This window comes from Pseudomonas graminis (genome assembly GCF_013201545.1).
GTDB lineage: Bacteria > Pseudomonadota > Gammaproteobacteria > Pseudomonadales > Pseudomonadaceae > Aquipseudomonas.
The window spans coordinates 2,028,128-2,258,813 of sequence record NZ_CP053746.1 but is presented as its reverse complement, the minus strand read 5'-3'; the positions used below and the strand labels follow the sequence as shown (position 1 = coordinate 2,258,813).

Genomic DNA, 230,686 nt, shown 5'->3' with positions numbered 1-230,686 from the left:
CTTCAGGTAACCGCCGACGTGGTGGGTCACCAGCTCCTTGACGTACTCGGGCGATTCCACCGCCAGGTCGTAACGCAGACCGGACGCGATCAGAATTTTCTTCACGCCGGGCAGTTCACGGGCGCTGCGGTACAGCTGAATCAATGCCGAGTGATCCGTGTTCAGGTTCGGGCAGATACCCGGGAACACGCAGGACGGTTTGCGGCATGCGGACTCGATTTCCGGGCTCTTGCAGGCGATGCGATACATGTTCGCCGTCGGACCGCCAAGGTCGGAGATCACGCCGGTGAAGCCGGGGACCTTGTCACGGATTTCTTCGATCTCGCGGATGATCGAATCATGGGAACGGTTCTGAATGATCCGGCCTTCATGCTCGGTGATAGAGCAGAACGTGCAGCCGCCGAAGCAGCCGCGCATGATGTTCACCGAGAAACGGATCATGTCGTAGGCCGGGATCTTCTCCTTGCCGTACACCGGGTGCGGAATGCGCGCGTATGGCATGCCGAACACGTAGTCCATTTCTTCGGTGGTCATCGGAATGGGCGGCGGATTGAACCAGACGTCCACCTCGCCATGCTTCTGGACCAGCGCGCGGGCGTTGCCCGGGTTGGTTTCCAGGTGCAATACGCGGTTGGCGTGGGCATAGAGCACCGCGTCGCCGCGCACTTTCTCCATCGACGGCAGACGGATGACCGTCTTGTCGCGGGTCATGCGCGGGCTGGCTAGAATCTGCACGACCTTCGCTTCGTTCGGATCCTCGACGTCACCCTTTTCCTGCTCGATGGCACAGGCCTGGGTGTCTTGCGTGTTCACGTACGGGTTGATGATCTTGTCGATCTTGCCTGGACGGTCAATGCGCGTGGAGTCGACTTCGTACCAGCCCTCTGGCGTGTCACGACGAATGAACGCCGTGCCGCGCACGTCAGTGATGCTTTCGATCGTCTCCCCATAGGACAGGCGAGTGGCCACTTCGACGATAGCCCGCTCGGCGTTGCCGTACAGCAGGATATCGGCGCATGCGTCGATCAGGATCGAGTTGCGAACCTTGTCCTGCCAGTAGTCGTAGTGAGCGATGCGGCGCAGCGATGCTTCGATGCCACCCAGAACGATCGGCACGTTCTTGTAGGCTTCCTTGCAGCGCTGGCTGTAGACCAGACTTGCACGGTCCGGACGCTTGCCCGCCATGCCGCCTGGGGTGTAGGCGTCATCGGAGCGGATCTTTTTGTCGGCGGTGTAACGGTTGATCATCGAATCCATGTTGCCGGCCGCGACGCCGAAGAACAGGTTCGGCTCGCCGAGCTTCATGAAGTCGTCTTTTGATTTCCAGTCGGGCTGCGCAATGATCCCGACGCGGAAGCCCTGGGACTCCAGCAGCCGGCCGATGATCGCCATGCCAAAAGAAGGGTGATCGACGTAGGCATCACCCGTGACAATAATGATGTCGCAGGAATCCCAGCCAAGCTGATCCATTTCTTCCCGGCTCATTGGCAGGAAAGACGCTGGTCCGAAACATTCGGCCCAGTACTTCGGATAGTCAAATAACGGCTTGGCTGCTTGCATATCGATGACCAGTGTTCGTGTCTGGGGGCGATTTTCGCTTGGAAATTCGCGGGCGCGGAGAATAGCACAAATTTTGATCAAGTCCGACGACAGTAGTCGGATAAGTGATCGGCATGACTCTGGACTCTGGTGCCCTTCCGGCATCAAAGTCCCGGTCCAGAGCCCTACTTATTCATCATCATCAAAGTTGTAACTGCCCGGCGCGAGGTTCTCGAAGCGGGTGTATTTGCCGATAAACGCCAGCCGGATAAACCCGATCGGGCCGTTACGCTGCTTGCCGATGATGATTTCAGCGATGCCCTTGTGTTCGGTCTCGGGGTGATACACCTCATCCCGGTACACGAACATGATGACGTCGGCGTCCTGCTCGATCGCTCCAGATTCCCGCAAGTCGGAGTTCACCGGGCGCTTGTTGGGACGTTGCTCGAGGGAGCGGTTGAGCTGAGAAAGCGCAACCACCGGGCAATTGAATTCCTTGGCGAGCGCTTTCAGGGAACGGGAGATTTCAGAAATCTCGTTCGTCCGGTTATCGCCACTGGAGCCAGGAATCTGCATCAATTGCAGGTAGTCGATCATGATCAGGCCGATATCGCCGTGCTCGCGGACCAGGCGCCGCGTACGCGCTCGCATCTCGGAGGGGCTGATGCCTGCCGTGTCGTCGATGAACAGCTTGCGATCGTTGAGCAGATTGACCGCCGATGTGAGGCGCGGCCAGTCATCGTCATCGAGCTGACCGGAACGCACCTTGGTCTGGTCGATACGGCCCAGCGACGACAGCATACGCATGATCAGCGATTCGCCTGGCATCTCCAGCGAGTAGACCAGCACCACTTTGTCGCTGCGCAGCACCGCGTTTTCCACGAGATTCATCGCGAAGGTGGTCTTACCCATCGACGGACGACCTGCAACGATGATCAGGTCAGACTGCTGCAGACCGCTGGTCTTTTCATCCAGGTCGGCGTAGCCCGTGGAAAGGCCAGTGATGCCGTCGCCGATGTTGAACAGCGTATCGATGCGGTCAATCGCCCGGGTCAGCAGGTCGTTGACGCTAACCGGCCCGCCTGTCTTGGGCCGCGCTTCGGCGATCTGGAAGATCTGCCGTTCGGCCTCGTCAAGAATCTCTTCGGCGGTACGACCTTCCGGGTTAAAAGCACTGTCAGCGATCTCGGTACTGATGCCGATCAATTGGCGCAGCGTCGCGCGCTGACGAACGATCTGGGCATAGGCCTTGATGTTCGCGACAGATGGAATGTTCTTCGCGAGTTCCGACAGGTACCCCAGGCCACCGACTTGCGAGGTCTGGCCCTCCTTGTCGAGCTGCTCTGCCAGGGTCACGACGTCGATCGGCTGGTTCTGATCCGCCAGCTTGGCAATGGCGCGGAATATCAGACGGTGGTCATGACGATAGAAATCGCCATCCGACACCTGATCAAGCACGCGCTCCCAGGCGTTGTTGTCCAGCATCAGACCACCGAGCACGGCCTGTTCGGCCTCGATGGAATGCGGCGGCACCTTCAGGGCAGCGGTTTGCAGGTCATATTGCTCGGGAGCGGAGATGTCGTTCATGGCCACACGGAAATCAGGGGGTTGAATCAGGATACTCAGAAATGACAAAGGGCACGACCTGCGAACAGGAACGTGCCCAATGCTAACCGACCGAGGAGCGAGTCATCAGTCGGTCAGACTTCTGCACCGAAGCGCAGAAACCATACTGCTTAAGCAGCTACAACAACAACGCGAACGGTAGCTTCAACGTCGCTGTGCAGGTGCACGGCTACGTCGTATTCGCCAACGTTACGGATGGTGCCGTTCGGCAGACGAACTTCAGACTTGGCCACTTCAACGCCAGAGGCGGTCAGTGCGTCAGCGATGTCGTGAGTACCGATCGAACCGAACAGCTTGCCTTCGTCACCAGCGGTGGCAGTGATAGTCACTTCCAGCTCTGCCAGTTGAGCAGCACGAGTTTCAGCAGAAGCTTTCTTCTCGGCGGCAGCTTTTTCCAGCTCTGCACGACGCTCTTCAAACGCGGCCAGGTTGGCAGCGGTTGCAGCGGTTGCTTTGCCGAAAGGCAGCAGGAAGTTACGACCGTAGCCAGCCTTAACGTTTACTTTATCGCCCAGGTTGCCCAGGTTGGCGACTTTTTCCAGCAGGATGAGTTCCATTTGGTAAAACCTCTTAACTTTAACCTTCACCGTTCGCAGAACCGTTATCGGCGTCTTTCGACGCCAGACGGCCGCGAAAATCAATCAGGCTGTCGACAATGGCAAACACCACCAGCAACGGATAGATCAGCTGCATGAACAGCAATAGCGTGACGTACAACCCTACCAGCCAGAACCGTGTCAGGCGCTTTGCAGCCACCAGACCGTGAATCAGGGCCAGCCCCGCGAACATGAGCGGCACGCTGCACAACGGTGTCAGCATCGCCAGTTGAGGACCGAAATTCGGCCCCACCAACATGCACACCAGCAGCACCAGCATCGGTGCCCGCGGGAGTTTCAGGCTGCGAAATTCGCGTCCGAAACCGCCCGGGTTATACAACAACGCCTGCCAGTACCGCCCAAGGAGCAGGCATACCACGCTGACGATCTGCAACAACGCTGCAATCAGGCCATTGAGGACTGGCGTAATCAGTGCCCCCAAACGCGCTCGCTCTTCTACCGACATCTGCTGGTAGACATCACCGAAGACGTGGGGCAGGAGCTTTTGCAGCTCCCCCGCCATGGCTTCGATGGGCTCGCGAAACACCGCGCCCAGAACCACTGCATACAACAATCCAACCGCCACGCTGACCAGCAGCACGCGGACCCAAGACTCGCTGGCACGCAACACGGCGGCCAGCCCCCAGGAACCCAGCAACACCATCAGAGTGCGAGGTTCACCGAAATACCACCAGACCAAAGCCGGCAGCAGAGCCCATGCAAGGACGCCTAACGCGTCACTGATCCCGCGTCGCAGGAGCACAAGGCAACCTGCAGCAGCACTCAACCAGAACAACAGCGGCAATGCCGCACATCCAACCACTACGAGAGTGGCCTGCATGCGGCCGCGCATGATGAATTCAGCCATGGCGCGCATGCGATCTATCCCTTACTGCGTTTGTCGACTACCTGGTCTCAGCGGCCGTGGCTGTCGGTGTAGGCCAACAGGGCCAGGAAGCGGGCGCGCTTGATAGCGGTAGCCAGCTGACGCTGATAACGAGCTTTGGTACCAGTAATGCGGCTAGGAACGATCTTGCCGGTTTCAGATACGTAGGCTTTCAGGGTATTGAGATCTTTGTAATCGATCTCCTTCACATTTTCAGCTGTGAAGCGGCAGAATTTACGACGACGGAAGAAACGTGCCATGTAATGGGCTCCTCAAAAGGTCCGTGGATTACTCGTCAGCGTTATCGCTGTTGTCGCTGTCATCACCATCAACGCCTTCGGCGTCGGAGTGCTCAGGACGGTCGCGACGCTCACGGCGCTCACTGCGGTTTTCTTCAGCCTTGAGCATTTCGGACTGGCCAGTAACAGCTTCGTCGCGACGGATGACAAGGTTACGGATCACGGCATCGTTGTAACGGAAGTTGTCTTCCAGCTCGGCCAGAGCCTTGCCAGTGCACTCAACGTTCAGCATCACGTAGTGAGCCTTGTGAACATTGTTGATTGCGTAGGCCAGTTGACGACGGCCCCAATCTTCCAGACGGTGGATCTTGCCGCCGTCTTCTTCGATCAGCTTGGTGTAACGCTCTACCATGCCGCCGACTTGCTCGCTCTGGTCCGGGTGAACCAGAAAGATGATTTCGTAATGACGCATGAATGCTCCTTACGGGTTGTAGCCTGCCGCCAAAGCGGTCAGACAAGGAGTGAATAACACTGGTTTATCTTGCACAGGAACAGGCACAGGGCCTGCCATGACAGCAAGGGACGCGATTGTAGAGAAGGGGTCGGAGGGGCGCAAGGAGATTGGTGAATATTTGAGCAATGGCTTTAAGCTACAAGCTACAAGCCGGAGCGTGACTGGCTCGGGCTTGAGGCTTGCAGCTCGCTACTGACAACTACTTCTTGGCAGCCGCGCGCTGGCGCAGGGCTTCGAACAGGCAGACGCCTGTCGCGACCGAAACGTTGAGGCTGCTGACGCTGCCCGCCATCGGCAGACGTACCAGATAATCGCAATGCTCGCGGGTCAGGCGGCGCATGCCTTTGCCTTCGGCGCCCATGATCAGGATGGTCGGGCCCGTCAGATCCTGCTGATACAACTCCTGCTCGGCCTCGCCCGCAGTGCCGACGACCCATAGCCCGCGTTGCTGGAGTTTTTCCAGCGTGCGAGCCAGGTTGGTCACGGCGACGAGAGGAATGACCTCCGCTGCACCGCATGCCACTTTCCGAACGGTCGGCGTCAACGTCGCAGACTTGTCCTTGGGCACGATCACCGCCAGCGCACCGGCCGCATCGGCAGTCCGCAGGCAGGCGCCCAGGTTATGCGGATCGGTGACGCCATCCAGGACCAGAATCAGCGGCGGACCTTCGGTGCGGTCGAGCAGCTCGTCAAGCATCGCCTCGCCCCAGACCTGGCTCGGGCTGACATCCGCTACCACGCCCTGGTGAACACCTTCTACCCAGGCATCCATTTCGCGGCGCTCGGCTTGCCCCACCGACACGCGGTTTTGCGCAGCGAGTTCGATGAGCACTTGAACCCGTGGGTCGCTGCGCCCTTCAGCCAGCCAGATCTGCTTGACCCGCTTCGGGTGATGACGCAACAACGCCTCTACGGCATGAACGCCGTAGATTTTTTCCAGCTGACTCATGACTTCGCCTTAGGTTTGCGCACGCTGCCACCGCCTGAAGCAGAGGCCGAACCCGACTTGGACGAGCCTTTGCGATGCTTGCTGGTTTTACCGGAAGCCCCAGCAGAATCACTCGTCGACTTTCCCGACGATGCCTTGCTACCACCCTTGGCTTCAGTCAGCAGGGCTTTTTTCATTTCACGGCTTTTGCGCACTTCTGCATTCTTGGCAGCCGCATCACTTGGCCGATAGGCCTCGGCAACAGGCTCTTTCGCAGTGCGGCGACCGGACTTGGAAGCAGACGACGATTCCTTGGAATCCTTGCCCTTCTCTGCCGCGGCAGGCTCGGACGTCCGACGCTTACGGCCGATCGGCGCGCTGGTGGTTTTCTCGGACATTTCGAAATCGATCTTGCGCTCGTCCAGATCAACACGCATGACACGCACTTCAACGGTGTCGCCCAGGCGGAAGCTACGGCCTGTGCGCTCGCCGGCCAGGCGATGATGGACCGGATCGAAGTGGTAGTAGTCACCCGGCAATGCGGTGACGTGCACCAGGCCTTCGACGTAGATATCGGTCAGCTCGACGAACAGACCAAAGCCGGTGACTGCCGTGATCACGCCCGGGAACGACTCGCCAACGCGGTCTTTCATGAACTCGCATTTCAGCCAGTTCGTCACGTCGCGGGTTGCCTCATCGGCACGGCGCTCGCTCATCGAGCACTGTTCGCCCAGTTGCTCGAGCATCGCTTCGTCGTACGGGTAAATACGGGCCTTCGGAATGACCGGAGCACCGGCACGGCGAACGTGCGGCGTTTCCTGCTTGGAGCGGATCACACTGCGGATCGCGCGGTGAGTCAGCAAGTCCGGGTAGCGACGAATCGGCGAGGTGAAGTGGGTGTACGCCTCGTAATTCAAACCAAAGTGGCCATGGTTATCCGAGCTGTACACCGCCTGGCTCAACGAACGCAGCATGACGGTCTGGATCAGGTGGTAATCCGGACGGTCCTTAATGGTTTCGAGCAGCGCCTGATAGTCCTTCGGCGTCGGGCCGTCTTTGCCCTTGTGCAGGGAAAGACCCAACTCGCCGAGGAAGGCACGCAGCTTTTCCAGGCGCTCAGGCGGCGGACCGTCGTGCACGCGATACAGCGCAGGGATCTCGTGCTTCTTGAGAAACGCAGCAGTCGCCACGTTCGCAGCGAGCATGCATTCTTCAATCAGCTTGTGCGCATCGTTTCGAGTGGTCGGACGGATCTCGGCGATTTTGCGCTCAGTGCCGAAAATAATCCGGGTTTCCTGGGTTTCAAAATCGATGGCACCGCGGACATGCCGGGCTCCCAACAGCACTTTGTACAGCGCATAAAGCTGCTTCAGGTGCGGCACGACGTCGCCATACTGCTCGCGCAGCTGCTTGGCTTCGGCGGCTTTGGGATGCTCCAGCATCGAGCTGACCTTGTTGTAGGTCAGGCGTGCATGGGAGTGGATCACGGCTTCATAGAAAACGTAGTCGGTCATCTCGCCGGTTTTGGAGATAGTCATCTCGCAAACCATTGCCAGACGATCAACCAGCGGATTCAGCGAACACAGCCCGTTGGACAGCTGCTCAGGAAGCATCGGGATCACACGCTCAGGGAAATACACCGAGTTGCCGCGCACCTGAGACTCAGCGTCGAGCGCCGAGCCGAGCTTCACGTAGCTTGATACATCGGCGATCGCCACATAGAGCTTCCAGCCGCCAGAGAACAGGCGCAGCTTGCCGGGCTTGGCTTCGCAGAAAACAGCATCGTCGAAGTCGCGGGCGTCTTCACCGTCGATGGTGACGAATGGAAGGTGACGCAGATCGACGCGGTTTTCCTTGTCCTTCTCCTCCACTTGCGGCTTCAGCTTCGCGGCTTCTTTGAGCACCGCCTCGGGCCAAACGTGAGGAATGTCGTAGGTACGCAGCGCGACATCGATCTCCATGCCGGGCGCCATGTAATTGCCCACCACCTCAACCACGTCGCCCTGCGGCTGGAAACGCGGGGTCGGCCAGTGGGTGATTTTCACCTCGACGAACTGACCGACCTTGGCGCCGTTGTTACGGCCAGGGGTGATCAGCACTTCTTGCTGGATTTTTGGGTTGTCCGGCTGAACGAAACCGATGCCGCTTTCTTCGAAATAGCGACCCACTACGGTTTCGTGCGCGCGGGAAATGACTTCGACAATCACGCCTTCGCGTCGACCGCGACGGTCCAGACCCGAGACGCGTGCCAGTGCGCGGTCACCGTCGAACACCAGACGCATCTGCGCAGGGCTCATGAACAGGTCGTCGGAGCCATCATCCGGGACTAGGAAACCGAAGCCGTCACGGTGACCGCTGATGCGACCCAGGATGAGGTCCAGCTTGTCGACCGGTGCGTACGTGCCACGGCGGGTGTAAATCAATTGGGCATCGCGCTCCATGGCACGGAGCCGACGCCGCAAGGCCTCGATCTGATCTTCAGTCGTCAGGCCAAACTCTTCCACCAACTGCTCCCGGGCAGCAGGCGAACCGCGCTCGGAGAGGTGCGCCAGAATCAGCTCACGGCTAGGGATGGGGTTTTCGTATTTTTCCGCTTCACGAGCGGCCTCGGGATCGAGGGACTGCCAATCGGCCATTAGAATGAATTCACCTTATCTGTATGTAATTAGTTTGGCATATACCACATTGAAACGCGAAGACAGCATTTGCTGGGGCTTTTCGCTATTTCAAATTATTTTCGCACGGGGGCTTTACAGCCCTCAATCTCCTCCGTAAGATGCGCCCCACAACGACGGCACTGCCAAGTTGTAGTTGAAATCAAACGAAATATCGAATGAAATCAACGAACTGCCCAGATGGTGAAATTGGTAGACACGCCAGCTTCAGGTGCTGGTGACCGCAAGGTCGTGGAAGTTCGAGTCTTCTTCTGGGCACCAATTCAACGAAACCGAGCTTAGACTCGGTTTTGTGCATTTTGCGGTTTGAAAAGTCAAGCGTAGTAAAAATATCAGTTAGCGTAGATCACATCTCGTGCTCTGCCCCTCGCTGCAAATGCATCCCCCCCGCCGTGCCTCCAACAAATTCAAAAATTCAGTTGCACTCCCACGAAAAATCTAATTAAATCAGCGCCATGCCCAGATGGTGAAATTGGTAGACACGCCAGCTTCAGGTGCTGGTGACCGCAAGGTCGTGGAAGTTCGAGTCTTCTTCTGGGCACCAAACAAACAAAACCGAGCCAAGTGCTCGGTTTTTTGTTTTCTGGGGGGCTGCAATAACCCCCATCCGTGCAGGTGACTAGGCGCGGAACTGCCCCAGACTGGCCTTGAGCTGCGCGGCCAGCCTGTCCAGCGTCTTGCCGCTGGCGGTGGTCTCGACCACGGCCTGGGCAGCCTTCTCGGCTTGAGCGTGAATGACTTCTACACGCCCCCGCACCGCTTGCGCGCCCTGAGCCTGATGCTCTGCGGCCCGAGTGGCCAGACCAATCGCCGCATGAACCTGCTCGACAGACACCTGCACAGACTGCTGCAGTCGCGCGCTGTCTTTCAGCACCGCAAGCCCTTCTTTGGCCTGACGCCCTGCGAGACCAATCGTCGCCACGGCTTCGCGCGCCCCGGACTGCAGCTTGGCGATGTGTTCCTGGATATCCCCCGTTGAGCTTTGCGTCTTGCTCGCCAACGCGCGCACCTCATCGGCGACAACCGCGAAACCCCGACCGGTTTCGCCGGCGCGCGCTGCTTCAATGGCAGCGTTGAGGGCAAGCAGGTTGGTTTGCTCGGCGATGCCATGGATCACTTCCAGCACCACTTCGATCTGCTGGCTTTGCTGCGCCAGCCGCTCGATGACCTGGGCACCCGTCTCCACCTGCCCGGCCAGCGCCTCGATCAAACTGCCAACCTGATTGGAGGTGCGCGTGTTTTCATCCGTTGCCTGGCGAATGTCCACGACCTGCCGCAATGCTGCCTGCATCGCCTGGCTCTCGGCCTGGGCCTCGTCTGCCATCTGTGCCAGCGCTTGAAGGCTGGCAGCCACCTCATCGCGCTGCAATTCGGCCGCAGCGCCGGCGCCCGCGTTGCGCTTGCTCATGGCGCCAATCTCGACGCCAGTCTGCTGCGCCACATCCCCCGCCTCTCGAACGATCGGCTGCAACTTGTCAACGAAGCGGTTTACGGCCGCGGCCATGTCGCCTATCTCATCGTTGCTGTTGAGTTTGACGCGCTTGGTCAAATCGCCTTCACCTGCCGCCAAATCGTCCAGCGCACGGTTGAGCAACTGCAAGCGCAGTACAACGCGGCGCCCCAGCACGATGGCCAACGCCACCAGCACGCCAAGCCCCACCAGAGACAGCCCGACACCGATTCTCCAGCGCAGCGTGGTCGCGGCCTCCTGCACAGCGGAGCTGGTATTGGTCGCCATCGCAGTGGCCGACGATTGCGCCGTCTGCAGACGCGAGCGCAACGCGGCAGAACTCTCGGCCGCAGCGCCGCCCAGGCTTTCCGAAACCAGCTGATCACCGCTGCCGATCAACGCAATAAAGCGCTTGTCCAGCGCTGCCAGATTCTCTTCCACAGAGGTGGTCGACACACCCATTCGGACTTTGCCGATCTCGACGCCATTGGGGCTGATCGATGCTTCTACGTAATACACCGATGGGTCTTTCTGCGCCGCGTTCAGGACCTTGTCCATGGCGCGCTCACCCTCACCCTTCGCCAGCAGAGCTTTGATGGATTCGTTCTCGCGATTCAGATAACGCGTCAAGTGCTCGCCTTGAGCGTCGTCGTAGACCACGAACAGCACATTCGGATTGCGTTGCGCACGGCGCGCGAACTCCGACAGCGTCGGCGTATCGCCATCCCACATCGCCCGTGGCGCGACCGCAGCCAGCAGCTCGGCCATGTCCGTCGCTGAATCCTGAAGATCCTTCTCCAGCGTCGCACGCAGTTGCTTCTGTTCATCTTTCAGACGCGTCGACAGCCCGGCGCTCAGGCGCTGACGTGTATTTTGCGAGAGACTGTCCAGACTGGACGTTACGTCGCGGCTCGCCTGCTCCAGCTCGCCGGTCAAGTGTTGCGAATCTACACTCAGCCGCGCCGCCAGCTCAGCCTCAAGCGCAGTAACGGTGCTCCGTGTAAGGGCGACGGCAACCAGCACTTGCACCAGAAGCGCGATACCAAGAGCAATGAATACGGGTCGCAGCAAGCGACTGCGTAGAAGAGAAGTAACAGCCGACACAGGAATTCCCCCACAACACACGCCATTAAAATGATGGCATCGTTTTATACGTGGAATCACAGCAAGGGTCGTGCCGCAGTGCTCGGCAGTTTTCAGGGGGCAAAACAAAGGGCCGCCGAGGCGACCCTTTGTTTGTGTTTCAACGACTTATCAATCGAACGGATGACGCAGAACGATCGTCTCGTTGCGGTCAGGGCCCGTCGAAATAATGTCGATCGGTGCACCGACCAGCTCTTCAAGGCGCTTGATGTAAGCCCGAGCGTTGGCAGGCAGCTCTTCCAGGGTCTTGGCACCCAGGGTCGACTCGGACCAGCCCGGCACTTCTTCGTACACCGGCTCCAGGCCGATGTAGCTGTCGGCGTCGGTCGGTGCGTCGATCACTGCACCGTTTTCGTTCTTGTAGCCCACACAGATGTTGATGGTCTCGAGACCGTCAAGCACGTCCAGCTTGGTCAGGCAGATGCCCGAGATGCTGTTGACGTCGATGGCGCGACGCAGGATAACGGCGTCGAACCAGCCACAGCGACGCGCACGCCCGGTAGTTGCACCGAACTCGTGACCACGCTTGGCCAGGAACGCGCCGACGTCGTCGAACAGCTCAGTCGGAAACGGACCCGAACCCACGCGAGTGGTGTAGGCCTTGGTGATGCCGAGGATGTAATCCAGGTACATCGGGCCCATGCCCGAACCCGTGGCGATGCCGCCCGCAGTGGTGTTCGAACTGGTGACGTATGGGTAGGTACCGTGGTCGATGTCCAGCAGCGAACCCTGGGCACCTTCGAACATGATGTCTTTGCCGGCGCGACGCATTTCGTGCAGCGTGGCGGTCACGTCTAGCATCATCGGCTTGAGCAGCTCGGCGTATTCCATGCACTCGTCGAGTGTCTTCTGGAAGTCGATCGCTGGCTCTTTGTAGTAATTGACCAGGACGAAGTTGTGGTAATCCAGCAGTTCGCCCAGCTTGGCGGCGAAGCGCTCGCGATGGAACAGATCACCAATGCGCAGGCCACGACGCGCAACCTTGTCTTCGTAAGCCGGGCCGATGCCGCGACCGGTCGTGCCGATCTTGTGCTCGCCACGGGCTTTTTCGCGGGCCTGATCAAGGGCCACGTGATAGGACAGGATCAGTGGGCAGGACGGGCTGATGCGCAGACGCTCGCGCACCGGAATGCCCTTCTCTTCCAGCTTGGTGATTTCGCGCATCAGTGCATCAGGCGCGACGACCACACCATTACCGATCAGGCACTGCACGCCTTCGCGCAGGACGCCGGACGGAATCAGGTGCAGGACGGTTTTTTCGCCGTCGATCACCAGTGTGTGGCCAGCGTTGTGGCCACCTTGATAGCGCACTACCGCGGTTGCATGTTCGGTCAGCAGATCAACGATCTTGCCTTTGCCCTCATCACCCCATTGGGTGCCCAGGACTACGACATTCTTACCCATAACACTTGTCCTCATTCGCGCAAACTTGGTGCCGGCAGCGGCCGGCGGGGAAACTCAAGAGGCCAGCGGCATTACCTGCCAACGCTCGCCCTGCTGAATCAATTGCCGATCGCAGTCAGCGTCTTGCGCCGCTGAAACCGGTTGGCCTGGCAAGGCCTGAACCACACGCTGACCTTCTGCGCGCAGCTGACAGACCTTTTGCCACAGCGCTGCATCAGTGCTGTCCGGCATCCAGATACCGCCAGACGGTAGCTCGATCTGCGCCTGACCGCGTGTCACCAGGGTTTTCAAATCGGTGGAAAACCCCGTCGCCGGGCGCGCGCGACCGAAGTCGGCACCAATGTCATCGTACCGACCGCCCTGGGCAATCGACTGACCAACACCCGGAACGAAAACCGCAAACACCACACCCGTGTGGTAGTGGTAGCCGCGCAGCTCGCCAAGGTCAAAGTACAACGGTAGCTCAGGAAACCGGGCCGACAGACGTTCGGCGATTTCCAGCAGATCGTCCAGCGCTTCGATGACCGGCGCCGGCGCATTCGCTAGGCGGTCGCGCGCCTGCGCCAACACGGTACGGTCGCCACACAGATCCACCAGCGCGCGCAGCATGCTGGCCAGATCGGCCGGCAGACCTTCAGTCAAGGCTATGACCTCGTCGATGGCTTTGCGCTGCAGCGCATCAAACAGCTGTTGCTCGACTTCACCGGACAACCCGGCAGCGCGGGCAAGACCGCGGTAAATCCCGACGTGGCCAAGGTCCATATGGACGTCCGGCACATCAGCCAGTTGCAGCATTGCCAGCATGAGGCTGATGACTTCGACGTCGCTGCTTGGGCTTGCGTCGCCGTACAGCTCGGCGCCCAGCTGGATCGGGCTGCGCGAGGACGACAGCGCACGCGGCTGGGCATGCAGCACGCTGCCAGCGTAGCAGAGACGGCTTGGGCCTTCGCGACGCAGGGTGTGGGCGTCGATGCGGGCGACCTGCGGCGTGATGTCCGCGCGGAAACCCATCTGCCGCCCCGATTGCGGGTCGACGACTTTGAAGGTGCGCAGATCCAGATCCTGGCCCGCACCGGTGAGCAGTGATTCGAGGTATTCGATGTGCGGGGTCACGACAAACTCGTAGCCCCAGCTCTGAAACAGATCCAGCACCTGACGACGCGCGACTTCAATGCGCGCAGCTTCCGGCGGCAGTACTTCTTCGATGCCATCCGGCAGCAGCCAGCGGTCAACCGTTGCCATTACGCCTTTCCCCTATAATCCGGGCGGCCGGCCCTTGGGCAAGCCTTGAGTGAAGCAGACAGCATTCTGCGGACGCAGTGCAAGGAGTGCCCCCTGCCCAATGCGCCGCACTATCGTGAACACCGTCCTCGAAAAAACTGCCGCGCACGGAACACGCCACGGCCAATCAATCGTGCAGACGCAAAAAAGCCGGGAATTTCCCGGCTGCCGCATCATACACACGTTTTGTCGCGCGATCACCCCGACGGGCTGTTTTGCCGCCCGGCGGAGTGATCAGGTGCCGATGCGATTACGGCTTGGATTTTTGCAGGTAGCGGAAGAACTCGCTGCCTGGGTCCAGCACCATCACGTCGCTTTTGTTTGCGAAGCTTTCACGGTAGGCGCGCAGGCTACGGTAGAACGCGTAGAACTCCTGATCCTGACCGTAGGCCTTGGAGTAGATCGCGGACGCTTGAGCATCCCCATCACCGCGCGCCTCTTCAGACTCGCGATAGGCTTCAGCCAACAGAACGCGACGCTGGCGATCGGCGTCGGCACGGATGCCCTCCGCCAACTCGTTACCCTTGGCGCGGTGCTCACGGGCTTCACGCTCACGTTCGGTGCTCATGCGTTCGAACACGCTGCGGTTCACTTCCTTCGGCAGATCGATGGCCTTGACCCGAACATCGACAACTTCGATGCCCAGCTCTTTACCGGCCATGGTGTTCAGCGACGCAGTGATGTCAGCCATCAACGCGTCACGCTCACCCGAAACCACCTCGTGCAGCGTGCGCTTACCGAACTGGTCACGCAGACCGGACTCGAGACGACGGGAGAGACGCTCATCGGCGATTTGCTTCAGGCCTGATGTCGCGGTGTAGAAACGCTCAGCGTCCTTCACGCGCCACTTGGCATAGGCATCAACCATCACCGCTTTCTTTTCCAGCGTCAGGAAACGCTGAGTCGGCGCATCCAGGGTCATCAAGCGACCATCGAACTTGCGCACCTGATTCACGTAAGGAATCTTCACGTGCAGGCCTGGGGCAACATCTGCTTGAACCACGCGACCGAACTGCAGCAGCACCGCGCGCTCGGTCTGGGCGACGATGTAAAAGCTGTTCCATGCGACCACGGCCAACACGACGCAGACAATCAGGGCAACCAGAGATTTATTGCTCATCAGCGAGTCTCCCTAGTGCGCGTGTCGCGTTGTTGTTGCATGTCCGCTGCCCGCGAGCCCGGATCTGCCGGTGCAGCGGCAGTGCCGCCAGCGGCAGACGAGCTGGAACCGTTACGGCTGCTATCGATCATTTTGTCCAACGGCAGATAAAGAAGGTTGTTCTGACCTTTGTCGCCAGTCACGAGCACCTTGCTGGTGTTGCTGAAGACTTCCTGCATGGTGTCCAGATACAGACGCTCACGCGTGACTTCCGGAGCTTTGCGGTACTCGGCAACCAGCTTGGTAAAGCGATCCGCCTCACCCTTGGCCCGGGAGACCACTTCGTCACGATAACCGTTGGCGTCTTCGACGATACGCTGAGCCTGACCGCGTGCTTCCGGAATCACACCATTGGCATAGGTTTCAGCCTGGTTGCGTGAGCGCTGCTCGTCTTCACGGGCGCGGATCACGTCATCGAACGCTTCCTGGACTTCGCGCGGCGCCGCAGCACTCTGCACGTTGACCTGAGTCACGGTGATACCGGTGCGATAGGTATCGAGGAAGCGCTGCAACCGCTCCTTGATTTCGCTGGCCATCAACTCACGACCTTCAGTCAGCACCTGATCCATGGCGGTCGAACCGACCACATGGCGCAAGGCACTTTCGGTTGCGTGCTGGAGGCTGACTTCAGGCTGATCGACGTTCAGCACGAAATCCTGCAGATTGGTGATCTTGTATTGCACAGTCAGTGGCACCTCGACGATGTTCTCGTCTTCGGTGAGCATCTGGCCCTGCTTGCTGTACGCACGTTCACGGGTCACGTTTTCGAGGTACTTGCGATCGAACGGCGGGAAGTAGATGTTCAGACCCGGCCCGACGGTTTCGTAGTACTTGCCGAAGCGCAGCACAACGGCCTGCTCCTGCTCGTCGACCACATAAATTGCGTTGTACAGCCAGATGGCGAGCAGCACGACCAGACCGATGCCGAGCAGGCCGAGGCCACCGCCCTTGCTCGATCCACCGCCGCTGCCGCCACCATCGCCACTGCGTTTTTTACCACCACCGAACAACCCATTCAGGCTTTCCTGCAGCTTACGGAAGGCCTCGTCGAGATCCGGTGGCCCCTTGCGGTCGCCGCCCTTGCGCTTACCACCCCAAGGATCCTGATTATTCGAGTTGCCACCCGGCTCATTCCAAGCCATAGCGCTCTCCATCTGATAAAGCAAAGACGCGCCCACGGCGCGCCGACCAATGCTACAGAATGCCCGTCGAAGCAGTACAACCGCTTTGTCAGGCTTTTATTGCAAAGTGTGTTGCTCGATGAATTCCAGCGGCTGCAGTCCTTCGCGACTCACCAGGCGATTGAATTCAACTCGGGGTAACCGTACAGCCAGAAGACTCTGGCCTTCTTCGTCATGCTCTTCGCTTTGCACCGCGCCCAGGTTGAAAAACTGGGCACGCAACCGGGCGAACTCCTGCGTGAGGCGCAGCGTCCCCACAAAGAGGTCATTGCCCAACACTTCGGCGATGGCTTGCTTGAGCAAATCCAGACCGCGCCCGTCACGGGCAGAGACCCAGACCCGCTGCGGCTTGCCATCGGCATCGCGTTGAATCTGCGGCTCAACCCCTTCGAGCAGATCGAGTTTGTTATACACCTCGAGCATCGGCAAGTCCTGGGCCCCAATCTCGCCCAGCACCACCATGACCTGCTCGATCTGCTCGAGGCGATCGGGCTCATGAGCGTCGATCACATGCAAGAGCAGATCGGAGTTGCTCGACTCTTCGAGCGTAGCCCGAAAGGCCTCGACCAGCTTGTGCGGCAAATGGCGGATGAAACCCACCGTATCAGCCAGCACAATCGGCCCAAGGTCTTTGAGTTCAAGGCGGCGCAAGGTCGGGTCAAGGGTCGCGAACAGCTGATCGGCCGCGTAGACGTCGGAGTCGGTCACCGCATTGAACAGCGTTGACTTGCCGGCGTTGGTGTAGCCAACGATCGAAACCGTAGGGATGTCGGCGCGGGAGCGGCCACGACGGGCCTGATCACGCTGACTGCGGACTTTTTCGAGCCGGCCCTTGATCTGACGCAAGCGCACACGCAACAGACGTCGGTCCGTTTCAAGCTGGGTTTCACCCGGGCCGCGCAGACCGATACCGCCGCCCTGACGCTCAAGGTGAGTCCAGCCACGGACCAGCCGCGTACTCATGTGTTCAAGCTGGGCCAGTTCGACCTGCAGCTTGCCTTCGTGGGTGCGCGCCCGTTGGGCGAAGATGTCGAGAATCAGGCCCGTACGGTCAAGCACGCGACACTCGAAAACACGTTCGAGGTTTCGTTCCTGACTGGGTGTAAGGACATGATTGAAGATGACGATATCTGACTTTTCGGTTTTGACCAGGTCGCGTAATTCCTCGACCTTGCCGCTGCCTACCAGATACTTGGCCGTTGGCCTATGCCTTGGCACGTTGACGAACGAGACAATGTCGGCGCCAGCCGACAGCGCCAGCTCCCTGAACTCCTGCGGATCTTCGCGCGCCTCAGGGTCCTGACCATCCAAGTGAACGAGGATCGCCCGCTCACCACCACTGTGGCGCTCAAAGAACAAAGCAGACTCCTATCAGGCGTTACCTGGCTCGGCGTCAGCCTGCTCGGATTCGGTAGCGCTAGGCAGACGAATCGGGCGGACGGGAACGACGGTCGAGATGGCGTGTTTGTAGACCATTTGGCTGACAGTGTTCTTCAGCAAAATAACGAACTGGTCAAAGGATTCGATAGTGCCTTGCAGCTTGATACCGTTTACCAGGTAGATCGAAACCCCAACCTTTTCTTTACGCAAAGTGTTCAGGTAAGGGTCTTGTAGCGAATGCCCTTTTGACATGTGCCGCACTCCTTTAAGGATCAATAGAATAAATTCGAAAACATTGGCTTGGGCCGCTACCTCCCGAAGGCTATCCCCCAAGGATAGACGGCTATTGCAAGGACTCAGCTCAATATGGAGACCGACCCCAGGTATTTCAAGGCGCGTGGCAGATTGTCGCAAGCCAGGCTGTCCAACCAGTGCAAATCCTGCCAGCTGCGTAACCAGGTGAACTGCCTCTTGGCCAACTGGCGCGTGGCAATGATGCCGCGCTCCTGCATTTCATCCCGAGTCAGCTTGCCGTCCAGATGATCCCAGACCTGGCGATACCCTACAGCTCTTATAGACGGTAAATTCGAGTGCAGATCACCCCTCGAACGTAGCGCTACGACTTCTTCAACGAATCCTTCATCAAGCATTCGCCTGAAACGCACAGCAATTCGGTCGTGGAGCACCTTGCGATCCGTCGGTGCGATCGCGAGATTTGCGACAGTATAGGGCAATTGATGACGCCCCGAAGCGCTCGCTTGAGCACTTTGCGCACTTTGTTGTTCACGGTGCGCGGTCATGCTCATTCCGCTCACCCGAAAGACTTCCAGCGCACGAACCAGCCGCTGAGGATCGTTGGGGTGAATTCTCGCTGCCGACACCGGATCGATGCTCGCCAGCTCATCATGCAGTGCCTGCCAACCCTGACTGGCCGCTTGTGCTTCAATTTGCGCACGAACCTCAGCATCCGCCGCAGGCATATCGGCCAGGCCTTCCAGTAGAGCCTTGAAATACAACATCGTGCCGCCCACCAGCAGGGGAATTTTCCCCCGGGCGGTAATTTCCGCCATGGCCTGCAGGGCATCGGTTCGAAAATCGGCCGCAGAGTAGCTCTGGCTCGGGTCGAGGATATCGATGAGACGGTGCGGATACGCGTCCAGCAGCGCCTTTGATGGCTTGGCGGTGCCGATGTCCATGCCCCGATAAACCAGCGCGGAATCCACACTGATCAGCTCACACGGCAGCACTTTGGTCAGCTCGATGGCGAGATCGGTTTTCCCGGCGGCGGTGGGCCCCATCAGAAAGATGGCCGGAGGAAGCGCACTCATCAGCGACCGCGCAGGAACAGTTTGTCCAGATCATCCAGACCCAGCTGGGTCCAGGTGGGACGTCCGTGGTTGCATTGACCGCTGCGTTCAGTGTTTTCCATGTCACGCAGCAGGCCGTTCATTTCCGGAATGGCGAGCCGGCGATTGGCGCGAATCGCGCCGTGGCACGCCATGGTACCGAGCAGCTCATTCATGTGCGCCTGGACGCGATCGCTGGTGCCGTACTCCATCAGATCGCCCAGCACATCGTGCACCAGTCGATTCGCCTCAGCCTGCTTGAGCAGCGCGGGGATCTGACGGATCGCGAGCGTTTCAGGGCCAAGGCGCTGCAATTCGAAGCCCAGTTGCTGGAAGGTCACCATGTGTTCCTCTGCGCAGTCGGCCTCGCGCTGGCTGACCGCAATGGACTCCGGCACCAGCAGCGGCTGACCGCTTAGGCCTTCGCTGGCCATGGCTATTTTCAAGCGCTCATACATGATTCGCTCATGGGCCGCGTGCATGTCCACCAGCACCAGGCCGTGGGCGTTTTCCGCGAGGATATAAATGCCCTTGAGCTGAGCGAGGGCATAACCCAAAGGCGGAACGTCGCCCTGAGATTCGGGCAACGAAACCATACCTGCGCCCGACGGAGACTGCGCGCCGGGCAGCGGGGCAAAGAATTCGGTGTAAGCGGCACGCGCTTCTTCAGCCGGAAGCACCGACGACGGCCGCGGCGTGTATTGATATTGGTAACCCGCACCACTGCCAGAGCCGGGCGCAGATCCTGCGGGCGGACTCCAGGCCTGACCTTGTGGCGTTTCCAGCACGTTATTGGCCAGACGCATCTCGCCCTGCGGCCCGAACTCGCCGGCATCCGGGCCAGTTGGGCGCACCAGCGCGGTGACCGATGTGGTGCCAGCGAGCTGATCTTCAGGTCGCACATCACCGAGGGCCCGATGCAGGGTGCCGTAGAGGAAATCGTGGACCATGCGTCCGTCGCGGAACCGCACTTCGTGCTTGGTCGGATGGACGTTGACGTCGACGACCGCCGGATCCACTTCAAAAAACAGCACGAAGGTCGGATGCCGGCCATTGAACAGCACGTCGCGGTAAGCCTGACGCACGGCGTGGGCAACCAGCTTGTCGCGCACTGCACGGCCATTGACGAAGAAATACTGCAGATCGGCCTGACTGCGGGAGAACGTCGGCAGCCCGACCCAACCCCACAACCTCAAACCGTTGCGCTCGACCTCGATCGGCAGCGCCTGTTCCAGAAACCCGGGGCCGCAAATAGCCGACACCCGTCGCGCACGCGATACGTCATCGCGCGCTTCGTGCAGGCTCAAGACGGTCTTGCCGTTGTGGCGCAAATGAAAGGCCACGTCGAAACGCGCCAGCGCCATGCGCTTGATCACTTCCTGGAGATGATCGAATTCGGTTTTCTCGGCTTTGAGAAACTTGCGTCGCGCCGGGGTGTTGAAGAACAGGTCGCGGACTTCCACGGAGGTGCCGACCGGGTGCGCAGCGGGCTGAACACGAGAAGCCATGTCGCGACCTTCGGTCTCGACCTGCCACGCCTGATCAGCGTCACGGGTGCGCGATGTCAGGGTCAAACGGGCCACCGAGCTGATCGACGCCAGCGCCTCGCCCCGAAAGCCAAGGCTCATGACTCGCTCAAGGTCTTCCAGATCGCGGATCTTGCTGGTGGCATGTCGAGCCAGCGCCAGGGGCAGGTCATCCGAAGAAATGCCGCCGCCGTCGTCGCGAACACGTAGCAGCTTGATGCCGGCCTGTTCAACGTCGACATCAATGCGACGCGCGCCGGAATCGAGGCTGTTCTCGAGCAGCTCCTTGATCACCGACGCCGGCCGTTCGACGACCTCGCCCGCCGCAATCTGGTTGGCAAGCCGCGGGCTCAGCAGCTGGATACGCGCGGCTTCTGCCGCAGGTAAATCGGAGATTACGCTGACATCCAGTTCCTGATCACCGAGCAACAGGTCAGTCACGGCTCACCTGCCAGTTCTGCGCTGGGGATTCTCAATTGCTGGCCGACTTTCAATTCGTCGGAACTTAGATGATTGGCTGTACGGAGCATCGGCATGGTCATGTCATAGCGCGCCGCGATCATGCTGAGCGATTCGCCGGGGCGGACCGTGTGCTCGCGGGCACCCATGGCCAGCTTGCCGTTGTCCCGTAGCCAGGCGATGTAGGTGCCCTGGGGCGGATTCTGCTGGAAGAACTGCTTCACGCCCGCGGTGATGGAGCGCGCCAGCGCCTGCTGGTGGCTTGCGCCTTCCAGCTTGTTCGCTTCCGCCGCGTTGGAGATAAAACCGGTCTCAACCAGAATCGACGGAATATCCGGCGACTTCAGCACCATGAAGCCCGCCTGCTCGACGCGAGACTTGTGCAGCGAGGTCACGCGGCCGATGTTGGTCAGCACCTTCTGGCCGACGTTCAGGCTTGAGGTCAGCGACGCAGTCATCGACAGATCAAGCAGTACGCCAGCGAGCATGCGGTCCTTGTCATCGAGGCTCACGGCCCCGGCGCCACCGATCAAGTCGGAACGGTTTTCACTGTCCGCCAGCCAGCGTGCAGTCTCCGAGGTTGCGCCGCGCTCGGACAAGGCAAACACAGAAGCCCCGAAGGCCGCCGATGAAGGCGCGGCGTCGGCATGGATGGACACGAACAGGTCAGCACCCTTGGCGCGCGCGATTTCCGTGCGCTTACGCAGCGGGATGAAGTAATCGCCGGTACGGGTCAATTCAGCGCGATAGCCCTTCTCGCCGTTGATCTGGCGCTGCAGCTCTTTGGCAATCGCGAGCACCACGTTCTTTTCTTTCTCACCACGGCCGCCGGACGCACCCGGGTCTTCACCGCCGTGACCGGCATCAATAACGACGACGATGTCGCGCTTGCCGTTTGGCACAGGGGTGAGTTTGATCTCAGGCTTGGACGGGCTGATCGGCACCACCGCGGGCGTCGCAGGCGCGGCGGTGGCCGGGGTATCGGCAACAGACGGCGGCGGATTGGCATCGGCGGCATTGTCGTACAGGTCGACCACCAGGCGGTTGCCGTATTGCTGGTTCGGCGCGAGGGTGAAGCTCTTGGGCGTCACCGCCTTTTTCAGGTCGATGACCACGCGCAGGTCGTCAGGCGTGCGTTGCGCCGAGCGCATGCTGGTGATCGGCGTGTTGGCCGTCGGAACATTCAATGCGCCGCCCAGGGTAGCGCCGTTGATGTCGATGACCAAACGATCAGGGGACTGCAGCGTGAAGACGCTGTGCTGAACGGGGCCAGACAGGTCGAAAACCAGTCGAGTGTTATCCGGAGCACGCCATAAGCGGACACTTCGTACCTGTGAAGCGGCCAACGCGTCGACAGCCAGTGTCGCCAGCAGCAGTCCAATCACAGTAACCAGCGCGCGCATGCGCATACCAAACCCCATATCTATTGAATGTCTATTTAAACGAAGGCGCCAACGCTGCACGCCACATCTCGCCACGCGAGCTTTTTGGGCTCAGCGTCAACGCTCGACCTTCATCGAGCGGCCTTATGGTAATGATCAGGTCAGGCTTTGGCAAAAAGCCTGCACCCAGATTGGGCCATTCGATGAGACAAAGGGCATCGCCTTCGAAATAGTCCCGGATGCCGAGGAATTCTAGCTCTTCTGGATCAACAAGTCGGTAGAGATCAAAGTGATACGCGCGGTTTCTCCCGATTTCGTAAGGTTCTACCAGCGTAAACGTCGGACTTTTTACCGCGCCGGTATGGCCCAGGCCGCGGATGATTCCTCGGGACAGCGTAGTCTTGCCCGCCCCCAAGTCGCCCTCCAGAAAAATAATCCCATTGCTTTCAGTCACTTGGGCAATGCGTGCGCCGAAGTGGGTCATGGCCTCTTCACCCATGAGCTCCAGGGTTAGCTCAGACACGGTTGATGCTCCTCCAGAAGGTGGCGAATAACAGGAATCAGATCAGCGGCAGCGAGCCCTCGCCCGCTGGCGCCGCATTGCTCACCGGCGAGGGCGTGCAGCCAGACACCCAGACAGGCAGCGTCGTAGGCGCTCATCTTTTGCGCCATCAACGCGCCGATGACACCCGACAGCACATCGCCCAGCCCGCCGGTTGCCATCGCCGGATGGCCGTGATCGGCCAGTGCGAGGTCACCGGCAGGGTTGGCGATCAGGCTGCCGCTGCCTTTCAAAACGCACACGGCATTGAATTTCTTAGCCAGCGCCCGCGCTGCGGCCGGACGATCGGCCTGAATGTGCTTGGTGTCGGAGCCCAGCAGCCGCGCGGCCTCGCCAGGATGCGGGGTGATCACGCAGCCCTCGGGCAATTGCACCGCGCCGGTCGCCAGCTCATTCAACGCGTCGGCATCCCATACCTGCGGCAACGGTGCGTTGGCAGCCGCGGACAACAGGCTTTTCCCCCAACTGTGCTGGCCGAGGCCCGGACCGACGACCAGTACCGACGCGGGCTCGATCAACGCGCGGAGCTGATTGGCCGAGCTGATGCCGGCGCTCATGACTTCAGGGAATCGCGTCAGCGCGGCGCTGACATGTTCCGGCCGCGTGGCAAGCGTGACCATACCGGCGCCGGTGCGCAGCGTGCTTTCGGTGGCGAGCAATGCAGCGCCGCCGAAACCCCGATCGCCGCCGATCACCAGCACGCGACCAAACAGGCCCTTGTGGGCGATGGGTGAGCGAGGCGCCAAAGTGGGCAGATTGAAGGTGTCCAGCCGTTTGACGCTGATAGGGGTGTGCCGAACGATCTCGGCGTCCGCCTGCAAGTCATCGAACACCAACTCGCCCACCCGCTCGGGCGCATCGCCGGTGAACAGCCCGATCTTGAGGCCGATGAAGGTGACGGTCAGATCGGCGCGGACTGCGCAACCGAGGGTTCGTCCGGTATCCGCGCACAGTCCCGAAGGGAGATCGACGGCCACGACCGGCAATCCACTGTCGTTGATGGCGTCAATGGCCGCAGCATAAGGCGCGCGCACGTCGCCCGTCAGTCCGGTGCCCAGCAGCGCGTCGACGACAATGCCGGCCAGCGCCTGCTGTTGCCAGGGCTGAATATCGACGTCGGCGGCAACCGCTTCTTCATAGGCGGATCGGGCATCGCCGGCCAGCGCGTCGCTATCACCCACGGCCAGCACGTTAACCTGCCAACCGGCGCGCCGGGCCAGCGCAGCGATGAGATAGCCATCGCCGGCGTTGTTGCCGCGACCGGCCATCACCGTCAGTTGTTTGCCCTCGGGCCAGCGGCGACGTATTGCCCGCCATGCCGCATGGGCGGCGCGCTGCATCAGCTCGAAGCCGGGTGTGCCGGCGGCAACGAGGCGCGCGTCGAGGTCGCGCACTTGGGCAGCGCTGTACAGTGCGTCGGGAAATGAGGGTTTGCTGTGCAACATGCGTCTTTGGGCTCCGATGTCTGGCAGAATTATACGCACCTGCGCCCCGGTGTCCTCTTTGCATGTCCGCGATAACTGTAGATCCATCCACAGCCTCAGTGCCTTTAACGGCAGCCGGGCTGACAGACCTTGCCCAATCGATCAAGGCATGGGGGCGCGAGCTCGGCTTTCAGCAAGTCGGGATCTCGGGACTGGACCTGGCCGAGCACGAGCAGCACCTGGAGCGCTGGCTCGACGCCGGGTATCACGGTGAGATGGACTATATGGCAGCGCATGGCAGCAAACGTTCGCACCCGGACGAGCTGGTGCCAGGAACGCTGCGTGTGGTGTCGTTGCGCATGGACTATCTGCCCGGCGACACGCAGATGGCTCAGTTACTGGGGCAGCCTGAGAAAGCCTACGTGTCCCGATACGCGCTTGGCCGTGATTACCACAAGCTGATTCGCAAGCGCGTGCAGCAACTGGCGGAGCGCATTCAGCAGGCGATCGGGCCCTTCGGGTTTCGCGCGTTCGTCGACAGCGCACCGGTGCTGGAGAAAGCCATTGCCGAGCAGGCCGGGCTGGGCTGGATCGGCAAGAACACCCTGGTACTCAACCGCAAGGCCGGCAGTTATTTCTTCCTCAGCGAGCTGTTCGTCGACCTGCCGCTGCCGGTAGACGCGCCACACGCCACCGAGCATTGCGGGCGCTGCACGGCGTGCCTGGACGTATGCCCGACCAATGCGTTCGTCGGGCCCTACGTGCTGGATGCGCGCAAATGCATTTCCTACCTGACCATCGAGTTGAAGACGTCGATACCCGAAGACTTGCGTGCATTAATCGGCAATCGGGTGTTCGGCTGTGATGACTGTCAGATCGTCTGTCCGTGGAATCGCTTCGCCCGTCCGACCGATCAAACCGATTTCAAACCCCGCCACGGCCTCGATAACGCCGAACTGACCACGCTGTTTTTGTGGGATGAAACGACATTCCTGAACAACACCGAAGGCTCACCATTGCGGCGTGCCGGGTATGAGCGCTGGTTGAGAAATCTGGCCGTGGGACTGGGCAACGCGCCGTCTACTATTCCGGTGATCGAAGCGCTGAAGGCACGGCTGGAGCATCCGTCAGAGATGGTGCGTGAACATGTGGAATGGGCGTTGCGGCAACATGAAGCCAGGTCCGCAGCGCGTTTGCCGTCATAGCGCGCCGACTCAATGCCCGTCCTTGTAAACAAACTTGGGCATTTCCCAGCGAAACCGAATCGCCAGCAACCGCAGCAACAACCCACCAAACAGCGTGATCAGCGTGCCCTGCTCCACCGGCAAGCCGGCGTACTGACACAGCAAAAAACACCACGCGGCGGCAAACGATACGCTGGCATAAAGCTCACGGCGGAAGATGAGGGGGATGTCGTTGCAGAAAATGTCCCGCAATATCCCGCCAAACACGCCGGTAATCACCCCGCTGACGGCGGCGACGGTCATGCTCAAGCCCATGTCCAGGGCGGTCATGCAGCCGATTAGCGTAAAAGCGACCAAGCCCAATGCATCGAGCACCAGAAACAGTGAGCGCAGATGGCGCATCAGCGGAGCGATGAAAATCGTCACCAGCGCCGCGACACTGGTGAGGATCAGATACTCCGGGTGCTTGACCCACGTCAGCGGGTAATGCCCCAGCAGCACGTCGCGAACCGACCCGCCGCCCAACGCCGTGATGCACGCGATCAGCACCACGCCGAACCAGTCCATGCCGCGACGGCCTGCGGACAGCGCGCCGGTCATGGCTTCGGCCGTAATGGCGATCAAGTAGAGCATCAACAACATGGCGGCAGTCCCTGCGAGAAAGGGGCGCAGTCTAACCACTTGACCCGGGCACCAAAAGAGAGCGTTTAGCCCTCTCCAGGCGACCGTGCTCGGCCACCAACGCCCTTTCATCAAGACTTGATGAAATGCTCGCGGTAAAAGCGCAGTTCGGCGATCGACTCACGGATATCGTCCAGCGCCAGGTGCGTGCTGCCCTTCTTGAACTTGAGATCCGGCGACCAGCGTGCGGCCAGTTCCTTGAGGGTTGAGACGTCGAGGTTGCGGTAGTGAAAGTAGTTTTCCAGCGTCGGCATGCGCTTGTACAGGAAGCGACGGTCCTGACAGATGCTGTTGCCGCAGATGGGCGAACTGCGCTCGGGCACCCACTGCTTGATGAACTCAAGCGTCATGGCCTCGGCTTCGTCATTGGAGATTTTGCTTTCGCGCACGCGCTGGGTCAGGCCGGAGCCACCGTGCTGACGGGTGTTCCACTCGTCCATCCCGTTCAGAAGCTCGTCGCTCTGGTGAACCGCGATGACCGGGCCTTCGGCCAGGGTGTTGAGCTCGCTGTCGGTGATGATCGTTGCCATCTCGATGATGACGTCGTTATCAGGGTCCAGACCGGTCATTTCCAGGTCGATCCAGATCAGATTCTGTTTGTTCTGCATATGTCGGCTCCTCAGCGTTGGCGCGCAGTTTAGCCCACCCGGGCGTGCTAGACTCGCCCGCGCTTTATCAAATCAGCACCTTTATGCGTCTTCAAACGGAACACTGAACACCCATGGCCAAACGCCAACTCAATCGCCGCCAGAACTGGCGCATCGAAAAGATTCAGGGCGAACGCGCAGCGCGTGCCGCCAAACGTGAATCAACCGCTCTCGAAACGCTGGAAGGCGGCGATCTCGGTCCCGAGCAAACGGGTCTGGTCATCGCGCATTTTGGCGTGCAGGTAGAAGTCGAAGCGCAGGACGGCGAGCTGCAGGGTCAGGTTTTCCGCTGCCACCTGCGCGCCAACCTGCCGGCGCTGGTCACCGGCGACCGCGTCGTCTGGCGCGCCGGCAATCAGGGCATCGGCGTCATCGTTGCGCAGTTGCCCCGCGATACCGAGCTGAGCCGCCCGGACAGCCGAGGCCAGTTGAAGCCGGTCGCCGCCAACGTTGATTTGATCGTCATCGTTTTCGCACCGATGCCCGAACCCCACGCCAACCTGATTGATCGTTATCTGGTTGCCGCTGAGCACGCGGGTATTCGGCCGTTGCTGCTGCTGAACAAGTTTGACCTTATCGACGATCAAAACGCGCCTGCGCTGAATGCGCTGCTGGCCGTTTATCGCACGCTGGGTTATCCGGTGCTGGAAGTGTCGGCCCACCACGGCGACGGCATGCAGCAATTGCAGGACCAGCTGGATGGCCACATCAGCGTGTTCGTCGGTCAGTCTGGCGTCGGTAAATCCTCACTGGTCAACAGCCTGCTCCCGGAAGTCGGCACCCGCGTAGGACCGCTGTCGGAGTATTCGGGCCAAGGCACGCATACCACCACCACTGCGCGCCTGTTTCACTTCCCGCGCGGCGGCGACCTGATCGACTCACCGGGCATTCGCGAATTCGGCCTCGGCCACGTCAGCCGTGCCGACGTCGAAGCGGGCTTTATCGAATTCAACGATCTGCTCGGCCGATGCCGCTTCCGCGACTGCAAACATGACCGCGAACCCGGTTGTGCCTTGTTGCAGGGCCTTGCAGACGGCCGCGTGCAACAGCAGCGCATGAACAGCTATCGCTCGATCATCGTAAGCTTGCCGGAAAGCAGTTACTGATTCAGCGGTAGTGGCCAATCCGATTTAGGCCTTCCCGGCTGACTGCAGTCCCAGCGCTTGAACTGCGCAAACAAAAACGCCGCGATCATCGCGGCGTTTTTGCGTCTGCAACCCAGGTATCAGTTCCTGGTTTCGTCGATCTTCAGCTGGCCCTGATCGAAGATGTTGAGCTTCTGCCGAATCTCGTGGGGCTGGGCGTAAGCCTGCGGATCAACTGCAGGTGTGGAGGTCGATGCCCCCGGCTGGTTGGCCGGTCCGGCAGCGCCAGGCACAGGCGCTGGCGAAGCGGCTCCCGGTGCATCAGGCGTTTGCGGTGCTTCACCTGAATTCTGCGCACCCTCGATACGCTGCTGCGCTTTCTTGGTCATCACCACAATGTCGATGCGACGATTGATCGGATTTTGCGGGTGCTCCTTGTCATACAGTGCCGAAGACGCATAACCCACTACGCGCGCCACCTGCTGATCCGGATACCCTCCCGCGAGCAACGCCCGGCGAGCGGCGTTCGCTCGACCCGACGACAGCTCCCAGTTGCCGAAGCCGTTGTTGCCGACAAAAGGCGTCGCGTCGGTGTGGCCACTGACGCTGACTTTGTTCGGCACCGCTTTGATGGTGTCGGCCATGGCCAGCAAGATGTCTTCAAAATACGGTTTGAGCTTCGCACTGCCGATGTCGAACATCGGGCGGTTTTCGGCGTCCGTGATCTGAATACGCAAGCCGTCCTGAGTGATCTCTAACAGAATCTGGTCCTTGAACTTCGCCAGTTGCGGATTCTCGTTGATCTTGGTCTGCAACTCTTGCAACAGCATCTCCAGACGGTCCTGCTCGACCTGCTCGGCGGCGGCGTCCTGTTGATCAGCGTCGACCGGCACGCGATCCGGCGCAGGCGTGGATTTCACCTCCGGGTTCAGCGTCTGGTCAGGGGACATTTCCGGCGACCCCCCCAGATCAATCACATAGGGCGAGCCACTGTCGGAAAACCCTACAGGGTCTTTGAAGTAACCGGCGATGGCGATCAATTGTTCCGGCGTGGCCGACGACATCAGCCACAGCACCAGGAAGAACGCCATCATCGCCGTCGCGAAGTCGGCAAATGCGATTTTCCAGGCGCCGCCGTGATGCCCCCCGCCGTAGCGCTTTACGCGCTTGATGATGATCGGCTGATTATTTTCCATGGATCAACGACCGCGAACAGCTTGTTCCAGCTCGCTGAAGCTGGGGCGATGGGCCGGATAGAGCACCTTGCGACCAAACTCCACGGCCAGCGAAGGCGGCACACCGGACGCCGACGCTACGAGCGACGCCTTGATCGATTCATAGACGTTCATTTCTTCCTTGGCATCGTGGGCCAGGGAAGTGGCCAACGGGCCAAAGAAACCGTACGCCGCGAGAATACCGAAGAACGTACCTACCAGCGCCGCACCAACGTGCATGCCGATCGCTGCCTTGTCGCCGGACCCCAGAGACGCCATGGTCACGACGATACCCAATACTGCAGCAACGATACCGAAGCCTGGCATGGCATCGGCGACACCGGTCACTGCGTGGGAAGGATGCTCGAGCTCTTCTTTCATGCTCAGCAATTCCATGTCGAACAAACCTTCCAGCTCGTGGGGCGCCATGTTGCCGGAGGACATGATGCGCAGGTAATCGCAGATAAAGGCGATCATGCGGGTATCTTTGAGCACGCCAGGGTATTTAGCGAAGATCGGGCTGTTCTCGGGCTCTTCGATGTCGCCTTCGATGGCCATCATGCCTTCGCGACGGCTTTTGTTGAGGATCTCGTAGACCAGGCCCAGCACTTCGAGGTAGTAGCCATGGGTGAACCGGGTGCTGAACATCTTCAAAGACTTCTTGATGACCAGCATGGTCATATAGCCCGGGTTGGCTTGCAGGAATGCACCCAGCGCCGCACCGCCGATGATCATGACCTCGAAAGGCTGGATCAACGCAGCGATCTGACCGTGGGACAGTACGTATCCGCCGAGAACGCTCGCGAAAACGACGATGATGCCGATAATTTTTGCCATAGGTAGAAAATACTTACTGAGTCGGGTTCATGGTCATTGTGCGAGAAGCGCTTGAAACTCTTGTCCTGCTTATCGGCATGAATGCGCCAGACTATAGTCAGATCATAGGAAAATGCTGATCGATGCATGGCGCAGGACGTGGCGTCCATGAGGGCCAGCATGATGCCAGTACCCGACATTGACCAAAACCTCCCAGCCGTACGGGTGTTGTGAATGCAATCAGATAAAGCTTCTTCGCTCCCTGTTCCGCGCACCCTCGATACCTGGATAAAGCAGCTCGACGGCATCGCCTTGCCGGTGCCCGCCGTGGCATATAAACGCGTGCAGGCGGCCTTGACCGATAGCCGCCGCTCGCTGCGCGATATCGCCGACCTCATGCAGGACAGCCCGGCGCTGGTGCTCAATGTATTGCGCGAAGCCAACTTGAACAGCCCCGCCACCGCTCAGCCTGCGGAGAGTCTGGAAGTCGCCATCAACCGCCTGGGTCTGGCGCGTACCGAGGCGCTGCTGGCGCGGTTGCCGAGTGTCGATGCACGGGATATCCCCATGGCGCTGCGCCAGATACAGCTGATCAGTCAGCACGCCATGCAACAGGCTTACGGCCTGTTCGCCAATCAACTGGCCCGGCTGTGGCAGGACATCCATCTGGGCAGCCTGCTGTTTCTCTCGCCCCTCTGGCCGTTGGCGCTGGCCCACCCCAAACTGCTGGAAGAATGGGAATTGCGGGTTATCCACAAGGGCGAATCTGCCAAGACCGTGGAGCAGGCACTGTTTGGCGTGCGGCTGGTGCGTTTGTGTCAGGGGCTGGCACAGCATTGGCGCCTGCAGGTCTGGGTGACCCAGGGTTACGAACTGCTGACCTCACAGCAACGCAATCTGGTAAGCGTGCTGCGCATTGCCCACAGCAACGCCGACCCGCTCAGACAGCAACAGCAACTCGACGCCGACCTCCCGCTGCGCCGCTGGCTGAACCAGCCCGCCAATACAATTCTGCTGGCCAACGGGCTCGCGCTGTCGGCGCACCAGGCGTGGGACACGCCGCACAGTCTGCGCTGGCAGCTATTGACCAGCCTGTACCTGCAGCAGCCACTCGACGAGCTTCAGCAGCAGGTTCATCAGAACGCGGCGGCCAGCGCTCGCCAGCATTCCGGCCCGGATATCTGGCACCCGGCCCAGGCGTTGCTCTGGCCCTGGAATAGCCGTCGGGTTCATAAAGGCCTGCTGCCCGCCCCGCCGCCATCGCCCGATGCCTTGCAGCTGTGGCGCAAACACTGCGCCGATCTGCTGAAAGAACCCGGCATTTTTATCAATGCGATGCACCTGACCACCTGCGCCCGGGATGCGCTGGTGGCGGCAGGCATGCAGCGGGTGGTGCTGTTGATGACCGATCGCAAGACCGACAGCCTGCGCGTGCATCAGATCGCGGGTGTAGACAAGTCGGCTGCTGCGCTGCTGGTCCCCTACAAGGACAGCACTGTGTTGCAACGTCTGTTAGCCCAGCCAACGCAGTTGCGTCTGACGCCGGCCAACAACGCCCAGTTTTCTGCGTTACTCCCGGCGCAACTGCGCAATTTGTTCAGCGGCGAAAACCTGCTGATTCGCTCACTCGCCAGCAATGGCCGCGTGGTGATGATGGTGATGGCCGATCAGGGCGGCGGACCGTTTTCCGAAGTTTCCGTCCAGGCTTTCGGCAAAACCGGTCAGTGCATCGAGAAAGCCCTCACCACCTTTAGCCATCGCAATGGCTGACGGCTGAGCTACAATTCGCAACCTTTTCGCGATCCGGAGACGCTAGATGTCTGCCTTTTCAAGCTTGCCGCTGGTCATCGAGCCCGCAGACCTGCAAGCACGCCTCAGCGCGCCAGAGCTTATCCTGGTCGACCTGACCAGCCCGGCCCGCTATGAGGCCGGCCACATTCCCGGCGCGCGATTCGTCGATCCGAAACGTACGCAACTGGGCCTGCCGCCTGCGCCGGGGCTGCTGCCCTCGCACACCCAGCTCGAAGCGCTGTTCGGCGAACTGGGTCACAATCCCGACGCTGTGTACGTGGTCTACGACGACGAAGGCGGTGGCTGGGCCGGCCGGTTCATCTGGCTGCTGGACGTCATCGGACACAAAAAGTATCACTATATCGACGGCGGCCTGCTCGCCTGGCAAGCCGAGGGCCTGCCACTGTCGAAAGAGGTGCCAAAAGCCGTCGGCGGTCCGGTTTCGCTGACCTTGCACGACGAGCCCACCGCCTCTCGCGAATACCTGCAAAGCCGCCTGGGCGCCGCTGACCTGGCGATCTGGGACGCGCGAGCGCCGACGGAGTACTCAGGCGAAAAAGTCGTCGCTGCGAAGGGAGGCCACATTCCCGGTGCCGTGAACTTCGAATGGACCGCCGGCATGGATCAGGCGCGCAACCTGCGCATCCGCAAGGACATGCCGCAGATCCTCGAGAACCTGGGCATTACCCCGGAGAAAGAAATCATCACTCACTGCCAGACCCATCATCGCTCGGGCTTCACCTATCTGGTGGTCAAGGCGCTGGGTTACCCGAGGGTCAAGGGCTATGCAGGCTCGTGGGGCGAGTGGGGCAACCATCCGGACACCCCGGTCGAAAAATAAAATCGGCGCCCACGTTGCGTCGATTCGTATTCCCTTTTTCAAACGTTTTAGGAATTTTGATGAAACAGCGTCTATTTATCCTTTTCCAGTATCTGCTTCCCCATCATTTGCTGTCGCAACTGGCGGGCTGCGTGGCCGAATGCCGCGTTCGCTGGTTCAAAAACGCGTTTACCCAATGGTTTGCGCGCCGCTATCAGGTCGACATGTCCCAGGCTCAGGTCGAGGACATCACCGGGTATCAGCACTTCAATGACTTCTTCACCCGTGCCCTCAAGCCGGGCGCTCGCCCCTTGGACCCGACACCGGGGGCGATCCTCTGCCCTGCGGACGGTGCGGTCAGCCAGCTGGGCCCGATCGAACACGGCCGAATTTTCCAGGCCAAAGGCCACAGCTACAGCGTGCTGGAGCTGCTGGGCGGCGATGCGCGTCTTTCCGCGCCGTTCATGGGTGGCGAGTTCGCGACGGTTTACCTGTCGCCAAAGGATTATCACCGCGTTCACATGCCGCTCGCCGGCACCCTGCGCGAAATGGTCTACGTCCCAGGCCGCTTGTTCTCGGTGAACCAGACCACGGCGGAAAACGTGCCGGAGCTGTTCGCCCGTAACGAGCGCGTCGTGTGCCTGTTCGACACCGAGCGCGGTCCGATGGCCGTCGTGCTGGTCGGCGCCATGATCGTTGCCTCGATCGAAACCGTGTGGGCGGGCCTGGTCACGCCGTACAAGCGCGAGCTCAAGACTTTCCGCTACGACGAAGCAGCGCGCGCGCCCATTCATCTGGAAAAAGGCGCCGAGCTGGGTCGCTTCAAACTGGGCTCTACGGCCATCGTGCTGTTCGGGCCCAATCAGGTGAAATGGTCCGAACTGCTGGCCGCCGGTTCGCCCGTTCAGATGGGTCAGGGCCTCGCGCTGCCATTGCAGGCCTGATTCTTGCCTTAACTCATACCTGAAGGGCGTGATGCTGTTTTTCTGGCGCGAACTGTCATCGACAGTCGCGTTATCACGCCTCACTCAGGATGCTGCGTCTGGCCGGGTACACCGCCCCAGACTGCGACAGTTGCAGGATGCTGCTAGAGTCCCCTGTCAGTGCTGTAGGAAACTTCGCTTTCAGTGGACGTAAACGTGCTTTTTTCGCTCGGCGAAGGTCCTTGACCCAGAGTTCGACGCCGCCGTTCAGGCCTGTGTTTGTTGGAGTTTGCCTGTCACATGAGTTATTTAAGCCTCCCACTGTTGTTGCGCGCACCTGTGCCGACGCAGTCGAGCCTGTCGTTCTGTGACGCGACGCCAAAAGACATGAAGCGTTGGATCGCCACGCTGCCCAAGGCCAATCTCGGTGAAATGGCACGCCAGCTCTATCAAGGGCTCGGCGAGCTGAACCAGTTGCTCACCCCCAGCGACAACCGCATGCAGCTCCTTGAACTGCTTCGCCCGGAAGTCTTTTTCGTGTGCAGGCACCTGGAGCGTCACTTCCTGAACCAGTCGGTCGTTCTCGAAGAGCGTCCTCGCAAAGTCGCCAACCTGTGTCAGGCCCTGCAGAACCACCTTGCCATTGGCTACAAACAGATCATCGCGCGGGTTGCCGTAAAGCTCACCAAGGACCGCATCAGCTTGCTGACCACCGCCCTTCAGCGCGCACTCAGCTGCCTGAACGGCCCGCTTATCCGCGCCAACCAGCTTTACTGCCCGGTGCAGGACGGCCTTTGGCTGGAGATGCATCAGATCTACCAGATCGCCCGCCAGCATCAATTGCAGAACGTGCCGGTTGCCGACAGCCTCGCCCACAACACCCAGGCGATGAGCGTTGAACAGACGTACACCGTTGCGCTGTTAATGGGCTGTTCGCGCTGCAATCAGATGCGCCAGCACAACATCGGCAAGCTGGCCGAGGCGCTGGATGCGTGGAGCGCGATGGTCACGCTGCAGCAGCCGCTGACCAGCGACAGCCTGTACGCGGTGTCGCCCGGCACGGACACGGCGCCACGCTACGCCGCACTGTACGACGACAATCAGCGCCCGAATTTGCTCGGTATCGACCCCCGCCCTTTGTCGGCTGCACTGGAGCGCTACACCGAAACGGCCGTCGAAGAGCGCTCGAAATCCGCGCTGAAAGTGCCGCCAGGGTTGTCCATCGACGTCCTGCAACACCTCGCGGCCGCTTGGGGCGATGTGTCGGAACGTGCGTTTCAGCGCACGCCAGGGCAAGGGACCCTGACCGTTTGCGTGGGCATGAGCGCTTTGCACTATTACGTCGGTGGTCAGCAGTCCTTCAGCGACCTGCTGCAAATGTCGACCCTGTCCCGAGTCGTCGATTACACCCTGCAGCCCTTGAAGCCGGTTAAGCATGATCCATGGGCGCAGACGGCAGACGCGCAACGCCATGGCACGTCCGACAGCATGTTGCCGTTCGAGGAAATCGAATACAAACGTGACGATGCCGACGGCAGCGGGGCGTCCGACGGGCAAAAGAGTTTCCCGACGTACGCCCTGCATATCGTCAATCACAGCCCTGGCGGCTACTGTCTCGCCTGGCCGAAAGAAGTACCTGACCAACTTCAGGCCGGAGAGATGATCGGCATTCAGGACCATGGCCACGGCTGGAGCATCGCGGTGGTGCGCTGGGTGCGGCAGGTCCGTGGCGGTGGCATGCAGATGGGCGTCGAATTGATCGCGCCCTTCGCCCAGGCCTGCGGCATGCAGCTGACACGCGCCGAGCAGAGCAGCCAGTTTTTGCGCGCGCTGCTGCTGCCGGAAGTTCGCGCCATCGATGTGCCCGCGACGGTGATCGCACCCAGGTTGCCGTTCGAGGATGGCTCCAAGGTGCTGATCAATACCAGCGGCGAACAGCGACGCGCGAGCCTGAGCAATCGCCGTGCGACGACGGGGAGCTACAACCAGTTTGAGTATCAGATTATTGAAGGGCCGAAAAAGGCCGCCGCGCCAGACGGCGGGGGCCCTGAGCAGGAATTCGACTCGCTGTGGACGGTGCTGTAAGCCATCGAGGCATCCCTTGCAGATGCCTCAACGTCCACGCCTTTAAGCGCTGCGCCCTTCCCGGTCGCGGAATCCCAGCAAATACAGCACGCCATCCAGACCCAGCGTCGAGATGGCCTGCTTCGCCGACTGCTTGACCAACGGCTTGGCACGGAACGCCACACCCAGCCCGGCTATCGCGAGCATCGGCAGGTCATTGGCGCCATCGCCCACTGCGATAGTCTGCTCCAGACTCAACCCTTCCTTGCCGGCGAGTTCGCGCAGCAGATCGGCCTTGCGCTGGGCGTCGACAATCGGTTCGATCGCGTTGCCCGTGCATTTCCCATCCACCACTTCCAGCTCGTTGGCGAAGATGTAGTCGATGCCCAGTTTGGCCTGCAGCTGGCGAGCGAAGTACGTAAAACCGCCCGACAGGATCGCGGTTTTATAGCCCAGTCGTTTGAGCTCGGCGAACAGCGTTTCAGCGCCTTCCGTCAAACGCAGCGAAGCGCCGATCTCGTCCAGCACCTTCACATCCAGGCCTTTGAGCAGCGCCAGTCGCTCTTTGAAACTGGCGCGGAAGTCCAGTTCGCCGCGCATGGCGCGCTCGGTGATCTCCGACACGCGCTCGCCGACGCCGTGGGCTTTGGCCAGTTCGTCGATTACCTCGGCTTCGATCAGCGTTGAATCCATGTCGAACACCGCCAGACGACGGTTGCGACGGAACAGAGAGTCCTGCTGGAACGCGATATCGACGTTCAGCTCCTGGGCAACATGGAGGAATTCGGCCTGCATCTGCTGAGGATCGACCGGCTCGCCGCGCACGGAAAACTCGATGCAACCCTTGCTCTTCTCGGTGGGCACGTCCAGCGGCATACGCCCGGAGAGACGGTCGATGCGGTCGATGTTCAAACCATACTTGGCAGTGATCGCGCTGACCGTCTGCAGTTGCTCGGCGGTGACCCTGCGGGTCAGCAGCGTCACGATATGCCGCGCCTTGCCCTGGCCGTCGACCCAGTGCTGATAATCAGCTTCTGACACGCGGGTAAAGCGCACTTGCTGACCCAGTTGGTCGACCGTCGCTTGCACGTTCTGGCGCACTGCCGCGCCTGCTTCGGTGTCGGGGATATTGACCAAAAGGCCGAATGACAGCGCGTCGTGAATCACCGCCTGACCGATGTCGAGAATGTTCACGCCGCCTTGGGCCAGCACACCGGTGATGGCCGCAGTGAGACCCGGACGGTCTTCACCGGTGATGTTTATCAGGACGATTTCGCGCAAGGCGCACCCCCGCAGTGGAAAAAAACCGCATTCTACGCACTTTCAGTGACCGCCGGGCACAGCCAGCGCTTTGCCGCCACAGGGTCGCTCGCTATACTGCGCCCCAACTTCACCACGAGAGCCGTGCTCAGTGAACCGGCCCACGCCAGTAAAAACCGATAATTTCTTCTTGCTGATCTTCCGGGCATTGCGTCATCGACGTGTACCGATTGCTTTGCGCATCGCCAGCCATAACGTGATCCTCGTCGCGCTGGCTCTGGTGATCTACGCCTGCGTCATGGGTTTGCAATTCAAGCAAGCCATGCACGAACAGGCCGACGCATTGGGGCAAGCCCTGACCACGCAGACCGCCACGTCCGCCACCGAATTGCTGGTGTCCAACGACATCCTCAGCCTCAATGTGCTGCTGGGCAATCTGGTGAAGAATCCGCTGGTGGCCCACGCGGCTATTTATAGCCCCGACAACCGCATTCTTGCCGAAGCCGGTCAGCGTCCGAAGAACGGCTTGCTGGGTGAGGCGGAAGGTCTCTACGAGATCAAGATCACCTTCCAGGATGTGGTCGCCGGCACGCTGCGTATCAGCCTCGACATGGCCCAGTTCCAACAGCCGCTGACCATCAGCTTGCAGAGCATGGCGATTTTGGCCGGCATCCTGCTGGCACTGGCACTGGCCTTGAGTCTGCGCCTTGGGCGACATATTTCCACGCCGATGCTGCAACTGCGCATGTGGCTGCGCTACATCGATCCGTACACGCCGGCCACCGATCGTCAGGACGAGATCGGCGATCTGGCGCGTCAGTTGAAGACTTCCTACGCGCCGCCAGAACCGGAACCGGCGCCCATTCCCGAGCCTGCACAGGTCGAGGACGAGGAAGACACTTCGCCGGAGTTCGACAGCAGTGACCTGAGCGACCCTGACTTCGATGACGTGCCAAAGCCGCGCGCAACGGTGATCCCGGCACGACGCATCTCTGCCGAGGAAGATGAAGAAGACGAAGAGGATCCGTTTGCGGACCTTCGCGACCACTCCCCTGCCGTACCAAAACCCGCACCGCGTCCGATCCTTCCGGTCGTTCCATCGCAGCCGCAGTACAGCGCCGTGCTGGCCGTGCAGCTGGGTTCGCAGGAGCAACTGCGCCGTCTGCCGCGTACACGCCTGACCGAGCTGCTCGAGCGCTACCGTGACTGTATTGATCAGGCCGCTTCGCTCTACGACAGCGAGCTGCACACCCTGAACGACGGCAGTTCGCTAATGGTGTTCAGCACCCAGGACAGCGGCGACGACTATCTGACCAATGCGATCTGCTGTGGCGAGTTGCTGCGTGCATTGAGCCACGCGTTGCAGATCGAAGTCGCCGACAGTGGCATTACCCTGCAATTGCAGCTGGGCCTGACGCTGGGCGAAGGCTTGCACGGCATGAACCAGATCGATCTGCTGCTGACTGAAACCGCGCAGGACGCCCTGGCCCTGTCGCAGCACAGCCGCAATCTGCTGCTGGTGGAGCGTAAGATCAGCGAAGACCCGACCATCCGCCAGCGCGCGCGCATCCGTCCGATTGCAAGCCCGGAAGGTGCAAGCTGTGTGGAGCGTCTGATGGAGCCGTACCCGTCGATGCTGGAACGCCAGCTGGCGCGCATGCACGAGGCGCGCAAGGCCTAAACGTCACCCACAAAAAAGCCCGCATTGCTGCGGGCTTTTTTGTGGGCGCCAATCTTAGAAGCGGAACACTTCCAGATCGGTGCGGATCGGTGATGCCATCGGGATCTTGGGCTTGTCCTGATCGGTGCGGGTTTTCGCCGGCGCTGTGGCCTTTTTAGGCACATCCGCCACCCAGGGTTGATTGGCGATTGGCTTGACGGCCACGCTCAGCTTGTCCGCCAGGCGCTGCAGCAAAATCCCTTGCGCCCTGACCTGTGCAGCTGAAGAGCCTGCGTGCGGTTCCTCCAGATGGATCAGCTTGCTGTCGCGAACGTTTCCGCGCCGGTCGAGCAAACGCCACTGTGCATCCAGTACCGCTGGCTGTTTCTCGCCCGAATCCAGCCGTGTGATAGATAGCACCACCTGGGCATCCGGCGTGAAGCTGGCCGCTGCGGGGGCCATAACCACACGTTGACTGTCGAGTTTCCAGGCCAGTTGGCGCAGAAGCAGTTGATCGATGTCAGCAGACAGGCTGCCGGCCCAGCGACCATCGGTGGATGCCTTGAGGCTGCCATCGGGTTGGCGCTGCAATAATGTTTCACGTTGCAGATAGTCGGCAATTGTCACAGGGCCCAGCAAAACGGCGAGCCCGCCGCTGTGTTTCGGTTGCCCAGGATCGCCGCTGTCCAGTTGATAGAGCGACGTGGGCTGATGAACGCTGCACCCGGCCAAACCCAGAACGCCGGTCAACAACAGAACACAAGGAACACGTAGAAAATTCATCATCCCGTCCAAGTGGACGCCGTGTAACGCGTCCACGCTGTTAAATACTTTGAAAACATGAAGGCATTCCGCCATAGCGGCGCCGGAGGACGTCATATCATCCGTGAATATGCGCGTTGACTCCAGCGATTCTGCGTCGCTCTCGTGACGAAACGAAGAGCGACCGCCAAACCAACCGCTTTAGCCTGCGGTTTCCACCAACAGTGCATCGACGCGCTGGAATCCACGCGGGAGTTTGTTGCCCCGTCGTCCGCGTTCGCCTTTGTAGTGCTCCAGATCGTCGGGTTTGAGCGACAGGTTGCGTTTGCCGGCCTGCAGCACCAGCGTGGCGCCGTCAGGAACAACGGCCAGATCGGTCACGTACTCTTCTCGACTGGCAACGCGCTCGCCCGGAATGCCAATGATCTTGTTGCCTTTGCCCTTGCCCAGCTGCGGGAGATCGCTGATTTTGAACACCAGCAAACGGCCTTCGGTGGTCACGGCGGCGAGCCAGTTGTGTTCACGATCCGGCACCGGACGCGGCAGGATCACCTTGGCCCCGGCCGGCAGGCTCAACAGCGCCTTGCCTGCTTTGTTCTTGGCCTGCAGGTCTTCACCCTTGACCACGAAACCGTAGCCGGCATCGGACGCAACCACGTACAGCGCGTCATCCTCGGGCAACAGCACGCATTCGAATGTCGCACCGGGCGGCGGCGTCAGACGACCGGTCAGCGGTTCGCCTTGGCCACGGGCCGATGGCAAGGTGTGCGACGGCACCGAATAACTGCGACCGGTGGAGTCGATAAACACCGCAAACTGGTTGGAACGACCCGGCGCCAGGGCCTTGAAGCCATCTCCGGCTTTATAAGAGAGCCCGGTGGCATCGATTTCATGACCTTTGGCGGAACGGACCCAGCCTTTTTCCGACAGCACGACCGTCACTTTCTCGTTCGGCAGCAGATCGTGTTCGGTCAGGGCTTTGGCTTCGGCGCGCTCGACGATAGGCGAACGGCGGTCGTCGCCATAGGTTTCGGCATCCTTGATCAGCTCTGTGCGTACCAGTTTCTTCAGCTTGGCCTCGCTGCCCAGCAGGGCTTGCAGCTTGGCTTGTTCCTTGAGCAATTCATCCTGCTCGGCACGCAGCTTCATTTCTTCCAGTCGCGCCAACTGACGCAAACGGGTGTCGAGAATGTAGTCCGCCTGGATTTCGCTCAGGGCGAAACGAGCGATCAGCGCGGCTTTCGGGTGCTCCTCGGTGCGGATGATGTGAATCACTTCATCCAGGTTGAGGTAAGCGATCAACAAACCGTCCAACAGGTGCAAGCGACGCTCAACCTTGTCGAGGCGGAATTGCAGGCGACGACGCACGGTCTGTACCCGGAACGCCAACCACTCGACCAGCAATGCGCGCAGGTTTTTCAGCTGCGGCTTGCCGTCCAGGCCAATGATGTTGATGTTGACCCTGTAGCTCGACTCCAGCTCAGTGCTGGCGAACAGGTGCTGCATCAGCGCATCGTGGTCAAAATGCTTGCGGGCCCCCGGAATGATCACGATCCGGCACGGGTTTTCGTGGTCGGATTCGTCACGCAGGTCAGCGATCTGCGGAGCTTTGGATGGCTTGGCCTGCATCATCGCCGCGATCTGCTCCAGCACCTTGGCACCGGACACCTGATGCGGCAGCGCGGTGACGATGATGTCGCCGTCTTCGATGTGGTACACGGCGCGCATACGCACCGAGCCCTTGCCGGTTTCGTACATTTTCAGCAGGTCGGCGCGGGGCGTGATGATTTCCGCTTCGGTCGGGTAGTCCGGGCCCTGAATGTGCTCACAGAGCTGTTCGACCGTTGCTTTGGGCTCATCGAGCAAACGCACGCAGGCTGTAGCGACCTCCCGCAGGTTGTGCGGAGGTACGTCGGTGGCCATGCCGACAGCGATGCCGGTAGTGCCGTTGAGCAGGATGTTCGGCAGGCGCGCCGGCAAAACAGCAGGCTCGTCCAGGGTGCCGTCGAAGTTCGGCACCCAGTCCGCCGTGCCCTGTCCCAGCTCGGAAAGCAGCACTTCGGAGTAACGCGACAGTCGCGCCTCGGTGTAGCGCATGGCCGCGAATGACTTGGGATCGTCCGGCGCACCCCAGTTGCCCTGGCCGTCGACCAGTGTGTAGCGATAGCTGAAGGGTTGCGCCATCAGCACCATGGCTTCGTAGCAGGCCGAGTCGCCGTGGGGGTGAAACTTGCCGAGCACGTCACCGACGGTACGTGCCGACTTCTTGTGCTTGGCGTCGGCGTCCAGGCCCAGCTCGCTCATCGCGTAGACAATGCGTCGCTGCACGGGCTTCAGGCCATCACCGATATGCGGCAATGCCCGGTCCATGATCACGTACATGGAATAGTTGAGATAGGCCTGTTCGGTGAAGTCAGCCAGCGATCGGCGTTCTACGCCATCCAGGCTGAGGTCAAGGGAGTCGCTCATGCGGGCCTCATCATTTTGTCGTCTGGCGCAGCAGCAATGTGCCGCCGCGCTGTGTGAATTCGAGTTGTTTCACGGCGCTCATGCCCAGCAGCACCTGTTCACCGTCCAGACCGGGCACCACCAGGGCGCGCACGTTCTTCAGAACGATGTCGCCAATCTGCAACCGCTGCAGGGTGGTCCGGAATGCATCGGTGCGTCCGTTGGCCGTGCTCACCTGAACGCGCTCGCCCCGCTCAAGGCGCAGCGTCTGCGCGACGCTCTCCGGCACGGCGACATTGGTTGCACCGGTGTCAAGCATGAACTGCACGGGGCGGGTATTGATCTGCCCGGTCATGACGAAATGTCCGTCACGATTGCTCGCCAGTTTCACCTCGACGTAACCGTCTCCGTGTTCGGAGGCGACGATGGTATTCGGATTTTCCTGACGCTGCTCCCACTCGCCAAAAAACCGCGTTGCCAGAAACAGCGCCGCCGCCCAGGCGATGATCATCATCAGCCGCCCGGCGCGTTTGCCGGGAAGTGCCTGGGTCAAGGCTTGCGGCTCCAGCCACCCTCGGGCGCGGCAAAGCGCCAGACGACGGGACGTTTTTCGCCATCGGCGCGGACACCGAAGTTGTTGTCCGTGCCGACCCATGCGCCTTTTTCGTCGACGATCAGCGCTTCGGTCAGGCCGTATTTCTGGTCATACAGCCGGTTCGGCTCAAGTGCCTCTTTGGCAAACGACCAGCAGGCTTCCAGCTGACCGGTCGCCAGCGTGCGGCGGCAGATTCGGTAAGCCGCGCGCTCCAGGGTGAACAGCTTGCCCTTGTACAGCGAGATGTCGGCAAAGTCCTTGGAAACCGGTTTGCCACCCAACTCGGGCGGCAAAATATCATTGCCGGACTCGACTCGCAGAATGCAACTGGCGTCACAGGCCCAGCCGTCCTTGCCGAGCCTGGCGGTCAACAGACCACGCTTGTCACGCTCGGCGGCGAGCCATAGCTGATCGCCTGCCTGGTTGACTGCAATGCCTTCGAAGATGGCGTTGAAATGCTGCAGCATCCCGGCCGACTGCGCTTCCTCGATGACTTTTCTGGGCAGTTCCAGCCAGACCGGCGCGCCTTCAACCGGCACTTTCAGGACGGCGGCATAGGCTTCGCTGACGATGTAACGGTTGCCCGCCGCGTCGCAACTCACACCTTCGAAGTCCAGGTCGCCGCCGCGAATCAGCGCCGAAGCCTTGGCCATGCCGCGCAGGGTCGCCGACAGCCCGCTGTCCGGAATCGGCGGGATTTGCAGCGTCTGCGCCTTGGCTTTCCAGACCGTTGCCGAGGTGTCGAGGCTATAGAGCAGCGTGTCGTCACGATCCGAAACGGTCCACAGCACGCCATTGCAGGACGCGAGCCCGGACAGGTTGCCGCCGATCATGTCGTCAACCGGGTGCTCCGAAAGCAGCTTGAGCTCGGGCAACGGCGCAGCGAAAACAGGCGTGGCGATCAACAACAGCGCTGCAAACCAACCCCGCATCAGACCAGCACCTCGGCCAGATTGCCCTTGGATTCGAGCCAGCTCTTGCGGTCGCCCGCGCGTTTTTTGGCCAGCAGCATGTCCATCATTTCCGACGTGGCTGCGAAGTCATCCAAGGTCAGCTGCACCAGGCGACGGGTATTCGGGTCCATGGTGGTTTCGCGCAACTGCGGCGGGTTCATCTCACCCAGACCTTTGAATCGGGTGACCTGGGGCTTGCCGCGTTTCTTCTCGGCCACGAGCCGGTCGAGGATGCCGTCGCGCTCGGCTTCGTCCAAGGCGTAATAAATGTCTTTGCCCAGGTCGATGCGGTACAGCGGCGGCATGGCGACATAGACGTGACCCGCATCCACCAGCGGGCGGAAATGCTGGACGAACAAGGCGCACAGCAGCGTCGCGATGTGCAGGCCGTCGGAGTCAGCGTCGGCGAGGATGCAGATTTTGCCGTAGCGCAGCTGGCTCATGTCCGCGGCGCCCGGATCAACCCCGATCGCCACGGCGATGTTGTGCACTTCCTGGCTGGCGAGTACTTCGCCGCCGTCGACTTCCCAAGTGTTCAGGATCTTCCCGCGCAACGGCAGGATCGCTTGAAATTCCTTGTCCCGGGCCTGTTTGGCGGAGCCGCCCGCAGAGTCACCTTCGACCAGGAACAGCTCGGAGCGCATCGGGTCCTGACCCGCGCAATCCGCCAGTTTGCCCGGCAGGGCCGGACCTGACGTGATGCGTTTGCGCTCAACCTTCTTGCTGGCCTTGAGACGACGGCCGGCGTTGCTGATCGCCAGTTCGGCCAGCTGCATGCCCATTTCCGGGTGCGCGTTGAGCCACAGGCTGAAGGCATCCTTGACCACACCGGAGACGAACGCTGCCGCCTCACGGGACGACAGCCGCTCTTTGGTCTGGCCGGAGAACTGTGGCTCTTGCATCTTCATCGACAGCACGAAAGCGATGCGCTCCCAGACGTCTTCGGGCGCCAGCTTCACGCCGCGCGGCAGCAAGTTACGAAACTCGCAGAAGTCTCTCATCGCGTCCAGCAGGCCCTGACGCAGCCCATTGACGTGGGTGCCGCCCTGAGCGGTCGGGATCAGGTTGACGTAGCTTTCCTGAACGCTGTCGCCGCCCTCGGGCAACCACAGCAGCGCCCAGTCGACGGCCTCTTTGTTGCCTGCGAATACGCCACAGAACGGCTCATCGGGCAGGCGCAGAAAGTCAGACACCGAATCCTGCAGGTACGAGCGCAGGCCGTCTTCGTAATGCCACTCGACTTTCTCGCCGGTGCCCTTGTCCTCGAAACTGACTAGCAGGCCCGGGCACAGAACGGCCTTGGCCTTGAGCACGTGCTTGAGGCGGCTGACCGAGAATTTCGGGGTGTCGAAGTATTTGGGGTCCGGCGCGAAGTACACGCTGGTGCCGGTATTGCGCTTGCCGACGGTGCCAATCACCGCCAGTTCGCTGGCCTTGTAGCCGTCGGCAAAAGTCATCTCATATTCGTTGCCATCGCGTTTGACCCGTACCCGTACCTGGGTCGAGAGCGCGTTGACCACGGAAATCCCGACGCCGTGAAGGCCGCCGGAGAACTGGTAGTTCTTGTTGGAGAACTTGCCGCCGGCGTGGAGCTTGGTGAGGATCAGCTCGACGCCCGATACGCCCTCTTCCGGGTGGATGTCCACGGGCATGCCGCGGCCGTCGTCGGAGACTTCCAGCGAATTGTCGGCATGCAGAATGACCTGCACGGAGCGGGCGTGGCCTGCCAGCGCTTCGTCGACGCTGTTGTCGATGACTTCCTGCGCCAGGTGGTTGGGCCGTGAGGTGTCGGTGTACATGCCCGGCCGTTTGCGGACCGGGTCGAGGCCCGAGAGGACTTCGATGGCGTCTGCGTTATAAGAGCTAGCGCTGGGATTGGCCATGGGGTCTCGTCATCAAGTCGTTCATTAAATTTCGGAGTGTCACTGTTCTAAAAGGGTGTTCTACGAGAATGTTCTACAGATCTATTGCAGCAATGGCTCGGGTCAGAGCCCGGTCAGGTCGACGCCCTGGAGCAATGCGGGAGCGAACCCGGCGAAGCTCAACAGCGCTGGAATCTTTGCAGCGAAACCCTGAAACCCGTGATCGCCACCCGCCTCGATGCGCAATGCACAGGCGCGATAGAAGCTCTGGGCACGGCGGTAATCCAGCGTCTCGTCGCCCGTTTGCAGCCACACCTGAATACGCTGCGGATCCAGTGGAGCAGGCACTTCCAGCTCGGCCAGCGCCGTCACGTGGTCGTGCGTGAGCTCCCAGCTCTCGCCGGTATAAAGGTTTTGTTGGGTGCCGAGAAAACCATCGAAGAGCTGATGCGGATTGACCGCCGGGTTGATCAGCACAGCCTTGAGGCCGTAGCGCTCAGCCAGGTGAGTCGCATAGTAGCCGCCGAGCGAGCTGCCGACCAGCAGCGGCCGACCGAGCTCCTCGATCGCGGCCTCCAGTTGAACCAGCGCCTGACGCGGATGGTGATGAAGCTCGGGCACGCGCAAGTATTGGCTCAGACCCAGACGCGCCATCAGCGTCGTCAGCTGCGTGGCTTTCTGCGACTGGGCCGAGCTGTTCAGGCCGTGAATATAAAGAAGCGTCGATTGATCCTGGTTCACGCAGTTGCCTCCCAAACGGCAATCGATACATCCCGGACGGGCTGGCCTGTCGGCGCTCATCAGGGCAAAGCCACGCAGTTTACAGGGTCAACTGCGCGAAGACTCGCCTGTTGATGAATCGCTGCACATTAAGGAAATGTCGTTCAATAGCCCGCGCCATTGATGTCGACGTCAAACAGGTCAGGGGCGATGCGCGAAACACCGGTGTCGATCCGGCCGTCGTCGTGAAGACGCAACCAGCGGTAGCCCGGCGCGAGGTCATCCAGGCCGAAATCCACGCTGTTCGGCGCGAACTGAATGCAGGTTGAAGGCGACGCCATTAGCCGCACGCCGTCGCGAAGCTGATCGAATTCCTGATGCACGTGCCCCCACAGCACCGCACGCACCTGGGGAAACCGCTCCAGCACAGCGAACAGCGCCTCGGGATTGCGCAAACCGATGGGCTCCATCCACGCCGCACCGATGGGCACCGGGTGGTGGTGCAGACACACCAGATGATGCCGCTCCGGCGCTTCGCTCAAGGCCTGGGCGAGCAGTTGAAGCTGGCCGTCTTGCAGATAACCGGGAACAGACCCGGAAACAGCGGAATCCAGCATAGTTATCCGCCAGTGCCCGATGTCGACGACAGGCTCCAGAAAGTCGCTGTTCTGCGCGGCAATCGCCATTTCCCTCAGCTCATCGTGATTCCCAGGAATCCAGCGCGTGGGGGCACTCAGGCGATTACTCGCATCGCGGAACGCCTGATACGACTCAACCGTGCCGTCCTGAGACAAATCTCCGGTCGCCAGCACCAGATCGATCGCCGGCTGCTCGCCGAGCACACGTTCAACAACCGCATCGAGACTGGCGCGCGTGGGCATGCCCAGCAGCGCGCCGTCCGCTTCGGCGAACAGATGGCTGTCGGTCAGTTGTACGACCAACACGGATGAGGGATGAGAGGATGCGCTCGACAATGGCCATCTCCTTGGGCGGATGTGGCCGGATTATGGTGTGAGATCGGTGCGGCGGCAAACCTGGAAAGAGGGTCTGGTTCTCATCTGCGTGCAGAAGGTCCAGTCGCAGCGGCGCGCCGTCTCAGCGCACCGCCTCAAACTCATGCCCGCAGGCCAGGCAATGGCTCAGCCACTCACCGAGAAACACGTTGAGCTGGGCCTTCTCATCGGGCTGGTGCATGTCGGCGTTGGGATAGGGATAGATACCCTGAAAACGACGCGCATGTTCGGCGCCGATGACTTCGGCCATACGCGCGTCGTGGTAGACCTGCACTTCCAGCACGGGCACCGGCAGCCAGGGCAGGCTGTGTTCCTGACGGACTTGCAGCGTGGTGGTGTACGGGCAATCGAGGATGACTTCGACCGCCAGCACGCCCAGCATCTGGTCGCCTTGGGTGACGGCGACACGGCGTGAGCGTTGTTGATTGCGCATATCGGGCAGCAAACGCATCAAGCGCGCGTAGTTCGCCTCGCAGGCGGCTTGCAGCCCGGCGAGGTCGACACGATAGCGCTCGCGCAGAAGATTCACGACCATAGCCCCCTTACTTCGGCGCGATTGAGCGCCAGCCACTGCATTGCAATAATAGTTGCGGCGTTGACGATGCGCCCGTCCTTGACGGCTTGCATCGCGTCGTCGAATGACCAGACCGAGACCCGGATGTCCTCGGCCTCTTCTACCAGACCGTGCAGCCCACCTGCCCCCTCGCTGTCGCATTTGCCCAGGTACAGATGCACGAACTCGTTGCTGCCGCCCGGCGATGGAAAGTATTTGGTGATCGGCCAAAGGGCGTTGAACGTCAGCCCAGCTTCCTCTTGTGCCTCGCGGTGAGCAACCTCTTCGGGCTCCTCTTTTTTATCGATCAGGCCGGCGACCATTTCAATCAGCCACGGGTTGTCGTGCTTGCCGATAACGCCGACGCGGAACTGCTCGATGAGCACCACTTCATCGCGTTTGGCGTCGTAGGGCAGCACGCACACCGCATCATGGCGAACGAACAGCTCACGCTTGATTTCCGGGCCCATGCCGCCCGCGAACAACTCATGGCGCAACTGAAGACGGTCGAGCTGGTAAAACCCCTTGAAGCAGGTCTCACGGTGTGTAATTTCGTGCTTCGTCGGTGTCGATCTGTTGCTATCCGTCATAGATTTCTCACTGCTTGAGCACTGTGTCCGGGCCCATCCTAACGCGCTGTGGTGCGGGATGCAGCCCTTTGAATTCGCAAAACCGGTCACCGGGGTAGACGACTGCCGGGGAAAGCACTCTAATCCGCCCGATGGCGAACTGATTGCGCCACCCACAGTCGAAGGACGTTGCCGTTACCTCCCACGTGACGCCTACTTATGCCGATGCCAAGGATCAACATGTCTTTTCTGAAGATCATTTCACTGGCCTGCGTGGCCCTGATTTTGGGCGCCTGCCAAAGCCTGTTCCAACCCAATCTGCGCAGTCCGCTGACCGTTCAGCGTGACGCCTCCGAGCTGATCAAGCCCGGCTGCACCACCGATGATTGCCCGCTGGTGAACATCGACACCGTGCATTTCCCCGACGAGCCGAAGCTTGACGAGATCGTCCAGCGCACGCTGCTGCAACTGACCCGCAGCGACAGCGATGGTCCGGTGCCGCCAACGCTGAAGGCGTATCAGGAGCAATACCTGAGCCGAGCGCCGGCGCGCAACAGCAGCTACCTGCAGGCCAAGGTACGTGAGCAGCATGACGGAATCGTGGTCGTCGAGCTGTCCAGCTACGTTGATTCCGGCAGCGGCCAGGGTAATCCGGGTCGCGCATTCATCAACTACTCCCGCCAGCAGCAGCGCGTGCTGACACTGGCCGACATGCTGGTCCCGGGTCAGGAAGCTGCCTTCTGGGACAAGGCCCGTCTGGCACATCAGGCCTGGCTGATCAGCAGCAAGCTGGACAAGGACACCGAGTTCCAGAACATGTGGGCTTTCAAGCAAACTTCCAACATCGCTCTGACGTACGGTGCGGTGATTCTCAAGTACCCGGTGACAACCATCGCCCCTTACGCGATGGGCCATATCGAGCTGAAGATCCCGTATCCGCAGCTGAACGGCATCATCAAGCCTGAGCTGTTTCCTGGCCGGAGCTGATCGCCTTATTGAATATCAGCTGTAACACGCCAGCGACAACCAGCGCTGGCAGTGTTGCGCCGATGTCCGGATACAGGTTCGCCAGCAGGTGGTAGGTGAAAATCCCGCCGATCCACGCCAGTAGCGTCATCCAGCGCAAGCCCGCTGTTGCAATGCCGTGACGGCGGTGGCGCAGGATGAAGTGATCCACCAGCACCACGCCGAACAGCGGCGCGAACACGGAAGCGATCATCAGCAGGAAGTTCTGGTACTGCGCCAGCGGCGCGAAGCAGGCGATCAGTGTGCAGATGATGCCGATGGCCAGCGCCAGGTGTTCGACTTTGGCCTTCAGCAGGATCCCGCTCGACACTGCAGCGGAGTGGATATCGGCGAACGCGTTTTCCGACTCATCCAGCAGGATGAGCAGCAACGGAATCCCTATCCCCGCTCCAGCCAGCGCCAGCAGCAGCGCATTGGCTTCACCGCTCGGCGCGAAGGCCAGGGTGTACGCCACGCCAAGGGACATCAGCCAGACATTGCCGATCAAGAAGCCCAGCGCGGTGCCGCCGAAGACACCGGCGGCGCGCTTGCCGAATCGGGAATAGTCCGCAATCAGCGGCAGCCATGACAACGGCATGGCGATGGCAATGTCGAAGCCGACGGCAAATGGCATCGAACCGTCTCCCGCACGCGACCACAGGGCCGTCAGATCGGCCTTGCTGAACAGATTGAACGTCAGCCAGGCGCACGCGGCCAGAAGCAACCAGATGCCCCATTTGCGCAGGATTTGTCGGACGAAGGCCAACGGACCACTCACGGCCAGCAAGGTCGCAAGAACGCCGAACACGATTGTCCAGAGCATCGGACTGGCCCAGAGGCTGCCTTCGGAAAAAGCGCCGGCGCCCAACAGGCTGGCGGCGTCGCGCATGACGATGATTTCGAACGAGCCCCAGCCCACCAGTTGCAGCAGATTGAGGATCGCCGGAACGCCTGCGCCCTTGCTGCCGAGGCTGAGCTTGAGCGCCGCCATCGACGACAGACCCGTGTCGCTGCCAATGACGCCAACAGCAGCGAGCAGCAAGACGCCGACCAGCGTGCCGAGAAGAATCGCCAGCATGGAGCCGGACATGCCCAGCCCCGGCGCCAGTAACGCGCCGGTCTGCAGGACCATGAGGCCAATGCCGAGGGAAAACCACAGAGAGAACAGATCGCGCCCGCCAAACACCCGCTTGGCGGCGGGTACGGGGGCGTCGGGTGAATAGGTGCCGGGAGTGTTCACTTTTGTTGTCTCGCTGAAACTTAGGGTTGATCGTACCCACGCTCTGCGTGGGCACGCATACCTGGGCGCTCTGCGTCCTAAGTGACGCAGAGCGCCAGGGGCGGCATTACCACGCAGAGCGTGGGAACAATCGCCGCCTGCTTTTCCTTGCCGCTTGCCGCTTATCGCTCAGACCTTTTTATAAAGCTGGCTGCCTTCCTGCCTGAACCGCTCGGCCTGCTCGCGCATGCCTTGGTCCACCGACATGTCTACCGCGCTGATCTTCTGGTTGGCGGCGTATTCGCGCACTTCCTGGGTGATTTTCATCGAGCAGAATTTCGGCCCGCACATGGAGCAGAAATGCGCGACCTTGGCCGAGTCTTTCGGCAGCGTCTCGTCGTGATAGGCGCGCGCGGTGTCCGGGTCCAGCCCGAGGTTGAACTGGTCCTCCCAGCGAAATTCAAACCGCGCCTTGCTCAGGGCGTTGTCACGGATCTGGGCACCGGGATGCCCTTTCGCGAGGTCCGCTGCATGGGCGGCGATCTTGTAGGTAATGATCCCGGTCTTGACGTCGTCCTTGTTCGGCAACCCCAAGTGTTCCTTGGGCGTGACGTAGCAGAGCATTGCGCAGCCGAACCAACCGATCATGGCCGCGCCAATGCCCGACGTGATGTGGTCGTAACCCGGTGCGATGTCGGTGGTCAGTGGGCCTAGGGTGTAGAACGGCGCCTCGTCGCAGCACTCCAGCTGCTTGTCCATGTTCTCTTTGATCAGCTGCATCGGCACATGGCCCGGGCCTTCGATCATGCATTGCACGTCGTGTTTCCAGGCGATCTTGGTCAGCTCGCCGAGGGTTTCAAGCTCACCGAACTGCGCTTCGTCGTTGGCGTCGGCAATCGAGCCCGGACGCAAGCCGTCGCCCAGGGAGAAGCTGACGTCGTAGGCCTTCATGATTTCGCAAATATCGTCGAAGTGGGTGTAGAGGAAGTTTTCCTGGTGATGGGCCAGGCACCACTTGGCCATGATCGAACCGCCGCGGCTGACGATCCCGGTCACGCGCTTGGCGGTCAGCGGCACGTAACGCAACAGCACGCCGGCGTGAATGGTGAAATAGTCGACGCCCTGCTCCGCCTGTTCGATCAGCGTGTCGCGGAACAGCTCCCAGGTCAGGTCTTCGGCGGCGCCGCCGACTTTTTCCAGCGCTTGATAAATCGGCACGGTGCCGATGGGCACGGGCGAATTGCGGATGATCCACTCGCGGGTTTCATGAATGTGTTTGCCGGTGGACAGGTCCATGACCGTGTCCGAGCCCCAGCGAATGCCCCACGTCAGCTTCGCCACTTCTTCTTCGATGGACGAGCCCAGCGCGCTGTTGCCGATGTTGCCGTTGATCTTCACCAGAAAGTTGCGCCCGATGATCATCGGTTCAAGCTCAACGTGGTTGATGTTGGCGGGAATGATTGCGCGACCACGGGCGATTTCTTCGCGCACGAACTCGGGGGTGATCTCTTTCGGAATGCTCGCACCGAAGCTCTGGCCGGGATGCTGCTGGGTGAGCAGGCCTGCGGCACGGGCCTCCTGCAGCTTCATGTTCTCGCGGATGGCGACGAATTCCATCTCGGCAGTGATGATGCCCTGACGCGCGTAGTGCATCTGGCTGACATTGGCGCCTGCCTTTGCCCGACGCGGATTGCGCACGTGGGCAAAACGCAGCTTGGTCAACTCGGCATCGGCCAAGCGCTGCTGGCCGAAGTTCGAGCTCAGTCCCGGCAAGCGTTCGGTGTCGGCGCGGGACTCGATCCATGCCGAACGCACGTCGGCCAGGCCTTTGCGCACGTCGATGATGACGTTCGGGTCGGTGTACGGGCCGGAGGTGTCGTACACGCAAACCGGCGCGTTGATCTCGCCGCCGCTGTTTGTTCCAGAGAACCCTGTAGGCGTAACGTCCAGGCTGATCTCACGCATGGGCACACGGATGCCCGGACGCGAGCCCTGAACATAGATTTTCTGCGAGCGGGTAAACGGTTGAACCGACCCCGAGTCGACTTGGGCGGATTCACTCAGATTGGCGTTTTTTAGTGTTGTAGTCATCACGGGCTCTCCAGACATCATCCAGCAGCGGAATGAATTGTCGGAGCTTGAGCCTGATGAATACGGACGGATGCACCCTGAGACGGCATGGATGCTGAGAATCGAAGAGGCACGGACTGTTCAGATTTTGAACAAAGACGACCCCGGACGACACTCAAGAGGACTCGCCGGGAGACGAGAAATCTTGTTCCCTACGCAGGCGTTAACCTGATCAGGTTCAACGGGATCCGGATTATCCGATCTCAGCCTCATATCAAGGCACCCCGACAAGAACGGCGTCAGTCTAGTCGCGGCGCAGGCCCAACGCCAAGCGTCAAATTCAAACGCGCGTTAAATGGCTGATTTGCCCGATTGTTGTCCCTACCCGCTGGAACTACACTCGCTACGCGTCGCCAAAGCCATCTGGATCGGACGCAACGTCACCGTCTTCATACCGTTTGAATTACTAGGGAATGTCTATGCTGCGCAAACTTTCACTGGCCATTGCCGTGTCGTGTGCTTCGAGTGCGATGGCCGGGGCAGCAGACATGCCGCTGCCCACCAGGACCGGTTTGGTCAGTGTGTATCAGGAAGCGGTCAACAATAACGCCGACCTGGCGGCAGCCCGCGCCAGCTATGACGCCCAGAAGGAAATCGTGCCTCAGGCACGCGCTGGCCTGCTGCCAAACATCTCCGGTGGCGCCGACATCAATGACACCCGCACATCCATTGATCAGCCCTCGGCCGTTATCAGCCGCAGCGGCACGGTCTATCGCGCGACGTTGAGTCAGCCGATCTTCCGCGCTGACCGCTGGTTCCAGCTCAAAGCCGCGAAGGATGTCAACGAGCAGGCCATCCTGCAGCTCTCGGCCACCGAGCAGAATCTGATTCTGCAAAGTGCCGAAGACTACTTCGCCGTGCTCCGCGCACAGGACAATCTGGCCTCGACCAAGGCAGAGGAAGCGGCCTTCAAGCGCCAGCTTGATCAGGCCAATGAACGCTTCGATGTCGGCCTGTCGGACAAGACCGATGTGCTTCAGGCGCAAGCCAGCTACGACACCGCCCGTGCTTCACGAATTGTCGCCAAGCGCCAGGTCGATGACGCCTTTCAGGCGCTGATCACCCTGACCAACCGCGATTACAACTCCATCGAAGGCATCGTGCACACCCTGCCGGTGCTCGCGCCCACACCTAACGACGCGAAAGCCTGGGTTGACACCGCAACCCAGCAGAACCTGAATTTGCTGGCCAGCAACTACGCCGTCAGCGCCGCTGAAGAAACCCTGCGTCAGCGCAAGGCAGGCCACGCACCCACGGTCGATGCGGTGGCGCAGTACGAGAAAGGCGACAATGACTCGCTGGGCTTCACCAACCCCAACTACACCGGTCAGAGTTTCCACGGCAGCGTCGAGCAACGCACCATCGGCCTGCAAGTGAACATCCCGATCTACAGCGGCGGGCTGACCAGTTCTCAAGTCCGCGAGGCTTATGCCCGTCTTGGTCAAAGCGAGCAGCAACGTGAAGGCCTGCGCCGCCAGGTGGTGGAAAACACCCGCAACCTGCACCGCGCGGTGAACACTGATGTCGAGCAGGTGCAGGCGCGCAAACAGTCGATCATCTCCAACCAGAGCGCGCTGGAAGCCACAGAGATCGGTTATCAGGTGGGGACCCGCAACATCGTCGACGTGCTCGATGCACAGCGCCAGCTGTACGCGTCGGTCCGCGACTACAACAACACCCGTTACGACTACATCCTCGACAACCTGCGCCTGAAGCAGGCTGCTGGAACGTTGAGCCCGGGGGATTTACAGGATCTGTCGCGCTTCCTGAAAGCCGACTACAACCCGGACAAAGACTTCCTGCCGCCGGATCTGGCGAAGGAAGCGGCGAAGAACTTTGAGCGGCCGACGGAGCGGTGAAAGGAAACTCAGACCCAGGGGGAGATCCCGCGCTGTTTAGATGCCGCGCTGTCCGGCAGCAAACACGGTCCATGTGGGAGTGACCGGGGTGGCGCTCCACCTTGCTCACGAAGACGGCATTTCAGCCGATGAAGATTTAGCGGATGTACCTGCCTCTTCCCGAGCAAGCTCGGTCCCACAGTTGGTCTGTCGGCAGACACCACGGCGGTGCCGGCACAGTTGATGAAAGCCGGATTGGCGGTTTTTATAAATGTCGTGCCTATCCATTGAACGCGGACGGCGGTGCATCAATCAGCCCAACAACCGCCCGATCCCATCCAGCAACCTCTGCAACGCCCCCTGATTGGCCTTCATCACGGCCAATCCGGCATCGGCCATCGCCTTTGCTTTCTCGGGATGGTCGATCAAACCACGCACTGTGGCAGCCAGTGCAGCCGCGTCACTGACCTCCTCCAACGCGCCGGCATTGCGCAGCATCGCGGCGATTTCGAGGAAGTTGAACAGGTGCGGGCCGCTGAGAACGGGCTTATCCAGCGCCGCTGGCTCCAGCAGGTTATGGCCACCGTTGGGGACCAGGCTGCCGCCGACGAACGCGATGTCCGCCAGCGCATACAGAAACAGCAACTCCCCCATGGTGTCCCCGACCAGAACCGAGGTTTCCGGCGTCACCGGCTCGGCCGTCGAACGACGAACGCTGGCGAATCCTTGCTGCTGGCTCAGCTCAAACACGCTATTGAACCGCTCGGGGTGGCGGGGCACGAGGATCAACAGCGCATCGGGATGGGCTTGCATTAGCGTGCGATGGGCGGCCAACACCACTTCGTCTTCGCCCGCATGGGTACTGGCGGCAATCCAGACCGGACGCTGCAAGGTCTGCCAGTGCTCACGCTGCTGAGCGGCACGCTCCAGCAATTGCGGATCAATGGTCAGGTCAAACTTGATCGAGCCCGTCACAGTGACGCACTCGGGCCGAGCGCCCAGATCACGGAAGCGCTGGGCCTCGGTTTCGGTCTGCACGGCAATCAGGTTCATCTCCGCCAGCATCGGCCGAGTCAATCCGGCGAAGCGTCCGTAGCCGCGAGCCGAACGCTCCGACAGCCGTGCGTTCGCCAGCACCGTCGGAATGCTGCGTTTCGCACACTGGTGAATGTGATTGGGCCACAGCTCGGTTTCCATGATCACGCCGATCTTCGGCTGGATGTGATCGAGAAACCGCCCGGCTGCCCACGGAAAGTCGTAGGGCAGATAGCAGTGCTGGACGCGCGGCTCGTTGGCGAACAGCGACTGAATGCGCTCCGAGCCGGTCGGCGTCATGCAGGTAATGGTGACCGGCAGTTGCGGATAGCGGGCCAGCAACGCGCGAATCATCGGCGCGGCGGCGATGCTCTCGCCCACCGACACCGCATGTACCCAGATTCCGCCGCGCTGCATGGCAGGCAAGCCCATGGCGAAGCGCTCGCCGGCCCGTTGCGCGTAGGCCGGCGCCTTGCGCGAACGCAGCCACAGGCGCAGGGCGATCAAAGGGAGGCCGAGATGAAACAGGATGCTATAGAGGTTTCTATTCATGGGCGCGGAGTTTATCAGCCAATTGCTGTCAGATTTCCATCGAGCTTCGCACATATCTTGGCCGACGATTTCCGCTAGCCACCACCGCTCCCCACTTGAGGGTTCGGTTGTTACACGCCGGGTAAGCCGCTTTAATGACGGCCATTGAAAAGGAGCGACACCATGTCTGCGTACTACTTGCTGGCCATCGCCATCTGTGCCGAGGTCATCGGCACCGTGTCCATGAAAGCCGTCAAAGGCCTGAGCACGCCGATCCCGCTGCTGCTGGTGATTGTCGGTTACGGCATTGCGTTCTGGATGCTCACGCTGGTGGTGCGCACCATCCCGGTCGGTGTGGCCTACGCGGTGTGGGCGGGCATGGGCATCGTCATGGTCAGCATCGCTGCGCTGTTTATCTACGGCCAGAAACTGGATCTGCCTGCCATCGCCGGCATGGGTCTGATCGTCGCAGGTGTCGTGGTCATCCAGCTGTTCTCGAAGACGGCCGGTCATTAAGGGGGTTACGGAAAAGTGCCTTCCCCTATAATGCCGGCATTCGTTTCGCCATTTGAGGTGCCCATGTCATCTGCTATTTCCACTGACGTCCTGATTGTCGGCGCGGGCGTTGCCGGTCTCTGGCTCAACGCGCGGCTGCGGCATCAGGGCTTTTCAACGGTGGTGGTGGAAAAGGCCAGCCTCGGTGGCGGCCAGACATTCAAATCCCAGGGGATCATTCACGGCGGCGCCAAGTACGCGTTGCACGGCGCGCTGTCCGGTGCGTCCGAAGCCATCGCCGACATGCCCCGTCGCTGGCGTGAGGCCCTGGCCGGCAAAGGCGAGCTGAACCTGTCGGGCGTACGTCTGCTGTCCGAAGCTCACTACCTGTGGTCGCCCGGCACTATCGCCGGCAATCTCACCAGCTTCTTCGCCAGCAAAGCCGTGCGCGGTCGCGTTGATCAGGTCAAGGGCAGCGACCTGCCACCTGCACTCCAGGATCCGCGCTTCAAAGGCAAGGTGTACCGTCTGGCCGAGCTGGTCATCGACATCCCCAGCCTGGTGAAAAAACTGGCGGAGTTGGCGGGCGACAGCTTGCTGGCTGGCCAGGACATCCAGCCGCTGCGCCACGACGGCGAACTGGTCGGGCTGCGCGTCGACGGCCGCGACATCCACGCCCAGCGAGTGGTGCTCAGCGCCGGTGAGGGCATGGCTGATCTGCTCAAGGCGCTGAACGTGAGTCAGCCAGCCATGCAGCGCCGTCCGCTGCATATGGTGCTGGTGAAGGGCCCGACGCTCAAACCGCTGTACGCCCATTGCCTGGGTGGCGGGCCGAAGCCGCGAATCACTGTCACGACGCATCCGGCGGCCGACGGCCAGTGGGTCTGGTACCTGGGCGGCGACGTTGCCGAAGCCGAAGGCGTCGCCCGCAACCACGCCGAGCAGATCGCCGCTGCGAAAAAAGAGCTCGCGAATCTGTTGCCTTGGGTCGATCTCAGCGAGGCGCAGTTCGCCACCTTGCGCGTGGACCGCGCCGAGCCGCAGCAAAGCGGCCTGGTTCGCCCGGACAACGCCTTTGTCGACGAGCAGGGGCGGTTACTGGTCGGCTGGCCCACCAAGCTGGCGCTGGCCCCTGACTTTGCCGATCGCGTGCTGGCGTCGTTGTCCCGGGATGACATCCACCCCACGCCGCAACCGCCGCACACCGACTTCCCCAAGCCGCCACTGGCCATTCCTGTCTGGGATCAACTGCTGCCATGAAGACCCTGCACGATCTGCATCGGCCGCTTGGCGCCTTGGGCATCAACGTTTCCCCCTTGGGCCTGGGTACGGTGAAGCTGGGCCGCGATCAGGGCGTGAAGTATCCCAATGGCTTCACCATTCCCGACGACGTCGAGGCGCAGATGCTGCTGAAGTTGGCGCGGGATCTGGGCATCAACCTGATCGACACCGCCCCGGCGTACGGTCGCAGCGAAGAGCGCCTCGGCCCGCTGCTGCGCGGGCAGCGCAAGGACTGGGTGATCGTCAGCAAAGTCGGCGAAGAATTTGAAGCGGGCCAGTCACGACACGACTTCAGCGCCGCCCACACGCGCCTGTCGGTGGAGCGCAGCCTTCAGCGCCTGGAAACCGACTTCATCGATCTGGTGCTGGTGCATTCCGACGGCAACGACCTGAACGTGCTCAATAACTGCGGCGTCTACCAGACGCTGGCAGCGCTTAAGCGCGAGGGCAAAATTCGCGGGTTTGGCTTCTCCGGCAAGACGGTCGAGGGCGGGCTACTGGCGCTGCAGGACGGCGATTGTGCGATGGTCACGTACAACCTCAACGAACAGGGCGAAAAACCGGTCCTCGACTACGCTGCTGCACACGGCAAAGGGGTACTGGTCAAAAAAGCGCTGGCCAGCGGGCACGTTTGCCTGAGCCCCGGTGTCGACCCTGTGCGTGCCAGTTTCGAGTTGCTGTTTGACCATCCCGGCGTCACCGGTGCTATCGTCGGCACCATCAATCCGCTGCATCTGGCCCACAACGTGGCAACCGCCGCTGCCGTGATCCGTCGTCAGCCCTGAGACGTACGGCCGACCCCAACGCAAGAAGGAGCCGATATGCCGCGAACCCTGATTCGGAAAAACCCCAGCAACTTCAAGACCCTGCCGTTATTCGTCGAAGCCACCCCCGAAAGCCTGACCTACCAGAGCATCGGGATGCCGCTGAATTTCACCCAGACACTGGCCCGGCGTCGCAAGATCGACGTGGAGGACAGCGAGCGGTTCTCCACCGAACTGGCCAACCTCGGCGTCTCGGTGCGGCTGACCCTGCGCTGGCAGAACCGCGATTACTGGGTACTGGTTCGCCAGCGCCGTCAGGACCGTGGCGACGTAGTGCTCAAGCTGATTTCCGGCTACGTGCCCGCCCACGAACTCAACCTGCCGTTGCACACGGCGGTGCAGGAAGTCGCCGAGGAGTGCCTGATCGAGACGCCCCAAGGCTGGCTCGGCGGGCGCTTCAATGAAACCTGGCTGCCAGCCCCCTACGCGGCAGCACTGCATTACCGCGAAGCGATGCCCTTTCGCCTCACGCCGCTTTCCGGCGCGGCGCTCCCGGTACGCTGCGGCAGCCTGACCCTGATTGAAAGTCCTCGCGCTTACGTGCACTTACCGACCGCGTCATTGCAGTTGATCTACGACATGCGCCTGGAGGTGCCGAAAGAGGCTCGGCCGCTGAGCCTGTTTCACGTCGATGAGAGCCTGGAGAACAACGAGCTGGTGGCGCGCCTCAATCGCAGCAAACCGGATCTGTACCTGATGCCGCTGGAAAACGGCTCGCCCCTGCCCGAGCTGTACACCCTGAAGAACGACAAGCTTTCGCCTGCCGGGACGCGAGGGCTTTATCTGGCCGAGAGCTTCGCTCCGCAAGAAGGTTGGGTGGTGCGCGAGGAGCGAATTCGCTGGAAGGACTGGCTGGTGCAGCAGGGCCTGACACCGAAGAAGAAGCCCAAGTCAGGTCTGACCAAGCTGCGAATCAAGGCACGGCGGCTGGTCAGACTGGTTCGCAGCGGCCTGCACAAATAGGCCGCTGCCTAGCCCTTCTCGGTGAGGCGTTTGTCACGCCAGGTGCGCAGCCGGGCGAAGAAGTGGAAATAGCGGTTTTCGCGTTTGCCCATCCCGCGCTTCGGTGAGAACGACTCCTCGGCGAAGGCACCGGTGATGCGCACCCGCGAGGCAGTGGTCGGCAGCGTGCATACCCGGGCATCTGCCTTGAGCAGCGCGTATTTGAGCAAACGCTCCGAGTGCAGCTTGCGGCCTGTCGCCTCGCAGAATTCGAAGATGCGCTCAATCCGCTTGCCATAGGCCCGATAGACGTCGCGGCCACAAATGGCGAAGCGGTCATTCAACCCGCCCCACCACTGCCAGTCCGGGATATAGGCATTCAGCCGCCGGGCTTGCGGCGAATGAAAGACATAACCCGGCAGCGGCGAATGGAAGAAATTGTCCGGGCGCACAAACACCACGAAGTCTGGATCGAACGACTCCATCATGCCCGTCACGGTGTGCAGGGAATTGAGCTGATAGATCAGGTTGCGTAGGGAAACGTGCTCGTCCCCCCATGTGTCGCCCATCGCCTTGACCCGCTCGAAATCCCAGCGATCCAGCACGCCGTCAGTGGATTCGAGAACCCCTGTCATCGCCTGGAAAACGTCGTAATTCTGCGCCTTCAGCTCGCCCTTCTCCGCCGAACGCTGGTTGTGCACTTCGTCGATCTTGTAGAGGTGGTAAAAGCATTTGACGTTGCTGCCCTTCGGCAACCGGCCAAGGACATTTTCCTCGATGGAAGGAAAACATATCTCCGAGTTTCGCGGGATACCAAAAAACGCGACCGCAATGTTCAGCACTGACAAACTCTCCGGGATCAATGGCGATGCGCCTGGACACGCGCGCGCTAGCGGCGGACGGCCTCGTTCATTTACTAAATAGCAGCTTGCGCCACCAGCTGCGGGGCTTGAGGGCGATCACTTCAACGTCTGCGCCCAGCAGCCAGTTGCGCTCATAGTCCCAGGCGTGGCCGCCCCAGAGCTTTCCGGCTTCGTTTGAGAAACCCAGGGTCATGAGTCTGTAGCGGTAACCGGCATGGGTCCGCAGCCAGTCGAGCAGCACCAGCACGTTGAAACCCGTGGAGGGCCCCACGAAACGTTTGCCGTTGGGGCGGTCGACCGGGTAATGCTCGGCCAGCGCGGGCAGCGGAATGCGGTCCCAATACAGCGCAACGTCAGGCAGCGGGCACAGCGGCACGGCACAGCCCACCAACAGCGTGAAACAGCGCGAGCCGGGCTGGGCAGCGAATCTTTGCACCTCAGCGGTTGCGGGCAGGCCGAAGAAGTAACGGTCCGGCGCATTGAAGCCGTGGACGAACAGGTTGACGCTTTCTGGCTTCAGCAGAGCGGCCTTGGTGCACAGATTGAAACTGACCACCACATCGTCAGCGCCTACGCCCAACGCATCGAAATCGGCCTGAGTAATGGCGGGGTTGTTGGCGATCAGGATGACCCGTGAAGCGTTCGCCAGGCACTGGCGCAGTGCGGCCGGAAGCGCGCCGAACACGTCCTGATCGGCGCCCGGCAATACAAAGGGTTCATTCGGCGCGATAAGGTCGTGGTCCGACGGTAACGTCATCAGGCCGGCACCTGCATGCCATGGCGTAACTTGACCCAGGCTCGGATCAGCGCGGATGGACGTTGCCACGGGCGCATAGGCCGCTGAATCTCATCGGCCAGATCGCGACCCACGCGGGCAAAGGCATAGCGTTCTTCGGCGAATTTTTGGCCTTCGCCCGCGATGCGCGCAGCGAGATCAGGGTCGCTCTGCAGCAGGCGGATCTTCTCGACGGCTTCGTCTTCGGAGCGGTAGAACATGACGTTGCGCCCCTCTTCGAAACCCAGCAGCTCGTCCTCTTCACCCTGGCTCCATGCGAGCAGCACGCAGCCGCAGGCCATGGCTTCGAAATTCTTGATCATGAACTCGCCCATGCCGATGTCGGCACTGACGAAAATCCTGATGCGATTAAGGGTTTCGAGGTATTCGGCGCCAGAGGCCGTGCGCGTCACCAGCATGCCGGCGCGCTGCGCAAGGTTTTCCACCAGCTGTTTACGCTGTGAATATTCGCGGCTTTTCAGGCTGCCCAGAAAGCCCACCGGAATGTCCCGGGGCTGGCCGAGGTTGCGCAGCATTTCCTGGTCGTAGCCCTTGGACACGAACACCGCATCAAGGCCTTCGCCGCGCATGCGCCGCGCGACAACCGCACCGGAAACCAGCGCGCGACTCCACGGCAGCTGCCGGTACAAGCGTGAGTACATGCCGTGGTATTTGCTGGCGCTCATGTAGTTCTGATAAGCATCGTGCTCAAGAAAGATCAGCCCCGGAATGCACTTGAGCACCGCGCGCTGGCGAGCAAGCCGCTTGACCCGGGAGAAGATCACCACCCGGTCGTAGCGCTGATAATCGACCGAGGCGAGAAATGGCCCGAGATTCAGCTGCTGTTGCTTGCTCAGGCGAAAGATGACGCAGTCGTCACAATGCTGCCGCACGGTTTCGTACAAACCGTCCAGTATGACGCGCTGTTCATCCATCACCAGTAACATGACTTTCATACGTTCATATACCGAACTGCGAATACAAAAATGGCAGCGGCAAGGGGTGCCACTTTGCGCTGCGGGCGTCGGATCAGTCTTGGCTGCGGATCTTGTCGACGATGGCTGTCGTCGAGCTGTTGGCAACCAGTCCCAGCACTTTCACGGTGCCACCGTAGGAGGCGACGATGTCAGCGCCGACGACCTGATCAACCGAGTAGTCCCCGCCTTTCACCAGTACGTCCGGACGCACATGGGCCAGAAGGTTTTCCGGGGTGCCTTCCGGGAAGCTGATGACCCAATCCACCGCGCCCAGACCGGCCAGCACGGCCATGCGCCGATCAACGCTGTTGATCGGGCGGCCCGGACCTTTCAGGCGACTCACCGAAGCATCGTCATTGACCGCCACGATCAGACGATCGCCCTGCGCGCGGGCCTGCTCCAGGTAGGTGACATGGCCGGCGTGGAGGATGTCGAAGCAGCCGTTGGTGAAGACGATGGTTTCTTTGTGCGCGCGGGCGTCGTCGATGGCCAGCAGCAACTGATCGAGGGTCAACACGCCGCGCTCGGAACCCTCGGCACGCTGGATGGCGCGACGCAATTCGGGCGCGCTGATCGCGGCAGTACCAAGCTTGCCCACGACGATGCCCGCGGCAAGGTTCGCCAGGGCGACGGCGTGAGGCAATTCCTCACCCGCGGCTATGGCCGCGGCCAGGGTGGAAATAACCGTGTCGCCAGCGCCGGTCACGTCGAAGACTTCCCGGGCGCGGGCCGGAAGGTGCAGCGTCGGCTGGTCCGGGCGCAGCAGCGTCATGCCGTGTTCGCCACGGGTGACCAGCAGCGCACCGAGATCAAGGTCCTTCATCAGCGCGGCGCCTTTGGCGACCAGCTCTGCCTCGTCGACGCAGTGGCCAACGATCGCTTCGAATTCACTGAGGTTGGGGGTGATAAGGCTCGCGCCACGGTAGATCGCAAAGTCTTTGCCCTTGGGGTCGGCCAGCACTGGGATACCACGGTCCCGGGCTGCCTTGATCAGGACTTGATGGTTCTTCAGTGCACCTTTGCCGTAATCGGACAGGACCAGCACTTTGATGCCGTCGAGCAAAGCATCGACCTCCCGACTCAGGGCCTCGGGGTCGGTGGCGAAGGGTTCTTCGAAGTCGATACGCAGGAGCTGCTGGTGCCGGCTCATGACGCGCAATTTGACGATGGTGGGCTGGTGGGCGATGCGTTGGAAGCAAGCGATGACACCAGCGGCCTTGAGGCTGTTGCTCAGGCTGTCAGCGGCTTCGTCGGTGCCGGTGACACCGACCAGGGACGCCTTGGCGCCCAGCGCTGCAATGTTCAACGCCACGTTGGCAGCACCGCCCGGGCGGTCTTCGATCTGGTCGACTTTGACCACCGGAACCGGCGCTTCAGGGGAGATTCTGGAAGTGCCACCGTGCCAGTAGCGGTCGAGCATGACGTCGCCGACAACTAACACTTGAGCCTGATCAAAACGCGGCATGGACAACTTCATCGAACAACCCGTGGCAGAAATGGACAAGGACGGAATCTTAGCACAGCGATCAGCGCTGGCTGGCCGGTTGGCCTCGAATCCCTTCGTGCTTAAAACAGCGCTTCAAATGGCGCTTCAAAGGGTGCAACAAACGGCGTGTCGACTGGAGCCATCAGGGGCGCGGAAAGCGGCGGACCCAGAATACCTCATGCCGGCGCACGGCCTTGCGGAAGAATTCGTCGTCCCCCGTCAGCGGCCATTCGCGACCGGCCAGCCAGCGTTGAATCTGCCGACGCAGGCGCTTCTTCAGGGGAGGCAGGCCCTGTAGGTCATGCTGCATCCCCAGGGCCATGGCCTTATCAAGCTGCACGTCCGAACTGAGCGACGTACTCCAGAGCTGATCAACCGACGGCGCTTCAACGAATGGCGGCAGGGCGACACCTTTACCGGCCAGCCCCATGGGCCAGCGGTCATTGTCGTGCAGGTGATTGGCGTAGAACAGCGCCACCTCGGGCGTATGCGCGCTTCTGCTCACCGCCTCATACAGGGCTTGAGTCGTGGCGATATGGTCGGCGTGGGGGTCGAGTTGCGGATGCGGCATGACAATGACGTCCGGCCGATAGGCGTCCAGCAGCGCAGCGAGGTCGGCCACGAGATTGTTCCAGGTCGGCGCGCCGTCCTGATCCCCTGGCAACGGCAACGGATTGTGCTGCCGCGCGCTGCGGATGTCGGTCTCTGCCGAATCGCGAGAGCCAAACGGCTGATCCGGGGACTGCGCCATGACCGGCAATTGCAGGCAGTAGTAGCCCAGCTGCACGCACTGGCTCTGAGGCACACCGCCCCACAACGGAATCGCCAGACTGTCCCACGTACGCAGTCGACCCTTGAGCCGCGCGGCGTCGGCGCGGTTGAGCCCCAGTTGTTCGTAGCGCTCAGCCTCGATTTCGCCCTGAGTCAGGGTGACGATGCTGCAATCGGCGGCCTGGCTGTACAGGCCAAACGCTGCCAGCTCGGCGTCGTCGGCGTGGGGCGCAAGGATCATCAACCGTTGCTGGCGGTAATCCGGGTTGCTCAGCACGAACAACCGCCCGGCGTTGGCGATGCGGCAGAACCCGCCTTTCAGGCGCAGCGTGCTGTCTGCGACCACGTCGCGCTGACCGGTGAGGTTCACGTAGCGACGCCCGGCAAAACCCCGCTCGAAATCCTGGCGATCGTCACCTGCCAACACATACGGGTCCAACCAGCGACCCAGCCAGGTGCTGCGCAAATCGAGCTCCAGCAGCAAGGTTTCGCCCTCGCCCAACGGCTCGCTCAGTTGCAGCATGCCGTTGACGACAGAGACTGGCTGCGCCTGGGCCGCGTCGGGAAATTGGTAGTAATAATCGCTCTTGGGCGAATAAAACAGATGATCGGAGAACCAGGCTTCGTGGGCGATCCAGGCGGCGACGATCAGCAACGGCACCAGCCACCACGCGACCCAGATGCCAATGCCGATCAGCAGCACCAGACCGATGATCAGTGCCAGACGCTTGTTGCGCCGATGTCTTTTCAGAAGCTGCTGCTTGCGCCCGGACATGTCATCCAACCTTGTAGACAGGCACCGTCTGGCACCAGCGGTCTTTGTATTCGCGATCAGAGCGGCCGAAGGAATAGCGCAACGGCTTGTTCACCGCCCTCGCATCGGTCCAGGCATTCTGGGTGTTGACGAAGCTCAGCACGCTGCCGGCGCTCAACGCCTGGTGGGCCGGATCGACACCGCCGTTGATGTATTCGACGGACACCCAGTGCGGCGACTCGACCCTGTACAGGACCTGAGCGGCAATGGGCTTTCCCTCCAGCAGGATCATCGAGCCGGTCATGAACTCGCGCATCAGCTCGAACACGTCGACCAGGTGATCCTTGCCCGGCACGTCGAAGCCCCAGCGCGCATGGAACAGGCCTGAGTAAATGCGCGCTTGTTCCTCGGACGTGAAATCCAGCATCGGCTGCACGACCCCGCCCGCCTCCTCAAGCAAACGCTGCTCGCGGCGCTGGTTGTAGCGGAATTTCTTGGAATAGTCCTCGGGCGCGCGGGCGATCGCCAGGCTCTCGGCTTGCGGCTTGAGGGTGTCGATCTGATTGGCGTTCAACTCCGACACATAGCCCATGCGCTGGCGCACCGGCACTGTCACGCCCGGGGCGATCGGCAAAATGATTTCCGCGTTGCCCAGATCGAACACCCGCCGATCACGCTGTTTGAGCACTTTCTTGGCCAGCGCCAGATCCCGGCCCCAGCAGGCAACCGCAGCGACTACGTTACCGTCTTGCAGCCACCCCAGATACCGAACCGGAATGTCAGCCAGCCCGGCAAGACGCTCGATCACGTGCGGATGCGTGGCAACGCTGCCGCCGAACTGCTGCCACGCGGTGGCGTAGGTCGTTGCATCGATCGGGGTCCAGCCTCGCTCACGCCATGCGCGCAAGTGACTCAGCATGCATCGACTGCCCGGTCGATTTCGGCAGGCTCGTCTTCTTCGAACTGTTTGGCGTGCAGGCGTGTGTAGTAACCGTTCTGCGCCAGCAGCTCCTCATGGGAGCCGCGCTCGACGATGCGGCCTTCGTCCATCACCAGAATGACGTCGGCTTTTTCGATGGTGCTCAAGCGGTGGGCGATCACCAGCGTGGTACGGCCCTGCATGACTTTCTCCAGCGCTTTCTGGATATGGCGCTCGGATTCAGTGTCCAGCGCCGAGGTGGCTTCGTCGAGAATCAGCAGCGGCGCATTTTTCAGCAGCGCGCGAGCAATCGCCAGACGCTGGCGCTGGCCGCCGGACAGCAGCACGCCGTTCTCGCCGACGAGGGTCTGGTACTGCTGAGGCAACTTGTCGATGAACTCGTCGGAATAAGCATCGGCCGAGGCTTTCTTGATCTCTTCAAGCGGCACGCCCGCCAGATCGCCATAGGCGATGTTGTTGGCAATGGTGTCGTTGAACAGGGTGACGTTCTGATTCACCAGCGCGATCTGCCGACGCAGGCTGCGCAGGGTGTAGTCCTGGGTTTCGACGCCATCAAGGAGGATCTGGCCCTGCACGTGATCATAGAAACGCGGAATCAGGCTCGCCAAAGTGGATTTACCGCTGCCGGAGCGGCCCACCAGCGCGACCATCTGGCCGGCTTCGGCGACAAAACTGACGTCGTTCAGCACCCGCTTTTCCGTCCCCGGGTAGGTGAATGTAAGGTTTTTGACCTCCAGACGGCCGGAAACCTTGTCGCGCTCTACGGTGCCCAGGTCCTGTTCGGTCTGCTCATCCAGCTGCTCGAAGATGCTCTCCGCACCGGCGACGCCTTTCTGGATAGTGGAACTGACTTCAGACAACTGACGGATCGGCTTTGGCAGCAGGCCGGCCATGGTGATGTAGGCCACCAGATCACCGGCCGAGGAATCGCCGCGCAGATAAAGGACGAGGAACATCACAATAGCCATGCCGCTGTAGGTCACCAACTGCAGCATCGGCGTGTAAACCGCGCCGGTCTTGGTCATCGCCAACTGCTTTTTGGTGTTGCTACGGCTGGCCTTTTCGAAGCGGGCCTTTTCGTAGTCTTCGCCGCCAAAGCTGCGGACTACCCGGTAGCCGTGAATGGTCTCGGACGCCACGTGGGTGACGTCGCCCATGGCCACCTGAATCTTCTTGCTCTGTTTGCGAAACTTCTTGCTGGTGCTGTTCACCATGACCGCGATGAGCGGCAGTATCGCCAGCATCACCAGGGTCAGTTTCCAGTTCATCCACAGCAGCGCGCCAAACAGGAAGATGACCGTCATGCCTTCGCGAATCACGACCTTGATCGCGTCAGTGGCAGCGCCGGTGACCATGGTCACGTTAAAAGTGATGCGCGAGATCAGGTGCCCGGAGTTGCTGTTATCGAAGAAGCGGTTGGGCAGCGTGAGCAATTTATTGAACAGCACGACACGCAGGTCATGCACCAGCCCGAGGGAGACACGGGCCAGGAAGAAGTTGCCCAGATACGAGCCTGCACCTTGCCACGCCGCGATCAGCACGATCATCAGCGGTACCGCCTGCAACAATTGCAGGTGGCCAATGTAAGGGTTGCCGGGGAACAGACTGGCTTCGGGATTGGCCAGGCCATCGACGAAGTATTTGAGGATGTAGGCGAGCATCGGCTGGGTGGATGCAAAGATAAGAAAGCCGACAATGCTCAAGCAGAAAAGGCCGATGTACGGCCGCACATACGTCAATAGACGAAAGTAAATCGCCAGGGTCGTTTTAGCTTGAGGATCAGGACTGCTCATGGGAATCCGCACGAAAAAATTAGGCGGGCATGGTAGCACAACCCATATTTGTCGACCCCTGCCGCGACCCAAGCGGGGCCGACTCGGGTAACATGCCGCATTTGTTCAGGTAAGTATGCCGATGCACCCAATGGAACACAGCGCCTATCTGGCCTTGCGAGAAAACGCCACCGTGCTCGAAGCGGACGGATCCGGGGACAAGGTTCTGTTGCTTGAGGACGGCACCATTCTCAAACTGTTCCGCCGCAAGCGCCTGATCAGCTCGGCCTTGCTGTTCCCCTATGCGCAACGCTTCGCCGACAACATCGATGCCCTCAAAAAGCGCGGCATCCCCTGCCCCGACGTTATCGCCACTTACCGAATTGCCAGCATCAGCCGCGATGCCGTGCGCTACACGCCGTTGCCCGGCCTGACCATCCGCCAGGTACTGAAAGAGCACGGTGAAAGCGCGCCGCTGCGGGCTGAGCTGGGCACATTCATCGCCCACTTGCACGATCGCGGCGTTTACTTTCGCTCGCTGCACTTGGGGAACGTTGTGCTTACGCCGGCCAATGAACTCGGCTTGATCGACATCGCGGACCTGCGCTGCCAGAAACTCGCGTTGAGTGACAGCAAGCGCCTGCGCAACTTCGCCCACCTATTACGTTACGAACAGGACAAGCAGTGGCTGCTTGGCAGTGATCAGGGCGCGGCGTTTTTGCAGGGTTATACCCAAGGTATGCCGACTGACAGACAGTCGACGATGACCGAGCGCCTGCAACTGCTACTGACGGCCCCTATCGACCGATAGCCAGAACGGTTGCGCCCTTGCGATTGGCAAAGTGCGCCAACACCCTGAGATGGCGTGCTTCTAGCCACTCGACGAGCCATGGCTCGTTCCCTTTGGCGTCGATAAGGAAGTATTGATACTCGTCCGCGTGCTGCGGGGACATCGCTTGCTCCCGAGTCAATCCGGGAATCACATAACCTCGGCCGGCGTAATAGCTGATGCGCCCGTCGTCAAAGAAGGCCGGAGCGCCCGCCTCGACGTGGGTCGACATCCAGCGGCCTGCCTCCACGTAATGGGTCTTCCCGGCACCGGTCGTTATCACGTTTGAGAGCATCACGAGCAGCGCTACAACAACAAGCGCCTTGCCGAGGCGCGGGAACTGCCCAACAAACGATGCCAATCCCATTGCCATCAACGGCACAAAAAGCAGACTCAGAAAGCTCATGTAGCGGCTGTTCATGAACTGCTCTTTGACATAAAACAGCACCAGCACGATCAGGTACAGCAGCGCCGCCCAGGCGAACGGCCGATAATCGCGCCAGTATGCACCCAGCACGCCCCAGTTCCTGCGCAGCACGAACGGCAACGCGAAGGGGCCCATCAGTTTCACGAAAGTGATCAGCATGGAGGCCAGGATGCCGAAGAAAATGATGCGTCCCGCTTCGTCCTGCGAATACTTGTTGATCAGGGAGTTGGCAAACTGGTTCGACAGCAGATCAAAGGACGCCAGGACAGTGTGGGGATTGAGCATATCCAGATAGATCATCAGACGTCCGGACAGGAACGCGCCTGAGACCGCGACCGCGATAAAGCCAAGCGCTGGCAGCAGTGCAAACTGAAACACCTGCTTGCGGCTGGCGGTATCCCTTAATCTCGGCAATTGCCAGAGCGCCAATGCCGGAATCAGCAACAGCGCCTCAAGCCGGAACAGCATGGCGCAGAGGATAGCCACGTGGATGAAAGCTGCGCGCAGCCAGCCGCCACGGGCATCCCAACGCAGTGCGAGCCAGATCGCAAGCATGCAGAAGAACCAGAATCCGCATTCACGAATGATGTCGTTGCGAAACGAGTTAACGGCTGGCATCGCCAGCATCACCAGGCAAGCCCAAGGGGCGAGCGCTGCCGAACGCTGACGAACACAATCCACCATCAAAGCGCTGACGCCGGCGAAGAAAAGGCCACACCAGAGGTAGGCGCTCAGTTCCAGAGGCAGGTGCAGCACGATGTGGGTACCGGCCAGCAGGAGGGAGAACCACGGCCAGTCAAAGGATTGCCAGGCAGCTTGAGTGCCGTGCTCGGCGACTCGTTGCGCGGTATCGATGTACAGAGCTGCGTCACGGCCGACTGTTGCGGTGCCCAGGACTGCAATCAACGAAAGGAGGATGCTGCCCAGGAATGCCAGCCGAACCGGATGCTCGCGGACCCACCCAGAGACATGGGCGCCGGTTTTAACAACTGCCGCTTTCATTACCTTTCCTCAGCTACATGCGCAAAACTGAAACCGGTTATCGAAACAACGAACGCAAGGCTTTGCGTGTATATGACCAGCGCGCGAACGTACGCCAGTGCGCCTTCAACGCCATGAAATAAAACTTCCTGGCCAGCGTGTACTCGCCGTGGGAATAACAGTCGCGAAACAATGAAAGGCAACGCTGCGCCATGAATGCCTGACGCAGGTCGTGAAACTCAACGGGCATCCGCTGGGCCGAGAACACCTCGCACACCACTTGCACGGCGCCGGCGGCAAGGCTCTGGCGCAAATCATGACGCATGCTGTCGGGGTGTTTGTGAATGAACGCCAGCGGCTGATCCAGCACCGTGCAAGGAAAGCGGGCCAAGACCTGAGCGAAGACGGGAAGATCTTCGACATTACGCAGATGCTCAGGATAGTTACCCGGCGCAAAGACGTCACGATGCATGGCACAGGCACCGTTTGAAATGGAGATAGTCTTGTCCAGCAAGTAGCCTTTGACTCTCTGTCGCGCAGTCGCCGGTAGTGGCCTGGCAACCTGCAAACTGCGTCGGCCATCGACGAATACCGACCAGTGCGCGCCGATCACTAAATGAGTGTCGGGGTGGCGTGCGATATGACGGGTAATCCCCGCCAATGCGCCGGGCGCCATTTCATCGTCTGCGTCAAGAAACACGAGGTATCGACCCGTGGCTTCTTCTATCCCGAGATTGCGCACTGATGACAAGCCACCATTGAGCTTGTGCAGTACCCGAAAGCGGCCGGGGTTCTCAGCCGAAAGCCTCGCGAGCACCTCTAATGTATCGTCGGTTGAACCATCATCTATCACCAATAGATCAGCAGCAGCGTCGTCGATTTGCGCCAATACCGAATCCACTGCGCGACGCAGGGAGTGGGCATAGTTGTATGCGGGAATGACGACGCTGATCAGTGTTTCAGTCAAGTCCAGACCCTTCCACGCCGTCTTTGACTACCAGGATGTCTTCCATGATCAGGTACTCGAGGTCAGAGCCGAAGAACATGTTCAACGCATCGGTCGGCGAGCAAATCATCGGCTCGCCGCGGCGGTTGAGCGAAGTATTGAGCGAAACGCCGTTGCCCGTCAGGTTTTCGAGCGCCTTCATCATGTCGTAGTAACGCGGATTGTATTCGCGCTTGAGCACCTGGGCGCGGGAGGTACCGTCTTCATGGACGACTTCCGGCACACGGGTTTTCCACTCTTCAGCCACTTCGAAGGTGAAGGTCATGAACGGCGCCGGGTGATCGATCTTGATCATCTGCGGGGCGACGGTGTCGAGCATCGACGGGCAGAAAGGCCTCCAGCGCTCGCGGAACTTGATCTGATGGTTGATGCGATCGGCAACGCCGGCAATGCTCGGACAGCCGATGATCGAACGACCACCGAGGGCGCGAGGACCAAATTCCATGCGGCCCTGGAACCAGGCGACCGGGTTGCCCTCGACCATGATTTTAGCGATGCGCTCAGGGGTGTTGTCGATCTGGCGCCAGGCCGGCTTGCTCGGGTGGCGGGCGCAGGCAGCGATAACGTCCTCGTTGCTGTAGGAAGGGCCGAGGTAGACGTGCTCCATCTTCTCGACCGGCACGCCACGCGCGTGGGAAACGTAGGCGGCGGCGCCGACAGCAGTGCCGGCATCACCCGACGCCGGTTGAACGAACAGCTCTTTGACGTCAGGGCGCGCGATGATCTTCTGGTTCAGTTTGACGTTCAGCGCACAGCCGCCAGCGAAGGCTAGCTTGCCGGTTTCCTTGAGGATGTCACCCAGATAGTGGTCGATCATCTGCAGCGACAGCTTCTCGAACAGCGCCTGCATGCTGGCGGCGTAATGGATGTACGGCTCGTCGGCGATATCGCCTTCGCGCTTGGGACCCAGCCACTCGATCAGTTTCGGCGAGAAATAGAAGCCTTTGCCCTTTTCTTTGTAACGACGCAGGCCGATGACGTTGGCGTATTCGGTGTTGATCACCAGTTCGCCGTTTTCAAAGGTGGCCAGGCGCGAGAAATCGTATTTGGTCGCGTCGCCGTAAGGCGCCATGCCCATGACTTTGAATTCGCCGTCGAGCATCTCGAAGCCGAGGAATTCGGTGATCGCGCCATACAGGCCACCGAGGGAATCCGGATCGAAGAATTCCTTGATCTTGTGGATCTTGCCGTTTTCGCCATAGCCGAAGAAGGTAGTGGCGTACTCACCCTTGCCGTCGATCCCGAGGATCGCGGTTTTCTCCTGAAAACCGGAGCAATGGTAAGCGCTGGAGGCGTGGGCCAGGTGGTGCTCGACAGGCTCGATTTTGATCTTTTTCGGATCAAAACCCAGCTGCTCCAGGCACCAGACGATTTTGTTGCGATAGCGCTTGTAGCGGCGGTTGCCCATCAGAATCGCGTCGAGGGCGCGGTCCGGTGCATACCAATAGCGTTTGGCGTAGTGCCAGCGCGCTTCGCCGAACAGGCTGATGGGTGCGAAAGGAATGGCGACGACATCGACATCCGAAGGCTTGATGCCTGCTTGTTCGAGGCAGAACTTCGCTGATTCATAGGGCATGCGGTTCTTGGCATGCTTGTCGCGAACGAAACGCTCTTCTTCGGCCGCAGCAACCAGCTTGCCGTCGATGTAAAGGGCTGCGGAAGGATCATGGCTAAGGGCGCCGGACAGGCCAAGGATCGTCAATGCCACTAGGGTCTAGCCTCTTAAGTCTGCATGCAGGCATCACGCGCCTGACAAATAAGGTGTGTCTGGCGCAAAGGCGGCAGACAGCTAAAGGGCGGGATTATAGCGTAATGGCTCTGGAAGTGGTCGCAGGGAATAAAGTGCCGCGCGATGCTTCTGCAGGACTGCCTTCAGCCGGGAACAGGCCAGCGTGAGCGCCATCGTTGTTGTGGCATGGCACCTGGCGCCTTCCCCGCTGAAGCCGGTTCTACACGTTCGATGCCCCTGCAGTGCGTTAACTATTTAGCACCACGCGCCCCGGCGTTCTGATTGATTGATCGCTCGACGAATCATCGGGCTGCTTGCCCGCTCTCGCGCAACCTCATTGCGCGGAGATCACTCAGGAATGTTACACGCCATGGAAACATTTTCGCCCAACCCGCCTGCGCTTGATCGGCTGACAACGCTGACGACCGTACTCGACGCCGAGCTCCAGCATCTTCCGGATGCAGAGGCGTATCTCAATACCCCGCCTCAGCCAGTGAGCCCGGAGCAGAAAGCGCTGTTGCACTCGGCAATCACCCGCTTCTGGGCCGAGGCGAGCGCGCGTGAGATTTCGCGGCGCGAGCTCTTCGTGACCTGCCTCGAATTGACGCTGCGCGATGACCTGCTGCTGAACATCGACGAAGGCGAACTGCACCGCGACTATGCGCGCTGTCTGCCGGGCATGGATGCCCAGGAGCATGTCGTGTTCAGCGCGCTTGAACTTCGACTCGATGCACAGCGTGGTGTCGAACTGGCCGGGGCGCTTATCGCAACCGCTCAACCGGGGCAGACCTTGCTCTGGTTGCCCGGACAGGCCGTAGAAGGCTTTGTGTCAAACGCGGCCTTGCAGCAAGAACTCGCTCGTCGAGTCAATCACCCACTCCTGCGCCTGCCTTTGCTGCGCTTGATGCAAGACAGCACGCGCGACGCCTGGCTCGAGATTGCCTCGGGCGGCGACGTGTTTCTGGAGCCGTCGACCCCTTCGGACTTCCAGCTCATCCCCATCAAAGGCTCGCCCTACGATCACGTCTTTGATCGCTTGCTGGCAAAGCAGCGTGTGGACATCGACGAGCTGTTCGAGGCGGCGCCCAGCCTATCGAATCAAACCCTTCAGACGCGACTCGAAGACCTGCTCCACCAGCCGAAATCCTGGGGCCCCGACGGCGCTATTGCCGCTGCGCAGGATCGTCGCGCCCGCCGCGACGAGCGCCGCGCACGCCCCGAATGGCTGGAAATGGCCAGCGCCGAACAGCGCAAGCGATACGCGGCCGGGATGATGGATTACGAGCGCGCACGCAGTGCCTTGCTGAGCGTAATGGACAGCGCCGCGTCGCCGGAACAGTTCGCGCGAAGCCATCTCCGTGCGCGGCTGGCCAATGAGCTGGGCATTGATATCAATCCCGATCACGTCGTGATCAGCACCGAACGCGCTCTGCCAATGACGGCTGAAACCTACACCGTCAGCCGATCACTGATTCAACTGGCACTGTACGGCCTGCATCCGGGCGACACGGCGCAGCATTCGGCGTTCCAGACCCAAAGCCATATCACCTACGCCGACCAGCCGCTTGAGCCCGAACACAGCGGGCTGACACCGGCCTACCTCGCCCATGTCATCAACGAGCTGGACTTGCGAAGCCGTTTCGCCCCTGCGCAACGCCAGGCCCTCGGCTCGCCAATCACTCAGCGCCTTATGAGCGAAACGATGCACCATCAGCTCATCGCGCAGGCCCGTGGGGCCGAGCTGCAAGGCCATATCCAAGCCCCGGACCTGGCGCTCATCGAGTCGCTGAACCCAGATACCGTCGCCCCGCGAAATCCCGCCGTTGCCGTGCAGCAGATCAAACTGAATGGCCATGACACCTTGAGCAGCGTGCTGCTGTTGCGCAAGCTCGATGCATCGGGTCTGCCGGACGGACTGCTGATGTTCACCCCGGACAGCCCTCGGCATCAGCATTTTCAGCGCTTCGACAACGAACGTCAGTTGCTCGGCGAGCTTGTGAGCTGGAGCCGCTCCGCCGAGATGAGCCACTTCCTGCTGGGACAGATCACCGCGAACAGAAGGGACGCCCTGAAAGACCAACTGCATGATTTGAGCGAAAAGCCGGCGCCTGCTCAGGGCTGGCTCAGCTACGCAACCCTCCCCGATTACAACAGCGGCTTGCGTACGCTGGTGTCGGCGCGCGTTGAAGTCATGCTCTCCGAGCAACGGCTGCACACACCAGATTGGTTCCTGCGGGCATCGGCCGAGCAGCGTCAGCAAATGGTGGCACTGGAAGATGCACTCGTGGCGGCGGGTAAAATCTACCAAGCCGCTCCGCACACGCAGGTCATCGACTTCGATGCTTACGTCCACCAGACCGCCAGCCGCAAGATCAACGCGCTGCTCAGCCTGCCTCCGGGAACGGTGGACCCTGACCGGATCATCGTTCACACACCCCGCGAAACCCTGTCCTACACGCACATGCTGCGCGACGGTTACGACGACACACTTGGCCTGCTCAACGCGGCGGCCGATACCACCGCCACCTTCAGCGGCCCCGAGGGCGTCGATCTCACACTACTGACCCCGGAGAACGTCGCCGGCTCGGTCCGCGGTCAATGGGTCGCCGATCAGTACATCGCGATGATTCGCGGGCAACTGCTGGCGCCCGGAAGCGAGGACTACAATTGGCGCCGTCAACAGAGCCTGCTACTGACGCAATTGCAAATGCGCGCCGACGCCTTGCGCAGCTTCCTCGAAGGCCACATCGATGCCTCGCAATTGCACTGGCTCACCCTCTCCATCGTCAATATGCACCAGAGCAGCCCGGCGGACCGCCTGCGCTATCCGATCTACCCACTGCAATTGAACGTGGACGTAATGGCCATCGCCTCCCGTGCAGAGGTGATTCACGGCTGCTTCCTGCTTGCACCGCCTGACGCGAGTACCCTGGAGCAGGTTCTGCTGTATACGCCGCAGGCACCGGACGGCCGCGCTTTCCGATCACTCGGCGCGTTAAGTAACACGCTGCTGAGTGCCGGCATGGGCGATTACTACCTGAGCCGCGCCCGGGTCAAGGCGGGCATGCCGCTGGCGTTTGCCCTGGCTGAATTGAAGAAAGGCGGGGGTCGCAAACCTGCGCTGCCAAGGGAGCCGTTCAGCAATCTGTACGACGTGTGCTTCGACCAGGTGATCGAGCGCAAGATCCAGGATGTCGCAGACACCCAGACCGGTCGCGCAGACATGCTCCGCCGACAGGTCTGGAGCAGCCTCGAGCTGATCGCCACCGCCGTCACCTTGCCCTTCCCGCCCGCGAGCTTTGCCGTCGGCATGATCATCGCGAGCGCTGAGGGTTATCGCGCGCTAGAGGCCCTCGACGAGCGGGATCACGCAACCGCCAGCTTCTACGTGCTCAGCGCCTGGCTGAACACGGCGGGGGCTGCGGGCGATCTGCACTCGGGAATGAAGGGACTGGGCGGTGTGCTGAAGGACCTGACGGGCCGAAAAGCGGCCGGCCGGTACGCCCGCTCGGTTGCCCATGCCACCGACGAGACGCTGCAGCCCGTCGTGGTAGAGAACGAACTCTTCTGGGCCGCGCCTCAAGCCGCCAACCGACATGTTCCGCTGTACCGGACCCGCGCGCTGATCCCGGAAACCCTTCAGCCCACCGGGCGCTATGCGCAAACCGATGTCACCGGCGTATGGAGGGCACTGCAGCAGGACACCGCGCCAGTGCCGGTCGGGAATACCCCTGTCCATCCGTTGCACGCCGTGGATGTGTCTTTGGCGGACGCCCTCCCGTTGAATCGCCCGCATGGGCAAGGGATCAGCGTGGTTCGTGGCAATTGTTACGTTGCCATGCAGGGCCGGACCTACCAGGTCCAGTACGACGTCCGGTTGGCCGTATGGCAGATCGTCGATCCGCATAACCCGTTCGCCTTCTTTGGCCGGCAAACGGTACATCTCAACAGCCAGGGCCAGTGGCAACTGCTTGAGCCAGCGCGGTTGCAGGGCGGCGTTCTGCCTTCGTTCAGCCGGCTGGACGAAACCCCTGCCGGCCCCTCCACGGCGGTGGGCGACTTGAGCGATTACGAAATGCCGGAATCGCTGCAACCCTACGTCTTCGGCATCGTCAGCCCAAAGCAGGCTGAACACTTTGAAGAAGGCCCGTTTGGTCTGCATGAGTTTTTCGACGACATTTTCCAGGGCGGGCGGTCGACTTACAGGACGTTGCGTCAGAACCTTTACCGCGATGCGAAGGCATTCTTCGATCAGCCGTCTCTCCCGAGCAAACCTGAGTTGCCGGTGCTGGAAGAGGGCGCGACAGCCCAAGGCTTCTTCGATGCAGTACTTGAGAAATCCAACGGGTTGGTGATTGGCGAAGCACCCACGTCCATCGCCAGCAAGCAGCTGCTCATCGACAACATGCCGTTGCTGGCGCAGCGCAAGGTCGAGGTGCTGTACATCGAGCATCTGCAAACCGACCAGCACACGCACAAGCTGCAGAAATACAGGGCACTCGGCAGCAAGACGCGCAGCGGCTCGCACATGATCAAGCACTACCTGGATACCGTGAACGAGGGCGCGCTCAAGAACGGCAGCGACAAATACGATTACTACCACCTGATCAAGGCGGCCCACCGACACGGCATCGACGTTCGGCCGTTCAGCTCCTCGGTCAGCTATGACTACGCTGGCAACGAAGTGGCATCCGCTGCAGGTGACGCACTCGCGCCGCAAAAGATGGCGGTTTTCTTCGGTAACAAAGTCATCAGCGGCGATGTGCAGATGCACCCCGGCAGACGCTGGATCGCGCTGCTCGACCACCGCACCGCCAACACCTGGCAGCAGCAGCCAGGCATCAGCGAACTGCAAGGCGTACTCAGCCTGCGCGTCGAAGACGTGCCATCGGGCGCGCCGATTCAGATATCCGTGGACAGCGATGCCGTCATCAGCAGCGCTGCGTCGCGCGCGGACTTCAAGGCACAGATCGGCAACCCGAACATCGACAATGGTGCGGGGGCATCCTCACCCGTCAGTCCATCCGGCACGTCAATGGACGATGCGCTGTATGGCTTCTTCGAACGACGTTCGCCCATGGAGTGGGGCCTGGACCCCAACCGCCGCGCCATCGTTTCCCACCGCAGAAGCGAAGGGAACCCCTATGTCGGCGATCACGGTTTTGAATGGAATCCGGCCGGCTATTGGACTCGCGCCGATGCGGCCACCTGGAGCAACGACTACCCACTGGGCGCCATTCAGCAGTCGCTGATCGACAACCGCTACCAGATGCCTGCCGACATGCAGAGCATCTTTCATGACCTGGCCAACTTCCGTCACAGAGGCCTCAACCCTGATTACTTTTTCCTCGAAAGTCATCTAGTGGACGTGCGTGAAAAGTTCTTCGAGCTGGCGAACATGCTGCAAAAAGATGCGCGTTCGGTGCTCAACCTCGCCCTCCCTGAACGCGTGATTCTGCCCGAGGTAAAGGCCGACACGCCGTTGAGCATGTTCATCGAGGAGCTATACGAAAACACATCCGGTGTGGTCATCGGCGAATCCCATTCGGCACGCGCCAGCAAGCGCTTCATCCTCGACAACATGGAGCATCTGGCGCGCCAGGACGTAAAGACGCTGTACATGGAGCATTTGCTGACGGATGTCCATCAGGCCGATCTTGACCGCTTCGCCGAGACGGGGCTGATGAGCAAGCGTCTGCTGCACGACCTCAAGCGCATGGACCATACGTTCCGAACCGACCCGACAGGCCTCTACTCGTTTGAAAGGCTGGTGGTCCAGGCCAGGCGGTACGGCATTGAAATCCGCGCGATCGACTGCGCCGCCAGTTACTTCATCCGTCATCTGCCAACTCACTCCGGCACCACGCGCCAGCAGGTGCTCAGCTATTTTGCGTCTCGCACAATACGCAAGCATCAGGAGGTGATGGGGTCACACAAGTGGATGGCGCTTGTGGGTGAAACCCATGCCAATACCTTCAAGAACAGCGTGCCGGGCCTTGCCGAGCTGGAACAGGGGATCGGCGTGCGCGTGATGGACGTGGCGCCGGGCAAAGGCCACGGCATCATGATTGACCCGGGCGAGCAGGTGCCGGCGGGGCTGGGTCACGAGGCCGTGCAGGTGAAGAATGACTTCCGCGTGGAGATCGAGCTGGCGCCACGCCCTCAGTTGGCCGCGCCCGTCGGCGGTAGGCTGCACAGCCCGGGCATGTTCATGCTCGACGAGTCAGCACCCTTGCGGCCAACGATTGTGCATCGCTCAAGGGACCGCACCCTCAAGCACACGCCTGTGCGGTTCAACACCGCGGGCAAAGCCTACGTCGAACGCGAGTCATGGCCGCAGGTTCATCGTCAGCCGTTCGACAACGTGCAGGCGCTGATCGACGCACTGGTGGAGATGAACCTTAAGCACGCGGACTAACGGGTCACTCCAGCGTTTTTGAAACAGTCGGGATGCGCTGTTCCAGCAACTGGTGCAGCGCGCTGTCGGCTGGCCAGTTGCGCATGAAGCGTGCGCGATCTCTAGCGAACGCCGCCGCGAACGAGCTCTGGGAACTGTGCTGACACATGGCGTCCAGATCGATGAGCGACCAGCGTTCGTTGTGCCAGAACACGTTGTGGCCTTTGAGATCGCCGTGGCTGATGCGCTCGCCGATCATCTGCGCAAACAGATTGTCCAGCGCCTGCAACTCAGCTTCCGGCGCATCGCCAGACGCTACATAGGGCGCGAAGCGCTCAATGATGTCGGGCCCCGGCAGGAACTCGGTGACCAGATACGCTTCAAGGCGCAGCCACATGAAGCGTTTTTCCAGCAGCGCCAGCGGTGTGGGCGTTGCGATGCCGAGGAACCGCAACCGATTGCCTTCGCGCCACGAGTGCCAGGCACGGGACGGACGCCAAAAGCGCTTGAGCCAGTGGGCCAGGTTCTTGATGTTGTAGCGCTTGATCACCAGTTCGCGGCCGGCGACGTCTACCTTGGCGACGCTGGCCGCACCACCGGTCTTGTACAGATGACCGCCATCGACCAGCGCGTCGGCCTGTTCCAGTACCGGCAGCATTCCGGCGACTTCCTCGCGACGAATCGCACGCAGGGCAAACGGCCCGTCTTGGACGCTGAACAGGCTGCATTCGCGGCCGATCTTGATCAGGTAATCCCGCAAGCGCCAACTGCGCACCTTGTCGATCTGCTTTTGCAGCGCTTCGACCGGCAAGCCGTGCTCGCCGTTGCTCAGCAGGTAATAGACGAGTAATTCTTCGGTGAACGGCTCCAGCGACTTGGGCAACTGGGCGAAGAACACGCCGAGGTTTTCCAGCACTTTCTGACGGGACAGCGGCTTGCCCGCTTCTTCGACGCGAATGCCCGCGCCATCGATCAGATACAACGTGGAGCCCTGACGCAGGAGGTTGTCCAGATGCAGGTCTTCCTGCCACAGGCCTTTGGCGTGCATCTGGCCCACAGCGGACAGCGCATCGCCGAGCACTGACTGCTGTTCATCGGCCAGCGGCGGTAGCTCCTCCACCGACTTCCAGGCATCGCCCAGGCTTTCGGCCTGATCCAGAAACTCGAACAGCAACCAGCCGCCCTCGCCTTCCTGCAGCCCGTCGGCCAACAGCAACGGCGTTGGCAGGCCTTGCTTCGCCAGCGCCTGTACGCCGTCGCGTTCTCGCTGGAAATGTCGAGGGGCTTTCGGACCGACCAGAAGCTTCGCCAGCACCGTCCGCCCACGCCAGATGCCGGCGCCGACGTACCGCTGACCGGGCAGGACGCGCAGCAGGCTGAGCAATTGCAGCTCGGCAGGGCCGGCCGCATCCTCCAGCGCAATGTTCATCGGCAGCGCCGGGGTGCGACCGGCGTTTTTCAGTTCAGACAAACGCATCGGCGCCCTCTTTGATCAAGCCCAAATCCAGATCGCAGATCTGACAGGCAGTAAATCTCGTGTGCATCAAAAACCAGAAATCACCGATCCCGGCGCTTGTGACTGCCCCGTTTGGCGACACGCTGCCACCAGGCGTCGACCAGCCCGCTGTCGGTCGGGGCGTACAGATACGTTGCAAGCAGCTCACGGATTTCCGTTTCGTTCCAGACCGGTGCGCGGCGCAGCAAGGGCTCGATGTCCTTGACCCGGTCGCGTTGGCCGAAGATCGACTTGCGCGTCTTCTCAAGGTCGATCAGCTGGGCCAGATACTTTCCGCCGCGCGCCCGCATGAAAATATGCTTGGGGTAGAAACAGCCATGCACCTGCCCGGCCTTGTGCAGCGTGCGCGCCAGTTGCCCGCACGCCTGCAGAATCGCCAGACGCTCGGTCGCCGGCCGCTCGTGCCAGTCCTGCAACAGCGTGTCCAGATCGGTCCAGCCATCCAGCGCGCGGGTCATCAGAATCGCGCGGCGCTCGCCGTCGACTTTTCGGTCCGCGTAAAACACCGCATGCAGCGCGGGAATGCCCAGCTTCTGATACAGGCTGATGTTGCGAAACTCCCGGGAAAACGACGGCTCGCCAAACGGGTGATGCAGGGTGTACGTCAGGTAATTGCTCTGGCGCTTGAGGTAATAACCGGAGCCTTCCAGCTCCAGGCGAAACACACTGCTCCAGCCGCCGCGACCGGTATTTGGCTCATCCACCGCGTCGAGCTCGACGTTCCACAACGCATCGAAGTCCGCCAGACCGTGCCGCTCCAGCAGGCCCCGGTCGGCGTCAGCAATGAAAACACTCATTCGCGACCCTCAAAAAAACTGACGATGTGGCGGATGCGCTTCTTGTCAGAATCATTCAAGCGTTCACGACCACGGTATTGCAGGTAGAACCGCAGGCGCTGGGTGGCCGACAGGTGATATTTGGCGACCTTGTCCAGGCAGGCGAGGTCCTTGGTGATCCGGTAGCGCAGCATGAAGCTGACCCAGAACGCGCCGTTGGGGCAGTCGATCAGGAACACCGTCGCCTGATCGTCCACCAGCAAGTTGCGCCACTTCAGATCGTTATGGGTGAAGTGATGATCGTGCATGGTCCGGGTGTAGCGCGCGACCTGCTGGCTGACGCCGTTGACCCACGCGCGGCTGTCCAGGCGCGTGTCGTTGGCCCGTGCCAGTTCCGACAGGTCTTCGGTGCGCGGCAGTTCGCGGGTGATCAACGCGCCGCGATCATACGCAGCGCCGTTACGCTCCAGCCCCCAGGCGACGACTTCTGCCGTCGGTATGCCCCACTTGGCGAAACGCTTGAGATTCTGCCATTCGGACTTGACCCGTGGGCGCCCCAAATAACGACGCAAACCCTTGCCGGCCGCTACGTAGCGCTTGACGTAGTAGTTCACGCCACCGCGTTCGACGCGGATGACTTCGGACAGTGGGTCCCGGGTCAGGCGCTCGCCTTTGAGGGCGAACACCGCGTCGAGGGTACCGAAGTCTTCCGTCAGCGCGGCGTAGCCAGACTCCAGCTTCCAGCCCGCCATCAGAGCGCGTCCCCGTAGCGCAATTTGCGCTGATAGAGCTTCTCGGCCTTGCCTTCGAGCCAGCTCAACAGCGCCGATTCCTGCGCCAGGATCTGCCGCAGCGGCTGCTGGAAATAGCCCTTGAGAAACCGCAGTTTGTCGCGCCGGGTCAGGCCGATGTCCATCGCCGAGAAATACAGCGCGGCCAGGTCCTTGTTGCGCCAGCGTTGGGTAATCGCCGGGCGCGTCTGGGCGCGGTGCAGGTCGATCACCGAAAGCTTGAAATCTTCAGGTGTGACCGGCTTGTCGGTGTGCAGCAGAAAATGGCAGATGTAGCAGTCGCGGTGGTTGACCCCGGCGCGGTGCATCATCCCGACCAGCCGCGCCACTTCAGCGATGTACGCGCGCTTCATGCGGGGTTCGGGCGGCTCGTTGCGCCAGTTCAGGCTGACGTCTTCCAGGCTCTCGGTCGGCGCCAGCTCTTCGGTGATGATGAACGAGTGCTGCATGGCCGGATTATTGCCGCGCTCGCCGTAGGCCACGGCAGTCATGGTCGGGACGCCGACTTCATGCAGACGGTTGACCGCGTCCCACTCCTGCCCCGCGCCGAGCACCGGCAATTTGGCGGTCAGCAGGTTTTTCGCCACTTCACCCCAGCCAATGCCGCGATGGATCTTGACGAAATAACCGCGCCCGTCGACTTCGGTGCGCAGCGTCCGCCGGTTCTCGAGTTCGCGATAGACCTGGCCTTGCAGCGCCTCAACGGCCTCGAACGCATCGCGCCCCGCCCAGAGGCGCTTGAAGGGTTCAGCAAGGATCAGTTTCATCTGTGGTGCTCCGCCAGAATCACATCCGCAGCGTGCTGCGGCATGCTGTAAAGATCAGCCGTGTCGGCGAATGTCAGCCCGTTGCGGCTCCAGGTGCTGCGCGCGGCGTCGTCCCTGAGCATGCGGGCCAGGTACTGGTTGAGCTGGTTCTGGTTGAACGGCTCATCAAGCACCAGACCGCTGTCGGCTTCGGCGATGTAATGGGCGTAGCCGCACACCGCACTGACCAGCACCGGGAGTCCTGCCACCAGCGCTTCAAGCAGCACGGTGCCGGTGTTTTCGTTGTACGCCGGATGTATCAACAGGTCGGCGCCCAACAGAAAACGCGGGATGTCGCTGCGTCCCTTCATGAAGGTGACGTGATCATCGAGGCCCAGCGCCGTGCTCTGCAGCTGGAATACCTTGGGGTCGTCCTGGCCGATTACAAACAGGCGTGTGCGTTTTTTCAATTCAGCAGGCAGCGCCGCGAGTGCCTTGAGGGTTCGATCCACACCCTTGGTCTTGAAGCCGGAGCCGATCTGCACAAGCAGCAAGTCATCGTCGGCGAGCTTGAATTCGCGACGGAACTCGGTGCGAATCTCGGCCGCATTGGCCGGCGCGCGGCGATCCAGGGAGATCCCCGGCGGCAGCAGGTGAAAGCGCTCAAGCGGCGTGTCGTAATGCTTGACGAACAGCGGCTGCTGCACTTCGGAAATCATCAGGACTTCGGTCTTCGCGTCTTTAGCGAACACTGCGCGCTCGTAGTCGGCGAAGTGACGATAGCGGCCCCAATATTTGTACAGGCCGTGGCGCAGGTTCTGCGCTTTGTCTTCGTAGCAGCCGTCGGCGGCGTAATACACGTCCAGGCCGGGCATCTTGTTGAAGCCGATCAGCCGGTCCACGGGACGCTTGGCCAGGTCGGCGTTCATCCAGTCGGTGAGCTTTTCGTTGCGGCGGTGATTGAAGATCGCCTTGACCGGCGCCACCAGCACTTCGAAGCCAGGCGGTACGTCACCCTCCCAGATCAGCGTGTAGACGCGGATTTTATGGCCGCGCTGCTGACACTCCAGGGCGATGCGCATGAAGTCACGCTGCAGGCCGCCGAACGGGAAGTATTTATAAAGCACGAATGCCAGTTGCATCAGGGATGTTCCTTTGCCAGCAATAGCGCGCCTAACTGGTTCGCTACCCGCTCGGGATTCAAGCGAGTAAAGCACATGGGCCACTCGCGCTCGGTATCGACCTGACGCTGATCTTCAGGCGTCGGTCGGTAGGTGCATTTCTTTTGCAGGCACGGCGCGCAGGCGGGGTAATCGGCCGCCAGATGAACCTGCGACCGGCCGTACGCGCCGGTCAGGCCCGGATTGGTCGGGCCGAACAGCGACAGCGTCGGCACGTCCAGCGCGGCGGCGAGATGACCGAGACCGGTGTCCACCGCGACGCAGCCTTGAGCGCTCGCCAATACGCGTGCAACGCCTGCCAGATTGAGTTTGGGCAACACGACGGCATTATCAAGGCCATCGGCAATGCGCTCGGCCCGTGCCTTCTCGGCCGGATTGCCCCACGGCAGCCGCACTTCAAACCCCTGGCCTATCATGCGTTCGGCCAATTGCCGCCAATACAGCTCGGGCCAGTGCTTGGTGTCCCACGTGGTGCCATGGAGAAACAGCACAAAGGGCGCGTCGTTTGTGGCGGTGAGCAGGTGGCTGCGATCAAGGCCGTAATTACCCAGCCCCGCAGGCACCTGATACCCCAGCGCCTGGGCGAACAGCTGACGCAAACGCTCGACCGCATGCTGGCCGCGGGCAACGGCATGGGGGCGATCATAGAAACGAGCGGCCATGGGCTCGCGCGCGGAAGTCTTGTCCAGCCCGGCAATGGGCGCCTTGACGTAGCGGGTCAGCCAGGCGCTTTTCAGCAGGCCCTGGGCGTCGATCACCAGATCGTAGCGGGTGTCGCGCAGGCGCCGCTTGAACTGGCGCCATTCGCCATTTTTGAGGGTCTGCCAGAGGTTCTTGCGCCAGCGACGGATGGCCACCGGGATCACGTTGGCGACCGCCGGATGCCAGGTCGGAATCTCGGCGAAGCCCTCTTCCACCACCCAGTCGAACTGGATGCCCGGCAGCGCGCCCATGGCGTCGGTCAGCGCGGGCAGGGTGTGGATCACGTCGCCCAGTGACGAGGTTTTGATCAGCAGTACCCGCAAGTCAGGCGACCTCGACCGGGGCGGCGCCAATACGGCCGAGGGCCTGGATCACCGAATCCGGCTCCAGCAATCGCAGGCAGTTGTAATGGCCGAAGCGGCAGGTGCGGTCGAAGCACGGGCTGCACTCGATGCCGAGGCGGACGATCTCGACTTCATCGGCCAGCGGCGGCGTGAACCCCGGCGAGGTCGAGCCGTACACCGCCACCAGCGGGCGATTCAGCGCAGCGGCCACGTGCATCAGCCCGGAATCGTTGGAGACCACGGCGTCCGCGCAGGACAGCAGATCAATGGCCTCAGCCAGTGAGGTGCCGCCGCTGAGGTTCATGGACTCTTCGCGCAGGCCTGGAATCAGCCGCTCGCGGATGCTTTCACCCACTGCATGGTCGTTCTTCGAGCCGAACAGCCAGACTTGCCAGCCTTCACGGATCTTCGCTTCGGCGACCATGGCGTAATGCTCGGACGGCCAGCGCTTGGATTCACCGAACTCGGCGCCCGGGCACAGCGCGAGCACCGGCCGATCAAGGCTCAGACCGAACTTGCCCAACGCCGCGTCGCGGCTGGCGGTTTCGATTTGCAGGCTGGGCTTGGGATACGGGCGCGGCAGCTCGGCGCCTTTGTCGTAAGCCAGCGCCATGAAGCGCTCGATCATCAGCGGATAACGCTGTTTGTCGAGGGTGCGCACGTCGTTGAGCAGGCCATAGCGAAATTCGCCACGCCAGCCGGTGCGTTTGGGAATACCGGCGAAGAACGGCACCAGCGCCGACTTCAGCGAGTTGGGCAGCAGAATCGCCTGATCGTACTGACCCTTGAGGGATTTGCCGATGCGCCGACGCGTGGCCAGCTCCAGCGCGCCATGGCCGAGCGGGAAGCTCAAGGCCGTGCGCACTTCAGGCATGCGTTCGAGGATCGGCCGGCTCCACTCGGGCGCCAGCACATCGATCTCGCACTGCGGGTGACGCTGCTTCATGCACTGGAACAGCGTCTGCGCCATCACCATGTCACCGACCCAGCTGGGCCCTACGATCAGAATTCTCATGCTCTTCCAAAAACGACCAGAAACGAGCAGGGAGGCCCACCAAACAGCGTGATGCATGCACACGCCGCCTGACGCCTCCCTGTCATAGCTTTATATAGATCCGTTAGATCCGAACCCTGCCAGCAATCAACTAAGCCCCAACTGCCCCCAGATCCGCATCACTTCGCGCCGTTCGGTGGCGAACTGGTCGCCAGCCACAACACCCGGATCGTTCTGCAACGCCTGTCGATGAGCGGCCGAGCGGTAGGCCTTGTAAGCCTCACGCAGCAGACCGGCATCGGCGGCGGCCATCAGACCCGCCTCTTCAAGGCCTTCGAGAATACGGATGTTATCGGTGTAACGAAGCAGCGCGGGATGCTCTCTGGACCACGCCAGGGCCGCGTATTGCACCATAAATTCAATATCGACGATACCTCCGGCGTCCTGCTTGAGATCGAACCGCGCCGTCGGTTCGAAGGCATTCGCCCCCTTGCCTGCCGCCGTTGTGCGGGTGCCGAGGTTGTCGCGCATCTTGGCGCGCATCTCGCTGACTTCCTGACGCAGTTTCTGCAGATCACGCTCGCGGCCCAGTACCGAAGCGCGTACGGCCTGAAACTGCCGGCCGACATCGGTGCTGCCTACCAGCACCCGCGCGCGCACCAACGCCTGATGCTCCCACGTCCAGGCCTCGTTCTCCTGATAGCGGGAAAACGCACCGAGCGAACTCACCAGTAACCCCGCCGCGCCAGAAGGACGCAACCGCATGTCGACCTCGTACAACTGGCCCGAGTTGGTCTGGGTGGTGATCAAATGAATGATTCGCTGACCGAGCCGGGTGAAGAACTGCGCGCCATCGATCGGCTTGGCGCCGTCGGTTTCAGCCTGGGGATCGCCATCGTGGATGAACACCAGGTCCAGATCCGAGCCGTGCCCCAGCTCGATGCCGCCGACCTTGCCGTAGCCGACGATGACAAAACCGGGATCACACAATGTGCCATCCGGTCGACGCGGTGCACCATGACGGGCAACGGTGTGGCGCCAGGCGAGCGCCAGCACTTGCTCCAGAATCGCCTCGGCCAGCCAGGTCAGGTAATCACTGACTTTCATGAGCGGCAGGCTGCCGGTGATTTCAGAAGCGGCAACCCGCAGACGGTGTGCCAGTTTGAAATGTCGCAGCGCTTCCATTTGCTGTTCGAGATCGTCCTCGGGAATGCGCGTCAGACGCTCGCGCAGCTCGGCAGCGAGTTCGGGCGCCTGGGGCGGGCTGAACAGCCGACCTTCGTTCAGCAGCTCATCGAGCAACAACGGGAAGCGGGCGATCTGCTCGGCAATCCAAGGGCTGGCCGCGCACAGGGTCAGCAATCGACGCAGCGCGCCCGGGTTCTCGGTGAGCAACACCAGATACGCCGAGCGACGCGCCACCGCTTCCACCAGGGGCAGCACGCGTTCCAGCACCAGGTCGGGATTGTCGTGCTCGACCGCCTGGGCGAGCAGGCGCGGAATAAAGGCATCAAGCCGTTCGCGGCCCAGACGCTGCATCGAACGCAGCTGCGAACTGTTGCGCAGGTTGCTCAGATTTTTCAGGGCCTTTTGCGCGTCGGCGAATCCGCCCTCCTGGAGCTGGAGGCAGGCGCTTTCTTCGTTTTGCGACTCTTCCCACAGCGGCAGCCACTCGCCGCCGACGATTTCTTCGCCATGGTCCTCCTGGCCTTCTTCCTCGTCGGGGTCGGCGATGACCTGCCGGAAGTGCCACCCGACCCGCTCGCGCCAATGCATCAACTGCTCATGAAAGCTCGCCCAATCGGCAAAGCCCATCATGAAGGCGATGCGGGCTTTATCCTGCGGGTCGTCGGGGAGCATTTGCGTTTGCCGATCGGCGATCGCCTGAATGGCGTGCTCGGTATAGCGCAGGAACTGATAGCCCTCGCGCAGCTCATCAATGACCGCAGCGGGCAAATAGCCTTGGCCCTCGAGGGTTTTCAGCACCTTGAGCAACGGCCGTTGCTGCAGACTCAAATCGCGCCCGCCGTGGATCAGTTGAAACGCCTGGGCGATGAACTCCACTTCGCGAATGCCGCCCGCCCCCAGCTTGATGTTATCGGCCATGCCCTTGCGCCGGACTTCCTGCTGGATCAACTGCTTCATGGTGCGCAGCGCTTCAATGGCCGAGAAGTCCAGATAGCGGCGATAGACGAACGGCCGCAGCATGTCGAGCAACTCGCTGCCCTTCTCCTGATCACCGCCCACCACCCGCGCCTTGATCATGGCGTAGCGCTCCCAGTCGCGGCCCTGATCCTGGTAGTACTGCTCCAGCGCGTTAAAGCTGAGCACCAATGCACCGGAAGACCCATACGGGCGCAGACGCATGTCGACGCGGAAAACGAAGCCGTCGACGGTGACCGGGTCCAGCGCCTTGATCAATCGCTGACCCAGGCGGATGAAAAACTCCTGATTGTCGAGCGGGCGTTTGACGCCTTGGGTTTCGCCACCTTCGGGGTAGGCAAAGATGAGGTCGATGTCGGACGATAGGTTCAGCTCGACGGCGCCCAGCTTGCCCATGCCGAGGATAACCATCTGTTGCGGTTCGCCAGTCCGACGGCCGGTCGGCGTGCCGAACTGCTGGCAATGCCGCTCGTACAGCCACTTGTAAGCCAGATCGATGCAGCCATCTGCCATGTCCGAGAGATCACGGCAGGTTTCCACCAGATCGGCCTGTCGGGTCAGATCCCGCCAGATAATTCGCACTTGCTGGCGCGTGCGTTGACGACGTAGATTACGCCCCAGCTCATCGTCGCTGGCAGCCTGAATGACTGCATTGGCAATGTGCCCAAGCAGCTCGCCGGGCGCAAAACTACGCTCCAGCTCACCGGATTCAGCGAGATCGAGCAGCATCAGCGGATCGCGTGAAACCTGATCAGCAACGAAATCGCTGGCCGCACACACACGATCAAACGCCGACAGCCGCGCCTCCGGCCAGGCCTGAAATTGATGCCTGGCTTTATCTGCCAGGGAATCGAGAGCGGTACGCCAGGACTGGCCCGCGCGAGTGACCAACGGCAGGAGGACAGCCGGCAGCTCGGCCAGCAGGGGAAGGCTCATGGTCTATCCTTGATCGGCGTTCAAATGTCAGGCTGCCCTGGCGGTGCTTACACTGCACGGACAGACTGTCGAACAAAGGTTAAAAATTGCTGATGGCTGGCCAATCTTGATTGCCAGCATGTTCCGCCAAGTGATTCGTCAGATTTTTACACCGAGAACATCGCTTTAATGGACACTGCACCACGAGCGAAAACGTCGCTCAGCTGTAGTTTTACTACTGTATATACAAGTCAAAAAGCTGAATTAGCCCGAGATTTGTAGTAAAACTACACAACACCGGGGACCCATCCGGTCATCCAAGAATTTATATCGTCTGCCCACAAGGCCAGTCGCAACAAACTCAGGCAACCGATTCTGGAAGCCTTTCCGCCCTGGAGCAAGCCATGCAAGACCTCGATCCCGTCGAAACCCAGGAATGGCTGGACGCCCTGGAATCGGTTCTCGACAAAGAAGGCGAAGACCGTGCTCATTATCTGATGACCCGTATGGGTGAGCTGGCCACACGAAGTGGTTCGCAGCTGCCTTACGCCATCACCACGCCTTATCGCAACACCATCCCCGTTACCCACGAAGCACGCATGCCCGGCGACCTGTTCATGGAACGCCGCATTCGCTCGCTGGTACGTTGGAACGCTTTGGCGATGGTGGTCAAGACCAACATCGGCGACCCGGATCTGGGCGGCCACATCTCCAGCTTCGCTTCCAGTGCAACCCTGTACGACATCGGCTTCAACTACTTCTTCCAGGCCCCGACCGACGAACACGGCGGCGACCTGATCTACTTCCAGGGTCACGCATCGCCAGGCGTCTACGCCCGTGCGTTCATGGAAGGCCGCATCACCGAAGACCAGATGAACAACTTCCGTCAGGAAGTCGATGGCAACGGTCTGTCGTCCTATCCACACCCGTGGCTGATGAAAGACTTCTGGCAGTTCCCGACCGTTTCCATGGGTCTGGGTCCGATTCAGGCGATCTACCAGGCGCGCTTCATGAAGTACCTGGAGCACCGCGGTTACATCCCTGAAGGCAAGCAGAAAGTCTGGTGCTTCCTGGGCGACGGCGAGACCGACGAGCCGGAATCCCTGGGCGCCATCGCCCTGGCCGGTCGCGAGAAGCTCGACAACCTGATCTTCGTCGTGAACTGCAACCTGCAGCGTCTGGACGGTCCGGTTCGCGGCAACGCCAAGATCATCCAGGAACTGGAAGGCGTGTTCCGCGGTGCTCAGTGGAACGTGACCAAAGTCATCTGGGGTCGTTTCTGGGACCCGCTGCTGGCCAAAGACGTCGACGGTATCCTGCAACGTCGCATGGACGAAGTCATCGACGGCGAATACCAGAACTACAAAGCCAAAGACGGCGCTTTCGTGCGCGAACATTTCTTCAACTCGCCGGAACTCAAGGCGATGGTTGCGGACATGTCCGACGACGAAATCTGGAAGCTCAACCGTGGCGGCCACGACCCGTACAAGGTCTATGCGGCTTACCACAACGCGGTGAACCACAAAGGTCAGCCGACCGTGGTTCTGGCCAAGACCATCAAGGGTTATGGCACCGGCGCCGGTGAAGCGAAGAACACCGCGCACAACACCAAGAAGGTCGACGTCGACAGCCTGCGTCACTTCCGTGACCGCTTCGACATCCCGATCAAGGACGACCAACTCGAAGCCCTGCCGTTCTTCAAGCCGGAAGAAGGCAGCGCCGAAGCGCGCTACCTGGCCGAGCGTCGCGCTGCACTGGGCGGCTTCGTGCCACAGCGTCGCGCGCAGAGCTTCAGCCTGCCGACTCCGCCACTGGAAACCCTCAAGGCCATCCTTGACGGCTCCGGCGACCGCGAAATTTCTACCACCATGGCGTTTGTGCGCATCCTGACCCAACTGGTCAAGGACAAGGAAGTGGGTCAGCGCATCGTCCCGATCATTCCGGACGAAGCACGCACTTTCGGCATGGAAGGCATGTTCCGCCAGCTCGGCATCTACTCTTCTGTAGGCCAGCTGTACGAGCCGGTCGACAAAGAACAAGTGATGTTCTACCGCGAGGACAAGAAAGGTCAGATCCTCGAGGAAGGCATCAACGAAGCCGGTGCAATGTCTTCGTTCATCGCGGCAGGTACTTCGTACAGCAGCCACAACCAGCCGATGATTCCGTTCTACATCTTCTACTCGATGTTCGGTTTCCAGCGTATCGGCGACCTGGCATGGGCTGCAGGCGACAGCCGCACCCGTGGCTTCCTGATCGGCGGCACCGCCGGTCGTACCACCCTGAACGGTGAAGGTCTGCAGCACGAAGACGGCCACAGCCACATCCTGGCGTCGACCATCCCGAACTGCCGCACCTTCGATCCAACCTACGGCTACGAGCTGGCGGTGATCATTCAGGACGGCATGAAGAAGATGTTCGAAGAACAGCAGGACGTCTTCTATTACCTGACCGTGATGAACGAGTCCTACACGCAACCTGCCATGCCGGCCGGTTCCGAGGAAGGCATCATCAAGGGCATGTACCTGCTGGAAGAGGACACCAAGGAAGCCGCGCATCACGTGCAGCTGCTCGGTTCGGGCACCATCCTGCGTGAAGTACGCGAGGCGGCGAAGATCCTGCGCGAGCAGTTCAACATTGGCGCGGACGTCTGGAGCGTCACCAGCTTCAACGAATTGCGTCGCGACGGCCTGGCCGTAGAGCGCAGCAACCGCCTGAAGCCGGGTCAGAAGCCACAGTTGAGCTACGTTGAAGAATGCCTGAACGGCCGTAAAGGTCCGGTGATTGCTTCGACCGACTACATGAAACTGTTCGCTGACCAGATCCGTCAGTGGGTTCCGACCAAGGAATACAAGGTTCTGGGCACCGACGGTTTCGGCCGTAGCGACAGCCGCAAGAAGCTGCGCAACTTCTTCGAAGTTGACCGTCACTTCGTGGTGCTTGCCGCCCTGGAAGCCTTGGCCGATCGCGGCGATATCGAACCTAAAGTCGTGGCGGAAGCCATTGCCAAGTTCGGCATCGATCCTGAAAAGCGCAACCCGCTGGACTGCTAAGGTCTGCGTAACGATCGAATAGAGCGCTGACATATGCGCGAAACAGCCGCCAATGCGGAATTTACTTCGGTAAATGAGCATTCAGGCTGTTTCGTCGCAGATGAATCAGCGCAGTCGAGGAACAGGTTCTCCTAAGGAGAGACATTGTGAGTGAGTTAATTCGTGTACCCGACATCGGCAACGGTGAAGGTGAAGTCATTGAGTTGATGGTCAAGGTCGGTGATCGCATCGAAGCTGACCAGAGCGTGCTGACGCTGGAGTCGGACAAGGCAAGCATGGAAATCCCTGCGCCTAAAGCCGGTGTCATCAAGGCGATGAAAGTGAAGCTGGGCGACCGCCTGAAAGAAGGCGACGAGCTGTTTGAGCTGGAAGTGGAAGGCGAAGCGGCGGCCGAGCCTGCTGCTGCACCTGCTGCTGCCGCGCCTGCCCCTGCCGCTGAAAAACCTGCCGAGAAGCCAGCCGAAGCCGAACCTGCGCCTGCCGCAACGGCTGCACCTGCGGCGTCTGATACCGTCCAGGACATTCACGTTCCGGACATCGGTTCGTCGGGCAAGGCTCGCATCATCGAGCTGATGGTCAAAGTGGGCGACAGCATCGAAGCTGATCAATCCTTGATCACCCTGGAATCCGACAAAGCCTCGATGGAGATCCCGTCTCCAGCCGCTGGCGTCGTCGAAAGCATCAGCGTCAAGGTCGAAGACGAAGTCGGCACCGGCGATCTGATCCTGAAATTGAAAGTGGCCGGTGCTGCACCGGCCGCCGCACCTGCACAAGCTGCAGCCCCGGCTCCAGCCAAGGCTGAAGCGACTGCTCCGGCGGCCGCCCCTGCTGCTCCGGCTGCGAAAGCTGAAAGCGCGCCTGCTGCCGCACCCGCCGCCGCACCTGTCAACAACGGCGCCAAGGTTCACGCTGGCCCGGCTGTTCGTCAACTGGCGCGCGAGTTCGGCGTTGAGCTGAACGCTGTTTCGGCAACCGGCCCCCACGGTCGCGTGTTGAAAGAAGACGTGCAGGCGTACGTCAAATCGATCATGACCAAGTCCAAGGACGCGCCTTCTGCTGGCGGCGCTGCCGGCGGCATGGGCATCCCGCCGATTCCGGAAGTCGATTTCAGCCGTTTCGGCGAAACCGAAGAAGTGCCGATGACGCGTCTGATGCAGCTGGGCGCAACCGGTCTGCATCGCAGCTGGCTGAACATTCCGCACGTCACGCAATTCGACCAAGCCGACATCACCGACCTGGAAGCTTTCCGTATCGCGCAGAAAGCTGTGGCTGAAAAGGCCGGCGTCAAGCTGACCGTGCTGCCACTGCTACTCAAGGCCAGCGCGCACATGCTCAAGGAGCTGCCGGACTTCAACAGTTCGCTGGCGCCAAGTGGCAAAGCGATCATTCGCAAGAAGTACTTCAACATCGGCTTCGCGGTGGATACGCCGGAAGGCCTGCTGGTCCCGGTGATCAAGAACGTCGACCAGAAGAGCCTGCTGCAACTGGCGGCCGAAGCGGCCGAGCTGGCGGAAAAGGCACGCTCCAAAAAGCTGTCGGCCAACGACATGCAAGGCGCCTGCTTCACCATCTCAAGCCTGGGCCACATTGGCGGCACCGGCTTCACGCCGATCGTGAACGCGCCGGAAGTGGCAATCCTTGGCGTGTCCAAGGCCACCATGCAACCGGTCTGGGACGGCAAGGCTTTCCAGCCTCGCCTGATGCTGCCGCTGTCGCTGTCCTACGATCACCGTGTGATCAACGGCGCCGCCGCAGCGCGCTTCACCAAGCGTTTGAGCGAATTGCTGGCGGACATCCGCACGATTCTGCTGTAAGCCGTACAAGGCCCGTTTTTCGAGAAACGGGCCTTCGCTTTCTCGAGCTGCCACGCTCGTACCTCAACCCCGCTGACTGGCGGGGCTTTTTTTGCCTTTAAAAAGAGGACGCCGCGCGGCCTCAAGCGCCTACAGTATTTAATCCCGCGGCCGATAGCTGATCATGCACACATACCAACCGCTCGACCCTCACCCTGACAATCCGATCAATTACCTCCAGTAAATCAACCGTCTGCCGACAGATTTATAGCACTAAGCCATCGCGCTCACTTGTCAGCCCGTTCGCCATGATGCAACCTTGCGGCACGCGACTTTAAGACGGGCTCCTTGCCCGTGCGCGACAGCACCCTGAAAGCGAGTTCCTTCATGAAAAGCCAACCTGATGCTGCCGGTAGACCGGCGGCCGAGGTCGTGACGCAATTACCGGTGCCTTCGCGGCTCGGCATGCTGCGTTTCGAGCGGCTGAATGAACCCAGCTGGGCCATGCTCTATCTGGATCCGAACTGCGAAAAGCAATTCAGCATGCCCGCCGTGGAACTCTGCGCGCTGGTGGGCACGCCGTATGCCAGCCTCATGGAGCCCGAAGCGCGCTATCAACTGCACGACGCCGTGCAGCTGCAACTGGCGGGCGGCGCCCATTACCTGATTCGCTACACCCTGCACACGACGCGCGGCCCGTTGGGTCTGGTGGAGATTGGCGAGTCTTACAAGCAACACAATCGGCACTTGCTGCGCGGCTATCTGATGGTCGTCAATGAGCAGGTCGAGCCCGGAGAACTGGTGATCAGCCCGGATCTGGAAGTGCAGAACTCCCGTCTGCAGATCGCGCTGGAGCTCAATCAGCGCGCCCAGCACGAACAGTTGCACCATCTGGAACGGGTCCGCGGCCAGCAAAGCCTGATTCTGCGCCTCGCACGCCATCGCTACAGCTCGAACAATTCGCTGCAGGAAGCGGCAGAGCTGATCACCAAAAGCGCCTGCGAGATCTACAACATCTCCTGCGCCAGCCTGTGGAACCTGAACGGCAAGACCCTGGAGCCGATTGCAGAGTATCGCCGCGATACCAGCACGTTCCCCAAAACCAACGCGATCGATATCAGCGAATTCCCCAGCTACCTGGATGTGTTGCATACCAGCCGCGCCATCGACGTCAACGACGTCGAGCAGGATCCGCGCACCAAAGAGCTGGTTCAGCGACTGCGCACCCAGGACATCACCGCCATACTCGACGCCGCCGTGCGCATCGACGGCCAGGTGGTGGGCGTGCTGTGCCTTGAGCAGACGGGCGCCCCCCGGGAATGGCAGTCTGATGAGATCGCCTTCGCCGGCGAGCTGGCCGACCAGTTTGCCCACGCCATCAACAACCACAACCGCCGCACCGCCACCAGCGCCCTGCACCTGTTTCAGCGTGCCGTAGAGCAGAGCGCCAACGCGTTTTTGCTGGTCAACCGCGACGGCGTGGTGGAGTACGTCAACCCGAGTTTCACCGAGATCACTCAATACCCCGCCGACGAAGTCCACGGGCAGCAACTCTCGGAGCTGCCTGCGCTCGAAAACCTCAGCGCGCTGCTGCTCGACGCGAACTCCAGTCTGGTCAACGGAAACAGCTGGCAGGGCGAGTTCAAGAGCCGGCGCAAAAACCTAGAGCCCTACTGGGGCCAGCTGTCGATTTCCAAGGTGTACGGGGACAACCGCGAGCTGACCCATTACATCGGCATCTACGAAGACATCACCCAGGCCAAGCTCTCCCAGCAGCGGATCGAGCGCCTGGCGTACACGGATAATCTGACCAATCTGGGCAACCGTCCGGCCTTCATCCGAACCCTGGACGAGCACTTCGCTCGCGACGTCGAAACCCCGATCAGCCTGTTGCTGGTGGACATCGACAACTTCAAGCGCATCAACGACAGCCTCGGCCACCACACCGGGGACAAACTGCTGATCAGCCTCGCCCGTCGGCTGCGCAACAGCCTAAGCCCGACCGGCATACTGGCGCGATTCGCCAGTAACGAATTCGCCGTGCTGCTCGACGACACCAGTCCTGAAGAAGGCCAACGCGTGGCCAGTCAGGTGCTAAGCACGCTGGACAAGCCGATGTTCGTCGACAATCAGTTGATCAGCGTGACCGGCTCGGTAGGGCTGGCGTGCGCGCCGATCCACGGCCGCGACCCGCAGACGCTGATGAAGAACGCAGGCCTGGCGCTGCACAAAGCCAAGGCCAACGGCAAGCATCAGGTGCAAGTGTTCACCGAGGCGCTGAACGCCGAGGCGAGCTACAAGCTTTTCGTCGAGAACAATCTGCGCCGCGCCCTGACTCAGAATGAACTTGAGGTCTTCTACCAGCCGAAACTGTGCCTGCGCAGTGGCCGTTTGCTGGGCATGGAAGCGTTGTTGCGCTGGAACCATCCGGAAAAAGGCATGATTCGCCCGGATCAGTTCATCAGCGTCGCCGAAGAGACCGGCCTGATCATCCCGATCGGCAAATGGGTCGCGCGCCAGTCCTGCCGCATGAGCAAGCAATTGACTGCGGCTGGCTACGGCAAGCTGCATGTGGCCATCAACGTGTCGCCCAAACAGTTTTCCGATCCGGAGCTGGTTTCTTCGCTGGCCGGTATTCTGCGTGACGAACAGCTCGACCCGTCGCTACTGGAACTGGAATTGACTGAAGGTCTGCTGCTGGAGGCAACTGAAGACACGCGCCTGCAGCTGGAGTCGTTGAAGACCTTGGGCCTGACCCTGGCGATGGATGACTTCGGTACAGGCTATTCGTCATTCAGCTATCTGAAGAAATTCCCCATCGACGTGATCAAGATCGACCGCAGCTTCATTCGGGACATTCCGGACGATCAGGACGACATGGAAATCACCTCGGCGGTCATCGCCATGGCTCACAACCTCAAGCTGACCGTGGTCGCCGAAGGCATCGAGACGGCGGCACAACTGGCCTTCCTGCGTCGTCATCGCTGTGATGTCGGTCAAGGCTATCTGTTCGACAAGCCGATCCCGGGCGAAGCGCTGATCGAAACCTTGCGTCGCTACCCGCGCGGCCCGCTGGCCTGAGCCCCCCTTCCCCGCATCACATCAGTGCGGCACACTTGCCGCCCTGCATTTGCATCAGCCGATTCTGACCCCATATACGGTTTTCACTGACAACGCATGTTGGTTGTCCTGCCCCAGAGAGGATGTGCCTCATGGTCTTGCGCTCGGAAATTCTTGTGAATAAAAACGCTCTCCCTACAGCCCAGCAGGCACTGCCCGGGCGTGAAACACCCATGACCCTGCCTGAAACTCATTTCGTCAACGGCACTCCCCTCCTTGGGCCGTTCTTCAACGACGTCGAATTCGCCATCTTTGGTCTGGGATGTTTCTGGGGGGCAGAACGTCGCTTCTGGCAACGTGATGGCGTCGTCAGCACCGTCGTGGGTTACGCAGGCGGATTCACACCGAACCCGACGTACGAAGAAGTCTGCTCGGGTCTGACGGGCCATGCCGAGGTGGTGCTCGTGGTGTATGAGCCTGCGAAGGTCAGCTATGAGCAACTGCTGGCCATGTTCTGGGAATTGCACAACCCGACCCAGGGCATGCGTCAGGGCAACGACATCGGCACCCAATACCGCTCGGTGATCTACGCGACAACCCCTGAGCAACTGCAGGCGGCCAAGGCCAGCGCCGAGGTGTATCAAGCCGAACTGGGCAAGGCCGGTCTCGGGGAAATCACAACCGACATCGACCAGGCGCCGACCGTGTACTTCGCCGAGGCCTATCACCAGCAATACCTGGCGAAGAATCCCCAGGGCTACTGCGGTATCGGCGGCACCGGCGTCTGCATGCCGCCGAGTCTGGCGGGGAACTGAGTTACCCCATAGAGGGATCGGCCGCGTTGGACCCGTTGGCATCCCTGGTATCGGCAAAGGCTGCCTTGGCCGGGGGAGGCAGACATCGCCGATCCTCCGGCAGATGAACGAATTGTGGGAGCGAGCTTGCTCGCGAATGGGCCATTACATTCGCTAAATAGTCAGCGGTTGAGATGCCGCCCTCGCGAGCAAGCTCACTCTAAATGAACGGTGTCCGCTGCATCACTTCCTGGCCCCTTCCCGTCTAAAGCTGAACCCACTGACACTACGCGTGCTCTCAGTGGGACCGGCTTTAGCCGGGAAGACGTAAGCCGTCACACCGCAGAAACCAAGAGCGGCTACTCCGCAATCAACCAATCCATCTTCCAGTCGCCCTGGGTCTGGCCGAGCTTCTTCGCCAGCCATGGCATCAACTCGCGCAGCTCTTCTTCCAAACCCCACGGCGGATTGGCGATCGCCAGGCCGGAGCCGTTGAGGCTGTTGGGTGTGTCCAGCGGGTGCACGAACAACTCGACTCGCAGCAGCTTCGGTGCGCCAGTCTCGGCCAGTTCCTGATAGAAACGCTTGAGGGCGCGCTGGTCCTTGATCGGGTACCAGATGGCCGCAACGGTCTGGCGCATCCGCGCGATGGTTTCCTTGAGGGCGACGGAGCAGCGCTTCATCTCATCGAGCTGCTCGAACGGCGGGTCAATCAGCATGACTGCGCGCTTCTCGTGAACCGGCAGCAAGGCCCGTGGCACGTGCCAGCCTTCGCCCAGGTGCACGGCGACGCGGCGGTCGTATTTCATGTTGTCTTTAAGCAGCGCGCCGTCTTCCGGGTGCTTTTCGTTGAGCAGCACGCGGTCCTGTTCGCGGGTCAGGCGGCGGGCCAGTTCGGGAGAGCCCGGGTAGTAACGCAGTTCGCCGGTCTTGCGGTTCATCTGGCGAATCGCGTCGATGTAACCGGCCGCCATTTCAGGCACGTCATCGGCATCCCAGAGACGGCCAATGCCTTCGATCCATTCGCCGGTGCGCGTTGCCTGATCGCCCTGCAAGTCATACAGGCCGATGCCCGCGTGGGTGTCGAGGTAAGCGAGTGGCTGCTCCTTGCGCGACATCAGCGCGATCAAGCGAGTCAGAACGATGTGTTTGAAAACGTCGGCGTGGTTGCCGGCGTGGAAGGCGTGACGGTAGTTCATGGCGGCTCCTGGAAGGCTGCGGAGTTTATCAAACCATCCGACGTTGCGCAGACCACTCATACCCTGCCGCTCGAGGGAGCCTAAACGACAGGCAAAAAAATCCCCGGTTAAGCCGTTACAAAACCGGGGTGAGGCAGTTGCGCGAGCCAGAGGGTGACCAAACCGTAGTCCGCGCAACGTAAGTGGGGCGATTATGCCAAATGAACTAAACGGTTACATAGCCGAAAACGACACGCTGATGCGTATGCCAGACATCTGTGACGCCAGCGCTTGCCGAGCTCACGCGCGCACCACCAGAATCAGGTCAACCTCAACAGACGGAGCGCACGTCATGATGCACGCAGACCTCATCGACCAGGACGACTTGATCAGCCAACTCAGAGCGATCGGTCTCGACGTGCCCTCCGGCCTCAGCGCAGAACAGGCCTGTGCCCAAGCGGTGCGCGGCCTCAATGACGACCGCGCTCGGGCCTTGCGGCAACTGGTAGAGAAACTGCTGAGCGGCAGCGCGACGATTTTGCCAGCCGTGCGCCAGGCGATTGATCAGCAGTTGTTGCCGGCGCTGGCGGCTTACAAGCAGAGTGCCTAGAGGCGTGACGCATTTTGTAGGAGTGAGCTTGCTCGCGAGAGGCCGGTACAGCCGATACAGATCTATCGTCCATACGACTGATCGCGAGCAAGCTCACTCCTACAGGAGACCGTTGCGCTCTTACAACCGCACACTCGCAAACGTCGACTCATTACGCGCCTGACTCAGCGCTGACAGTGGGCCGGACAACGGCGCCAGGACGAGCGACTGCGGAATCGGCAGCATTGCTACTTGCTGGGTAGTATTGGAGCCCACGCGTTCGTCGCGTGGCGGGATGCCGAAGTATTCGCGATAGCACTTGGAGAAGTGCGGCGTGGACACGAACCCGCACACCGAAGCCACTTCGATAATCGACATCGGTGTCTGCTTGAGTAATTGCCGCGCGCGGATCAGGCGCAGCTTGAGGTAATAGCGTGACGGCGAGCAGTGCAGGTATTTCTGGAACAGCCTCTCCAGCTGACGTCGGGACACGGCGACATACACCGCGAGTTCGTCCAGATCGATCGGCTCCTCCAGGTTGGCTTCCATCAGCGCGACGATTTCCTGCAGCTTCGGCTGGTTGGTGCCAAGCATGTGTTTGAGCGGCACACGTTGGTGATCCTGTTCGTTGCGGATGCGTTCGTAGACGAACATTTCCGAGATCGCGGCGGACAGCTCACGGCCATGATCGCGGCTGATCAGGTGCAGCATCATGTCCAGCGGCGCGGTGCCGCCGGAACTGGTGAAGCGGTTGCGGTCAAGGGTGAACAGGCGCGTACTCATGGCGACGCGGGGGAAAGCTTCCTGCATCGCGGCCAGACATTCCCAGTGCACGCTGCAATCAAAACCGTCCAGCAAGCCCGCGCAGGCCAGTGCCCAGCTGCCGGTGCACACCGCGCCAAGACGACGGGACTGACGCGCCTGGCTCTGCAGCCAGCTGACGTGTTCGCGGGTAACGCTGCGTTGAATGCCGACGCCGCCGCAGACAATCACGGTGTCGAGCACCGGCGCCTTGTGCATCGCGGCGTCCGGGGTGATCTGCAGACCGTCGCTGGCCCAGACCTGGCCGCCGTCAGCGGTCAGCGTAGTCCAGCGATACAGCTCGCGACCCGATAACTGATTCGCCATACGCAGTGGCTCGACCGCTGACGCGAGGGAGATCAATGTGAAGTTGTCCAGCAGCAGGAAGCCGATGGATTGGGGCGCACGGTTCTGGGGTTGGGCCCCGGAGTTGAACGTAGTCATCACACTTCTCCTCACGCGTAAAACGGTTGAAGGCCTCAGCAGAGGCTCTCGTTGTCTCGCCCTCATCTGCGGAGAGCTTGGTCATTGCAACGCAATTGCCATGCCTAAATTTGAATGAGCATTCAACAACTCCCGATAGCGACGTCGCGAAGCGTCTATTCGGGAGCGACACAACGATTCAAATCGCGACCTCGTGACGGCTGAGCCATAAGCGCTGCGGGAGGGATGAGCACTTCCGTAGCACTTGTGTGAACCATCGAATCGGCAGGCGGTCAGGGAGTGTCACCCGATGCACAGAGTGATCGAGCGTCGGTGATGGGCCTTGGATACAGATGGCATCGCGCCAGCTCAAGAGTGAGCGCGCGCCAAAAGGTAGCGGGCTCAGTGGGACGTGTGCGAAAAGCGAGCAGGCGGCGACAGGCGCACCTGCGTTTATCCCGAGACCGGGCGTTACCGACTCAACATTCGACGGCGCTGACCGCCAGCCCGCCTCGCGAAGTCTCTTTGTATTTGTCGTGCATATCGGCGCCGGTGTCGCGCATGGTGCGAATGACCCGGTCCAGCGAAATGAAGTGCTGGCCGTCGCCGCGCAGGGCCATTTGCGCGGCGTTGATGGCTTTCACCGCAGCGATGGCGTTGCGCTCGATGCACGGCACCTGAACCAGTCCGCCCACCGGATCGCAGGTCAGGCCCAGGTTGTGTTCCAGACCGATTTCAGCCGCGTTGCACAGCTGCGCCGGGGTGGCACCCAGGATGTCCGCCAGACCGGCCGCGGCCATGGCGCACGCGGAACCGACCTCGCCCTGGCAGCCCACTTCGGCGCCGGAGATCGACGCGTTCTTTTTGCACAGAATGCCGATAGCCGCCGCGCCCAAAAGGTAATCGACCACGTTGGCTTCGCTGACTTCGTCGCTGAATTTGACGAAGTAATGCAGCACCGCCGGAATGATCCCCGCAGCGCCGTTTGTGGGCGCCGTGACCATGCGCCCCCCGGCGGCATTTTCTTCGTTGACCGCCAGCGCAAACAGGTTGACCCACTCCATCGCGCTTAGCGTCGAGCCGATCACGTTCGGCTTGTTCAGCTCCAGCAGGCTGCGATGCAGACGCGCCGCACGACGACGCACGTTCAGGCCGCCCGGCAGGATGCCTTCGTGCTTCAAACCCAGTTCCACACACGCCTGCATGGCCCGCCAGAGGTGCATGAGCCCGGCGCGGATTTCGTCCTCGCTACGCCAGACTTTCTCGTTTTCCATCATCAGTTGCGATACCCGCAAGCCGTGGGTTTCGCAGAGCATCAACAATTCGTCGGCGCTGGAGAAATCATAGGGCAGCACGGTTTCGTCGCGATCCAGCACGCCACTGGCGGCCTGGGCTTCGTCGACGACAAAACCGCCGCCCACCGAGTAGTAAGTGTCGCGATGAAACTCGCCGTGCTCGTCAGATACGATCAGCGTCATAGCATTGGGGTGGAACGGCAGGTTTTCATCGACGAGCAACATGTCGCGCTGCCAGATAAAAGGGATAGGGTGATCGCCATTGAGTTTCAAGGTGTCGGTTTCACGCAGTTCGGCGATGCGCTGGCCGATCAGCGCAGGATCGATTGCGTCGGGCCATTCGCCCATCAGGCCCATGACCACCGCGCTGTCACTGCCATGGCCGACGCCGGTTGCCGACAGCGAGCCGTAAAGCCGCACTTCAACGCGGTTCACTTGCCCCAGTTGTTCGCGTTCGCGCAGACCCTGAACGAACAGCGCCGCCGCGCGCATGGGGCCGACGGTGTGTGAGCTGGAGGGGCCGATACCGATTTTGAACAGGTCGAACACGCTGATAGCCATTAACCGCAAACCTCCGAAAACAGGGCTCCCGGCGCGCCGCGCGGCCGGCGATGGAGCTGCTACGCTCAAGCAGCAATCCACCGAGATGGCGGCATCATCAGCCTTTTGTTTTGCGGGGCGGCGTCTCACACCGACTCACCCATGCCCACCAACGTCGCCTCTGCTTTTACCGGTGCCTGAGCACGATCGGCTGCCGATTTCGGCACTTTTTGCCGTATCGTCACTCTGCTTTTGTCCCGGGAATCATTCGGCGAGCAGGGAAAAAACCTGTAAGCGACGTCACTGATGCTGGATACGACTCCCTGTGTACTGGATACGACGCCCCCTGTAGGCGTTTGTTTTTCCCTGTTACATGATCGTTGTCGACTCAATCGCCAGACGCAGTGATGGAGCTGTTTTCCCAACTTGACTCGCCGACACCAGAAAACGCATCAGCTGCGGTTGATGCCGAGAAGAAAACACCAAAGGAGTCCGACATGAAAGGTTCACACAGGCTGTTACTGGGCGTTGCGCTGAGTCTTCCCCTCCTGGCCCAGGCTGCAGAGCCTGCCGCTTGCCAGACGGTCAATTTTTCCGATGTGGGCTGGACCGACATCACGGCGACCACCGCCGTCACCAGCGTCGTGCTGCAGTCGTTGGGCTACAAAACCAAAACCACGATGATTTCCGTACCTGTGACCTACAAGTCGCTGGCCGATGGCAAGAACATGGACATCTTCCTCGGCAACTGGATGCCGACCATGGAAAACGACATCAAGGCCTACCGCGACGCCGGCACCGTCGAGACCGTCCGCGCCAACCTCGAAAACGCCAAGTACACCCTCGCCGTTCCCCAGGCCCTGTATGACAAGGGGCTTCACGATTTCGCCGACATCGTCAAATTCAAGAAAGAGCTCGACGGCAAAATCTATGGCATCGAGCCGGGCAACGACGGCAACCGCCTGATCCAGAGCATGATCGACAAAAACGCCTTTGGCCTCAAAGACGCAGGCTTCAAGGTCGTCGAATCGAGCGAAGCGGGGATGCTGTCCCAGGTCGACCGCGCCTCGCGACGCAACACCGACGTGGTGTTCCTGGGCTGGGAACCGCACCCGATGAACACCCGTTTCAAAATCAAATACCTCACCGGCGGCGATGACTTCTTCGGCCCCGACTTCGGTAAAGCCACGGTCTACACCAACGTTCGCAAGGGCTACACCACCGAGTGCAGCAACGTCGGTCAGTTGCTGAAGAACCTGTCGTTCACCTTGCCGATGGAAAGCACGCTGATGGGCAATATCCTCGACGACAAGAAAAAGCCTGAGGTAGCCGCCAAGGCATGGCTGAAAGCCAACCCTCAAGTACTCGACACCTGGCTGGCGGGCGTCACCACCGTGGACGGAAAACCTGGCCTGGAAGCCGCAAAAGCCGAGCTGACGAAGTAACTCGACAGGCAGGCGTGTAACGCCCGCCTGTTGTCCTCTTTTCATCCCGCACGCGGACAACCGACATCATGCTGACTGATCATAAAATCCCTCTGGGCGAGTACATCGCCGGCTTTGTCGAATGGCTGACGCAACACGGCGCCAGCACCTTCGATGCCATTGCTTCGTCACTCGAAACCATGATTCACGGCCTGACCGGCGGCCTGACCTGGTTCAACCCCTTCGTGCTGATCGGCCTGGTTGCCCTGCTCGCTCACTTCATTCAGCGCAAATGGGGCCTGACCGCCTTTGTGATCATTTCCTTTCTGTTGATCCTTAACCTGGGGTACTGGCAGGAAACCATGGAGACCCTGGCGCAGGTGCTGTTCGCCACGGCGGTCTGTGTGGTGATCGGCGTGCCGCTGGGCATCATTGCCGCGCACAAGCCGATGTTTTACACCTGCATGCGCCCTGTGCTCGACCTGATGCAGACGGTGCCCACGTTCGTTTACCTGATCCCGACCCTGACCCTGTTCGGCCTCGGCGTGGTGCCGGGCCTGATTTCGACGGTGGTGTTCGCGATCGCCGCGCCCATCCGCCTGACCTATCTGGGCATCTGTGATGTCCCGCAAGAACTCCTCGACGCCGGCAAAGCCTTCGGCTGCTCGCGCCGTCAACTGCTCTCCCGTATCGAACTGCCCCACGCCATGCCGAGCATCGCGGCCGGCATCACCCAGTGCATCATGCTGTCGCTGTCGATGGTGGTCATCGCCGCGCTGGTGGGCGCTGACGGCTTGGGCAAACCTGTGGTCAACGCACTGAACACTGCTGATATCGCTCTGGGCTTCGAAGCGGGCCTGGCGATCGTATTGCTGGCGATCATGCTCGACCGGATCTGCAAACAACCGGACGCCAAAGTGAGGGCCGACGCATGAGCATCATCAAATTCGATCAGGTTGACGTCGTCTTCTCCAAAGACCCGCGTGAGGCACTCAAGCTGTTGGACCAGGGCCTTACGCGGGCAGAAATCCTCAAGAAAACCGGCCAGATCGTCGGCGTTGAAAAAGCTACGCTGGAGATCAACAAAGGCGAGATCTGCGTGCTGATGGGCCTGTCCGGGTCGGGCAAATCCAGCCTGCTGCGTTGCATCAACGGCCTGAACACCGTCAGCCGCGGCTCGCTGTTCGTCGAGCACGAAGGCAATCAGATCAACATCGCAGCCTGCACCCCTGCCGAGCTGAAAATGATGCGCACCAAGCGCATCGCGATGGTGTTTCAAAAGTTCGCCCTGATGCCTTGGCTGACGGTGCGCGAGAACATCAGTTTTGGTCTGGAAATGCAGGGCCGCCCCGAGAAAGAGCGGCGCGCGCTGGTGGACGAAAAGCTGGAACTGGTCGGCCTGACCCAATGGCGCAACAAGAAGCCGGACGAGCTGTCGGGCGGCATGCAGCAGCGTGTCGGCCTGGCTCGCGCCCTGGCGATGGACGCCGACATTCTGCTGATGGACGAGCCCTTCTCGGCGCTCGATCCGCTGATTCGTCAGGGCTTGCAGGATGAACTGCTGGCGCTGCAGAAGAAGCTGAACAAGACCATCGTCTTCGTGAGCCACGACCTGGACGAAGCGCTCAAGCTCGGCACCCGCATCGCGATCATGAAGGACGGCCGGATCATTCAGTACAGCGTGCCGGAAGAGATCGTGCTCAATCCCGCCGACGAATACGTCCGTACGTTTGTCGCCCACACCAACCCGCTCAACGTGCTGTGCGGTCGCAGCCTGATGCGCCCGATCACCCAGTGCACGCGCATCAACGGTTCTCAGGTCTGTCTGGACCCGAGCGACGACACATGGATTGATCTTACCGATGGCAACGCCATCACCGGCGCCCATCAGCATGGTGCGAGCCTTGATCTGCAAAGCTGGGCACCGGGCCAGTCGGTGGAAACCCTCGACCGCAAACCCACCGTTGTCCACTCCGACATCGGCATGCGCGATGCCCTGCAGATTCGCTACCACACCGGCAACAAGCTGGTGCTGCAGGAGAACAACCAACTGGTCGGCATCCTCGGCGACAGCGAGCTGTACCACGCATTGCTGGGCAAGAATCACGGCTGATAGCAGCTGCAAGCTTCAAGTCTCAAGCTGCAAGAAAAAGGCCGCCAAGCCTCGACTCTTGCGGCTTGGAGCTTAAAGCTTGTGGCTGCCTTTTTGCGACCCCGCTTTTTTGTTGATTGAACGTTCAATTAAAAAGCTTTACAGTGGACGCCGTTTCCAGCCACTCACGTTCACCCTGCACATCAAGGAGCCCCACAGATGCCCAAGGTCGGTATGCAACCCATTCGGCGTCAGCAGTTGATCCAGGCCACCCTGACGGCGGTCGATCAGGTCGGGATGGGCGATGCCAGCATTGCGCTGATCGCCAAACTGGCAGGGGTCTCCAACGGCATCATCAGTCACTACTTTCAGGACAAGAACGGCCTGATCGCAGCGACGATGCGCCACTTGATGAACGCGCTGATCGCCAGCGTCGCCGAGCGGCGCCGGGCATTGAACGACGACAGCCCGCGGGCTCACCTGAAAGTGATCATCGAGGGCAACTTCGATTCCAGTCAGGTCAACGGTCCGGCGATGAAAACCTGGCTCGCCTTCTGGGCAACCAGCATGCATTCGCCCTCGCTGCACAGGCTGCAGCGGATCAACGATCACCGTCTGTATTCCAACCTCTGCTGCCAGTTCCGTCGCGCATTGCCGTTGGATGAAGCACGCAGCGCAGCCCGCGGGCTCGCGGCCTTGATCGACGGCTTATGGCTGCGCGGCGCGCTTTCCGGCGACGCCTTCGACACCGAACAAGCGCAACGGATCGCCTACGAGTACATGGACTTTCAACTGGCAAAAGCGCCGAGCTGAAGCAGCCGGCACCACGACCAAGGCAGCGCACGGCGCACTCGGTCGTCACCCACCCAGACTACTGCGAGGATTTTATGGCCCGTTTCGAACTGCAAAAACTCTACATCGATGGCGGCTACGTAGACGCCAGCAGCAACGCGACTTTCGACGCCATCAACCCGGCCAATGGCGAAGTCCTGGCCCAGGTGCAGCGCGCGACCAAAGAAGACGTCGAACGCGCCGTTGTCAGCGCTGAAAAGGGCCAGAAAATCTGGGCCGCCATGACCGCCATGGAGCGCTCGCGCATTCTGCGTCGTGCTGTCGACATCCTGCGTGAGCGCAACGATGAGCTGGCCGAGCTTGAAACCCTCGACACCGGCAAGGCGATCTCCGAAACCAAATACGTCGACATCGTCACCGGCGCCGACGTGCTGGAGTACTACGCCGGCCTGGTGCCTGCCATCGAAGGCGAGCAGATTCCGCTGCGTGACACCTCATTCGTCTACACCCGCCGCGAGCCGTTGGGCGTCACCGTCGGCATCGGCGCGTGGAACTACCCGATCCAGATCGCCCTGTGGAAGTCCGCCCCTGCGCTGGCAGCCGGCAACGCGATGATCTTCAAGCCAAGCGAAGTCACCTCGCTGACCACGCTGAAACTGGCCGAAATCTACACCGAAGCAGGTGTGCCGGACGGCGTGTTCAACGTGTTGACGGGCGCCGGCAGCGACGTCGGCAGCTGGCTGACCGAGCACCCGCGCATTGAGAAGATCTCGTTCACTGGCGGCGTGCAGACCGGCAAGAAAGTCATGGCCAGCGCGTCGAGCTCGTCGCTCAAGGAAGTGACCATGGAGCTGGGCGGCAAGTCCCCGCTGATCATTTTCGACGACGCCGATCTGGATCGCGCCGCCGACATCGCGATGATGGCCAACTTCTACAGCTCGGGTCAGGTCTGCACCAACGGTACTCGCGTGTTCGTGCCGAGCGCCCTGAAATCTGCCTTCGAAGCGAAAATCCTTGAGCGCGTCAAACGCATCCGCGTCGGCAACCCCCAGGACAACAACATCAACTTCGGCCCGCTGGTGAGCTTCGCGCACATGGAAAACGTGCTCGGCTACATCAACAAGGGCAAGGAAGAAGGCGCGCGCCTGCTAATCGGCGGCGACCGTCTGACCGAGGGCGAGCTGGCCAATGGAGCGTTCGTTGCCCCGACCGTGTTCACCGATTGCACCGATGAGATGACCATCGTCAAAGAGGAAATCTTCGGCCCGGTCATGAGCATCCTCAGCTACGACAGCGAAGAAGAAGTGATCCGCCGCGCCAACGACACCGAGATGGGTCTGGCCGCCGGTATCGTGACCAGGGACCTGAACCGCGCACACCGCGTGATCCATCAACTGGAAGCCGGTATCTGCTGGATCAACGCTTGGGGCGAGTCCGACGCGAAGATGCCGGTCGGTGGCTACAAGCAGTCAGGCGTGGGCCGCGAGAACGGCATCAGCTCGCTGGCGCAGTACACCCGCATCAAGTCTGTGCAGGTCGAGCTGGGCGATTACGCGTCGGTGTTCTAAAGCAGCTTTAAGCGGCAAGCGGCAAGCCTCAAGACAAAGCAACTGCAGTCCTGGTTTGCCGCTCACCCCACCAATCCCGCAGGCGCCGTCTCGCTGCTTGTTCTTGCAGCTTGAGGCTTGACGCTTGCAACTCCCAAGGAGATTTATCTTGGAATACGACTACATCATCATCGGCGCCGGCTCGGCCGGTAACACCCTGGCAGCCCGTCTCACCGAAGACGCAGGCGTCACTGTGCTGTTGCTTGAGGCAGGCGGCCCGGACTATCGCGCCGACTTCCGCACGCAGATGCCGGCCGCGCTTGCGTTCCCGCTGCAGGGCCGTCGCTACAACTGGGCCTACGAGACCGAGCCAGAGCCGCACATGAACAACCGCCGTATGGAATGCGGTCGCGGCAAGGGCCTGGGTGGCTCTTCGCTGATCAACGGCATGTGCTACATCCGCGGCAACGCCATGGACTACGATGGCTGGGCGAAAAACCCGGGCCTGGAAGACTGGTCCTACCTTGATTGCCTGCCGTACTTCCGCAAGGCAGAAACCCGCGATATCGGCCCGAACGACTACCACGGCGGCGAAGGCCCGGTCAGCGTCACCACGCCCAAGGCCGGCAACAATCCGCTGTTCGCCGCGATGGTTGAAGCAGGCGTGCAAGCCGGTTATCCGCGCACCGACGACCTCAACGGTTATCAGCAGGAAGGTTTCGGCCCGATGGACCGTACCGTCACGCCGTTCGGCCGTCGCGCCAGCACCGCCCGTGGCTATCTGGACGAAGCGAAGAAGCGCTCGACCCTGACCATCGTCACTCACGCGCTGACAGACCGGATTCTGTTCGACAAGAAGCGCGCCGTCGGCGTGGCCTACCTGGTTGGCGACAGCGACACCCGCATTGAAGCGCGCGCTCGCAAGGAAGTCCTGCTGTGTGGCGGCGCCATTGCTTCGCCGCAGATCCTGCAGCGTTCCGGCGTCGGCCCCGCCGCGCTGCTGAAGAAGCTCGACATTCCGGTCGTTCATGATCTGCCGGGCGTTGGCGAGAACCTGCAAGACCACCTGGAAATGTATTTGCAGTACGCCTGCAAGGAGCCGGTCTCGCTGTACCCGTCGCTGCTGTGGTGGAACCAGCCGGCCATCGGCGCCGAGTGGATGTTCCTCGGCAAAGGGATCGGCGCCAGCAATCAGTTCGAAGCAGGCGGTTTCATTCGTTCGCGCGAGGAATTCGAGTGGCCGAATATTCAGTACCACTTCCTGCCGGTCGCGATTAACTACAACGGCAGCAAGGGCGTGCAGGAGCACGGTTTCCAGGCGCACGTGGGTTCGATGCGTTCGCCAAGCCGTGGTCGCGTGCAGGTGAAGTCGAAGAACCCGCGCGAGTACCCGAGCATTCTTTTCAACTACATGGCGTCCGAGCAGGACTGGCAAGAATTCCGCGATGGCATTCGTCTGACCCGCGAAATCATGCAGCAGCCGGCGCTGGACCAATACCGTGGCCGCGAAATCAGCCCGGGAATCGACGTGCAAAGCGACGAGCAGCTGGACACGTTCATCCGTGAGCACGCCGAGACGGCGTATCACCCGTCCTGCTCGTGCAAAATGGGCACCGATGAAATGGCGGTCGTTGACGGTCAGGGCCGTGTGCACGGGATGGAAGGGCTGCGTGTGGTGGATGCGTCGATCATGCCGCTGATCACCACCGGCAACCTCAACGCGCCAACGATCATGATGGCCGAGAAGATTGCCGACAAGATCCGCGGCCGCGCCCCGCTGCCGCGTAGCACCGCCGATTACTACGTCGCAGGCGACGCGCCAGTGCGTGGCAAGCCGATGCGTGAAGTGGGCCCGTTGGCGCAGTAATCACCGCCGTTACTGCAGGAGGCTCCCCGGGGGTGCTGTGCAATCGTCCAGCACACCCGGTCCATGTGGGAGCGAGCTTGCTCGCGAAGAAGGCATCTCAGCCGCTGAAGATTCAGTGGATGTGCCGACCTCTTCGCGAGCAAGCTCACTCCCACAGTCCATTTGCCAGCAGATACATCTGCCGCGCCGATGTGTCAGTGGGACCGGCTTCAGCCGGGAAGAGGCCAGTGGCTACACCCTAGATTTTGCGGTGTGACACCTGGCGCATTCCCGGCTAAAGCCGGTCCCACAATGGCGCGTTGTCCTTCCCTCCCCCGCTGCAGTGATCATCCGCGCTATGATTCGGGCCGTTGCCTGTCCGAATCGTCAAGGAGCCTTCCTGCATGTTCGACTTTTCCGCTCAGCTCAAGCAGCGGTTCGCCGCCCTGCAGAGCAGCGCCCCGTTTTTTTCCCTGCGTTATGTCAAACAGACCAGCCAGCATCTGTCGGTGCGCAAGAACGTCGCCGAGCCGCCACAGCTCAGCATCGACGAGGGCGCGATGCTGACCGTGCGTGTCAATGGTGTCGAAGCCTACGCGGCCACCAACGACCTCTCCCAGCGCGGACTTCAAACGGCGCTGGAACAGGCGGAAACTCAAGCGCGGCAACTGGCCCCGCATTCGCTCCTTGACCTGCGCGACCATGCTGTCGCCACCGCCCACGCCGATTACCTTTCGCCCAATCTGCAACATGCGTTTCCATCGCTCAGTGATTGCTACGCCCTGCTCAATGCCGAATCGGCGTCGGTGCCGAGGGACGAACGTCTGGTCAACTGGCAGGTGAGCCTGGGGCTTGAGAACGTCGAGCAGATTTACCTGAACAACTTCGGTGCCGAAATCCGTCAGGCCCAGCGCTTCGTCTTCCCTGGTCTGACCGTCACGGCCTACGACGGGCAGGATAGCCAGACCCGCAGCCTCGGCCGCGAGAATTTCGGCCAGCAAGGCGGCGCGGAAGTCATCGCGTCGTGCGGGATCATCGGTGCGGCGGTCAACGTCGCCGATCAGGCGCTGCAACTGGTCATGGCGCCGAACACGCCCTTCGGCCCGCGTGATCTGCTGCTGACGCCCGACCAGATGACCCTGCAAATCCACGAATCCATCGGCCACCCGCTGGAGCTGGACCGCATCCTCGGCGATGAGCGCAACTACGCAGGGACCAGCTTCGTCAAAGCCAGCGACTTCGGCAGCCTGCAATACGGCTCAAGCCTGCTCAACGTGACCTTTGATCCTGAAATCCCCGAGCAACTGGCGAGCTACAGCTTTGATGACGACGGCACGCCGGCGAGCAAGCAATTCCTGATCAAGGATGGCTTACTGGTAAGGCCTCTGGGCGGCGCGCTGTCGCAATACCGCAGCGGCATGGAAGGCGTCGCCAACAGCCGCGCGTCCAGCTGGAACCGCGCGCCCATCGACCGCATGGCCAACCTCAATATCGAGCCAGGCGACAAGTCGATGGCGCAGCTCATTGGCGGCATCGAGCACGGTATTTTGATGAGCACCAACCGCTCGTGGTCGATCGACGATGCGCGCAACAAATTCCAGTTCGGCTGCGAGTGGGGCCAGTTGATCGAGAACGGCGAGCTCAAGGGCGTGGTGAAAAACCCGAACTACCGCGCGATCTCCGCCCAGTTCTGGCGCAACCTCAGCGCGGTCGGCGACGCCAGCACCTTCAAGGTCCTCGGCACGCCCAACTGCGGCAAAGGCGAACCCAATCAAGTGATCCGCGTGGGGCACGCCTCGCCCGCTTGCGTGTTCGCGGGCGTTGATGTTTTCGGAGGTGACGCATGATGTCCCATCAAGCGCAATTCAAGGCCCTGGCACAATGGCTGCACGGCGCGGTCATCGCCGACGAGCGTTACACCTTGAGCTACGACGCCGAAGCGTCGGACTTCATCCGTTTCAACCACGCCAAGGTGCGTCAGGCCGGCCACGTGCAGCAAGCCAGCGTGACCTTCAAGCTGATCGCCGCAGGCCGCCACGCCAACCTGAGCCTTACGCTGTCGGGCGATGGCGAGGTGGATCAACAACGCCTGAGCGACGCCCTGCTTCAACTGCGCGAGACCCTGACGCTGCTGCCGGAAGACCCTTATCTGCAACTGAACGAAGAGGCCTGGCAGAGCAGCAACGTGCAAGAGACGCCGTTGCCAGACAGTGCACATGTGGTCGAGCAGATCGCGCAACTGGGCGAAGGGCTGGATCTGGTCGGCATCTACGCGGCCGGTCCGATTTATCGCGGCTTCGCCAGTTCAAGCGGTGCGCTGGGCTGGCACCAGGCCAACAGCTTCAATTTCGACTGGAGCCTGTTCCACGAGAACGGGCAGGCGGTGAAAGCCAACTACGCCGGGCACACGTGGACCGACGACGGTTTTGCGCGGCGCTTCGCCCTGGCCCGTGAGCAACTGGCGTTTCTTGGCCGCCCGGCGCACGCCCTCGCCCCCGGGCAATACCGCGCTTACCTGGCGCCTGCCGCGCTGGAAGAAGTCATCGGTATGCTGTGCTGGGGAGGTTTCTCTGCACAGTCGCTGGCCGACAAGACCAGTCCCTTGCAGCGGCTGTACGACGGCCACGCCACGCTGAATCCGTTGGTGAGTTTGAGCGAGCAGGTCAGCGGCTCGTTGTCCCCTGCGTTTTCCGGTGAAGGTTATCCGCGCATGGACCTGTCACTGGTGGCCGGGGGCGTGGCCCGGGATCGCATGATCGACTCGCGCAGCGCCGCCGAATACGGCCTTGTCGCCAACGGCGCAGGCTGGGGCGAGTCACCGAGCGCGCTGAGCATGGACGGCGGTTCACTGGCGCTGGATGAAGTGTTGAAAGCGCTGGGCACGGGCCTGTACATCAGCAACCTGTGGTACCTGAATTTCTCGGACCGCACCGCCGGGCGCATCACCGGGATGACCCGCTTCGCCACGTTCTGGGTCGAAGACGGGCAGATCAAGGCGCCGGTCAACACCATGCGCTTCGACGACAGTATCTTCAGCCTGCTGGGCACGGCACTGGAACAACTGACCACAGAAAGGGAACTCCTGCTGTCGACGAGCACCTACAGTCAGCGCCAGACCGCCTCGAGTCTGCTGCCCGGCGCGCTGCTGAGCGGGTTGACGCTGACGCTGTAATGCATCGGGCTGTCTGGCTGCTGGCGGGCAGCCACTGAGTTCTGTGTGTGGGAGCGAGCTTGCTCGCGAATGTTGGCAATCAGGCCGCCGAGATGGGGCGGTTGTCAGGGCCTCTTCGTGAGCAAGCTCACTCCCACAAGGACCGCGCTTCAGCAGTGAGAGCGTCTACCGGGGCCGTGCTCCCAGCAGTTACATCTGACAATTAATTGGCCTGTTTCCCGCAACCATAAGGACCCTCGATCCACATGCCGACCTCTACCCCGCAGCTGGACGCCCGCACCCTGCGCTGGATGCCATGGGTCATCGCCATCGCCTTCTTCATGCAAAGCCTGGACGGCACGATCCTTAACACCGCGCTGCCATCCATGGCCGGCTCGCTGGCGGAAAACCCGCTGCGTATGCAGTCGGTGATCATCGCTTACATGCTGACCATCGCCCTGCTGATTCCGGCGTCGGGCTGGATTTCCGACCGCTTCGGCATCAAGCGCATCTTTTTCAGCGCCATCCTGCTGTTCAGCTTTGGCTCGTTGCTGTGCGCGGTGTCCAACTCCCTCGGCATGCTAGTCGGCGCACGGGTGATTCAGGGCCTCGGCGGTGCGTTGATGATGCCGGTCGGCCGGCTCATCGTGTTGCGCGCCTACCCCCGGACCGAGCTGGTTCGCACTCTGAGTTTCATCACCATGCCCGCCCTGCTTGGCCCGCTGATGGGCCCGACAGTCGGCGGCTGGCTGGTGGAATACCTGAGCTGGCACTGGATCTTCCTGATCAACCTGCCGGTGGGGATTCTCGGGTGCTTCGCAGTGCGCAAGTTCATCCCCGATCTTCAGGGTGGCGGACGTACGCGTTTTGATCTGGTGGGGTTCGGCTTGTTCGGCGCGTCGATGGTGCTGATCACCATTGCAATGGAAGGTCTCGGTGAACTGGACCTGCCGCACTTGCGGGTGGTGATGTTGCTGTTCGGCGGCATGGCCTGTCTCGCCGCGTACTGGTTACGCGCCAGTCACGTAGAAGCGCCGTTGTTCTCCGCTCAGCTGTTCAAAACTCGTAGCTTTGCGGTGGGCATCATGGGCAATCTGTTTGCCCGACTGGGCAGCGGCGCCCTGCCCTTCCTGCTACCGCTGATGTTGCAAGTCGCCCTGGGTTACTCGCCTTCACATGCGGGCATGAGCATGATTCCCCTGGCGCTCGCGGCGATGTTCGCCAAGCCGCTGGCGACCAAAGCCATTGAGCGACTGGGGTATCGCATCGTGCTGACCGGCAACACGATGCTGCTGGGCATTTTGCTGGCGAGCATGGCGCTGGTCACTGCCGACACGCCGTACTGGCTGCTGCTGGTTCATCTGGCGTTTCTGGGAGGGGTCAACTCGCTGCAGTTCTCGGCGATGAACGCAGTGACGCTGATCGATCTCGATGACGCCAGTGCCGCCAGCGGCAACAGCTTGCTGTCGGTGGTCGCGCAGTTGTCGTTGAGTCTCGGCGTCGCCTGCGCGGCCGCGTTGCTGGGCGGATTCAGCGACGATGTGGCAACGGGGGAAGTCAGCGACGTGCTCGGTGCGTTCCAGCTGACCTTCCTGTGTGTCGGCGTGCTGGCGATGCTGGCAGCGTCGATCTTCCTGCAACTGTCGCCACGCATGGCCCCCGAGGCACCGGCGCGCAAACCACAACCGGAGCCCGAGATCGAGGCGTGATGCACTCACCATTTATCGCGCGCAGCCCCAAGGCAGGGGCTGCGACCTGATACACTGCGCGACATTTTGTTTTGCAGGCCCGTCCCGTGACTAACACCGCTTTTAACTCACTGCCCCTTTCCGCCGCCATGCTGGCTAACCTGGAGTCCCTTGGTTATGCCGAGATGACGCCGATTCAGGCGCAGAGCCTGCCGGTGATCGTCAAAGGGATGGACCTGATCGCCCAGGCCAAGACGGGCTCTGGCAAGACCGCTGCATTCGGCATCGGCCTGCTCAATCCGATCAATCCGCGTTACTTCGGCTGCCAGGCGCTGGTGCTCTGCCCCACCCGTGAGCTGGCCGATCAGGTGGCCAAGGAAATCCGTCGTCTGGCGCGTTCCGAAGACAACATCAAGGTGCTGACCCTCTGCGGCGGCGTGTCTTTCGGCCCGCAAATCGGCTCGCTGGAGCACGGGGCACACATCATCGTCGGCACGCCAGGGCGCATTCAGCAGCATCTGCGCAAGGGTTCGCTGGTGCTGGACGGCCTGAACACGCTGGTGCTGGACGAAGCCGACCGCATGCTCGACATGGGTTTCTACGACGCCATCGCCGACATCATCGAGCAGACGCCCAAGCGTCGCCAAACCCTGTTGTTTTCCGCTACCTATCCGGTCGGCATCAAGCAGCTGGCCTCGAAATTCATGCGTGACCCGCAGACCGTCAAGGTTGAAGCGCTCCACGCCGACAGCCAGATCGAGCAGATCTTCTACGAAATCGCCCCCGAGCAACGCCTCGAAGCGGTGGTCCGCGTGCTCGATCATTTCCGTCCGCAGTCCTGCGTGGCGTTCTGTTTCACCAAGCAGCAGGTCCAGGAAGTGGTCGATCACCTGACCGCCAAGGGCATGTCTGCCGTCGGCCTGCATGGCGATCTGGAGCAGCGCGACCGCGATCAGGTCCTGGCGATGTTCGCCAACCGCAGCACCTCGGTGCTGGTGGCCACTGACGTCGCTGCGCGCGGTCTGGACATCGATGGTCTGGACATGGTGCTCAACGTCGAGCTGGCGCGGGATTCGGAAATCCACATTCACCGTGTCGGCCGTACCGGTCGTGCGGGTGAGACCGGCATCGCCGTCAGCCTCGTTGCTCCCGGCGAAAGCCAGCGCGCCCGCGCCGTTGAAGAACTGCAGAAAGCGCCGCTCAACTGGCAGCAATACGACCAGCTCGAGCGCAAGGAAGGCGGCAAGCTGCTGCCACCGATGACGACGCTGTGCATCGGTTCCGGCCGCAAAGACAAGCTGCGCCCTGGCGACATTCTGGGCGCGCTGACGGGCGAAGCAGGCATTCCCGGCACTCAGGTCGGCAAGATCGCGATCTTTGATTTCCAAGCCTACGTCGCCGTTGAACGCAGCATGGCCAAACAGGCGCTGGAGCGTTTGAACAACGGCAAGATCAAGGGCAAGTCGTTGCGCGTGCGGATTCTTTAATCCACCCAGTAGCGCGTCGCCCCCTGATCGCGAGCAAGCTCACTCCTACAAGGCCGCGCAACCCCTGTAAGAGTGAGCTGATCGTTCCCACGCTCTGCGTAGTAACGCCGGGCCAGGCGCTCTGTGCCCTAGGGTGACGCCGAGCGTCACGGTATACATACCAACGCAGAGCGTTGGCACGATCTTCTTCCCGATATTCCGAGGACACCGCTTTGCCCGTTACTGACGTTGTGATCATCGGCGCCGGCGCCGCAGGTTTGATGTGTGCATTCACGGCGGCCCAGCGCGGGCGCAAGGTCATGCTGATCGATCACGCCAACAAGCCGGGCAAGAAAATCCTCATGTCGGGGGGCGGTCGCTGCAACTTCACCAACATGTACACCGAGCCTGCCAACTTCCTCTCGCAGAACCCGCACTTCTGCAAGTCAGCGCTGGCCCGCTACACCCAGTGGGATTTCATCGAGCTGGTGGGCAAGCACGGCGTGCCATACCACGAGAAGAAGCTCGGCCAACTGTTCTGCGACAACAAGTCCAGCGACATCCTCGACCTGCTGCTTGCCGAATGCGACGCCGCCGGCGTGAGCCTGCACATGGACACCTCGGTGCAGAGCATCGAGAAAACCGAAACTGGTTACCTGCTGAAAACCACCCTGGGTGAACTGCGCTGCGAGTCGCTGGTGATCGCCACAGGCGGGCTGTCGATTCCGACGCTGGGCGCTACCGGATTCGGTTATCAGGTCGGCAAGCAGTTCGGCCACACCCTTTTGCCCACCCGGGCGGGCCTGGTGCCGTTCACCATCACCGATCAATTGAAAGAGCTGTGCACCGAGCTGACCGGCACGTCGGTCGATTGCCTGGTGAGCTGCAACGACGTCAGCTTTCGCGAGAACATCCTGTTCACCCACCGCGGTTTGAGCGGGCCGGCCATTCTGCAGATTTCGTCATTCTGGCAGCCGGGCGACACGGTCGAAATCAACCTGATGCCCGACCACGACGCCCACAACTGGCTGACCGAGCAACAGTCTGAACGCCCGAACAGCGAGCTGAAGACGCTGCTCGGCGAGATTTTCACCAAGAAAATGGCCAACCTGATTGCCGAGCAATGGTTTGTGTCCAAGCCAATGAAGCAGTACACCCACGCTGAACTGGCCGACATCGCCACCAGACTGGCGAGCTGGCAAGTGGTACCGGCGGGCACCGAAGGGTATCGCACCGCGGAAGTGACACTGGGCGGCATCGACACCCGCGAGGTGTCGTCGAAGACCATGGAATCCCTGAAATCACCGGGGCTGTATTTTGTCGGTGAGGTGCTGGATGTCAGCGGGCATCTAGGCGGCTTCAACTTCCAGTGGGCCTGGGCATCGGCATATGCGGCGGCGCAGTTCGTCTGAGCAGTCGTTGCGAGCAAGCCCACAACGTCACAGACGCACGCGATCTCTGTAGGAGCAATCGGAGTTTACGACGGTCGCGAAGAGGCCGGGTCAGGCAATACACATTCAGTGCCTGACCTTGCGCCTTCGCGACCGTCGTTACCTCCGATTGCTCCTACAATGGCGTGTCGCAAATGAGAGAGGCACCCTTGAGGTCAAGGTGCGTCTTGAGGTATTGGCATCCGCCCCGGAATAAATTTTGCTAACCGGATGTACAGGGCGCATCCGGCGCTGTACATATCCCTCAGCAAAATCAATCGCGAACAAGGCCGTCAGCGTTCATGGCATCGACATCGTTGCGCAACACATTCCGCCGTCTTTGGGCGCTGGACAAGTTTTCCTACAGCGTGCGGGTTTTCATCGCGCTGACCGGCAGCATGGCGCTGTGCTGGTACCAGAACGAGATGTCCCAGTTGATCCCGCTGTTCCTCGGGATTATCGCCAGTGCCCTGTCGGAAACCGATGACAGCTGGCAAGGCCGCCTCAATGCGCTGGCCGTGACGCTGGTGTGTTTCAGCATCGCGGCGTTGTCCGTGGAGTTGCTCTTCCCCTACCCCGTGGTGTTCATCTGCGCGTTTGCCTTTGCGGCGTTCTGCCTGACGATGCTCGGCGCCCTGGGCGAGCGCTATGGCGCCATTGCCTACGCAACGCTGATTCTGTCGGTCTATACCATGATTGGGGTCGATCAGCGCGGCGGTGAAGTCACCGATTTCTGGCACGAACCCATGCTGCTGGTCGCCGGCGCGGCGTGGTACGGCCTGCTGTCGGTGCTGTGGCAGATGCTGTTTTCCAACCAGCCGGTGCAGCAGGCGCTGGCCCGACTGTTTCGCGAGCTGGGCCTGTACCTGAAGCTCAAATCAGAGCTGTTCGAGCCGATCCGCACTCTGGACATCGAAGCCAAGCGCCTGGAGCTTGCCAAGCAGAACGGCAAGGTCGTCGGCGCGCTCAACGTCACCAAGGAAATCATCCTCAACCGCGTCGGCAGCGGTCGTCCCGGCTCGAAGGTCAGTCGTTACCTGAAACTGTACTTCCTGGCTCAGGACATCCACGAGCGCGCCAGTTCATCGCACTATCCCTACAACTCCCTGGCCGAGGCGTTCTTCCACAGCGATGTGCTGTTTCGCTGCCAGCGCCTGCTGCGCCAGCAAGGTCGCGCCTGCCGTGACCTGTCGGCGTCGATCCAGCTGCGCCAGCCGTTCATCTATGACGACAGCTTCGCCCACGCGCTGAACGATCTGCGTGCGTCCCTCGAGCACCTGCGCATCCAGAGCAACCCGGCGTGGCGCGGGCTGCTGCGTTCGCTGCGGGCACTGGCCAATAACCTCGGCACCCTCGACCGGCTGCTCAGCGATGCGAGCAACCCCGACGCCCTGGCCGACGCCACCGACAGCAGCCTGCTCGACCGCTCGCCGCGCAACCTCAAAGACGTCTGGACGCGCCTGCGTCTGCAACTGACGCCGACCTCGCTGTTGTTCCGTCACGCCCTGCGCCTGCCGTTGGCGCTGGTCATCGGCTACATCATGGTTCATCTAATCCACCCGTCCCAGGGGTACTGGATCATCCTCACCACGGTGTTCGTCTGCCAGCCAAGCTACGGAGCCACCCGGCGCAAACTCGGGCAGCGCATCATCGGCACGGCCATTGGCCTGACGGCGGGCTGGATTCTGTTTGACCTGATCACCACGCCCGTCCTGCAATCGATGTGCGCGGTGCTGGCCGGCGTGGTGTTCTTCGTCAACCGCACCACGCGCTACACGCTGTCGACGGCGGCGATCACGGTGATGATTCTGTTCTGCTTCAATCAGGTCGGAGACGGTTACGGCGTGTTCCTGCCGCGCCTGCTGGACACGCTGCTGGGCAGCCTGATCGCCGGCCTGGCGGTGTTCCTGTTCCTGCCGGACTGGCAAGGTCGCCGGCTGAACAAGGTCCTGGCCAACACGCTGTCGTGCAACAGCATTTACCTGCGCCAGATCATGCAGCAATACGCGAACGGCAAGAGCGACGATCTGGCCTATCGACTGGCCCGCCGCAACGCCCACAACGCTGACGCTGCGCTGTCCACCACACTGGCCAACATGCTCATGGAGCCCGGACATTTCCGCAAAGAGGCCGACGTGGGCTTCCGTTTTCTGGTGCTGTCACACACGCTGCTCAGTTACCTGTCGGGCCTGGGCGCGCACCGGGAGACCCCGCTGCCGCCCGAAGTGCGAGAGCAACTGATCGAAGGCGCCGGTGCCAGCCTTGCCGCGAGCATCGACGAAATCGCCCGGAGCCTGGCGATGCGTGAACCGGTGGCCGTGCAAAGCGATACCGAGGAAGCGCTGGCAACCAGCCTGGAACAGATGCCGGAAGAAATCGATGAAGGCCAACGGTTGGTGCAAACCCAACTGGCGCTGATCTGCCGTCAACTGGGCCCGTTGCGCACGCTGGCAGCGCACTTGATCAAAGAGCCGGTCAAGGAGCCCCAGATCACAGACCGTGTAGTTTGATGAGCTTGTCGTAGGTACCGTCGGCTTTCATGTCAGCGATGGCCTTGTCGAAATCCAGAACGATCTGCTGATGATCCGCCCGCTTGACGCTGACCAGCATGTGCAGACTGTTTTCGCTCAGTGACTTGGGCAGAAATTCAACGCTGGCCTGTACGTCAGCCGGCTCGCGATTGAGGGCGAAGCGCGCCGCGTACTCGTCTTCCACCGTCAAGTCGACCCTGCCCGCCGCGAGCATCCTGGCAGCGGTCGAGAAATTCGCAACCGGCACCTTCTTCAGCTCGGCATCGGCGTCGAATTCGGGCGAATAGGCGTAGCCGCGCACGACGGCAATGGAATAGCCGTGCAGCTGCGACAGGCTCTGAAAGTCGATGGCGGCTTCTTTGCGTTTCAGGAAACGCAGGCGGTTAATCAGGTATGGCGCAGAGAAAACCCCAATGCGCGTGCGGTCTTCGCTGTACCAGGCGTTGATGACGATGTCATACCGCCCTTCGCTCAGCCCGTGAATCGCCCGCGCCCAGGGGACCTGCTCGTATTCGGTGTCATAACCGGCGCGGCCCAGGGCCGTGCGAATCACGTCAGTGGAAAGCCCGTCGTGCAGCAATGACACGTCGGAATAAGGTGCCCACGCATCGCCGGCGAGACGCAATGTCTGCGCGACCGCGCCTTGGGCTATCAGCATCATTCCCAACAGCCCTGCGGCGCACAGCAAACGCGACATGCTCAGCTTCCTTGTGGCAACTGGCCTTCAGTGAAGACGCATTTTGCGCATTGCACAACTCATAACACTGCGATGTTGTGCTGCAGTTCAACAAAATGACGCGCCGTTGATTGAATCAGTGCCGAGCCCTGCTCGCCGCGAATTTGGGCTTGCGCCGATATGCGTTTAGTATCCGGCATCCACTTCTTCTCGCAGGCCGGCGTCATGTCTATCAACTGGATTTGCAAACACCATACCGACCTTGGAAAAGAGCAGTTGTACGCCATTCTGCAACTGAGGGCGCAGGTGTTCGTGGTGGAGCAGAAATGCTGGTATCTGGACGTCGATGGCCAGGATTTGCTGGGCGATACCTGCCATCTCATGGCCTGGCAAAATGACCAGCTGGTTGCCTACCTGCGCCTGCTGGACCCGATTCAGCAGAACGGTGACGTGACCATTGGCCGGGTGGTGACTGCACCCTCCATGCGCAACAAGGGCATGGGCCATGAATTGATGGTCCAGGCGCTGAAACACGCAGAACTCCAGTGGCCGGACCAGCCGATATTTCTCTCGGCCCAGGCGCACTTGCAGGGTTATTACAGCCGTTACGGCTTCAATCCGGTGGGCGAGGTGTATGTCGAGGACGGTATTCCGCACATCAGCATGCGTCGCGACCTGGACTGACTCCATCTCAGGGACGCCGATGTCCCTCGCAGGACCGGCTTTAGCCGGGAAGCTCTTGAATCAACGCCCCTGACACGACGTCACGGATACCCCAGCACCGTCTTGATGGTTTGCAGATTGCCGTCGATCCAGCGGCGGTCAATCGCGCCCCAGTCACGGATCCGGTAACCGCCGGCATGATTGCGCGCGCCATCGAGCTGTTCGAACTCACAGACAATATCCAGATCGGCCAGCGCCGCGATGGTGTCCTGAGCGGTGCGACGGGGCATGCCGGTGACATCAGTCAGGGCCGGTACGCTGCTGGCGACGCCACTGTCGATCAGATACGCCACATACAGGCGGCGATAGAAACTGCTCTTGGTCTTGCTGACTTCCATCGAAACTTCCTTGAAATGCGTTAACGCCTGATCAGCGCCCGGCTGTCTGCATGTCCCGCCAGGTCAGGTAGATGCGCAGGTCGAATTCCAGCTGGTGATAGCCGGGCTGCATGTGCTCGCACAACTGATAGAACGCCTTGTTGTGGTCTGACTCTTTGAAATGCGCCAGTTCGTGGACCACGATCATCTTCAGAAACTGCGGCGCGGCGTCCTTGAACAACGCCGCCACGCGGATTTCCTTCTTGGATTTGAGCTTGCCGCCCTGCACCCGCGACACCGTAGTGTGCAGGCCCAGTGCGCGATGGGTCAGGTCCAGGCGGTTGTCGAACAGCACTTTGTCGATGTTCGGCGCGTTGCGCAGGTATTCCTGTTTGAGCGCCAGCGCGTAGGCGTACAGCGCTTTGTCGCTCTGGATTTCGTGGCGATCCGGATAGCGCTGCTGCAGATAATCCGTCAGCCGGTCCTGCGAGATGAGCTGCCGAACATGATCCTGTAGACCCTCGGGGTAGGCCTGCAGGTATTTGAGCGGCATGGGCGTGGTGGCAGTCATGGTCGGATCGGGTCGCGGGAAAAACGCGAGTCTACCGCGTCAGTCCTGCCCGAGCAGCTGTAACGCGACCGGCAGATCGACCGGCTCGACAAAACGCTCGGCCTCCAATGGCGGCATCGGATGGGCAATCAGGAAGCCCTGAATGATCTGACAGCCGTTGTCGACCAGCCACTCATATTGCTCGTAGGTCTCGACGCCCTCGGCAATCACCTCGATATCGAGCATGCGACACAGGTCAATAATGCTGCGCGCGACAGCAAGATCCCGGGACGATCCCAGCATGCCGCCAATGAAGTGGCGATCAAGTTTCAGGGTGTCCAGATCAAGATTGCGCAGGTGGGCAAGGGAGCTGTCGCCTGCACCGAAATCGTCCAGCGACACGCGCACGCCAATGTTATGCAAATCCTGCAGCTGCTTGCGGCTGTGCACCAGGTTGTGAACCAGCGAAGGCTCGGTGATCTCGACTTCCAGTTGCCGGGGTTTCAGGCCATGCAGCTGCATGGCGCGCTGCAGCTCGGCCGCCAGATTCGGCAGGCTGAATTGCGCAGGACTCACGCTGACGCTCATCACCAGATCGTCCGGGAATACGTCGCTCCAGCGCTGGCGCTGGGCCGCACCCTGTTCGAAAATCCAGCTGCCGAGTTTGTTGATCAGGCGCGTTTCTTCCAGCAGCGGAATAAACACCCCTGACGGCACATCGCCCGCGTCCGGATGATGCCACCGCAGCAGCGCCTCGAAGCCCCGTGTCTTGCCGGTGACCACGTTGACCTGTGGCTGGTAGACCATGGAAAAGTCTTTGCCATCGATCGCCGTGCGCACGCTCTCTTCGAGCATCAGACGGGAGCGTGCGCGGCCATTCATGTACTGATCGAAGAAACGGTACTGCTGACGCCCTGCGCGCTTGGCTTCGTACATCGCGATGTCTGCCGCGCGCAGCAGGCCATCCAGATTGGTGCCGCAGTCCGGGTAGACCGCGATGCCGATACTCGCCCCCAACGTGGCTTCGACCCCGTCAATCATGCGGCGGGCAGACACCCTCTCGATCAGCTTTTCGGCGACCTTCGCGGCGTGTTCGGGGAAGTCCAGCCCGTCGATGACCACTACGAACTCATCGCCACCCATGCGCGCGAGCACATCGTAAGGGCGCAGGCAGTCTTTCAGTTGCGCACCGACCCACTGCAACACCTGATCGCCGGCGTCGTGGCCCAGGGAGTCATTCACATCCTTGAAGCCGTCGAGGTCCAGGTACAACACCACCAGATACTTGCCCGCGTGTTCGTTGCGCAGCAGCATGCCTTCGACCGTCTGATAGAAGCCGCGGCGGTTGAGCAGACCGGTGAGGGAGTCAGTCACGGCCTGATGTTCCAACTGACGATAGAGGTCACGCACCACCGACATGTCGAGCACGCTGAGCACCATGGCGCGCTGTTCGGCAGGCAGCGGCGCGCAAGACAACGCGACCGGCACCTGTCGGCCCTCGGGCGTTCGCAGCACGGCGTCGTGGACGCGGTAGGTGTCGGCACGGCGATAGTGGTGATAAAAACCGGAATCGGCCCATTCGCCGACACTGGGTTCGTGCAGGTAGGCGCACAACCCGGTGCCACGCAGCTCGCCATCGGTCATGCCCAGCAAGCGGCAGATCGCCGGATTGGCGAAGCTGATGACCCCATCTTCGGTGACGACAAGAATGCCTTCGGCCACATTTGCCAGCACCGAGGCGTTGAATGCCCGCGCCGACTCCAGTTCGCGGCTCAGCTTTTGCAGAGCACGCCGATTGTGCTGTTGCTCCAGCAGCGCCTGAACCTTGGGCCTGAGAATATTCGGGTCGAAGGGCTTGAACAGGTAATCGACTGCGCCGCTGGCATAGCCCCTGTGGACAGAGTCGCGAGATTGTTCGTTGGCGGTGAGGAATATGATCGGCGTCAATCGCGTTCGCAGACTGCCACGCATAAGGCGGGCGACTTCAAAGCCATCCATGTCCGGCATCTGCACATCAAGCAGCACCAGATCGACATCTCGGTCCAGCAAAATACTCAACGCTTCCATGCCCGAGGCGGCGGTGATGATTTCCCGGTCCTGTCGCTGCAGGACAGCGCACATGGTCACCAGGTTTTCGGGGTAATCATCAACAACCAACAAAACGGATTTGCCACTTAATGGCGGGGACTGCACGCATTCCATGCTGCTACTCATCATTCACTTTACTGCCCGGGGGACGGCCCCGCCGATGGACTGATTGGCCATTACTCTAGCTTCGATTGGGGAAAAGAGAAGGCAGGCATAAGTAGCGCCCTCCAAAAAGTGCCATCCAACCGACTAACGGTAACCCCCCTTGACGTCAGCCCCACCCTGCGCTGGAGCAAAAGTAGCGGCACTTTGACGTCAACCGTTCGACGGAATCGCATTAACAAACGCAGCGGTGAACCGTATAAAAAGCGCCCCTTAACCCCTTGCGCCCGCGACTTTGCTGGCAATGAGACATACCGGACGACTAGACATGATTGATTTGGGAACGTGGAATCTGAGCATTCCAGTGGGCTCGCCCCCCGCCACGATCGAAACGCAGCAACTGCTTAAAGGTTACGACAGCAAGTATTTCAAGTCCGGCTCATCGAACGTCACGTTCTGGGCACCGGTCACCGGCACCAAGACCGCCAATGCGATCTATCCGCGCAGCGAATTACGTGAGACCTGGTCCAACGGCACGCTGCACAACTGGTACTACCAGGACGCCGACAATTACCTCAACGCAAAGCTTAAAGTCCTGCAGGTGCCATCCTCTGGCAGGGTCGTCATCGGGCAGATCCACGTTTACGACAGCACTCAGCCGCTCCTGAAGCTCGAATATCAGTACCTGGAAGCGACGCACATGGGCAACATCGTCGCCAAGGTCCGCTATCGCCCTAGCGATAAAAAAGCGCGTGTGATCACTGTTGCGGAAAACGTCAGCCTGAATGAGACGTTTAACTACGTCATCCACCTGAATAAGGCCGGGCTGCTCAGTGTGACCGCCCATGGCATGGGCTGGAACGACCGGATCAGCGCCAACTGGAGCAAACAGCAGCTTTACTTCAAGGCCGGGGTCTACACCCAGGACCACACTGGCTATACCAGCGAAGGCGGCAAGACCATGTTCTTCAACCTGGACGCCGACCACAACTAAGGCGGACGCGGTCGCAAGGGCCCGAGCGCTTACCTCGCCCGGGCTCTTGAGCAGGCAGCCCTTATGCCGCCCTGTACTCTTTTTCTGCCGCTGCGAAGCGCGTCAGCATGCCCGGCGTCGGGCCTTTGCCCATAGCGCTGAAGACCACGATGGCGAGACTGGCAAAGATGAAGCCGGGGATGATTTCGTACAGGCCCAGCAGTTCGAAATGCTTCCACACCACGACTGTAATCGCACCCACCAGAATCCCTGCCAATGCGCCGTTGCGGGTCATGCCTTTCCAGATCACCGAAATCAGCACCACGGGCCCGAACGCAGCGCCAAATCCGGCCCACGCATAGCTGACCAGACCCAGCACGCGGTTTTCAGGATTCGCGGCCAGGGCGATCGCAATCAGCGCCACTAACAGCACCATGGCCCGGCCGACCCACACCAACTCTGTCTGGGACGCGCTTTTGCGCAGAAAGGCTTTGTAGAAGTCTTCGGTCAGCGCACTTGAACACACCAGCAACTGACAGCTCAGCGTGCTCATGACCGCAGCAAGAATGGCCGACAGCAGCACGCCGGCGATCCATGGATTGAACAGGATCTTGGCCAGTTCGATGAAGACGCGCTCATGGTTTTCAGTCACTGGGCCCGCCACCTCCGGGTGCGCCGAAAAGTAGGCGATGCCGAAGAAGCCCACGGCGACAGTGCCGCCCAGACAGAGAATCATCCAGGTCATTGAAATGCGGCGCGCCTTGGCGATTGACCTGACCGAGTCCGCGGCCATGAAGCGCGCCAGGATGTGCGGCTGACCAAAGTAGCCCAGGCCCCAACCCATCAGCGAAACCACGCCGATGAAGGTGGTGTTCTTGAGCATGTCGAAGTTGCTTGGGTCCTGCGCTTCGATCGCCATGAACGTGGTGTCGATGCCGCCCGTCGCCAATAGCACGATGATTGGCGTGAGGATCAGCGCGAAGATCATCAGGGTGGCTTGCACCGTGTCTGTCCAGCTGACGGCCAGGAAGCCGCCGATGAAGGTGTAGGCAATCGTCGCCGCAGCGCCTGCCCACAAGGCGGTTTCGTAGGACATGCCGAAGGTGCTCTCGAACAGGCGCGCGCCGGCGACGATGCCGGATGCGCAGTAGATCGTAAAGAACACCAGAATCACGATGGCCGAAATCACCCGCAGCAAGCCGCTGTGGTCTTCAAAGCGGCTGGAGAAGTAGTCAGGGAGGGTAAGCGCATCGCCGTTGTGCTCGGTTTGAACCCGCAGGCGGCCGGCAACGAACAGCCAGTTCAGGTAGGCGCCGATGATCAGCCCGATGGCGATCCAGCTTTCCGATAGACCTGACATGTAGATCGCGCCCGGCAAGCCCATGAGCAGCCAGCCGCTCATGTCCGATGCACCGGCCGAAAGCGCCGTGACCACACTGCCGAGGCTGCGCCCGCCGAGGATGTAGTCCGAGAGATTATTGGTGGAACGGTAGGCCATGAGTCCTATGAGGACCATCGCGGCGATGTAGATCACGAAGGTGATCAAGGTAGGGTTGCTGACACTCATCGGTTAGGTTCCGGCGTTGTTTTTATAGGCGCGAGCAGAGCGAAGGTCTCCTGAGGTATCAGGTTCGCGGTCAAACGCTCGCGTGTGTCGCGGGCTGGCAAAAGACTTGCCGCTGCACACCGCTTGAATGCACCAAAGCGGCGCATCCTAGAGGACACTCCGGCGCAGGTGCAACCTGAAAAGAGTCATTCCGAGGCTTTTTTACAATTTAGATCAAAGTGCCATACGCCCCGTATTTGCAGGGTAGCCACGAGTTAGAGGCTCGGCCGGGCAGGCACTCGAACCGAGCAAAAAGAATCCACTACGACTCAACACAGTGCACTTTGGAAACACTTCGAAAAAAGCGGTTGCACCCGGTTGCACCCTTTCGATCCCGCAGCTAATCTTGCCGCAGCTTAGCCACATGACCGTGGCTGTCATGAGGATAAAAAATGGCCACCACCACCCTCGGCGTCAAACTCGACGATCCCACCCGCGAGCGTTTGAAAACAGCTGCGCAGTCCATTGACCGGACGCCCCACTGGCTGATCAAGCAGGCGATCTTCAATTATCTGGAGAAGCTTGAAGGCGGTGCGACCCTGAATGAACTCAGTGGTCAGGGTGGCAAAGACGCCGATGACCAGGGTGACCTGCCCGCCGACAATGGCCATCAGGCGTTCCTTGAATTCGCCGAAAGCATCCTTCCCCAGTCGGTCTTGCGCGCCGCGATCACCTCCGCCTACCGCCGTCCCGAGCCTGAAGTGGTGCCCATGCTCATCGAGCAGGCGCGCCTGCCAGCCCCGATGGCCGATGCAACCCATAAGCTCGCGGCGTCGATTGCCGAGAAACTGCGTAATCAGAAGAGCGCCGGAGGCCGCGCCGGTATCGTCCAGGGCCTGCTCCAGGAATTCTCGCTGTCATCCCAGGAAGGCGTGGCGCTGATGTGCCTGGCCGAAGCCCTGCTGCGCATCCCCGATAAAGGCACCCGCGACGCCTTGATCCGCGACAAGATCAGCACTGGCAACTGGCACCCGCATCTGGGCAACAGCCCGTCGCTGTTCGTCAACGCGGCCACCTGGGGCCTGCTGCTGACCGGCAAGCTGGTCAGCACTCACAACGAGGCCGGCCTGACCTCCTCGCTGAGCCGCATCATCGGCAAGTCCGGCGAGCCGATGATCCGCAAAGGCGTGGACATGGCCATGCGCCTGATGGGCGAGCAGTTCGTCACCGGTGAAACCATCGCCGAAGCACTGGCCAACGCCAGCAAGTTCGAGGCGAAAGGTTTCCGTTATTCCTACGACATGCTCGGTGAAGCGGCATTGACTGAGCATGACGCGCAGAAATACCTGGCGTCCTACGAGCAGGCCATCCACTCGATTGGCAAAGCTTCCCACGGCCGTGGCATCTACGAAGGCCCGGGCATTTCCATCAAGTTGTCCGCCCTGCACCCGCGTTACAGCCGGGCGCAATACGAGCGCGTGATGGACGAGTTGTACCCGCGTTTGCTGTCGCTGACCTTACTGGCCAAGCAATACGACATCGGCCTGAACATCGACGCAGAAGAAGCCGACCGCCTGGAGCTGTCCCTGGATTTGCTTGAACGCCTGTGCTTCGAGCCGCAACTGACCGGCTGGAACGGCATCGGTTTTGTCATTCAGGCGTATCAGAAGCGCTGCCCGTACGTGATCGACTACGTGATCGACCTGGCCCGCCGCAGTCGCCATCGCCTGATGATCCGTCTGGTCAAGGGCGCGTATTGGGACAGCGAAATCAAGCGCGCTCAGGTCGAGGGCCTGGAAGGCTATCCGGTCTACACGCGCAAGGTGTACACCGACGTCTCCTACGTCGCTTGCGCCCGCAAACTGCTGTCGGTGCCGGAAGTCATCTACCCGCAGTTCGCGACCCATAACGCCCACACCTTGTCGGCCATTTACCACATCGCCGGTCAGAACTATTACCCAGGTCAGTACGAATTCCAGTGCCTGCACGGCATGGGCGAGCCCTTGTATGAACAGGTCGTAGGCAAAGTCGCCGACGGCAAGCTGAATCGACCGTGCCGCGTGTACGCCCCGGTCGGCACCCATGAAACGCTGCTGGCGTATCTGGTGCGTCGACTGCTGGAAAACGGCGCCAATACCTCCTTCGTCAACCGTATTGCCGATCAATCGATTTCGATACAGGAACTGGTCGCCGATCCAGTGTCCAGCATCGAGCGCATGGCGACCCAGGAAGGCGGTTTCGGCCTGCCGCATCCGCGCATTCCATTGCCGCGCGACCTGTACGGCAGCGAGCGCGCCAACTCCGCCGGCATCGATCTGGCCAACGAACATCGTCTGGCATCGCTGTCTTCGGCCCTGCTCGCCTCGGCGCACAACGACTGGAAGGCTGGCCCGATGCTGGGCAGCCCGGTCAGCGCTGGCACTGAAGCGCCGGTCCTGAACCCGTCCGATCTGCGTGACGTCGTTGGCCACGTACAGGAAGCCAGCCTGGAAGACGTCGATAACGCCCTGCTCAGCGCCCTCAGCGCTGGACCGATCTGGCAGGCGACGCCGCCGGCCGAGCGTGCCGCAATCCTTGAGCGCGCCGCGGACCTGATGGAAGCCGAAATACAACCGTTGATGGGCTTGCTGGCTCGCGAAGCCGGCAAGACGTTCGCCAACGCCATCGCCGAAGTGCGCGAGGCTGTGGATTTCCTGCGCTACTACGCGGTGCAGGCACGCAACGATTTCAGCAACGACGCTCACCGCCCGCTGGGCCCTGTGGTGTGCATCAGCCCGTGGAACTTCCCGCTGGCGATTTTCAGCGGTCAGGTGGCTGCAGCCCTGGCGGCCGGCAACCCGGTGCTCGCCAAACCCGCCGAACAGACACCGCTGATCGCCGCGCAGGCCGTCCGCATTCTGCTCGAAGCGGGTATTCCCGAAGGCGTGGTGCAACTGCTGCCAGGCCGCGGTGAAACCGTCGGCGCGCGGCTGGTGGGCGATGATCGCGTCAAGGGCGTCATGTTCACCGGCTCTACCGAAGTCGCTCGCTTGCTGCAACGCAACGTCGCCGGCCGTCTCGACGCCCAGGGCCGGCCGATTCCGCTTATCGCTGAAACCGGTGGCCAGAACGCGATGATCGTCGACTCCTCGGCGCTCACAGAACAAGTGGTCATCGACGTGGTGTCCTCGGCGTTCGACAGCGCCGGTCAACGCTGCTCCGCGCTACGCGTGCTGTGCTTGCAGGAAGACTCTGCAGACCGCGTCATCGAGATGCTTAAAGGTGCAATGGCCGAAAGTCGCCTCGGTAACCCGGAGCGCCTGTCGGTAGACATCGGCCCGGTGATCGATCAAGAAGCCAAGGCCGGTATCGAGAAACACATTCAGGCCATGCGCGACAAAGGCCGCACTGTGTATCAGGTCGCCATCGCAGACAGCGACGAGATCAAGCGCGGCACCTACGTGATGCCGACCCTGATCGAGCTGGACAGCTTCGACGAACTGCAACGGGAAATATTCGGCCCGGTGCTGCACGTCGTGCGCTACAAGCGCCGAGAGCTGGATCAACTGATCAACCAGATCAATGCCTCCGGTTATGGCCTGACGCTGGGCGTGCACACACGCATCGACGAGACCATCGCCAAGGTGATCGACAACGTCAACGCCGGCAACATGTACGTCAACCGCAACATCGTTGGCGCCGTGGTGGGTGTGCAGCCATTCGGTGGCGAAGGCTTGTCGGGCACTGGTCCGAAAGCCGGTGGCCCGCTGTACCTGTACCGTTTGCTGTCGACGCGTCCCGCCGATGCCGTGCAGAAATCCTTTGCCACCCGCGATGCGCAACAGGCGCCGGACACCCGGATGCAAGAGGCGATGCTCAAGCCGCTGAATGCGCTCAAAGCCTGGGCAAGCAGCCAGCAACTCAACGACTTGGAAGCGCTGTGCAGCCAGTTCGCCGAGCAATCCCAAAGCGGGGTGACCCGCACGCTCATGGGCCCAACCGGGGAGCGCAACAGCTACAGCATCCTGCCGCGTGAACACGTGTTGTGCCTGGCCGAGGACGAGACGGATCTGTTGGCGCAACTGGCCGCCGTGATGGCGGTAGGCAGTACAGCGATCGTGCCGGACGGTGAGCCGGGCAAGTCACTGCGTAACCGCCTGCCGAAGGACGTTCAGTCGCGCATCAAGCTGATCGCCGACTGGAGCAAGGACGAGGTTGCCATCGACGCGGTATTGCACCACGGTGATTCCGATCAGCTGCGCGCCATCTGCGAACAGGTCGCTCAACGCAGCGGCGCTATCATCGGCGTTCACGGTCTGTCCAAAGGCGAAACCAACATTGCGTTGGAGCGCCTGGTGATTGAGCGTGCGCTGAGCGTGAATACCGCAGCAGCGGGCGGTAACGCGAGCCTCATGACAATCGGATAAGCGCAGGGGAGGCGCAGGTCATTCGACCTGCGTCCCCCCTGTTTGATCGCCCCATCACCCGCATCAATCATCCTGTTCACCCCCTCCCCGCCCACCTAGACTCGACGGCATTCTCAAGAAAGGTACGCCGCCATGTCCGAGACGCTGCTCAGTTCCCGCAATCTGGCTTTCGAGCTGTATGAAGTGCTGGACGCCGAGGCGCTGACCCAACGCGAGCGTTTTGCCGAGCACAGCCGGGAAACCTTCGATGCAGCGATCAGCACGGCGCGCAACATCGCGGAGAAATACTTCGCGCCCCACAACCGCAAAAACGACGAGAACGAACCTCGTTACGAGAACGGCGCAGCGGTGCTGATTCCGGAAGTGAAACCAGCCGTGGACGCTTTTCTGGAGGCAGGATTTTTAAACGCAGCCCGCGATTTCGACGCGGGGGGCATGCAGCTGCCGACCCTGCTGTCTCAGGCCTGCTTTGCCCATTTCCAGTCCGCCAATGCCGCGACGGCTTCGTACCCGTTCCTGACCATGGGCGCGGCGAATCTCATTGAAAACTTCGGCACCGAGGAGCAAAAGCAGCGCTTTCTGCAGCCAATGATCGAGGGCCGCTTCTTCGGCACCATGGCGTTGACCGAGCCCCACGCCGGCTCGTCGCTGTCGGACATCCGCACCCGCGCCGAGCCCGCCGCAGACGGCAGCTACCGTCTGCGCGGCAACAAGATCTTTATCTCAGGCGGCGATCACCCGCTCTCTGAAAACATCGTTCATCTGGTCCTCGCCAAACTGCCCGACGCGCCGGCGGGCGTGAAAGGCATTTCCCTGTTCATCGTCCCGAAGTTTCTGGTTAACGACGACGGCAGCCTCGGCGAGCGCAACGACGTCATCCTCGCCGGCCTGTTTCACAAGATGGGCTGGCGCGGCACTACGTCCACGGCACTGAACTTCGGGGATAACGGCAATTGCGTCGGCTACCTCGTGGGGAAGCCGCATCAGGGCCTGAGCTGCATGTTTCAGATGATGAACGAGGCACGCATCGGCGTCGGCATGGGCGCGGTGATGCTGGGTTATGCCGGTTACCTGTACTCACTGGAATACGCCCGTGAACGCCCGCAAGGTCGACTTCCCGACAGCAAATCCCCGGATGGCGCGCCGGTGTCCATCATTCAGCACGCCGACGTCAAACGCATGCTGCTGACGCAAAAAGCCTACGTCGAGGGCTCGTTCGACCTCGGCCTGTACGCCGCTCGGCTGTTCGACGACACGCAGACGGGCGAGAGCGAGGACGTACGAAAACACGCCCACGAACTGCTTGACCTGCTGACCCCCATCGTCAAGTCCTGGCCCTCGGAGTTTTGCCTGAAGGCCAATGAAATGGCGATCCAGATTCTCGGCGGCCATGGCTACACCCGTGAGTACCCGGTGGAGCAGTACTACCGCGACAACCGCCTGAACCCGATTCATGAAGGCACCCACGGCATTCAGTCGCTGGACCTGCTGGGCCGAAAGCTGGCGCAGAACGGTGGCGCCGGACTCAAGCAACTGATTCGCCTGATCGCTGACACCTGCGAGCGGGCCCAGGCCCATGAACTGCTAACGGCATTGCGACAACCATTGGAGCAACTGGTCGCCCGCCTGCAAGCGGTGACCCTCGGCCTGCTAACCGATCTGAGCCAGGGCAAGGTCAATGCGACATTGGCAAACTCCGCGTTGTATATGAAGGCGTTCGGGCATGCGGTGATTGGCTGGCGCTGGCTGGAGCAAGCGATCCGCGCCCAAGAGGGGTTGGGGAAGGGCAACGAAGCCGATGCCGACTTCTACAAGGGCAAGTTGCAGGCCGCCCGGTACTTCCTGACATGGGAAGTACCGGGTTGCCATCATGAACTGGCGATCCTCGAGCGCCGGGATGATGCGTGCCTGTCGATGCGGAGCGAATGGTTTTAAGCTCGCCGCAGGCCGGGCCGAAACCGTAAACCACCCACCTGCGATCACGTTCGGGTCACGCCCCCGGTGCCTTCCAGGAGTTTTCGGTGCCCGGGAAAATCCTGAACCGTGAAGCGAACGGGCGATAAAACGCCTTCACCTGATTCAGGCGTTCGTAGTATTCGGACGAGTACACATTGGTATCAATCTCGAATCCGTCGTCGAGAATGTCTGCATAGTCGGGGCGGGTTTCCTTGAGCACATCCAGAAACAGCGTGGGACCGGTGACCTCCGAGATCTGCGTCATGTAGGCAGCCATCGCCGCGCTGGATTGATGCCGTGCCGACGCCAGCGCCTCCAGGTTGGCCTGCTGTGTGGCGAAGCGGGTATGAATTTCCTGCTCCATTTGCCTGAACACTGGATTGCCGGGCCGGCTCGCGAAATGACTGTTACCGGGGCCTTTGAACGACAGCGTCGGGCTTTCCAGTGTGCTGCCCACCAGTACGTCATGCGGCCCCGCCAGCAGCTCGGCGCCCGAGAAAGAGCGACCGATGACGTCGTCGCAGTCCATGTAGATACCGCCGTACTCCCTGATCAATCGGTACCTCAAGACATCCGAGGCCGCTGCGAAGTTTTCAAACTCCCCCCGGCGAAAGCAGGAAAACGCTGTCGATGTGTGCGGATCGCCCATGAACCCCTCGAAGAAAGGCTCGTCCTGCAGCCTGGAAATCGTCATGTTGGGAAAGTCGGCGAACGCATTGTGCAGTTGCGCGTGGGGGGACAGGCCTTCCACGGCTGCCGTGTCGTCGATATCAACATGCAGCGTGAACCTGAGCTCGGGGCTCATGCGCATATTGGATTTGATCGTTTCAATGATCTTTTCGCCCGGCAGACGCCGACCTAGCCAGACTTGATGGACCATTTGTTCGATGGGCTGCGGATTGGCAGGCAAGCCCGGCAAGCGCCGAAACGTGTAAAACACGTTACGCACGTCCAGCCTCAAGCTGTCCCTTACCTTGAGATAGGCTTTCTCGGTCCCTGTACGCCAGCGGCCCTTGTTGTCCAGCCAGAGAAAAGTGTCGTTGCCTGACTCCCAGCAGGCCACCTCAGCGTTGTAAATGACCTTCGTCCCTCCAGGAGCGGTGTTGGCAAAGTACCGGGGGCTCTGTTTTCCTCCCTCGTCCTCTACCCACCTCGTTTCGATGCCGTCCATGGGAATCTCGACCGTGACGGGTGGCTGGGCGCGCGTCAGCAAGATTTCATCCTTCTCGACGGGCAATACGACCTCGGGCAACTCTTCGATGAAGCTGTCGCCGCCTCGCAGACCGGGGCTCAGGTCAATGTCGGAGTAAAAACCTTTAACCCGCTTGACGTATGGCCCCTTGAGCCGCGCATCGTCAGGCGCGTAAATGCGGTACTGGCCGGCTGCCTGGACGGGCTCTACGGGATAGAGCTTTGAATGCACGCGAGCGTAATAACGGGGTTTACCGGTTCCCGGGTTGCTCACCTTATAAACCGCTCCACGTTCATCGGTCGTCCAGATGCCCGACGGATCCAGTGGCGCGTTGTATTCGAACCGGGCGAGCGACGTGCGAAGTTCCGGGCTCAGTGCTCGCAGCCCTTGCGGCTCAACCCCAAAGGCAATCGCGCTGTCGTAGCCTGCGGCATGCTGGCTTTTGATGGCTAGCCTCTGGCGCTCTTCCACGATCAGGCGCGCATCCCTTTCCTCAGGCGACTGGCTGGCGTGCTCAAGAACGTCCTGAATCCGCTGGGCATGGGCCTGTTGCTGCCCGGCGAGCGCCACAGTTCGCTCGGCCTCGGTGCGGGCTCCGACCACGCTTGCCAGCTCATCTGCGGCTCCCGGTATTGCCTGATCCCCGATACGCGCAGCTGCGCCCAGCAAACGGCTTGCTGTCCCAGCCCCCTCGGCAAGCGCCGGTACCGCATTCAAAACGCCGAAGACAATGCGGCCCGTGCCGTTTTTCTTCTCCTCAAGTGTCCGCCCCTCAATGACCTCATCTGCCCCCAGCCCCATCAACGCCAGCGACATCGCCGCCAAAGGCACCCACAAGTAAGGCTCCACCATCGCGACTGCGCCCGTGGCGGCAATGGCATTGCTCAGGGCTTGCGCTGCCACCTCCTTGTTGTGCTCGGCACGGTTGCGAATCAATTGGCGGCCATCTGCCTCAAGACGCGTCTGCAAATTGTGTTTGAAGTGCGAAAACGGCCAGGGAGAAAGAGCTGCACCAAGGAGCACCTCGCTGGATGGGTTCCAGTAACCGGTGGCTTGGTCAAGGAAGTGCGGGTAGGCCGCCAGGCCCGCGAGGGTTTTCTGAATGCCGCTGTAAAACAGCCCGTCCGGGTCGTCCTCAAGCCTGAAGTGGCGCTGCAGTGCTTTTCGCCGACGCGCATCTTTGCATTGCCGCGCGATCCAGTCGGCGAGCGCCGGGAGGTCTGCAAATCCGTGCAGGGGCGAGGAATTGCCGGGGATGTACATCACGAGCCGATCCGTCCGCTCATCTCGCAGTACGATGATGTCAGTGGCGACGTATCGGTACAGAACCAGTTCACGGATCGTGACGTCGTGCGCAAGCGGCGCATCCGCGAAGTGCTTGAACGTCAACGCTTCCCAGGCCTGGGCAGGATCGAGGCCGAGTCCGCGCAACACCAGCGACCTGTCTTCAATGCTCAGTGACCCTTCGGCCTGCTGCACATACGCAGACTTCAGCAAGGCTGCCTTGATCAAGAGATTGTAGTCAGCCCCGTGCTCGGTCCAGAAATGCGTGAGTGTGGCCTGATAATGCGCCTGCAGATCTGCGTCCCAGACATAAGCCTTGAACGCCACAGGGTCCAGCTCCACCTGAGTGGATGCGTCGAAACGCTGGGGGCTGGTTTTGCGGTAGATGGCTTCATAAGCGAAGCAATCCCACAACTCCAGCGGCGCGGAGGAAATCTGCACCGGATAGCCGCCCTTACGGTAATGGCGCAGCGCCGAAAGGTGATCGAGGAATTGCCCGTTACCGCTCTGCTGCCAATTGCACATGAGCGCGTCAGTCAGCGTCATGGAATACGCGATATTGGCCCTTTGGGGCGCAGCGTCCTGGCCGTTGATGTACAACGTGGTGATCAGCAATTCGTCCGGATCGGTGTCTTCCAGCAAATGCTGGAACAGGAAGCCCTGTGCCTGAGCGCGCGCGTATTCTCGCGGCGATTCATAGCGCACGTGCTGCTGACCGAGCCAGTCGCTCAGCAGCGTGGCGTCAGCGTCGACTTCGTTCCCGGGCGCCGGCTCAATCAGCCATCCGCTTTCATCCCGCAGTTCCCACGGCTTTGTCCATCCATCGTTATCCCAGTCCTCGCCTCTCTGGCCATGCCAGCCCGAGACTCGCGAAATGTCGCGACTGCGCCGAAGCTCGTCAGCTCTGCGCTCCAGAGCGGTCGTATCCTTTCTGTCTTTCATAACCCGACATCCTGTCAGTGAGTGAAGCCGTAGCGTTCACCAACAGGCACGCGGGGTGGCAATAGATAATTATTGTTTACAAAATGAGCAGGCAGTTCATGGTTGTTGAGAAGGGAAAAAACGATCGACCAGCACCCGCCCGGCGCCTCCCAGTCGCGCCGCATAACCTTGGCGAGTGAAAGGCTCTGCGGTGCGCATCTCGAGCAATTTCCGACCCGAGACCGGCCCGCTCACTTCGCGCAGTTGTACTTTCATGAACTGGTAGAAGGTCCCGACCACTTGCTCGATGCTGTCGATCTGAAAATAGTGACCGGGTAGAAAAATAACCTCGGCCTCGTCCGGACTCGCGGAAAACGGCGCGATGGGTGCTCCGCTCAAGTACTGTTTTTCCGGCAGCACGAACACCACGCTGGTGTCGTCAAAGCGGATCGGCGCATTCGTGGCACTGGCATGGGCGCCTGCCTGAGTGCTGGCGAAAGTGCGCGCCTGATAGGGATTTTCACTGAACGAGGTGATGTCGGTGTTGACCAGCACATCGCCTACGGTCACGTCACCGGTACGGAAGAAAGCGCCCGAGGTACCACGCGCCCCACTGCCGCCGCGATAGAGCGCGACGTCATTGTTGTACCCCAGCGTGCTGACGTCCTCGACGAGCTTTTGCACCAGCGCGACTTGATCGGAATAGATCGCCACGCCGGTTCGCAAAAACTGGTTATACGCATCGTCTTCGTGGGTGTAATGCCTGATGGTAGAGCCGACGTATTCACCGTCTGCGGTCTTGAACACGCGATGTTTGGCGCCCCACTGATCAAAATGTACGTCTTCACCTTCGGAGTCGGTGGCGACCACTTCTTGCGGCTCCATGCAGAACACCTCGACCACTGCCTTTTGCCGGGCCAGAGCCGCCTCGGAATAAAGGTGCTCATCGAAGAGGTTGAGTTGCATGAAGCGATCCCAGAATGCCGATTGCACACTGGCAACGGGCGCCACGGGCGGCGGCGTGATCGTCAGAGCGTCGGCCTCCATGGGTGCACCGCCAGCAAGGCCCGGGATCGGAAGCCGTTCCCACCGGTCTTGCCCATTGAATCGAACCGGGCATCTACCATTGAACGCAAACGGGTTCTGCGGATCGACCATGACCCAGCTGCCCAGGCCTTCATCGAAGGTCAAACGACGCGGCTGCCCTTCGACGACCGCCCATGTCTCGCCATTGCTCAGCCCATATGTCCCCTGGTAGCGCCCTTGCTCCGAGACCGGCGTCAGCGATTCAAGGACAACGTTGTTGCTCATGCCCGACAAAGGATCGGTGGCCACGGGAGTCGGCATTGCATCGGCACCTGCGCTCAGACCTTCCGAGGTTCGGGCCGTCATGGGCTCCCTGACATCAGCCCCCATGCGCGACAGCAGGGGCAGGTTCACGAACAGATAAATAGCGCTGGCGATGGCATCCAGAATACCCCGCCTGCGTTGTTCGGCGCTTTTACCGTTGACCGCCTGATCGATATTCAATCCCGTGCTGATCAGGCTCGCGCCCACCACAGCCAATGCCAGCGGCCAACCCAGCGGCGCCAGATTGCCGAATACCGACAGAAAGGCATTCAGATAGCCGAGCCAGATCTGCTTGCGAAGATCGCTGTTATCGGTCAGCAAGGTAGTGGCGTCGGAAGTCATGTCATGGCGGGCGACATCACGAAGATAGACGAACGCATCGCCCGAAATCGGCTCAGCCCCGCGATTGACGAGGCGATTGGCGCCATGGTCGTCGTGATCATTGCTCAGCAGCCGAGCCACATCGCGCTGGAATGCAGCTCGGTGCGTTTCCCAGTCACTGGCCGAATGCAGAAAACGGGCGCAGAAGGCCGCCCGAGTCCTGATGGAAAGAAACTGCGCCTTCAACCATTCGTACAGTTGGTGGTGGGTATCAAAGCAGTAGAACGGCGATTGCGCACCGCAGACATAAAGGATCTGACGCCCGCTCTGATCGACGATACGCAGAATGTCCCGAGCCTTGAAGCCGCCCAGTTCCAGATGAAACACTGACACGGCCGAGGTCGCAGGCATTGGCCCGCGCAGTTGGGCGAGCGTGACAGGTCCCGGTCCGCTCGCCAGCACGTTGCGGAGCATCCCGAAATCCGTTGCCGACAGCTGGTTTCCGCTCAGGGCTTCTCCAGCAGAGGCCAGGTATCGAACTTTGGCCAGCACGCAGAAGTTGTCGCTGTGCTGCGCCCAGAACCTGTCCATCTGACGCCGGTAGCCCGCGCTGAAATCGAGGGTCCAGAAATCGTTGAGCACCTCTGCCGGAAGCATGCGCACTTCATTGCGCTCGTCATAAAAGCCATGCTGCGGGCCGTCGGTGTAGAAACCGCCATACACCGCGAGCTCGTCGGGGGCTTGCTGCTCGCTTGCATTGAAACGACGAATCACCAGTTCGGTCATTGTCATGGACGTCACCGTAGCGCCCGCGTGCTGCCATCCGGTAAAGGACCGAGAACTGCTGCTGGCGCTGGAGAACCGATGCCAATACACATGATCGGGGTCCAGGTGTTTACCCGTGTGCCTGAAAATGATGCTCTGGGCGGCGGACCTCGCCAGCGCATTGAGATCGGGGTAATCGGTGACGTAACGGCTCGCCATTTTTTTGAGCTGACGTTCGTCCGATTCGGGTGATGGGTGGGCTTGTGCGTTCATAGTGATCACTTCTCCTGAAATAGAATTCAGAAGTGACCAGAGTTCGCAGCGCTGGCTGGCATAAATATGTATTGCTGCTGTCATCCGGGAACGGATGTCATCAGCGGCCTGTGAGTACAGGCCCGTTGGCACGGCCATTAGCCTGCCCATCTGGAATTACGCTTTGACAGCCAAGCAATTCAACAGGTTAAATCCCTTGGCACGCGGACTGCATGGTCAGTTCGCGCCCTCGTCTGTTTGAATTCGTTTTCTGGAGTACCGCCCTTGGATGCCACGACCATCAACAGCCTGTTCCTGATCGGCGCGTTGCTGGTGGGTGCAAGTATCCTGGTCAGCTCGCTGTCCTCCCGCCTCGGCATTCCGATTCTGGTGATCATCCTTGCCGTGGGCATGGTCGCCGGCGTCGATGGCGGCGGCATCATCTTCGATAACTACCCGACGGCCTATCTGGTCGGTAACCTGGCGCTGGCGGTCATTCTTCTTGACGGCGGCCTGCGTACGCGGGTGGCGAGTTTCCGGGTCGCACTCTGGCCCGCCTTGTCGCTGGCGACGGTCGGGGTGCTGATCACCACGGGGCTGACCGGCATGGTTGCCGCCTGGTTGTTTGATCTGAACATCATTCAGGGCCTGCTGATCGGCGCCATCGTCGGTTCCACAGACGCCGCCGCTGTGTTCTCGCTGCTGGGCGGCAAAGGCCTGAACGAGCGGGTGACCGCAAGCCTGGAGATCGAATCCGGCAGCAACGACCCGATGGCGGTGTTTCTAACGGTTACGCTGATCGACATGCTGTCCAGCGGCCAGACCGGCCTGCACTGGAGCCTGCTGGGCCATCTGGTTCAGGAATTCGGCATCGGCGGGATCATCGGGCTGGGCGGTGGCTGGATCATGCTGCAGCTGGTCAACCGGATAAATCTGGCCAACGGCCTGTACCCCATTCTGGTGGTCGCTGGTGGTCTGGTGGTCTTCGCACTGACCAATGCCATTCACGGCAGCGGCTTCCTGGCGGTTTATCTGTGCGGTCTGGTACTGGGCAACAAGCCGATTCGCAGTCGCCACGGCATCCTGCACATGCTTGACGGCATGGCTTGGCTGGCACAGATCGGCATGTTCCTGGTACTCGGTCTGCTGGTCACACCCCATGACCTGTTGCCGATTGCGCTGCCGGCTCTGGGCCTGGCGCTGTGGATGATTCTGGTGGCACGCCCTCTGTCGGTGCTGGCCGGCCTGCTGCCTTTCCGGGTGTTCCACCGCCGTGAAAAAGCCTTTATTGCCTGGGTCGGTTTGCGCGGCGCGGTACCGATCATTCTGGCGGTGTTCCCGCTGATGGCCGGTCTGCCCCATGCGCAGCTGTATTTCAATCTCGCGTTCTTCATCGTGCTGGTGTCGCTGCTGGTTCAGGGCACGAGCCTGCCGTGGGTGGCGAAATGGCTGAAAGTGACGGTACCGCCTGATCCGGCGCCGATTTCCCGCGCCGCGCTGGAAGTGCATGTCACCAGCGAGTGGGAACTGTTCGTATATCGCCTTGGCGCCGAAAAGTGGTGCATCGGTGCCGCACTGCGCGAGCTGAAAATGCCAGAGGGCACACGTATTGCCGCCTTGTTCAGGGGTCAACAACTGCTCCATCCGTCGGGTAGTACGGTGCTGGAAGTGGGCGATCTGCTCTGCGTCATCGGCCACGAACACGACCTTCCCGCCCTCGGCAAGCTGTTCAGTCAGGCGCCTCAACGCGGGCTGGATCTGCGCTTCTTCGGTGACTTCGTTCTCGAAGGAGACGCTGAGCTGGGGGCTGTCGCGGCACTTTACGGGTTGAAACTCGATGGGCTGGATCCGGGCATGCCGCTGAGTCAGTTCATCATTCAGAAGAATCGAGGCGCGCCGATTGTGGGCGACCAGGTCGAATGGAACGGAACTATTTGGACCGTCGCAGTTATGGACGGGAACAAGATCCTCAAAGTGGGCGTCAGATTCCCCGAAGGAAGCAGCCCGGGGCCCGCGCTGTTCCTTTAAACTGCCCCCCATTCTGTTCGCTCGACCCGGTGTCTATGTTCACGCTGCGTAACCTTTTTGCCTCGGCCCTGCTTGGGCTTTGCCTGTCGTCCGTACCGGCGCACGCCGCCGATACGCCACCCCTGTCCAGCGAGGCCGTCCAGCGCAGTCTGGACAAGATCGCCGACCGCAAACTGACCGCTGACGACCAGAAAGCTCTGCAGCAGGTCCTGGAACAGACGCTGACATTTCTGTCCAGCCAGAAGGACAACCAGCAGAAGCTGGATGACCTGAAAAAGCAGCTCGCCGACGCGCCCCGGCTGACCACCGAAAACCAGCACGAGCTGACCAAGCTCAAGGCCAGCAAGGTCATTCCGGTCGCTCAGCGATACGCCAATCTGGACGTGCCGCAGCTTGAGCAAATACTGAGTCAGCGCAGTGCTCAGCAGGCTGATCTGCAAAAAGCCCTCAACGACGCCAACAGCCTGACCATCACCGCGCAGACCCGGCCCGAGCGCGCTCAGGCCGAGATCAGCAGCAGCCAGACGCGCATTCAGGCCATCAGCGGCACGCTCAAGTCCGGTAAGGATGGCGGCAAGGCCATCAACGCCGACCAGCGCAACGCATTGAACGCCGAGCAGACCTCGCTCAACGCGCTGATTGCCCTGCGTCGTCAGGAGCTTGCCGGCAACAGCCAGTTGCAGGACCTGGGCGGCAGCCAGCGCGACCTGCTCACGGAAAAGGTCAATCGTCAGGATCAGGAAATCCAGGACCTGCAGACGCTGATCAACGAGAAGCGTCGCGCCCAGTCCCAGCAAACCGTGACGCAGTTGTCCCTTGAAGCGCAGAAAGCCGGGGGCAGCAGCCTGCTGGCTACCGAAAGCGCCGCCAACCTCAAGCTGTCCGACTACCTGCTGCGTGGCACCGACCGCCTCAATGAGCTGACCCAGCAGAACCTCAAGACCAAGACCCAGCTGGATGCCATCACGCAAACCGATCAGGCGCTCGACGAGCAGATCAACGTGTTGAGCGGGAGTTTGCTGCTGTCGAAAATCCTCTACAAACAAAAGCAGTCGCTCCCCAAACTCAAGCTCGACAGCGGTCTGGCCGACGAAATTGCCGATATTCGCTTGTACCAATTCGAGGTCAATCAGCAGCGCGAGCAGATGAGCAGCCCGAGCGCATACGTCGACACGTTACTGGCGACGCAGAAGCCGGAAGACGTCACACCCGCGCTGCGCAAGACACTGCTCGATCTGGCGACCACTCGCAGCGATCTGCTGGAGCGACTGAACCGCGAGCTGAGTGCGCTGCTCAACGAATCCATCACCCTCCAGCTCAATCAGAAACAGCTCGTCAGCACCGCCAACAGCCTGCGGGCCACCCTTGATGAGCAGATGTTCTGGATTCCGAGCAACAAGCCGCTGGACCTGGAGTGGTTCGAGCGCATACAGCCACGACTCGTCAAACAGGTGACCACCCTTCCCTGGACGTCCAGCGTCAGCGAACTCTACGACGGACTGACCCAGCGGCCGCTGATCTTCCTGCCGCTGTTTCTGGTGATCGGCGCGCTGATGTGGAAGCGCAAGGCGCTGTACGACAAGCTCAATCGGTTGCACGCCGACATCGGCCACTTCAAGCGGGACCGGCAGTGGCAGACACCGCTGGCGATCTTCATCAACGTGCTGCTGGCAATGCCGTTGTCGCTGACCCTCACGGTGTGTGCGTTCGCGCTGCAGATCGACGCCCGCGGCCAGAACGTCAATCTCGGTTCTGCGCTGCTGCAGGTAGCGCTGGCCTGGTTGGTGTTCTACACCGCTTACCGCATTCTGGCGCCGGGCGGCGTGGCGCAATTGCACTTCCGCTGGGAAAAACCACAGGTGGAATTCCTGCGCGGCTGGATCCGTCGTCTGGGTCTTGTCGTGCTGGCGCTGGTGACGGTGGTCGCCGTGGCCGAGCACGAGCCCTCGGCATTGGCCGACGACGTCATCGGCATCGCCGTGGTGCTGACGTGCTACGCCCTGATGGCCTGGCTGCTCGCGCGGCTGTTGCTCACCAGCCCGACCCACCACAGCGCGTCGCTGTTTCGTCGTGCGGTGGGCCTGGCCTTCACCGCTCTGCCCGTCGCGCTGTTCGTCGCCGTGTGCTTTGGCTATTACTACACGGCGCTGAAACTCAGCGATCGGCTGATCGACACTCTATATCTGCTGATGCTGTGGCTGGTGATCGAAGCCGCTTTCGTGCGCGGGCTGAGCGTGGCCGCGCGCCGTCTGGCGTACCAGCGCGCGCTGAGCAAACGTCAGGCCGCAAAAGAAGCCGGCGAAGGCGAGACGCTGATCGAGGAGCCGACGCTGGACATCGAACAGGTCAACCAGCAGTCGCTGCGATTGATTCGTCTGGCGCTGATTGCAGGCTTCATCGGCGCGCTCTACTTCGTCTGGGCCGACCTGATTTCGGTGTTCTCGTACCTCGATAACATCACGCTGTACGAGTACACCAGCGGCACCGGCGCCAACATCAGCATGGTGCCGATTAGCCTGGGCGACTTGATCGGCGCCTTGGTCATCATCGGCATCACCTTCGTGCTGGCGGGCAACTTGCCGGGCCTGCTGGAAGTGCTTGTGCTGTCGAAACTCAACCTCAAACAGGGCAGTTCGTACGCAACCACGACGTTGCTTTCGTACACCATCGCCGGCGTCGGTTTTGTCTCGACGCTCTCGGCGCTCGGCGTGAGTTGGGACAAGCTGCAATGGCTGGTGGCGGCGCTGTCGGTTGGCCTGGGCTTCGGTATGCAGGAGATCTTCGCCAACTTCATCTCCGGGATCATGATCCTGTTCGAACGCCCGGTGCGGATCGGCGACACCATCACCATCGGCGCCTTGTCGGGTACGGTGAGCAAGATCCGCATTCGCGCGACCACCATCACCGATTTCGACCGCAAGGACATCATCGTCCCGAACAAGACATTCATCACCGGGCAACTGATCAACTGGTCGTTAACCGACACGATCACCCGCGTGACGTTGAAACTGGGGGTGGATTACGGGTCGGATCTGGACCTGGTGCGCAGCCTGCTGCTCAAGGCCGCGCGTGACAATCCCAGGGTGTTGAAAGACCCCGAGCCGATTGTTTACTTCCTCAATTTTGGTGAAAGTACCCTCGATCACGAACTGCGCATGCATGTGCGTGATCTAGGCGACCGCAACCCGGTGCTGGATGAGATCAACCGGTTCATCAACAAAGAATTCAAGAAACAGCACATCAATATTTCGTTCCGGCAGATGGAGGTTTACCTCAAGAACATGCAGGGACAGGAGTACAAAATGGTGCCGATCGAGCCGGAGCAGAAAACCATCACGCCGCCCGCTGCTGTGCCTCCAGCCCCAAAAGATGCGCCTGAGCCGCCCGAAGTCAGGCTCGACTGACCGGGAAAAACCCAGCAGAATGGTCGGAAATTCTGCTGGAGGCATCTTTTGAAAGCCCTCGACGAGCTGACCTTTGATAATCGTTTTGCCCGCCTGGGCGATGCGTTTTCCACCACCGTGCTGCCCGAGCCCATCGCCGACCCGCGGCTGGTGGTTGCCAGCGAAGCGGCCCTCGCGTTGCTCGATCTGGACCCTGCTCAGGCAGAACAACCTCTTTTTGCTGAAATCTTCAGCGGTCACAAACTGTGGGCCGAAGCCGATCCGCGTGCGATGGTTTACTCCGGTCATCAATTCGGTTCGTACAACCCGCGCCTGGGTGATGGCCGCGGTTTGCTGCTCGGCGAGGTGTACAACGACGCCGGCGAACACTGGGACCTGCACCTCAAGGGCGCCGGGCAGACACCGTATTCACGCATGGGCGATGGTCGTGCTGTATTGCGCTCGTCGATCCGTGAGTTTCTGGCTTCGGAAGCCCTGCATGCCTTGGGCATCCCGACCAGTCGCGCGGCCTGCGTGATCGGCTCCAGCACCCCGGTGTGGCGCGAAACCCAGGAACGCGCAGCGATGGTTCTACGCTTGGCGCAAAGCCACGTGCGCTTCGGCAGCCTCGAATATTTCTTCTACACCAAACAGCCGGAACAGCTGAAGCAACTGGCCGATCACGTGCTGTCCCTGCACTACCCCGAATGTCTCGAAGAGACCGAGCCGTACCTGGCGATGTTTCGCGTGATCGTCGAGCGTCAGGCCGAGCTGATTGCCAAATGGCAGGCCTATGGTTTCTGTCATGGCGTGATGAACACCGACAACATGTCGATTCTCGGCATTACCTTCGACTTCGGCCCCTTCGCGTTCCTCGATGACTTTGACCAGCATTTCGTCTGCAACCATTCCGATCACGAAGGCCGCTACTCTTTCAGCAATCAGGTGCCGATTGGCCAGTGGAACCTCAGCGCGCTGGCCCAGGCGCTGACACCCTTCATCAGCGTCGAGGCATTGCGTGAGGCGCTGGACCTGTTTCTGCCGCTGTATCAGGCGCATTACCTGGACCTGATGCGTCGACGTCTGGGCCTGACAACGGCCGAAGAGGATGACGCTGACCTGATCGCGCGCTTGCTCCAACTGATGCAGAACAGCGGCGTCGACTACACGCTGTTTTTCCGCCATCTGGGGGAAGAATCAGCCGAAGTCGCGGCAGGAAAGTTGCGCGACGACTTCGTCGACATGCTCGGCTTCGACGCCTGGGCCGACGCCTACAAAGCCCGCATCGCGCGCGAACCCGAGTCCAGCCAACAAGATCGCCGTGCGCGCATGCATGCGGTCAATCCGCTGTACATCCTGCGCAACTACTTGGCCCAACGCGCCATCGAAGCGGCCGAACAAGGCGACGACAGCGAGGTTCGCCGCCTGCATCAGGTGCTGTGCACACCGTTCGAGGAGCAGCCTGGAATGGAGGGTTATGCCCAGCGTCCGCCGGATTGGGGCAAGCATCTGGAGATCAGTTGTTCGTCGTGAGTGCGAATGAGTCAAGGTCAGATAAAGACCTCTACCGGCACGCCGAAACGTTCCGAAATCTTGCGGATCTGCTTGAGGCTCAACTGACGCTCGCCTGAGAGTATTTCGGAAATGACGGACTGCGTCCCCACTTCAGGCAAGTCGCCTTGGCCAAGGTCGTGCTCGTGCATCAGGTAACGCAGTGTCTCCGCGCCTGAGGCCATAGGCATGGGCCGATGCTCATGGTCATAGGTTTCAATCATTTCGCTGACCAAAATGGCGAGACGATTCAGAGGGTGCTGCTCATCCTCCCCGATGATCTCCAAAAGTTCGTCGAGCCCGCTGACAAGCAGATCATATTCAGCTTCCGTTTCAGGCCGAGTCAGTAATGGCGCCAAATGATGCCAGTGCTCCGCAGCCTGCTTAATGAGCGCGCTCATTGCTCATCCCTCCATTTACCTTTGTCGTATTCACGATGGTCGAACACATGCTTTATGTACAGCCTCTGTGCTGAGTAGTTAACCGACGCAATCAACCGGATCTTGTTCCCGCCGATACCAAAATATGAAATTTTCCCACTTTATCTGTCGAAGGCAGCATCGCTCTCATCGCACTAAAGTCGTTCAGCCTGGATGCTTTGATTAAGCGGTACCAAGCGTCAAGAGCCGTTGCCGATTGTGGCCATTTCTTCTTTGCCTCCCAGATTCGCTTTTCAGTGATGACGTGCATTTCCCTACCGTTGTGCGTGCAATATCCAGCTTGGCCACCCATACGGCCATCACACACTGCGATGGCCGAAGCATTCTTTTATCCCGCTGTCTTCTCATCCCTGGACGTAGCACCCGCTTGCTCAACTCGCGCATCCGCATTCGCAGCCGCTGGCTTTTCAACCTCCTGCGCAGCCGCCGTAGTCGACACCGGTGAGGTACGGGGCGCGTACTTCTTCGTGTAGGCGATGTTGTTTGGGTCAGCTTTCTTGTCTTTGGTGGTGTCGACGATGCCGGCGAGGATGTCGTAAAGGGTCAGTTTGCGGTCTGCCGCCTGACGTCCGAAAGCGCCCGGCAGGCTGGGCAGCGTGAGGTCGCTCTTGATTCGCGCCTCCAGAATGGCTTCTGCTCCCTTGGGATAGCTCACCGCCTTTTCGATCGCCGGCAGCGACTTGAGGTAGCTCAGAGCGTCGTTGTAGAACCGGGAGGCCTTGCCCGTCCGGGCTTGCTCGATCACCCCCTCGTTTATCGCCACCTTGCGCCAGTCCTCGTCCATCTTCTGCACGCCCTGCCAGGCCGCGCGCCGCTCGTTGAGCGTGAAGGCTCCGCTGTCGTCAAAGGTAATCAGGTTCAGTTGTTCACGGGACAGGTTCTCGAAAGGGCTTTTGGCGTTCTTGTCACCGGCCAGTGTCCGGGTCACGAACGCACTGGCCTCGCGCGCGCGGTCCAGCAATTCAGGGTCGTTAGTCTTGGGCACTTCCATGGCCCGGGTGCCGCTGTTGACTGTGCGGCCTTCGATCAAAAACTCATTGATGCGATTTCGCCCGTACTGCCCCAGCTCGGCGTGAGTCATCCCTGCGTCCCTCTTCTCGGCTCGCGCTGCGCTCTCGTTCAACTGAGCCGCCAGTGTCGAAAACGTCGCCTTGTCGGTCGCGGTCGCTGCAGGTTTATCGACGGTTTTGGGATCGCTGTTTGTAGCGGCATCAACGACTGGCTTTTTGTTCGCGACAACCGCTGCAACCGCGGCCTGGATCTGGCTGATCATGGGCGACTCCCTGGCTATGAGATGACAGGGGCCGACGCGCATGTTCGTCAGTCAGCCCCTCGCGTCGACACTAGCGACGGCCAGGCAGGGCGAACAGTTGGGCGAACGGGGGATGCTTTCGGGGAATCAGCGACCGAGGATTGGGCTTAACGCCCGTAGTCAGGGGCTGGGACAAACGGTGAAGGAGGAATGCGTTGCGTCTTCAGGTTAGAGAGTTTTTAGGCGTGGTGTGCTTAAACGAATAGTGAAACCTGAACCAAGTCACATCGCCTATTTGAGGTAATCGATGAAGTCACCGCCACTCTCTACCGCTCGGCGCGTCAGATGAACCTGTAAAGCTTGATAACTCACCCCGCCGACTCCACCTAGTAGTCATCAACCCTACCCAGGCCTCTGCCATGTCCGATTCCCTGCTGATCCCCTGCCCACATTGCAACGGGCTCAATCGCATCCCTGCCGGGCGGCTGTCCGACCAGCCGAAATGCGGGCGCTGCAAGCAGCCTGTTTTGCTGAGCAAGCCGTTCAACCTGACGCAGGGCGATTACGCCAGTCAGATCAAGGGCGATCTGCCGCTACTAGTGGACGTATGGGCGGAGTGGTGCGGGCCGTGCAAATCCTTCGCGCCGACGTTCGAGCAAGCGGCCACTCAACTGATCGGGCGTGTTCGGCTGGCGAAGCTGGACAGCGAGGCCAATCAGCAGCTTTCCGCGCAGCTGGGCATTCGCTCGATCCCGAGTTTGATCCTGTTTAAGGACGGTCGTGAAGTTGCCCGGCAGAGCGGCGCAATGCCGTTGCAACAGCTGATGGCATGGCTGGCCAGTCAGGGAATATGAGAGACGCTTCTTCAGCGATCGAAGTGCATGACAGCCAGCGCTGTAGGCAGGTTCTGAAAGCCCCTTTTGGCCCCGAATCCGTCGAATTCTGCGTCTAGGCTTCGCCACTCCTATCCGTACACTGGAGTGGTTAGCTATGACATACGTGGTCAGAGAGGGCGATTCAACGACAACCGGCGGCGTGGTGTTGAGCGCCTCAGGCTCGCACATGTGGGAGGACCGGCGTCTGGCCCGCATGGGCGATCCGGTCTGGTGCGAGTTGTGTGCACAGGTTGGCTTCATTGCCCAAGGCAATCCGACCTTCATCGATGAGCTCGTGGCCGTGGCGACCCACGGACAGGCCGTGCGCTGCGGCTGTGCGGACGGCACCCACCATCTGATCGCCAGCCAGGATCAGCTTCAGGCCGACATGGAAGCGACCATCGACATTCCCAAGGACATGGCCGAAAAGGCGCGCAAGCGAGCCAAACACATGACCCGAGCCCGTCGGAAAAGCCACGAACCGCTCGCCTAGCAGTCAGCGATTACCCGCACCCGTTTCCAGCAAGTGATGCAGCTCGACAAATTGCTGAGTCAGTTTATGCCGCGGCTCCAGATGGATCAGCGGCATATTGGCCTGGTGGGATTCACGCATCTTGATCGAACTGGTGAGGTAGACCGGCAGCACCGGCAACCCTTCAGCGATGAGTTCGTCGAGGATCTGCTGGGGCAGGCTCGCCCGCGCCTGGAACTGGTTGACGATAATGCCTTCCACTTCCAGATCCTCGTTGTGATCTTCCTTGAGCTCTTCGATTTCCTTGAGCAGGCCGTAAAGCGCCTGACGGGAGAAGCTGTCACAGTCGAACGGAATCAGCACGCGATCCGCCGCGATCAACGCCGACACCGCGTAGAAATTCAGCGCCGGGGGCGTGTCCAGGTAGATGCGATCGTAGTCTTCGCTCAGCTCATCCAGCAGTTTGCGGAGCTTGTTGATCTTGTGCTTGGCTTCCAGCTTGGGCTGCAGATCCGCCAACTCGGCCGTGGCGGTCACGACATGGAGGTTGTCAAAGGGCGTTTCGTAAATGTCGACCTGATTCTTTTTGGCGCCAGGCCCGGATGACAGGGTCTGCTTGAAGAAATCCGCGATCCCCATGGGAATCTCGTCGCCGGTCAGACCGGTGAGGTACTGCGTCGAGTTGGCCTGGGCATCAAGATCGATCAACAGCGTCCGATAACCTTCATGAGCACTGACAGCCGCCAGATTGCAGGCGATGCTGGACTTGCCAACGCCGCCCTTCTGATTGAACACCACACGCCGCATGTAAGACTCCCTGTTGCTGTCCAGCCGTGAAGGATCGCCTGAGACCCGATGAATGGTCCCGAGTCTAGGCAATCGCGATGATTAGGGCGAGTCCCTCGGAAAAATCTGACTGTGAAGGCGAAGCCCGCAACACCTAGAGGACCATTGCTCCTACAAAACCGTGTCAGATGCCGCTGCCATACCAGTAAGAATAATCGTCAGTAAACAGACCTTTTGTCTCAACGTTTGCCTCGGCGCTGTGGCATCCGGATAATGCCCGCCACTCGGCGATAGCGCCGCGCCATGGTTGGTGCCACTTCGGAGACTCGAAGTCCGGAAGTATGCCCGTATCAGGGCAGGATGATTTTGTGATCAAGTTCAACATTGCACAGTGGCGCGCGTGGGCGCCGGGGCTGATATCGGTCGAAGAGTGGCGTCAATGGAGCCACGAACCCGTGATCCCCGCCCCGACGGATGCAGCGCCAGACGTTTCATTTTTGCCGGCCATGCAACGCCGCCGGTTGAGTCGTCTGGCCCGCATGGCCTTCAGCGTAGGCTGGCCGCTGGCAGAGGGCCTGGAGCGATTGCCGCTGGTGTTCGTCTCGCGGCACGGCGAAACGCCCCGAACCTTCGACATCCTTAGCGATCTGGCCAACGACGAGCCGCTGTCGCCCACTCAGTTCAGCCTGTCCGTGCACAACGCCGTTATCGGCCTGTGGTCGATCCTGCGCGGCGAGACCAGCGAGATGACGGCCCTGGCCTGTGCGGGTGACGGGCTCGAACATGGCGTCGTCGAGGCCGCGTCCCTCCTTGAAGACGGTGCGCCGGCAGTGCTGCTGGTGATCACCGAGGAGCAGCCGCCTGCCGCCTACGCGCCGTGGATCGACGATGTGCCGTTTCCCTATGCGCTCGGCCTGCTGCTGACGCCGGGGGATGAGTGGCAGCTTTCGTTGATGACCCGCGAACCGACCGAGACGGATTCCGGGCGCAGCCAATGGCCCCACGCGCTCAACCTTTTACGTGCGCTGTCGACACAACAGAGCGCTCTGCAACATCCCTGGAAGAATCGGCTATGGAATTGGCAACACAACCGCTGAGCAAAAGCCGCGACGCCTATCACTGGCGCCTGCTGGCCACGGCCCTGAGCTTTGCCCTGTTCGGTGTGGGCGGGTTGTGCCTGCGCGTGTTCGTCTTTCCCCTGCTGGCGCTGCTGCCCGGCGATGCCTGCAGCCACCAACGCCGCGCCCGCCGGACCATCAGCCGCCTGTTCTGGGCATTTATCCGCATCATGAGCAACGCTGGCGTGCTGACTTACGAAATCCAGGGCGCCGAGCGTCTGGGCCGCCCCGGGCAAATGATCATCGCCAACCATCCGTCGCTGATCGACGTGGTGTTTCTCATCGGGCTGGTGCGCGACGCCAATTGCGTGGTCAAGCAGAGCTTGTGGCAGAACGTATTCACCCGAGGCCCGGTCCGGGCCACCGGGTATGTCAGCAACGACGGCAGCGCCGACATGCTGGAGCAAGCCGCGCATCTGCTGCGGACCGGGCAAACCCTGATCATCTTTCCCGAAGGCACGCGAACCCAGCCTGGCCATGCGCCCGCCTTTCATCGCGGCGCTGCGGCCATTGCCCTGCGTGGCGCCCACGTCATTACGCCGGTGACCATCCATGTGTCGCCGACCACGCTGACCAAAGCCGAGCCGTGGTACCGCATTCCCCTGCGCCGCCCGCATTTTCACCTGCGCGTGGGCAACGATATAGATCCAGCGGCATTCGCCGCGCTTGGCCCGGCCCCTGTGGCGTCGCGCAAGCTCAACGACTATCTGCATCAACACTTCACCAAGGAGCTCGCCACAGATGAGCGATCTGCACCAGGACATTAAACAGCTGATCATCGACGCCCTGGGCCTCGAAGACATCAGCACCCAGGACATCGGCAACGACCAGACGCTGTTCGGCGAAGGCCTGGGGCTGGATTCGGTCGACGCCCTGGAGTTGGGCCTGGCCATCCAGAAACGCTACGGCATCAAGATCGACGCCGACGCCAAAGACACTCGCAATCACTTCACCAGCGTCGACAGCCTCGCGGCATTCGTCAGCGCGCGCCAAGTGGCCTGAGGACAGAACATGCAATCCCGTGAAGACATCTTCGACACCCTGCGCTCGTCGATGGTTGAGCTGTTCGAGCTCGAACCCGAGCGCGTTACCCTCGAAGCCAACCTGTATCAGGACCTGGAAATCGACAGCATCGATGCCGTGGACCTGATCGACCACATCAAGCGCAAGACCGGCAAGAAGATCGCCGCCGAGGAATTCAAATCGGTACGCACCGTGGGCGATGTCGTCGACGCGGTCTATCGCCTGGTCCACAGCCCCGCATGAGTCGACTGATTGGCCTGGTCCTGGTGCTTGCAGGCGTCCTGTACCCGTTTGCCGTCTACTTCGGCATGGGCCATTTCGCCCCATGGCAATTCGCGCTGCTGCTCGGCGCGCTGTGGGGGGTGCGTGCGCTGACCAGCGAGGGACGTCCGGGCGGCGTGTCGATGGCGCTGACGGCGATGGGCTTTTGCCTGCTGCTCGGGTTGTTCAACAGCCCGCAATTGCTGCGCTGGTACCCGGTGCTGATCAGCTGTTTCATGCTGACCCTGTTCGGACTGAGCCTGATGCGCGGCATGCCGCTGATCGAGCGACTGGCACGCCTGACAGAACCCGATTTGCCGATCGTTGCGGTTCGCTACACCCGTCAGGTCACCCGGGTCTGGTGCCTGTTTTTTCTGTTCAACGGCTTCGTCGCCGCCGCCCTGACCCTCTGGGCGCCGCTGAGCTGGTGGACGTTATACACAGGGCTCATCGCCTACGGTTTGATGGGCCTGCTGTTCGCCGGTGAATGGATCGTTCGTCAGCGCGTCCGGGGTCGGGCATGAGCTGGATCGATCTCGAACACCTGTTGCTTGACGCTCATCCACAGCGCGCCGTTGCCCATACTCCCGCGCTGAGCCATGCCGCGTTGCAGGAACGCGCGCTGCGTGTCGCCGCCGCGCTGCAGCAACGTGGCGTGACACGTTTGGCAGTCCATCTGGAAGACGCCGCTGAACTGGCCATCGCATTGTTCGCGGCATGGCGCGCCGGCGTGGCGGTGTTGCTGCCGGCCGATTTGCAGGCGCAAACGAGACTACGCTGGGCCGGCCATGTCGACCTGTGGCTGACGGATCTGCCGGACGACACTCGGCTCGATCAACTAAACGCCGATCCGCTTCCTCCCGCCGCGCTCGATCTGGATGAGTGCAGCTTGAGCCTGTGCACGTCCGGCTCCAGTGGCGAACCCAAGCTGATCGAAAAGCGCCTGCGACAGCTGGCCAACGAAGTCAGTGCACTCGAACGCCTGTGGGGCGCCGACCTGGGTGATGCCTGCATTATCGGCAGCGTGGCGGCGCAGCACATTTATGGCCTGCTGTTCCGAGTGTTGTGGCCGCTGTGCGCCGGACGCAGCTTCGTGCGTCAGCAACTGCCGTTTCCCGAAGACTTGCAACGCGTCAGCCGTGAGCATGAATCCTTCGCTTGGGTGGCGAGCCCCGCGCTGCTCAAACGCATGGGCGACAATCTCGACTGGAATCACCTGAGCGCCGTGCGCCGTGTGTTTTCGTCCGGCGGCGCGCTTCCGACCGACGCGGCAGAGTGCTTGCATCAGCGGCTCGGGCAGTGGCCAAGCGAAATACTCGGCAGCTCCGAAACCGGCGGCATCGCCTGGCGCCAGGGCGACCCGCTGTGGCGCGCTTTCGATGATGTCACGCTGGGTCAGGACGACGACGGCGCCCTGCGGATCGAGTCGCCGTACCTGCCGATCGGCCATGTCGAACAGACAGCCGACGCAGTGCGCTTTCTGGGAGACGGTCGTTTCGAGCTGCTGGGCCGGCTGGACCGCATCGTTAAACTGGAAGAAAAGCGCATATCCCTGCCGCTTCTGGAGCAAGCACTCGCGACCCATGAATGGGTCAGCGAAGCACGCATGGGCGTGGTCCGGGAAAACCGCGCGTCGCTGGGCGCATTGGTGGTGTTGAGTGCCAGCGGCGTCCACGCACTGCGCAATCAGGGTCGGCGCGCGCTGACCCAGGCGCTGCGCCAGCATCTGGTGCCGCATTGCGAAGCGCTGGCGTTGCCGCGTCGCTGGCGACTGCTGAGCCATCTGCCCCTCAATGCCCAGGGCAAGTTGCCGCAAGCGCTGATCGAGACATTGCTGGTGTCGCCGCGCACTCAAGCCCCTGATCTAGTCGCCCAGGAGCAACACGACGACGAGTGGCGACTGGAATTGATCGTCCCGCTGGACCTCGCGCATTTCCCCGGCCACTTCCCGGGCACGCCGATTCTGCCCGGCGTGGTGCAGGTCGACTGGGCGATGAACCTGTCACAGCGTCTGATGGACCTGCCGCCGCGCTTTGCCGGCATGGAAGTGCTGAAGTTTCAACAACTGGTGCGCCCCGGCGATCGCATCAGCCTGACCCTGCGCTTCGACCCCGAGCGCAGCAAGCTGCATTTTGCCTATCGCAACGGTGAAGCGGCCTGCTCCAGCGGCCGGATTTTACTGGTGAACGCGGATGCATGAGCTCTGCACATTCAAGGAAGAGGTCGCTTATGCATAACCCCTGCGCCGTGATCCCGGTCTACAACCATGAACTCGCCGTACCAGCCGTGGTTCTGGAGTTGCTGCACGCCGGTTTGCCCTGCGTGCTGGTCGACGACGCCAGCAGCCCGGCCTGCGCCGCCGTGCTTGAATCCCTCGCCCAACAGGCCAATGTCTTCCTGGTGAAGCTGGCGATCAATCAGGGCAAGGGCGGCGCCGTCATGGCCGGCCTGCGTGAAGCGTCGAAATCGGGTTTCAGCCACGCCCTGCAAGTCGACGCCGACGGCCAGCACGATCTGAACGACATCGCGGTGTTTCTGGATCATTCCCGCGAACACCCGGCGGCGCTGATCTGCGGCTATCCGCAGTACGACGCCAGCGTGCCCAAAGGTCGCTTGTACGCGCGCTACCTGACCCACGTCTGGGTCTGGATCAACAGCCTGTCGTTGCAGATTCCCGATTCCATGTGCGGCTTTCGGGTCTACCCGCTCAAGCCGGTGCTGCACCTGATCGACACCGTGAATCTGGGCAAGCGCATGGACTTTGACCCGGAAATCCTTGTGCGCCTGTCGTGGCGCAATCAGCCGATGCGCTGGCTGCCGACCAGGGTTCACTATCCCCAGGATGGCCTCTCGCATTTTCGGCTGTTTCACGACAACGCCCTCATCTCGAAGATGCACGCCAAGCTGTTCTTCGGCATGCTCGGCCGCTTCCCGCTGATCCTCTGGCGGCGGTGGTTGCCATGAGTGACGCCGATCAAAAGCAGCACTGGGCGGCCCACGAAGAACGCGGCAGTTTCCTGCTGATGAAGCTTACGGCCTGGGGCGTGAAGGTGCTTGGTCGTCGGGTGCTCAGCCCGATCCTGCACGGCATCGTCCTGTACTTTTTCCTGTTCGGCCGCCGCGCTCGCCGCAGCGCCTGGCAGTACCAAGAGCACCTGGCGGACTGGACCCAGCAGCCAGAGCTGCGGCCCACGCACTGGCGCGTGTTCGGGCAGTTCATGGCCTTCGCCGACGCCCTGCTCGACAAGCTGGACGTTTGGAACGGCAAGCTCGGTCTGGAGCAGATCGAAATCATCGACGACGCGCACTTGCGTGATCAGCTGCGCGGCGAGCGCGGGCAGATGCTGGTCGGCGCACACCTGGGCAATCTTGAAGTCTGTCGGGCGCTGGCCGAGCTGGGTGAAAAAGTCACCATGAACGTGCTGGTGCACACCAAGCATGCCGAGCGTTTCAACCGTCTGCTGGGTGAGGCTGGCGCGACCAATCTGCGGCTCATCCAGGTCAGCGAACTGGACCCGGCGATCATGCTGCAACTGAGCCAGCGTCTGGATCGCGGCGAATGGCTCGCGATCGCCGGCGACCGGGTTCCGCTGCACGGCGGACGCAACGCGCGGGTCGATTTCCTCGGCCATCAGGCTGCGTTCCCCCAGGGCCCGTGGCTGCTGGCCGGTTTGCTGAAATGCCCGATCAACCTGATTTTCTGCCTCAAGGGCGCGAGCGGTTACCGGGTGATTCTGGAGCCGTTCGCCGCTGCCATCGAATGGCGGCGCAGCGATCGCCAGCAAGTGATCACCCAATGGACCCAACGCTACGCCGACCGTCTGGCGCACTACTGCGTGCAAGCGCCGCAGCAGTGGTTCAACTTCTACCCGTTCTGGAAATCCGATGACGAACCCCGCACCTGAGCCCATCATTTTCGGCGAGTGCCACCTGCGCATCGAAGACGTACTGGCCCTGGCCAACCGCCAGCGGCCGACGGCGTTGCAGGACGACAGCGCCTACCGCCAGCGCATCGCCAAGGGCGCGCAGTTTCTTGATTCGTTGCTGGACAAGGAAGGCGTGATTTACGGCGTAACCACCGGCTATGGCGATTCGTGCGTGGTCGCGGTGCCGCTGCAACACGTCGAAGCGCTGCCTCGCCATCTGTACACCTTTCATGGTTGCGGGCTTGGCAAGTTGCTCGATGCCCAGGCCACCCGCGCAGTGCTGGCCGCACGTTTGCGCTCGCTGTGCCACGGCGTGTCCGGCGTACGCGTCGAATTGCTTGAGCGTCTTCAGGCGTTTCTTGACCACGACATCCTGCCGCTGATTCCGGAAGAGGGCTCGGTGGGCGCCAGTGGTGATCTGACGCCGCTTTCTTATGTCGCGGCGACCCTGTCCGGCGAGCGCGAGGTGCTGTTCAACGGCGAGCGCCGCCAGTCCGCCGATGTGCATCGTCAACTGGGTTGGGATCCGCTGGTTCTGCGGCCGAAAGAAGCGCTGGCCTTGATGAACGGTACGGCGGTCATGACCGGTCTGGCGTGCCTGGCCTTCGCCCGTGCCGATTATCTGCTGCAACTGGCCACCCGCATCACCGCGATGAACGTCGTGGCGCTGCAAGGCAACCCTGAGCATTTCGACGAGCGCCTGTTTGCTGCCAAGCCGCACCCGGGGCAGATGCAAGTGGCCGCCTGGCTGCGCAAGGATCTGGCCATCGACGCGCCGACCGCTCCGCTGCATCGCCTGCAAGACCGTTATTCCCTGCGCTGTGCCCCCCACGTGCTCGGCGTGCTGGCAGACAGCCTGAACTCGCTCCGCAGCTTCATCGAAATCGAGCTGAACAGCGCCAATGACAACCCGATCATCGACGCCGAAGCCGAGCGCGTGCTGCATGGCGGTCACTTCTATGGCGGCCACATCGCCTTCGCCATGGACAGCCTGAAGAATCTGGTCGCCAACGTCGCCGACCTGCTGGACCGCCAGCTCGCGTTGCTGGTGGACGAGCGTTACAACCATGGCCTGCCGAGCAACCTGTCCGGCGCCCCGGCGGACCGCGCGATGATCAACCACGGCTTCAAGGCCGTGCAGATCGGCACCAGCGCCTGGACCGCCGAAGCGCTGAAAAACACCATGCCGGCCAGCGTGTTTTCGCGCTCCACCGAATGCCATAACCAGGACAAGGTGAGCATGGGCACCATCGCCGCCCGCGACGCCATTCGCGTGCTGGAGCTGACCGAGCAGGTCGCTGCCGCCACGCTGATCGCCGCCAATCAGGGCGTCTGGTTGCGCAGCCGCGATGCCGACGCGCGCCCGCTTCCACCTCAGCTTGCGGCCATGCATGAACAACTGCGCGGGGACTTCCCGCCGGTGATCGAAGACCGCGCACTGGAAGGCGAGCTGCGGCTGTGCCTGAAGCGCATCGCCGAACAACACTGGAGGCTGCATGCGTAGCAAAGGCGTGATCCACGAAGACACCGAAATCCTGGTGCCGTTTTTCGACGTCGACACCATGCACGTCGTCTGGCACGGGCACTACGTGAAGTACCTGGAAGTGGCGCGCTGCGCGCTGCTCGACAAACTCGGCCACAACTACACGCACATGCTCGATTCGGGTTACGCCTGGCCGGTGATCGATCTGCAACTGCGCTATGTGCGCGGCGCGGTGTTCGGCCAGCGCATCAACGTGCGCGCCAGTCTCGTCGAGTGGGAGAACCGCTTGAAGATCGACTACCTGATCACCGACATCGCGACCGGCGAGCGCCTTACACGCGCCAGCACCGTGCAAGTGGCCGTCGACGTGAACACACGCGAGATGCAACTGGCCTGCCCCAAGGTATTTGTGGAAGCGGTCGAGAGGGCTCTTTCATGAATCCTTTCAAGACCCTTGTTGCGCTGACGCTGTTGGTGCTTACCCCACTGGCCCACGCCTTCGACCTCCAGCAACTGAGTGATCAACTGGCCAAACCTGCCGTCATCCATGGCGCCTTTGTACAGGAAAAACACCTGCGTTCGCTCCCCCAGCCGCTGACCAGCAAGGGCAACTTCGTACTGGCCAGGGATTCAGGCCTGCTCTGGCTGCTCGATACGCCCCTCAAACAGGATTACCGCATCACCGCCGCCGGCATCGCCCGTCGCGACGCCGATGGCGGCTGGCAGATGCTGCCGGGCAAAAGCGCAGGCGCCGAGCAGAACCGGCTGTTTCTCGCCGTTTTACAAGGCGACAGCAGCGGCCTGCAGCGTGATTTCGACGTGCAGTTGAGTGGCGACGCCCAGGCGTGGCAACTAACTCTGGTGCCGCGCTCGATGTTGCTGAAACAGGTGTTCAACCAAATCAACATCAATGGCGGCGCGCTTGTGCAGCGTATCGAGCTGCTTGAAACCCAAGGCGACAGCACGCAGCTAAAGATGATCGACAGCTCAAGCGACAAGCCGCTGAGCGACTCGGAGCGCGCTGATTTTGCCGATTGAACGCCTGCTGCCGCGCCTGTTCCTGATTGCCTTGCTGGCCGTGCTCGCACTCGCCGGCTGGCAATGGCGTCATGGCGCGCCGCTGTCGGCCAACCTCATGGAACTGGTGCCCGGCAGCACGCCCGACGCTCTGGAGCTGCGTGCCGAACAGCGCATTCAGGAACCGATGAACCGCGAGATGCTGGTGCTGGTCGGTCACGCCGATCCGGCCCAGGCCGTCGAGCTGGCGCGGCAGTTGAGCGAGAAATGGCAGGCCAGCGGGCTCTTCGAAAAGGTCCAGTGGAACGTGCAGGCCGATCTTCCGGCGCTGCGTGAACAGCTGCTGCGCGGTCGTCTGGCGATGCTGCCGCCCAGGGACCGCATCGAACTTATCGAGCACCCGGAAGCGTTTATTCAGCAGCGCGTACAGAGCCTGTTCGATCCGTTTGGCGGTTTCAGTCTGGTGCCCAGCCAGGAAGACTGGCTCGGGCTGACGGGGCGCATCCAGAACGGCCAGCCCATGCACGGCTCGGTGCAACTGGACATTGGCAGCGGCGCGCTGATCGCCAAGGCCGACGGCAAAAGCTGGGTGCTGCTGCGGGCACGCACCCGCGCTGACGCGTTCGACATGCGCCTGCCGCTGCACGTCTCAGCGCTGTTGGACGAGGCGCGCCAACAGGCGAGCGCCAGAGACGCACAATTACTGGCGGCCAGCGGACTCTTGTACGCCGCCCACGGCCAGCAACAAGCTACCCGGGAAATCACCTGGGTCGGCGGCGGTGCCACGCTGGGCATCCTGCTGTTGCTATTGCTCGCGTTCAAACGCTGGCGCGTGTTGCTGGCGTTCGTTCCGGTGATGGTCGGCATGCTGTTCGGCGCCACGGCCTGCGTTGCGCTGTTTGGCAAGATGCACGTCATGACGCTGGTGCTGGGCTCAAGCCTGATCGGCGTGGCGGTGGACTATCCGCTGCACTACCTCTCGAAAAGCTGGAGCCTAAAACCCTGGCGCAGCTGGCCGGCGTTGCGCCTGACGCTGTCGGGCCTGAGCCTGAGTCTGGCCACCAGTTGCATTGGCTATCTGGCCCTCGCGTGGACGCCCTTCCCGGCCCTGACCCAGATCGCCGTGTTCTCGGCGGCCGGTCTGGTTGGCGCTTATCTGACGGCGGTGTGCCTGCTGCCGGCGCTGCTCAACGGTGTCGAGTTGCGGCCTGCGCAATGGCCGTTGAAGATCGCCGAAGCCCTGATGAATGCGCGCGCCCGATTGCTCACCCGCGTGGGCACGCCAGTGCTGCTGGGCCTGTTGCTCATTTTTTGCGCAGCCGGCCTCCTGCAACTGACCACCAAGAATGACATCCGCCAATGGATCGCCGCGCCGCAAAGTCTGACCGACGAAGCGCGCTCCGTGGCGCGCATCACCGGCTACCAACCCACCAGCCAGTTCTTCCTGGTGCGCGGCGCCGATCAGCAGCAGCTTTTGGAGCGTCAGACCGCGCTGAGTCAGCGACTTGATCAACTGGTCACTCAAGGCAAGCTGCAGGGTTATCTGTCACTCAACCAATTGGTGGCGACGCCCGCTGAACAACAGGCTGCGCGCGCCGCCCTCGACACGCTGCCTGCCCATTGGCAGCCGCTGCTAGCGCTGGGTGTGCCACCGGAGGTGCTTGATAACGAATTGGCAAACCTGCGTACCCTTCCTGTCCAAGGCATTGACGATGTACTGGCCGGACCGTTGGGCGAACCCTGGCGCCTGCTGTGGCTGGGCAGCAACAATCAAGGCGTGGCCGGAATCGTCAGCCTGCAGGGCCTGAACGATGCGGCGCTGCTCCGCGCGCAGGCGCAGGACCTTCCGGGCGTCCAGTTGGTGGACCGCCTTGGCGACCTGAACAAGGTGTTCGCCGCCACCCAGATCAGCGCCGCCGAACTGAAGCTGGCGTCGTGCGTGCTGATCGTTCTGCTGTTGATTTTGCCATTCGGTCTGCGCGGGGCACTGAGGGTGATCGCCCTGCCACTGCTCGCGGCCGTGTGCAGTCTGGCGAGCCTCGGCTGGCTGGGTCAGCCGCTGACGCTGTTCAGCCTGTTCGGTCTGCTGCTGGTCACTGCGATCAGCGTCGATTACGCGATCCTCATGCGCGAGCAGATTGGCGGCGCGGCCGTGAGCCTGCTGGGCACATTGCTCGCGGCGGCAACCACGTGGCTGTCGTTCGGTCTGCTGGCGATCTCCAGCACCCCGGCGGTGAGCAATTTCGGGCTGTCGGTGAGCCTCGGTCTGGCCTTCAGCTTCATTCTGGCGCCTTGGGCCGGTCGGCAGCACGGGGCACGCTCGTGATGATTGTCGCGTTCTGGGCGATGGTGCTCGGGCTGTTCGCGCTGGCCGGCCGGCTCGGCGCTCGACTGAACCTGATCCCCATCGTCAGCCAGTTGCTGCTGGCGACGTTTGCCATCCCGCTGCTGATGCTGTTCCTCGTCGAACCGCAGTGGCAGCTCACCGGCGCGCAACTGGTCGCGCCGGTCTGGCTGAAAACCCTGTACGGCGTGAGCTTCGCGGTCGTGCTCGGTCACATCCTCAGCGACGTGATCGATGTGCGACTCGACCCGCAGAGCCTGAAAGTCGCGCTGCCCAGCTTCTGTGTACCCTTTCTCTGCGGCATGGCCTGCGCGGTGTGGCTTTTGCCGGCATCGAGCTGGCTAAGCAGCCTGGCGCTGGGGTTGGTGTTCGCCATCACCGCCATTCCGGTGCTGTATCTGTATCTCAATCACATCGGCTACCCGCTGCACGCCACGCGACGTCTGGTGCAGACGGCGATCCTGATCGATCTGGCCTGCTGGGGGCTGTTCGGGCTGGCCCAGGGCAGCCTGCACCTGACCAGTCTGATTATCCCGTTGCTGCTCGCCGGCGTGCCGCTGCTGTTACGGCTGCTGCGGGTTCGCCAGCCACAGCTTTATGGGGCTGTTTTCTTTCTGCTGCTGATGGTCGCCGAGCACTACCGCCTCAACGCGCTCATCGTCGGCATCGGCTATCTGCTGTGCATGAACGCGCTCAAGCAACCCTTTGCGCTGCCGCTGAAAGCCGCCTGGTTCAAGGCGCTGCAGCACTACGTGGCGATCCCGCTGATCCTCACGCTCGGCATCGTCCAGATCAATATTCACAGCGCCATCGGCGAACTGGGCGGATTGAATCTGCTGGCGCTGATCGTGCTGCCAATCGCCAGCAAACTGCTGGGCAACTGGATCGGCGTGCGCTGGGCGGCGCCGTCGTTTGCGGGTGCCGTGCGCTGGAAGGAAGCCCTGCTGCTGAACATCCGTGGCCTCAGCGAAATCGTCTTTCTCAATCTGCTGTTGCAACAAGGGCTGATCAGCCCGTCGCTGTATTTCGCGCTGATGCTCATGAGCCTGATCGCCACCCTGTTGCCTGCCCTCCTGGGCATGAATCGCCCTCTTGATTTGCATAACGTCGATGTCGTCGAACACTCGAAAAGGAAACCTTGTGCCAATAGCTGAAATGGAATGTCGCCAGATCGTCGTGATTGGTGCCGGTCCAGCCGGAGCCATCGCCGCTGCGTTACTCAAACGTCAGGGCCACGATGTGCTGATCATCGAGCGCCAGCAGTTTCCGCGCTTCTCCATCGGCGAGAGCCTGCTGTCCCATTGCCTGGATTTCGTCGAAGAAGCGGGCATGCTGGAAGCGGTCAACGCCGCCGGTTTCCAGATGAAAAACGGTGCGGCGTTCGCCTGCGGTGAGCAATACAGCGCCTTCGACTTCGGCGACACCTTCAGCAACGGCAAGCCCACGACCTTTCAGGTGCAACGCGCCGACTTCGACAAACTGCTCGCCGACGAGGCCGAGCGCCAGGGCGTTGAAGTTCGCTACCGGGAAACCATCACCGCCGCCGACTTCTCCGGCGAGCAGCCGACCCTCGACGTGCAGCGCGAAGACGGCACAGGCTACCGCGTGCAAGCGACGTTCGTGCTCGACGCCAGCGGTTATGGCCGCGTGCTGCCGCGCCTGCTGGACCTGGAGGCGCCGTCGAACTTTCCCCTGCGTCAGGCGGTGTTTACCCACGTTGAAGACCGCATCGACGACCCACGCTTTGATCGCGAAAAGATTCTGGTGACCGTTCACCCGACCCTGAAGGACGTGTGGTTCTGGTCTATTCCGTTCAGCAACGGTCGTTGCTCGGTGGGTGTCGTGGCGTCCGCCGAGCGCTTCGTGGACAAGCCCGATGACCTCGACGCCTGTCTGCGCGCGGTCATCGACGAGACCCCAAGCCTGAGCCGCGTGTTGCAAAACGCTGTCTGGGACACCCCGGCGCGTAGCATCGGCGGGTATTCGGCGAACGTCAAAACCCTGCACGGCAAAGGCTTCGCCCTGCTCGGCAATGCGGCTGAATTCCTTGATCCGGTATTTTCGTCTGGCGTCACCATCGCCATGCGCTCGGCGAGCATGGCGGCCGGAGTGCTTCATCGCCAGCTGCAAGGCGAGCCCGTTGACTGGGAAAGCGAGTTCGCCACGCCGCTGAAACGCGGCGTCGACACGTTCCGTGCCTACGTCGAAGGCTGGTACGAGGGCAGTTTTCAGGACGTGATTTTCTATCCGGACAGCCGACCCGACATACGCCGCATGATCAGTTCGATCCTGGCCGGGTACGCGTGGGATGAGCGCAACCCGTTCGTCGCCGAGCCCAAGCGTCGCCTGCGCATGCTCGCCGAAATCTGCGCGAGCCCACGGCCATGAGCGGCCAGTATTTCAGCGATAGCTACGTCGAAGAGACGCGCCTGGGCTTTCTTTTTCTGCGCAGTCACACGTGGCAGCACCGCGTTTTGCGGGTGGCCATCGACGACCTGCGCAGCCTGTTCAGTGAACCGCTGCCGGAGAGCCCGGTGGTGCTGGACGCCGGTTGCGGGCAGGGCAAGTCGTTTCAGTACCTGCACACTGCTTTCACCCCGGCGAAAATTTTAGGCATCGACGCCGACCCGCTCAGCCTGCAACTCAGCGCTGAAGAGGCCAGGCGTCGCGGGTTGAACGTCGAGCTGATCGGCAGCGATTGCGCAGACTTGCCACTGGCGGACGCGAGCGTCGACATGGTCTTCTGCCACCAGACGTTCCATCATCTGGTCGAGCAGGAAATGTCCCTCGCCGAATTCTATCGGGTGCTCAAGCCCGGCGGCTATCTGCTGTTCGCCGAGTCCACCGAGGCCTACATCGACACATGGGTGATTCGCTGGCTCTTCCGCCATCCGATGCATGTGCAGAAAAGCGCCGCGCAATACCTGGACATGCTGGGCAATGAAGGTTTTCATTTCACTGCGCACAACGTTTCGTACCCCTACCTCTGGTGGAGCCGGGCCAAAGATTTCGGTCTGCTGGAACGTTTGAAACTGGTCAAACCCAAGCCCTTTGGGGAACGTGAAGAGACGCTGATCAATGTCGTCGCACGCAAACCTCTCTCGGCCCTCATAGAAGGTAAAGCCTCATGATTCGCGCCTTTCTGCTGCTCTGCGTCCTGTTGGTGAGTGGCTGCGCCAGCCATGCGCCGCTCCCTGCGCAAACGCCCCACATCAAATTCCCGGTGCAGCTGCATGTGCAGCGCGAACAGGCCGGCCAGCGCCAGGACTGGCTGATGGTGATCCAGAAGGAACGCCACGGCCTGCGCTTCTCGTTGATGGACCCTCTCGGTATTCCCGTTGCGCGCCAGCAGCTTCGCGAGGATCGCTGGAAGGCCGACGGTCTGCTGCCGCCGAATCCTGAAGCGCGCGAGTTGTTCGCGGCCGTGCTGTTTGCCCTGACGTCACTGAAAGAAGTGCGCTTTGAATACCCCGGCGTCGATCTGCGTCCGTATGGGCGCAGCCTGGATGATCGCTGGTTCGTCGATTACGCCTCCGAGGGCGTCTTCAAGATCAGCATGGAAAGCGGCGAACTGAAATACGTCGTCAGTCCGCTCGAAGGCAAGGCGAGTCAATGACGGCATACCTCAATGCCCTGGGGTTGATCTGCGCGCTAGGGGACGACCGCCAGAGCGTGGCCCGGACGCTGTTCGCCGGGGACACCTCATGCATGCGCTCGGAAAGCGGCTGGATACCCGAACGCTCGTTGCCCGTGGCCGGCGTGAAGAGCCTGCTGCCGACGATCCCTGCGACGCTCGGTCAACAAAGCAGCCGCAACAACCAGCTGCTGCTCGCCGCCGCCCTCCAGATCGAGCCTGACATTCAGCAGGCGATCACCCGCTATGGTCGTGGCCGCATCGGCGTGATTCTGGGCACCAGCACCTCGGGCATCGACGAAGCGAGCCGCGGGATCGCCAGCTACCTGGCCGATCAGACCTTTCCGGACAGCTACGACTATCGCCAGCAGGAGCTCAGCGCTCCGGCCAACTTCCTCGCGTCGTGGCTGGACCTCAGCGGCCCGACCTACGTGATTTCCACCGCCTGCACCTCCAGCGCCCGCGCCCTGCTCAGTGCGCGTCGGCTGCTCGACATGAACCTGTGCGACGCGGTTCTGTGCGGGGGCGTCGACAGCCTGTGCAAGCTGACCATCAATGGCTTCTCGTCCCTTGAAGCGGTGGCGAACGAGCGCTGCAACCCGTTCTCGCGCAATCGCAACGGCATCAATATCGGCGAAGCGGCCGTGCTGTTTCTGATGACCCGCGAGCCAGCGAACGACCACCGCATTGCCTTGCTGGGCGCCGGGGCCAGTTCGGATGCGCACCATATTTCCGCCCCCGAGCCCAGCGGCCGCGGTGCGCGAGACGCCATGACCAAGGCGCTGACCAGCGCCAGCCTGGCGCCCACGGACATCGCGTATCTCAACCTGCACGGCACCGCGACCCAGCACAACGATGCGATGGAAAGTCTCGCGGTCAACGCCGTCTTCCCCGATGGCGTGGCGTGCTCGTCCACCAAACCCATGAGCGGGCACACCCTTGGCGCCGCCGGGGCCTTGGAAGCCGCGTTCTGCTGGCTGGCACTCGCCCCTGAAAATACCGAGGGGCAACTGCCGCCTCATGTGTGGGATGGCGAGGCCGATACAAGCCTGCCCGGGCTGAACTGGGTCAAGGCAAACGAAGCCCTTCAGCCTGATTCACCGCGCCGGATGATGAGCAACTCCTTTGCCTTCGGCGGCAACAACGTCAGCCTGATCATCGGGGAGCAGCCATGACCGCTGCACCTTCATGCCCGTGGCCTCCGGCTGATTTACTGCCCCACGCCGGCGACATGGTACTCATCGACCAGGTACTGTCGTTCGACGAAGAGCAGATTCACACCCGCGTCATCGTTCGGCCCGGCGGGCTGTTCAATCGCCCTGACGGGAGCATGCCGGCCTGGGTCGGCATCGAACTCATGGCGCAAAGCGTCGCGGCGTTTGCCGGCTGTCAGGCACGGGTGAAGGGTGACCCGGTTGAGCTGGGGTTTCTGCTGGGCACACGCAAATTCGAATGCAACGTCGAGCACTTTCCGGTTAGCAGCGAGCTGACCATTCATGCGCGGCGGTCCTTGCAGGACGACAGCGGCATGGGCGTGTTCGAGTGTTCTCTGAGCGGCGCCGGCATTCAGGTCAGCGCCCGACTCAATGTTTATTGCCCGCCGCAATCGGCGAGCTATCTGGCCGAAGGAGCCGCACATGACTGACTCAATTCTGGTCACAGGCTCAAGCCGCGGTATCGGTCGCGCCATCGCGCTGCGCCTGGCCCAGGCCGGCTACGACATCGTCCTGCACTGCCGCAGTGGCCGGGCCGAAGCTGACGCCGTGCAGCGTGAAGTCGAGGCGCTCGGGCGTCAGGCGCGCGTTCTGCAATTCGACGTCGCCGACCGTGCTGCGTGCAAGGTCATCCTTGAAGCCGACGTCGAAACCCACGGCGCCTATTACGGCGTGGTCTGCAACGCAGGCCTGACCCGGGACGGCGCGTTTCCGGCGCTCACCGATGACGACTGGGACATGGTCATCCGCACCAACCTCGACGGCTTCTACAACGTGCTGCACCCGGTGATGATGCCGATGATCCGTCGCCGCGCTGCCGGACGCATCGTCTGTATCACGTCCGTGTCCGGGCTGATCGGCAATCGCGGCCAGGTCAACTACAGCGCCTCGAAGGCTGGCGTCATCGGCGCGGCAAAAGCGCTGGCGATCGAGCTGGGCAAACGCAAAATCACCGTTAACTGCGTCGCGCCGGGGCTTATCGACACGGCCATGCTCGACGAAAACGTGCCGGTCGATGAACTGATGAAGATGATTCCCGCGCAGCGCATGGGCACACCGGAAGAAGTCGCTGGCGCCGTGAATTTCCTGATGTCGGCGGAAGCGTCCTACATCACCCGCCAAGTGCTGGCCGTCAATGGAGGCCTGTGCTGATGAAACGCGTTGTCGTCACCGGCATGGCCGGCATTACGTCACTGGGCAGCGACTGGGCCAGCATCGAGGCCAATTTCAGTGGCAATCGCAGCGGCATCCGGCGCATGGACGAATGGGATCGCTTCACCGAACTCAATACCCGTCTGGCCGGGCCCATCGATGATTTCGCGGTGCCCTCGTACTGGACGCGCAAGCAACTGCGCAGCATGGGCCGGGTGTCGCGACTGGCGGTCGGCGCCGCCGAACAGGCGCTGCGTGACGCGGGCTTGCTGGGCGATCCGATCATTCGTGACGGGCGCATGGGCGTGGCCTGCGGCTCGTCCACCGGCAGCACCGACGAGATCAAGGCCTTCGGCAACATGCTGCTGAATTCCGTGGCCGAAGGCCTCAATGCCAATTCGTATGTGCGCATGATGCCGCACACCACGGCGGCGAATATCAGCATCTTCTTCAACCTCACCGGCCGCCTGATCCCTACTTCCAGTGCCTGCACCAGCGGCAGCCAGGGCGTGGGCTATGCCTATGAAGCGATCAAGTTCGGGCGTCTGCCGTTGATGCTGGCTGGTGGTGCCGAAGAGCTTTGTCCCACCGAGGCCATGGTGTTCGACGCGCTGTACGCGACCAGCCTGAAAAACGATGCGCCGCACACCAGCCCTCGCCCTTACGACAGCGGGCGCGATGGTCTGGTGATCGGCGAAGGCGGCGGCATGCTGGTGCTTGAGGAGCTGGAACATGCGCTGGCGCGGGGGGCGAAGATTCACGCCGAGGTCGTCGGCTTTGGCAGCAACGCCGATGGCGTGCACACCACCCGCCCCGAGCAGGTCACCATGCGCCGGGCCATGGAACTGGCGCTGGAAGACGCAGGCCTGCCGCCTGAGGCCATCGGTTACGTCAATGGCCACGGCACGGCAACGGAACAGGGCGACATCGCCGAGACCCTCGCCACCCAGAGCCTGTTCGGCTCGCGCATGCCGATCAGTTCGCAGAAGAGTTTCCTGGGTCACACCCTCGGCGCCTGCGGTGCGCTGGAGTCCTGGTTCAGCATCGAAATGATGAACCGCGACCGCTACATCCACACGCTCAACCTCGACGAGGTCGACAGTCGCTGCGGCGAGCTGGACTACCTGCGCGGCGAGCCGCGTCACATGAATCACGAGTTCGTGATGAACAACAATTTCGCGTTCGGCGGGGTCAACACGTCGTTGATCTTCCGGCGTTGGTCTTAACCGCTTGATCCATTCGACCCGCCGGCGCAATGGAAGACCCTCCCGGCGGGGCACTTCACTGATCTTCTACACCCGTTAAACACCTCAAGGAGCGAAACCATGAAATTGAAAGTCTGGGCAGCAGCGGCCGCCGTCGTTTTGTGCACACTGCCGGGCATCAGCCAGGCTCGGGACACGGCGCTGTATCTACCGTTCGACAAGGTGGTCGCGCAGATGACCCAGGAGAAAAAACTCGACGGCAGCGTGAAGTTCTATCTCGCTGGCGTACAGCCAAAAGGCAAGGTGTCCGTGCTGTCGCCGAATGTGGTGACCAACAAGAAAACCAACGCTTTCAACAAGAGTGACAACGACGCCTGCGAATGGGTCTTGCAGTCCGCGATCCTGCAACTGAATGAGGCCGCAAAAGGCGCAGGCGCCAACGCAGTGGTCAACATCGCCAGCTACTACAAAAAGATCGAACGCAAAGACCCGGCCACCTATGAGTGCCACGCCGGCGCCATCATGGCAGGCGTTGCGTTGAAGGGTGATCTGGCGAAGGTGCAGTAACTTTTTGCCAGTGAGTTGAGGCGTCTTGCCTCGCTCACTGGCAGGGACGGCTGCGCTGTGAAACGGAGGTTGCTTGCGAAGAGGTCGTTCAACCGACAAATCATCGGCGAACCCAACTGAGTCTTCGTGAGCAAGCTCACTCCCACATGAGCGCCGTTTGCCGCAGGCCAGCGCGGTGTCAGAACAATGGGGAGTCATCAGATTTGCATTCGTCACGGATCACTGGGCGACGCAGTCCCTGTGGGAGCGAGCTTGCTCGCGAAGAGGTCAGTACATTCACCCCATCCCTCAGTAGTTGTAAGGCTACGTTCGTCAGCAAGCACAATCCCACAACCCATCTGCTTTGCTCCGGATCAGTTACCCCGCCTTGCGCGTCACCAGTTCGACAAACGCCTTGGCCATCGGGGATTTCTGATCCTTGCGCTGCACCAACCATACCGCTGACGTCGCCTGCGCATCCAGAAGGGTTCGGTACACCACCCCGTCGATGCGCATGCGTTGATACGACGCCGGTAGCACCGTCACGCCCAGCCCAGCTGCCACCAGACCAATGATGGTCATCGCCTCACCCGCCTCCTGAGTAAACAACGGGCTGAAGCCCGCTTCCCGCGCCAGATCCAGCAACTGTGCGTAAAGCCCGCTGCCGTAGCTGCGCGGGAAGAACACAAACGGCTCACTGGCCAGTTCATGCAAATGAATGCCGCGTTCCGAGCCTTCGGCCAGTGGATGGTCCGAGCGCAATATCGCCACCAACGGTTCGTGGAGCAGCTCCACGGCGACCAGTGAATCCGGCAACGGCAGGGGCCGCATGATGCCCACTTGCATCGACTCGTTCTCAAGCCGCTCGGCAACTTCCCGGCTGCTCATTTCCTGAAGCGCCAGATGCACCGCGGGGTAACGCTGACGAAACGCGAAGATGGCCTGCGGGATGCTTGAGGTGAACGGTGCGGACGCCGTGAAGCCGATCTTCAATTCGCCCAGCTCCCCCAGCTGCGCGCGCCGGGCCACGTCCGAAGCCTTCTCGACCTGTGCCAGCACCAGCCGTGCTTCGTCAAGGAACAACCGGCCCGCTTCACTCAGCTCCACCCGTCGATTGGTGCGTTCAAACAGACGCGCGCCGAGCTCTTGCTCCAGCGCCTGGATCTGCTGACTCAACGGCGGTTGCGAGATACCGAGCGCCTGCGCGGCACGGCCAAAGTGCAGCTCTTCAGCAACGGCGATGAAGTAACGCAGGTGACGCAATTCCATAGCGATTCCATTGGGTCGTTAAACCTATCAAACAGGTCGAACAATATATTGGAAGCAATCGTTAGCCGGCTATATTCTTTCGTCACTGCGTCCGCGCTCCCGTCTGAGGTCAATCGTGAATACTGCTGCACCCGCCGCCGCCGCGCCTGCCGAGTTCGCCACAGCAGCCATCCCTTTGGGCGATAGCTACATCGAGAAGGACACGCCTGCTTTCATTCGTACCGTATTAGCGCTGTTCTCCGGTGGCTTCGCGACGTTTGCGCTGCTGTACTGCGTGCAACCGATGATGCCGGTGCTGTCGCGGGACTTCTCCATCAACGCCGCCCAGAGCAGCATGATCCTGTCGGTGTCCACCGCGATGCTGGCAATAGGACTGCTTATTACCGGCCCCATCTCAGACCGCCTCGGGCGCAAGTCGGTCATGGTGTTCTCATTGTTCTCGGCAGCCCTTTTCACCATCGCCAGCGCACTGATGCCCACTTGGGAAGGCGTGCTGATCACTCGGGCGTGCGTGGGCTTGTCGTTGAGCGGACTCGCCGCCGTCGCCATGACCTACCTCAGCGAGGAGATCCACCCGCAGCACATCGGCCTGGCGATGGGCCTGTACATCGGTGGCAACGCTATCGGCGGCATGAGCGGCCGGGTGATCACCGGGGTCCTGAGCGATTACGTCAGTTGGCACACGGCACTGTTGATCATGGGCATCATCGCCCTCGGCGCGGCCGGCGTGTTCTGGAAAATCCTGCCGCCGTCGCGCAATTTCCGCGCCCGTCCGCTCAATGGCCGCAGCCTGCTGGAAGGTTTTGTCCTGCAGTTCCGTGATGCCGGGCTGCCATGGCTGTTCCTCGAAGGCTTCCTGCTGATGGGTGCGTTCGTGACGCTGTTCAACTACATCGGCTACCGCCTGTTGGCCGATCCGTACAACTTGAGCCAGGCCGTGGTCGGCTTGTTCTCGGTGGTGTACCTGTCCGGCATCTACAGCTCGGCGAAGATCGGGGCACTGGCCGACCAACTGGGCCGACGCAACGTGTTGTGGGCCGTGATCGTGCTGATGCTTGTCGGCGTGACGCTGACCATGTTCACCCCACTGGTGGTGGTGATCATCGGCGTATTGATGTTCACCTTCGGCTTCTTCGGCGCCCACTCCGTCGCCAGCAGCTGGATCGGCCGCCGCGCCATCAAAGCCAAAGGTCAGGCATCGTCGTTGTACCTGTTCAGCTACTACGTAGGCTCCAGCGTCGCCGGCACCGGCGGCGGTGTGTTCTGGCACTACGCCGGCTGGAACGGCATCGGCGCCTTCATCGGCACCCTCCTGCTGATCGCCCTCGCCGTGGCGCTGAAACTGGCGAAAGTGAAGCCGCTCGCGGTGAATGTGCAGGTTTGAGCCAAGGGTCGCTTTTGGCATTCGCCGCTGTTTTAGTGGGACCGGCTTCAGCCGGGGAGCCGCCCTTATGTGCGACGTCAATTTTTGCGGTGTGACGCGTGACGTCTTCCCGGCTAAAGCCAGTCCTACGGTTGCGTTCACAGCCACTCTCACTGACTGCACGCGCTGTGTGTTCGCGATCGAAGCCCACCGCAGCCTGAACCCCACACAAAAACGCCCGGCATGTGCCGGGCGTTTTCGTATCTGCGAACTGCTTACTGGTGGTACTTGGCCGACATTTCATGCACCGCTTCGATGAAGGCGCCGGCGTTGGCCGGGTCGACTTCGGGGGTGATGCCGTGGCCGAGGTTGAAGACGTGGCCGGTGCCGCTGCCGTAGCTGGCGAGGATGTTCGAGACTTCCTGGCGGATGGCGTTTGGGTTGGCGTAGAGCACGGTGGGGTCCATGTTGCCCTGCAGCGCCACTTTGTTGCCAACGCGTCGGCGGGCTTCGCCGATGTCGCAGGTCCAGTCCAGGCCCAGCGCATCGGCGCCGGCGTCGGCGATGCTTTCAAGCCACATGCCGCCGCCTTTGGTAAACAGGATGACCGGCACTTTGCGGCCGTCGCGCTCACGGATCAGGCCGTTGACGATCTTGCGCATGTAAGCCAGTGAGAATTCCTGATACGCCGCGGCCGAAAGGCTCCCGCCCCAGCTGTCGAAGATCTGCACCGCTTGCGCGCCTGCGAGAATCTGGCCGTTCAGGTACGCCGTCACCGACTGCGCGAGCTTATCGAGCAACAAGTGCATGGCCTGCGGGTTGTCGTAGAGCATGGCCTTGGATTTGCGGAAGTCCTTGGACGAGCCGCCTTCAACCATATAGGTCGCGAGGGTCCACGGGCTCCCGGCGAAACCGATCAGCGGTACGCGGCCGTTGAGTTCGCGGCGAATGGTACTGACCGCGTCCATGACATAGCCGAGGTCTTTCTGGGCGTCAGGGATCGGCAGCGCTTCGATGTCAGCCAGGGTGGTGACAGTTTTGCGGAAGCGCGGGCCTTCGCCGGTTTCGAAGTACAGGCCAAGGCCCATTGCGTCGGGAACGGTGAGGATGTCGGAGAACAGAATGGCGGCGTCGAGCGGATAGCGCTCAAGGGGCTGCAGGGTAACTTCACAGGCGAACGCCGGGTTCATGCACAAGCTCATGAAGTCTCCGGCCTTGGCGCGACTGGCGCGGTACTCCGGGAGATAGCGGCCTGCCTGGCGCATCATCCATACAGGCGTGACGTCAACAGGCTGCTTGAGCAGGGCGCGAAGGAAACGGTCGTTCTTCAGGGCAGTCATGTCGGCATCCGGAAAAAAAGTGCGGGCATTTTCTCAGACACCAACTTAAAAGGCACGGTCGGTGCCGTGCCTTTTATTTATCGGGGCGATTTGTCGCATCAATGCGCGACGTAGGTTCTGTAGCAGCCGGGTTGCTGGCGAACCCAACTAACGCAGTGCATCTGGCGAACCGCGTCGGCCTTATTCGCCAGTAAGCCGGCTCCTACAGACGGCAGCGTCAACTAGACGCCCAGATAATCCAGAATCCCTTCACCCGCATTGCGGCCTTCGAAGATGGCTGTCACCACCAGATCGGACCCGCGCACCATGTCGCCGCCGGCGAAGATCTTCGGGTTGCTGGTCTGGTGCTTGAACTGGCCCTGCTCCGGCGCCACGACCCGGCCCTGACTGTCGGTCTGGATACCTTGCGGATCGAACCACGACGCCGGGCTTGGACGGAAACCGAACGCGATGACCACGGCGTCCGCCGGGATGATCTCTTCGGAACCCGGAATCGGCTCGGGGCTGCGACGGCCGCGCGCATCAGGCTCGCCCAGACGTGTTTCGACGACTTTCACGCCCTCGACACGATCCTCACCAACGATGGCGATGGGCTGGCGGTTGTACAGAAACCTTACGCCTTCTTCCTTGGCGTTCTTCACTTCCTTGCGCGAACCCGGCATGTTTTCTTCGTCCCGGCGATAGGCGCAGGTCACTGACTTGGCGCCCTGACGGATCGACGTGCGGTTGCAGTCCATCGCCGTGTCACCACCGCCCAGGACCACGACCTTCTTGCCCTTCATGTCGACGAAATCTTCCGGCGACTTTTCAAAGCCCAGGTTGCGGTTGACGTTGGCGATCAGGAAATCCAGCGCATCGTGCACGCCAGGCAGGTCTTCACCGGGGAAGCCGCCCTTCATGTAGGTGTACGTGCCCATGCCCATGAACACCGCGTCGTACTCTTCCAGCAACTGCTCGACGGTGATGTCCTTGCCGATCTCGGTGTTGAGGCGGAACTCGATGCCCATGCCGGTGAACACTTCGCGGCGATTGCTCAGCACGCTCTTCTCAAGCTTGAACTCGGGAATGCCGAAGGTCAGCAGACCGCCGATTTCCGGGTTCTTGTCGAACACCACAGGCTTCACGCCGCCGCGCACCAGAATGTCAGCGCAGCCCAGACCTGCCGGGCCTGCGCCGATGATGGCCACGCGCTTGCCGTTTGGCACCACGCGGGACATGTCCGGGCGCCAGCCCATGGCGAAGGCCGTGTCGGTGATGTACTTCTCGACCGAGCCGATGGTGACGGCGCCAAAGCCGTCGTTGAGGGTACACGCGCCCTCACACAGACGATCCTGCGGGCACACACGGCCACAGACTTCCGGCAGGGTGTTGGTCTGGTGCGACAGCTCGGCGGCCGCGAGGATGTTGCCCTCGGCCACCAGCTTCAGCCAGTTGGGAATGAAGTTATGCACAGGGCATTTCCATTCACAGTACGGGTTGCCGCAACCCAGGCAGCGGTGCGCCTGATCGGCCGACTGCTGAGGCTTGAAGGGTTCGTAGATTTCAACGAACTCTTTCTTGCGTTGACGCAGCAGTTTCTTTTTCGGGTCTTTACGCCCGACTTCGATGAACTGGAAGTCGTTACTGAGACGTTCAGCCATGGTGGTAAAACTCCTGACTACAGCCTCAAGCGCCAAGCTTGAGGCTGCAAGAAAATCATGTTCGCAGGCACTCGCGCGCTGCCGTTAGCTTGCGGCTTGAAGCTTGCCGCTCGCAGCTGCTGTTATTGCGGATTCGCGCGGGTGCTGGACAACAGCGACTTCAAGCTCGCGGCTTTCGGCTTGACCAGCCAGAAGCGGCGCAGGTAGTCGTCCAGGTTTTCCCAGAGATTGCGGCCCCACTCGCTGTCGGTTTCGGTCACGTATTCGGCCAGCACACGCTCCAGGTGGCTGCGATAGGCTTCCATCGCTTCCCCGCTGATGCGCTGAATCTCGACCAGCTCGTGGTTGACCCGGTCAACGAAGGTGTTGTCCTGATCGAGCACGTATGCGAAGCCGCCCGTCATGCCTGAGCCAAAGTTGTAGCCGGTCTTGCCCAGCACGCAGACGAAACCGCCGGTCATGTATTCGCAGCAGTGGTCGCCCGTGCCTTCCACAACGGTGTGGGCGCCAGAGTTACGCACTGCGAAACGCTCGCCCGCCGTGCCCGCCGCGAACAGCTTGCCGCCAGTCGCGCCGTACAGGCAGGTGTTGCCGATGATGGCGCTGTCCTGGGTTTTGAACGGGCTGCCTTTAGGCGGCACGATCACCAGCTTGCCGGCGGTCATGCCTTTGCCGACGTAGTCGTTGGCGTCGCCTTCCAGGTACATGTTCAGGCCGCCGGCGTTCCACACGCCAAAGCTCTGCCCGGCCGTGCCCTTGAAGCGGAAGGTCACCGGCGCGTCGTTCATGCCCTGGTTGCCGTGGAGCTTGGCGATCTCGCCGGAAATCCGCGCGCCGATGGAGCGGTCGCAGTTGCAGATGTCCAGCTCGTAGTCGCCGCCGCTCTTGGCCTGAATGGCGGTGATCGCCAGTTCAACCATTTTCTCGGCCAGCAGGCCTTTGTCGAACGGCGGGTTGCGCTCGACCTGGCTGAACTGCGGTTTGTCGGCCGGAATGTGGTCGCTGCCCAGCAGCGGCGTCAGGTCGAGATGCTGCTGCTTGGCGGTTTCACCCGGCAGGATGTCCAGCAGATCGGTACGCCCGATCAGTTCTTCCAGCGAACGCACGCCCAGCCTGGCCAGCCACTCGCGGGTTTCTTCAGCCACGTAGGTGAAGAAGTTGATCACCATGTCGACGGTGCCGATGTAGTGGTCCTTGCGCAGCTTGTCGTTCTGAGTCGCCACGCCGGTGGCGCAGTTGTTCAGGTGGCAGATGCGCAGGTATTTGCAGCCCAGCGCGATCATCGGCGCGGTGCCGAAGCCGAAGCTTTCGGCGCCGAGGATGGCCGCCTTGATAACGTCCAGGCCGGTTTTCAGACCGCCGTCGGTCTGCACCCGAACCTTGCCGCGCAGGTCGTTGCCGCGCAGGGTCTGGTGGGTTTCGGCCAGGCCAATTTCCCATGGCGAGCCCGCGTATTTGATCGATGACAGCGGGGATGCACCGGTGCCGCCGTCATAGCCGGAAATCGTAATCAGGTCGGCATAGGCCTTGGCTACACCGGCTGCGATCGTGCCCACGCCCGCTTCGGCCACCAGCTTGACCGAGACCAACGCGGCCGGGTTGACCTGCTTGAGGTCAAAGATCAGCTGCGACAAGTCTTCGATGGAGTAGATGTCGTGGTGCGGCGGCGGCGAAATCAGCGTCACGCCCGGCACTGCGTAGCGCAGCTTGGCGATCAGGCCGTTGACCTTGCCGCCTGGCAGTTGCCCGCCCTCGCCCGGTTTGGCGCCCTGGGCGACCTTGATCTGCAGCACGTCGGCGTTGACCAAGTACTCAGGCGTCACGCCAAAACGGCCGGTCGCGATCTGTTTGATCTTGGAGCTGCGGATGGTGCCGTAGCGCGCCGGATCTTCGCCGCCCTCACCGGAGTTGGAGCGCGCGCCCAAGCGGTTCATCGCCTCGGCCAGTGCTTCGTGGGCCTCCGGCGACAACGCGCCGAGTGAAATACCCGCCGAGTCGAAGCGCTTGAGAATGCCCTCCAGCGGCTCGATTTCATCGATGGCCAGCGGCGTATCGAGCTCTTTAACCTTGAGCAGGTCACGGATCATAGACACCGGACGATTGTCCACCAGCGCCGTGTATTCCTTGAATTTGCTGTAATCGCCCTGTTGCACGGCAGCTTGCAGCATCGCCACCACATCGGGGTTGTACGCGTGGTATTCGCCGCCGTAGACAAACTTCAGCAAACCGCCCTGCTGGATCGGCTTGCGCGCGCTCCAGGCCTCAAAGGCCAAGGCTTTCTGCTCGGCTTCGATATCGACGAAACGCGCGCCCTTGATGCGGCTCGGCACGCCACGGAAGCTCAGGTCGCAGACTTCCTCCGACAGGCCGATGGCCTCGAAAAGCTGCGCGCCACGGTAGGACGCGACGGTCGAGATGCCCATCTTCGACAGGATCTTGAGCAGGCCTTTGGTGATGCCCTTGCGGTAGTTCTTGAAGACTTCGTACAGATCGCCCAGCACTTCACCGGTACGGATCAAGTCGCCCAGCACTTCGTAGGCCAGGAACGGGTACACCGCCGACGCACCGAAGCCGATCAACACGGCGAAATGGTGCGGGTCGCGAGCCGTTGCTGTCTCGACAAGAATGTTGCTGTCGCAGCGCAGCCCTTTTTCGGTCAAACGGTGATGCACCGCACCGGTGGCCAGCGACGCGTGAATCGGCAGTTTGCCTGGCGCTATATGGCGGTCGCTCAAGACGATCTGGGTCTTGCCCGAACGCACGGCCTCTTCAGCCTGATCGGCGATGTTGCGCACGGCCGCTTCCAGGCCCATGGCTTCGTCGTAATTCAGGTCGATGATCTGACGATCAAAGCCCGGACGATCCAGGGTCATCAGCGAGCGCCACTTGGCCGGGGAAATGACCGGCGAGCTGAGGATCACGCGAGACGCATGCTCTGGCGACTCCTGGAAAATGTTGCGCTCGGCACCGAGGCAGACTTCCAGCGACATGACGATGGCTTCACGCAGCGGGTCGATCGGCGGGTTGGTGACCTGCGCGAACTGCTGACGGAAATAATCGTACGGCGTGCGGACACGACGGGACAGCACCGCCATCGGCGTGTCATCGCCCATGGAGCCGACCGCTTCCTGACCCTGCTCACCCAGCGGGCGCAGGATCTGATCACGCTCTTCGAACGTGACCTGGAACATCTTCATGTACTGCTTGAGCTGATCCGGGTTGTAGAACGCCGAACCGTGGTCGTGGTCTTCCAGCGTCGCCTGAATACGCAGGGCGTTCTTGCGCAGCCACTGCTTGTACGGGTGGCGCGACTTCAAACGGCTGTCGATGGCGTCGGTGTCGAGGATCTGCCCGGTTTCGGTGTCCACAGCGAAGATCTGGCCCGGACCAACACGGCCCTTGGCGATGACGTCTTCGGGCTTGTAGTTCCACACGCCGATTTCCGAAGCAAGGGTGATGTAGCCGTTCTTGGTGGTCACCCAGCGCGCAGGGCGCAGGCCATTGCGGTCCAGCAGGCAGACGGCGTGGCGGCCTTCGGTCATGACGATGCCGGCCGGGCCGTCCCACGGCTCCATGTGCATGGAGTTGAATTCGTAGAACGCGCGCAGATCCGGGTCCATGGTTTCGACGTTCTGCCACGCCGGCGGCACGAGCATCCGTACGCCACGGAACAGGTCGATGCCGCCGGTCACCATCAGCTCGAGCATGTTGTCCATGCTGGAAGAGTCGGAACCCACGCGATTGACCAGCGGCCCCAGTTCGTCGAGGTCCATCAGGTCGTTGGCGAACTTGGTGCGACGGGCCTGAGCCCAGTTGCGGTTACCGGTGATGGTGTTGATCTCGCCGTTGTGGGCGAGGAAGCGGAATGGCTGAGCCAGCGGCCATTTCGGCAGGGTATTGGTCGAGAAGCGCTGGTGGAACACGCAAATCGCGGTTTGCAGGCGCTCGTCGTTGAGGTCCGGGAAGAATGCCGTGAGGTCACGCGGCATCATCAGGCCTTTGTAGATGATGGTCTTGTGGGAAAAGCTGCAGATGTAGTGGTCGGTGTCGGCAGCGTTGGCCACCGAGGAGCGACGACGTGCGCAGAACAGCTTGATCGCGAATTCCTGATCGCTCAGGCCTTCGCCTCCGATGAACACCTGTTCGATCTTCGGCAAGCGCTCAAGGGCCAAACGGCCCAGTACGCTGGTGTCGATCGGCACCTGGCGCCAGCCAATCAAGGTCAGGCCGGCGGCGAGGATTTCACGGTTCATGTTTTCGCGGGCGGCTTCAGCCTTCGCGTCGTCCTGATTGAGGAAGACCATGCCTGCGCAATACTGGCGCGGAAGCTCGACGCCGAAAGCTTCGGTGGCGACCGCGCGCAGGAAGGTGTCAGGTTTTTGCATCAACAGCCCGCAACCGTCACCGGTCTTGCCGTCGGCGTTGATACCACCACGGTGGGTCATGCAGGTCAGGGCTTCGATAGCCGTCTGCAACAGGTGATGACTGGGCTCGCCTTGCATATGGGCGATCAGGCCGAAACCACAGTTATCCTTGAATTCTTCTGGATGGTACAGACCTGCTTTCATAGACACATTCTCACCAGGCTGCCCCTTAACGAGGCAAATTTCTTTTCAATTCAACCATTTACCATCCACGCCGAACGTATGCCGGCTTTGCGGGAGCAAAAGGGAGGTCATTGTACACAGCGACACAAGTCCTCACAAATTTGACGACGAAGTGTCGCAAATTTATGTCGCATTCGTGAAAGGTTTTATATCGATTCTCGTGCTAGCCAGAGCTCTGTTGCGAGTCTGACCAACGAGAGCCCAAAGATCAATGCGTGCCTGAGACGCAGACACCGCAAGGCGCGCTGCTCATTGGCAGCACGCTCATGCGTGATATCGGGAGGGCCAAGCGAGGGACCTGGATAAGGTCCCTGCGTCATCAGCGAGCGGCGGCGAGTTCCTGTTGGATACTGCCGACAGTACGAGGCCAAGGTTTACCAGCCTGAACCTTCTCTGGCAAGGCCTTGATAGCGGTCAGTGCCGCGTTGCGGTCGGCGAAGCTGCCGTAAGTGACCACAAACAGGGGCTTGCCCTGCAGGGTTTTCTTGAAGTATCGGTATTCACCGCCTTGCTCTTTCACGTAGCTCTGCGCGGTGGCTTCGGAGCTGGTGCCGAGGATCTGCACCACATAATGCGTCGGTGCCTGACCTGCGTACCAGCCACTGCCCGCAGCGCCGGACGCTGCAGCTGCCGCAGCTGGTTTGGCCGCAGGGGCCGGGGTAGGTTTGGCGGTGGCCACCTGAGTCGGCGCTGGCGCAGGCTTCGCGGCAGGCGCCGGAGCAGGCGTTGGCTTGGCCGCCGGTGCAGGGCGCGTTGCCGGAACCGGCTGCTGAGCCATGGTCGGAGCAGGACTCGCCGTCGCACCCGCCGGTGGCGCAGTGGTGGTCACGGTCGGTGGCTGCAGCGACTGATTAGCCGCAGGGCCTCCATCTTCGCCATCACCTTCGCCCGAGCCTGCGGCTTCAGCCAGCGGCGCGCGGGTCGCCGGTTGCGAGCCGTTCATCGGCAAAGGCATAGGCTGCGAGTTACCGGCGAATTCGATGGCCGGGCCACCGTTGTTCGATTGTTGCGCAGGCGCCTGGCCCTGACCCAGAGGCAGTTGCGCCTGAGAGTTGGCAGGTGCAGTGGAAGGTGCGTTGCTGCGGCCTGGAATCAGCCACGCCGCGAGAACGGCTGCAACAACAACCCCACCCAAAGCCAACACGTGTTTCTTAGGCATTTTGAACCCCATACTTGGACGCTTGACCGCAGAGCGGCTGGCAATCATGGCTTCGATCATCGAATCGCGCGCGACCTGGTTGATCGCGCCTGGCCACCCACCGGACTGCTCGTGGATATCAGTGATCTGTGCGGCGCTGAACAACTCCACGCCCTGCCCTGCGCCGTCGAGACGCTGAGCCAGATACTCACGGGTTTCTTCTTCGGTATACGGCGCGAGCTCGATAACGTGGAAGCGCTCTTCCTCGGTACCGCTCTCGGCGCACAGCTGATCCAGGCGATCAATGATCGAAGCCTCGCCGAACAGGAAGACATGCGGACGCCCTTCCGGGGTGCCTGCTGCCAATCCCAACAACGCTTCGAGTGCGGATTCGCCCAGTTGTTCGGCATCGTCCACCAGGATGTAGACTTCCTGACCGGTCAGCGCCAACTGCACGACTTGCGCCAGGATCGGGCGCATTTCCGCTTGAGCGACGTTCAGCGCCTGGGCAACCTGACGCAACACGCCCGTCGCATCACCTGCGCCACGCGCGGACACCACAACGCTCTGCACCGACTGCTTGTTGGTGCTCGCCACCAGTGCCTGACGCAACAGTGTTTTGCCACTGCCCTGAGGCCCCGTGACGACCAACAACAGCTGGCTGTATCGCGCGAGATGATGCAACTGACCCAGCACAGGCTTGCGCTGTGCCGGGAAGAATTTGAAGCCGGGAACCCGCGTTGCAAAGGGGTCATGACTCAACTGGTAATGACCGAGGAAGGCCTCATCGGCGTGCAAACTAGTCATGGATTTCTCATTAACCTCTAAGCTGATGCACCAAGGCGCGGTAGTCCGCGACCAGTGTGGCCTGTAGTACTTCTTGTGGATATTCGTCAGTTATTACTGCTTCACCGATGCGACGCAACAGCACCAGACGCAGACGACCGTCAATGACCTTCTTGTCCACCGCCATGTGCTCGAGGAAGTGCTCGGGCGTCATGTCTTCCGGCGGAACCACCGGCAAGCCGGCGCGCTGGAAAATACGAATGCCGCGGTCACGTTCCTGCTCGCTGATCCAGCCCAGACGCGCCGACATCTCCAGCGCCATCACCGTGCCTGCGGCCACCGCCTCGCCGTGCAGCCACACGCCGTAGCCCATGTGGGTTTCGATGGCGTGGCCGAAAGTGTGGCCGAGGTTCAGTGTGGCACGCACGCCGGACTCGCGCTCATCGGCGCCAACGACTGCAGCCTTGGCAGCGCACGAACGCTCGATCGCCGTGGTCAGCGCGGCCTGATCCAGCCCGCGCAGCTTGTCCACGTTCTCTTCGAGCCACGTCAGGAACGGTTCGTCACAGATCAAACCGTATTTGATGACCTCGGCAAGACCGGCGGACAGCTCGCGCTCAGGCAGGGTGTTCAGCGACAACGTATCGATCAGCACCGCATTGGGCTGATAGAACGCGCCGACCATGTTTTTGCCCAGCGGGTGATTGATGCCAGTTTTGCCACCGACCGACGAATCGACCTGGGACAGCAGCGTGGTCGGCACTTGAATGAATTCAACGCCGCGCTGGTAACAGGCCGCCGCAAAGCCGGCCATGTCACCGATAACGCCGCCGCCCAGCGCAATCACAGTGGTGCGGCGGTCATGGCGCGCGGTGAGCAGCGCGTCGAAGATGGTTTGCAGGGTTTCCCAGTTCTTGAAGGCTTCACCGTCGGGAAGCACGATCGGCAAGACGCTGTAACCGGCAAGGGATCGGGTGAGGCGGTCCATGTACAGCGGCGCGACGGTGGCATTGGAAATGATCGCCACCTGTTTTCCGGCAATGTACGGCTTGAGCAACTCGGGCTGATCCAGCAAGCCTTCGCCGATATGGATCGGGTAGCTGCGTTCGCCAAGCTCGACCTTGAGTGTCTGCATGTGTCCCCACGCTGTTAACAATTGGTTGCCTGCGGGCGTCTGAAAAAACGCCGATACCGGCTATGGCGCAAGGCCATGTAGCGACCCCACTTTTTATGGTCGCCGAGGATAGCGCATTTCCGTCTGCGCTTTAACGGGGAGGAAGCTCGGCCAGCAGGGCGAGGATGTCGATAACCACCATTCGCGGCGGCCGCTCATCGGTTTCGATGATGACATCGGCGATCTCGCGGTACAGCGGATCGCGGATGGCCAACAGTTCGCGCAGCACCCGCGCCGGATCAGCGGTGCGCAGCAAGGGGCGATTGCGATCACGCGAGGTGCGGCCCACCTGCTGCTCAACCGATGCATGCAAATACACCACCCGACCACCGGCGTGGAGCGCGCGGCGGTTTTCTTCGCGCATGACTGCACCACCGCCGGTGGCCACGACTACGCCGTCCAGTGCGGAGAGCTCGGCGATCATCGCCTGTTCGCGATCACGAAAACCCGCTTCGCCTTCCTTGTCGAAGATCCAGGGAATATTGGCGCCCGTTCGCAGCTCGATTTCCTTGTCGGAATCCTTGAACGGCAGTCGAAGCTCTTTGGCCAGCAAGCGACCGATGGTGCTTTTGCCCGCCCCCATCGGCCCCACAAGAATTAAATTTCGCACAGAATCAACGACTCACAGCAATCGCCTGGTTATTCATGATACGCGGAGTGAGAAACACCAACAGCTCGGATTTTGACTCCGAAACCACATCGCGCCGGAAAAGGCGGCCAACATACGGCACATCGCCCAAAAATGGCACCTTGTCGACGACTTTACTCTGCGTATTCGAGAACACGCCACCAATTACGATGGTCTCGCCATCGGCCACCAGCACCTTGGCGTTGACTTCGTTTTTCTTGATCGGCGGCACGCCCAGCACGGTATTCACGTAGTCCGGCTCATCCTTCGTGACCTTGACCTCCATGATGATGCGGTTGTCAGGGGTGATCTGCGGGGTCACTTCCAGCGACAGCGAGGCCTCTTTGAATGACACCGACGTCGCGCCGCTGGAGCTCGCTTCCTGATAAGGCACTTCCGTACCTTTCAGAATTTTCGCGGTTTCCTTGTCCGACGTAACGACCTTCGGCTGCGAGACCACTTCGCCGTTGCCGCTCTTCTCCATGGCCGTCAGCTCAAGATCAAGAATCGTGTTGTTGGTCAGAAAGCCCAGACCGATAGACGAGGTGGCATCGGTCACGCCCATGTCGACATAGGGACCGTTGGTCGCTGCTGCGCCCGTCACGGTGCCGCTGCCGCCGGTGGTGAAATTGCCTCTGTTGCTCGACCCGCCCCAGCGCACGCCAAGGGCCTTGTCGTAATCGACGTTGGCTTCGACGATACGGGCCTCGATCATCACCTGGCGCACCGGGATGTCCAGCTGCGACACGATGCGGCGCAACTCGTCGAGACGATCCTGAGTCTGGTAGGCAATGATGTTGTTGGTGCGCTCATCGACGGTGATCGAACCGCGCTCGTCGGTCTTCGATTCAGCGCTGGTCACCGACTGGAACAGCTTGGCGATGTCGGCGGCCTTGGCGTAGTTCACTTGCAGCAACTCGCGACGCAGGGGGGCAAGCTCGGAAATCTGCTTCAGGGATTCCAGCTCCTGGCGCTCGCGAGCGGCGATCTCATCAGCAGGACCGACCAGCAAAACGTTACCGATCTTGCGCTTATCCAGGCCTTTGGTCTTGAGCACCAGATCCAGCGCCTGATCCCACGGCACGTTCTGCAGGCGCAGGGTGATGCCGCCTTGAACGGTGTCGCTCGCCACGAGATTGAGGTTGGTGAAGTCGGCGATCAGTTGAAGCACCGAACGCACGTCGATGTCCTGGAAATTCAGCGACAGTTTCTCGCCGGTGTAGACCAGTTTCTCCGAGTTGCGGCGCTCCTGATCTTCGTTGGTCAGGGGACGCACGCTAATGGTCAGCTTGTTGTCGGTCTGGTAGGCGGAGTAATCAAACGCGCCGGACGGCTCGATGGAGATGCTGGCCTTGTCACCTGTGGCGCTGGAATTGACGAACTGCACCGGGGTCGCGAAATCCTTCACATCCAGACGCACGCGCAGCGGTTCAGGCAGTTGCGTTTTGGCGAAATCAACGCGGATCTTGCCCCCCTGCTCCTGAATATCGGGCGCAATGCCGGTGTCGCTCAATTCAATGATGACGTTGCCTTCACCCAACTCTCCACGCTGGAAGTCGACGTTTTTTACCGACCGTGGGCCCGGCGCATACGAGCGGGCAACGGGTTTCGATTGCGCGGCAGGTCCGCTCGGCACACTCACTCGCGCTGCGCCTGTGGCAGTGCTCGGCTGCGAGCCCTGGGCCGCGGCAGCGCCCTGCCCCACGACCACGAACAGGTTGTTGCCGTCGACACGCGAGCTGTACGGCGCGAGTGTGGTGAGGTTGATGATCACGCGCGTGCGGTCCTTGGCTTCGACGACCACTACGCTGTGGGCATTGCCTGAACCCAGGTCACGGCTCTTGATCGCCAACTGGCTGGTCACGCCCGGCAAGTCCAGCGCGATGCGCGCCGGCTGCTCGGTGGTGTAGCCGCGAGGCGCCGCCACCGGACCGTCGAAGGACAGTTTCAATTCGACTCGATCCCCCGGCAATGCGGCGACATCCAGCGTCTTGAGGTTAGCCGCCTGGACAACCGGTGAAAGCATCGCCATCCCTAGCGACAGGCCGATAATCGAAAGAATCCTGTTCATGTTCACATTCCACCACTGTGCCGATCCGAAGGTGCTTCGCTTGCTTGCCGTCTTCATGAGCGCTCCTTGAGAGAGATGCTGAGCGGGCGCTCCAGCCACGCCCCCTCTCCGTCCGGAACGATTTCCATCACTTGCACCGCCGAGTCGGTGATCGCCGTGATCCGGCCATCGTTACGCCCCAGGTAATCGCCCACTTTCACTCGATGCACCCCACCCGCCCCGCGAAGCAGCGCGAACGTGCCGGTTTCATTGCTCAACGTGCCAACCATTTCGAAGGAATCGATGTTGAAGCCTTCGAGGAACTGCTTGACCCGCGTCGGATCAGGCTGCACCAAGTGCGAGCCCTTTGGACGGTTGACCAGATCGATCTTGATCGGCGGCTGAAACGGACTGCGCAAACTGGCCGCCGCATACGTAAAGGCTTCATACGGCCGGAACTTGGGCATCGGCTCGATGGTACCAACAGGCCGCGCGCGCACCTCGGCCATGAACTGCTTGAGATCGTCAAATTCGTTTGAGCTGTCGCAACCCGCGAGCCCCATCAGCGTGACGCCGACGCACAACCAACGCATCGCCCTCATTTCGTTGGCCCTTTCGTGTCGACGTTCTGAAGACCTTTGTCGTTATAGCGATAGGTCTTGGCAAGGATGCTCATGCGCAGCTTGCCGGGGGACTTGGCGTCCAGCGGTTTGATCTCGAAGTCATGCAGGGTCACGATTCGCGGCAGGCTGGCGACGCCGCTGGCGAAGGTCGCGAGGTCGTGGTAACTGCCTGTCACGGTAATCTGGATCGGCAATTCGATATAAAACTGCTGGGCCTCTTCGGGGAGCAACTTGATCTCCTCGAACTCCAGGCCGCTGCCCAGACCGGTGCGGGTGATGTCCTCCAGCAAGCCGGGGACTTCGGTGTCGCTTGGCAACTGCCGCAGCAAGGCGCCGAAGGTGTTTTCCATCTCCACCATCTGGCTCTTGTAGGCCGCGAGGTTGGCAGCCTGATAAGCCTTGGTCGCGAACTGCTCTTTCAGCGCTGTCTCTTCGCCACGGGCCTGATCGAGCTGAGTCTGCATGTCCTGGATATAGAAGAAGTACCCACCGGCCAGTACCAGCGCCAGCAACAGCGCGCCGGCAATGGTCTTCACCGCAGCAGGCCATGAACCCAGGTTATTGACGTCCAGGTCGTTGATGTCGATCTTTTTCAGGCTATCGAGCCAATCATTCATGCTCATGGCTTGACCCCCTCAACGGCTGGCTGCGTCTGGCGCACCGTCAACTGGAAGGTATTGGTCTGATCCACGCCACCCGCCGCAGTGTTTGCCTTGACCTCGGTCAGACTCGGCGACTCCAGCCAGTCAGACGCATCCAGATTCCGCAGCAGGTCCGACACCCGGTTATTGGATTCCGCAGCGCCGGAAATGCTGATCATCTGTCCGGTCATCTTCACGTCGTTGAAATAGACGCCATCGGGGAGGGTACGAGCCATCTGATCGAAGATGCGTCCGATGATTGGCCGGTTACCCTGCAGGTCCTGAATGATCTTCATCCGTTCCAGTAATTGCTTGCGACGCGCCTTCAGCTCGCTGATCTCCTTGATGCGCGCATCGAGCTGGACGATTTCGGTCCTGACAAATTGATTGCGAGCGTTTTGGTGGGCGATGGCACTGCTCAAATATTGATCAGCCAAAAGAATGGCGCCTACGCCAAGCACCAGCACACCAACCAGTGCCAGAATGAAGCGCTTCTTGCGCTCCTCGCGTTGCTGCTCGCGCCAGGGAAGTAAGTTGATCCGTGCCATTAGTCGAAGCTCCTCAGGGCCAGACCGCAAGCGATCATCAGTGCGGGAGCATCGCTGGCGAGGGCGCCGGCGTTGACCTTGACGCTCAGCGCCATGTCAGCAAAGGGGTTGGCCACCAGCGTCGGCGTGCCCAGGCGTTCCTGGATCAGCCGATCAAGACCGGAAATAGAGGCGGTGCCGCCGGCCAGCATGATGTAGTCGACGCGGTTGTACTGGCCGGCAGCGAAGAAAAACTGCAGCGAACGGGACACCTGTTGCACCACGGCGTCCTTGAACGGCTGCAGGACTTCCATAACGTAGTCGTCGGGGAGTCCGCCCTGCTTTTTCGCAAGCCCGGCCTCGCTGACCGACAAGCCATAACGGCGCTGGATTTCTTCGGTTAACTGGCGACCGCCAAATAATTGTTCACGCGTATAGATGATGCGGCCGTTGTGCAGCACGCTGAGGGTGGTCATGGTCGCGCCGATGTCGATGACGGCGACGGTCAACTGTTCGTGGTCCTGGCCCAATTGCGCCGACAGCAGACCGAACGAGCGCTCCAAGGCATAGGCTTCGACGTCGACCACGCGAGCGGTGAGCCCGGCCAGTGCCAGCGCGGCTTCGCGCACTTCTACGTTTTCCTTGCGGCAGGCGGCGAGCAATACCTCAACGCGTTCGGGATTGCGCGCCGAATAGCCTTGGACTTCGAAGTCGATGGCGACTTCTTCGAGCGGATAGGGAATGTACTGATCGGCCTCGATCTTAAGCTGGTTTTCCATCTCGTCGTCGGAAAGACCTGCGTCCATCTCGATGGTCTTGGTAATAACAGCCGAACCGGCGACGGCAACCGCCGCGATTTTGACGTTACTCTTGGCTTTTACCAGCAAACGCGTCAAAGCACTGCCGACACCTTCGAGCTCCGCGATGTTCTTTTCGACCACTGCGTTGGCGGGCAGTGGCTCGACCGCATAAGACTCGACCTTGTAACGGTTGCCGGAACGACTTAGCTCCAGGAGCTTGACCGAGGTGGAGCTAATATCGATCCCCAGAAGGGTGTTGGCCTTCTTACTGAAGAGTTCGAACACAACCGATTCCCTATGCGTTTCCGTCACTTACGGATGATTTCTAGTCCAGTGCCACTGTCGGCTGACTTGACAGTAGCGCAAATAACGCTCGACGACGAAAAATGCTTATAATGCCCAGCGTTTTTTTCGTGTACCAAAGCTTCAAGGCGTGTTCATTTGTAAATGCCTGCGTCTAACTCATTCTTTTTTCTGGAAATCCAAAAGCCTTGATACGCCTGCTGAAGTTCGTCTGGTGGTCCATCGTCGCGGTCGTCTGCGGGCTGCTGCTCGGCCTGAGCGGCGCCTTTCTCTATCTGGCCCCGAACCTGCCCTCGGTCGATGCCCTGCGCAATATTCAGCTGCAGATCCCGCTGCGCGTGTTCAGCAGCGACGGCAAACTGATTGCAGAGTTTGGCGAAATGCGCCGCTCCCCCATCCGTTTCGCCGACATTCCCCCCAACTTCATCCACGCCCTGCTGTCGGCCGAAGACGATAACTTCGAGAACCACTATGGCGTGGACCCGAGCAGCCTGATGCGCGCGGCCAGCCAACTGGTCAAGAGCGGTCACATTCAGTCCGGCGGCTCGACCATCACCATGCAGGTCGCAAAAAATTACTTCCTGACCAGCGAGCGCAGTTTTTCGCGCAAAACCACCGAGATTCTTTTGGCCTTGCAAATCGAGCGCCAACTTACCAAGGACGAGATTCTCGAGCTGTACGTCAACAAGATCTATCTGGGTAACCGCGCTTACGGCATCGAGGCCGCGGCGCAGGTCTACTACGGCAAATCGATACGCGACCTGAGCGTTGCGCAGATGGCAATGATCGCCGGCCTGCCCAAGGCGCCGTCACGATTCAACCCACTGGCCAACCCGGTGCGTGCCAAAGAGCGCCGCGACTGGATTCTGGGCCGCATGTTCAAACTGGGGAAAATCGACCAGAACACCTACCAGACCGCGCTTGTCGAGCCGATCAACGCCAGCTATCACGTTCAAAGTCCTGAAGTGAATGCGCCGTATATCGCTGAAATGGCGCGCGCCGAAATGGTGGGTCGTTATGGCAGCGCAGCCTACACAGAAGGCTTCCGCGTCACCACTACCGTGCCGAGCGGCTTGCAGGAAGACGCCAACAAGGCGGTGCAGGACGGCCTGATCGAATACGACCAGCGCCATGGCTATCGTGGACCTGAGAGCCGGTTCCCCGGCCTGACCCGCGAGGGCTGGGTGCAGGAGCTGAGCAAACAGCGTCCGATCAGCGGTCTGGAGCCAGCCATCGTCACTCAGGTCGACAAGACCGGCATCCGCGTCCTGACCCGCAACGGCGAGAACGAAGAAACCGTCGCCTGGGACAGCATGAAGTGGGCCAAGGCGTTCCTGAACACCAACAGCGTCGGCGCCAATCCCAAGCAGCCCGGCGATGTCGCCCATGTCGGTGATCTGGTGCGCCTGCAGCGTCAGCCGGACAACTCGCTCAAGTTCAGCCAGCTTCCCGTGGCGCAGAGCGCGCTGGTTTCGCTGGATCCGCAGAACGGCGCGATTCGTGCGCTGGTCGGCGGCTTCGCGTTTGAGCAAAGCAACTACAACCGCGCGATGCAGGCCAAACGTCAGCCGGGCTCCAGCTTCAAGCCGTTCCTCTATTCGGCAGCGCTGGACAACGGCTACACCGCCGCCAGCCTGGTCAACGATGCGCCGATCGTGTTCGTCGACGAGGCCATCGACAAAGTCTGGCGGCCAAAGAACGACACGGGCACCTTCCTGGGTCCGATTCGGCTGCGCGAGGCGCTGTACAAGTCACGCAACCTCGTGTCGATCCGCCTGCTGCAAAGCCTGGGCGTGAGCACCGCGATCAACTACATCACCCGCTTTGGCTTCAACAAGCAGGATTTGCCGCCCAACCTGTCTCTAGCACTGGGCACCGCAACCCTGACACCGATGGAAATCGTCGGCGGCTGGAGTGCGTTTGCCAACGGCGGTTACAAGATCAGCCCGTACCTCATCCAGAAGATTGAGGACCGTGAAGGCAAAACCCTGTTCGTCGCCAATCCGCCGACAGTGCCCGCCAACGACCCTAACCCGAAAGCGGTCAGCGAAGCGGCCATCAGTAGCGCATCGACGTACGCTGCGCCAGAAACCCCGCCGTTGACCGCCAACGTCGTGCCGAACGCGCTGGATGCTTCGGGCGCAGCGCCAGCACCTGTCGTTGCGGAACGGATTGTTGACGGTCGCACGGTCTACATCCTCAACAGCATGCTGCAGGACGTGATCAAACGCGGCACAGGTCGCCGCGCTCTGGCGATGAACCGTCCGGATATCGCAGGCAAAACCGGTACCACCAACGAATCGAAGGACGCATGGTTCACGGGCTACAACGCGGATTATGTGACCACGGTCTGGACCGGGTTCGATCAACCGGAAAGCCTGGGTCGCCATGAGTTCGGCGGCACGGTTGCGCTGCCAATCTGGATGAAGTACATGAGCGCCGCCCTGAAGGACAAGCCGCCCCATGTTCAAGCCGAACCGGACGGCATCCTCAGCCTGCGCATCGACCCCGTCAGCGGCCGCTCCGCCACGCCGAGCACGCCGGGTGCGTTCTTCGAGCTGTTCAAGAGCGAAGACACGCCGCCTAGCGTGAACGAACTCGGCGGCAGCCCTCCCCCAGGCAGCCCGCTGCCGGCGGACGAATCAGCGCCGATCGATTTGTTCTAGTGAGGCAGCGCCGAGCTTGAAGCGGCAAGCTACAAGTAAAGGCAAGAGCAGCGGCGATCTTTGCACTGCTTGTAGCTTGTAGCTTGTAGCTTGCAGCTCAAAAAAAACCCAGCACTTGGCTGGGTTTTTTGTGGCTGCGGTTATCAGCCGTTGAACACGTCATCCACGCTCTTGAGCGGGTAGTGCTTTGGATACGGCAGGGTCGCAACACCGCTTTCGATGGCTGCCTTTGCAACGGCATCGGAAACGATAGTCAGCAGGCGCACGTCCAGTGGTTTCGGAATGATGTACTCACGCCCGAATTCCAGGGCGATGCCGCCGTAGGCATCGCAGACTTCCTGAGGCACCGGCAGCTTGGCCAGTTCGCGCAGAGCGTTGGCCGCGGCGATCTTCATCTCTTCGTTGATGCGCTTGGCGCGAACGTCCAGTGCGCCACGGAAGATGAACGGGAAGCCCAGCACGTTGTTGACCTGGTTCGGGTAGTCCGAACGGCCGGTCGCCATGATTACGTCGCTGCGGGTGGCGTGAGCCAGTTCCGGCGAGATTTCCGGATCCGGATTCGAGCAAGCGAACACGATCGGATTGGCCGCCATCGACTTCAGGCCTTCAGCGCTCAGCAGGTTCGGACCGGACAGACCGACGAACACATCAGCACCTTCCAGAGCATCGGCCAGCGTGCGCTTGTCGGTGGAGTGAGCGAACTGTGCCTTGTACTGGTTCAGATCGGTACGCCCGTCGTGAACCACGCCGTTGCGGTCGATCATGAAGATGTTTTCGATCTTCGCGCCCATGCTCACCAGCAACTTCATGCAGGAGATGGCTGCAGCGCCAGCGCCCAGGCAGACGATCTTCGCCGCTTCCAGGGTTTTGCCTGCGATTTCCAGCGCGTTGATCATGCCGGCTGCGGTAACGATCGCGGTGCCGTGCTGGTCATCGTGGAAAACCGGAATGTCGCACTGCTCGATCAGCGCCTTTTCGATCTCGAAGCACTCAGGTGCCTTGATGTCTTCCAGGTTGATGCCGCCGAAGGTGATGGAGATGCGTCGCACGGTGTCGATGAAGGCCTGCGGGCTTTCCGAATCGACTTCGATATCGAACACGTCGATACCGGCAAAGCGTTTGAACAGCACGCCCTTGCCTTCCATGACCGGCTTGGACGCGAGAGGCCCGAGGTTACCCAGACCCAGAATCGCGGTGCCATCAGAGATGACCGCTACCAGGTTGCCTTTGCCGGTGTACTTGTAGGCAAGCTCCGGATCGCGACCGATTTCGCGGACCGGCTCAGCCACACCCGGGCTGTAGGCCAGCGACAGATCGCGAGCGGTTGCAGTGGCTTTGGTGAGCTCGACGCTGAGTTTCCCTGGACGGGGATGAGCGTGATATTCGAGAGCGGCAGTTTTCAAATCTGACATGGGGGCATTCCGCTTTTTTGCTGTTGGACAGACGGACCGCCGAGCATACGCAAGTCATAAAGTCCTAACAAGACTGGCGGGTCACCTGTGTCAAGAGGCCGCATCTACGACTTTCAGCGTAGAGCTGCAAGAAACAAGGCCTCCAGCGGCGACAATCCACGCCAAATATGTCTACAATTTATTTATTTAATGTATCCAACATTGCAGGGTGAGTAATCGACATCATCCAGCGCGGTTGGCCTGATTTCAGACCGCCCCGACGCGAACGATCAACCACCCAGCCACGGGCTTCGATTCGCTGACCCTTCAAGCGCTGCAGCGCGGCAGTGTCGAACTGGCCGAGCAGCTTGGGCGCAATGCGCAACACCAGCGCGTCGCCGATTTCGATCCACAGACCACCGCCATTGCGCTGCACGCTGGTCACGCGCCCACTGACCAACGCGAACCCGCCGGCGTTGATCTGCGCCGCCGGCTGAACCGGCGAATTGCGCCACAAGCCAAGGCCCGCCTGACGAGCCGACTTCTCGGCAGCCTGCTGACAGCTCACCAGCGCAACGTTTGGTGCGACCGCAACCAGATAGCCAAGGCCTTCCGCCAGCAGTTGCGCTTCAAGGTTGGCGCCATCGTGGCCATAGACGTTGGCGAGGGTGCGACCGTAGTGATCGGTCGGCTCTTCACCGACGCGCAGCCTGACCTGCCCGCCACTGGCATCCACCAACGCCTGCAATCGACGCTTGGCCGCTTCGGCAAACGGCTGGGCGGACTGACCCTTTTTGCCGGTTTCTGGCGTATTCAGGCCAATCATGCGAACGCTGCGACCATCGCTCAGGCGCACCGTGTCGCCATCCACCACTCGCTGTACCTGAACCAGAGGCAGAGACGGCGGCGCAGGGCACAAGGCCTGAGCCGTCGAAAGCCAAATCGCGGACATAAAAAAGGCGCCCGCGAGGGACGCCTTCTTAAGCAGCCTGGAGAAACCCATCGGCGACTCCAGAACGGCCAACCTTACTCTGCAGCAGGAGCTTTGGTAGGACCGAATGCACCGAAACGCGACTTGAACTTGTCGACACGACCGCCGACGTCCAGAGTTTTTTGCTTGCCGGTGTAGAACGGGTGGCACTCGTTGCACACGTCCAGGCTCAGAGGCTTGGCCAGTGTGGAACGGGTTTTGATGACATTGCCGCAGCTGCAGGTTGCGTCAATGGCTTCGTAAACTGGATGGATATCAGCTTTCATGGGTATTTCCTCAGGCTATCGTGCCGCCACCCAACACTATTGTTGAATACCGCACGGAATTAGGCCGCGCATATTAACAGACAACGCCAATCACGCAAGGGAACGTTCACGCCGGTCGTCTGCTAAGATCGCGCCCTTCGTCATACTCCGTAACAGGAAATCCCCCGCGTGCCCGACGCCATCTTGCGCCTCGCCCTGCCCTCGCCGCTGCGTCGCCTGTTCGACTACCTTGCCCCCGCAGGTGTGGCGCGCAGTGCGTTGCAACCGGGGATGCGCCTGCGCGTGCCGTTCGGTCGTCGGGAAATGATTGGCGTGCTGGTGGAAGTCGTCGATCACAGTGACGTGCCGGCCGACAAGCTCAAGCCGGCCATTGCCGTGCTGGATGCCGAACCGCCGCTGCCGCCCGCACTGTTCAAGCTGTGCCTGTGGACGGCCCAGTATTACCAGCACAGCCTGGGCGACACCCTGAGTTGGGCGTTGCCGGTGTTGCTGCGTCAGGGCGAACCGGCGGAAGCGCGGCAGGAGCGGTTCTGGCACGCAGCCCCGGACGCGAGCGTCGATGACCCGCGCATCGCCCGGGCGCCTAAACAAAAGGAAGCGCTGCGCACGCTGGCCCAGCACCCCCATGGCGTGGCTCACCAGTTGCTGAGCAAGCTGATGCTCAACCGGGACAGCCTGAATCTGTTGCTCGCCAAAGGACTGGTGACCGTCGAGGTGCGCGGTCATGGGCCGGTTGAGCGACACGAGCACTGGCTGGCGCAGCCGGAATTGCCGCTCAACATCGAGCAACGGGCTGCCTATGAAGCCATTCGGTCGGGTTTCGGCAGTTTCCACGCTTCACTGCTGGCGGGGGTCACCGGCAGCGGCAAGACCGAAGTGTATCTGCAGCTCATCCGCGAAACGCTGGAAGCGGGCAAGCAGGCGCTGGTGTTGATTCCGGAAATCAATTTGGGGCCGCAGACCCTCGCGCGCTTCGAGCAGCGTTTCAACGCGCGCATTGCGCTGCTGCATTCGGCGGTCAACGACCGCGACCGGCTGGACGCCTGGCTGGCAGCACGCGATGGCGAAGCCGACATCATCATCGGTACCCGTTCGGCGCTGTTCACCCCGATGAAAAACCCGGGGCTGATCATCATCGACGAGGAGCACGACGGCTCCTATAAACAGCAGGAGGGTCTGCGCTATCACGCCCGGGACCTGGCGCTGGTGAGGGCGCATCAGGAGGACATCCCGATCGTGCTCGGCTCAGCGACGCCTTCGCTGGAAAGCCTGCACAACGCCCACACCGGTCGGTATGCGCTCCTGCGTCTGAATCAGCGCGCGGGTGGCGCTCAGCAACCGCGCTTCCTGCGGCTGGATGTGAAAAGTCGCCCCCTCGACAGCGGCATTTCAGGCCCCATGCAGCAAGCCATCGGCCAGACCCTGGCGGCGGGCCAGCAAGTGCTGGTGTTCCTCAATCGACGCGGCTTTGCCCCTACGCTGCTGTGTCACGACTGTGGCTGGTTGTCGGAATGCCCCCGCTGCGACGCGCGCATGACCGTTCACCAGCGCTCGGGCGAGCTGCGCTGTCACCACTGCGGCCATGTCGAGCGGGTGCCGCGCAATTGCCCGGCGTGTGGCAAGGTCGATCTGCGCCCGGTGGGTGCAGGGACCGAACGAGCCGAGGAGCGGCTGGCGATTCTGTTTCCCGACTACCCGGTGCTGCGCGTCGATCGCGACAGTACCTCGCGCAAGGACGCGATGAATCAGCTGTTCGCAACCATACAGAAAGGGCAGCCGTGCATTCTGGTGGGCACACAGATGCTCGCCAAAGGGCATCACTTCCCGCGCGTGACGCTGGTGTCGATTCTCGATGCCGATGGCGGGTTGTTTTCCGGTGACTTCCGCGCCAGCGAGCGCATGGCGCAATTGATTGTGCAGGTCGCAGGCAGAGCCGGGCGCGCCGAAGAGCCGGGCAAGGTGATCATCCAAACCCACCTGGCCGACCATCCTTTATTGATTCAACTGACCGAACAGGGTTATTTCGCCTTTGCCGAGCAGGCGCTGAGTGAGCGTCGCGCCGCCGGGCTGCCGCCGTTCTCGCACTTGGCACTGCTGCGCGCCGAAGCGCACAAGCCGGGTCAGGCCGAGGGATTTCTCGACGAAGCCTGCACCGAAGCCGAGCGCCTGTTGAAGGACCTGGCCCTGGGCGGCATCGAGCTGTTGGGCCCGGTTCCGGCGCCGATGGAGCGACGCGCCGGACGCTATCGCGCTCAGTTGCTGGTCCAGGCCAACGCCCGCGCGCCGCTGCACAAGCTGCTCGCGACCTGGCTGCTGACACTGGAAAACATGCCCAGCGGGCGCCAGGTCAGATGGTCGCTGGACGTGGATCCGGTGGACCTTTATTGATTCGCATCGGTTGACCGCGCATCCAGCGCGGTTGGCAAGGTGGCCCCGGCCACGGATAATGCCCAGTTTTTCCACCCGCGCATCCAGGCGCGGCCGCGCTTGCGGTCGAAAGAGAGCACCATGAAAGACACCATTCGCCAGCTGATTCAACAAGCTCTGAGCCAACTCGTCACCGATGGCGTCTTGCCGGAAGGGCTGACGCCGGCGATTCAGGTGGAGAACGCCAAGGACAAGAAAAACGGCGACTTCGCCAGCAATATCGCCATGATGCTGGCCAAGCCTGCCGGCTTGAAACCACGCGATCTGGCCGAGAAAATCGTCGCCGCATTGCCCGCCGACGAGCAGATTACCCGGGTCGACATCGCCGGCCCCGGTTTCCTGAATTTTTTCCAGAACACCCAGGCCCTGGCTTCGCGCCTCGACGAAGCCCTCGCCGACGCGACCCTGTCCGTGCGCAAGAACGGCGCTGCTCAACGCGTTGTGGTTGACCTGTCCGCGCCGAACCTGGCGAAAGAGATGCACGTTGGCCATTTGCGTTCGACCATCATTGGCGACGGCGTGGCCAGCGTTCTTGAGTTCCTTGGCGACACCGTGATCCGTCAGAACCACGTCGGCGACTGGGGCACTCAGTTCGGCATGCTGCTGGCCTACCTGCAGGAAACCCCGGCGACCAGCGACGCGCTGGCTGACCTCGAAAACTTCTACCGCGCCGCCAAGGGCCGTTTCGACGAGTCGGAAGAATTCGCCGAGCGCGCTCGTGGCCTGGTGGTCAAGCTGCAAGCGGGCGACGCCGAATGCCTGAGCCTGTGGACGCGCTTCAAAGACATCTCCCTGTCCCACTGTCAGGAAGTGTACGAGCGCCTGAACGTCAAGCTCACGCCGAAGGACGTCATGGGCGAAAGTGCCTACAACGACGACCTCGCCAATGTGGTCGCTGATTTGAAAAAAGCCGGTCTGCTGGTCGAGAGCAACGGCGCGCAGTGTGTGTTTCTTGAAGAATTCAAAACCGCTGAAGGCACGCCGCTGCCGGTGATCGTACAAAAGGCCGGCGGCGGTTATCTCTATGCCACCACCGACCTCGCCGCCATTCGCTACCGCAGCAACGTACTGAAAGCCGATCGCGCGCTGTATTTCGTCGATCAGCGTCAGGCGCTGCACTTCCAGCAGGTCTTCGAAGTGGCGCGCCGCGCAGGCTTCGTTACCAACGGCATGCAGATGGAGCACATGGGCTTCGGCACCATGAACGGCGCCGATGGCCGTCCGTTCAAGACCCGCGATGGCGGCACGGTCAAGCTGGTCGATCTGCTCGACGAAGCTGAAGAACGCGCCTACACGCTGGTCAAAGAGAAAAACCCGGACGTCGCCGAAGACGAGTTGCGCTCGATCGCCAAGGCCGTGGGCATCAGCGCGGTGAAATACGCGGACCTGTCCAAGCATCGCGCCAGCGACTACAGCTTCAACTTCGACCAGATGCTCAGCTTCGAAGGCAACACTGCGCCTTATCTGCTGTACGCCTACACCCGTGTGGCCGGCGTATTCCGCAAGCTCGAAGAAAAGGGCGAAAGCTTCAACGCGAGCGAGGGCCGAATCATCCTGGACGCCGCCCAGGAGCAAGACCTGGCCGCGCGCCTGGCGCAGTTCGGCGAGACCGTGAACACCGTTGCCGACAAGGGCACACCTCACGTGCTCTGCGCGTATCTGTATGACCTCGCCGGCCTGTTCTCCAGTTTCTACGAGAACTGCCCGATCCTGGCGGCGGAAAACCCTGAACAACAGCAAAGCCGTCTGCGCCTCGCCGCCCTGACCGGTCGCACCCTCAAGCAAGGCCTGCAGTTGCTGGGTCTGGACACTCTGGAGCGTATGTAAGTTGGCCGTTAAAAAGAAACCTGCTCCCAAGCGCGGCGCCAGCCGGTATCAGGCACCCGCCAAGAAGCCGATTCCGGGCTGGGTGTGGATGGCGATCGGCCTGACCGTCGGCGCGTTCGTTGTTTTCCTGATGAAGCTCGAACCCGGCAGCGGCGACGACATCAAGCGCGTCAAGGCTGAAGCCAAGGCCGCGAAGATTGCCGAAGCAAACAAGACGCCACCCAGCCCGACCGCGCCGGTGAAGCCGAAATACGACTTCTACACGCTGTTGCCTGAGTCGGAAGTTATCGTGCCGAACGAAGCGGTGCCGGAGAAGACACCTCCGGTCGTTGCGCCAAGCACGCCGGTTACGCCTGAGGTGGCCGCGAAGATCGACACCGCTCGCGCCCAGGCGGCACTCAGTGGTTTGACCCCACCACCAGCACCTCCGGTGACCAAGCCGGCGGCGGTGACGACGTTCTTCCTGCAAGCCGGCTCGTTCCGCAAACAGGCCGACGCCGAGAAAGTGCGCGCGCAGATCATTCTGCTGGGCCAAACGTCGACCGTGGAATCGGGCACGGTGAAGGATGAAACCTGGTACCGCGTGCTGGTCGGCCCGTTCAGCAACCGCGAACAGCTGACCATCGCGCAGAAGCAACTGGCGGGCGGCGGCTTCAGCAACCTGCTGCTGCAACAGCGTCAGGCTCGCTAGGGCACTGCCACCCACCGCAGGACCAACGATCGGTCGCGCTACAGGCGGGGACGATCAGCTGTAGGAGTGAGCTTGCTCGCGATGACATTGGCACATCCAACATAATGGTTGCCTGATTCACCGCAATCGCGAGCAAGCTCACTCCTACACAAAGTTGAAGCAACCTTACCCACCGCCTTTCATCCCTCAACCCACTCAACGGTTGAAATACCCGCCCCCACCCCCATATGAGTTTCCATCAGGGCATTTTCGCCCCGCAGCGTGGAGACTCTCCCCTTGACCACCATCGTTTCAGTGCGCCGCCAAGGCAAAGTCGTCATGGCCGGTGACGGCCAGGTTTCTCTGGGCAATACCGTCATGAAAGGCAACGCCAAGAAAGTCCGGCGCCTTTACCACGGCCAGGTCATTGCCGGCTTCGCAGGCGCCACCGCTGACGCCTTCACCCTGTTCGAACGCTTCGAAGCCCAGCTGGAAAAACACCAGGGTCACCTCATTCGCGCCGCCGTAGAGCTGGCGAAAGAATGGCGTACCGACCGCTCTCTGAGCCGCCTTGAAGCTATGCTGGCCGTTGCCAACAAAGACGCTTCGCTGATCATTACCGGTAACGGCGACGTCGTTGAGCCCGAAGATGGCCTGATCGCCATGGGTTCCGGCGGCGCCTTTGCCCAGGCTGCGGCCCGCGCACTGCTGCTGAAGACCGAACTCTCCGCCCGTGAAATCGCCGAAACCGCTCTGCACATTGCCGGCGACATCTGCGTCTTCACCAACCACAACATCACCATTGAGGAGCAGGACCTCGCCGAGTAAGCCTGAGGTGCTGGCCGCCATTCATCGCGGCCTGCCCGACTTGCCATCTGCCGAGGACCGTTGAAAACCATGTCCATGACTCCCCGTGAAATCGTCCACGAACTCAATCGCCATATCATCGGCCAGGACGATGCCAAACGCGCCGTCGCCATCGCGCTGCGTAATCGCTGGCGCCGGATGCAGCTCCCTGAAGAGCTGCGCGTTGAAGTCACTCCCAAGAACATCCTGATGATCGGCCCGACCGGCGTCGGTAAAACCGAAATCGCCCGTCGTCTGGCCAAGCTCGCCAACGCGCCGTTCATCAAGGTTGAAGCAACCAAGTTCACCGAAGTCGGCTACGTCGGTCGCGACGTCGAGTCGATCATCCGTGATCTGGCCGACGCTGCCATGAAGCTGCTGCGCGAGCAGGAAATCACCAAGGTTCGCCACCGCGCCGAAGACGCCGCCGAAGACCGCATTCTCGACGCCCTGCTGCCACCGGCACGCGCGGGCTTCAACGAAGACGCGACGTCGGGCAGCGATTCCAACACCCGCCAGCTGTTCCGCAAGCGCCTGCGCGAAGGCCAGCTGGACGATAAGGAAATCGAGATCGAGGTCGCTGAAATGGGCGGCGTCGACATTTCCGCGCCGCCGGGCATGGAAGAGATGACCAACCAGCTGCAAAGCCTGTTTGCCAATATGGGCAAGGGCAAGAAGAAGAGCCGCAAGCTGAAAGTCAAAGACGCGCTGAAGATGGTTCGCGACGAAGAAGCGGGCCGTCTGGTCAACGACGAAGAGCTGAAAGCCAAAGCGCTGGAAGCGGTTGAGCAGCATGGCATCGTGTTCATCGACGAGATCGACAAAGTGGCCAAGCGTGGCAATGTCGGCGGCGCCGATGTATCCCGCGAAGGCGTTCAGCGCGACCTGCTGCCGCTGATCGAAGGCTGCACCGTTAACACCAAGCTGGGCATGGTCAAAACCGATCACATCCTGTTCATCGCGTCTGGCGCGTTCCACCTGAGCAAGCCGAGCGATCTGGTGCCTGAGCTGCAGGGTCGTCTGCCGATCCGCGTCGAGCTCAAAGCGCTGAGCCCGCAGGATTTCGAACGCATCCTGACCGAGCCCCATGCGTCGCTGACCGAGCAATACCGCGAGCTGCTGAAGACCGAAGGCCTGAACATCGCGTTCCTGCCGGATGGCATCAAGCGTCTGGCGGAGATCGCCTGGCAGGTCAACGAAAAGACCGAGAACATCGGTGCGCGTCGCTTGCACACGCTGCTTGAGCGGTTGCTGGAGGAGGTTTCTTTCAGTGCCGGCGACCTGGCGGGCGCTCAGGACGGCGGGACGATTCAGATCGACGCTGAATACGTGAACAGCCATTTGGGTGAACTGGCGGAAGACGAAGATCTGTCGCGCTATATCCTTTAAAGCAGCTGCAAGCGGTTAGCTTCAAGCGGCAAGCAGATTTCACTGGCTGCACGAATCTGCTTCGCTTGGAGCTTGGAGCTTGTAGCTTGTAGCTTGTAGCTTGTAGCTGAGATTACCTCTATGACCCGCATCCCCACCGCTATCCAGCTGCACAAAGCCTCGAAAGTCCTCAGCCTGAAATACGGGCCGGATGAGGAATACCGCTTGCCAGCGGAATTTCTGCGTGTGCACTCGCCGTCGGCGGAGGTGCAGGGCCATGGCAATCCGATTCTGCAGTTCGGCAAGCTGGGGGTCGGGCTCACCAAGGTCGAGCCCGCCGGGCAGTACGCGCTGAAGCTGACCTTCGACGACGGTCATGACAGCGGGCTGTTTACCTGGGAATACCTGGAGCAACTGGCGCAACGCCAGGCGCAACTGTGGGAGGAGTACCTGGCCGAGCTCAAAGCCGCCGGCAAATCCCGCGACCCCTCCGAGCAAGTCATCAAACTGATGCTCTAGCCGTCGCTCCAGACGTCAGGCGGTCAGCACCTTGTCCAGTTGCCGTTCAACTTCCGACTGAATCGAACCGCTCATGGCGGAGAGGAAGAAGTTGAGATCGATATTCACCCGTACCCACTCATCTTCGACCGCGACAGTGCCCTTGGCGCCTTTGCCTTCCAGGGCCACGGTGTCACCTGTCCACTCGTGCTCGATGCCGTACTTGTCGGACAGCTTCTGCAGCATGATCTCAGCCTTCTCGCGGGCTTTTTCCTTTCCCAGCGTGTGCTGACGTTCCACGGTAATTCTGGCCACTGACGGGCTCCTGCTTCGGCTTAAATCGTCGGCGCACTATACCAGCGGCCAGAACCGAAGAAACTGTTGGCCGTGAGCCTTGTCAAGACAAAGCCAGCCTCGACGATTAGAATGGCGCCACTTTATTCCGGTGACAGCGATATGAATGATCCGCGCAAAGGCAGCGATGCCGAACCCATCACCCACTTCGGTTACAAAAACGTACCGGAAAGCCAAAAGGCCGAGAAAGTCGCCGAGGTATTTCACTCCGTAGCGGCCAAATATGACCTGATGAACGACGTCCTGTCCGGCGGCATGCATCGCCTCTGGAAGCGCTTCACCATCGAACTGTCCGGCGTTCGCAGCGGCAACCGCGTGCTCGACATCGCGGGCGGCACTGGCGACCTGGCGAAGAAGTTTTCCCATCTCGTCGGCCCGACCGGCGAAGTCGTACTGGCCGACATTAACGCTTCGATGCTCAAGGTCGGTCGTGACCGCCTGCTGGATCGTGGCGTGGCCGGCAACATCAAGTTCGTCCAGGCCGACGCTGAAAAGCTGCCGTTCCCTGACAACTACTTCGACTGCGTGACCATCGCCTTCGGCCTGCGCAACGTGACGCACAAGGAAGACGCCATCCGCTCCATGCTGCGCGTGCTCAAGCCGGGTGGTCGTTTGCTGGTGCTGGAATTCTCCAAGCCCACCAGCAAAGTCATGTCCAAGATCTACGACGCCTACTCGTTCGCCTTCATGCCGCTGGCCGGCAAGCTGATCACCAATGACTCCGAAAGCTACCGCTATCTGGCAGAGTCGATCCGCATGCACCCCGATCAGGAAACCCTGAAGTCAATGATGGTCCAGGCCGGTTTTGACCGCGTGACCTACCACAACATGACCTCCGGGATCGTCGCGCTGCACCGGGGCATCAAGCCCTGATGCTGATCAACGGCTTGCTCGCCAGTGCCGAGCACGGCATCAATCGCGTGCTGCGCATGGACAGCACCGCCCTGCCGCGCCTTGACCGGCTCAGCGGCAAGGTCATCGCGATCGAATGCACCAGCCCTGCGTTTCATCTGCACGTGCTGCCCAGTGACGACGGCCTGATGCTGGCGGCGAATTGGGAAGGCGGTGCTGATGTAACGCTGCGCGCCCCCGCTGCGAGCCTGATGCGCCTGGCGATGAGCAAAGACAAAAATGCCGTGCTGCACAGCCCGGAAGTCGAGCTGGATGGCGAAAGCGCCGTGTTGCTTGAGCTGGTGGGCGTGCTGCAGGATCTCGACCTCGACTGGGAGTACGAGCTGCAACGCTGGCTCGGCCCTGTCGCCGCGCCCCTGATCGGCGGGCAGTTGCGCAATAGTGCACGCTGGACCCGCGACGGCGCAGCCAGCCTCAGCCACAACCTGGCCGAATACCTGGCCGAAGAATCCCGCACGCTGGTCGGCAAACGCGAGGCCGAAGCCCGCTTCGCCGAACTGGATCAGACCAAACAAGACCTGGAACGCCTCGAAGCCCGCTTCGAGCGTCTGGCCCACTCCCTCAAATCCAGCGATAACGCATGAGCCTGCTTGCCGTCCGCCGCCTGTTTCGCATCCAGCGTGTCGTAATCCGTTACCGCCTCGATGACCTGTTGTTCGCCCTGCCCCTGCCTTGGTGGCTGCTGGCCGTGCGCTTCGTGCTGCCATGGCGCTGGCTGCCGCGGCGCAAAAACGAACTGAGCCGTGGCGCCCGTCTGCGACTGGCGTTGCAGGACCTGGGGCCGATTTTCATCAAATTCGGGCAGTTGCTGTCCACCCGACGCGATCTGCTGCCTGAAGACGTCGCCGACGAGCTGATGATGCTGCAGGACCGAGTGCCGCCGTTCGACTCCGCCAAAGCCGTCGCGCTGATCGAATCGCAGCTGGGCGCGAAGATCAGCGAAGTCTTCAGCCGCTTCGACGTCGCCCCGCTGGCTTCGGCGTCTGTCGCTCAAGTCCACGCCGCGCGTCTGAAAACAGGCGAAGAAGTCGTAGTCAAAGTGGTGCGGCCGGGCTTGAAGCCGATCATCGGTTCTGACCTTGCGTGGCTGTTCATTCTGGCGAAGATCGCCGAGCGGGTATCCGCTGACGCGCGACTGCTGCACCCGGTGGACGTGGTCGCCGATTACGAAAAAACCATTTACGACGAACTCGACCTGTTGCGCGAAGCGGCCAACTCCAGCCAGCTGCGCCGCAACTTCGAAGGCTCGACCATGCTGTACGTGCCGCAGGTCTATTGGGACTGGTGCCGGCCGAAGGTGTTGGTCATGGAGCGCATTTACGGTGTGCAAGTGACCGATCTGGCGACCCTCGCCGATCAGCGCACCGACATGAAGAAGCTGGCCGAGCGCGGTGTCGAGCTGTTCTTCACTCAAGTCTTCCGCGACAGTTTTTTCCACGCCGACATGCACCCCGGCAATATTTTCGTCAGCACGGTCACACCGTGGGATCCGCAGTACATCGCCATCGACTGCGGCATTGTCGGCAGCCTGACGCCTGAGGATCAGGACTATCTGGCACGCAACCTGTTTGCCTTCTTCAAGCGCGACTACCGCCGTGTGGCTCAGCTGCACATCGACTCGGGCTGGGTGCCGGCCGAAACCAAGCTGAATGAATTCGAAGCGGCCATCCGCACGGTGTGCGAGCCGATCTTCGAGAAGCCCCTGAAGGACATTTCCTTCGGGCAGGTGCTGATGCGCCTGTTCCAGACCGCCCGCCGCTTCAACATGGAAGTGCAGCCGCAACTGGTGCTGCTGCAAAAAACGCTGCTTAACATCGAAGGCCTCGGCCGTCAGCTGTACCCGGAGCTGGATCTCTGGGCGACCGCGCAGCCGTTCCTTGAACGCTGGATGCGCGAGCGCGTCAGCCCGAAAACCCTGCTCGGCAATCTGCAGTCCCAGGTCGAACAGATTCCGCATCTGGCCAACATGACCCGGGATTTGCTCGAGCGTCTGTCGCAGCCCCATCGTCATGATCCGCCCCCGCCCTATCGGCGCGATGGCGATCACTGGGCCCTTCGCCTGCTCGGCGCAGGCCTGCTGGCTGGCGGCGTACTGTTGGCGATCACCCATACCCAGACCGGCGCAGCGCTGAACAGCCTGAGCGCCTGGCCTGCCTTGTTGATGCTGGCGGCAGGCGTCTATCTGGTCGTTCGCCGATAGCCATCGGCGCAAGCCGCTGGCACACTAACCCTCCCCTGGAACGGCCGGAGCCGATGATGAAAGACTGGCTGGACGAGATTAAGTGGGACAAGGACGGTCTGGTACCCGCCATCGCGCAGGACCACAAGACCGGTCGCGTGCTGATGATGGCCTGGATGAACCGCGAAGCCTTGAGCCTGACTGCCAGCGAACAGCGCGCTATCTATTGGTCACGTTCGCGTGGCAAGTTGTGGCGAAAGGGCGAAGAATCGGGCCACGTGCAGAAGCTTCATGAACTGCGCCTGGACTGTGATGCCGACGTCATTATCCTGATGGTCGAGCAAATCGGCGGCATCGCTTGCCATACCGGCCGCGAGAGCTGCTTCTACCGCGTCTACGACGACGCAGCCTGGAAGACCGTGGACCCGGTGCTCAAAGACCCGGATGCCATTTACCAAGCAGGACACTGAACATGACTGATACCTTGTCACGCCTTGCCGAGGTGCTTGAATCACGCAAAGGCGCGGCTGCCGACTCGTCTTACGTCGCCAGCCTCTACCACAAGGGACTGAACAAGATTCTGGAGAAGGTCGGCGAAGAGTCGGTCGAAACCATAATCGCTGCCAAGGACGCTGCCATCAGCGGTGACTGCAGTGATGTCGTCTACGAAACCGCCGATTTATGGTTCCACAGCATGGTGATGCTTGCCCAACTGGGTCAACACCCGCAAGCCGTGCTGGATGAGCTGGACCGCCGCTTCGGCCTGTCCGGCCACGCCGAGAAAGCGTCGCGCTCGGCGGAATAAACACCTGGGCTGCGGCCCGAAATTTCTTGTGAGGAACGCGTCATGGGCATTTTTGACTGGAAACACTGGATCGTCATTCTTGTGGTTGTCGTGCTGGTCTTCGGCACCAAGAAACTCAAGAACCTGGGGACCGACGTGGGTGAGTCGATCAAGGGCTTTCGCAAAGCCATGAATGATGACGACAAGCACCCTGAAGAGCCAACCGTGACGCCGCCGGTTCAGCCACAGCCGACCGCGCAGCCTGTCCCTCCGACTCAGCCGCTGCACCAGCCGCACACCATCGACGCTCAAGCGCAACGAGTCGAAGACCCCCTCCGCAAAGACTAGGTCGTGACGCATGTTTGGTATCAGCTTTTCTGAACTGCTGCTGGTCGGCCTCGTTGCCCTGCTGGTATTGGGCCCCGAGCGTTTGCCAGGCGCAGCACGGACGGCCGGTCTCTGGATCGGCCGCCTGAAACGCAGCTTCAATGCGATCAAACAGGAAGTTGAGCGCGAAATCGGCGCTGACGAGATTCGGCGTCAGTTGCACAACGAGCACATTCTTTCGCTGGAAGAAGAGGCTCGAAAAATCATGCAGCCGCAGCAGCCGCCAGCGGCGCCGGTAGCCCCTGCGACACCGGCGCCGACTGAGCCCGCCGCCGAAACGCCTGTTTCGCCGGCACCTGCATCGACAACGCCACCCTCGGCGCCGGTCATGGGTGCGGCCTCACCGGCCCAGAGCGCCGACATTGGCCCGGCCGCCCCGGCTGAAAGCGCGTCGGTCACGCCGCCGCCCGTTCATGTCGAGCCTGCTGCACCTTCGCCTGTCGGGCCGGGATCTGCACCCGCACCTGCGCCGGTCACCACCCCTGCGACCGCGGTGCAAAGTGCGCCTTCTGCCAACGATTCGTCACTGCCACCACGAGCCCCATGAGCGAAATCCCGGAAAACGCCCAGCAAATGCCGCTGGTCTCGCACCTGACAGAACTGCGCTCACGCCTGCTGCGCTGCGTGCTGGCGATCTTCGTGATCTTCGGCGCGCTGTTCTACTTCACCCAGAAGATCTACACCTTCGTTTCAGCCCCGCTGCGCAAGTTTCTGCCTGACGGCGCCACGATGATCGCGACCGATGTGGCCTCGCCGTTCATCACGCCGTTCAAGCTGACGATGATGGTGGCGCTTTTCCTGGCAATGCCGGTGATTCTTTATCAGATCTGGGGCTTCATTGCGCCGGGCCTGTACAAGCATGAAAAGCGCGTGGCAGTGCCGCTGTTGATCTCCAGCATCATCCTGTTCTACGCCGGGATGGCGTTTGCCTACTTTCTGGTCTTCCCGTTGATCTTCCACTTCTTCGCCAGCGTCACCCCGGAAGGCGTGTCGATGATGACGGACATCGCCAGCTATCTGGACTTTGTCATGACGTTATTCCTGGCGTTTGGCGTCGCGTTCGAGATTCCGGTGGCGGTTGTGCTGCTGGTGTGGATCGGCATCGTCGACGTCAAATACCTGAAGAAGATTCGTCCATACGTGGTGATCGGCTGCTTCGTGGTCGGCATGATCCTCACCCCGCCGGACATCTTTTCGCAGACCCTGCTGGCAGTGCCGATGTGGCTGCTGTTTGAAATCGGCGTGCTGTGCAGTTCGATGATCACCAAGCGTGGCGATCATGAAGACGACGAAAAAGCCGAAGACGAACAGAGCCAACCGCCAGCGACCCAGCCGTGAACCTGCTGTTGCTTGAGGAAGCCGACTTCATCGCGGCTGACCGGGTGGTGCTGCGTGACCGGCGCCTCAAGCACATGCAGGAAGTGCATCGCAGCGAAGTGGGCGACAGCCTGCGGGTCGGCCGGGTGAACGGCCTGCTGGGGAGCGCCCGATTGCTGCGACTGGAGGCTCGGGAAGCCGAGCTTTCGGTGAGCTTCGAGCACGCGCCGCCCGCCAAACTCCCCTTGACGCTGATCCTCGCCCTGCCTCGCCCGAAAATGCTGCGCCGGGTGTTTCAGACGGTGGCGACGATGGGCGTGCCCCGGGTCATTCTGGTCAACAGTTACCGCGTCGAGAAAAGCTTCTGGCAGACACCCTTTCTGGAGGCTGCGGCGATACGCGAGCAGTTAATTCTCGGGCTGGAGCAGGCCCGAGACAGCGTGCTGCCGGAGATCGTCATCGAAAAACGCTTCAAGCCCTTCGTTGAAGACCGCCTTCCCGCTGTGGTTGAAGGAACGTTGGGATTGGTCGGTCATCCGGGTGATTTCCCGGCCTGCCCGCGCGCCGTTGAACAGCCTGTCACCCTGGCCATTGGTCCTGAAGGCGGCTGGATTCCCTACGAAGTTGATTTGCTGCACGCCTCCGGCCTGAACCCCGTCCAGTTGGGCGCGCGGATCCTGCGCGTCGAAACCGCCGTCACCGCACTGCTCGCCCGGTTGTTCTGACGGCTGGCGCTTGGTACCTGTTAGATCGCAAGCCTGCGCTTATCAAACATTCCGACACCGCTTTCCCTGCGGACGAAGGACCCGCGGGAGAGAGCTTGCTCGCGAAGGCTCACTTTCATTCACCTGAGAACGTTGCTGACTGTCCCGGCCTCTTCCTGAGCAGGCTCAGCCCCAAATGGGCATTGTTGGCGGTCTGAACTGCGTGGAGTCAGAACGACGGGCAATGTCCTTGCCCCAAGCCATCTCCCTCCCCACTCCACACTTCAGTTCGGCGCGCATCGGCCGATGCACAGGCGTCCATAACCACAATTCGCAGGAATCATCATGTCTCGCTGGTTTACCCAACGCCTTGGAAATATGAGCGTCAGCCTCAAACTGGGTATCGGTTTCGGCCTGGTGCTGTTGCTGACGCTGCTCATCACGGCGACGGGGTGGTCTAGCGTGAAGGCGGTGATCGAGCGCGGCGACAAGCTGGGGATGATCTCGCAGATCAGTGAGCGGACGATGGATCTGCGCACGGCACGCATGGTGTATGAAACTCAATACACCGCTGAAGCCGCGACGGCCGTCATGACCGCGCTGGACAAGCTCGACGCCGACCTGAAAACCGCGCAGAGCATGGTCAAAGGCGTCGGCGATCTCAAACTGATGGACGCTCAGGCTCAGGCCGCGGGCGAATACCGCCGCGCCTTTGGTGACATGACCAAAGCCATCCAGACCCGCGAAGCCAGCCGAGCCAATCTGGGAAATACGGCCGATGCCGCCGTGGATGTCGTCAAAAAGATCGAAGAAGCGTTGATCCAGCACGACAACATCCTGCAATTCAACAGCGCGGTGGATGTCAGCAAACAGATTCAGCAGGCACGCTTCCAGGTGCGCGGTTACACCTTCAGCGGCAAACCGGATTTCGAGAAGAACGCCACCGCCGCCATCGACGAAGCCATCGTCGGAGTGAACACGCTGGCCGGGGACGTTTCCTCCCAATACATCCCGCAGTTGCAAAAGGCCAACCTGGCGCTCAAAGGCTACCGCGACGCTGTCGGCCAGTACCGTGACGCACAACTGGTCAGCGTCCAGGCCCTGGCCAAAATGACCGAGCTGGGGCAGCAGTTGCTGGACAACAGCGAACAATTGAACAGTTCGCAAAACGCCAAGCGCGATGCAGACACCCGTCAGGCCCAATCGACTCTTGGCATCGCTACGGTAGTTGCCCTGATCCTCGGTGTTCTCGCCGCCTGGATCATTACACGACAAATCACGGTGCCGCTGGGCCAGACGCTTGTGGCGGTCGAGCGCGTGGCGTCCGGTGATCTGACCCACAACTTGAGCGTCGACCGCCGCGATGAGCTGGGTCAGTTGCAGGGCAGCATCCAGCGCATGACTGTGGAGCTTCGCCAGTTGATCAGCGGCATCGGCGAAGGCGTGACCCAGATCGCCAGCGCCGCCGAAGAGCTGTCGGCGGTCACCGAACAGACCAGCGCCGGCGTCAACAGCCAGAAGGTCGAGACCGATCAGGTGGCGACGGCCATGCACGAGATGACCGCTACGGTGCAGGAGGTGGCGCGTAACGCCGAAGAAGCGTCCGAGGCCGCCGTAGCCGCCGACCTGCAGGCCCGCGAAGGCGACAAAGTGGTCAACGAGGCCATCGCGCAGATTGAGCGGCTCGCGACCGAAGTGGGTCACTCCACCGAGGCGATGGCCGAACTCAAGCGCGAGAGCGACAAGATCGGCAGCGTCCTCGACGTGATCAAATCCGTCGCACAGCAAACCAACCTCCTCGCCCTGAACGCGGCTATTGAAGCCGCACGGGCTGGTGAGGCCGGGCGCGGTTTTGCCGTAGTCGCGGACGAAGTGCGCAGCCTGGCGCAGCGCACGCAGAAATCCACCGAAGAGATCGAAGAGCTGATTTCAGGCCTGCAGAACGGCACCCGGCAAGTGGCGACGATCATGGACAACAGCCGCGAGCTTACCGTCAGCAGCGTCGAGCTGACCCGCCGCGCCGGCACCTCCCTGGAAAGCATCACCCGCACCGTGTCTGCGATTCAATCCATGAACCAGCAGATCGCCGCTGCGGCCGAGGAGCAAAGCGCTACCGCCGAAGAGATCAACCGCAGCGTGCTCAACGTGCGCGATGTGTCGGAACAGACCTCGGCCGCCAGCGAGCAAACCGCCGCGTCGAGCGTCGAGCTGGCGCGTCTGGGCAGCCATCTCCAAGCGCTGGTGGGTCGCTTCCGGGTCTGATCCAGTGGCCTGATCCGCGTCCGCTTCAGTAACGGACTTGCCGGCAAAACCTCCAATCAGGGGCGGAATCTGTGACACGCGTCACCCCTTTCCGCCCCTCGGAAATCTCCTACGACCTGATCAGGTCACGCCTCCGCTTCCCCTGCCGATGCGCGTTTATCGCTCATCCGCAGGAGACGCATCATGCTGCAAGGCATCAATCGGGCGCTGGCCAATACCAGCGTCAAACTCAAACTCTCGCTGGGCTTCGGCCTGGTTCTGCTTCTGACCCTGGCCATTACGCTGACCGGATGGCATGGGCTCGACACCATGATCGAACGCTCGGAGTCATTGACCTCCATCGCTCAGCTTAATGCGATGACCAAGGACCTGCGCGCCGAGCGCATCGTCTTTCGGGTCGAAAACACCGCGGACAGCGCCTCGCGTGTCGTCGACCGCATCAACGAGATCGAAGCGCATCTGGTGGTGCTGCGCGCCGACGCGCCTCCTGCCGACATCCTCAAGTTGCTCAATGGGCAGAGCGACACTGTCAGAGCGCTCGAAGCCACGTTCGCCGATCTGGCGAAGCTGTTGAGCGCACGGGCAGATTCCCGCGCGCAACTTGCCCTTCTTTCTGAAGAGGCGATCAAGTCCATTGGCCTGGTGGAAAGCGAGGTCCTGAAAGCCGTTAGTCAGGAGCAGGACAGCAGCGAACGCCTCGGGGAGTTCACCAACATCCAGCAATTGCGCGGGCAGGTGCAAAATGCCCGTTACGAAGTCCAGGCGTACGTGTTCAGCGGTAAAGAGTCCTACGAAGTCGCGGCCATTACTGCCATCGACGAAGCATTGAAAGAGGTCGAGCAGATTGCCAGCGATCAGGCCGATGGCAATGTCAGTGAATTGCTCAATGCCCGTAAGACGCTGCTCAAGTACCGCGAGCACATGGGGCAATTCAAGGACCTCCAGGTCAAGGTTGAAGCCGCTCAGGAGTCCATGGAGGCGCTGGGCGAGAGCTTGCTCACTTCGACCGGCGAGATCACTGCGCTGCAAGGCCAGCGGCGTGATGCCGAAGCCACCCAATCGCGGCAGACACTCAGCGGCGTGGCCGGGCTGGCAATGCTGCTCGGCCTGCTCGCGGCCTGGTTGATCACCCAGCAGATCATCGCGCCCCTGCGGTTGACCTTGAGTGCCGCTGCGCGCATCGCCAAAGGTGATCTGAGTCAGGACCTGGAAATCGGCCGTCGCGACGAAATGGGCATGCTCCAGCGCAGCATGCAGGAGATGACCCTGAGCCTGCGCCAGCTCATCAGCGGCATCAGCGACGGCGTCACCCAGATTGCCAGTGCGGCAGAACAGTTGTCGGCCGTTACCGAGCAGACCAGCGTGGGCGTTAACAGCCAGAAAGACGAAACCGACTGCGTCGCCACGGCGATGAACCAGATGACCTCGACCGTCATGGAAGTGGCCCGAAATGCCGAAGAAGCCAGTGAGGCAGCGCGCCACGCCGATCAGCAGGCGCGGGACGGCGACAAGGTGGTCAACGACGCCATCGCGCAGATCGAGCGCCTCGCGGTGGAGGTCAATAACTCAACCGAAGCCATGGGCAAACTGAAGCTGGAGAGCGACAAGATCGGCGGGGTGCTCGACGTCATCAAGTCGGTGTCGCAGCAGACCAATCTGCTCGCCTTGAACGCCGCGATCGAAGCCGCCCGCGCAGGCGAAGCGGGACGCGGGTTTGCGGTCGTCGCCGACGAGGTTCGCGGCCTGGCTCAGCGCACCCAGGAATCCACCGAAGAAATCGAGGTGCTCATCGCAGCACTGCAGAGCGGCACGCAGCAAGTGGTGATGACGCTCGATGCCAGCCGAACCCTGACGGACAGCAGCGTCGAGTTGAGTCGCCAGGCTGGCAATGCGCTGGGACACATCACAAGCACGGTGTCGACGATTCAGACGATGAACCAGCAGATTGCTGCAGCGGGTGAGGAACAGAGCAGCGTGGCCGAGCAGATCAACCGCAGCGTGCTGAACGTGCGGGATGTGTCCGAGCAAACCGCGGCATCCAGTGAAGAGACCGCCGCCTCAAGCATCGAACTGGCGCGGCTTGGGGTGCAGCTGCAGGAGATGGTCGGGAAGTTTCGGGTGAGTTGATCCGAAACGCACTGCGACGTCGAGTTGTAGGACTGGCTTTAGCCGTGAATGTGTCTGAACTCACACCGCAGAATTAATAGCGCACGCACTGGCCCCTTCCCGGCTAAAGCCAGTCCTACAGGGGAAGCGCCAACACAGATTGCCCAAACAAAAATGCCGCCGGAGATCACTCTTCGGCGGCGTTTTGTTTAGCGGGCGGATCAGGCGTTGACGAGGGTCGCGTCGTTCACATGGGTCGCTGGCTGCAGTGGCAGCAGCGGCGCATGGGGGTCGGCTTCCACCGAAGCGCGCCAGGCATTCAGCCAGGCGGAGTTGCCTTCGCTCCAGACCAGCTCGTGCAACCGAGCCAGCGCAACCGGATCGCTCAGCAACTGCAGGCGCTCGTGGTTGTTCAGAAGCTCAGGGCCTCCCTTGATCGCATGACGCACACGCTCGACACGCATCCACTCGATCGGCTCGGCGTCGCGATGGCGAGAGGTCGCCAGCGCGCAGGCCAAGGCGTTCTGCTGTGGATCAACCACGGCGCGAACAAAGCCGTCGTTCAGGGCGTGCCAGCGGTTTTCGTGGGTGTACTGATCAGTCGACACCAGCTCTTGCGGCGGCGTGTGCTCTTCCGGAATCAGGAACAGTTTGTTGTCGCGCGCCTTCAGACCCAGATTCGTGCGGCTGGAAATCACCGAGACCGGGATCGACAGCATCAACGAACCCACGATCGGCACCAGCCACCACAGGAAGCTTGGGTTCAGCCAAGCCACCAGCAACGCCCAGCAAAAGCCCAGCAGCGTCTGCGGCCCGTGGCGCTTGACCGCTTCGCTCCACGGCGTCGAGTCATCATCACGCTGCGGCGAGTTCCACGTCGCTGCCCAGCCCAGGAACGCAGCCAGTACAAAGCGGGTGTGGAAGATCATGCGCACTGGCGCCAGCAGCATGGAAAACAGCATTTCCAGCAGCATGGACAGGGTGACCTTGATACGACCACCAAAGCCGGTCGCGCCCTTGGCCCAGATCAGAATCACGCTGAGCAACTTCGGCAGGAACAACAGCACGACCGTCGTGGAGAACAGCGCAACGGCTTTTTCCGGGTGCCACTGTGGCCACAACGGATACAGCTGACGCGGTTCCATGAAGTAGGTCGGCTCCATCAGCGTGTTCACTGCCAGTAGCGCTGTGGACAACACGAGGAAGAAGAACCACAACGGCGCCGACAGGTACGACATCACGCCGGTCAGGAACACCGCACGGTGCACCGGGTGCATGCCTTTTACCAGGAACAGACGGAAGTTCATCAGGTTACCGTGGCACCAGCGACGGTCACGCTTGAGTTCATCCAGCAGGTTCGGCGGCAGCTCTTCGTAGCTGCCCGGCAGATCGTAGGCAATCCACACGCCCCAGCCGGCACGGCGCATGAGCGCAGCTTCAACGAAGTCGTGGGACAGAATCGCACCGGCAAACGCACCCTTCCCGGGCAGCGGCGCCAGGGCGCAGTGCTCAATGAATGGCTTCATGCGGATGATCGCGTTGTGACCCCAGTAATGGGATTCACCCAACTGCCAGAAGTGCAGGCCGGCCGTGAACAGCGGGCCGTACACGCGAGTCGCGAACTGCTGCATGCGCGCGTACAACGTGTCCATGCCCGACGCACGTGGCGCGGTCTGGATGATGCCGGCGTCCGGCGTCGCTTCCATCAGACGCACGAGGCTGGTCAAACATTCGCCGCTCATCACCGAGTCAGCGTCCAGGACGACCATGTAGCGGTATTCACCGCCCCAGCGACGGCAGAAGTCATCGAGGTTACCGCTCTTGCGCTTAACGCGACGGCGGCGACGACGATAGAAGATCTTGCCGAAACCGCCGGTTTCACGGCACACGTCCAGCCAAGCTTGCTGCTCGGCCACGCAGATGTCGGTTTCGTTGGAGTCACTGAGGATGAAAAAGTCGAAACGATCCAGATCGCCCGTGGCTTTAACCGATTCGAACGTCGCTCGCAAACCCGCGAATACGCGAGGCACGTCTTCGTTGCAGATCGGCATGACCAATGCAGTGCGCGCACCGGCCTCGATTGGCTCATTGCCCGCACTGGCACCGGAAATACGGTACTTGTCGCGGCCAGTGAGCAGTTCGAGGAAGCCCATCAGCGCGGTCCAGAAACCGGCCGATACCCAGCAGAAGAGAATCCCGAACAACAGAAGGATGCTGGTCTGCAGCGCATACGGCATGACCTGAACAGCGGTCTGCCACAGGGTCTGATGACTGATTTCGTCGAATGAAACCAGCGACCAGCCTTGATACGGCAGGATGCCCTTCATGTAGAAGCCGGCAACGATGGTCTGGCCGAGCATGAGGACCAGCAAGATGTAGCGACGGATCGAACCCACAGTGCGCCAGCGCGCCTTCGGCAGATCACGTGGCAGATCATCCTTGGGCGGCGGCGGATTGGTCTTGCCGGTCAGTCGGCGCCAGCCGCGGTGCAGGATGTTGGTCCGCCACGGTTCCGGCACGACTTTGGTACGACGAATCGGCGGCGTCGCTTTCAGGACAACGCGGCCACTGGCGTCCACACTCAGCATCTCGGCTTCGTGCAGTTCATCGGCGGTCGTCAGGGTCAGGCGACGACCCACCGAGGCCTGGGAGGCCTCGGCGGAATCAGCGACGGTTTGCGCGGAAAGGCGCTCATGCAGCTCAGCGAACGACGTGCAGCTGGCAAGTTCTGCCCGCTGCGCGTCGGTCATGGGCAGATGCGCGAGGTACTCGCTGAGAGACTCATTCAAAGGCTCTGGCACCGCGTGTGAATTACTCATCGGCTGGCAACTGGTAGCTCCAGGTTTCGGTCAGGATTTGTTGAATCATGTCCGGCCCCTGTTGGGTGGGTGCAGCCTGGACCGCTGGCTGCGGGGTGTCTTTGGCGCCTTTGTTGGCCTTGGCGGCGTCGCCCAGCGCGGCTTCAGGCTTGTAGGCCTCGTCCGACTTGGCTTCGGCTACCTTGGCGGCGTCAGCAGGCTTGGCAGCGTCCTTACTGTCGGCTTTAGGACCTTTGGCGTCCTTCATGTCTTTCGCATCACCGGCCTTCAAGGCGTCGGTTTTGACGATTTCGGCTTTCTCGTCCTTCGGTGCAGCAACGACTGGTGCCGCGGCAACAACAGCTTTGGCGTCAGCCTTGGCAGCCGGCTTCTTGTCCGACTTGTCAGCGGTGATCACCGCTGGCTCCTTGCCCGGTTCGGCAGGGGTTTCGCGCAGCAGGTAGGCACGCATTTCAACCGACTTGCCCGGATCCTTGACCTTCAGACGCAGCGTCAGACGCCAGCCTTTGGTCACCGGGTTGTAACGCAGGTTGTTTTCGACCAGATCGGTATTGTCATCGGTGATGACCTGACTGCGGATCGAAGGATCTTCGCCCAGCTTGGCCAGATTCGGACCAACGAAGTCGACGAGGTAGGCAACGCTGCCGTCCGGCTGACGAATCAGGTTGGATTGCTTCACGTCACCGGTGGAGCGCAGTGTCTGCTTGACCCAACCCAGATCAGGCGAGTGAATAGCGTCTTCATCCATGGTCCAGTGCAGACGATAGTTGAAGTCGATCGGCTGACCCGGCTCTGGCTGGGTTTCCGGCTTCCAGAACGCAACGATGTTGTCGTTGGTTTCGTCAGCCGTCGGGATCTCTACCAGATCAACAGTGCCCTTGCCCCAATCGCCCTTCGGCTCGATCCAGGCGCTTGGACGCTTGTCGTAGCGGTCATCCAGGTCTTCGTAATGGCTGAAGTTGCGGCCACGCTGCAGAAGACCGAAACCGCGCGGGTTCTCGACCGAGAAGCTGCTCACGGCAAGGTGTTTAGGGTTGTTCAGCGGACGCCAGATCCACTCGCCATTGGCTGCCTGGATAGACAGACCGCTGGAGTCGTGCAGCTCGCGACGGTAGTTGAGGACTTTAGACGGCTGATTGGCACCGAACAGGAACATGCTGGTCAGCGGCGCTACGCCGAGCTTGCCGACCTTGTCACGCAGGTACATGCGCGACTGGACATCGACCAGTGTGTTGGTGCCCGGACGCAGGGTCAGCTTGTACGCGCCGGTGGCACGAGGTGAGTCAAGCAAAGCGAAGATGACCAGATGATTGTCATCCGCGCTTGGCTTCTCGATCCAGAATTCGGTGAAGCGAGGGAATTCCTCACCCGAGGGCATGGCCGTGTCGATCGCCATCCCGCGCGCAGACAGACCATAAACCTGACCTTTACCGATGACGCGGAAGTAGCTCGCGCCCAGCATGGTCATGATTTCGTCTTGTTTGTCATCTTTGTTGATCGGGTAAGTGACGCGGAAACCGGCGTAGCCCAGGTTCTCGGTCGACTTGGGATCGAACTTCACGTCGCCGAAATCGAAACGACTCGGGTCGTACTTGATCTCGTTGACGGAGTTGGCGGTGACTTCGTTGATTTTGACCGGGGTGTCGAAGTGCATGCCCTGGTGGTAGAACGACACCTTGAACGGGGTCTTGTCATTGGCCCATTCGGCTTTGTCTTGCAGGAAGCGGATCTTTTGATAATCCGCGAACTTCATGTCGCGGAATTCGGCCGGAAGATTGCTCTTCGGCGCGGTGAATTTCTGTCCGGCCAGATCTTTGGCCTTTGTCGCCACGTCGTCGAGATCGAACGCCCACAGCTGACTGGCGCCGAACAGACAAAACAAAGCCGACCCTGCCAGCAGCGCGCTGCGCAAGCGTCCGCCCGGGTTCTTTGGTGCATTACATGGACTAACAATCACGAGCAACCCTCGCCGAAAACAGATGAAGAAACCAACGGCCAGCTTTCAAATGCCGGGTTGGCGAGCACTGTTCCGACTCCAAAAAGGGCCAATGATTCCCCAAGCGGTGCCGGAGCAGTCTGCGTTTTACCGATTTGACGGGCTTTGGCCCGTCCTTGTAGCGCGCGATTATCCAGTAGCTCGCGTTACAACGCATCAGGGGACGCAAACTATTTATTGCGTTTGGAGCGCGTAAATCCGGGGCCATCAATCGGACCAGGCTATTCAGGTCTCAAGTAAAAATGTCACGGGGCCATCATTGATCAGGTGCACCTGCATATCCGCACCAAACTGGCCCGTTTCCACTGTCGCGTGAGACGTCTTGGCCTTTGTTACCAGATAGCCAAACAGCTCGGCGCCGAGAGCCGGGGGTGCTGCTTTTGAAAAGCTTGGCCGCATCCCGCTTTTAGTGTCTGCCGCCAGTGTGAACTGTGAGACCAGCAGTAACCCGCCATTAACGTCGGTTAACGAAAGATTCATCTTGCCGTCGGCGTCACTGAACACCCGGTAGTTAAGCAGCTTGTGCAACATCTTGTCGGCGCTGGCCGGCGTGTCTTGAGGCTCGATGCCAATCAGGACCATTAATCCTTGATCGATCGCGCCAATGGTTTCGCCGGCAACGTCAACGCGCGCCTGGGAAACGCGCTGAAGCAACGCTTTCATTTATGCCTCTTCCGGTGGCAGATCCAGCAAACGGCGCGCCACTTCTGATGCTGCGCGCACCAATGCGTCGGTGATACCCGGCTCGGACGCCGAGTGACCCGCGTCGCGGATAACCTGCAGCTCACTGTTCGGCCACGCCTGATGCAGCTCCCAGGCATTGTCCAGGGTGCAGATCATGTCGTAGCGGCCGTGCACGATGATGCCCGGCAGATGGGCGATTTTCGGCATGTCTCGAATCAGCTGGTTTTCTTCAAGGAACGCGCCGTTGGTGAAGTAGTGGCATTCGATGCGCGCAATGGACAGGGCGCGATGGGGCTCGGTGAAACGGTCGACCACCTGCGGATTCGGACGCAATGTGGCGGTGCGCCCTTCCCACGTCGACCATGCCTTGGCGGCGTGCATTTGGGCGATCTGGTCGCTGCCGGTGAGGCGCTTGTGGAACGCGCCGAGCACGTCGTGGCGCTCGTCCGGCGGAATCGGCGCCATGTAGTCCTGCCAGTAATCCGGGAACAGGCGGCTGGCGCCTTCCTGATAAAACCACTTGATGTCCTGGGGCCGGCTGAGAAAGATGCCGCGCAAAATCAGTGCATGAACTCGATCAGGGTGCTTCTGCGCGTAGGCCAGGGAAAGTGTCGAACCCCACGAGCCACCGAACACGACCCATTTATCGATGCCCAGGTGGGTGCGGATGCGTTCCAAGTCATCGACCAGATGCCAGGTGGTGTTGTTTTCCAGACTGGCGTGGGGGATGGAGCGGCCGCAACCGCGCTGATCGAAGGTGATGATGCGATAGAGATTCGGATCGAAATAGCGGCGGCTCTGTGCATCGCATCCCGAACCCGGCCCGCCGTGGATGAAGATGACGGGCAGGCCGTCTGGCGAGCCGCTTTCATCGACATACAGCACATGCGGCTCTTCCACCGCCAGATCGTGCCGGGCGTAAGGTTTGATCTGCGGGTACAAAGTCTGCATAGGTGCTCCAAAAGTCCGGTTCAGGGGCTGCGATCTATCTGCCGTGGGGCATCATAAACCCGAATCGGCGAATGAACATGCTTGCCTGATTCGGGCCAACTGTTGTCGCCTGTTTCGTGCGCATGGGCCCAACTTTGCCCTGCACCAGCTGGCGCATCAGCAAGAGTGGAACGATCAATGCAAGCCGTCTTCACATCTGGGGAAAGCGCCAGAGATTCGTCGCCGATGTGCAATGACGGCGAACCGAAGGTAGCTTGTTCGAGTCGAACCGAGGGTCGTGCAACTGCGTATTTTTCATCCGATCGGGAGGAAATAACCAATGACACGCCCTACAGTCAACCCACCCATTTAATCGTCAAACCAACTTGAGGTCGTACCCGATGTCTCCGGAACCCAACGTTCGTGACGCTGAAGTGGCAGCCTTCCGAGAAGCTGTGCTGAACAAACTCGAGTATGCCGTCGGTAAAGACCCCGACCATGCCTTCGATCATGACTGGTTCATGGCAATCGCCCTGGCGACGCGCGACAAAATGGCCGAGCGCTGGATGAACCACACGCGCTACGTCTACCGGCAGGAAAAGAAGCGCGTCTATTACCTCTCACTCGAGTTCTTGATCGGCCGCCTGATGTTCGACAGCCTGAGCAACCTGGGCATTCTCGAAACCGCGCGGGAAGCGTTGAAGGGCCTGAACGTCGACCTGGAGCAGATTCGCTCGCTGGAGCCTGATGCTGCATTGGGCAACGGCGGCCTCGGTCGTCTGGCCGCGTGCTTCATGGAAAGTATGTCGACCCTTGGGATTGCCGGTCACGGCTATGGCATTCGTTACGAACACGGTCTCTTCCGTCAGGCCATCGTCGATGGCTGGCAGCAGGAGCAGACCGAAAACTGGCTAGACTTCGGTAACCCGTGGGAATTCGAACGTCCGGAAGTGATTTACCAGATCGGTTTCGGCGGCAGCGTGCAGCCTCTGCTGGATGCAGCCGGCGCGCCGGTTCTGGATGCCTCGGGCGAAACCCGCCAGGTCTGGACCGCAGGTGAAACCGTCCGCGCGATTGCTTACGACACCCCGGTCGTAGGCTGGCGTGGCAAAGCGGTCAACACGCTGCGCCTGTGGCGTGCCCGTGCGGTGGAAGACCTGCACCTGGAACGCTTCAACGCCGGTGACCACGTGGGTGCGGTGGCGGAAGTGGTGCGGGCAGAAAGTATCTCTCGCGTGCTTTACCCGAACGACAGTACCGAAGCCGGCCAGGAACTGCGCCTGCGCCAGGAATTCTTCTTCGTTTCGGCGTCGCTGCAGGATTTGCTGCGCCGCCACAAGAACATGGGCTACAGCATCAGCAGCCTGCCGGAACACGTGGCCATCCAGATGAACGACACGCACCCGTCGATCGCCGTGGCGGAGCTGATGCGCGTTCTGATCGACCTGCATGACGTGGAATGGGACGAGGCCTGGCGCATCACCGTCGGCACCCTGGCGTACACCAACCACACGCTGCTGCCTGAAGCGCTGGAAACCTGGTCCGTCGGCCTGATGGAGCGCATGTTGCCGCGCCACATGCAGATCATTTACATGATCAACGCCCAGCACATCGACAAGGTTCGCCAGGACTTCAAAGACGACCCTGCACTGTTCGACCTGCTGCGCGCCGTCTCGCTGATCGAGGAAGACAACGGCCGTCGCGTGCGCATGGGCAACCTTGCGTTTCTCGGTTCCCACAGCGTGAACGGCGTGTCCGCGCTGCACACGCAACTGATGCGCAAAACCGTTTTCGCCCATCTGCACAAGCTGCACCCGGACCGCATCAACAACAAAACCAACGGCATCACCTTCCGCCGCTGGCTGTTCCAGTCCAACCCGCAACTGACGTCTATGCTGGTCAACGAGTTGGGCGAGCAAGTGCTCGACAACCACGAGACCGCGCTGCTGAAACTGGAGCCGCTGGCCGACGACGCACGATTCCAGCAGGAATTCGCTGCTCAACGCCTGCAGAGCAAACAGGCCCTGGCCACGATCATTCAGGACCGCATGGGCATCGTGATCAATCCTGAGGCGATGTTCGACGTACAGGTCAAACGCATCCACGAATACAAGCGTCAGCTGCTGAACCTGTTCCACACCGTGGCGCTGTATCAGGCCATGCGTGCCGACCCGAGCACTGATTGGGTGCCGCGCGTGAAGATCTTCGGCGGCAAGGCGGCGGCCAGTTATCACTCCGCCAAGCTGATCATCAAGCTGACCAACGACATCGCACGCACGGTCAACAACGACCCGACGTTGCGCGGCCGTTTGAAAGTGGTGTTCATGCCCAACTACAACGTCAGCCTGGCGGAAAGCATCATTCCGGCGGCGGATCTCTCGGAGCAGATTTCCACGGCGGGTCTGGAAGCGTCCGGCACCAGCAACATGAAGTTCGGCCTCAACGGCGCACTGACCATCGGCACACTCGACGGCGCCAACGTGGAGATGAGCGAGCAGGTCGGCCTGGAGCACATGTTCATCTTCGGCATGACCGCGCAGGAAGTCGAAGCGCGCAAACATGCCGGTGAGTTCAACGCGCATCAGGACATCGCCGCGTCCGGGCGTTTGAATGACGTGCTGCAAGCGATTCGGGGCGGGGTGTTCTCACCGGATGATCCGTATCGCTATGCCGGGTTGATCGATCAGTTGATCAACTACGACCGCTTCTTCGTCTGCGCTGACTTCGAGTCGTACTGGCACGCCCAGGCGAAGGTCGAAGCGCGCTGGCACGATTCGAAAGAGTGGTGGCGCTCTGCGGTGCTCAACACCGCACGCATGGGCTGGTTCTCCTCGGACCGGACCATCCGCGAGTACGCGACCGAAATCTGGAACGCGCTGGATTAAGGACGCGTAGGGTGATCGCCTCAGCGGAGACGATCACCTTCATGTGACCGCTCGCTCTCGCAGCAAGTACAAATCCTGTGGGAGCGAGCTTGCTCGCGAATAAGGCAGTTCAGCCGCTGATGATCTGGCGGATGTACCGACCTTTTCGTGAGCAAGCTCACTCCCACAAGTTCACCAGCGTGGCCGAGATCCCGAGTCCATCCAGATCTCACTCCACAGTTCTCATTTGCATGTTGTCCACTGCCCCCCTCCCCGACACAAAATGTTTCCCCTTTCCTGACGCCCGATATACTTTTCGCCATCGCCGTTAATCGGCCGAAAAGGGAGGTCGTCGCGTGCAATGGATTCTTCTGCTGGCCGGTCTGGTAATCGGGGCGCTTCTCGATGAGTCGCTGTTGGGCGGTGCTGTCGGTGCGGTTGTCGGCCTGGCCGCGGGCTTGAGCCTCCGGCTGACTGCGTTGTCACGCGAAACGGCCGCGCAGAAAGCCGAACTTGCCAAGACCCGGCTGGATCTCAACGCCGTCCAGCAACGCCTCAGCCAGTTGGACTCCGCCGCCGCACAATTGCCGGATGCGCCCGTGTCGGCGCCGTTGAATGTTCAGCCCATCGCAGACGACGGCCCGGAACTGCTGTGGGACCTTCCGGACCTCGAGCCCGCGGCCTCGGATGTCAGCGATTCGGAATGGCGTCGGCCTCAGCAGCCGCCAGCCCCTGCAGCCCCGAGTTATGAGCCCGCTTCTGCGCCCGCTTCCGCCCAGCCCAATCTGTTCGACAGCGCCTTGCTCCGCGCCCAGAACTGGCTGCTGGGTGGCAACACCGTGCTCCGGGTCGGCGTGGTGTTGCTGTTTCTCGGTCTGGCGTTTCTGCTGCGCTACGCCACCGAGGGCATGGTCGTTCCGATCGAGGCCCGCTATGCCGGCGTCGCTTTGGCAGCGTTGGCGCTGCTGGGTCTGGGTTGGTGGCTACGGCAACGCAATGAATCCTTCGCGCTAATGCTGCAGGGGACCGGCGTCGCGGTGCTGTACCTGACCGTGTTCGCCGCCATGAAAGTCCACACCCTGCTGGCGCCGGGGATGGCGTTCAGTCTGCTGGTCGCGGTCACCGTGTTTTCGGCCATCCTTGCCGTCACGCAAAATTCCCTGGCCCTCGCCTGCGTCGCGGCGCTGGGTGGATTTGCCGCACCGCTGCTGACGTCCTCCGGCGAGGGCAGCCACGTCGCGCTGTTCAGTTATTTCGCCCTGCTCAACGCAGGCATCTTCGCCATCGCGTGGTTCAAGGCCTGGCGTCCGCTTAACCTGATCGGCTTCATCGGCACGTTCGGGATCGGTTTCGCCTGGGGCATGGACGCTTACACGCCCGAGCTGTTCTGGAGTACCGAGCCGTTCCTGATTCTGTTCTTCCTGATGTACCTGGCCATCGGCCTGTTGTTCGCCCGACGCAAGCTGCAAGAACACGCCGCCGGGCCCGACGACGACAGCCGGGAAGCCACCCTGCGCTGGTCCGCACGCCAGACCCACTACGTCGATGGCAGCCTGTTGTTCGGCACGCCTATCGTCGGTTTCGGCCTGCAATACGCCCTCGTTCGACACATTGAATTCGGCGCTGCGTTGAGCGCACTGGCGCTTGGCTTGCTGTACATGGGCATCGCTCGGCTTCTGACCGGGCGCGCACCGGGTCGGGCATTGCTGCTGGTCGAAACGTGCCTGTCACTGGGCGTTGTGTTCGGCACCCTGGCGATTCCCCTTGGCCTGAGCGCGCAATGGACGACGGTGGCCTGGGCCGTCGAAGGCGCGGCCGTGTTCTGGCTCGGCATGCGCCAGAACCGCTTGCTGGCGCGGGGTTTTGGCTTGCTGCTGCAACTGGGCGCCGGGGTCGCGTTCCTGGGCGTGGTCGGTCGCTGGTATGTGCCGACGTTCAATCAGGGGGATTTCTGGACCCCCTTGATCATCGCACTCGCTGGTCTGGTCAGCGCGTTCTCCGTGGAGCGCATCGGGACTTTACGTCTGTCGCTAAGCAAGCGTGTATTGCAACCTGCGTTGCTGATGTGGGGAACGCTTTGGTGGTCCGTAGCGCTGTTCATCATGACTGACTACGTAGCAGGCCCGAACGTGTTCTCGACGTTGCTGGTGCTGGGCGCCGTTAGCGCTGGGCTATGGACCATGGCAGCACTGCGCCTGACCTGGACCGGAATTGCTCAGCTGTCCACGCTGCTGACGCCGATGAGCGGGGTGTTGCTGGCGCTGATGAGTTTCAGTTCCTACTACAACCCTGCCGCCGATTGGGGCTGGCTGGGCTGGATCGCGGTGTTTGCGACTCACCTGTGGTCCTTGAAGCGGCTCGACAACACGCTGCTTCCGCGCTTGCGTAGTACGGCCCACGTCATCGGCTGCTGGCTGATCATCGGCGTGCTTTCGTTGCAGCTTCGTTATGGATTGCTGGTGCTGTCGGAGTCTTATAACGCCTGGCGCTGGCTAGGCTGGGCGTTGCTGCCGAGCCTGTACTTACTGGCGATGACCGCATCTCGCACATGGCGCTGGCCGGTCAACGCGTACCCGCGCGAGTACCGTGTCTGGGCTGCCGCGCCGCTGGCGGCATTGATGCTCGGCTGGTTCTGGCTGGCAAACGGGTTCAGCGAAGGCGCTGCCGATCCCCTGCCCTATCTTCCGCTGCTGAACCCGCTGGAACTGGGCTTGCTGATCACGCTGACCGGCATCGTCAGCTGGACCCGCCAGCACCTCCCGCAATTGGGCGTCAGCGAGGGGCGTGCTCAGAAAACGGCGCTGGTCATTGCCGGCGCATCGCTGTTTGCACTGATCACTGCCATGGTCCTGCGCACGGCCCATCACTGGCTCGGCGTGGCCTGGTACCCCGACGCGCTGTTCGAATCGATGCGTGTGCAGGCCGGGCTTTCCATCGTCTGGACGCTGATGGCCCTGGCACTGATGATCGGCGGCCACCTGCGCGCCCGCCGGGACCTGTGGATTGCCGGCGCCGCGTTGATCGGGGTCGTCGTCGCCAAACTGTTCTTCGTCGAGCTGAGCAATCGTGGCGGTCTGGAGCGAATCATTTCCTTTATCGGCGTTGGCGTTCTGTTGCTGGTGGTGGGATATTTCGCCCCCCTGCCGCCCCGGCATCCGGCCCGAGACAAGGGTTTGACCGATGCGGATGTTGCGGACAGGGCATCGAAATGAAGCGCGTAAGGAGTGTTCAGTTGAGTCGTCAGTTCATCGTCAAGGCCGCCCTGCTCACCCCGTTGCTGGGCTCGCTACTGTGCGCGGCAACGCTCAGTCAGGCCGAGGATCTGCCGGATGATTTCACCACCCATGCGCCGCTGACCGTCACCGGTGAAGGGCCTTGGTATCGGCTGGAATTGCCCCTCGGCGTGCAGTTGAACGCGCGCCAAAGCACTCTCAACGACGTGCGTGTTTTCAATGCAGACGGCCAGGCCCAACCCTACGCAATCACCCAAAGCCCGCCCCAGCGTGCGGCCGACGCCAGTCCGGTGTCGGTGAAGTGGTTCCCGCTCTACAACAGCGATGGCGCCAAAGACGCCGAGCCGAAAATCCGCGTCGAACGCACGCCCAACGGCACGCTGGTGGAGGTTCAGCCCCAGGGCGAGATTGAGGCGGGCGAAGAGATTCTGCGCGGCTGGCTGCTCGACACCAGCGCGATCGACGCGCCGCTGGATCAACTGATTCTGGACTGGAGCAGCGAGCGCGACGGTTTTCAGCGGTTCAGCATCGAGGCCAGCGACGACCTCCAGCATTGGCAGCGCTGGGGCGAGGGTCAGGTGGCGAGGCTGTCATTTGCTGAAGAGCTGGTTGAGCAGCGCGTCGTCAATCTGCCGGGACGCAGCGCTCGCTATCTGCGTCTGCTGTGGAAATCGCCACTGTCCGCGCCGACGCTGAACGCCGTGCAACTGATCAGCACGCAACCCGGCGTGCTGCCGTTGAGCTGGTCACCGGCCATCAATGGTCGCGTCGAAAAACCTGGCGTGTATGTGTGGCAACTGCCGGTGGCTCTGCCACTGGAACGCATGCGGATCAACATTGCGCAGCCCAACAGCCTCGCGCCCGCCACGCTGTATGGGCGTAGTGACAGCAACGCGCCATGGCAGATGATCGACAACGGCCTGCTTTATCGGCTCAGCCAGAACGGTCAGGACGTTGTGCAGGACGAAATGGAGCTGCCCGGCAATGTCGTGCAGCAGCTGAAACTTGAGGTCGATGACCGTGGCGGCGGCCTGGGCAAGGACGCGCCAGCGCTGAGTTTTGCCGTGCGCGCCACACAACTGGTGTTTCTCGGACGGGGCGCGCCGCCTTACAGCCTGGCAGTTGGCAATGCCAAGGTGAAAAGCGCGGCGCTGCCGCTGGCGACGCTGATTCCCGGCGTCAGCCCCGAGAAGCTGGCAGCACTTGGCAGCGCGTCCATGGCCTCCACACCGGTCGCGCCAGTTGCTGCGGCTGCGCCCGTGGAGGCCATGCCTGACCTGAAGCGCATCGGTCTGTGGGCCGTGCTGATAATCGGGGTGGTTTTTCTGGCATGGATGGCGCTTGGCACGCTGCGCGGGTCTCGTAGCAAATAACGCGCAAAACAACGCGCCTGCTCAGGCGCCAAAGAATAGGTGTCGGGGTGATGACGCTGAATCGATCCGGGATCGAAAAAATTGCAGACGATGCAAGCCAATTCGTCACCCCGATCGCGTTACGCTTAACGTACAACCGATGCGACTGGGTATGGCGATCCCTTGTGGGACCGGCTTCAGCCGGGAAGGCGTCGGTCGTCACGCTGCAAGATTTGTGGTGTTCACACTGGCCTCTTCCCGGCTAAAGCCGGTCCCACTAGGATGTAGCCCGTGAACTGAATCACTACCTAACCGGTCTGACAGGCAGTATTAAATCTCCGCTCACGCTAGACTGTGCGCGTTTTTATCCCCCATTTCGGAGCTCTCCATGTCCCGCGTTACCTTGAGTCGTTATCTGATCGAGCAGACCCGCACCAACAACACCCCTGCCGATCTGCGCTTTCTGATTGAAGTGGTGGCGCGTGCGTGCAAGGAGATCAGCCACGCGGTATCCAAAGGCGCCCTGGGCGGCGTACTCGGCAGCATGGGCACCGAAAACGTGCAGGGTGAAGTGCAGAAGAAACTGGACGTGATGTCCAACGAGATTCTGCTCGAAGCCAACGAATGGGGCGGTCACCTGGCCGGCATGGCGTCCGAAGAAATGGACAACGCCTACCAGATCCCCGGCAAATACCCGAAAGGCGCTTACCTGCTTGTGTTCGACCCACTGGACGGTTCGTCCAACATCGACATCAACGCCCCGGTCGGCACGATCTTCTCGGTGCTGCGTTGCCCGAACGAGTACCTGAGCCAGAACGAAGCACTGAACGAGAAGGCATTTCTGCAGCCAGGCACCCAGCAAGTCGCCGCCGGTTACGCCATCTACGGCCCGCAGACCATGTTGGTGCTGACCCTGGGTGACGGCGTCAAAGGCTTCACCCTGGACCGCGAAATGGGCAGCTTCGTCCTCAGCCACGAAGACATCCAGATCCCGGAGTCCACTCAGGAATTCGCCGTCAACATGTCCAATCAGCGTCACTGGGAAGCCCCGGTCAAGCGCTACGTCGAAGAGCTGCTGGCCGGCGAAGACGGCCCGCTGAAGAAGAACTACAACATGCGCTGGGTCGCGGCGATGGTCGCCGACGTCCACCGCATCCTGACCCGTGGCGGCCTGTTCATGTACCCGCGCGATTCCCGCGAACCTTCCAAGCCGGGCAAGCTGCGCCTGATGTACGAAGCCAACCCGATGTCGTTCCTGGTTGAGCAAGCCGGCGGCGCGTCGACCGACGGCCATCAGCGCATCCTCGACATCCAGCCCGAAGGCCTGCACCAGCGTGTCGCTGTCTTCCTGGGTTCGAAAGAAGAAGTGGAACGCGCAACGGCGTATCACAAGGAATAAGGTTCTGAATGGCCGCCTTTGGCGGCCATCACCCTTGTTGGCGGATTTATGTCATTTCGCAGTCTGAATTCCAGATCTCGCAACAGCCATGACCAAAGAACCGCGATAAAACGTTAATGACTGATGTGTAGCAGGCGCTTCGTCAGCTGCGAGACCATATCTCGGCGCACATCAATTATTGCGTGAATAAATACAAGCTCCTGCCTGATCTCATAAATAATGCGGTTTTTACCGGACACAACCTGGCGATATTCATTCAGGTTCAGCATCTCGATTTCTTCAGGGACGGCCCCTGCGTATGGGGCAACGGCCAGCAGCTGCATCGCTTTCTTTAGCTGCATCGAGGTATCTGACCATACTGAGTCAGAGAATCTGGCCAATACATAACTGCGGAGCTCTTTCAAATCCTGCTTTGCGGAGTTGAGAATGACGACCTTCAAACTCATTCCTTGCCAATCCTTTCTAGCTCATCAAAAACATCTTCAACGCTTTCATACTCGCCCTTCTCGATTTCCCTGCTTCCTAACGCCAATATTTTCAGCAGTGCGAAAGTTTCCATTTGCTCTTCGTAGGACTTGACGTCCATCACCACAAGCTTTGCCTCACCATTTTGGGTGATCAGCATAGGCTCCCTGCTTTCTGAGATGTTTTTTACGATTTCCGCAGTGTGACTTTTCAAATAACTGATCGGTTTGACTTGCGATGAGAATTTCATCTGTCCGACTCCCCTGCCAAAAAACCGATTTTAGTCTGAATTTGGTTCATACCGTGAGGCTGTTTGTCTGGTGGAGCGGCACGCCCGATGGATAAATCTATGCCCCTCGGAACCAGTCCTCGCCTTTTCTCTTCTAAACTTGCGGCATCAGGTCGGCGCTGTGCGGCTATCGCCGGGCGCTGCGTCGCTGCCTCCCCCATTGGATTCAGGAGCTTCATCTCATGTCTTTGCGCACTCTCGCGGTGTTGTCGTTCTGCGTCTTGCTGGCGGCCTGCAGCAAGGTCACCCAAGAAAACTACTCGAAAATCTCCGCTGGCATGTCGAAGGCGCAGGTCGAGCAGCTGCTCGGCAGCCCGACCGAATGCTCCGGCGCCTTGGGCATGTCCAGCTGCACGTGGGGCGATGCGAAGACGTTCATCAGCGTCCAGTACGCCGCCGACAAGGTTGTGCTGTTTTCCGGGCAGGGTCTTGAATGAGCATTCGTCAGGCATTGAAGATCGGCGCTGTGGCGCTGGCAGCATTGTGGATCAGCGCCTGTGCGACGAACCCTGAAACTGAATCCATGGCGCCGAAGACGGTCGATCATGTCGACCTCAAGCGCTACCAGGGCACGTGGTACGAGGTGGCGCGGCTGCCGATGTTCTTCCAGCGCAACTGCGCGCAGTCCGAAGCGCACTACACGCTGAAGGATGACGGGAATATTGCCGTCACCAACCGCTGCCGCACCATTGAGGGCAAGTGGGAGGAAGCAACCGGGACGGCTTCGCCGCAAATCAAGGGCAAGACCGACAAGTTGTGGGTCGTGTTCGATAACTGGTTCTCGAACCTCTTCCCGGGTGTGGCGAAGGGCGACTACTGGGTGCTGTACGTGAGCCCCGACTACAAAGTGGCGCTGGTTGGCAGCCCGAACCGCAAGTTCCTGTGGCTGCTGTCGCGCACCCCTCAAGTGCCGGACTCAGTGCGTAACGACATGCTGATGAAAGCGCAGCAACAGGGTTACGACACCACCAAGCTGATCTGGCGGGTGGCGGATTCGAAGGTGGGTAAGGCGGATTGACCCTTCGCGAGCAAGGTGATGCTTCACCTTGCTCGCGAAACTAATATCCATTCACTGCAGACGCATCAGCCCAGCAATTCCCTCAGCACCTGAGCAAACGCGCGGCTGGTCTGCGCTTCGTCGTTATGGTGGCCGTCGCGGATCACCCAGCGGCCATTGACCATCACGTCCTTGATCTGGCGATCACTCCCGGCGAACAGCCAGCGATTGAGAATGGCATCACCGGACGCCGTTGCCAGATACGGATCGTTGCCGTCCAGCACCAGCCAGTCCGCCCGTTTGCCCACTTCCAGCGCACCCACCGGTTGCCCCATCGCTTGAGCACCGCCCACCAGCGCCGCGTCATACAGCGTGCGGCCGACCATCGGTTGATCAGGCCGGTACAGGCGATTGCGCCGCTGATCGCGCAGACGCTGGCCATACTCGAGCCAGCGCAACTCTTCGACCACACTCAGTGACACATGGCTGTCAGAGCCGATCCCCCAGCGCCCGCCCTGGGCGATGTAATCCACCGCCGGGAAGATCCCGTCGCCCAGGTTGGCTTCGGTGGTCAGGCACAGCCCGGCGATCGCACGACTGCTCGCCATCAACGCCACTTCGTCCGGCTCGGCATGGGTCGCATGCACCAGGCACCAGCGCCCATCGACCTCGACGTTTTCATACAGCCACTGCAACGGCCTGCGACCGCTCCAGCTCAGGCAGTCATCGACTTCCTT

General features: G+C 61.1%; 177 protein-coding genes, 2 tRNA genes, 4 pseudogenes and 1 riboswitch (2 of these 184 cut by a window edge). Of the genes and pseudogenes, 91 read left to right on the top strand and 92 right to left on the bottom strand.

Annotation, left to right across the window (positions count from 1 at the left end):
- The 8 genes from FX982_RS10170 to rnr all read right to left on the bottom strand — a co-directional run.
- Positions 1 to 1,560: the 5' portion of a YgiQ family radical SAM protein gene (locus tag FX982_RS10170; RefSeq protein ID WP_172610542.1), read on the bottom strand. It extends 741 nt beyond the left edge of the window; 1,560 of the gene's 2,301 nt are visible here — the first part of the coding sequence; it begins with the start codon at positions 1,558 to 1,560; the stop codon falls past the left edge of the window.
- 168 nt (positions 1,561 to 1,728) lie between these two features.
- Positions 1,729 to 3,126 carry a replicative DNA helicase gene (gene dnaB / locus FX982_RS10165; protein WP_065987793.1) on the bottom strand — a complete coding sequence of 466 codons (1,398 nt, stop codon included), beginning with the start codon at positions 3,124 to 3,126 and terminating at the stop codon, positions 1,729 to 1,731.
- Positions 3,127 to 3,275: 149 nt separating this feature from the next.
- Positions 3,276 to 3,722: a 50S ribosomal protein L9 gene (rplI, locus tag FX982_RS10160; protein WP_172610541.1), complete on the bottom strand. Its 447-nt coding sequence runs from the start codon at positions 3,720 to 3,722 to the stop codon at positions 3,276 to 3,278.
- A 19-nt stretch (positions 3,723 to 3,741) separates the two neighbouring features.
- Positions 3,742 to 4,638: a hypothetical protein gene (locus FX982_RS10155; protein ID WP_172610540.1), complete on the bottom strand. Its 897-nt coding sequence runs from the start codon at positions 4,636 to 4,638 to the stop codon at positions 3,742 to 3,744.
- Positions 4,639 to 4,676: 38 nt separating this feature from the next.
- Positions 4,677 to 4,907, bottom strand: coding sequence for a 30S ribosomal protein S18 (gene rpsR, locus FX982_RS10150; RefSeq protein ID WP_037015707.1), 231 nt, complete (start codon positions 4,905 to 4,907; stop codon positions 4,677 to 4,679).
- 28 nt (positions 4,908 to 4,935) lie between these two features.
- Positions 4,936 to 5,358, bottom strand: a complete 423-nt coding sequence (gene rpsF, locus FX982_RS10145; RefSeq protein WP_037015709.1) for a 30S ribosomal protein S6 — start codon at positions 5,356 to 5,358, stop codon at positions 4,936 to 4,938.
- 241 nt (positions 5,359 to 5,599) lie between these two features.
- A complete protein-coding gene (gene rlmB / locus FX982_RS10140; protein WP_037015712.1) occupies positions 5,600 to 6,349 on the bottom strand; it encodes a 23S rRNA (guanosine(2251)-2'-O)-methyltransferase RlmB in 750 nt (249 codons plus the stop codon).
- Positions 6,346 to 8,964 (bottom strand): ribonuclease R, encoded by a 2,619-nt coding sequence (gene rnr / locus FX982_RS10135; RefSeq protein WP_172610539.1) that lies wholly within the window; start codon positions 8,962 to 8,964, stop codon positions 6,346 to 6,348. Before rnr ends, rlmB begins: the two co-directional genes overlap by 4 nt.
- Before the next feature lie 213 nt (positions 8,965 to 9,177).
- On the opposite strand from rnr, the gene FX982_RS10130 reads away from it, so the two are divergent.
- Positions 9,178 to 9,264 (top strand) — tRNA-Leu (locus tag FX982_RS10130).
- 196 nt (positions 9,265 to 9,460) lie between these two features.
- Positions 9,461 to 9,547: transfer RNA gene (locus tag FX982_RS10125), tRNA-Leu, on the top strand.
- 75 nt (positions 9,548 to 9,622) lie between these two features.
- On the opposite strand, the gene FX982_RS10120 is transcribed toward FX982_RS10125, so the two are convergent.
- The 12 genes from FX982_RS10120 to FX982_RS10065 form a co-directional block, all read right to left on the bottom strand.
- Positions 9,623 to 11,557, bottom strand: coding sequence for a methyl-accepting chemotaxis protein (locus FX982_RS10120; RefSeq protein WP_172610538.1), 1,935 nt, complete (start codon positions 11,555 to 11,557; stop codon positions 9,623 to 9,625).
- Positions 11,558 to 11,707: 150 nt separating this feature from the next.
- On the bottom strand, positions 11,708 to 13,000 hold the full coding sequence (locus FX982_RS10115; RefSeq protein ID WP_122533816.1) for an adenylosuccinate synthase: 1,293 nt from the start codon (positions 12,998 to 13,000) through the stop codon (positions 11,708 to 11,710).
- Positions 13,001 to 13,054: 54 nt separating this feature from the next.
- Positions 13,055 to 14,242, bottom strand: a complete 1,188-nt coding sequence (locus FX982_RS10110; protein ID WP_122533817.1) for an ATP phosphoribosyltransferase regulatory subunit — start codon at positions 14,240 to 14,242, stop codon at positions 13,055 to 13,057.
- Between the two features lie 289 nt (positions 14,243 to 14,531).
- Positions 14,532 to 15,401 (bottom strand): protease modulator HflC, encoded by an 870-nt coding sequence (gene hflC / locus FX982_RS10105; RefSeq protein ID WP_172610537.1) that lies wholly within the window; start codon positions 15,399 to 15,401, stop codon positions 14,532 to 14,534.
- Positions 15,401 to 16,582: an FtsH protease activity modulator HflK gene (gene hflK, locus FX982_RS10100; protein WP_172610536.1), complete on the bottom strand. Its 1,182-nt coding sequence runs from the start codon at positions 16,580 to 16,582 to the stop codon at positions 15,401 to 15,403. The genes hflC and hflK overlap by 1 nt, the downstream gene beginning before the upstream one ends.
- A gap of 96 nt (positions 16,583 to 16,678) precedes the next feature.
- Positions 16,679 to 17,980: a ribosome rescue GTPase HflX gene (gene hflX / locus FX982_RS10095; protein ID WP_172610535.1), complete on the bottom strand. Its 1,302-nt coding sequence runs from the start codon at positions 17,978 to 17,980 to the stop codon at positions 16,679 to 16,681.
- Between the two features lie 12 nt (positions 17,981 to 17,992).
- Entirely contained in the window at positions 17,993 to 18,253 is a 261-nt protein-coding gene (gene hfq / locus FX982_RS10090; RefSeq protein WP_019691505.1) for an RNA chaperone Hfq, read from the bottom strand.
- A gap of 104 nt (positions 18,254 to 18,357) precedes the next feature.
- Entirely contained in the window at positions 18,358 to 19,329 is a 972-nt protein-coding gene (gene miaA, locus FX982_RS10085) for a tRNA (adenosine(37)-N6)-dimethylallyltransferase MiaA (protein WP_172610534.1), read from the bottom strand.
- Entirely contained in the window at positions 19,329 to 21,269 is a 1,941-nt protein-coding gene (mutL, locus tag FX982_RS10080) for a DNA mismatch repair endonuclease MutL (protein ID WP_172613023.1), read from the bottom strand. The genes miaA and mutL overlap by 1 nt, the downstream gene beginning before the upstream one ends.
- A gap of 41 nt (positions 21,270 to 21,310) precedes the next feature.
- Positions 21,311 to 22,753, bottom strand: a complete 1,443-nt coding sequence (locus FX982_RS10075; protein WP_205484910.1) for an N-acetylmuramoyl-L-alanine amidase — start codon at positions 22,751 to 22,753, stop codon at positions 21,311 to 21,313.
- A 13-nt stretch (positions 22,754 to 22,766) separates the two neighbouring features.
- On the bottom strand, positions 22,767 to 23,237 hold the full coding sequence (tsaE, locus tag FX982_RS10070; RefSeq protein WP_172610533.1) for a tRNA (adenosine(37)-N6)-threonylcarbamoyltransferase complex ATPase subunit type 1 TsaE: 471 nt from the start codon (positions 23,235 to 23,237) through the stop codon (positions 22,767 to 22,769).
- Complete coding sequence (locus FX982_RS10065; protein WP_172610532.1) at positions 23,225 to 24,721, bottom strand: NAD(P)H-hydrate dehydratase; 1,497 nt, start codon at positions 24,719 to 24,721, stop codon at positions 23,225 to 23,227. Before FX982_RS10065 ends, tsaE begins: the two co-directional genes overlap by 13 nt.
- A gap of 62 nt (positions 24,722 to 24,783) precedes the next feature.
- On the opposite strand from FX982_RS10065, the gene queG reads away from it, so the two are divergent.
- On the top strand, positions 24,784 to 25,905 hold the full coding sequence (gene queG, locus FX982_RS10060; RefSeq protein WP_254074890.1) for a tRNA epoxyqueuosine(34) reductase QueG: 1,122 nt from the start codon (positions 24,784 to 24,786) through the stop codon (positions 25,903 to 25,905).
- A gap of 9 nt (positions 25,906 to 25,914) precedes the next feature.
- On the opposite strand, the gene FX982_RS10055 is transcribed toward queG, so the two are convergent.
- Both FX982_RS10055 and orn read right to left on the bottom strand, forming a co-directional pair.
- Positions 25,915 to 26,526: a trimeric intracellular cation channel family protein gene (locus FX982_RS10055; RefSeq protein ID WP_122533826.1), complete on the bottom strand. Its 612-nt coding sequence runs from the start codon at positions 26,524 to 26,526 to the stop codon at positions 25,915 to 25,917.
- 110 nt (positions 26,527 to 26,636) lie between these two features.
- Positions 26,637 to 27,173 (bottom strand): oligoribonuclease, encoded by a 537-nt coding sequence (gene orn / locus FX982_RS10050; RefSeq protein WP_065987811.1) that lies wholly within the window; start codon positions 27,171 to 27,173, stop codon positions 26,637 to 26,639.
- Positions 27,174 to 27,286: 113 nt separating this feature from the next.
- Here orn and rsgA point away from each other — a divergent pair, with 113 nt between their 5' ends.
- Positions 27,287 to 28,318 (top strand): small ribosomal subunit biogenesis GTPase RsgA, encoded by a 1,032-nt coding sequence (gene rsgA / locus FX982_RS10045; protein WP_172610531.1) that lies wholly within the window; start codon positions 27,287 to 27,289, stop codon positions 28,316 to 28,318.
- A gap of 119 nt (positions 28,319 to 28,437) precedes the next feature.
- Here rsgA and motB read toward each other — a convergent pair whose 3' ends face one another.
- Both motB and motA read right to left on the bottom strand, forming a co-directional pair.
- A complete protein-coding gene (gene motB / locus FX982_RS10040) occupies positions 28,438 to 29,493 on the bottom strand; it encodes a flagellar motor protein MotB (protein ID WP_172610530.1) in 1,056 nt (351 codons plus the stop codon).
- A gap of 3 nt (positions 29,494 to 29,496) precedes the next feature.
- Entirely contained in the window at positions 29,497 to 30,348 is an 852-nt protein-coding gene (gene motA, locus FX982_RS10035) for a flagellar motor stator protein MotA (protein WP_037015764.1), read from the bottom strand.
- A 213-nt stretch (positions 30,349 to 30,561) separates the two neighbouring features.
- Between motA and FX982_RS10030 the strand changes: the two genes are divergently transcribed.
- The 4 genes from FX982_RS10030 to FX982_RS10015 all read left to right on the top strand — a co-directional run bounded on the left by FX982_RS10030 (position 30,562) and on the right by FX982_RS10015 (position 35,946).
- A complete protein-coding gene (locus tag FX982_RS10030; protein WP_172610529.1) occupies positions 30,562 to 32,097 on the top strand; it encodes an HDOD domain-containing protein in 1,536 nt (511 codons plus the stop codon).
- 46 nt (positions 32,098 to 32,143) lie between these two features.
- On the top strand, positions 32,144 to 32,959 hold the full coding sequence (locus FX982_RS10025; RefSeq protein WP_172610528.1) for a rhodanese-like domain-containing protein: 816 nt from the start codon (positions 32,144 to 32,146) through the stop codon (positions 32,957 to 32,959).
- A gap of 53 nt (positions 32,960 to 33,012) precedes the next feature.
- Positions 33,013 to 33,882: an archaetidylserine decarboxylase gene (asd, locus tag FX982_RS10020; protein ID WP_172613021.1), complete on the top strand. Its 870-nt coding sequence runs from the start codon at positions 33,013 to 33,015 to the stop codon at positions 33,880 to 33,882.
- Positions 33,883 to 34,161: 279 nt separating this feature from the next.
- Positions 34,162 to 35,946: a molecular chaperone gene (locus tag FX982_RS10015; RefSeq protein ID WP_172610527.1), complete on the top strand. Its 1,785-nt coding sequence runs from the start codon at positions 34,162 to 34,164 to the stop codon at positions 35,944 to 35,946.
- Positions 35,947 to 35,988: 42 nt separating this feature from the next.
- On the opposite strand, the gene serB is transcribed toward FX982_RS10015, so the two are convergent.
- Positions 35,989 to 37,206, bottom strand: coding sequence for a phosphoserine phosphatase SerB (gene serB, locus FX982_RS10010; protein ID WP_172610526.1), 1,218 nt, complete (start codon positions 37,204 to 37,206; stop codon positions 35,989 to 35,991).
- Positions 37,207 to 37,336: 130 nt separating this feature from the next.
- Here serB and FX982_RS24770 point away from each other — a divergent pair.
- Both FX982_RS24770 and FX982_RS24765 read left to right on the top strand, forming a co-directional pair.
- Positions 37,337 to 38,059 (top strand): annotated as a pseudogene (locus FX982_RS24770) (AhpA/YtjB family protein); the annotation flags it as partial.
- Positions 38,060 to 38,161: 102 nt separating this feature from the next.
- Positions 38,162 to 38,866, top strand: a pseudogene (locus FX982_RS24765) (histidine kinase); the annotation flags it as partial.
- Positions 38,867 to 38,920: 54 nt separating this feature from the next.
- Here the strand turns inward: FX982_RS24765 and FX982_RS10000 are convergent.
- The 9 genes from FX982_RS10000 to FX982_RS09960 form a co-directional block, all read right to left on the bottom strand.
- Positions 38,921 to 39,628 (bottom strand): PqiC family protein, encoded by a 708-nt coding sequence (locus FX982_RS10000; RefSeq protein ID WP_172613020.1) that lies wholly within the window; start codon positions 39,626 to 39,628, stop codon positions 38,921 to 38,923.
- 180 nt (positions 39,629 to 39,808) lie between these two features.
- The gene (parC, locus tag FX982_RS09995) at positions 39,809 to 42,076 is read right to left on the bottom strand and encodes a DNA topoisomerase IV subunit A (protein WP_122625618.1); all 2,268 of its coding nucleotides are present in this window, start codon (positions 42,074 to 42,076) and stop codon (positions 39,809 to 39,811) included.
- A gap of 10 nt (positions 42,077 to 42,086) precedes the next feature.
- On the bottom strand, positions 42,087 to 42,569 hold the full coding sequence (locus tag FX982_RS09990; RefSeq protein ID WP_254074921.1) for a retropepsin-like aspartic protease family protein: 483 nt from the start codon (positions 42,567 to 42,569) through the stop codon (positions 42,087 to 42,089).
- Between the two features lie 35 nt (positions 42,570 to 42,604).
- On the bottom strand, positions 42,605 to 43,582 hold the full coding sequence (locus FX982_RS09985; RefSeq protein ID WP_172610523.1) for an esterase-like activity of phytase family protein: 978 nt from the start codon (positions 43,580 to 43,582) through the stop codon (positions 42,605 to 42,607).
- On the bottom strand, positions 43,582 to 45,486 hold the full coding sequence (parE, locus tag FX982_RS09980) for a DNA topoisomerase IV subunit B (RefSeq protein WP_122533837.1): 1,905 nt from the start codon (positions 45,484 to 45,486) through the stop codon (positions 43,582 to 43,584). Before parE ends, FX982_RS09985 begins: the two co-directional genes overlap by 1 nt.
- A 102-nt stretch (positions 45,487 to 45,588) precedes the next feature.
- Positions 45,589 to 46,206 (bottom strand): YqiA/YcfP family alpha/beta fold hydrolase, encoded by a 618-nt coding sequence (locus tag FX982_RS09975; protein WP_254074889.1) that lies wholly within the window; start codon positions 46,204 to 46,206, stop codon positions 45,589 to 45,591.
- Positions 46,207 to 46,349: 143 nt separating this feature from the next.
- Positions 46,350 to 47,159 (bottom strand): 3',5'-cyclic-AMP phosphodiesterase, encoded by an 810-nt coding sequence (cpdA, locus tag FX982_RS09970; RefSeq protein WP_172610521.1) that lies wholly within the window; start codon positions 47,157 to 47,159, stop codon positions 46,350 to 46,352.
- A gap of 121 nt (positions 47,160 to 47,280) precedes the next feature.
- Positions 47,281 to 47,733 (bottom strand): DUF1249 domain-containing protein, encoded by a 453-nt coding sequence (locus tag FX982_RS09965; RefSeq protein ID WP_065987826.1) that lies wholly within the window; start codon positions 47,731 to 47,733, stop codon positions 47,281 to 47,283.
- The gene (locus FX982_RS09960; protein WP_172610520.1) at positions 47,724 to 48,341 is read right to left on the bottom strand and encodes an NUDIX domain-containing protein; all 618 of its coding nucleotides are present in this window, start codon (positions 48,339 to 48,341) and stop codon (positions 47,724 to 47,726) included. Before FX982_RS09960 ends, FX982_RS09965 begins: the two co-directional genes overlap by 10 nt.
- 219 nt (positions 48,342 to 48,560) lie before the next feature.
- Here FX982_RS09960 and FX982_RS09955 point away from each other — a divergent pair, with 219 nt between their 5' ends.
- A complete protein-coding gene (locus FX982_RS09955; protein WP_074891465.1) occupies positions 48,561 to 49,307 on the top strand; it encodes an RsiV family protein in 747 nt (248 codons plus the stop codon).
- Here FX982_RS09955 and cytX read toward each other — a convergent pair.
- Both cytX and thiC read right to left on the bottom strand, forming a co-directional pair.
- A complete protein-coding gene (cytX, locus tag FX982_RS09950; RefSeq protein ID WP_172610519.1) occupies positions 49,276 to 50,565 on the bottom strand; it encodes a putative hydroxymethylpyrimidine transporter CytX in 1,290 nt (429 codons plus the stop codon). The two genes, FX982_RS09955 and cytX, sit on opposite strands and share 32 nt — an antisense overlap.
- A 168-nt stretch (positions 50,566 to 50,733) precedes the next feature.
- The gene (gene thiC, locus FX982_RS09945) at positions 50,734 to 52,635 is read right to left on the bottom strand and encodes a phosphomethylpyrimidine synthase ThiC (protein ID WP_172610518.1); all 1,902 of its coding nucleotides are present in this window, start codon (positions 52,633 to 52,635) and stop codon (positions 50,734 to 50,736) included.
- A gap of 171 nt (positions 52,636 to 52,806) precedes the next feature.
- Positions 52,807 to 52,911: riboswitch (TPP riboswitch) on the bottom strand.
- Positions 52,912 to 53,093: 182 nt separating this feature from the next.
- On the opposite strand from thiC, the gene FX982_RS09940 reads away from it, so the two are divergent.
- The gene (locus FX982_RS09940) at positions 53,094 to 54,533 is read left to right on the top strand and encodes a TolC family outer membrane protein (RefSeq protein ID WP_172610517.1); all 1,440 of its coding nucleotides are present in this window, start codon (positions 53,094 to 53,096) and stop codon (positions 54,531 to 54,533) included.
- Between the two features lie 291 nt (positions 54,534 to 54,824).
- Here the strand turns inward: FX982_RS09940 and waaA are convergent, their stop codons facing one another.
- Complete coding sequence (waaA, locus tag FX982_RS09935; protein WP_172610516.1) at positions 54,825 to 56,099, bottom strand: lipid IV(A) 3-deoxy-D-manno-octulosonic acid transferase; 1,275 nt, start codon at positions 56,097 to 56,099, stop codon at positions 54,825 to 54,827.
- 162 nt (positions 56,100 to 56,261) lie between these two features.
- Between waaA and FX982_RS09930 the strand changes: the two genes are divergently transcribed.
- From FX982_RS09930 to FX982_RS09915, 4 genes are all read left to right on the top strand, one after another.
- Positions 56,262 to 56,594, top strand: coding sequence for a DMT family transporter (locus FX982_RS09930; RefSeq protein WP_122533844.1), 333 nt, complete (start codon positions 56,262 to 56,264; stop codon positions 56,592 to 56,594).
- A 63-nt stretch (positions 56,595 to 56,657) separates the two neighbouring features.
- On the top strand, positions 56,658 to 57,833 hold the full coding sequence (locus FX982_RS09925; protein ID WP_172610515.1) for an NAD(P)/FAD-dependent oxidoreductase: 1,176 nt from the start codon (positions 56,658 to 56,660) through the stop codon (positions 57,831 to 57,833).
- A complete protein-coding gene (locus FX982_RS09920; protein ID WP_172610514.1) occupies positions 57,830 to 58,639 on the top strand; it encodes an aldo/keto reductase in 810 nt (269 codons plus the stop codon). Before FX982_RS09925 ends, FX982_RS09920 begins: the two co-directional genes overlap by 4 nt.
- A 36-nt stretch (positions 58,640 to 58,675) precedes the next feature.
- Complete coding sequence (locus FX982_RS09915; RefSeq protein WP_172610513.1) at positions 58,676 to 59,641, top strand: metal ABC transporter ATPase; 966 nt, start codon at positions 58,676 to 58,678, stop codon at positions 59,639 to 59,641.
- An 8-nt stretch (positions 59,642 to 59,649) separates the two neighbouring features.
- Here the strand turns inward: FX982_RS09915 and FX982_RS09910 are convergent, their stop codons facing one another.
- The 7 genes from FX982_RS09910 to msbA form a co-directional block, all read right to left on the bottom strand.
- Positions 59,650 to 60,462, bottom strand: coding sequence for a hypothetical protein (locus FX982_RS09910; RefSeq protein ID WP_172610512.1), 813 nt, complete (start codon positions 60,460 to 60,462; stop codon positions 59,650 to 59,652).
- Positions 60,463 to 60,529: 67 nt separating this feature from the next.
- A complete protein-coding gene (locus tag FX982_RS09905; RefSeq protein ID WP_172610511.1) occupies positions 60,530 to 61,240 on the bottom strand; it encodes a hypothetical protein in 711 nt (236 codons plus the stop codon).
- On the bottom strand, positions 61,240 to 62,214 hold the full coding sequence (locus FX982_RS09900) for a glycosyltransferase (protein ID WP_172610510.1): 975 nt from the start codon (positions 62,212 to 62,214) through the stop codon (positions 61,240 to 61,242). Before FX982_RS09900 ends, FX982_RS09905 begins: the two co-directional genes overlap by 1 nt.
- A gap of 73 nt (positions 62,215 to 62,287) precedes the next feature.
- Positions 62,288 to 63,712, bottom strand: a complete 1,425-nt coding sequence (gene hldE, locus FX982_RS09895; protein WP_172610509.1) for a bifunctional D-glycero-beta-D-manno-heptose-7-phosphate kinase/D-glycero-beta-D-manno-heptose 1-phosphate adenylyltransferase HldE — start codon at positions 63,710 to 63,712, stop codon at positions 62,288 to 62,290.
- A gap of 151 nt (positions 63,713 to 63,863) precedes the next feature.
- The gene (locus FX982_RS09890; protein WP_172610508.1) at positions 63,864 to 65,267 is read right to left on the bottom strand and encodes a PIG-L deacetylase family protein; all 1,404 of its coding nucleotides are present in this window, start codon (positions 65,265 to 65,267) and stop codon (positions 63,864 to 63,866) included.
- Between the two features lies 1 nt (position 65,268).
- Positions 65,269 to 66,165, bottom strand: a complete 897-nt coding sequence (locus FX982_RS09885; protein ID WP_172610507.1) for a GNAT family N-acetyltransferase — start codon at positions 66,163 to 66,165, stop codon at positions 65,269 to 65,271.
- Positions 66,159 to 67,979 carry a lipid A export permease/ATP-binding protein MsbA gene (msbA, locus tag FX982_RS09880; protein ID WP_172610506.1) on the bottom strand — a complete coding sequence of 607 codons (1,821 nt, stop codon included), beginning with the start codon at positions 67,977 to 67,979 and terminating at the stop codon, positions 66,159 to 66,161. The genes FX982_RS09885 and msbA overlap by 7 nt, the downstream gene beginning before the upstream one ends.
- A 121-nt stretch (positions 67,980 to 68,100) precedes the next feature.
- Between msbA and FX982_RS09875 the strand changes: the two genes are divergently transcribed.
- Complete coding sequence (locus FX982_RS09875) at positions 68,101 to 68,769, top strand: toluene tolerance protein (RefSeq protein ID WP_172610505.1); 669 nt, start codon at positions 68,101 to 68,103, stop codon at positions 68,767 to 68,769.
- On the opposite strand, the gene FX982_RS09870 is transcribed toward FX982_RS09875, so the two are convergent.
- From FX982_RS09870 to FX982_RS09860, 3 genes are read right to left on the bottom strand one after another with little or no spacing between them, the layout of a single operon-like run.
- Complete coding sequence (locus FX982_RS09870) at positions 68,756 to 70,216, bottom strand: hypothetical protein (protein WP_172610504.1); 1,461 nt, start codon at positions 70,214 to 70,216, stop codon at positions 68,756 to 68,758. The genes FX982_RS09875 and FX982_RS09870 overlap by 14 nt on opposite strands.
- A 37-nt stretch (positions 70,217 to 70,253) precedes the next feature.
- Positions 70,254 to 71,162, bottom strand: coding sequence for a glycosyltransferase family 2 protein (locus FX982_RS09865; protein WP_172610503.1), 909 nt, complete (start codon positions 71,160 to 71,162; stop codon positions 70,254 to 70,256).
- A complete protein-coding gene (locus FX982_RS09860) occupies positions 71,155 to 72,909 on the bottom strand; it encodes a carbamoyltransferase family protein (protein ID WP_122533857.1) in 1,755 nt (584 codons plus the stop codon). Before FX982_RS09860 ends, FX982_RS09865 begins: the two co-directional genes overlap by 8 nt.
- A 391-nt stretch (positions 72,910 to 73,300) precedes the next feature.
- Here FX982_RS09860 and FX982_RS09855 point away from each other — a divergent pair, with 391 nt between their 5' ends.
- Complete coding sequence (locus tag FX982_RS09855) at positions 73,301 to 79,348, top strand: membrane-targeted effector domain-containing toxin (protein WP_172610502.1); 6,048 nt, start codon at positions 73,301 to 73,303, stop codon at positions 79,346 to 79,348.
- 4 nt (positions 79,349 to 79,352) lie between these two features.
- On the opposite strand, the gene FX982_RS09850 is transcribed toward FX982_RS09855, so the two are convergent.
- The 8 genes from FX982_RS09850 to glnE form a co-directional block, all read right to left on the bottom strand.
- Positions 79,353 to 80,804 carry a lipopolysaccharide kinase InaA family protein gene (locus tag FX982_RS09850; RefSeq protein WP_172610501.1) on the bottom strand — a complete coding sequence of 484 codons (1,452 nt, stop codon included), beginning with the start codon at positions 80,802 to 80,804 and terminating at the stop codon, positions 79,353 to 79,355.
- An 80-nt stretch (positions 80,805 to 80,884) separates the two neighbouring features.
- Positions 80,885 to 81,640, bottom strand: coding sequence for a lipopolysaccharide kinase InaA family protein (locus FX982_RS09845; RefSeq protein ID WP_172610500.1), 756 nt, complete (start codon positions 81,638 to 81,640; stop codon positions 80,885 to 80,887).
- On the bottom strand, positions 81,637 to 82,371 hold the full coding sequence (locus tag FX982_RS09840) for a lipopolysaccharide kinase InaA family protein (RefSeq protein ID WP_122625592.1): 735 nt from the start codon (positions 82,369 to 82,371) through the stop codon (positions 81,637 to 81,639). The genes FX982_RS09845 and FX982_RS09840 overlap by 4 nt, the downstream gene beginning before the upstream one ends.
- On the bottom strand, positions 82,371 to 83,177 hold the full coding sequence (gene rfaP / locus FX982_RS09835; protein ID WP_172610499.1) for a lipopolysaccharide core heptose(I) kinase RfaP: 807 nt from the start codon (positions 83,175 to 83,177) through the stop codon (positions 82,371 to 82,373). Before rfaP ends, FX982_RS09840 begins: the two co-directional genes overlap by 1 nt.
- Positions 83,174 to 84,298, bottom strand: coding sequence for a glycosyltransferase family 4 protein (locus FX982_RS09830; protein ID WP_172610498.1), 1,125 nt, complete (start codon positions 84,296 to 84,298; stop codon positions 83,174 to 83,176). Before FX982_RS09830 ends, rfaP begins: the two co-directional genes overlap by 4 nt.
- Positions 84,298 to 85,362: a lipopolysaccharide heptosyltransferase I gene (gene waaC, locus FX982_RS09825; protein WP_172610497.1), complete on the bottom strand. Its 1,065-nt coding sequence runs from the start codon at positions 85,360 to 85,362 to the stop codon at positions 84,298 to 84,300. The genes FX982_RS09830 and waaC overlap by 1 nt, the downstream gene beginning before the upstream one ends.
- A 1-nt stretch (position 85,363) precedes the next feature.
- Positions 85,364 to 86,398, bottom strand: a complete 1,035-nt coding sequence (waaF, locus tag FX982_RS09820; RefSeq protein WP_172610496.1) for a lipopolysaccharide heptosyltransferase II — start codon at positions 86,396 to 86,398, stop codon at positions 85,364 to 85,366.
- Positions 86,399 to 86,524: 126 nt separating this feature from the next.
- Complete coding sequence (glnE, locus tag FX982_RS09815; RefSeq protein WP_172610495.1) at positions 86,525 to 89,476, bottom strand: bifunctional [glutamate--ammonia ligase]-adenylyl-L-tyrosine phosphorylase/[glutamate--ammonia-ligase] adenylyltransferase; 2,952 nt, start codon at positions 89,474 to 89,476, stop codon at positions 86,525 to 86,527.
- Between the two features lie 383 nt (positions 89,477 to 89,859).
- On the opposite strand from glnE, the gene aceE reads away from it, so the two are divergent.
- From aceE to msrA, 4 genes are all read left to right on the top strand, one after another.
- Positions 89,860 to 92,505, top strand: a complete 2,646-nt coding sequence (gene aceE, locus FX982_RS09810) for a pyruvate dehydrogenase (acetyl-transferring), homodimeric type (RefSeq protein ID WP_172610494.1) — start codon at positions 89,860 to 89,862, stop codon at positions 92,503 to 92,505.
- A gap of 146 nt (positions 92,506 to 92,651) precedes the next feature.
- Complete coding sequence (gene aceF / locus FX982_RS09805; protein WP_172610493.1) at positions 92,652 to 94,319, top strand: dihydrolipoyllysine-residue acetyltransferase; 1,668 nt, start codon at positions 92,652 to 92,654, stop codon at positions 94,317 to 94,319.
- A gap of 366 nt (positions 94,320 to 94,685) precedes the next feature.
- On the top strand, positions 94,686 to 97,379 hold the full coding sequence (locus FX982_RS09800; protein WP_172610492.1) for a putative bifunctional diguanylate cyclase/phosphodiesterase: 2,694 nt from the start codon (positions 94,686 to 94,688) through the stop codon (positions 97,377 to 97,379).
- Between the two features lie 131 nt (positions 97,380 to 97,510).
- Positions 97,511 to 98,173, top strand: a complete 663-nt coding sequence (gene msrA, locus FX982_RS09795) for a peptide-methionine (S)-S-oxide reductase MsrA (protein ID WP_172610491.1) — start codon at positions 97,511 to 97,513, stop codon at positions 98,171 to 98,173.
- Between the two features lie 338 nt (positions 98,174 to 98,511).
- Here msrA and FX982_RS09790 read toward each other — a convergent pair whose 3' ends face one another.
- On the bottom strand, positions 98,512 to 99,351 hold the full coding sequence (locus FX982_RS09790; RefSeq protein WP_172610490.1) for a 23S rRNA (adenine(2030)-N(6))-methyltransferase RlmJ: 840 nt from the start codon (positions 99,349 to 99,351) through the stop codon (positions 98,512 to 98,514).
- A gap of 331 nt (positions 99,352 to 99,682) precedes the next feature.
- On the opposite strand from FX982_RS09790, the gene FX982_RS09785 reads away from it, so the two are divergent.
- Positions 99,683 to 99,940 (top strand): hypothetical protein, encoded by a 258-nt coding sequence (locus tag FX982_RS09785; protein WP_172610489.1) that lies wholly within the window; start codon positions 99,683 to 99,685, stop codon positions 99,938 to 99,940.
- A gap of 120 nt (positions 99,941 to 100,060) precedes the next feature.
- On the opposite strand, the gene FX982_RS09780 is transcribed toward FX982_RS09785, so the two are convergent.
- The gene (locus FX982_RS09780) at positions 100,061 to 101,164 is read right to left on the bottom strand and encodes a GlxA family transcriptional regulator (protein WP_122625583.1); all 1,104 of its coding nucleotides are present in this window, start codon (positions 101,162 to 101,164) and stop codon (positions 100,061 to 100,063) included.
- A gap of 458 nt (positions 101,165 to 101,622) precedes the next feature.
- A complete protein-coding gene (locus FX982_RS09775; RefSeq protein ID WP_172610488.1) occupies positions 101,623 to 102,999 on the bottom strand; it encodes an L-serine ammonia-lyase in 1,377 nt (458 codons plus the stop codon).
- 476 nt (positions 103,000 to 103,475) lie between these two features.
- Between FX982_RS09775 and FX982_RS09770 the strand changes: the two genes are divergently transcribed.
- The 12 genes from FX982_RS09770 to yccS all read left to right on the top strand — a co-directional run bounded on the left by FX982_RS09770 (position 103,476) and on the right by yccS (position 120,924).
- Complete coding sequence (locus FX982_RS09770; RefSeq protein ID WP_122533873.1) at positions 103,476 to 104,423, top strand: choline ABC transporter substrate-binding protein; 948 nt, start codon at positions 103,476 to 103,478, stop codon at positions 104,421 to 104,423.
- A 65-nt stretch (positions 104,424 to 104,488) separates the two neighbouring features.
- On the top strand, positions 104,489 to 105,337 hold the full coding sequence (choW, locus tag FX982_RS09765) for a choline ABC transporter permease subunit (protein ID WP_172613019.1): 849 nt from the start codon (positions 104,489 to 104,491) through the stop codon (positions 105,335 to 105,337).
- The gene (gene choV / locus FX982_RS09760; protein ID WP_172610487.1) at positions 105,334 to 106,515 is read left to right on the top strand and encodes a choline ABC transporter ATP-binding protein; all 1,182 of its coding nucleotides are present in this window, start codon (positions 105,334 to 105,336) and stop codon (positions 106,513 to 106,515) included. The genes choW and choV overlap by 4 nt, the downstream gene beginning before the upstream one ends.
- Positions 106,516 to 106,713: 198 nt before the next feature.
- Positions 106,714 to 107,307, top strand: coding sequence for a transcriptional regulator BetI (gene betI, locus FX982_RS09755; protein WP_122533875.1), 594 nt, complete (start codon positions 106,714 to 106,716; stop codon positions 107,305 to 107,307).
- A 74-nt stretch (positions 107,308 to 107,381) separates the two neighbouring features.
- Complete coding sequence (betB, locus tag FX982_RS09750; protein WP_172610486.1) at positions 107,382 to 108,854, top strand: betaine-aldehyde dehydrogenase; 1,473 nt, start codon at positions 107,382 to 107,384, stop codon at positions 108,852 to 108,854.
- A 148-nt stretch (positions 108,855 to 109,002) separates the two neighbouring features.
- Complete coding sequence (gene betA / locus FX982_RS09745; protein WP_254074888.1) at positions 109,003 to 110,700, top strand: choline dehydrogenase; 1,698 nt, start codon at positions 109,003 to 109,005, stop codon at positions 110,698 to 110,700.
- A gap of 383 nt (positions 110,701 to 111,083) precedes the next feature.
- A complete protein-coding gene (locus FX982_RS09740) occupies positions 111,084 to 112,526 on the top strand; it encodes a TldD/PmbA family protein (protein WP_172610485.1) in 1,443 nt (480 codons plus the stop codon).
- On the top strand, positions 112,526 to 113,851 hold the full coding sequence (locus tag FX982_RS09735; RefSeq protein WP_172613017.1) for a TldD/PmbA family protein: 1,326 nt from the start codon (positions 112,526 to 112,528) through the stop codon (positions 113,849 to 113,851). The genes FX982_RS09740 and FX982_RS09735 overlap by 1 nt, the downstream gene beginning before the upstream one ends.
- A 245-nt stretch (positions 113,852 to 114,096) precedes the next feature.
- Positions 114,097 to 115,539: a multidrug transporter subunit MdtD gene (gene mdtD, locus FX982_RS09730; protein WP_172610484.1), complete on the top strand. Its 1,443-nt coding sequence runs from the start codon at positions 114,097 to 114,099 to the stop codon at positions 115,537 to 115,539.
- A gap of 86 nt (positions 115,540 to 115,625) precedes the next feature.
- Positions 115,626 to 117,005 carry an ATP-dependent RNA helicase DbpA gene (gene dbpA, locus FX982_RS09725; protein WP_172610483.1) on the top strand — a complete coding sequence of 460 codons (1,380 nt, stop codon included), beginning with the start codon at positions 115,626 to 115,628 and terminating at the stop codon, positions 117,003 to 117,005.
- 212 nt (positions 117,006 to 117,217) lie between these two features.
- Positions 117,218 to 118,396: an NAD(P)/FAD-dependent oxidoreductase gene (locus tag FX982_RS09720; protein ID WP_172610482.1), complete on the top strand. Its 1,179-nt coding sequence runs from the start codon at positions 117,218 to 117,220 to the stop codon at positions 118,394 to 118,396.
- A 320-nt stretch (positions 118,397 to 118,716) separates the two neighbouring features.
- The gene (gene yccS / locus FX982_RS09715; RefSeq protein WP_172610481.1) at positions 118,717 to 120,924 is read left to right on the top strand and encodes a YccS family putative transporter; all 2,208 of its coding nucleotides are present in this window, start codon (positions 118,717 to 118,719) and stop codon (positions 120,922 to 120,924) included.
- Here the strand turns inward: yccS and FX982_RS09710 are convergent.
- Positions 120,905 to 121,642 (bottom strand): substrate-binding periplasmic protein, encoded by a 738-nt coding sequence (locus FX982_RS09710; RefSeq protein WP_172610480.1) that lies wholly within the window; start codon positions 121,640 to 121,642, stop codon positions 120,905 to 120,907. The two genes, yccS and FX982_RS09710, sit on opposite strands and share 20 nt — an antisense overlap.
- A 204-nt stretch (positions 121,643 to 121,846) precedes the next feature.
- Between FX982_RS09710 and FX982_RS09705 the strand changes: the two genes are divergently transcribed.
- On the top strand, positions 121,847 to 122,305 hold the full coding sequence (locus FX982_RS09705) for a GNAT family N-acetyltransferase (protein ID WP_065986732.1): 459 nt from the start codon (positions 121,847 to 121,849) through the stop codon (positions 122,303 to 122,305).
- An 80-nt stretch (positions 122,306 to 122,385) separates the two neighbouring features.
- Here FX982_RS09705 and FX982_RS09700 read toward each other — a convergent pair whose 3' ends face one another.
- From FX982_RS09700 to FX982_RS09690, 3 genes are read right to left on the bottom strand one after another with little or no spacing between them, the layout of a single operon-like run.
- Entirely contained in the window at positions 122,386 to 122,682 is a 297-nt protein-coding gene (locus FX982_RS09700) for a winged helix-turn-helix domain-containing protein (RefSeq protein ID WP_122533882.1), read from the bottom strand.
- 31 nt (positions 122,683 to 122,713) lie between these two features.
- On the bottom strand, positions 122,714 to 123,232 hold the full coding sequence (locus tag FX982_RS09695) for a YgjP-like metallopeptidase domain-containing protein (protein WP_172610479.1): 519 nt from the start codon (positions 123,230 to 123,232) through the stop codon (positions 122,714 to 122,716).
- 39 nt (positions 123,233 to 123,271) lie between these two features.
- The gene (locus FX982_RS09690; RefSeq protein ID WP_438826310.1) at positions 123,272 to 125,428 is read right to left on the bottom strand and encodes a putative bifunctional diguanylate cyclase/phosphodiesterase; all 2,157 of its coding nucleotides are present in this window, start codon (positions 125,426 to 125,428) and stop codon (positions 123,272 to 123,274) included.
- Between the two features lie 301 nt (positions 125,429 to 125,729).
- Between FX982_RS09690 and FX982_RS09685 the strand changes: the two genes are divergently transcribed.
- Complete coding sequence (locus FX982_RS09685; RefSeq protein ID WP_172610477.1) at positions 125,730 to 126,395, top strand: polysaccharide lyase family 7 protein; 666 nt, start codon at positions 125,730 to 125,732, stop codon at positions 126,393 to 126,395.
- 61 nt (positions 126,396 to 126,456) lie between these two features.
- Here FX982_RS09685 and putP read toward each other — a convergent pair whose 3' ends face one another.
- On the bottom strand, positions 126,457 to 127,941 hold the full coding sequence (gene putP, locus FX982_RS09680; protein WP_172610476.1) for a sodium/proline symporter PutP: 1,485 nt from the start codon (positions 127,939 to 127,941) through the stop codon (positions 126,457 to 126,459).
- Between the two features lie 431 nt (positions 127,942 to 128,372).
- Here putP and putA point away from each other — a divergent pair, with 431 nt between their 5' ends.
- On the top strand, positions 128,373 to 132,326 hold the full coding sequence (putA, locus tag FX982_RS09675; protein ID WP_172610475.1) for a trifunctional transcriptional regulator/proline dehydrogenase/L-glutamate gamma-semialdehyde dehydrogenase: 3,954 nt from the start codon (positions 128,373 to 128,375) through the stop codon (positions 132,324 to 132,326).
- Between the two features lie 132 nt (positions 132,327 to 132,458).
- Positions 132,459 to 134,261, top strand: coding sequence for an acyl-CoA dehydrogenase (locus FX982_RS09670; protein WP_172610474.1), 1,803 nt, complete (start codon positions 132,459 to 132,461; stop codon positions 134,259 to 134,261).
- Positions 134,262 to 134,316: 55 nt separating this feature from the next.
- Here the strand turns inward: FX982_RS09670 and FX982_RS09665 are convergent, their stop codons facing one another.
- Both FX982_RS09665 and FX982_RS09660 read right to left on the bottom strand, forming a co-directional pair.
- Positions 134,317 to 137,700 carry a dermonecrotic toxin domain-containing protein gene (locus FX982_RS09665; RefSeq protein ID WP_172610473.1) on the bottom strand — a complete coding sequence of 1,128 codons (3,384 nt, stop codon included), beginning with the start codon at positions 137,698 to 137,700 and terminating at the stop codon, positions 134,317 to 134,319.
- 96 nt (positions 137,701 to 137,796) lie between these two features.
- Positions 137,797 to 140,388 carry a dermonecrotic toxin domain-containing protein gene (locus tag FX982_RS09660; protein WP_172610472.1) on the bottom strand — a complete coding sequence of 864 codons (2,592 nt, stop codon included), beginning with the start codon at positions 140,386 to 140,388 and terminating at the stop codon, positions 137,797 to 137,799.
- A gap of 264 nt (positions 140,389 to 140,652) precedes the next feature.
- Here FX982_RS09660 and FX982_RS09655 point away from each other — a divergent pair, with 264 nt between their 5' ends.
- Genes FX982_RS09655 through selO form a run of 3 tightly spaced genes read left to right on the top strand, consistent with a single transcriptional unit; the run spans position 140,653 to position 147,311 of the window.
- Positions 140,653 to 142,395: a potassium/proton antiporter gene (locus FX982_RS09655; RefSeq protein WP_122625568.1), complete on the top strand. Its 1,743-nt coding sequence runs from the start codon at positions 140,653 to 140,655 to the stop codon at positions 142,393 to 142,395.
- 35 nt (positions 142,396 to 142,430) lie between these two features.
- Positions 142,431 to 145,799 (top strand): mechanosensitive channel MscK, encoded by a 3,369-nt coding sequence (mscK, locus tag FX982_RS09650; protein ID WP_172610471.1) that lies wholly within the window; start codon positions 142,431 to 142,433, stop codon positions 145,797 to 145,799.
- 48 nt (positions 145,800 to 145,847) lie between these two features.
- Entirely contained in the window at positions 145,848 to 147,311 is a 1,464-nt protein-coding gene (selO, locus tag FX982_RS09645; protein WP_172610470.1) for a protein adenylyltransferase SelO, read from the top strand.
- A gap of 17 nt (positions 147,312 to 147,328) precedes the next feature.
- On the opposite strand, the gene FX982_RS09640 is transcribed toward selO, so the two are convergent.
- The 3 genes and pseudogenes from FX982_RS09640 to FX982_RS09630 form a co-directional block, all read right to left on the bottom strand.
- A complete protein-coding gene (locus FX982_RS09640) occupies positions 147,329 to 147,730 on the bottom strand; it encodes a helix-turn-helix domain-containing protein (protein ID WP_172610469.1) in 402 nt (133 codons plus the stop codon).
- Positions 147,727 to 148,019: pseudogene (locus FX982_RS09635) on the bottom strand (type II toxin-antitoxin system HigB family toxin). The gene FX982_RS09640 and the pseudogene FX982_RS09635 overlap by 4 nt, the downstream one beginning before the upstream one ends.
- A 78-nt stretch (positions 148,020 to 148,097) precedes the next feature.
- Positions 148,098 to 149,042, bottom strand: coding sequence for a hypothetical protein (locus FX982_RS09630; protein WP_172610468.1), 945 nt, complete (start codon positions 149,040 to 149,042; stop codon positions 148,098 to 148,100).
- A gap of 398 nt (positions 149,043 to 149,440) precedes the next feature.
- Between FX982_RS09630 and trxC the strand changes: the two genes are divergently transcribed.
- A complete protein-coding gene (gene trxC, locus FX982_RS09625) occupies positions 149,441 to 149,875 on the top strand; it encodes a thioredoxin TrxC (protein WP_172610467.1) in 435 nt (144 codons plus the stop codon).
- Between the two features lie 136 nt (positions 149,876 to 150,011).
- Positions 150,012 to 150,389, top strand: a complete 378-nt coding sequence (locus FX982_RS09620) for a PAAR domain-containing protein (protein WP_172610466.1) — start codon at positions 150,012 to 150,014, stop codon at positions 150,387 to 150,389.
- A 3-nt stretch (positions 150,390 to 150,392) separates the two neighbouring features.
- On the opposite strand, the gene FX982_RS09615 is transcribed toward FX982_RS09620, so the two are convergent.
- Positions 150,393 to 151,175: a ParA family protein gene (locus FX982_RS09615; protein ID WP_172610465.1), complete on the bottom strand. Its 783-nt coding sequence runs from the start codon at positions 151,173 to 151,175 to the stop codon at positions 150,393 to 150,395.
- Between the two features lie 347 nt (positions 151,176 to 151,522).
- Between FX982_RS09615 and FX982_RS09610 the strand changes: the two genes are divergently transcribed.
- From FX982_RS09610 to FX982_RS09510, 21 genes are all read left to right on the top strand, one after another.
- Positions 151,523 to 152,251, top strand: a complete 729-nt coding sequence (locus tag FX982_RS09610) for a beta-ketoacyl synthase chain length factor (RefSeq protein ID WP_254074887.1) — start codon at positions 151,523 to 151,525, stop codon at positions 152,249 to 152,251.
- On the top strand, positions 152,227 to 153,039 hold the full coding sequence (locus FX982_RS09605) for a lysophospholipid acyltransferase family protein (RefSeq protein WP_172610463.1): 813 nt from the start codon (positions 152,227 to 152,229) through the stop codon (positions 153,037 to 153,039). The genes FX982_RS09610 and FX982_RS09605 overlap by 25 nt, the downstream gene beginning before the upstream one ends.
- Complete coding sequence (locus tag FX982_RS09600; protein WP_122533901.1) at positions 153,014 to 153,274, top strand: phosphopantetheine-binding protein; 261 nt, start codon at positions 153,014 to 153,016, stop codon at positions 153,272 to 153,274. Before FX982_RS09605 ends, FX982_RS09600 begins: the two co-directional genes overlap by 26 nt.
- A gap of 9 nt (positions 153,275 to 153,283) precedes the next feature.
- Positions 153,284 to 153,538, top strand: a complete 255-nt coding sequence (locus FX982_RS09595; RefSeq protein ID WP_122533902.1) for an acyl carrier protein — start codon at positions 153,284 to 153,286, stop codon at positions 153,536 to 153,538.
- A complete protein-coding gene (locus tag FX982_RS09590; RefSeq protein WP_172610462.1) occupies positions 153,535 to 154,080 on the top strand; it encodes a hypothetical protein in 546 nt (181 codons plus the stop codon). Before FX982_RS09595 ends, FX982_RS09590 begins: the two co-directional genes overlap by 4 nt.
- Positions 154,077 to 155,756 (top strand): acyl-CoA synthetase family protein, encoded by a 1,680-nt coding sequence (locus FX982_RS09585; protein WP_172610461.1) that lies wholly within the window; start codon positions 154,077 to 154,079, stop codon positions 155,754 to 155,756. The genes FX982_RS09590 and FX982_RS09585 overlap by 4 nt, the downstream gene beginning before the upstream one ends.
- Positions 155,757 to 155,785: 29 nt before the next feature.
- Positions 155,786 to 156,520: a glycosyltransferase family 2 protein gene (locus tag FX982_RS09580; protein ID WP_172610460.1), complete on the top strand. Its 735-nt coding sequence runs from the start codon at positions 155,786 to 155,788 to the stop codon at positions 156,518 to 156,520.
- Positions 156,517 to 157,461 carry an LpxL/LpxP family acyltransferase gene (locus tag FX982_RS09575; protein ID WP_172610459.1) on the top strand — a complete coding sequence of 315 codons (945 nt, stop codon included), beginning with the start codon at positions 156,517 to 156,519 and terminating at the stop codon, positions 157,459 to 157,461. The genes FX982_RS09580 and FX982_RS09575 overlap by 4 nt, the downstream gene beginning before the upstream one ends.
- Positions 157,442 to 158,986, top strand: coding sequence for an HAL/PAL/TAL family ammonia-lyase (locus FX982_RS09570; RefSeq protein ID WP_172610458.1), 1,545 nt, complete (start codon positions 157,442 to 157,444; stop codon positions 158,984 to 158,986). Before FX982_RS09575 ends, FX982_RS09570 begins: the two co-directional genes overlap by 20 nt.
- Complete coding sequence (locus tag FX982_RS09565) at positions 158,979 to 159,404, top strand: acyl-CoA thioesterase (protein ID WP_122533908.1); 426 nt, start codon at positions 158,979 to 158,981, stop codon at positions 159,402 to 159,404. The genes FX982_RS09570 and FX982_RS09565 overlap by 8 nt, the downstream gene beginning before the upstream one ends.
- Entirely contained in the window at positions 159,401 to 160,003 is a 603-nt protein-coding gene (locus FX982_RS09560) for an outer membrane lipoprotein carrier protein LolA (protein WP_172610457.1), read from the top strand. The genes FX982_RS09565 and FX982_RS09560 overlap by 4 nt, the downstream gene beginning before the upstream one ends.
- Positions 159,993 to 162,308, top strand: coding sequence for an MMPL family transporter (locus tag FX982_RS09555; protein ID WP_172610456.1), 2,316 nt, complete (start codon positions 159,993 to 159,995; stop codon positions 162,306 to 162,308). The genes FX982_RS09560 and FX982_RS09555 overlap by 11 nt, the downstream gene beginning before the upstream one ends.
- Positions 162,305 to 163,480, top strand: a complete 1,176-nt coding sequence (locus tag FX982_RS09550; protein ID WP_172610455.1) for a sodium:proton antiporter — start codon at positions 162,305 to 162,307, stop codon at positions 163,478 to 163,480. Before FX982_RS09555 ends, FX982_RS09550 begins: the two co-directional genes overlap by 4 nt.
- Positions 163,467 to 164,714: an NAD(P)/FAD-dependent oxidoreductase gene (locus FX982_RS09545; protein WP_172610454.1), complete on the top strand. Its 1,248-nt coding sequence runs from the start codon at positions 163,467 to 163,469 to the stop codon at positions 164,712 to 164,714. Before FX982_RS09550 ends, FX982_RS09545 begins: the two co-directional genes overlap by 14 nt.
- The gene (locus tag FX982_RS09540; protein ID WP_172610453.1) at positions 164,711 to 165,457 is read left to right on the top strand and encodes a class I SAM-dependent methyltransferase; all 747 of its coding nucleotides are present in this window, start codon (positions 164,711 to 164,713) and stop codon (positions 165,455 to 165,457) included. Before FX982_RS09545 ends, FX982_RS09540 begins: the two co-directional genes overlap by 4 nt.
- Positions 165,454 to 165,942 carry a DUF3261 domain-containing protein gene (locus tag FX982_RS09535; protein ID WP_172610452.1) on the top strand — a complete coding sequence of 163 codons (489 nt, stop codon included), beginning with the start codon at positions 165,454 to 165,456 and terminating at the stop codon, positions 165,940 to 165,942. The genes FX982_RS09540 and FX982_RS09535 overlap by 4 nt, the downstream gene beginning before the upstream one ends.
- Complete coding sequence (locus tag FX982_RS09530) at positions 165,939 to 167,135, top strand: beta-ketoacyl-[acyl-carrier-protein] synthase family protein (protein WP_172610451.1); 1,197 nt, start codon at positions 165,939 to 165,941, stop codon at positions 167,133 to 167,135. The genes FX982_RS09535 and FX982_RS09530 overlap by 4 nt, the downstream gene beginning before the upstream one ends.
- Positions 167,132 to 167,605 (top strand): hotdog family protein, encoded by a 474-nt coding sequence (locus FX982_RS09525; RefSeq protein WP_172610450.1) that lies wholly within the window; start codon positions 167,132 to 167,134, stop codon positions 167,603 to 167,605. Before FX982_RS09530 ends, FX982_RS09525 begins: the two co-directional genes overlap by 4 nt.
- Positions 167,598 to 168,326, top strand: coding sequence for a 3-oxoacyl-ACP reductase FabG (gene fabG, locus FX982_RS09520; protein WP_172610449.1), 729 nt, complete (start codon positions 167,598 to 167,600; stop codon positions 168,324 to 168,326). The genes FX982_RS09525 and fabG overlap by 8 nt, the downstream gene beginning before the upstream one ends.
- Positions 168,326 to 169,552, top strand: coding sequence for a beta-ketoacyl-ACP synthase (locus FX982_RS09515; protein WP_172610448.1), 1,227 nt, complete (start codon positions 168,326 to 168,328; stop codon positions 169,550 to 169,552). Before fabG ends, FX982_RS09515 begins: the two co-directional genes overlap by 1 nt.
- Positions 169,553 to 169,651: 99 nt before the next feature.
- Positions 169,652 to 170,098, top strand: coding sequence for an excinuclease (locus FX982_RS09510; RefSeq protein WP_172610447.1), 447 nt, complete (start codon positions 169,652 to 169,654; stop codon positions 170,096 to 170,098).
- Between the two features lie 357 nt (positions 170,099 to 170,455).
- Here the strand turns inward: FX982_RS09510 and FX982_RS09505 are convergent, their stop codons facing one another.
- The gene (locus tag FX982_RS09505) at positions 170,456 to 171,346 is read right to left on the bottom strand and encodes a LysR family transcriptional regulator (RefSeq protein WP_172610446.1); all 891 of its coding nucleotides are present in this window, start codon (positions 171,344 to 171,346) and stop codon (positions 170,456 to 170,458) included.
- Positions 171,347 to 171,458: 112 nt separating this feature from the next.
- Between FX982_RS09505 and FX982_RS09500 the strand changes: the two genes are divergently transcribed.
- A complete protein-coding gene (locus FX982_RS09500) occupies positions 171,459 to 172,730 on the top strand; it encodes an MFS transporter (protein WP_438826321.1) in 1,272 nt (423 codons plus the stop codon).
- Positions 172,731 to 172,984: 254 nt separating this feature from the next.
- Here FX982_RS09500 and hemE read toward each other — a convergent pair whose 3' ends face one another.
- The 11 genes from hemE to FX982_RS09445 all read right to left on the bottom strand — a co-directional run bounded on the left by hemE (position 172,985) and on the right by FX982_RS09445 (position 188,948).
- Positions 172,985 to 174,049: a uroporphyrinogen decarboxylase gene (gene hemE / locus FX982_RS09495; protein ID WP_122533923.1), complete on the bottom strand. Its 1,065-nt coding sequence runs from the start codon at positions 174,047 to 174,049 to the stop codon at positions 172,985 to 172,987.
- Positions 174,050 to 174,270: 221 nt separating this feature from the next.
- On the bottom strand, positions 174,271 to 175,689 hold the full coding sequence (locus tag FX982_RS09490; RefSeq protein WP_122533925.1) for an FAD-dependent oxidoreductase: 1,419 nt from the start codon (positions 175,687 to 175,689) through the stop codon (positions 174,271 to 174,273).
- 122 nt (positions 175,690 to 175,811) lie between these two features.
- Positions 175,812 to 180,257: a glutamate synthase large subunit gene (gene gltB, locus FX982_RS09485; RefSeq protein ID WP_172610445.1), complete on the bottom strand. Its 4,446-nt coding sequence runs from the start codon at positions 180,255 to 180,257 to the stop codon at positions 175,812 to 175,814.
- Positions 180,258 to 180,615: 358 nt separating this feature from the next.
- Positions 180,616 to 182,241 carry an SPOR domain-containing protein gene (locus FX982_RS09480; protein WP_172610444.1) on the bottom strand — a complete coding sequence of 542 codons (1,626 nt, stop codon included), beginning with the start codon at positions 182,239 to 182,241 and terminating at the stop codon, positions 180,616 to 180,618.
- Between the two features lie 10 nt (positions 182,242 to 182,251).
- Positions 182,252 to 183,355, bottom strand: coding sequence for a 3-dehydroquinate synthase (gene aroB / locus FX982_RS09475; RefSeq protein ID WP_172610443.1), 1,104 nt, complete (start codon positions 183,353 to 183,355; stop codon positions 182,252 to 182,254).
- A 130-nt stretch (positions 183,356 to 183,485) separates the two neighbouring features.
- Positions 183,486 to 184,004: a shikimate kinase AroK gene (gene aroK, locus FX982_RS09470; RefSeq protein WP_065986620.1), complete on the bottom strand. Its 519-nt coding sequence runs from the start codon at positions 184,002 to 184,004 to the stop codon at positions 183,486 to 183,488.
- 4 nt (positions 184,005 to 184,008) lie between these two features.
- A complete protein-coding gene (gene pilQ / locus FX982_RS09465) occupies positions 184,009 to 186,093 on the bottom strand; it encodes a type IV pilus secretin PilQ (RefSeq protein WP_172610442.1) in 2,085 nt (694 codons plus the stop codon).
- Positions 186,094 to 186,146: 53 nt separating this feature from the next.
- Positions 186,147 to 186,674, bottom strand: coding sequence for a pilus assembly protein PilP (locus FX982_RS09460; protein WP_065986622.1), 528 nt, complete (start codon positions 186,672 to 186,674; stop codon positions 186,147 to 186,149).
- On the bottom strand, positions 186,671 to 187,318 hold the full coding sequence (gene pilO, locus FX982_RS09455) for a type 4a pilus biogenesis protein PilO (RefSeq protein WP_172610441.1): 648 nt from the start codon (positions 187,316 to 187,318) through the stop codon (positions 186,671 to 186,673). Before pilO ends, FX982_RS09460 begins: the two co-directional genes overlap by 4 nt.
- On the bottom strand, positions 187,315 to 187,884 hold the full coding sequence (locus FX982_RS09450; RefSeq protein ID WP_122533931.1) for a PilN domain-containing protein: 570 nt from the start codon (positions 187,882 to 187,884) through the stop codon (positions 187,315 to 187,317). The genes pilO and FX982_RS09450 overlap by 4 nt, the downstream gene beginning before the upstream one ends.
- On the bottom strand, positions 187,884 to 188,948 hold the full coding sequence (locus FX982_RS09445; protein ID WP_074890782.1) for a pilus assembly protein PilM: 1,065 nt from the start codon (positions 188,946 to 188,948) through the stop codon (positions 187,884 to 187,886). The genes FX982_RS09450 and FX982_RS09445 overlap by 1 nt, the downstream gene beginning before the upstream one ends.
- A gap of 209 nt (positions 188,949 to 189,157) precedes the next feature.
- Here FX982_RS09445 and FX982_RS09440 point away from each other — a divergent pair, with 209 nt between their 5' ends.
- On the top strand, positions 189,158 to 191,632 hold the full coding sequence (locus FX982_RS09440) for a penicillin-binding protein 1A (RefSeq protein WP_438826320.1): 2,475 nt from the start codon (positions 189,158 to 189,160) through the stop codon (positions 191,630 to 191,632).
- A gap of 143 nt (positions 191,633 to 191,775) precedes the next feature.
- Here the strand turns inward: FX982_RS09440 and FX982_RS09435 are convergent, their stop codons facing one another.
- The 3 genes from FX982_RS09435 to rpmE all read right to left on the bottom strand — a co-directional run bounded on the left by FX982_RS09435 (position 191,776) and on the right by rpmE (position 194,280).
- Positions 191,776 to 193,044: a malic enzyme-like NAD(P)-binding protein gene (locus FX982_RS09435; RefSeq protein WP_122533933.1), complete on the bottom strand. Its 1,269-nt coding sequence runs from the start codon at positions 193,042 to 193,044 to the stop codon at positions 191,776 to 191,778.
- A 178-nt stretch (positions 193,045 to 193,222) separates the two neighbouring features.
- Positions 193,223 to 194,026: a thermonuclease family protein gene (locus FX982_RS09430; protein ID WP_172610439.1), complete on the bottom strand. Its 804-nt coding sequence runs from the start codon at positions 194,024 to 194,026 to the stop codon at positions 193,223 to 193,225.
- Positions 194,027 to 194,049: 23 nt separating this feature from the next.
- A complete protein-coding gene (rpmE, locus tag FX982_RS09425; RefSeq protein WP_122533935.1) occupies positions 194,050 to 194,280 on the bottom strand; it encodes a 50S ribosomal protein L31 in 231 nt (76 codons plus the stop codon).
- 168 nt (positions 194,281 to 194,448) lie between these two features.
- Here rpmE and FX982_RS09420 point away from each other — a divergent pair, with 168 nt between their 5' ends.
- From FX982_RS09420 to FX982_RS09395, 6 genes are all read left to right on the top strand, one after another.
- Positions 194,449 to 196,668 carry a primosomal protein N' gene (locus tag FX982_RS09420; protein WP_172610438.1) on the top strand — a complete coding sequence of 740 codons (2,220 nt, stop codon included), beginning with the start codon at positions 194,449 to 194,451 and terminating at the stop codon, positions 196,666 to 196,668.
- Positions 196,669 to 196,788: 120 nt separating this feature from the next.
- Positions 196,789 to 198,534, top strand: coding sequence for an arginine--tRNA ligase (gene argS / locus FX982_RS09415; protein WP_172610437.1), 1,746 nt, complete (start codon positions 196,789 to 196,791; stop codon positions 198,532 to 198,534).
- Between the two features lies 1 nt (position 198,535).
- A complete protein-coding gene (locus FX982_RS09410) occupies positions 198,536 to 199,225 on the top strand; it encodes an SPOR domain-containing protein (RefSeq protein WP_172610436.1) in 690 nt (229 codons plus the stop codon).
- Positions 199,226 to 199,501: 276 nt separating this feature from the next.
- Positions 199,502 to 200,032, top strand: a complete 531-nt coding sequence (hslV, locus tag FX982_RS09405) for an ATP-dependent protease subunit HslV (protein ID WP_065986638.1) — start codon at positions 199,502 to 199,504, stop codon at positions 200,030 to 200,032.
- A gap of 69 nt (positions 200,033 to 200,101) precedes the next feature.
- Positions 200,102 to 201,439 (top strand): ATP-dependent protease ATPase subunit HslU, encoded by a 1,338-nt coding sequence (gene hslU / locus FX982_RS09400; RefSeq protein WP_122533939.1) that lies wholly within the window; start codon positions 200,102 to 200,104, stop codon positions 201,437 to 201,439.
- 120 nt (positions 201,440 to 201,559) lie between these two features.
- Positions 201,560 to 201,937 (top strand): gamma-butyrobetaine hydroxylase-like domain-containing protein, encoded by a 378-nt coding sequence (locus tag FX982_RS09395; RefSeq protein ID WP_074890794.1) that lies wholly within the window; start codon positions 201,560 to 201,562, stop codon positions 201,935 to 201,937.
- A 15-nt stretch (positions 201,938 to 201,952) separates the two neighbouring features.
- Here FX982_RS09395 and FX982_RS09390 read toward each other — a convergent pair whose 3' ends face one another.
- The gene (locus FX982_RS09390; protein ID WP_065986644.1) at positions 201,953 to 202,231 is read right to left on the bottom strand and encodes a polyhydroxyalkanoic acid system family protein; all 279 of its coding nucleotides are present in this window, start codon (positions 202,229 to 202,231) and stop codon (positions 201,953 to 201,955) included.
- A 141-nt stretch (positions 202,232 to 202,372) separates the two neighbouring features.
- On the opposite strand from FX982_RS09390, the gene ubiE reads away from it, so the two are divergent.
- From ubiE to FX982_RS24750, 12 genes and pseudogenes are all read left to right on the top strand, one after another.
- A complete protein-coding gene (gene ubiE / locus FX982_RS09385) occupies positions 202,373 to 203,143 on the top strand; it encodes a bifunctional demethylmenaquinone methyltransferase/2-methoxy-6-polyprenyl-1,4-benzoquinol methylase UbiE (RefSeq protein WP_122534362.1) in 771 nt (256 codons plus the stop codon).
- Positions 203,143 to 203,766 carry a ubiquinone biosynthesis accessory factor UbiJ gene (locus FX982_RS09380; protein WP_172610435.1) on the top strand — a complete coding sequence of 208 codons (624 nt, stop codon included), beginning with the start codon at positions 203,143 to 203,145 and terminating at the stop codon, positions 203,764 to 203,766. Before ubiE ends, FX982_RS09380 begins: the two co-directional genes overlap by 1 nt.
- A complete protein-coding gene (gene ubiB / locus FX982_RS09375; RefSeq protein WP_172610434.1) occupies positions 203,763 to 205,382 on the top strand; it encodes a ubiquinone biosynthesis regulatory protein kinase UbiB in 1,620 nt (539 codons plus the stop codon). The genes FX982_RS09380 and ubiB overlap by 4 nt, the downstream gene beginning before the upstream one ends.
- Positions 205,383 to 205,438: 56 nt before the next feature.
- Positions 205,439 to 205,831: a phosphoribosyl-AMP cyclohydrolase gene (gene hisI / locus FX982_RS09370; RefSeq protein WP_122533944.1), complete on the top strand. Its 393-nt coding sequence runs from the start codon at positions 205,439 to 205,441 to the stop codon at positions 205,829 to 205,831.
- A 2-nt stretch (positions 205,832 to 205,833) separates the two neighbouring features.
- Positions 205,834 to 206,166 carry a phosphoribosyl-ATP diphosphatase gene (locus FX982_RS09365; RefSeq protein ID WP_065986654.1) on the top strand — a complete coding sequence of 111 codons (333 nt, stop codon included), beginning with the start codon at positions 205,834 to 205,836 and terminating at the stop codon, positions 206,164 to 206,166.
- A 42-nt stretch (positions 206,167 to 206,208) separates the two neighbouring features.
- Positions 206,209 to 206,493 (top strand): twin-arginine translocase TatA/TatE family subunit, encoded by a 285-nt coding sequence (locus tag FX982_RS09360; RefSeq protein WP_122533945.1) that lies wholly within the window; start codon positions 206,209 to 206,211, stop codon positions 206,491 to 206,493.
- Positions 206,494 to 206,503: 10 nt separating this feature from the next.
- On the top strand, positions 206,504 to 207,079 hold the full coding sequence (gene tatB, locus FX982_RS24760) for a Sec-independent protein translocase protein TatB (protein ID WP_122533946.1): 576 nt from the start codon (positions 206,504 to 206,506) through the stop codon (positions 207,077 to 207,079).
- A complete protein-coding gene (tatC, locus tag FX982_RS09350) occupies positions 207,076 to 207,870 on the top strand; it encodes a twin-arginine translocase subunit TatC (RefSeq protein ID WP_172610433.1) in 795 nt (264 codons plus the stop codon). The genes tatB and tatC overlap by 4 nt, the downstream gene beginning before the upstream one ends.
- Positions 207,867 to 208,574, top strand: coding sequence for a 16S rRNA (uracil(1498)-N(3))-methyltransferase (locus FX982_RS09345; RefSeq protein WP_172610432.1), 708 nt, complete (start codon positions 207,867 to 207,869; stop codon positions 208,572 to 208,574). The genes tatC and FX982_RS09345 overlap by 4 nt, the downstream gene beginning before the upstream one ends.
- A gap of 324 nt (positions 208,575 to 208,898) precedes the next feature.
- Positions 208,899 to 210,815 carry a methyl-accepting chemotaxis protein gene (locus tag FX982_RS09340; protein ID WP_172610431.1) on the top strand — a complete coding sequence of 639 codons (1,917 nt, stop codon included), beginning with the start codon at positions 208,899 to 208,901 and terminating at the stop codon, positions 210,813 to 210,815.
- Positions 210,816 to 210,998: 183 nt separating this feature from the next.
- A pseudogene (locus tag FX982_RS24755) lies at positions 210,999 to 212,036 on the top strand (methyl-accepting chemotaxis protein); the annotation flags it as partial.
- Between the two features lie 9 nt (positions 212,037 to 212,045).
- Positions 212,046 to 212,942, top strand: a complete 897-nt coding sequence (locus FX982_RS24750) for a methyl-accepting chemotaxis protein (protein ID WP_438826319.1) — start codon at positions 212,046 to 212,048, stop codon at positions 212,940 to 212,942.
- A gap of 200 nt (positions 212,943 to 213,142) precedes the next feature.
- Here the strand turns inward: FX982_RS24750 and mdoH are convergent, their stop codons facing one another.
- The 4 genes from mdoH to pip all read right to left on the bottom strand — a co-directional run bounded on the left by mdoH (position 213,143) and on the right by pip (position 219,371).
- Positions 213,143 to 215,740 (bottom strand): glucans biosynthesis glucosyltransferase MdoH, encoded by a 2,598-nt coding sequence (gene mdoH / locus FX982_RS09330; RefSeq protein WP_172610429.1) that lies wholly within the window; start codon positions 215,738 to 215,740, stop codon positions 213,143 to 213,145.
- Complete coding sequence (locus FX982_RS09325; RefSeq protein ID WP_216843211.1) at positions 215,733 to 217,697, bottom strand: glucan biosynthesis protein G; 1,965 nt, start codon at positions 217,695 to 217,697, stop codon at positions 215,733 to 215,735. The genes mdoH and FX982_RS09325 overlap by 8 nt, the downstream gene beginning before the upstream one ends.
- Before the next feature lie 264 nt (positions 217,698 to 217,961).
- On the bottom strand, positions 217,962 to 218,399 hold the full coding sequence (dtd, locus tag FX982_RS09320; protein ID WP_172610427.1) for a D-aminoacyl-tRNA deacylase: 438 nt from the start codon (positions 218,397 to 218,399) through the stop codon (positions 217,962 to 217,964).
- Entirely contained in the window at positions 218,400 to 219,371 is a 972-nt protein-coding gene (pip, locus tag FX982_RS09315) for a prolyl aminopeptidase (RefSeq protein ID WP_122533954.1), read from the bottom strand. It lies immediately after the preceding gene.
- Positions 219,372 to 219,751: 380 nt separating this feature from the next.
- Between pip and FX982_RS09310 the strand changes: the two genes are divergently transcribed.
- The 4 genes from FX982_RS09310 (at position 219,752) to FX982_RS09295 (ending at position 228,198) form a co-directional block, all read left to right on the top strand.
- Entirely contained in the window at positions 219,752 to 222,235 is a 2,484-nt protein-coding gene (locus tag FX982_RS09310; RefSeq protein WP_172610426.1) for a glycogen/starch/alpha-glucan phosphorylase, read from the top strand.
- A 335-nt stretch (positions 222,236 to 222,570) separates the two neighbouring features.
- On the top strand, positions 222,571 to 225,426 hold the full coding sequence (locus tag FX982_RS09305; RefSeq protein WP_172610425.1) for a DUF2339 domain-containing protein: 2,856 nt from the start codon (positions 222,571 to 222,573) through the stop codon (positions 225,424 to 225,426).
- On the top strand, positions 225,423 to 226,820 hold the full coding sequence (locus FX982_RS09300) for a DUF3999 domain-containing protein (RefSeq protein WP_172610424.1): 1,398 nt from the start codon (positions 225,423 to 225,425) through the stop codon (positions 226,818 to 226,820). The genes FX982_RS09305 and FX982_RS09300 overlap by 4 nt, the downstream gene beginning before the upstream one ends.
- 367 nt (positions 226,821 to 227,187) lie before the next feature.
- Positions 227,188 to 228,198 carry a class 1 fructose-bisphosphatase gene (locus tag FX982_RS09295; RefSeq protein ID WP_037016107.1) on the top strand — a complete coding sequence of 337 codons (1,011 nt, stop codon included), beginning with the start codon at positions 227,188 to 227,190 and terminating at the stop codon, positions 228,196 to 228,198.
- Between the two features lie 113 nt (positions 228,199 to 228,311).
- On the opposite strand, the gene FX982_RS09290 is transcribed toward FX982_RS09295, so the two are convergent.
- Both FX982_RS09290 and FX982_RS09285 read right to left on the bottom strand, forming a co-directional pair.
- Positions 228,312 to 228,644, bottom strand: coding sequence for a type II toxin-antitoxin system RelE/ParE family toxin (locus FX982_RS09290; protein WP_122533959.1), 333 nt, complete (start codon positions 228,642 to 228,644; stop codon positions 228,312 to 228,314).
- Complete coding sequence (locus FX982_RS09285; protein WP_065986686.1) at positions 228,641 to 228,913, bottom strand: type II toxin-antitoxin system Phd/YefM family antitoxin; 273 nt, start codon at positions 228,911 to 228,913, stop codon at positions 228,641 to 228,643. The genes FX982_RS09290 and FX982_RS09285 overlap by 4 nt, the downstream gene beginning before the upstream one ends.
- A 221-nt stretch (positions 228,914 to 229,134) precedes the next feature.
- Here FX982_RS09285 and bamE point away from each other — a divergent pair, with 221 nt between their 5' ends.
- Both bamE and FX982_RS09275 read left to right on the top strand, forming a co-directional pair.
- Entirely contained in the window at positions 229,135 to 229,389 is a 255-nt protein-coding gene (gene bamE / locus FX982_RS09280) for an outer membrane protein assembly factor BamE domain-containing protein (RefSeq protein ID WP_172610423.1), read from the top strand.
- A gap of 86 nt (positions 229,390 to 229,475) precedes the next feature.
- The gene (locus FX982_RS09275; protein WP_254074918.1) at positions 229,476 to 229,970 is read left to right on the top strand and encodes a lipocalin family protein; all 495 of its coding nucleotides are present in this window, start codon (positions 229,476 to 229,478) and stop codon (positions 229,968 to 229,970) included.
- Positions 229,971 to 230,035: 65 nt separating this feature from the next.
- Here the strand turns inward: FX982_RS09275 and FX982_RS09270 are convergent, their stop codons facing one another.
- Positions 230,036 to 230,686 carry the 3' portion of a formimidoylglutamate deiminase gene (locus tag FX982_RS09270; protein WP_172610421.1) on the bottom strand. Its footprint extends 714 nt past the window's final position, so only the last 651 of its 1,365 coding nucleotides appear in the window; its start codon lies beyond the right edge, outside the window; it ends in the stop codon at positions 230,036 to 230,038.

What these genes read in the sequence shown, in the direction of transcription:
- dnaB (WP_065987793.1), bottom strand. Translation starts at nt 3,126, where the DNA reads ATGAACGACATCTCCGCTCCCGAGCAATATGACCTGCAAACCGCTGCC.
- rplI (WP_172610541.1), bottom strand. Translation starts at nt 3,722, where the DNA reads ATGGAACTCATCCTGCTGGAAAAAGTCGCCAACCTGGGCAACCTGGGC.
- FX982_RS10155 (WP_172610540.1), bottom strand. Translation starts at nt 4,638, where the DNA reads ATGCGCGCCATGGCTGAATTCATCATGCGCGGCCGCATGCAGGCCACT.
- rpsR (WP_037015707.1), bottom strand. Translation starts at nt 4,907, where the DNA reads ATGGCACGTTTCTTCCGTCGTCGTAAATTCTGCCGCTTCACAGCTGAA.
- rpsF (WP_037015709.1), bottom strand. Translation starts at nt 5,358, where the DNA reads ATGCGTCATTACGAAATCATCTTTCTGGTTCACCCGGACCAGAGCGAG.
- rlmB (WP_037015712.1), bottom strand. Translation starts at nt 6,349, where the DNA reads ATGAGTCAGCTGGAAAAAATCTACGGCGTTCATGCCGTAGAGGCGTTG.
- rnr (WP_172610539.1), bottom strand. Translation starts at nt 8,964, where the DNA reads ATGGCCGATTGGCAGTCCCTCGATCCCGAGGCCGCTCGTGAAGCGGAA.
- FX982_RS10115 (WP_122533816.1), bottom strand. Translation starts at nt 13,000, where the DNA reads ATGGGTAAGAATGTCGTAGTCCTGGGCACCCAATGGGGTGATGAGGGC.
- FX982_RS10110 (WP_122533817.1), bottom strand. Translation starts at nt 14,242, where the DNA reads ATGGCAACGGTTGACCGCTGGCTGCTGCCGGATGGCATCGAAGAAGTA.
- hflC (WP_172610537.1), bottom strand. Translation starts at nt 15,401, where the DNA reads ATGAGCAATAAATCTCTGGTTGCCCTGATTGTCTGCGTCGTGTTGGCC.
- hflK (WP_172610536.1), bottom strand. Translation starts at nt 16,582, where the DNA reads ATGGCTTGGAATGAGCCGGGTGGCAACTCGAATAATCAGGATCCTTGG.
- hfq (WP_019691505.1), bottom strand. Translation starts at nt 18,253, where the DNA reads ATGTCAAAAGGGCATTCGCTACAAGACCCTTACCTGAACACTTTGCGT.
- miaA (WP_172610534.1), bottom strand. Translation starts at nt 19,329, where the DNA reads ATGAGTGCGCTTCCTCCGGCCATCTTTCTGATGGGGCCCACCGCCGCC.
- FX982_RS10075 (WP_205484910.1), bottom strand. Translation starts at nt 22,753, where the DNA reads ATGGGGTTTGGTATGCGCATGCGCGCGCTGGTTACTGTGATTGGACTG.
- FX982_RS10065 (WP_172610532.1), bottom strand. Translation starts at nt 24,721, where the DNA reads ATGTTGCACAGCAAACCCTCATTTCCCGACGCACTGTACAGCGCTGCC.
- queG (WP_254074890.1), top strand. Translation starts at nt 24,784, where the DNA reads ATGTCCGCGATAACTGTAGATCCATCCACAGCCTCAGTGCCTTTAACG.
- FX982_RS10055 (WP_122533826.1), bottom strand. Translation starts at nt 26,526, where the DNA reads ATGTTGTTGATGCTCTACTTGATCGCCATTACGGCCGAAGCCATGACC.
- orn (WP_065987811.1), bottom strand. Translation starts at nt 27,173, where the DNA reads ATGCAGAACAAACAGAATCTGATCTGGATCGACCTGGAAATGACCGGT.
- rsgA (WP_172610531.1), top strand. Translation starts at nt 27,287, where the DNA reads ATGGCCAAACGCCAACTCAATCGCCGCCAGAACTGGCGCATCGAAAAG.
- motB (WP_172610530.1), bottom strand. Translation starts at nt 29,493, where the DNA reads ATGGAAAATAATCAGCCGATCATCATCAAGCGCGTAAAGCGCTACGGC.
- motA (WP_037015764.1), bottom strand. Translation starts at nt 30,348, where the DNA reads ATGGCAAAAATTATCGGCATCATCGTCGTTTTCGCGAGCGTTCTCGGC.
- FX982_RS10030 (WP_172610529.1), top strand. Translation starts at nt 30,562, where the DNA reads ATGCAATCAGATAAAGCTTCTTCGCTCCCTGTTCCGCGCACCCTCGAT.
- FX982_RS10025 (WP_172610528.1), top strand. Translation starts at nt 32,144, where the DNA reads ATGTCTGCCTTTTCAAGCTTGCCGCTGGTCATCGAGCCCGCAGACCTG.
- FX982_RS10015 (WP_172610527.1), top strand. Translation starts at nt 34,162, where the DNA reads ATGAGTTATTTAAGCCTCCCACTGTTGTTGCGCGCACCTGTGCCGACG.
- FX982_RS10000 (WP_172613020.1), bottom strand. Translation starts at nt 39,628, where the DNA reads ATGAATTTTCTACGTGTTCCTTGTGTTCTGTTGTTGACCGGCGTTCTG.
- parC (WP_122625618.1), bottom strand. Translation starts at nt 42,076, where the DNA reads ATGAGCGACTCCCTTGACCTCAGCCTGGATGGCGTAGAACGCCGATCG.
- FX982_RS09990 (WP_254074921.1), bottom strand. Translation starts at nt 42,569, where the DNA reads ATGATGATCATCGCCTGGGCGGCGGCGCTGTTTCTGGCAACGCGGTTT.
- FX982_RS09985 (WP_172610523.1), bottom strand. Translation starts at nt 43,582, where the DNA reads ATGCGGGGTTGGTTTGCAGCGCTGTTGTTGATCGCCACGCCTGTTTTC.
- parE (WP_122533837.1), bottom strand. Translation starts at nt 45,486, where the DNA reads ATGGCCAATCCCAGCGCTAGCTCTTATAACGCAGACGCCATCGAAGTC.
- FX982_RS09965 (WP_065987826.1), bottom strand. Translation starts at nt 47,733, where the DNA reads ATGGTCGTGAATCTTCTGCGCGAGCGCTATCGTGTCGACCTCGCCGGG.
- FX982_RS09960 (WP_172610520.1), bottom strand. Translation starts at nt 48,341, where the DNA reads ATGACGGATAGCAACAGATCGACACCGACGAAGCACGAAATTACACAC.
- FX982_RS09955 (WP_074891465.1), top strand. Translation starts at nt 48,561, where the DNA reads ATGTCTTTTCTGAAGATCATTTCACTGGCCTGCGTGGCCCTGATTTTG.
- thiC (WP_172610518.1), bottom strand. Translation starts at nt 52,635, where the DNA reads ATGACTACAACACTAAAAAACGCCAATCTGAGTGAATCCGCCCAAGTC.
- FX982_RS09940 (WP_172610517.1), top strand. Translation starts at nt 53,094, where the DNA reads ATGCTGCGCAAACTTTCACTGGCCATTGCCGTGTCGTGTGCTTCGAGT.
- waaA (WP_172610516.1), bottom strand. Translation starts at nt 56,099, where the DNA reads ATGAATAGAAACCTCTATAGCATCCTGTTTCATCTCGGCCTCCCTTTG.
- FX982_RS09930 (WP_122533844.1), top strand. Translation starts at nt 56,262, where the DNA reads ATGTCTGCGTACTACTTGCTGGCCATCGCCATCTGTGCCGAGGTCATC.
- FX982_RS09925 (WP_172610515.1), top strand. Translation starts at nt 56,658, where the DNA reads ATGTCATCTGCTATTTCCACTGACGTCCTGATTGTCGGCGCGGGCGTT.
- FX982_RS09920 (WP_172610514.1), top strand. Translation starts at nt 57,830, where the DNA reads ATGAAGACCCTGCACGATCTGCATCGGCCGCTTGGCGCCTTGGGCATC.
- FX982_RS09915 (WP_172610513.1), top strand. Translation starts at nt 58,676, where the DNA reads ATGCCGCGAACCCTGATTCGGAAAAACCCCAGCAACTTCAAGACCCTG.
- FX982_RS09905 (WP_172610511.1), bottom strand. Translation starts at nt 61,240, where the DNA reads ATGACGTTACCGTCGGACCACGACCTTATCGCGCCGAATGAACCCTTT.
- FX982_RS09900 (WP_172610510.1), bottom strand. Translation starts at nt 62,214, where the DNA reads ATGAAAGTCATGTTACTGGTGATGGATGAACAGCGCGTCATACTGGAC.
- hldE (WP_172610509.1), bottom strand. Translation starts at nt 63,712, where the DNA reads ATGAAGTTGTCCATGCCGCGTTTTGATCAGGCTCAAGTGTTAGTTGTC.
- FX982_RS09890 (WP_172610508.1), bottom strand. Translation starts at nt 65,267, where the DNA reads ATGTCCGGGCGCAAGCAGCAGCTTCTGAAAAGACATCGGCGCAACAAG.
- FX982_RS09885 (WP_172610507.1), bottom strand. Translation starts at nt 66,165, where the DNA reads ATGCTGAGTCACTTGCGCGCATGGCGTGAGCGAGGCTGGACCCCGATC.
- msbA (WP_172610506.1), bottom strand. Translation starts at nt 67,979, where the DNA reads ATGAGCAGTCCTGATCCTCAAGCTAAAACGACCCTGGCGATTTACTTT.
- FX982_RS09875 (WP_172610505.1), top strand. Translation starts at nt 68,101, where the DNA reads ATGCACCCAATGGAACACAGCGCCTATCTGGCCTTGCGAGAAAACGCC.
- FX982_RS09870 (WP_172610504.1), bottom strand. Translation starts at nt 70,216, where the DNA reads ATGAAAGCGGCAGTTGTTAAAACCGGCGCCCATGTCTCTGGGTGGGTC.
- FX982_RS09855 (WP_172610502.1), top strand. Translation starts at nt 73,301, where the DNA reads ATGGAAACATTTTCGCCCAACCCGCCTGCGCTTGATCGGCTGACAACG.
- FX982_RS09850 (WP_172610501.1), bottom strand. Translation starts at nt 80,804, where the DNA reads ATGCGTTTGTCTGAACTGAAAAACGCCGGTCGCACCCCGGCGCTGCCG.
- FX982_RS09845 (WP_172610500.1), bottom strand. Translation starts at nt 81,640, where the DNA reads ATGAGTGTTTTCATTGCTGACGCCGACCGGGGCCTGCTGGAGCGGCAC.
- FX982_RS09840 (WP_122625592.1), bottom strand. Translation starts at nt 82,371, where the DNA reads ATGGCGGGCTGGAAGCTGGAGTCTGGCTACGCCGCGCTGACGGAAGAC.
- rfaP (WP_172610499.1), bottom strand. Translation starts at nt 83,177, where the DNA reads ATGAAACTGATCCTTGCTGAACCCTTCAAGCGCCTCTGGGCGGGGCGC.
- FX982_RS09830 (WP_172610498.1), bottom strand. Translation starts at nt 84,298, where the DNA reads ATGCAACTGGCATTCGTGCTTTATAAATACTTCCCGTTCGGCGGCCTG.
- waaF (WP_172610496.1), bottom strand. Translation starts at nt 86,398, where the DNA reads ATGAGAATTCTGATCGTAGGGCCCAGCTGGGTCGGTGACATGGTGATG.
- glnE (WP_172610495.1), bottom strand. Translation starts at nt 89,476, where the DNA reads ATGAGCCTTCCCCTGCTGGCCGAGCTGCCGGCTGTCCTCCTGCCGTTG.
- aceE (WP_172610494.1), top strand. Translation starts at nt 89,860, where the DNA reads ATGCAAGACCTCGATCCCGTCGAAACCCAGGAATGGCTGGACGCCCTG.
- FX982_RS09800 (WP_172610492.1), top strand. Translation starts at nt 94,686, where the DNA reads ATGAAAAGCCAACCTGATGCTGCCGGTAGACCGGCGGCCGAGGTCGTG.
- msrA (WP_172610491.1), top strand. Translation starts at nt 97,511, where the DNA reads ATGGTCTTGCGCTCGGAAATTCTTGTGAATAAAAACGCTCTCCCTACA.
- FX982_RS09790 (WP_172610490.1), bottom strand. Translation starts at nt 99,351, where the DNA reads ATGAACTACCGTCACGCCTTCCACGCCGGCAACCACGCCGACGTTTTC.
- FX982_RS09785 (WP_172610489.1), top strand. Translation starts at nt 99,683, where the DNA reads ATGATGCACGCAGACCTCATCGACCAGGACGACTTGATCAGCCAACTC.
- FX982_RS09780 (WP_122625583.1), bottom strand. Translation starts at nt 101,164, where the DNA reads ATGACTACGTTCAACTCCGGGGCCCAACCCCAGAACCGTGCGCCCCAA.
- FX982_RS09775 (WP_172610488.1), bottom strand. Translation starts at nt 102,999, where the DNA reads ATGGCTATCAGCGTGTTCGACCTGTTCAAAATCGGTATCGGCCCCTCC.
- FX982_RS09770 (WP_122533873.1), top strand. Translation starts at nt 103,476, where the DNA reads ATGAAAGGTTCACACAGGCTGTTACTGGGCGTTGCGCTGAGTCTTCCC.
- choV (WP_172610487.1), top strand. Translation starts at nt 105,334, where the DNA reads ATGAGCATCATCAAATTCGATCAGGTTGACGTCGTCTTCTCCAAAGAC.
- betI (WP_122533875.1), top strand. Translation starts at nt 106,714, where the DNA reads ATGCCCAAGGTCGGTATGCAACCCATTCGGCGTCAGCAGTTGATCCAG.
- betB (WP_172610486.1), top strand. Translation starts at nt 107,382, where the DNA reads ATGGCCCGTTTCGAACTGCAAAAACTCTACATCGATGGCGGCTACGTA.
- FX982_RS09740 (WP_172610485.1), top strand. Translation starts at nt 111,084, where the DNA reads ATGTTCGACTTTTCCGCTCAGCTCAAGCAGCGGTTCGCCGCCCTGCAG.
- FX982_RS09735 (WP_172613017.1), top strand. Translation starts at nt 112,526, where the DNA reads ATGTCCCATCAAGCGCAATTCAAGGCCCTGGCACAATGGCTGCACGGC.
- mdtD (WP_172610484.1), top strand. Translation starts at nt 114,097, where the DNA reads ATGCCGACCTCTACCCCGCAGCTGGACGCCCGCACCCTGCGCTGGATG.
- yccS (WP_172610481.1), top strand. Translation starts at nt 118,717, where the DNA reads ATGGCATCGACATCGTTGCGCAACACATTCCGCCGTCTTTGGGCGCTG.
- FX982_RS09710 (WP_172610480.1), bottom strand. Translation starts at nt 121,642, where the DNA reads ATGTCGCGTTTGCTGTGCGCCGCAGGGCTGTTGGGAATGATGCTGATA.
- FX982_RS09705 (WP_065986732.1), top strand. Translation starts at nt 121,847, where the DNA reads ATGTCTATCAACTGGATTTGCAAACACCATACCGACCTTGGAAAAGAG.
- FX982_RS09700 (WP_122533882.1), bottom strand. Translation starts at nt 122,682, where the DNA reads ATGGAAGTCAGCAAGACCAAGAGCAGTTTCTATCGCCGCCTGTATGTG.
- FX982_RS09695 (WP_172610479.1), bottom strand. Translation starts at nt 123,232, where the DNA reads ATGACTGCCACCACGCCCATGCCGCTCAAATACCTGCAGGCCTACCCC.
- FX982_RS09690 (WP_438826310.1), bottom strand. Translation starts at nt 125,428, where the DNA reads ATGATGAGTAGCAGCATGGAATGCGTGCAGTCCCCGCCATTAAGTGGC.
- FX982_RS09685 (WP_172610477.1), top strand. Translation starts at nt 125,730, where the DNA reads ATGATTGATTTGGGAACGTGGAATCTGAGCATTCCAGTGGGCTCGCCC.
- putP (WP_172610476.1), bottom strand. Translation starts at nt 127,941, where the DNA reads ATGAGTGTCAGCAACCCTACCTTGATCACCTTCGTGATCTACATCGCC.
- putA (WP_172610475.1), top strand. Translation starts at nt 128,373, where the DNA reads ATGGCCACCACCACCCTCGGCGTCAAACTCGACGATCCCACCCGCGAG.
- FX982_RS09670 (WP_172610474.1), top strand. Translation starts at nt 132,459, where the DNA reads ATGTCCGAGACGCTGCTCAGTTCCCGCAATCTGGCTTTCGAGCTGTAT.
- FX982_RS09665 (WP_172610473.1), bottom strand. Translation starts at nt 137,700, where the DNA reads ATGAAAGACAGAAAGGATACGACCGCTCTGGAGCGCAGAGCTGACGAG.
- FX982_RS09660 (WP_172610472.1), bottom strand. Translation starts at nt 140,388, where the DNA reads ATGAACGCACAAGCCCACCCATCACCCGAATCGGACGAACGTCAGCTC.
- mscK (WP_172610471.1), top strand. Translation starts at nt 142,431, where the DNA reads ATGTTCACGCTGCGTAACCTTTTTGCCTCGGCCCTGCTTGGGCTTTGC.
- FX982_RS09640 (WP_172610469.1), bottom strand. Translation starts at nt 147,730, where the DNA reads ATGAGCGCGCTCATTAAGCAGGCTGCGGAGCACTGGCATCATTTGGCG.
- FX982_RS09630 (WP_172610468.1), bottom strand. Translation starts at nt 149,042, where the DNA reads ATGATCAGCCAGATCCAGGCCGCGGTTGCAGCGGTTGTCGCGAACAAA.
- trxC (WP_172610467.1), top strand. Translation starts at nt 149,441, where the DNA reads ATGTCCGATTCCCTGCTGATCCCCTGCCCACATTGCAACGGGCTCAAT.
- FX982_RS09620 (WP_172610466.1), top strand. Translation starts at nt 150,012, where the DNA reads ATGACATACGTGGTCAGAGAGGGCGATTCAACGACAACCGGCGGCGTG.
- FX982_RS09615 (WP_172610465.1), bottom strand. Translation starts at nt 151,175, where the DNA reads ATGCGGCGTGTGGTGTTCAATCAGAAGGGCGGCGTTGGCAAGTCCAGC.
- FX982_RS09605 (WP_172610463.1), top strand. Translation starts at nt 152,227, where the DNA reads ATGGAATTGGCAACACAACCGCTGAGCAAAAGCCGCGACGCCTATCAC.
- FX982_RS09600 (WP_122533901.1), top strand. Translation starts at nt 153,014, where the DNA reads ATGAGCGATCTGCACCAGGACATTAAACAGCTGATCATCGACGCCCTG.
- FX982_RS09595 (WP_122533902.1), top strand. Translation starts at nt 153,284, where the DNA reads ATGCAATCCCGTGAAGACATCTTCGACACCCTGCGCTCGTCGATGGTT.
- FX982_RS09590 (WP_172610462.1), top strand. Translation starts at nt 153,535, where the DNA reads ATGAGTCGACTGATTGGCCTGGTCCTGGTGCTTGCAGGCGTCCTGTAC.
- FX982_RS09585 (WP_172610461.1), top strand. Translation starts at nt 154,077, where the DNA reads ATGAGCTGGATCGATCTCGAACACCTGTTGCTTGACGCTCATCCACAG.
- FX982_RS09580 (WP_172610460.1), top strand. Translation starts at nt 155,786, where the DNA reads ATGCATAACCCCTGCGCCGTGATCCCGGTCTACAACCATGAACTCGCC.
- FX982_RS09575 (WP_172610459.1), top strand. Translation starts at nt 156,517, where the DNA reads ATGAGTGACGCCGATCAAAAGCAGCACTGGGCGGCCCACGAAGAACGC.
- FX982_RS09570 (WP_172610458.1), top strand. Translation starts at nt 157,442, where the DNA reads ATGACGAACCCCGCACCTGAGCCCATCATTTTCGGCGAGTGCCACCTG.
- FX982_RS09565 (WP_122533908.1), top strand. Translation starts at nt 158,979, where the DNA reads ATGCGTAGCAAAGGCGTGATCCACGAAGACACCGAAATCCTGGTGCCG.
- FX982_RS09560 (WP_172610457.1), top strand. Translation starts at nt 159,401, where the DNA reads ATGAATCCTTTCAAGACCCTTGTTGCGCTGACGCTGTTGGTGCTTACC.
- FX982_RS09540 (WP_172610453.1), top strand. Translation starts at nt 164,711, where the DNA reads ATGAGCGGCCAGTATTTCAGCGATAGCTACGTCGAAGAGACGCGCCTG.
- FX982_RS09535 (WP_172610452.1), top strand. Translation starts at nt 165,454, where the DNA reads ATGATTCGCGCCTTTCTGCTGCTCTGCGTCCTGTTGGTGAGTGGCTGC.
- FX982_RS09530 (WP_172610451.1), top strand. Translation starts at nt 165,939, where the DNA reads ATGACGGCATACCTCAATGCCCTGGGGTTGATCTGCGCGCTAGGGGAC.
- FX982_RS09525 (WP_172610450.1), top strand. Translation starts at nt 167,132, where the DNA reads ATGACCGCTGCACCTTCATGCCCGTGGCCTCCGGCTGATTTACTGCCC.
- fabG (WP_172610449.1), top strand. Translation starts at nt 167,598, where the DNA reads ATGACTGACTCAATTCTGGTCACAGGCTCAAGCCGCGGTATCGGTCGC.
- FX982_RS09515 (WP_172610448.1), top strand. Translation starts at nt 168,326, where the DNA reads ATGAAACGCGTTGTCGTCACCGGCATGGCCGGCATTACGTCACTGGGC.
- FX982_RS09510 (WP_172610447.1), top strand. Translation starts at nt 169,652, where the DNA reads ATGAAATTGAAAGTCTGGGCAGCAGCGGCCGCCGTCGTTTTGTGCACA.
- FX982_RS09505 (WP_172610446.1), bottom strand. Translation starts at nt 171,346, where the DNA reads ATGGAATTGCGTCACCTGCGTTACTTCATCGCCGTTGCTGAAGAGCTG.
- hemE (WP_122533923.1), bottom strand. Translation starts at nt 174,049, where the DNA reads ATGACTGCCCTGAAGAACGACCGTTTCCTTCGCGCCCTGCTCAAGCAG.
- FX982_RS09490 (WP_122533925.1), bottom strand. Translation starts at nt 175,689, where the DNA reads ATGGCTGAACGTCTCAGTAACGACTTCCAGTTCATCGAAGTCGGGCGT.
- gltB (WP_172610445.1), bottom strand. Translation starts at nt 180,257, where the DNA reads ATGAAAGCAGGTCTGTACCATCCAGAAGAATTCAAGGATAACTGTGGT.
- FX982_RS09480 (WP_172610444.1), bottom strand. Translation starts at nt 182,241, where the DNA reads ATGACTAGTTTGCACGCCGATGAGGCCTTCCTCGGTCATTACCAGTTG.
- aroB (WP_172610443.1), bottom strand. Translation starts at nt 183,355, where the DNA reads ATGCAGACACTCAAGGTCGAGCTTGGCGAACGCAGCTACCCGATCCAT.
- pilQ (WP_172610442.1), bottom strand. Translation starts at nt 186,093, where the DNA reads ATGAACAGGATTCTTTCGATTATCGGCCTGTCGCTAGGGATGGCGATG.
- FX982_RS09460 (WP_065986622.1), bottom strand. Translation starts at nt 186,674, where the DNA reads ATGAGGGCGATGCGTTGGTTGTGCGTCGGCGTCACGCTGATGGGGCTC.
- pilO (WP_172610441.1), bottom strand. Translation starts at nt 187,318, where the DNA reads ATGAGCATGAATGATTGGCTCGATAGCCTGAAAAAGATCGACATCAAC.
- FX982_RS09450 (WP_122533931.1), bottom strand. Translation starts at nt 187,884, where the DNA reads ATGGCACGGATCAACTTACTTCCCTGGCGCGAGCAGCAACGCGAGGAG.
- FX982_RS09435 (WP_122533933.1), bottom strand. Translation starts at nt 193,044, where the DNA reads ATGTCAGATTTGAAAACTGCCGCTCTCGAATATCACGCTCATCCCCGT.
- FX982_RS09430 (WP_172610439.1), bottom strand. Translation starts at nt 194,026, where the DNA reads ATGGGTTTCTCCAGGCTGCTTAAGAAGGCGTCCCTCGCGGGCGCCTTT.
- rpmE (WP_122533935.1), bottom strand. Translation starts at nt 194,280, where the DNA reads ATGAAAGCTGATATCCATCCAGTTTACGAAGCCATTGACGCAACCTGC.
- argS (WP_172610437.1), top strand. Translation starts at nt 196,789, where the DNA reads ATGAAAGACACCATTCGCCAGCTGATTCAACAAGCTCTGAGCCAACTC.
- hslU (WP_122533939.1), top strand. Translation starts at nt 200,102, where the DNA reads ATGTCCATGACTCCCCGTGAAATCGTCCACGAACTCAATCGCCATATC.
- FX982_RS09395 (WP_074890794.1), top strand. Translation starts at nt 201,560, where the DNA reads ATGACCCGCATCCCCACCGCTATCCAGCTGCACAAAGCCTCGAAAGTC.
- ubiE (WP_122534362.1), top strand. Translation starts at nt 202,373, where the DNA reads ATGAATGATCCGCGCAAAGGCAGCGATGCCGAACCCATCACCCACTTC.
- FX982_RS09380 (WP_172610435.1), top strand. Translation starts at nt 203,143, where the DNA reads ATGCTGATCAACGGCTTGCTCGCCAGTGCCGAGCACGGCATCAATCGC.
- ubiB (WP_172610434.1), top strand. Translation starts at nt 203,763, where the DNA reads ATGAGCCTGCTTGCCGTCCGCCGCCTGTTTCGCATCCAGCGTGTCGTA.
- hisI (WP_122533944.1), top strand. Translation starts at nt 205,439, where the DNA reads ATGAAAGACTGGCTGGACGAGATTAAGTGGGACAAGGACGGTCTGGTA.
- FX982_RS09365 (WP_065986654.1), top strand. Translation starts at nt 205,834, where the DNA reads ATGACTGATACCTTGTCACGCCTTGCCGAGGTGCTTGAATCACGCAAA.
- FX982_RS09360 (WP_122533945.1), top strand. Translation starts at nt 206,209, where the DNA reads ATGGGCATTTTTGACTGGAAACACTGGATCGTCATTCTTGTGGTTGTC.
- tatB (WP_122533946.1), top strand. Translation starts at nt 206,504, where the DNA reads ATGTTTGGTATCAGCTTTTCTGAACTGCTGCTGGTCGGCCTCGTTGCC.
- tatC (WP_172610433.1), top strand. Translation starts at nt 207,076, where the DNA reads ATGAGCGAAATCCCGGAAAACGCCCAGCAAATGCCGCTGGTCTCGCAC.
- FX982_RS09340 (WP_172610431.1), top strand. Translation starts at nt 208,899, where the DNA reads ATGTCTCGCTGGTTTACCCAACGCCTTGGAAATATGAGCGTCAGCCTC.
- FX982_RS24750 (WP_438826319.1), top strand. Translation starts at nt 212,046, where the DNA reads ATGGGCATGCTCCAGCGCAGCATGCAGGAGATGACCCTGAGCCTGCGC.
- mdoH (WP_172610429.1), bottom strand. Translation starts at nt 215,740, where the DNA reads ATGAGTAATTCACACGCGGTGCCAGAGCCTTTGAATGAGTCTCTCAGC.
- dtd (WP_172610427.1), bottom strand. Translation starts at nt 218,399, where the DNA reads ATGAAAGCGTTGCTTCAGCGCGTTTCCCAGGCGCGCGTTGACGTTGCC.
- pip (WP_122533954.1), bottom strand. Translation starts at nt 219,371, where the DNA reads ATGCAGACTTTGTACCCGCAGATCAAACCTTACGCCCGGCACGATCTG.
- FX982_RS09310 (WP_172610426.1), top strand. Translation starts at nt 219,752, where the DNA reads ATGTCTCCGGAACCCAACGTTCGTGACGCTGAAGTGGCAGCCTTCCGA.
- FX982_RS09300 (WP_172610424.1), top strand. Translation starts at nt 225,423, where the DNA reads ATGAAGCGCGTAAGGAGTGTTCAGTTGAGTCGTCAGTTCATCGTCAAG.
- FX982_RS09295 (WP_037016107.1), top strand. Translation starts at nt 227,188, where the DNA reads ATGTCCCGCGTTACCTTGAGTCGTTATCTGATCGAGCAGACCCGCACC.
- FX982_RS09290 (WP_122533959.1), bottom strand. Translation starts at nt 228,644, where the DNA reads ATGAGTTTGAAGGTCGTCATTCTCAACTCCGCAAAGCAGGATTTGAAA.
- FX982_RS09285 (WP_065986686.1), bottom strand. Translation starts at nt 228,913, where the DNA reads ATGAAATTCTCATCGCAAGTCAAACCGATCAGTTATTTGAAAAGTCAC.
- bamE (WP_172610423.1), top strand. Translation starts at nt 229,135, where the DNA reads ATGTCTTTGCGCACTCTCGCGGTGTTGTCGTTCTGCGTCTTGCTGGCG.
- FX982_RS09275 (WP_254074918.1), top strand. Translation starts at nt 229,476, where the DNA reads ATGGCGCCGAAGACGGTCGATCATGTCGACCTCAAGCGCTACCAGGGC.